171 protein-coding genes, 3 tRNA genes, 1 other RNA gene and 3 pseudogenes are annotated in these 169339 nt (G+C 64.4%); 98 read left to right on the top strand and 80 right to left on the bottom strand.

Annotated features, from left to right (window positions below):
- Window positions 1-9: 9 nt before the first annotated feature.
- From R4P47_RS08180 to R4P47_RS08165, 4 genes are all read right to left on the bottom strand, one after another.
- Window positions 10-366 carry a hypothetical protein gene (locus tag R4P47_RS08180; RefSeq protein ID WP_317784482.1) on the bottom strand — a complete coding sequence of 119 codons (357 nt, stop codon included), beginning with the start codon at window positions 364-366 and terminating at the stop codon, window positions 10-12.
- Entirely contained in the window at window positions 366-677 is a 312-nt protein-coding gene (locus R4P47_RS08175) for a hypothetical protein (RefSeq protein ID WP_317784481.1), read from the bottom strand. Before R4P47_RS08175 ends, R4P47_RS08180 begins: the two co-directional genes overlap by 1 nt.
- A gap of 194 nt (window positions 678-871) precedes the next feature.
- Window positions 872-1072, bottom strand: a complete 201-nt coding sequence (locus tag R4P47_RS08170) for a hypothetical protein (protein WP_317784480.1) — start codon at window positions 1070-1072, stop codon at window positions 872-874.
- Window positions 1035-1967, bottom strand: coding sequence for a hypothetical protein (locus R4P47_RS08165; RefSeq protein WP_317784479.1), 933 nt, complete (start codon window positions 1965-1967; stop codon window positions 1035-1037). The genes R4P47_RS08170 and R4P47_RS08165 overlap by 38 nt, the downstream gene beginning before the upstream one ends.
- Window positions 1968-2110: 143 nt before the next feature.
- Between R4P47_RS08165 and R4P47_RS08160 the strand changes: the two genes are divergently transcribed.
- The 4 genes from R4P47_RS08160 (at window position 2111) to R4P47_RS08145 (ending at window position 3660) form a co-directional block, all read left to right on the top strand.
- On the top strand, window positions 2111-2335 hold the full coding sequence (locus R4P47_RS08160; protein ID WP_317784478.1) for a hypothetical protein: 225 nt from the start codon (window positions 2111-2113) through the stop codon (window positions 2333-2335).
- A 52-nt stretch (window positions 2336-2387) separates the two neighbouring features.
- The gene (locus R4P47_RS08155; protein WP_317784477.1) at window positions 2388-2522 is read left to right on the top strand and encodes a hypothetical protein; all 135 of its coding nucleotides are present in this window, start codon (window positions 2388-2390) and stop codon (window positions 2520-2522) included.
- 125 nt (window positions 2523-2647) lie between these two features.
- The gene (locus R4P47_RS08150; protein ID WP_317784476.1) at window positions 2648-2800 is read left to right on the top strand and encodes a hypothetical protein; all 153 of its coding nucleotides are present in this window, start codon (window positions 2648-2650) and stop codon (window positions 2798-2800) included.
- A complete protein-coding gene (locus R4P47_RS08145) occupies window positions 2797-3660 on the top strand; it encodes a type II toxin-antitoxin system death-on-curing family toxin (RefSeq protein ID WP_317784475.1) in 864 nt (287 codons plus the stop codon). Before R4P47_RS08150 ends, R4P47_RS08145 begins: the two co-directional genes overlap by 4 nt.
- 7 nt (window positions 3661-3667) lie before the next feature.
- On the opposite strand, the gene R4P47_RS08140 is transcribed toward R4P47_RS08145, so the two are convergent.
- From R4P47_RS08140 to R4P47_RS08100, 9 genes and pseudogenes are all read right to left on the bottom strand, one after another.
- Complete coding sequence (locus R4P47_RS08140; RefSeq protein WP_317784474.1) at window positions 3668-4348, bottom strand: hypothetical protein; 681 nt, start codon at window positions 4346-4348, stop codon at window positions 3668-3670.
- A complete protein-coding gene (locus R4P47_RS08135; protein ID WP_317784473.1) occupies window positions 4345-4548 on the bottom strand; it encodes a hypothetical protein in 204 nt (67 codons plus the stop codon). The genes R4P47_RS08140 and R4P47_RS08135 overlap by 4 nt, the downstream gene beginning before the upstream one ends.
- Before the next feature lie 290 nt (window positions 4549-4838).
- Window positions 4839-5405: pseudogene (locus tag R4P47_RS25100) on the bottom strand (sialate O-acetylesterase); the annotation flags it as partial.
- A gap of 194 nt (window positions 5406-5599) precedes the next feature.
- Entirely contained in the window at window positions 5600-5848 is a 249-nt protein-coding gene (locus R4P47_RS08125; protein ID WP_317784471.1) for a hypothetical protein, read from the bottom strand.
- Window positions 5845-6330, bottom strand: coding sequence for a hypothetical protein (locus tag R4P47_RS08120; protein WP_317784470.1), 486 nt, complete (start codon window positions 6328-6330; stop codon window positions 5845-5847). Before R4P47_RS08120 ends, R4P47_RS08125 begins: the two co-directional genes overlap by 4 nt.
- Window positions 6327-6569, bottom strand: coding sequence for a hypothetical protein (locus tag R4P47_RS08115; RefSeq protein WP_317784469.1), 243 nt, complete (start codon window positions 6567-6569; stop codon window positions 6327-6329). The genes R4P47_RS08120 and R4P47_RS08115 overlap by 4 nt, the downstream gene beginning before the upstream one ends.
- A 512-nt stretch (window positions 6570-7081) precedes the next feature.
- A complete protein-coding gene (locus tag R4P47_RS08110; RefSeq protein ID WP_317784468.1) occupies window positions 7082-7444 on the bottom strand; it encodes a hypothetical protein in 363 nt (120 codons plus the stop codon).
- 5 nt (window positions 7445-7449) lie between these two features.
- On the bottom strand, window positions 7450-7629 hold the full coding sequence (locus tag R4P47_RS08105; RefSeq protein WP_317784467.1) for a hypothetical protein: 180 nt from the start codon (window positions 7627-7629) through the stop codon (window positions 7450-7452).
- Between the two features lie 589 nt (window positions 7630-8218).
- Window positions 8219-8575, bottom strand: a complete 357-nt coding sequence (locus tag R4P47_RS08100; RefSeq protein WP_317784466.1) for a hypothetical protein — start codon at window positions 8573-8575, stop codon at window positions 8219-8221.
- A 93-nt stretch (window positions 8576-8668) separates the two neighbouring features.
- Between R4P47_RS08100 and R4P47_RS08095 the strand changes: the two genes are divergently transcribed.
- Window positions 8669-8878, top strand: a complete 210-nt coding sequence (locus R4P47_RS08095; protein ID WP_317784465.1) for a transcriptional regulator — start codon at window positions 8669-8671, stop codon at window positions 8876-8878.
- 153 nt (window positions 8879-9031) lie between these two features.
- Here the strand turns inward: R4P47_RS08095 and R4P47_RS08090 are convergent, their stop codons facing one another.
- Both R4P47_RS08090 and R4P47_RS08085 read right to left on the bottom strand, forming a co-directional pair.
- Window positions 9032-9379 carry a hypothetical protein gene (locus tag R4P47_RS08090; protein WP_317784464.1) on the bottom strand — a complete coding sequence of 116 codons (348 nt, stop codon included), beginning with the start codon at window positions 9377-9379 and terminating at the stop codon, window positions 9032-9034.
- Window positions 9376-10320, bottom strand: coding sequence for a hypothetical protein (locus tag R4P47_RS08085; protein ID WP_317784463.1), 945 nt, complete (start codon window positions 10318-10320; stop codon window positions 9376-9378). The genes R4P47_RS08090 and R4P47_RS08085 overlap by 4 nt, the downstream gene beginning before the upstream one ends.
- A 59-nt stretch (window positions 10321-10379) precedes the next feature.
- Here R4P47_RS08085 and R4P47_RS08080 point away from each other — a divergent pair, with 59 nt between their 5' ends.
- Window positions 10380-10661 carry a hypothetical protein gene (locus R4P47_RS08080; protein WP_317784462.1) on the top strand — a complete coding sequence of 94 codons (282 nt, stop codon included), beginning with the start codon at window positions 10380-10382 and terminating at the stop codon, window positions 10659-10661.
- A gap of 225 nt (window positions 10662-10886) precedes the next feature.
- Here R4P47_RS08080 and R4P47_RS08075 read toward each other — a convergent pair whose 3' ends face one another.
- From R4P47_RS08075 to R4P47_RS08050, 6 genes are all read right to left on the bottom strand, one after another.
- Complete coding sequence (locus R4P47_RS08075) at window positions 10887-12233, bottom strand: phage/plasmid primase, P4 family (protein ID WP_317784461.1); 1347 nt, start codon at window positions 12231-12233, stop codon at window positions 10887-10889.
- Window positions 12233-12622 carry a hypothetical protein gene (locus R4P47_RS08070; protein ID WP_317784460.1) on the bottom strand — a complete coding sequence of 130 codons (390 nt, stop codon included), beginning with the start codon at window positions 12620-12622 and terminating at the stop codon, window positions 12233-12235. Before R4P47_RS08070 ends, R4P47_RS08075 begins: the two co-directional genes overlap by 1 nt.
- Window positions 12619-13194, bottom strand: a complete 576-nt coding sequence (locus R4P47_RS08065; RefSeq protein WP_317784459.1) for a hypothetical protein — start codon at window positions 13192-13194, stop codon at window positions 12619-12621. The genes R4P47_RS08070 and R4P47_RS08065 overlap by 4 nt, the downstream gene beginning before the upstream one ends.
- Window positions 13195-13314: 120 nt before the next feature.
- Window positions 13315-13449, bottom strand: coding sequence for a hypothetical protein (locus R4P47_RS08060; RefSeq protein ID WP_317784458.1), 135 nt, complete (start codon window positions 13447-13449; stop codon window positions 13315-13317).
- Complete coding sequence (locus R4P47_RS08055) at window positions 13446-13757, bottom strand: helix-turn-helix domain-containing protein (RefSeq protein ID WP_317784457.1); 312 nt, start codon at window positions 13755-13757, stop codon at window positions 13446-13448. Before R4P47_RS08055 ends, R4P47_RS08060 begins: the two co-directional genes overlap by 4 nt.
- Before the next feature lie 145 nt (window positions 13758-13902).
- Entirely contained in the window at window positions 13903-15324 is a 1422-nt protein-coding gene (locus tag R4P47_RS08050; RefSeq protein WP_317784497.1) for a recombinase family protein, read from the bottom strand.
- On the opposite strand from R4P47_RS08050, the gene lepA reads away from it, so the two are divergent.
- The gene (gene lepA, locus R4P47_RS08045; protein ID WP_317784496.1) at window positions 15323-17191 is read left to right on the top strand and encodes a translation elongation factor 4; all 1869 of its coding nucleotides are present in this window, start codon (window positions 15323-15325) and stop codon (window positions 17189-17191) included. The two genes, R4P47_RS08050 and lepA, sit on opposite strands and share 2 nt — an antisense overlap.
- Window positions 17192-17317: 126 nt before the next feature.
- The gene (locus tag R4P47_RS08040) at window positions 17318-18325 is read left to right on the top strand and encodes a nitronate monooxygenase (RefSeq protein ID WP_317784456.1); all 1008 of its coding nucleotides are present in this window, start codon (window positions 17318-17320) and stop codon (window positions 18323-18325) included.
- 10 nt (window positions 18326-18335) lie between these two features.
- Here R4P47_RS08040 and R4P47_RS08035 read toward each other — a convergent pair whose 3' ends face one another.
- Complete coding sequence (locus R4P47_RS08035; protein WP_373454812.1) at window positions 18336-20327, bottom strand: glycoside hydrolase family 15 protein; 1992 nt, start codon at window positions 20325-20327, stop codon at window positions 18336-18338.
- Between the two features lie 147 nt (window positions 20328-20474).
- Here R4P47_RS08035 and R4P47_RS08030 point away from each other — a divergent pair, with 147 nt between their 5' ends.
- The 6 genes from R4P47_RS08030 (at window position 20475) to R4P47_RS08005 (ending at window position 24894) form a co-directional block, all read left to right on the top strand.
- Window positions 20475-20708: a hypothetical protein gene (locus tag R4P47_RS08030; protein ID WP_317548650.1), complete on the top strand. Its 234-nt coding sequence runs from the start codon at window positions 20475-20477 to the stop codon at window positions 20706-20708.
- Between the two features lie 118 nt (window positions 20709-20826).
- The gene (locus R4P47_RS08025) at window positions 20827-20916 is read left to right on the top strand and encodes an Ms4533A family Cys-rich leader peptide (protein ID WP_310180897.1); all 90 of its coding nucleotides are present in this window, start codon (window positions 20827-20829) and stop codon (window positions 20914-20916) included.
- Between the two features lie 203 nt (window positions 20917-21119).
- Window positions 21120-22142 carry a sulfate ABC transporter substrate-binding protein gene (locus R4P47_RS08020; protein WP_317784455.1) on the top strand — a complete coding sequence of 341 codons (1023 nt, stop codon included), beginning with the start codon at window positions 21120-21122 and terminating at the stop codon, window positions 22140-22142.
- A 6-nt stretch (window positions 22143-22148) separates the two neighbouring features.
- Window positions 22149-23042: a sulfate ABC transporter permease subunit CysT gene (cysT, locus tag R4P47_RS08015; protein ID WP_262498381.1), complete on the top strand. Its 894-nt coding sequence runs from the start codon at window positions 22149-22151 to the stop codon at window positions 23040-23042.
- Entirely contained in the window at window positions 23039-23839 is an 801-nt protein-coding gene (gene cysW, locus R4P47_RS08010; protein ID WP_317784454.1) for a sulfate ABC transporter permease subunit CysW, read from the top strand. Before cysT ends, cysW begins: the two co-directional genes overlap by 4 nt.
- Window positions 23839-24894 carry a sulfate ABC transporter ATP-binding protein gene (locus tag R4P47_RS08005; RefSeq protein WP_317784453.1) on the top strand — a complete coding sequence of 352 codons (1056 nt, stop codon included), beginning with the start codon at window positions 23839-23841 and terminating at the stop codon, window positions 24892-24894. Before cysW ends, R4P47_RS08005 begins: the two co-directional genes overlap by 1 nt.
- Here R4P47_RS08005 and R4P47_RS08000 read toward each other — a convergent pair.
- Genes R4P47_RS08000 through R4P47_RS07980 form a run of 5 tightly spaced genes read right to left on the bottom strand, consistent with a single transcriptional unit; the run spans window position 24854 to window position 30357 of the window.
- On the bottom strand, window positions 24854-25690 hold the full coding sequence (locus tag R4P47_RS08000; RefSeq protein ID WP_317784452.1) for a sirohydrochlorin chelatase: 837 nt from the start codon (window positions 25688-25690) through the stop codon (window positions 24854-24856). The two genes, R4P47_RS08005 and R4P47_RS08000, sit on opposite strands and share 41 nt — an antisense overlap.
- Window positions 25687-26991 carry a sulfate adenylyltransferase subunit 1 gene (locus R4P47_RS07995; protein WP_094612786.1) on the bottom strand — a complete coding sequence of 435 codons (1305 nt, stop codon included), beginning with the start codon at window positions 26989-26991 and terminating at the stop codon, window positions 25687-25689. The genes R4P47_RS08000 and R4P47_RS07995 overlap by 4 nt, the downstream gene beginning before the upstream one ends.
- Window positions 26991-27935 carry a sulfate adenylyltransferase subunit CysD gene (gene cysD, locus R4P47_RS07990; RefSeq protein WP_037193075.1) on the bottom strand — a complete coding sequence of 315 codons (945 nt, stop codon included), beginning with the start codon at window positions 27933-27935 and terminating at the stop codon, window positions 26991-26993. Before cysD ends, R4P47_RS07995 begins: the two co-directional genes overlap by 1 nt.
- Window positions 27932-28642 (bottom strand): phosphoadenylyl-sulfate reductase, encoded by a 711-nt coding sequence (locus tag R4P47_RS07985; protein ID WP_317784451.1) that lies wholly within the window; start codon window positions 28640-28642, stop codon window positions 27932-27934. The genes cysD and R4P47_RS07985 overlap by 4 nt, the downstream gene beginning before the upstream one ends.
- The gene (locus tag R4P47_RS07980) at window positions 28639-30357 is read right to left on the bottom strand and encodes a nitrite/sulfite reductase (RefSeq protein WP_317784450.1); all 1719 of its coding nucleotides are present in this window, start codon (window positions 30355-30357) and stop codon (window positions 28639-28641) included. Before R4P47_RS07980 ends, R4P47_RS07985 begins: the two co-directional genes overlap by 4 nt.
- Window positions 30358-30691: 334 nt before the next feature.
- Between R4P47_RS07980 and hemW the strand changes: the two genes are divergently transcribed.
- A complete protein-coding gene (gene hemW / locus R4P47_RS07975; RefSeq protein WP_317784449.1) occupies window positions 30692-31903 on the top strand; it encodes a radical SAM family heme chaperone HemW in 1212 nt (403 codons plus the stop codon).
- 10 nt (window positions 31904-31913) lie between these two features.
- On the opposite strand, the gene R4P47_RS07970 is transcribed toward hemW, so the two are convergent.
- Window positions 31914-32219 carry a type II toxin-antitoxin system VapB family antitoxin gene (locus tag R4P47_RS07970; RefSeq protein ID WP_008715485.1) on the bottom strand — a complete coding sequence of 102 codons (306 nt, stop codon included), beginning with the start codon at window positions 32217-32219 and terminating at the stop codon, window positions 31914-31916.
- 133 nt (window positions 32220-32352) lie between these two features.
- Here R4P47_RS07970 and hrcA point away from each other — a divergent pair, with 133 nt between their 5' ends.
- From hrcA to R4P47_RS07850, 24 genes are all read left to right on the top strand, one after another.
- Window positions 32353-33396 carry a heat-inducible transcriptional repressor HrcA gene (gene hrcA, locus R4P47_RS07965; RefSeq protein ID WP_027497502.1) on the top strand — a complete coding sequence of 348 codons (1044 nt, stop codon included), beginning with the start codon at window positions 32353-32355 and terminating at the stop codon, window positions 33394-33396.
- Between the two features lie 98 nt (window positions 33397-33494).
- The gene (gene dnaJ / locus R4P47_RS07960) at window positions 33495-34658 is read left to right on the top strand and encodes a molecular chaperone DnaJ (RefSeq protein ID WP_317784448.1); all 1164 of its coding nucleotides are present in this window, start codon (window positions 33495-33497) and stop codon (window positions 34656-34658) included.
- Window positions 34659-34661: 3 nt separating this feature from the next.
- Window positions 34662-35435: a 16S rRNA (uracil(1498)-N(3))-methyltransferase gene (locus R4P47_RS07955; protein ID WP_317784447.1), complete on the top strand. Its 774-nt coding sequence runs from the start codon at window positions 34662-34664 to the stop codon at window positions 35433-35435.
- On the top strand, window positions 35432-36187 hold the full coding sequence (locus R4P47_RS07950) for an alpha/beta hydrolase family protein (protein WP_317784446.1): 756 nt from the start codon (window positions 35432-35434) through the stop codon (window positions 36185-36187). The genes R4P47_RS07955 and R4P47_RS07950 overlap by 4 nt, the downstream gene beginning before the upstream one ends.
- A gap of 93 nt (window positions 36188-36280) precedes the next feature.
- Window positions 36281-37324, top strand: coding sequence for a PhoH family protein (locus R4P47_RS07945; RefSeq protein WP_032394544.1), 1044 nt, complete (start codon window positions 36281-36283; stop codon window positions 37322-37324).
- A 53-nt stretch (window positions 37325-37377) separates the two neighbouring features.
- Window positions 37378-37920 (top strand): rRNA maturation RNase YbeY, encoded by a 543-nt coding sequence (gene ybeY, locus R4P47_RS07940; RefSeq protein ID WP_068052336.1) that lies wholly within the window; start codon window positions 37378-37380, stop codon window positions 37918-37920.
- 40 nt (window positions 37921-37960) lie between these two features.
- The gene (locus R4P47_RS07935) at window positions 37961-39283 is read left to right on the top strand and encodes a hemolysin family protein (RefSeq protein ID WP_068052334.1); all 1323 of its coding nucleotides are present in this window, start codon (window positions 37961-37963) and stop codon (window positions 39281-39283) included.
- 15 nt (window positions 39284-39298) lie between these two features.
- Window positions 39299-40213, top strand: coding sequence for a GTPase Era (gene era, locus R4P47_RS07930; RefSeq protein ID WP_068052356.1), 915 nt, complete (start codon window positions 39299-39301; stop codon window positions 40211-40213).
- Window positions 40214-40345: 132 nt separating this feature from the next.
- Complete coding sequence (locus R4P47_RS07925; protein ID WP_317784445.1) at window positions 40346-41071, top strand: response regulator transcription factor; 726 nt, start codon at window positions 40346-40348, stop codon at window positions 41069-41071.
- A 373-nt stretch (window positions 41072-41444) separates the two neighbouring features.
- Window positions 41445-43076, top strand: coding sequence for an ABC transporter substrate-binding protein (locus R4P47_RS07920; RefSeq protein WP_317784444.1), 1632 nt, complete (start codon window positions 41445-41447; stop codon window positions 43074-43076).
- A gap of 8 nt (window positions 43077-43084) precedes the next feature.
- Complete coding sequence (locus R4P47_RS07915; protein WP_317784443.1) at window positions 43085-44032, top strand: ABC transporter permease; 948 nt, start codon at window positions 43085-43087, stop codon at window positions 44030-44032.
- Window positions 44029-44970, top strand: coding sequence for an ABC transporter permease (locus R4P47_RS07910; RefSeq protein ID WP_300519943.1), 942 nt, complete (start codon window positions 44029-44031; stop codon window positions 44968-44970). Before R4P47_RS07915 ends, R4P47_RS07910 begins: the two co-directional genes overlap by 4 nt.
- On the top strand, window positions 44970-45860 hold the full coding sequence (locus R4P47_RS07905; protein WP_317784441.1) for an ABC transporter ATP-binding protein: 891 nt from the start codon (window positions 44970-44972) through the stop codon (window positions 45858-45860). Before R4P47_RS07910 ends, R4P47_RS07905 begins: the two co-directional genes overlap by 1 nt.
- A gap of 100 nt (window positions 45861-45960) precedes the next feature.
- Window positions 45961-46692 carry an ATP-binding cassette domain-containing protein gene (locus R4P47_RS07900; RefSeq protein WP_317784440.1) on the top strand — a complete coding sequence of 244 codons (732 nt, stop codon included), beginning with the start codon at window positions 45961-45963 and terminating at the stop codon, window positions 46690-46692.
- Entirely contained in the window at window positions 46689-46880 is a 192-nt protein-coding gene (locus R4P47_RS07895) for a hypothetical protein (protein WP_317784439.1), read from the top strand. Before R4P47_RS07900 ends, R4P47_RS07895 begins: the two co-directional genes overlap by 4 nt.
- Window positions 46870-48309, top strand: coding sequence for an amidase (locus tag R4P47_RS07890; protein ID WP_317784438.1), 1440 nt, complete (start codon window positions 46870-46872; stop codon window positions 48307-48309). Before R4P47_RS07895 ends, R4P47_RS07890 begins: the two co-directional genes overlap by 11 nt.
- Window positions 48306-48503 carry a hypothetical protein gene (locus R4P47_RS07885; protein WP_300519958.1) on the top strand — a complete coding sequence of 66 codons (198 nt, stop codon included), beginning with the start codon at window positions 48306-48308 and terminating at the stop codon, window positions 48501-48503. The genes R4P47_RS07890 and R4P47_RS07885 overlap by 4 nt, the downstream gene beginning before the upstream one ends.
- 46 nt (window positions 48504-48549) lie before the next feature.
- A complete protein-coding gene (locus R4P47_RS07880) occupies window positions 48550-49965 on the top strand; it encodes an amidase (RefSeq protein WP_317784437.1) in 1416 nt (471 codons plus the stop codon).
- Between the two features lies 1 nt (window position 49966).
- Window positions 49967-50434 carry an urease accessory protein UreE gene (locus tag R4P47_RS07875; RefSeq protein WP_317784436.1) on the top strand — a complete coding sequence of 156 codons (468 nt, stop codon included), beginning with the start codon at window positions 49967-49969 and terminating at the stop codon, window positions 50432-50434.
- Window positions 50431-51096: an urease accessory protein UreF gene (locus tag R4P47_RS07870; RefSeq protein ID WP_317784435.1), complete on the top strand. Its 666-nt coding sequence runs from the start codon at window positions 50431-50433 to the stop codon at window positions 51094-51096. Before R4P47_RS07875 ends, R4P47_RS07870 begins: the two co-directional genes overlap by 4 nt.
- 34 nt (window positions 51097-51130) lie before the next feature.
- Window positions 51131-51787: an urease subunit beta gene (gene ureB / locus R4P47_RS07865; RefSeq protein ID WP_317784434.1), complete on the top strand. Its 657-nt coding sequence runs from the start codon at window positions 51131-51133 to the stop codon at window positions 51785-51787.
- Window positions 51784-53502, top strand: a complete 1719-nt coding sequence (gene ureC, locus R4P47_RS07860) for an urease subunit alpha (RefSeq protein ID WP_317784433.1) — start codon at window positions 51784-51786, stop codon at window positions 53500-53502. The genes ureB and ureC overlap by 4 nt, the downstream gene beginning before the upstream one ends.
- Window positions 53499-54113, top strand: coding sequence for an urease accessory protein UreG (gene ureG, locus R4P47_RS07855; protein ID WP_317784432.1), 615 nt, complete (start codon window positions 53499-53501; stop codon window positions 54111-54113). The genes ureC and ureG overlap by 4 nt, the downstream gene beginning before the upstream one ends.
- A complete protein-coding gene (locus tag R4P47_RS07850; protein ID WP_317784431.1) occupies window positions 54110-54844 on the top strand; it encodes an urease accessory protein UreD in 735 nt (244 codons plus the stop codon). The genes ureG and R4P47_RS07850 overlap by 4 nt, the downstream gene beginning before the upstream one ends.
- Window positions 54845-54884: 40 nt before the next feature.
- Here the strand turns inward: R4P47_RS07850 and R4P47_RS07845 are convergent, their stop codons facing one another.
- On the bottom strand, window positions 54885-56306 hold the full coding sequence (locus R4P47_RS07845; RefSeq protein ID WP_317784430.1) for an amidase: 1422 nt from the start codon (window positions 56304-56306) through the stop codon (window positions 54885-54887).
- 72 nt (window positions 56307-56378) lie between these two features.
- Here R4P47_RS07845 and recO point away from each other — a divergent pair, with 72 nt between their 5' ends.
- The 4 genes from recO to R4P47_RS07825 are packed head-to-tail and all read left to right on the top strand — an operon-like array spanning window position 56379 to window position 59442.
- Window positions 56379-57212, top strand: coding sequence for a DNA repair protein RecO (gene recO, locus R4P47_RS07840; RefSeq protein ID WP_317784429.1), 834 nt, complete (start codon window positions 56379-56381; stop codon window positions 57210-57212).
- Window positions 57169-57987: an isoprenyl transferase gene (locus R4P47_RS07835; RefSeq protein WP_068052326.1), complete on the top strand. Its 819-nt coding sequence runs from the start codon at window positions 57169-57171 to the stop codon at window positions 57985-57987. The genes recO and R4P47_RS07835 overlap by 44 nt, the downstream gene beginning before the upstream one ends.
- Window positions 57980-58399, top strand: coding sequence for a hypothetical protein (locus R4P47_RS07830; RefSeq protein ID WP_317784428.1), 420 nt, complete (start codon window positions 57980-57982; stop codon window positions 58397-58399). The genes R4P47_RS07835 and R4P47_RS07830 overlap by 8 nt, the downstream gene beginning before the upstream one ends.
- 50 nt (window positions 58400-58449) lie before the next feature.
- Window positions 58450-59442: an iron-siderophore ABC transporter substrate-binding protein gene (locus R4P47_RS07825; RefSeq protein ID WP_317784427.1), complete on the top strand. Its 993-nt coding sequence runs from the start codon at window positions 58450-58452 to the stop codon at window positions 59440-59442.
- A gap of 6 nt (window positions 59443-59448) precedes the next feature.
- On the opposite strand, the gene R4P47_RS07820 is transcribed toward R4P47_RS07825, so the two are convergent.
- Window positions 59449-59889: a Fur family transcriptional regulator gene (locus R4P47_RS07820; protein ID WP_037193030.1), complete on the bottom strand. Its 441-nt coding sequence runs from the start codon at window positions 59887-59889 to the stop codon at window positions 59449-59451.
- The gene (locus R4P47_RS07815) at window positions 59886-60347 is read right to left on the bottom strand and encodes an ArsR/SmtB family transcription factor (protein ID WP_306437454.1); all 462 of its coding nucleotides are present in this window, start codon (window positions 60345-60347) and stop codon (window positions 59886-59888) included. Before R4P47_RS07815 ends, R4P47_RS07820 begins: the two co-directional genes overlap by 4 nt.
- 184 nt (window positions 60348-60531) lie before the next feature.
- Here R4P47_RS07815 and R4P47_RS07810 point away from each other — a divergent pair, with 184 nt between their 5' ends.
- Window positions 60532-61917 (top strand): glycine--tRNA ligase, encoded by a 1386-nt coding sequence (locus tag R4P47_RS07810; RefSeq protein WP_094640185.1) that lies wholly within the window; start codon window positions 60532-60534, stop codon window positions 61915-61917.
- A 69-nt stretch (window positions 61918-61986) separates the two neighbouring features.
- Here R4P47_RS07810 and R4P47_RS07805 read toward each other — a convergent pair whose 3' ends face one another.
- Complete coding sequence (locus R4P47_RS07805) at window positions 61987-64020, bottom strand: TPM domain-containing protein (protein WP_317548638.1); 2034 nt, start codon at window positions 64018-64020, stop codon at window positions 61987-61989.
- Window positions 64021-64148: 128 nt separating this feature from the next.
- Between R4P47_RS07805 and R4P47_RS07800 the strand changes: the two genes are divergently transcribed.
- From R4P47_RS07800 to dnaG, 7 genes are read left to right on the top strand one after another with little or no spacing between them, the layout of a single operon-like run.
- The gene (locus tag R4P47_RS07800; protein ID WP_317784426.1) at window positions 64149-65078 is read left to right on the top strand and encodes an ABC transporter ATP-binding protein; all 930 of its coding nucleotides are present in this window, start codon (window positions 64149-64151) and stop codon (window positions 65076-65078) included.
- Window positions 65075-65878 carry an ABC transporter permease gene (locus tag R4P47_RS07795; RefSeq protein ID WP_317548636.1) on the top strand — a complete coding sequence of 268 codons (804 nt, stop codon included), beginning with the start codon at window positions 65075-65077 and terminating at the stop codon, window positions 65876-65878. Before R4P47_RS07800 ends, R4P47_RS07795 begins: the two co-directional genes overlap by 4 nt.
- Window positions 65879-65924: 46 nt before the next feature.
- Window positions 65925-67034, top strand: a complete 1110-nt coding sequence (locus tag R4P47_RS07790; RefSeq protein WP_269593813.1) for a sensor histidine kinase — start codon at window positions 65925-65927, stop codon at window positions 67032-67034.
- A gap of 12 nt (window positions 67035-67046) precedes the next feature.
- Window positions 67047-67655 carry a response regulator transcription factor gene (locus tag R4P47_RS07785; RefSeq protein ID WP_317548634.1) on the top strand — a complete coding sequence of 203 codons (609 nt, stop codon included), beginning with the start codon at window positions 67047-67049 and terminating at the stop codon, window positions 67653-67655.
- A gap of 55 nt (window positions 67656-67710) precedes the next feature.
- Window positions 67711-68427, top strand: a complete 717-nt coding sequence (locus R4P47_RS07780) for a YdcF family protein (RefSeq protein WP_149406190.1) — start codon at window positions 67711-67713, stop codon at window positions 68425-68427.
- Entirely contained in the window at window positions 68428-69702 is a 1275-nt protein-coding gene (locus R4P47_RS07775) for a deoxyguanosinetriphosphate triphosphohydrolase (RefSeq protein WP_317548633.1), read from the top strand. It abuts the gene before it with no gap.
- 53 nt (window positions 69703-69755) lie between these two features.
- On the top strand, window positions 69756-71672 hold the full coding sequence (gene dnaG / locus R4P47_RS07770) for a DNA primase (RefSeq protein WP_317548632.1): 1917 nt from the start codon (window positions 69756-69758) through the stop codon (window positions 71670-71672).
- Here dnaG and R4P47_RS07765 read toward each other — a convergent pair.
- On the bottom strand, window positions 71669-71914 hold the full coding sequence (locus R4P47_RS07765; RefSeq protein ID WP_068052299.1) for a hypothetical protein: 246 nt from the start codon (window positions 71912-71914) through the stop codon (window positions 71669-71671). The genes dnaG and R4P47_RS07765 overlap by 4 nt on opposite strands.
- Before the next feature lie 138 nt (window positions 71915-72052).
- On the opposite strand from R4P47_RS07765, the gene R4P47_RS07760 reads away from it, so the two are divergent.
- Window positions 72053-72125, top strand: a tRNA-Asn gene (locus tag R4P47_RS07760).
- A 271-nt stretch (window positions 72126-72396) separates the two neighbouring features.
- On the top strand, window positions 72397-73311 hold the full coding sequence (locus tag R4P47_RS07755) for an AfsA-related hotdog domain-containing protein (RefSeq protein ID WP_317784425.1): 915 nt from the start codon (window positions 72397-72399) through the stop codon (window positions 73309-73311).
- On the opposite strand, the gene R4P47_RS07750 is transcribed toward R4P47_RS07755, so the two are convergent.
- On the bottom strand, window positions 73289-73930 hold the full coding sequence (locus R4P47_RS07750; RefSeq protein ID WP_317784424.1) for a ScbR family autoregulator-binding transcription factor: 642 nt from the start codon (window positions 73928-73930) through the stop codon (window positions 73289-73291). The genes R4P47_RS07755 and R4P47_RS07750 overlap by 23 nt on opposite strands.
- An 82-nt stretch (window positions 73931-74012) precedes the next feature.
- Here R4P47_RS07750 and R4P47_RS07745 point away from each other — a divergent pair, with 82 nt between their 5' ends.
- The 3 genes from R4P47_RS07745 to R4P47_RS07735 all read left to right on the top strand — a co-directional run bounded on the left by R4P47_RS07745 (window position 74013) and on the right by R4P47_RS07735 (window position 76226).
- Window positions 74013-74480, top strand: coding sequence for an NUDIX domain-containing protein (locus tag R4P47_RS07745; RefSeq protein WP_317784423.1), 468 nt, complete (start codon window positions 74013-74015; stop codon window positions 74478-74480).
- A 74-nt stretch (window positions 74481-74554) separates the two neighbouring features.
- Window positions 74555-74707 (top strand): hypothetical protein, encoded by a 153-nt coding sequence (locus R4P47_RS07740; protein ID WP_156516304.1) that lies wholly within the window; start codon window positions 74555-74557, stop codon window positions 74705-74707.
- 52 nt (window positions 74708-74759) lie between these two features.
- On the top strand, window positions 74760-76226 hold the full coding sequence (locus tag R4P47_RS07735; protein ID WP_317784422.1) for a DHA2 family efflux MFS transporter permease subunit: 1467 nt from the start codon (window positions 74760-74762) through the stop codon (window positions 76224-76226).
- Window positions 76227-76236: 10 nt separating this feature from the next.
- On the opposite strand, the gene R4P47_RS07730 is transcribed toward R4P47_RS07735, so the two are convergent.
- Window positions 76237-76959, bottom strand: coding sequence for a GAF and ANTAR domain-containing protein (locus R4P47_RS07730; RefSeq protein WP_269593819.1), 723 nt, complete (start codon window positions 76957-76959; stop codon window positions 76237-76239).
- A gap of 116 nt (window positions 76960-77075) precedes the next feature.
- Between R4P47_RS07730 and R4P47_RS07725 the strand changes: the two genes are divergently transcribed.
- From R4P47_RS07725 to R4P47_RS07710, 4 genes are all read left to right on the top strand, one after another.
- The gene (locus R4P47_RS07725) at window positions 77076-77543 is read left to right on the top strand and encodes a universal stress protein (RefSeq protein WP_317784421.1); all 468 of its coding nucleotides are present in this window, start codon (window positions 77076-77078) and stop codon (window positions 77541-77543) included.
- 104 nt (window positions 77544-77647) lie between these two features.
- Window positions 77648-79438: a TIGR03767 family metallophosphoesterase gene (locus tag R4P47_RS07720; protein WP_317784420.1), complete on the top strand. Its 1791-nt coding sequence runs from the start codon at window positions 77648-77650 to the stop codon at window positions 79436-79438.
- Window positions 79435-79785: a hypothetical protein gene (locus R4P47_RS07715; protein WP_317784419.1), complete on the top strand. Its 351-nt coding sequence runs from the start codon at window positions 79435-79437 to the stop codon at window positions 79783-79785. Before R4P47_RS07720 ends, R4P47_RS07715 begins: the two co-directional genes overlap by 4 nt.
- Before the next feature lie 32 nt (window positions 79786-79817).
- Entirely contained in the window at window positions 79818-80366 is a 549-nt protein-coding gene (locus tag R4P47_RS07710; protein ID WP_317784418.1) for a hypothetical protein, read from the top strand.
- Between the two features lie 16 nt (window positions 80367-80382).
- Here R4P47_RS07710 and R4P47_RS07705 read toward each other — a convergent pair whose 3' ends face one another.
- From R4P47_RS07705 to R4P47_RS07695, 3 genes are all read right to left on the bottom strand, one after another.
- A complete protein-coding gene (locus R4P47_RS07705; RefSeq protein ID WP_317784417.1) occupies window positions 80383-81000 on the bottom strand; it encodes a YdeI/OmpD-associated family protein in 618 nt (205 codons plus the stop codon).
- 143 nt (window positions 81001-81143) lie between these two features.
- Window positions 81144-81217, bottom strand: a tRNA-Ile gene (locus R4P47_RS07700).
- A 69-nt stretch (window positions 81218-81286) separates the two neighbouring features.
- Window positions 81287-83422 carry a molybdopterin-dependent oxidoreductase gene (locus R4P47_RS07695; RefSeq protein WP_317784416.1) on the bottom strand — a complete coding sequence of 712 codons (2136 nt, stop codon included), beginning with the start codon at window positions 83420-83422 and terminating at the stop codon, window positions 81287-81289.
- A gap of 85 nt (window positions 83423-83507) precedes the next feature.
- Here R4P47_RS07695 and R4P47_RS07690 point away from each other — a divergent pair, with 85 nt between their 5' ends.
- The 3 genes from R4P47_RS07690 to R4P47_RS07680 all read left to right on the top strand — a co-directional run bounded on the left by R4P47_RS07690 (window position 83508) and on the right by R4P47_RS07680 (window position 85499).
- Window positions 83508-84311: a serine hydrolase domain-containing protein gene (locus tag R4P47_RS07690; protein ID WP_149406179.1), complete on the top strand. Its 804-nt coding sequence runs from the start codon at window positions 83508-83510 to the stop codon at window positions 84309-84311.
- 144 nt (window positions 84312-84455) lie between these two features.
- Complete coding sequence (locus R4P47_RS07685; protein ID WP_068052258.1) at window positions 84456-84968, top strand: DUF3145 domain-containing protein; 513 nt, start codon at window positions 84456-84458, stop codon at window positions 84966-84968.
- 84 nt (window positions 84969-85052) lie between these two features.
- The gene (locus tag R4P47_RS07680) at window positions 85053-85499 is read left to right on the top strand and encodes a cold-shock protein (RefSeq protein WP_094688551.1); all 447 of its coding nucleotides are present in this window, start codon (window positions 85053-85055) and stop codon (window positions 85497-85499) included.
- 144 nt (window positions 85500-85643) lie between these two features.
- On the opposite strand, the gene R4P47_RS07675 is transcribed toward R4P47_RS07680, so the two are convergent.
- The 6 genes from R4P47_RS07675 to aceE all read right to left on the bottom strand — a co-directional run bounded on the left by R4P47_RS07675 (window position 85644) and on the right by aceE (window position 94220).
- Window positions 85644-87077, bottom strand: coding sequence for an acyl-CoA carboxylase subunit beta (locus R4P47_RS07675; RefSeq protein ID WP_149406178.1), 1434 nt, complete (start codon window positions 87075-87077; stop codon window positions 85644-85646).
- A gap of 127 nt (window positions 87078-87204) precedes the next feature.
- On the bottom strand, window positions 87205-88455 hold the full coding sequence (locus tag R4P47_RS07670; RefSeq protein ID WP_068052249.1) for a KasA/KasB family beta-ketoacyl-ACP synthase: 1251 nt from the start codon (window positions 88453-88455) through the stop codon (window positions 87205-87207).
- Window positions 88456-88463: 8 nt separating this feature from the next.
- Window positions 88464-88808 (bottom strand): meromycolate extension acyl carrier protein AcpM, encoded by a 345-nt coding sequence (gene acpM, locus R4P47_RS07665; RefSeq protein WP_045199610.1) that lies wholly within the window; start codon window positions 88806-88808, stop codon window positions 88464-88466.
- Window positions 88809-88896: 88 nt separating this feature from the next.
- Window positions 88897-89805 (bottom strand): ACP S-malonyltransferase, encoded by a 909-nt coding sequence (locus R4P47_RS07660; protein WP_149406177.1) that lies wholly within the window; start codon window positions 89803-89805, stop codon window positions 88897-88899.
- A gap of 128 nt (window positions 89806-89933) precedes the next feature.
- Window positions 89934-91313: a PucR family transcriptional regulator gene (locus R4P47_RS07655; protein ID WP_231893914.1), complete on the bottom strand. Its 1380-nt coding sequence runs from the start codon at window positions 91311-91313 to the stop codon at window positions 89934-89936.
- 87 nt (window positions 91314-91400) lie between these two features.
- A complete protein-coding gene (gene aceE / locus R4P47_RS07650) occupies window positions 91401-94220 on the bottom strand; it encodes a pyruvate dehydrogenase (acetyl-transferring), homodimeric type (RefSeq protein WP_149406176.1) in 2820 nt (939 codons plus the stop codon).
- Between the two features lie 258 nt (window positions 94221-94478).
- Between aceE and R4P47_RS07645 the strand changes: the two genes are divergently transcribed.
- From R4P47_RS07645 to R4P47_RS07630, 4 genes and pseudogenes are all read left to right on the top strand, one after another.
- The gene (locus R4P47_RS07645) at window positions 94479-94901 is read left to right on the top strand and encodes a DUF3052 domain-containing protein (RefSeq protein WP_032379129.1); all 423 of its coding nucleotides are present in this window, start codon (window positions 94479-94481) and stop codon (window positions 94899-94901) included.
- Between the two features lie 31 nt (window positions 94902-94932).
- Window positions 94933-95394, top strand: coding sequence for a peroxiredoxin (locus R4P47_RS07640; protein WP_094640166.1), 462 nt, complete (start codon window positions 94933-94935; stop codon window positions 95392-95394).
- An 87-nt stretch (window positions 95395-95481) separates the two neighbouring features.
- Window positions 95482-95556 (top strand) — tRNA-Val (locus tag R4P47_RS07635).
- Between the two features lie 482 nt (window positions 95557-96038).
- Window positions 96039-96236: pseudogene (locus tag R4P47_RS07630) on the top strand (IS21 family transposase); the annotation flags it as partial.
- An 856-nt stretch (window positions 96237-97092) separates the two neighbouring features.
- On the opposite strand, the gene R4P47_RS07625 reads toward R4P47_RS07630, so the two are convergent.
- Window positions 97093-100452 (bottom strand): Ig-like domain-containing protein, encoded by a 3360-nt coding sequence (locus R4P47_RS07625; protein ID WP_317784415.1) that lies wholly within the window; start codon window positions 100450-100452, stop codon window positions 97093-97095.
- A 212-nt stretch (window positions 100453-100664) separates the two neighbouring features.
- On the opposite strand from R4P47_RS07625, the gene R4P47_RS07620 reads away from it, so the two are divergent.
- The 6 genes and pseudogenes from R4P47_RS07620 (at window position 100665) to R4P47_RS07595 (ending at window position 107003) form a co-directional block, all read left to right on the top strand.
- Complete coding sequence (locus tag R4P47_RS07620) at window positions 100665-102746, top strand: hypothetical protein (RefSeq protein WP_149406174.1); 2082 nt, start codon at window positions 100665-100667, stop codon at window positions 102744-102746.
- Window positions 102747-102885: 139 nt separating this feature from the next.
- Window positions 102886-104007, top strand: a complete 1122-nt coding sequence (locus tag R4P47_RS07615; protein ID WP_149406173.1) for an NYN domain-containing protein — start codon at window positions 102886-102888, stop codon at window positions 104005-104007.
- Between the two features lie 190 nt (window positions 104008-104197).
- A pseudogene (locus R4P47_RS07610) lies at window positions 104198-104347 on the top strand (IS21 family transposase); the annotation flags it as partial.
- A gap of 262 nt (window positions 104348-104609) precedes the next feature.
- Window positions 104610-105317, top strand: coding sequence for an ATP-binding protein (locus tag R4P47_RS07605; RefSeq protein WP_262498376.1), 708 nt, complete (start codon window positions 104610-104612; stop codon window positions 105315-105317).
- Window positions 105318-105342: 25 nt separating this feature from the next.
- Entirely contained in the window at window positions 105343-106230 is an 888-nt protein-coding gene (locus tag R4P47_RS07600; protein WP_149406172.1) for a MetQ/NlpA family ABC transporter substrate-binding protein, read from the top strand.
- Window positions 106231-106328: 98 nt separating this feature from the next.
- Window positions 106329-107003: a nitroreductase gene (locus tag R4P47_RS07595; RefSeq protein WP_149406171.1), complete on the top strand. Its 675-nt coding sequence runs from the start codon at window positions 106329-106331 to the stop codon at window positions 107001-107003.
- On the opposite strand, the gene R4P47_RS07590 is transcribed toward R4P47_RS07595, so the two are convergent.
- Together R4P47_RS07590 and R4P47_RS07585 are read right to left on the bottom strand one after the other, a co-directional pair.
- Window positions 107000-107428 (bottom strand): hypothetical protein, encoded by a 429-nt coding sequence (locus tag R4P47_RS07590; RefSeq protein WP_149406170.1) that lies wholly within the window; start codon window positions 107426-107428, stop codon window positions 107000-107002. The genes R4P47_RS07595 and R4P47_RS07590 overlap by 4 nt on opposite strands.
- Before the next feature lie 44 nt (window positions 107429-107472).
- Window positions 107473-108414 (bottom strand): NAD(P)/FAD-dependent oxidoreductase, encoded by a 942-nt coding sequence (locus R4P47_RS07585; protein WP_149406169.1) that lies wholly within the window; start codon window positions 108412-108414, stop codon window positions 107473-107475.
- 104 nt (window positions 108415-108518) lie between these two features.
- Between R4P47_RS07585 and R4P47_RS07580 the strand changes: the two genes are divergently transcribed.
- A complete protein-coding gene (locus tag R4P47_RS07580; RefSeq protein ID WP_149406168.1) occupies window positions 108519-109919 on the top strand; it encodes an amino acid permease in 1401 nt (466 codons plus the stop codon).
- Window positions 109920-109925: 6 nt separating this feature from the next.
- Here the strand turns inward: R4P47_RS07580 and R4P47_RS07575 are convergent, their stop codons facing one another.
- Together R4P47_RS07575 and R4P47_RS07570 are read right to left on the bottom strand one after the other, a co-directional pair.
- Window positions 109926-111092, bottom strand: coding sequence for an iron-containing alcohol dehydrogenase (locus R4P47_RS07575; RefSeq protein WP_149406167.1), 1167 nt, complete (start codon window positions 111090-111092; stop codon window positions 109926-109928).
- A gap of 92 nt (window positions 111093-111184) precedes the next feature.
- Complete coding sequence (locus tag R4P47_RS07570) at window positions 111185-112678, bottom strand: CoA-acylating methylmalonate-semialdehyde dehydrogenase (RefSeq protein WP_149406166.1); 1494 nt, start codon at window positions 112676-112678, stop codon at window positions 111185-111187.
- A 113-nt stretch (window positions 112679-112791) separates the two neighbouring features.
- On the opposite strand from R4P47_RS07570, the gene R4P47_RS07565 reads away from it, so the two are divergent.
- Both R4P47_RS07565 and R4P47_RS07560 read left to right on the top strand, forming a co-directional pair.
- Window positions 112792-113688, top strand: a complete 897-nt coding sequence (locus R4P47_RS07565; protein ID WP_149406165.1) for a LysR family transcriptional regulator — start codon at window positions 112792-112794, stop codon at window positions 113686-113688.
- A gap of 364 nt (window positions 113689-114052) precedes the next feature.
- Window positions 114053-115021 carry a cobalamin biosynthesis protein gene (locus tag R4P47_RS07560; protein WP_149406164.1) on the top strand — a complete coding sequence of 323 codons (969 nt, stop codon included), beginning with the start codon at window positions 114053-114055 and terminating at the stop codon, window positions 115019-115021.
- Here the strand turns inward: R4P47_RS07560 and R4P47_RS07555 are convergent.
- The 3 genes from R4P47_RS07555 to R4P47_RS07545 are packed head-to-tail and all read right to left on the bottom strand — an operon-like array spanning window position 114962 to window position 117066.
- Window positions 114962-115885 carry an SURF1 family protein gene (locus R4P47_RS07555; protein ID WP_149406163.1) on the bottom strand — a complete coding sequence of 308 codons (924 nt, stop codon included), beginning with the start codon at window positions 115883-115885 and terminating at the stop codon, window positions 114962-114964. The two genes, R4P47_RS07560 and R4P47_RS07555, sit on opposite strands and share 60 nt — an antisense overlap.
- Before the next feature lie 18 nt (window positions 115886-115903).
- Window positions 115904-116377 (bottom strand): low molecular weight protein-tyrosine-phosphatase, encoded by a 474-nt coding sequence (locus tag R4P47_RS07550; protein ID WP_188078659.1) that lies wholly within the window; start codon window positions 116375-116377, stop codon window positions 115904-115906.
- Window positions 116374-117066: an HAD-IA family hydrolase gene (locus R4P47_RS07545; protein ID WP_149406162.1), complete on the bottom strand. Its 693-nt coding sequence runs from the start codon at window positions 117064-117066 to the stop codon at window positions 116374-116376. Before R4P47_RS07545 ends, R4P47_RS07550 begins: the two co-directional genes overlap by 4 nt.
- Window positions 117067-117121: 55 nt before the next feature.
- Between R4P47_RS07545 and cobC the strand changes: the two genes are divergently transcribed.
- From cobC to R4P47_RS07520, 5 genes are all read left to right on the top strand, one after another.
- Complete coding sequence (gene cobC, locus R4P47_RS07540) at window positions 117122-118159, top strand: Rv2231c family pyridoxal phosphate-dependent protein CobC (protein ID WP_149406161.1); 1038 nt, start codon at window positions 117122-117124, stop codon at window positions 118157-118159.
- Between the two features lie 14 nt (window positions 118160-118173).
- The gene (locus R4P47_RS07535; RefSeq protein WP_149406160.1) at window positions 118174-119295 is read left to right on the top strand and encodes a Nif3-like dinuclear metal center hexameric protein; all 1122 of its coding nucleotides are present in this window, start codon (window positions 118174-118176) and stop codon (window positions 119293-119295) included.
- A 105-nt stretch (window positions 119296-119400) separates the two neighbouring features.
- Window positions 119401-120138 (top strand): zinc ribbon domain-containing protein, encoded by a 738-nt coding sequence (locus tag R4P47_RS07530; RefSeq protein WP_032394446.1) that lies wholly within the window; start codon window positions 119401-119403, stop codon window positions 120136-120138.
- On the top strand, window positions 120135-121253 hold the full coding sequence (locus tag R4P47_RS07525; RefSeq protein WP_317784413.1) for a bifunctional RNase H/acid phosphatase: 1119 nt from the start codon (window positions 120135-120137) through the stop codon (window positions 121251-121253). The genes R4P47_RS07530 and R4P47_RS07525 overlap by 4 nt, the downstream gene beginning before the upstream one ends.
- Window positions 121254-121287: 34 nt before the next feature.
- On the top strand, window positions 121288-121890 hold the full coding sequence (locus R4P47_RS07520) for a hypothetical protein (protein WP_317784412.1): 603 nt from the start codon (window positions 121288-121290) through the stop codon (window positions 121888-121890).
- Between the two features lie 91 nt (window positions 121891-121981).
- Here the strand turns inward: R4P47_RS07520 and R4P47_RS07515 are convergent, their stop codons facing one another.
- Entirely contained in the window at window positions 121982-123232 is a 1251-nt protein-coding gene (locus tag R4P47_RS07515; protein ID WP_317784411.1) for an SLC13 family permease, read from the bottom strand.
- Window positions 123229-123753: a DUF1697 domain-containing protein gene (locus tag R4P47_RS07510; protein ID WP_317548588.1), complete on the bottom strand. Its 525-nt coding sequence runs from the start codon at window positions 123751-123753 to the stop codon at window positions 123229-123231. Before R4P47_RS07510 ends, R4P47_RS07515 begins: the two co-directional genes overlap by 4 nt.
- Window positions 123754-123816: 63 nt before the next feature.
- Between R4P47_RS07510 and rnpB the strand changes: the two genes are divergently transcribed.
- The 3 genes from rnpB to R4P47_RS07495 all read left to right on the top strand — a co-directional run bounded on the left by rnpB (window position 123817) and on the right by R4P47_RS07495 (window position 125934).
- Window positions 123817-124258, top strand: an RNA gene (gene rnpB, locus R4P47_RS07505) — RNase P RNA component class A.
- A 60-nt stretch (window positions 124259-124318) separates the two neighbouring features.
- On the top strand, window positions 124319-124501 hold the full coding sequence (locus tag R4P47_RS07500) for a hypothetical protein (RefSeq protein WP_094688449.1): 183 nt from the start codon (window positions 124319-124321) through the stop codon (window positions 124499-124501).
- Window positions 124502-124503: 2 nt separating this feature from the next.
- The gene (locus tag R4P47_RS07495) at window positions 124504-125934 is read left to right on the top strand and encodes an RNB domain-containing ribonuclease (RefSeq protein ID WP_317784410.1); all 1431 of its coding nucleotides are present in this window, start codon (window positions 124504-124506) and stop codon (window positions 125932-125934) included.
- Here the strand turns inward: R4P47_RS07495 and pip are convergent.
- From pip to R4P47_RS07475, 4 genes are all read right to left on the bottom strand, one after another.
- Window positions 125924-126880, bottom strand: a complete 957-nt coding sequence (gene pip / locus R4P47_RS07490) for a prolyl aminopeptidase (RefSeq protein ID WP_317548586.1) — start codon at window positions 126878-126880, stop codon at window positions 125924-125926. The genes R4P47_RS07495 and pip overlap by 11 nt on opposite strands.
- A gap of 1 nt (window position 126881) precedes the next feature.
- Window positions 126882-127328: a hypothetical protein gene (locus tag R4P47_RS07485; protein WP_317548585.1), complete on the bottom strand. Its 447-nt coding sequence runs from the start codon at window positions 127326-127328 to the stop codon at window positions 126882-126884.
- A 42-nt stretch (window positions 127329-127370) separates the two neighbouring features.
- On the bottom strand, window positions 127371-128222 hold the full coding sequence (panB, locus tag R4P47_RS07480) for a 3-methyl-2-oxobutanoate hydroxymethyltransferase (protein ID WP_149406151.1): 852 nt from the start codon (window positions 128220-128222) through the stop codon (window positions 127371-127373).
- A gap of 118 nt (window positions 128223-128340) precedes the next feature.
- Window positions 128341-130071, bottom strand: a complete 1731-nt coding sequence (locus tag R4P47_RS07475) for an NAD+ synthase (RefSeq protein WP_317548584.1) — start codon at window positions 130069-130071, stop codon at window positions 128341-128343.
- A gap of 81 nt (window positions 130072-130152) precedes the next feature.
- Here R4P47_RS07475 and R4P47_RS07470 point away from each other — a divergent pair, with 81 nt between their 5' ends.
- From R4P47_RS07470 to R4P47_RS07460, 3 genes are all read left to right on the top strand, one after another.
- Window positions 130153-131721, top strand: coding sequence for an alpha/beta hydrolase (locus tag R4P47_RS07470; RefSeq protein ID WP_317784409.1), 1569 nt, complete (start codon window positions 130153-130155; stop codon window positions 131719-131721).
- Window positions 131722-131823: 102 nt separating this feature from the next.
- A complete protein-coding gene (gene glnA, locus R4P47_RS07465; RefSeq protein WP_032379097.1) occupies window positions 131824-133164 on the top strand; it encodes a type I glutamate--ammonia ligase in 1341 nt (446 codons plus the stop codon).
- A 129-nt stretch (window positions 133165-133293) separates the two neighbouring features.
- Window positions 133294-136341 carry a bifunctional [glutamine synthetase] adenylyltransferase/[glutamine synthetase]-adenylyl-L-tyrosine phosphorylase gene (locus tag R4P47_RS07460; RefSeq protein WP_317784408.1) on the top strand — a complete coding sequence of 1016 codons (3048 nt, stop codon included), beginning with the start codon at window positions 133294-133296 and terminating at the stop codon, window positions 136339-136341.
- A 13-nt stretch (window positions 136342-136354) separates the two neighbouring features.
- Here the strand turns inward: R4P47_RS07460 and R4P47_RS07455 are convergent, their stop codons facing one another.
- From R4P47_RS07455 to glnA (R4P47_RS07435), 5 genes are all read right to left on the bottom strand, one after another.
- A complete protein-coding gene (locus R4P47_RS07455; RefSeq protein WP_300524272.1) occupies window positions 136355-137338 on the bottom strand; it encodes a glycine betaine ABC transporter substrate-binding protein in 984 nt (327 codons plus the stop codon).
- Complete coding sequence (locus tag R4P47_RS07450; RefSeq protein ID WP_149406146.1) at window positions 137338-138123, bottom strand: ABC transporter permease; 786 nt, start codon at window positions 138121-138123, stop codon at window positions 137338-137340. Before R4P47_RS07450 ends, R4P47_RS07455 begins: the two co-directional genes overlap by 1 nt.
- The gene (locus tag R4P47_RS07445) at window positions 138120-139316 is read right to left on the bottom strand and encodes an ABC transporter ATP-binding protein (protein WP_149406145.1); all 1197 of its coding nucleotides are present in this window, start codon (window positions 139314-139316) and stop codon (window positions 138120-138122) included. The genes R4P47_RS07450 and R4P47_RS07445 overlap by 4 nt, the downstream gene beginning before the upstream one ends.
- Window positions 139309-139959 carry an ABC transporter permease gene (locus tag R4P47_RS07440; protein ID WP_037192916.1) on the bottom strand — a complete coding sequence of 217 codons (651 nt, stop codon included), beginning with the start codon at window positions 139957-139959 and terminating at the stop codon, window positions 139309-139311. The genes R4P47_RS07445 and R4P47_RS07440 overlap by 8 nt, the downstream gene beginning before the upstream one ends.
- A 187-nt stretch (window positions 139960-140146) precedes the next feature.
- A complete protein-coding gene (gene glnA / locus R4P47_RS07435) occupies window positions 140147-141583 on the bottom strand; it encodes a type I glutamate--ammonia ligase (protein ID WP_032368128.1) in 1437 nt (478 codons plus the stop codon).
- A gap of 167 nt (window positions 141584-141750) precedes the next feature.
- On the opposite strand from glnA (R4P47_RS07435), the gene R4P47_RS07430 reads away from it, so the two are divergent.
- Window positions 141751-142215, top strand: a complete 465-nt coding sequence (locus tag R4P47_RS07430) for an RDD family protein (protein ID WP_149406144.1) — start codon at window positions 141751-141753, stop codon at window positions 142213-142215.
- A gap of 41 nt (window positions 142216-142256) precedes the next feature.
- Here R4P47_RS07430 and R4P47_RS07425 read toward each other — a convergent pair whose 3' ends face one another.
- The 5 genes from R4P47_RS07425 to sucB all read right to left on the bottom strand — a co-directional run bounded on the left by R4P47_RS07425 (window position 142257) and on the right by sucB (window position 147726).
- Entirely contained in the window at window positions 142257-143012 is a 756-nt protein-coding gene (locus R4P47_RS07425) for a DUF4191 domain-containing protein (RefSeq protein ID WP_094640148.1), read from the bottom strand.
- A gap of 61 nt (window positions 143013-143073) precedes the next feature.
- Window positions 143074-144087, bottom strand: coding sequence for a lipoyl synthase (lipA, locus tag R4P47_RS07420; RefSeq protein ID WP_176459221.1), 1014 nt, complete (start codon window positions 144085-144087; stop codon window positions 143074-143076).
- A gap of 10 nt (window positions 144088-144097) precedes the next feature.
- Window positions 144098-144877, bottom strand: a complete 780-nt coding sequence (lipB, locus tag R4P47_RS07415) for a lipoyl(octanoyl) transferase LipB (protein WP_317784407.1) — start codon at window positions 144875-144877, stop codon at window positions 144098-144100.
- Window positions 144878-144898: 21 nt separating this feature from the next.
- Window positions 144899-145789 carry a TIGR01777 family oxidoreductase gene (locus tag R4P47_RS07410; protein ID WP_300524689.1) on the bottom strand — a complete coding sequence of 297 codons (891 nt, stop codon included), beginning with the start codon at window positions 145787-145789 and terminating at the stop codon, window positions 144899-144901.
- Between the two features lie 149 nt (window positions 145790-145938).
- On the bottom strand, window positions 145939-147726 hold the full coding sequence (gene sucB, locus R4P47_RS07405; protein ID WP_317784406.1) for a 2-oxoglutarate dehydrogenase, E2 component, dihydrolipoamide succinyltransferase: 1788 nt from the start codon (window positions 147724-147726) through the stop codon (window positions 145939-145941).
- Window positions 147727-148103: 377 nt separating this feature from the next.
- Here sucB and R4P47_RS07400 point away from each other — a divergent pair, with 377 nt between their 5' ends.
- On the top strand, window positions 148104-148445 hold the full coding sequence (locus R4P47_RS07400; protein WP_094688555.1) for an oxidoreductase: 342 nt from the start codon (window positions 148104-148106) through the stop codon (window positions 148443-148445).
- 48 nt (window positions 148446-148493) lie between these two features.
- On the opposite strand, the gene R4P47_RS07395 is transcribed toward R4P47_RS07400, so the two are convergent.
- A complete protein-coding gene (locus tag R4P47_RS07395; protein ID WP_269593876.1) occupies window positions 148494-150017 on the bottom strand; it encodes a leucyl aminopeptidase in 1524 nt (507 codons plus the stop codon).
- Window positions 150018-150134: 117 nt separating this feature from the next.
- Here R4P47_RS07395 and gcvT point away from each other — a divergent pair, with 117 nt between their 5' ends.
- Together gcvT and R4P47_RS07385 are read left to right on the top strand one after the other, a co-directional pair.
- Window positions 150135-151235, top strand: coding sequence for a glycine cleavage system aminomethyltransferase GcvT (gene gcvT, locus R4P47_RS07390; RefSeq protein WP_317784405.1), 1101 nt, complete (start codon window positions 150135-150137; stop codon window positions 151233-151235).
- A gap of 41 nt (window positions 151236-151276) precedes the next feature.
- Window positions 151277-152380 (top strand): branched-chain amino acid aminotransferase, encoded by a 1104-nt coding sequence (locus R4P47_RS07385; protein ID WP_094640402.1) that lies wholly within the window; start codon window positions 151277-151279, stop codon window positions 152378-152380.
- On the opposite strand, the gene R4P47_RS07380 is transcribed toward R4P47_RS07385, so the two are convergent.
- From R4P47_RS07380 to R4P47_RS07365, 4 genes are read right to left on the bottom strand one after another with little or no spacing between them, the layout of a single operon-like run.
- Window positions 152377-153138, bottom strand: a complete 762-nt coding sequence (locus R4P47_RS07380; RefSeq protein ID WP_317784404.1) for an adenosylcobinamide-GDP ribazoletransferase — start codon at window positions 153136-153138, stop codon at window positions 152377-152379. The genes R4P47_RS07385 and R4P47_RS07380 overlap by 4 nt on opposite strands.
- 2 nt (window positions 153139-153140) lie before the next feature.
- Window positions 153141-154241 (bottom strand): nicotinate-nucleotide--dimethylbenzimidazole phosphoribosyltransferase, encoded by a 1101-nt coding sequence (gene cobT, locus R4P47_RS07375; protein WP_317784403.1) that lies wholly within the window; start codon window positions 154239-154241, stop codon window positions 153141-153143.
- Window positions 154238-154807 (bottom strand): bifunctional adenosylcobinamide kinase/adenosylcobinamide-phosphate guanylyltransferase, encoded by a 570-nt coding sequence (gene cobU / locus R4P47_RS07370; RefSeq protein ID WP_317784402.1) that lies wholly within the window; start codon window positions 154805-154807, stop codon window positions 154238-154240. The genes cobT and cobU overlap by 4 nt, the downstream gene beginning before the upstream one ends.
- A gap of 5 nt (window positions 154808-154812) precedes the next feature.
- Window positions 154813-155472, bottom strand: a complete 660-nt coding sequence (locus R4P47_RS07365) for a DUF3043 domain-containing protein (protein WP_068052118.1) — start codon at window positions 155470-155472, stop codon at window positions 154813-154815.
- A gap of 100 nt (window positions 155473-155572) precedes the next feature.
- Between R4P47_RS07365 and R4P47_RS07360 the strand changes: the two genes are divergently transcribed.
- From R4P47_RS07360 to R4P47_RS07350, 3 genes are all read left to right on the top strand, one after another.
- Entirely contained in the window at window positions 155573-156646 is a 1074-nt protein-coding gene (locus R4P47_RS07360) for a glycerate kinase (RefSeq protein WP_317784401.1), read from the top strand.
- Window positions 156647-156710: 64 nt separating this feature from the next.
- Window positions 156711-157076 carry a HesB/IscA family protein gene (locus R4P47_RS07355; RefSeq protein ID WP_068052114.1) on the top strand — a complete coding sequence of 122 codons (366 nt, stop codon included), beginning with the start codon at window positions 156711-156713 and terminating at the stop codon, window positions 157074-157076.
- A gap of 104 nt (window positions 157077-157180) precedes the next feature.
- Window positions 157181-158155, top strand: a complete 975-nt coding sequence (locus R4P47_RS07350; protein WP_317784400.1) for a carbohydrate kinase family protein — start codon at window positions 157181-157183, stop codon at window positions 158153-158155.
- Between the two features lie 94 nt (window positions 158156-158249).
- Here the strand turns inward: R4P47_RS07350 and asnB are convergent, their stop codons facing one another.
- Window positions 158250-160178 carry an asparagine synthase (glutamine-hydrolyzing) gene (asnB, locus tag R4P47_RS07345; RefSeq protein WP_317784399.1) on the bottom strand — a complete coding sequence of 643 codons (1929 nt, stop codon included), beginning with the start codon at window positions 160176-160178 and terminating at the stop codon, window positions 158250-158252.
- A 222-nt stretch (window positions 160179-160400) separates the two neighbouring features.
- On the opposite strand from asnB, the gene R4P47_RS07340 reads away from it, so the two are divergent.
- On the top strand, window positions 160401-161480 hold the full coding sequence (locus R4P47_RS07340; protein ID WP_068052110.1) for a cytochrome c oxidase subunit II: 1080 nt from the start codon (window positions 160401-160403) through the stop codon (window positions 161478-161480).
- 18 nt (window positions 161481-161498) lie between these two features.
- The gene (locus R4P47_RS07335) at window positions 161499-161915 is read left to right on the top strand and encodes a cytochrome c oxidase subunit 4 (protein ID WP_068052104.1); all 417 of its coding nucleotides are present in this window, start codon (window positions 161499-161501) and stop codon (window positions 161913-161915) included.
- Window positions 161916-162086: 171 nt separating this feature from the next.
- Here R4P47_RS07335 and R4P47_RS07330 read toward each other — a convergent pair whose 3' ends face one another.
- From R4P47_RS07330 to R4P47_RS07310, 5 genes are all read right to left on the bottom strand, one after another.
- Window positions 162087-162362 carry a helix-turn-helix domain-containing protein gene (locus R4P47_RS07330; RefSeq protein ID WP_068052101.1) on the bottom strand — a complete coding sequence of 92 codons (276 nt, stop codon included), beginning with the start codon at window positions 162360-162362 and terminating at the stop codon, window positions 162087-162089.
- Window positions 162363-162602: 240 nt separating this feature from the next.
- Window positions 162603-164345, bottom strand: a complete 1743-nt coding sequence (locus tag R4P47_RS07325) for a cytochrome bc complex cytochrome b subunit (RefSeq protein ID WP_317784398.1) — start codon at window positions 164343-164345, stop codon at window positions 162603-162605.
- Window positions 164342-165553 carry a ubiquinol-cytochrome c reductase iron-sulfur subunit gene (locus R4P47_RS07320; RefSeq protein ID WP_317784397.1) on the bottom strand — a complete coding sequence of 404 codons (1212 nt, stop codon included), beginning with the start codon at window positions 165551-165553 and terminating at the stop codon, window positions 164342-164344. The genes R4P47_RS07325 and R4P47_RS07320 overlap by 4 nt, the downstream gene beginning before the upstream one ends.
- On the bottom strand, window positions 165550-166398 hold the full coding sequence (locus R4P47_RS07315; protein ID WP_094640137.1) for a c-type cytochrome: 849 nt from the start codon (window positions 166396-166398) through the stop codon (window positions 165550-165552). Before R4P47_RS07315 ends, R4P47_RS07320 begins: the two co-directional genes overlap by 4 nt.
- A gap of 83 nt (window positions 166399-166481) precedes the next feature.
- Window positions 166482-167093 carry a heme-copper oxidase subunit III gene (locus R4P47_RS07310; protein ID WP_037192869.1) on the bottom strand — a complete coding sequence of 204 codons (612 nt, stop codon included), beginning with the start codon at window positions 167091-167093 and terminating at the stop codon, window positions 166482-166484.
- Between the two features lie 151 nt (window positions 167094-167244).
- Between R4P47_RS07310 and R4P47_RS07305 the strand changes: the two genes are divergently transcribed.
- Both R4P47_RS07305 and trpD read left to right on the top strand, forming a co-directional pair.
- The gene (locus tag R4P47_RS07305; RefSeq protein WP_149406130.1) at window positions 167245-167721 is read left to right on the top strand and encodes a hypothetical protein; all 477 of its coding nucleotides are present in this window, start codon (window positions 167245-167247) and stop codon (window positions 167719-167721) included.
- 51 nt (window positions 167722-167772) lie between these two features.
- Window positions 167773-168834, top strand: coding sequence for an anthranilate phosphoribosyltransferase (trpD, locus tag R4P47_RS07300; protein WP_317784396.1), 1062 nt, complete (start codon window positions 167773-167775; stop codon window positions 168832-168834).
- Window positions 168835-168846: 12 nt separating this feature from the next.
- Here trpD and R4P47_RS07295 read toward each other — a convergent pair whose 3' ends face one another.
- The gene (locus R4P47_RS07295) at window positions 168847-169122 is read right to left on the bottom strand and encodes an Lrp/AsnC family transcriptional regulator (protein WP_068052089.1); all 276 of its coding nucleotides are present in this window, start codon (window positions 169120-169122) and stop codon (window positions 168847-168849) included.
- Window positions 169123-169339 lie beyond the last annotated feature (217 nt).

Raw genomic sequence — 169339 nt, 5'->3', positions numbered from 1 at the left:
GCACCGGCATCATGAACCTGCCGGACACCGACACGTCAGGTCGTACACAGACCGACACGTGAGGTCGTCCACCGATAGCTGGTCCTCGGCCGTCCATTCAGCGAGAGCTTCTGCGACGCCGTTCCGCCAAACGGCTATTTGCGCTCGCTTTCCCTCAAGGTTGACGGCTTCGTTTTCTCGGGCGATGCGAGACAGCTCGAGCGCGTGCTGCTGCTCTGCGAGCTCTTTGGCGTTCTCTTTCTCCACGACTAGACGTTGCCGCTCGGTGCGCCAGTTGATCAGTGGCGCAAGCAACGACGCCGCGCTACCCGCCACAGCACCGACAGCGGTGCCGACGACACCTGCCCATACCGGGTCGACCGCCACTATGCGAGGAGGTCGCGCAACTCGCGCAACTCTTCGAGTGCTCCACGAGCGTCGCCGTCCGACTCGATGACGCTCTCAAGAACGGCTACAACGTGGTCACGGGCGATACCCGACATGTCCGGCGCAGTCCTGATCGGGCTTGAGTCCAGCTCGAGCTCTAAGCCGTAAACCGCGTCCTCGTCTGTCTGCGGATACACCACCTGATTGACGGCTTGTTCGGATCCGATGCGAGCACCCCGCGCGAGATCTACGAAGTTGTATAGGTCGCCGAAGGTCATCTGGTCGAGCGCAACGCTGATTTTCATCGCCATGGCAGGAAGTCTATGTCTCCGGACCGACAGTTCCGTGTGGCGTCATCGCGTCCGATTCCTTCCCAATTTCGTACGACGCGTCGCACGGTTCGTAGCGTCGCCGATGATGGTGACCACCTCGTTCTTGCTCATTCCGGTGTGGACGGTGCCGATCAGCGCACGGCGCGCCAAAGATGGGACCCGAGATTGGCTATTTACGAACGAGGAGCCTCACGCTTGACCAGATGCGTCGCTCCGAGTGTTGCGGCGACGATCGACGGGACGATAACGAGCACGTTGAAGTGCTGGTCGGTGACCAGCCAGTACGCGATCACACCGAAGACCAGACCAACCAGCAGCAGAGCAAGGCTCGCGATATCAAGACGACGGCGCGGCTTGCGATGAATCGTCGCCACGGTCCGCCCTCCTATGACTGTCTACGCTCAGGACTGTCCAACTGGTTCGAGTGGAACCATTCTTGGTGACCGCGTCCTCTCGGATGCGGAGCTGGAAGACGTCGTCCTTGCTTATTGGCAAACCCCGTGTTACTCGGCTCAGGAATTCTCTGTCTTCGACAGTCGCCGAGCGTGTGCGGCCCTGTGCCGTCACCCTCCATCTTGTGGAGTCGTCGAAGTCGATCGCTGACATGCGAGCTTCGGCCTCGAAGATAGTCTCCTCCTCTACAATATCGTCTTCCGGACGAACCGCATCGTAATCGGCACGTCGGAGCCTGATAGGCACTGGAATCTCATCTTCGCCAAGCTCTTCGGATGCCGGCGGAGTCAAGTCGAGCGCGGTCACTCGGGGGTCAGCGAGGGGTGCCATGATCTGCCGCAGATGCCTCTTGCGGCGGCGCTTTCGCTTCTGTAGCTCTTGCCACGCTGCAACGGGAACTTCTTCCGCAGTGTCGTCTTGCCAGACTATCTTTACGTTGCCGTTGTCGAGGTAGTCGAAGTCCTTGACATCCGCGCGGGCCGACCTCGTAGCCCACCATATGACGCTCGCTAGCGGAGGAGCTCCAACCGTCCCCCCGACCGCCGCCGCCGTCTCCCAATTCTCGATCGCGTACCGCACAACTTCAATGACGAACGATCCCTCTTGGGCAGGGCGTACCAGAACCTCGGAGCCAGCAGGTCCATCTGAGTGAAAGACACCCGCCTTGTCGAAGTCGGTGGTCAGCCCAACAAGGCCTTGGAGGACTTCGGCGACGTGTGCTGCGCGGAGCTCGTGTAAAGCGACCCCGTTCTCGTCTTCGCCGGTAAACCGGAGAGTCAAGGAGTCTACGACCTGTCCGTTAGATTCGTCCGGCATGCGCAGACCGTACCTGCTGGAACGGTTCACGGTTGCGGTAACCCCAAGTGGCCACTCTGTCTTTCTCTGCCGCTGGGTTCGGGGTGCGGCGTATAGCCGATTCGAGGAACGTTCGTGAGCGGTGTCGGATACCCTCCTGGCCCATGGAGCCGGAACCAATCTCGATCACAGTCACCTACGTCGACGGGCGAACCGAAGTAATCCACGACGTGTTTTACTTCGACATCCTCAGCGGGCGTCTGGTCATTCGCGACCTCAACAAGAAGACCGTCGCAGAGCGGTACGAGGTGCACTCCGCGCACGGTCGAGCGCTCGGAGTGAATGACGATGACAATCCGACGGACAACCCGAGGCACCTCGGGCACTAGGGCGCACCCTGCCAGTCCCAGGTCAAACCAACACTTGACTAGCCTGTCTGATGTGATCACCAACGAAGAACGCGAGAGCAAAAGAGCCGAGATCCTTGAGCACCTAGACGTGCTGGAAAAGGTGATCCGAGAACTGCCGCCGGAGGCTCGGGGAGCAAAGAAAATCTCCGGGATTTGGAGCGGTTGAGGAAGAGGATCACCCCGAAATCTATGTAGGTTTCACTCCCAATCTCCGGGTGGTTGCTCGCGTTATGCGCCCGATCGGATCGCGGTCGAACTGCGAGATCTTGACGCGGTTCGTACTCTGGTGTCATGGCAACGGAACGTCGAATCATTGAAGTCTCGGACGAGGCTCACGCGTCAGACGACGCAACGGTTGTGTTCGCAGACCGCGACGAAGCGCTCCGCGTTGCGTTCGATGCCTCCCAGCGCTGGTCTGATTTGCTCGACCGACTCGCCAAGTGACGACGTATCTCGACTTCGACACCGTCCTCGCAATCAATCTGGAGAACGGCGGGCCCGGTGCCGGAGTTCGTGAGCGTGAGGGCGTCGAGGCTGCCATTGGTCGGCCTTATTCCAGCGGGTTCGGGGAAGACCTTTTCCCAACTCTCTGGGACAAAGCCGCGGTCTACCTGCATGGACTCTGCAGCACCCAATACTTTCACGACGGCAACAAGCGCACCGCGTGGCTGGTCGCCATCACGTTCTTGGCACTGAACGGCATCGACATTCCGAAGGTGCCCGACGTCGAAGCCGAAGCCTTCGTGCTCTGTGTGGCCAAAGAATTATTCACCAACGAGGACGAGCCGGACCGAACCGTAGAAATGGCGGCCGAATGGTTCCGAGTGAAGTACGAGAACCGTCGTCCTGGTCCCGCCAGCGATCGCCGGTTCGAGTATGTATTTCTCGCGGCTGGAGCCCACATGGAAGACGGAATCTTCGATGTTGCAGGTGGCGGGTTGATAGCCGGATCATGCTCCGAGTTCCCCTCGCAAACTGAACTCGTCCTAGTCGGACGGGTCCACTGGGACGAAGAGGACGCGGCACAACCCCACGTCCTCACAGCTCGCATGATTGTTTCCGACGGCGAACTTGAGGGGCTGATCGTCGCGTCAGCTAGCTTCACGACGAGCGCTTTTGTGCAGAGTGGGCATCTGCACCACAACGGTGGCTTGATGCCACTGCTGTTTCACCTCGACCTTCAACCTACATTTCTGCAGCCCGTGAATACAGTGGTGGAACTGACTTGCGACGGCGATCTCGTTGCGTCTGTACCGTTTACGGCCCACGCTGGTCCGGCAGTTCCTGACTCTGTCGTCTTCTAACGCCGATTCACAGTAGAAGCGTAGGGTACGACGACTTCATGGCCGTCCGGATCGTCGCGATATCGGCGTCGCTGAGCGCGGTCGCGTAGGTCACCATGTCCACGATGTCGAGCTGCGACCAGAAGTTCGGGGAGCCGTTCGCGCCGATACGCAGGTTCGTTCCCCAGGTTCCACCCGCCGTCGCGGTTGCCTTCACCGCGTCGATGGTCAGGGACGCTGCCGCAGCGGTCGCGACGGCCGCGACGAACCGCCACTGATTGTCGAGCTTCGTCGCGTTGACCACACCGGTGCCGGGGTTGAGCATCGTGCCGCTGGTACCCGCGCGGTTGATCGAGACGCCGGTACCAGACGCCATGATCGTGGTCGCGGAGTCGGTGGCACGGTTGCGGGCGATCATGATGACAGTGCCGACTTCACCGGCCGGCATCGCGTCGTTCTTGATGACGTCGTTCACGCCGTCGAACTCCAGGTACTTACGGGCGTCGGCGAGCGCACGCACCGTGGGGCCGTTGGTGCCCGCCAGCGGCTTGGTACCGATGTCGTCGGCCCATGAGGTGACGACGGCACCGACCGCGCCTGCGATGCCGTTGGGGGTGTACCGGTGGGTGAATCCGGCGACACCGAGACCGGTCTGGATCTTCTGCGGTGACGGCGTGGTGAACGTGACGGGAAGGCGGTCGATGATCATGCGTGGACCTCTCGGCTGTAGTCGGACGTACCGATCTCATTGGTGGAGCTGATACGCGCCCAGACCGGGAGGTTGGCCGCAATGGTGGTGACGTACTCGAGCACGATGGGCCCTGCGAGGGTCTGGCTCGTCCACGTCGCGCCGGAGTCGGTGGACAGTGCAGGGTGAATGCCGTCGCCCGCGCAGGTGGTGCCTCCCACTTCGCGATGACTTCGGTACCCGAGCGGGTCACCGTGGGCCGCTGCGGTGCGATCGGCTTCTCGGTCGTGGTGTTTAACCTCGCCCGGTACAGGCCTTCGACGGCGATCTGACGGGCGCGAACCGCCTGCCCCTGCGGTGACCAGTGCAGCTTCGATTGCCCGAACTCGATCAGGTTTGCGGGACCGGGTACGAACGACGTGCGCGCCAGACGGCGTGGAGTGTCGATGTGCGCAGCGTTGATGCCCGCGGTTCCGGTCGTGTTCTCAACGATCAAGTCCGGTGCCATCGAGCCGAGGATCACGGGCAGATCGGAGATCCCGAGATCGGTGCGCAGGGTGGCGATCAGGTCATCGAGCTTGGCCGCGTACTGCGATTGCGTCATCGCGGCCCGGTCGGACTCGCCCTGTGACCAGAGCACCGCAACGATGCGCGAGGTAGCACCAGCCGCCGTACGTGCGGCTTGCGCCTTGGCGATCATCTGCGAGTACAGATTCACCGGGTCGGCGGTGAGGGTGCGATCCCAGGTGCCGCCACCACTGACGTAGGTGTAGCCAGCAGCGGGCGGGGTGACCGACGTCGTGGTGAAGCCCGTCGAACCGAGCGCGGCCGGGACGACCAGCACGCGGCGGGTAGGATTGTTGCGTAGGTACTCACGGGCGAACTCGCTGCCGAGCCACTGCGTCTGCGCCCACGCGAGAGACTGCGCGGGCTCTTGGATGATCGACGTGCCGTCCCAGACGAGACTGCGCGGGTCGGGGTCGTTCACCACGGAGGTGAGCTGCGTGCGGGCCGTCGCATTCGACTGACCGGCGACAATGACGATGTCGATTGGGCTGGCCGTGCCGATACCGGGCATCCGCTTAGCCCATTCGTCGAGCACCCACTGCGGTACCCGACCATCGACGGCGAGCACGTCTTCGGCGATGTTCCCTGCGAGGTCAGCCGAGCCCTTGAGGTACTGCGTGTCGCCAGGGTAGGACGGCCACTTGTCGCGTGTCGAATCAAGCGCTACGAATCATGTTGTAGGGCAACAGTATCGAGACTCGATGCTTACATTGTTGGCCGGAATTCGAGGGCGCGAGCGGGCGTCGTCGAGCCTTGATGCCTCGATCCGATTGCCACGATGGTCGGTCGACGCCGCCGGCGCGCAAGGTAGACGTCGTGGTCGCGCTCGGCGAGTTCGGGGTCCGCGAGGTCGAAGCTGCCCGCGGTGTTGTCGAGCGCGTCCGGCTCGGCGTCGTCCGGCTCGGGACGGCCAATCGCGAGGATCTCGACGCCGAACAGTCGCAATACGATCACGACGCGGCACCCATCAGAGCGCGGATCGACCGCAGAGCGTCGTCGGCCTGCTCGCGCCGGATCTGCCGAGCTCGCCGGTCCTCGGCGTCCTGTAGCTCTCGTTCTTTCCTAGCGAGCTCGCGGCGTTCGGCCTCGGCGGCTTCTCGTTCCCGCTGTGCCCGCGTCTCGGGGGTCGAGTCTCGGTCCGCGAACTGCCAACCGGACCGAAAGTGAACGGCGGCTGTGAATTTCGGCAGTCGTGACCGTCTCATGGTCTCGAGCTGCCGTTTGAAATTTTCGGGCTTGAGTAGTTCGGCCGGCACCGACTGGCCGGGATAGTGGGCCTGCCAGCACGCGGCGCGGACGCACACGACGCACTCCCAACCGATGGGGCGGTGGCCCGACGCCGCCGACGAGTCGGCCCCGGTGTGGCGCACGTACGTTGTCCGCGGTTCGAGGTGGTGCCCGTTGTGGCACCGCGCCGGTACGTGCAGCGTCCTCACCGCGCTTCCTCCCACCGAGCGAGTGTCGTCGAATCCCACCCGCTCGCGGGCCGTCCGGCCGCTGTGGTCAAGTCGTGATCGGCGAGCCACTGGCAATACGCGTCGGACTGCAGCTCGCCCGCTGCCATCAGTCGGGCGCGCTTCTTCTCAATCCCGCTCGCGAGCGCTTCGGCGACGTGCTTCTTCTTCACCTTGCCGAGCCACCGACGCCAGTTGCTCGGACGCAGCTCGGGCGGCACGTCGTCAAACGTGAGGGCAGGGGGGCGACCCGCGTCCACCAAGTCGGAGGCGAGCATCGGTCGAGCCATCACGCGCCCCGTCCAGCTCGAGGACGCGCCACACGACCTTTGCCCCGTCGAGCTCCGCGTTCGTTATCTCGTCCCTGATTCTGAGATCCGTTACCGGTGTAGACGCCCCGGATTCCAGTTTGCCCACCGCTGGCTGCGCCGGAGTTTGAACAAGCGGCGAGGATTCGTGCGTCCATAACAGCGGCTAGTCGCGCTCGGGTCACTCTGAGCTGTCGAACCGCGGCGAGCGCGGGGTGAATTTTGACGGACCCACTCTGCGTCGTGAGGGTTCGGCCCTCCGACAGGACATGATCGAGTGCCGCAATGTCGTCGGAGGTTCTCTGCAGATCGTCGAGGATGGCCAGGTCGTCGGCCTCGAGGGTGACTCCCTTTTCGCCCGTCGCGGCGGCTTTGGCGATATAGAAGTCGGTGATCGACGTGGGTCGAGTCTTGTCATTCACGACCTAAGTCCTTTCCAGGTAGCGACCGACCCCGCGAGACGGTGCACGGTCGGACGAACGCGGGGGTGGTCGGTTCTCGACAGCGGCACCGCGTGCGAGTGCGCCGATCGCCTTCTCGACTCGCTCCACGTCGACCGTGCCGTCCTGCCTGACGAACTTCGTGTGATCGAGCGCGGCGAGCAGATCGGCGACGCTGTGCGGCTCGAGACCGGCCGTGTCGAGTTGGCGAGTGATTGCCGCGTCGACGATCTGCGCCCTGAGTTCGTCGAGCACCTCGGACGACTCGAGGCCGCTGTACTCGAGCTCGGCGATCCGGTGATCCCTCTCGGCAACCAACCATGCCGCGAGCTCTGCGTCGGTGGGCACGGCGATCAGCTCGGAGGGCCGGACAGGAACGAGTGCAGACCCGCGACTTCAAGCCAGAACGTGCTGTCGACCTCCGCGGTGTACGGCGCGTGCTCGTAGACCTTGGCGAGTGCGAGCTTGGCCATCTCGGCGTGCTGCTCCTTCGTGGCGGTCGCTACCGGGAACTTGGGGGTGAGCGTGGGCATCTGAGGCCCCTCTCTGCTGGGGATCGGTTGAACACCAATGGTCGTACGCCGTACGGTGATCTGTCCAATGTTCCTGCCGGTATCTCCGAAATATGTTGAGCGGCTGTGTAATACGCGTCGAATCGAACGTATTGTCGACTCGAACCATGCTGGACGGGAAGCTGGAGTCGGCATTCGAACGCGCGTTCAGCCCGAAAAGGCCCGCTCAGGGCGTTTGAGGGCGTCAAAAATGCGGTTCTTTTCGCACCGCAGCCGACGAAATGTGCAGTACCTGGCTGCCTTGCTCGCGCGCACCCGGGAGGGGCCTCCCACCCCTGGGGGTCTGCGCTTCCATGCATCTCGTGTTGGTTGCGTATTCAATTGTCGGTGCCCACGTCTACTGTCCCTGTCGTCCGGAAAGTCCGGTCTGACTCACCACCACAGAGAGGGGTTCACTTCCACATGGGAACGACCATTAACGCATCCGAGCTGCCAAAGCTCGTAGGCAGGAAGTTCGTCGGCTACGGCGAACTGAAACAGTCGGCTCAGATCGACACGAACATGATTTACGCAAAGTTCGGCGAGGGCTTCAGTGTTCGCGAGGCCACGTTCACTCCGACGCAGACGCTCGAGCTTCACGACTGACGTCACAGTGGAACGCAGAGCAACCCACCGTGCATCCTGTGCGGTGGGTTGCTGCTTTGGCCAGGCCATCCGTAGACGGTCGGTTGATGGTTGCCAGTCCCTCGCTGATGTCGTCCCCCGCGAGCAGGTAGACGATCACGCCGTCCTCGTCGAGCGTGGGTGTGATCGTCCACTGCTCGTCGCGACAGAACGCGATCAGGTCGGAAAATGCGTCGGTGACTGTGGGGAAGTCCTCGACGACCACGCTCTCGCGTCGCGTGCTGGCGTCGGTGGTCGAGACGAACAGTTGGACTGTGGCCGTGGCGTTCTCGGTGGTGGTCATACCTAATACCTAATACCTAAAAGGGTATCTAGTCAACCTCATACCCAAAAGGGGTAGCGTCCCTGTCGACACCTGCCGATACGAGGGAGATCCATGACCATCCACTACCTGTCCCGTGGGGAGATCGCCGACAAGCTCGGTGTCTCGCTCGACGCTGTGAAGCAGTATCAGCGCAAGAACTACCTACCCGAACCCGATGCCACAGTGGGCCGTAATCAGGGCTGGCTCGAGTCCACGATCGACGAGTGGCACGCCAAACGTCCCGGCGCTGGGGCGCGAACGGACTTGACGCGCGACGCGTGAAACCCGTTGTGGGCCGACACGGCCCGCTGTGGCTCGCCTTCTGAGCGACCCCTGACCTGGCGACCCCTACTGTGTCGAAGTCGAGCAGGTTTTGCGTCGTTCGACGGCGACGCGTGAATCGATTCCTCGCTCCACGCGCCGCGTCGGGTGCCCTTACTCGTCGACCTTTATGTATCGCCGCTGTCCGCGTGCGGTGGGATCGGCGATCTCGGTCCGATGCTTGAGCGCGTCCTTGGCTCGCTGCACCCGTTGTCTCTCCCGCTCGGCGTCGAGCCGGTCTCGCTCGGCCCTGTCAGCCGCGTGCTGCGCTCGGCGCGCCTCGGGATCTCGAGCGAGCCGGGTCAGCTCCTTCCCGTGCACCGACGCGATGTCGGCGACCTGACTCGAGTTCTCGCGCCCCGCTTTGGCTTCGCGTTGCTGGCCCTGGTATTCCTGCTGTGCGCTCTCGGGTGGGTCCGTGAGATAGCGGGCCATGCCTTTGGTCGCGGTCTTTGCGCTCATGCGTGTGCTCCTGTCTCGATCGTCTTGTCCGCGAACCACTGCAGCGCAGCCTCGGGCGTATCGACGTGGGCGATCTCGACCCCGACCTGTCCGACGAACTGGCTGCGCCACACCTCCCGCTCGATCATCTGAGCGTCGGTCCGGATCAACCGCTCGGGGTACGTGGGATCAAAACCGTTGTTCTCTACCAGCGCGAGCCACTGTCGTACGCACTGCACTTCGCGCCAGCGTTCCACCAGTGTCGGCCATATCGTGAACGCGTCGAGCACGTCGGGTCGTCCGTCGGCGATCACCGCGGCCGCGTTGTCGACCTCACCGGTCGCATCGACCAGCGTCCGGTATGTGCGTACCGACTCATCGAGGATCGACGTCGACTCCTCGCCGAGAACCTGCTCGACGTCACTCCATGCCGCGAGCACAGTTTCGCGATTTGCGTTCGCATGGTGAGCTCGCATCCGCTCCTCGAACTGTCCGTGACGCGCGATCGGGTGTGTCGTCGGAATCGCCGTCCTGTCGAACTCCTGCGCCGCCACCATGATCGAGGGGACTGCCTTCTTTGCCTCGGCCGCTTCCCATGCCGCGGCGAGTAATTCGCCGTCGCGCTGTCCGGCCGCGAGATTTAACAGCTCCTCGCGCTCCTCGTCGAGCCGGTGTTCGACCTTGCGTGCCGCTGCCGCGTTGCGCTTGATGCCCTTGAGCGGACCTTCGTTGAGCCGCTGTCCGAGCTCGTGGTCGAGAGTCGGCGACACCCCGACCCCGCTGGCTCGTTCCCGGTCGTCCTCGGCCGCTCGCCGCTCCGACTCGGCTCTCGCGTGCGCCTGCCGGTCTCGCTCGCTCACCGCGTTGGTGTTGCCGACGATCTCCGAAGCCTCGCCGGGTCCGAACCCGCCGGGGTTGGTTTCCCAGGTCGAGCTGTCGATGCCGCTGTTGTGTGTGCTCACTTGCTTGCTCCTTCGGTTGTGCTCCCGGCGTCGGTCGATGCGGGGTTGTCTGGGGTTTGGTGTTCGAGAGCGAGCCGCGCAAGCTCAAGCCTGTCGCGGTATTCCGTCTGCTGCAGCTCGGCGAGTTTCGCGGCCAACTGTCCGACGGCGAGCAGTTGGTCGACGCTCAGATCGAGCGGCACGGTCTCGCCGTTCGGGTCGACCTCGAGGCCGACGACGCTGTCGACAACGCTGTCGACAACGCGCCGGACGATCGAAATGGGATCTCCGCTCGGTCGCTTGTCGATGCCGTCGTCCTTGGCTCTGCGGGCCGCTCATCGGGCTTCGGTTCGAGCTCGTGATTGGGACATGGTTGTGGGCTTTCGTTTGCGTTGGGTGGTCTTTTCGGGCGTAATTTCGGGGGTTTTGCTTCGCTGGGCTAACTCGCGCAGGGCTTTGACCTGCGGAGAGTTAGCCGAGTTAGTTTGGGGGATACCTTTTCCCTATACGCGTACCTGAGAAAAGTTGGTCTGGAAACTAACTTGACTAACTATTCCCAGGTCAGAGGGTGTTGGGGAGTTAGTTCTCTACGGGGCGACCGCGAGCTCGTATCCGTGGACATAGATCTTGTTGCCGGCCCCCTTTCTGACGTCCAATCCTCTCTCCAACAGCGCATTTGAGAACTTCGCCTTGGTCAGATCCGGATTCTGGTTCCGCGCGGCCCACTTCTGCCAGTGGAGGTACACGACGGCGAACACGACCTTTCCGCGTTCCACTTTCTCGAGCGTCTGCTCGACGAACTGGGTGACCGCGTCCTCGTTTCGGTGATAGCGCTTGGTCGCCGCCGAAACGGCGTCGGGAGCATCGAGACCGCCTCGCTCCCGGTAGTCGGCCAACCCGCGCAGTGCCCAGGCCAGTACCGCGTCTGCGTCGAGCTCGAGCATTTCGGGCAAGTCTTTCTGTCGCTCGCTCTCGGGTATGACCACCTCGAACGGAACCACCCTCAGTCGTTCCCAGATGGCAGGGTCATCGCCTTTGACCTTCGGTAGGTGGTTAGTGATCATCGCGGCGGTGTGGCTCGGACTGAATGTGACTTCGTGCCCGTACAGCCGTCGAGCCGTGATCGGGTCGCCGCCGACCAAGCGCTTCGTCGTTGCGACCGACAGTGTCGCTTCTTCGCCGGTCTCGGACACCGCGACCCACCGTTTACCCATCAGGGCCATCTCGGGGGCGCTGTGTGTTCCGTCGGCGCGGTTGAACAGGTCCGGTGACGGCGTGCCCGCATAGTCGCCGAGTGCGAATCCAACGGTTGTGTAGAACACCCCTTTTCCGTTGCGCCCCTTGCCTATCAGGATGACCAGAATGTGCTCGACTACCCGACCGAGAAGAGCGAGGCCGACGTACCGCGCCAGGAAGTCGCGCACGTCCCGATCCGGCAGTGATGAGCGAAGGAAGCGATCCCAACGCTCCGAGGCGGCATTCGGATCGAACGCGGCTCGGGTGACCTTGGTGATGCGGTCGGCCGGGGAGTGCGGCCGAAGCTCGAGAGTGAGGAGATCGAGCGTGCCGTTGGCGACGTTGAGAGCGTTCGGATCAGCGTCGAGCTGGTCGACCGGCGTGTGAAACTGTTCGAGAGCTGCTGCAAGCGAGAGAATCCCGTTGATCGCGGAGGCCTTCTCGCAGGCGACGATCTCGCGCAAAAGATCCTTGTCGACTGAAGTTGCCGAGCGGCCTGTCCTGAGAAGCTCTAGAACGAGACGTTTCGCTCGTGCTGAGTCGACGTCCTCGACCCACCGCGCGCCGTCGTACCAGTGCCAACCGATCCCGCTGACGTAGAGCAGATCGTTGGGATGCTTCTCGGCGAGCATGTATGCCCATCTCGCCTGTCCTTCGTGCTGGCGCGACAAGCGAGCCGGCCGAGCCTTGGTTGCCATCAGAAGAAGTCCTCGTTCAGTAGTTCGACGCGAAACGTCTCGATCAGGTCGGCGCGGAAGTCGTCGCCGTCGCGCCAGAACAGAAACTCGTGCTTGATCGTCGACGTGTCGACAACACCGTCCCGAAATTTCAGGATCAGAGCGTCGGGGATCGTGTCGATGAGTCGATAGCAAGTGCGCAGGTCATGGCAGTAGCGGTCCTCGACCCACCACCGTGGATCGTCGATGGGATACGAAGCCCCAGACCGAACCACGGCGGGCTTCTCGGCTGATGCGAGCCGGAGGTACCTGCGGTCCCTGGCGGGACGGGGCAACGCGGCTGCCTGCTTCTCGGCCTGCTCGATGCACCATTCCCGGTACCGGGTGAGCTCGGCCTCGCGGGTACTCACGAGGTACCAGTCGACAGTTTCGTGACCGTAGCCGCGAGATCCACGATCTCGACGCTGCCCCTGCGCATTACCTGGCCCGCAAGATCCTCATAGCCACAGCCGCCGTTGCGTGTGCAGCGCCAACCCTCACCGCGGAGGACGACGCCGAAGTCTCCACCGCTGCGAATGCTGGGGTGAACGAGAAGCTCGGTTGTCGGCGTGATCTCGTACCGGTCGCTGGACCACGTTGTTCTCATCGTCCACTGCAAACCTGCGAAGAACCGATCGACGGCCTCGAGATCTGCTCGGCGGCGATTGCGGGTGACCGATTCGGCGGCGAACTCCGCGGCTGCGCCGCGTGAAAGCCACGAAAAACGCGTGCGCTCAACAGTATCGGTGTCCGACCGTTCCAGATCGTTGATGCGCTCGATCAGCGTTTCGATCGAAGTTGTAGCGGTATTGGACTGTGCGGTGGTAACATTCGAGACGTTCGGTAGCTTGCTTTGGTGGTGAGCGATCTCTCCTGTTAGAAGGTCCCGCGTTCCTCCCGGTGCGCGGGACTTCTTATGTCCAGCACGGGTCTTCGTTTCCATGGCGCATCCTTTTTGCTCGGCATGTGTGTTGTGACTGCATGTCTGAAGTTGCGCCTCTCGCTGGTGGTGGTGGGTTTACTTCTGGCCGCTCGGGTGGTGTGGCCTTCGTCCGCTCGTCAGTCAGCGCGCGACGTTCGTCGGGCGGATACGGAATGCTTCGCGGATAAGCCTTGCGGCGTCGTCGGGAATCGGGGGAGCGGTAGCGGCGACTCGGCGTGCGGCCTCGCGTATCCGCTGCCGCTCGTCGTCGGTCATGCCCCGACTTTGCGTGATTCGAGCCAGGTGTCGAGGTCGACGGGGGCGAAATGAAGGCTGTTTCCGATCTTGTAAGCCGTCAACTCTCCTCGGCGCACGGCGGCAGCCAGTGCCCCGGCACTGACTGATACGCCGCGTGTGAGCCGCAGGTATTCAGCGGCGACGGTCGCGCTAGGCGCGCTTGCAGTCTCATAGAACACCTTGATGTGCTGCTCTTCGGGAACGTTGTCTTCCTTGCTGAATCGACGGAAGTACTCCGTGGACAGCATCTCGTTGGTGGTTTCTGCGATTGTCGGCTTCTTGGTCATGTCGACTCGTCTCGGTGCGGGACAGCGTTTCTGTTTTTTCGCTGCGATTGATTCGCCCAAGGTACTTCGAGGATCGCGGATCCGCAACTAGTCGGTTCGCGAAAACTGTTGTGCGAGAACGCATCGAGACGCAAGGCTTACACGCTCAGTGCCACTCGATCCGAACGAGATCCTCGTTGAAGTAGCCGCCGTCCGGTCCGCGGGTATTGCCCGGCAGAAGCGTGACTGTGGCCATGGCGTCGACGATCCGCGCGCGGACGTCGAGGTCGAGCTCGTTTGCCCAACGCTCGGCGATGTTCTCGGACAGGACGATGTCAGCGAGGTCGCCGCTTGCGCGGACCCTCGACAGTTCGCTGTCGATAGCGTCTCGCTCCGTGGTGAGTCGAGCGGTAATGGTGCGCAATTGGTCCGATGTCACTGCGCCGGAGGCGAACATGTCGGCGACCTCGGTCAGTCGACCACCGAGAACGTCGCGCTTGAGTCGAAGCTCGTCGATGTCCACCCCGTCGGGCACGAAGAGTTTGACGGCCTCCGGTTGCTGTAGCCGCTCGACAACGGCGGTTTCGACGAACAGGTCCGTAGCTTCAGCCCCGCGGCTCGAGTGCTCGCCCTGGCCGGGATGCGCTGTCGCCCAACGGCACCGGTACACGGTTCGCCGCTGGCCCTTATCCGTTCGTCCTGTGCCGGAGGATCGCATCGTTGATCCGCAGATGCACCGATAGACGCCGCTGCCGAGCCATTGCCGCTGGCGCTTGAGGGTCGTCCGACGAGAGGAATCGTTGAGAACGGAACGAACGGCGCGTAGCTCGTCCTCAGACACCAGCGGAGGCCATTGCGCCTTGCCGTCGAGCAACACGCCGTGTCGCTCTATCCGTCCCGCGTTGCGCCAGCGAATCAGGAGACCGCGTAGGCCTGTCACGGTGAAGGGCTTGCCAAGCGAGGTGTTGACTGATGCTTCCGACCATTCACGAACTATCGAGCGCAGCGACACCCCGGCTAGCACGCGTCGGGTTGCGTCGCGGATCAGCTCGGCTTCGGACTCGCGGATCACCATTCCACCCGGCTCGTACCCGAACGGCCGGGGGCCTCCGCGGTACTTGCCGGTCGCCGCTGCGTCGAGCTTCTGCCGACGAATACGACCGCGGGTTTGGTCGACTTCGTGACGGGCCGTCGCGCCGAGAACGCGTGCGACCATCTGGCCGGAGGGGGTCGACAGATCGAGAATTCCTGCGCGTACGGTTTGAATCGCGACGCCGTGCTTCTCGATTATTTCGATGAAGGATTCGAGCTCGATCGGTTGCCGGTGCAGTCGGTCGGTATGCCAGGCAATGATTGCGTTGGCTTCGCCGTTCTGGACGGCCGCTAGAGTTGCGAGGTAGCCAGGTCGACGCTTTCCTGACGCCGCTGAAATGTCGTTATCGGTCTCGACGCGGACGACCGTCCAGCCCAACCGCTTGGCTAGTTCGCGGCAGTCTGCTTCTTGCCTGTCCACGCCCAGGCCGGAGCCTTCGCGATCGCGAGAGATGCGACAGTAGACTATCGCTTGACGTGCTGTTGCATCACTCATATCGTTCATAGCTCAGGAGTGTCCCATTACAAGCTTCGCCGACACGACGTTCACCGATCCGTCCAGGATCAGGAACTTCTGCATCATCGCCCACATCGACCACGGCAAGTCGACGCTGGCCGACCGGATGTTGCAGCTCACGGGCGTCGTCGACGACCGGTCGATGCGCGCTCAGTACCTGGACCGGATGGATATCGAGCGCGAGCGCGGCATCACCATCAAGGCGCAGAACGTCCGGCTCCCGTGGGTCGTCGACGGCGAGGAATTCGTGCTGCACCTCATCGACACGCCCGGCCACGTCGACTTCACCTACGAGGTATCGCGCGCCCTCGAGGCTTGCGAAGGTGCAGTGCTGCTCGTCGACGCCGCGCAGGGCATCGAGGCGCAGACGCTCGCGAACCTGTACCTCGCTCTCGACAAAGAGCTCACCATCATCCCGGTGCTGAACAAGATCGACCTGCCCGCCGCCGACCCGGACCGCTACGCCGCCGAGATCGCCCACATCATCGGGTGCGAGGCCGACGACGTGCTCCGCGTGTCCGGTAAGACGGGTGTGGGCGTCGAGGAACTTCTCAACGAGGTCGTCAAGCTGGTTCCGGCCCCGGTCGGCAACCCGGACGGGCCTGCCCGCGCGATGATCTTCGACTCGGTCTACGACACCTACCGCGGCGTCGTCACCTACGTTCGCGTCGTCGACGGTGCGCTGAATCCGCGCGAGAAGGTCACGATGATGTCGACCGGCTCGACGCACGAGCTGCTCGAGGTCGGGATCGTCTCACCCGATCCGAAGGCGACCAAGGGCCTGGGCGTCGGCGAAGTGGGTTACCTCATCACCGGTGTGAAGGACGTCCGTCAGTCGAAGGTCGGCGATACCGTCACCACCTTCCGCAAGGGTGCGACCGAGCCGCTCACCGGCTACCGCGAGCCCCGTCCGATGGTGTACTCGGGCCTCTATCCGCTCGACGGTTCGGATTACCCCGACCTGCGTGACGCCCTCGAGAAGCTGCAGCTCAACGACGCGGCACTGACGTACGAGCCGGAGACGTCGGTGGCTCTCGGCTTCGGTTTCCGCTGTGGCTTCCTCGGTCTGCTGCACATGGAGATCACCCGCGAGCGGCTCGAGCGAGAGTTCAACCTGGACCTGATCTCGACGTCGCCGAACGTGGTCTACCGCGTCGAGATGGAAGACGGTGCCGAGCACATCGTCACCAATCCGTCGTACTGGCCCGAGGGCAAAGCGCGCGAAGTGTTCGAGCCGATGGTCAAGTGCACCATCATCTCGCCGAGCGAGTTCATCGGTTCCATCATGGAACTGTGCCAGGGACGACGCGGAGAACTCGGGGGCATGGACTATCTGTCCGAGACCCGCGTCGAGCTGCGGTACACCATTCCCATGGCCGAGATCATCTTCGACTTCTTCGACATCCTGAAGTCCCGAACACGCGGATACGCCAGCCTCGATTACGAGGAGATCGGCGAGCAGGCCGGTGCGCTGGTCAAGGTCGACATCCTGCTGCAGGGCGAGGCCGTGGACGCGTTCTCGGCGATCGTGCACAAGGACAACGCCGCGGCCTACGGCAACAAGATGACGACCAAGCTCAAGGAACTGATTCCGCGCCAGCAGTTCGAGGTGCCGATCCAGGCCGCCATCGGATCTCGCATCATCGCCCGCGAGAACATCCGCGCGATCCGCAAGGACGTGCTGGCCAAGTGCTACGGCGGCGACATCAGCCGTAAGCGCAAGCTGCTCGAGAAGCAGAAAGAGGGCAAGAAGCGGATGAAGACGATCGGCCGCGTCGAGGTGCCGCAGGAAGCCTTCGTTGCCGCACTGTCCTCGGAATCCTCGTCGGACAAGCCCAAGAAGTAACCTCACACCTTTTCTGTCGACTGCACGCCCCCTCTCGCATCGGAGCCGGGGCGCGCAGTTGTCAGTGAGGGCGCGCGGTCCCCACCACCTCCAGTCGCACATGGCGGGCGAGTACATTTCGAACCTGTGACGACGCCGATTCTGAAGCAGCTGCGTGTTCCCGTTGTCGGTGCGCCGATGGCAGGTGGCCCGAGTACTCCCGAACTCGCCCGTGCGGTGTCGGAGGCAGGTGGGCTGGGCATGATCGCCGGTGCACTGTTGACGCCCGAAGCTTTTGCGGCGCAGATCGATTCGGTGCGCGGTCTGCTGTTCGGTGTCAATCTCTTTCTGCCGGAGGAGCCATCGGGTGCGGATGTGGAGTCCTATGCCGAGCACCTGACGTCCTGGTTCGAGCGTTTCGACGCGGAGCCGGGAGAGTTGGTGCGCCGGGACGACTTCTACGCCGAGAAGTTCGCCTGGCTGCTGGCACACCCGGTACCGCTGGTGTCGAGTACGTTCGCGACGTTCGACGCGGACGAGGTCGCCCAGTTGCACGCTGTGGGGACCGAGGTGTGGGCCACCGTCGCCACCGCGTCGGACGCATCGGTGGCCACCGCGAACGGGGTGGACGCGCTCGTGGTGCAGGGACCCGAAGCGGGCGGGCACCGAGGCACGTTCGACGGGTCGGCCCCGGACGAGCCACTGACCGAACTGCTGATCGCAGTGCGTGAGACATCCGACCTACCGCGAATCGCCGCGGGGGGACTGATGGACGGCAACGACATTGCGCCACTGCTCGATTCGGGTCTTGCGCATGCGGCTCAGCTCGGTACGGCGTTGTTGAACACACCCGAGGCCGGCACCAAACCCGTACATCGCGAGCAACTGACGCTCGCTCCCGACACCGCGGTGACCAAGGCGTTCTCCGGCCGCCCCGCGCGTGGGCTGGTGAACGAGTTCATGCGTGAGAACTCCGAAGCGGCACCGCTGGCGTATCCCGATCTGCACTATCTGACCGCGCCGATGCGGGCGAAGGCCGCGGCGGCAGGCGATCCGTCGGGCCTGTCGATGTGGGCGGGCACCGGTTTTCGCCGGGCACAGGCGAAGCCCGCGGCCGAGCTGATCGCCGAATGGGCGAGGCAACTCGGCCGCTGAGCCCTCCCTCTCAGGGGTTGGAGTGGGCGGGCTGGAAGTGCCCTGCCACCTGAGCCTCCTCGGCGCGGATGACGTGCACCACCGCGTTGATGAGTGCGAGGTGGGTGAACGCCTGCGGGAAGTTACCGAGGTGACGGCCGGTGCGGTGGTCGATCTCCTCGGCGTAGAGCTTGAGTGGGCTCGCGTACCCCAGCAGACGCTCGCAGAGGTGCTTGGCGCGAGGGAGCTCGCCGATCTCGACCAGCGCCGACACCAGCCAGAAGGAGCAGATCGTGAACGTCCCTTCCTCGCCGGCCAGACCGTCGTCGGTGGTGTCGGTTCGGTAGCGCAGGACCAGGCCGTCCTCGGTCAGCTCGTCGGCGATGGCGAGCACCGTCGCGCGGATGCGTTCGTCCTCGGCAGGCAGGAATCGAAGCAGCGGTGCGAGCAGCAGTGACGCATCCAGCGACGGGTCACCGTAGCGCTGAGTGAGGACACCCCGAGAATCGGTGCCGTTCTCGAGAATGTCCGCCTTGATCTCGTCGGCGATTTCGTTCCACTTGGCCGAATACTCCTTCTCGCCGTGGATGTCGGCGAGCTTGGCCCCGCGGTCGAGTGCGACCCAACACATGAGCTTCGAGGAGGTGAAGTGCTGCGGTTCACCGCGCACCTCCCAGATGCCGCGATCGGGCTTGCGCCAGTTGGCGATCGCCTCCTCCACCTGTCGCTTGAGCAGGGGCCACAGGAATTCGGGGACGTGCTCGCGCGACTTGACGTGCAGATACACCGAGTCGAGCATCGTGCCCCAGATGTCGTGCTGCTCTTGGTCGTAGGCTCCGTTGCCGATACGTACCGGACGTGCACCGTCGTATCCGGACAGGTGCGGCAGCTCGCTCTCGTCGAGAGTCTTCTCGCCGCCGATGCCGTACATGACCTGGAGCGGATTGACCTCGCCGTTCGCCGTTGTCGCCACATCGGACATGAACGCGAAGAAGTCGTTGGCCTCACGGTCGAGTCCGAGTGTGTAGAGGCCCCACAGTGCGAACGTCGAGTCACGCACCCACGTGTAGCGGTAGTCCCAATTCCGTTCTCCACCCGGCGTTTCCGGAAGCGAGGTGGTCGACGCCGCGAGCAGTGCGCCGGTGGGGGCGTAGGTCAGTCCCTTGAGCGTGAGGGCACTGCGCTGCAGGTAACCCCGCCACGGGTGATCGGGGAACCGGCCGATCGTGATCCACTGCCGCCAGCATTCGGACGTGCGCCACATCTTGTCCGCGGCCTCCTCGAACGTCTGCGGCGCAGGCAGATCCGACCACGACAGAGCGACGAACACGTTGTCGCCCTCCGTCATTCGAGTGCGGGCGCGGGCTTCACGTCCTTCGATGCCGATGCGGAGATTGGTGGTCAGCTTCAACGTGGGCTGATCGCCGCCCGCACTGGCTTCGCAGGTGGCGGTGGTCTCCTCGTACACCTTGCCGGTGTACTCCCACTTCGCCGGCGCGCGGTGGTAGTCGAAGGCAGGCTCGCAGCTCATCTCGAGTTCGACTGTGCCGCTGACGCACTTGATGGTGCGCAGCAGGATGTGTTCGGCGTCCCAGTCGCTCGGTGCGCGCTTGTGGGTGCGAGAGCGCTGATCGGTGTTGTGCCACGGTCCCATGACGAGCGCGTCGCGGACGATGAGCCAACCGGTCTCGGTCTGCCACGTCGTCTCGACGATCAGGCCACCGGGCAGGTACCGCCGTGCCGCGGGCACCGACTGACCGTACGGCCCGACCCGGAAATGGCCTGCACTGCGATCGAGAACCGCGCCGAAGATGCTGGGGGAGTCCGGCCGAGGCACGCACATCCACTCGACCGATCCGTTTCGAGCGATCAAGCAGGTCGTCTCGCAGTCCGAAAGGAACGCATAGTCGTCGATCGGCGGAAAGGCGCTCCGGTAGGACGTCAGGGTGGACACCGGTGCGTCGGTGCTGCCCAACGCTCCCTGGACCTCGACGCCGCCCAACCCTGGATGCCCCGACCCCATGGCGGGCTCGTCGGCCACCGGGGGCACTGGCGAAAGATCTTCGTATGCCGTCATGGCGTAATCATCGACCGATAGATGGCATGCGTCCACTGCTGGTCGTCGATCGGCGTGGCGTGAGAGCGGAACGAGCTGGTTTAAGCTGCGAGGGTGGAATCGATCGCACGCTGGTGGGACGGCGTCGAACTGTGGGTGACGGGTTTGCCGTTCGTGCCACAGTCGGTAGTCGTGCTGCTGGTCATCGTGCCTACCGCGTTCCTGCTGGCACGAGTGTTCGATCGTGTGCTCGCGGTGGTTCTGCACCTGCTCGGGCGTGATGCACGGGCGGCTCGCGATGCGGAGCCGACGGGTGCGGCCACCACTACGACGAAGGATGGACAGTAATGCCACGGTCTCGGGTCACGTTGGCGCTCATCGCGCTGCTGGTGCTGGTTGTCATCGCCTGGTTGCTCACTCGATAGCCGATTAGAGTCGGTCCGGAACCTCTGCTAGATTTCTGACCGTGTCTTCTGCCGCCGAGTACCGCGTCCGCCATCAGTTGGCGTTGATCGCTGTCGGCATGCTGGCAGTCGCCGATATCGACTGTTGTTGATTCTTTCCTTCGTCGAATCGGTTCCGTCGATCCGTTGCCCACGCGCGTACTTCTCGCGGTCGGGCGGTTCACGACGTACTTTCTGCCGCCCTCGGTGATCTCGCGATGACTCGCGGCCACGGTGGTGCACCGGTTCGACTTCGGGAATGTCGACCATGCCCAGTTCGTACTCATTGCACACTGTCACGAAAGGCCTTTTCTCGATGAGGCACAGCTCTCGCTACCTGCTGACCACGTTCGCAGCTGTGGGAACCCTTCTGCTCACCGCATGCAACGGCGGATCCAGTGACGTCGTCGGCGGCGAGCCGGACACCGCGAGCGGCCCCGCACTGACCCTCGTGGGCTACGCCGTCCCCAAGAACGGTTGGGACGCAATCGGTCCGGCATTCGCGGCAACCGAGGACGGCGAGGGAACAGCCATCAACGCGGACTACGGCGCATCGGGCAATCAGTCGCGCAAGGTTGCCGACGGCGCGCCTGCCGATATCGTCAACTTCTCGGTCGAACCCGACATCACCCGTCTGGTGCAGGCAGGCAAGGTCGACGAGGACTGGAATCAGAATGCCTACGGCGGAGTGCCGTTCGGCTCCGTGGTGACCATCGTCGTACGCGAGGGCAACCCCAAGAACATCCGTACGTGGGACGATCTGATCAAGCCCGACGTTCAGGTCATCAGCCCCAGCCCGCTCAGCTCGGGCTCGGCCAAGTGGAACCTGCTCGCTCCCTATGCGGCGAAGAGCAACGGCGGCCAGGACAAGCAAGCCGGTCTCGACTTCGTTCGCACCCTCGTCGCCGATCACTTCCCGGTTCAGCCCGAATCCGGCCGCGCCGCAACCGAAGCCTTCCTGCAGGGCCAGGGTGACGCGTTGCTCAGCTACGAGAACGAAGCACTCCTGATCGAGGAGCAGGGACAGAACGTGGAGCACGTCGACGTTCCCGTCACATTCCGCATCGACAATCCCGTGGCAGTGATCAACGACAGCGCCAATCTCGATCGCGCCAATGCGCTGAACGATTTCGTCTACACCGACGAGGGCCAGAAGATCTGGGCGGAGGCCGGTTTCCGACCGACGAACCCGGACATCGCCTCGGAGTATTCGGACAAGTTCTTCACCCCCGAGAAGCTGTACACCATCGATGATCTCGGTGGCTGGACGCAGGTCGACGCGGACCTGTTCGGCGACAACGGCGCAATTGCCACGATCTATCAGGAAAGTACTCGGTAGAGATCGATGCCATCTTCGACCACCGAAGCCGCAACTGCGGATTCGCCAGTCCCGCCCGGTACGAGACCTCGGTTTCGTGCCGGGCGGGAAGGCCGAAAGTTCAGGGGCCCTGGGTCGGTGGGGCCACTCGGTCTCGGGGTCGCCGTGTTGTGGCTGAGCGTCATCGTGTTGCTTCCTCTGGCGGCGTTGACGGTCCAGTCGTTCGACGACGGTCTCACCGGCTTCTGGAACGCGGTCACCGAGCAACGCGCGCTGGCCACGTTCAAGGTGACGTTGCAGGTGTCGGTGGCGGCGGCCGTGGTCAACCTCTTTCTCGGCACCCTCATCGCGTGGGTCCTGGTGCGGGACGAGTTCCCGGGCAAGCGATTCGTCAACGCCCTGATCGATCTGCCGTTCGCACTGCCGACCATCGTGGCCAGCCTGGTTCTGCTGTCGCTGTACGGTCCGGCGAGTCCGGTCGGGTTGGTGTTCAACGCAACCAAGCCCGCGGTGATCGTCGCGCTGCTGTTCGTCACATTGCCGTTCGTGGTGCGAGCGGTTCAACCGGTGCTGATCGAGCTCGACAAGGACGTCGAGGAGGCCGCGGCCTCGCTCGGCGCGAACAACTGGACCATCTTCCGTCGCATCGTCCTGCCGGTCCTGCTGCCGGCGATCCTCAGCGGTGGGGGGCTCGCCTTCGCGCGCGCCATCGGTGAATTCGGGTCGGTGGTGCTCATCGGCGGCAACATCCCCAACGACACACAGGTGGCGTCGCAGTACATCCGTGAGCTCATCGAGTACGACCGCCCAACCGATGCGGCGGCGATCTCCGTGGTGCTGCTGGCGATCGCGTTCGCAGTGCTGTTCGTCCTTCGCGTGGTGGGCAATCGCCTGGCCCGACGTGAGGAGCAGATCTCGTGAAAATCAGTCTGCCGATCAAGCTGACGCTGCGCACCGTAGCTCTGCTGTATCTCGCCGTTCTGGTGCTATTTCCACTCGCCACCATCCTGTTTCGCACGTTCGAGGACGGCGTCGTCACGTTCTGGGAGCAGATCACCACCCCGGCTGCACAGTCGGCACTGCAGCTGTCGTTGTTGATCGTCGCCATCGTGGTTCCGATCAACATCGTGTTCGGTGTGGTCACCGCACTGGCGCTCGTACGAGGACGGTTCCGTGGCAAAGGTGTCCTGGAAGCCATCGTCGATCTGCCGTTCGCGGTGTCGCCGATCATCACCGGCGTTGCGTTGATCCTGCTGTGGGGTGCCAACGGGTGGTTCGGCGGAGTCGAAAGCCTCGGTTTCAAGGTCATTTTCGCGCTTCCCGGCATGGTCATCGCGACGATCTTCGTCACGCTGCCGTTCGTGGTGCGTGAGGTCGAACCCGTGCTGTACGAGATCGGTGAGGAGCAGGAGGAGGCCGCCTCGACGCTCGGTGCGTCGTCGTGGCAGACGTTCTGGCGCATCACTCTCCCGGCGATCCGGTGGGGGTTGACGTACGGCGTCGTACTCACCGTCGCACGGTCGCTCGGCGAGTTCGGAGCGGTGATCATGGTCTCGACCAATCTGCCCGGTATCTCCCAAACACTGACGCTGCTGGTCAATTCACGGTACGAGGACTTCAATCAGCAGGGCGCGTACGCCGCGTCCACACTGCTCATGGCGATAGCCGTCGTCGTGCTGCTGTTGATGACGGCCCTCGACAAGAAGAGGACGAAGTAATGACCGAGACATCCCCCGAGATCGAGATCTCCGTCGTCGGTGCCAACAAGCACTACGGCGACTTCGCAGCGCTCGACGACGTCAGCATCGACATCCCCAAGGGATCGTTGACGGCGCTGCTCGGGCCCAGTGGCTCGGGCAAGTCCACCCTGCTGCGCTCCATCGCCGGGCTCGAACAGCTCGATTCCGGTCGGGTGGTGCTCGCCGGTCAGGACGTCACTTGGGTCAGCCCGCAGCGCCGTGAGATCGGGTTCGTGTTCCAGCACTACGCGGCGTTCAAGCACCTCACAGTGCGCGACAACGTCGCCTTCGGCCTGCAGATTCGCAAGCGGCCCAAGGCCGAGATCGCCAAGAAGGTCGACGAGTTGCTCGAGATCGTCGGGCTCGCCGGGTTCCAGAGTCGCTACCCGGCGCAGCTGTCCGGTGGACAGCGCCAGCGCATGGCGTTGGCCCGCGCACTCGCCGTCGACCCGCAGGTGCTGCTCCTCGACGAGCCCTTCGGCGCGCTCGACGCCAAGGTGCGTGCCGATCTCCGTACCTGGCTGCGTCGACTGCACGACGAGGTCCACGTCACCACCGTGCTGGTGACCCACGATCAGGAGGAGGCGCTCGACGTCGCCGATCGGATCGCGGTGCTCAACAAGGGCCGCATCGAACAGGTGGGTAGCCCGGAAGATCTTTACGATCGCCCGGCCAACAACTTCGTGATGTCGTTCCTGGGGCAGGTCGCCAAACTGAACGGACTTATGGTGCGGCCGCACGACATACGCGTCGGACGCGATCCGTCGTTGGCGCAGGCTCAGGCCAGCGGGACGGCCGAATCGGCCGGTGTGACGCGGGCCGTCGTCGAGCGGGTGGTACACCTCGGCTTCGAGGTGAAGGTCGAACTGAAGAATGCGGCCACCGGTGAACTGTTCGCGGCGCAGATCACCCGCGGCGACAGTGAGGCTCTCGGTCTGCGCGAGGGCGAGACGGTGTACGTGCGAGCGACTCGGGTGCCGAAGATCGCAGACGCTAGCGATGCCGACGCGATTGCTGGTGCACCGGTTCGTTGAACCGGTGCGGTAGAGCGTTCGGCTCCGGTGCTGCACCAGCTCGTGCCGCAGGAGTGGAGCCTGCGGAACGACCCATCGAGACTGCGGAGTCGTATCGCCGCGACACCAGATCTGCCAGCGCTGGATGTGCTCCGATCACCCTGGCATGCACCACATTCGGCAGGCCTGCGACCGAGGCTTCGATCCTGTCGGTGAGCAGTCCCGGGGCCAGGAACCAGGGGGCCACGACGATGCGGTCGGCTCCCAGCGCGCGCAGTTGTGCGATCGCATCGGTGGGGGACGGGGAGACCGAGGTCGCAAAGCAGGTCACAGCTCCGGCCCAGTCTGTTCCGGCGAGCAGTTTCTGCGCGATCACCCGGGTGCGCTGATTCGCCGGTGCCACTGAGGAACCGACAGCTGCAAGGGCGATGCCGACCGTCGAATCGGTTACTGCGACACCGGTGTCGGTGATCCGGTCGCGGACTGCGTCGACGAGGAGTCGGTCGTCTCCCAGAACGTCGGCCTGCGTTATCGAGACGTGCGGGTGTCGCGTTCTCGCGGCCTGCAGTAATTCGGGCAGATCGACTTTTGCGTGAAAAGCCTTGCCCAGCAACATCGGAACGGCGACGATGCGTCCGTGCCCGGTATCGGCCAGGTCGTCGACCACCTGATCGACGCCGGGCTCGGAAAGATCGAGAAACGCCACGCGCACGTCCAGATCCGGTCGCCGTCGACGCAGGGCGTCGACGGCGCGGTGGATCGTGGCGCTCGAGCGCGGGTCACGGCTGCCGTGGGCAACCGCGATCAGTGCGCTCACGCGGGAACTGCCGACCCCAGCTCGACGGCAGCCAGAGCGTTGCCCACGAGCCCGGCAGCCAACGTGTTGCCGCCGGCCGGATCGATCAGCAGGAAGCTGCCCGTGTGCCGGTTGACGGCGTAGTCGTCTGCCACGATGGGCTCCGCGACGCGCACCGAAATTCGGCCGATCTCGTTGAGCTCCAACGACTCCGGGCCTTCCTGTGCGGTGAGCTCTTGCTCGTCGAACCGCTCGATCAGTGTCCCGACGATGGCCTGGGTGGTGCGAGTGCCGTGCTTGAGCAGCAGGCGAGCGCCCGGGCGAAGCGGCTTCTCGGCGAGCCAGCACACCGTGGCCTCGAAGTCGCCGATCGGCTCCGGTGCGTCCTGCGGGGAGGCGATGGTGTCGCCGCGCGAGACGTCGACATCGTCGGCGAGGACGAGGGTGACACTGCGTCCGGCATGAGCGGTCCGCAATTCGCCGTCCGCGGTATCGATGCGCTCGACTGTCGTTCGGGTGCCGGAGGGCAGGATGACGACCTCGTCGCCGACGTCGACGGAGCCCGCTGCTACCTGGCCGGCGTATCCGCGGTAGTCCGGGAACTCTGCTGTGCGCGGCCGGATCACGTACTGCACGGGGAATCGAAGACCGACCCGGTGCGGTTCGGCGTCGACCGGAACCGACTCGAGGTGTTCGATGAGGGTGGGTCCGTCGTAGTACGGGGTCTTGTCCGACTTCACCGCGACGTTGTCGCCGTGCAGTGCGGACACCGGGATCTCGATGACGTCCTCGCTGGACCAGCCGAGGGAGGAGGTCAGCGAGTTGAACTCGGCCGAGATCTCGGCGAACACCGTTGCGGGGTCCTCGACCAGATCGATCTTGTTGACCGCGAGCACCAGGCGCGGAACGCCGAGCAGAGCGAGAACCGCTGCGTGCCTGCGGGTCTGCGTGATGACACCCTTGCGGGCGTCGACCAGCAGGATGACGAGCTGAGCCGTCGACGCACCGGAGACGGTGTTGCGGGTGTACTGCACGTGGCCGGGGGTATCGGCCAGTACGAACGAGCGGTGCGGCGTCGCGAAGTAGCGGTAGGCGACATCGATGGTGATGCCCTGTTCACGCTCGGCGCGCAGGCCGTCGACCAGTAGGGACAGGTCCGGTGTTGCGAGGCCCTTGTCCACCGAAGCCCGAGTGACGGCGTCGATCTGGTCTGCCAGAACGGATTTGGTGTCGTACAGGAGCCGTCCGACGAGCGTCGACTTACCATCGTCGACGCTCCCCGCGGTGGCGAGGCGAAGAAGCTGAGTTCCTGTGCTGCTCATCAGAAGTATCCTTCTCGTTTGCGATCTTCCATGGCAGCCTCGGAGACGCGGTCGTCGCCGCGGGTGGCTCCGCGTTCGGTCAGCCTGGACGCGGCTACCTCGGCGAGGATTGCCTGGTTGTCGGCGGCCTCGGACAGCACTGCGCCGGTGGTGGATCCGTCGCCGACGGTGCGGTAGCGCACCGACAGGGTCTGCAGCTCCTCGTTCTCGGCCGGTCCGCCCCAGACGCCGGGCGTCATCCACATGCCGTCACGCTGGTAGACGGGTCGCTGATGGGCGTAGTAGATGCTCGCCAGTTCCACGTCGTCACGGGCGATGTAGCGCCAGATGTCGAGTTCGGTGAAGTTGCTGAGAGGGAACACGCGCACCTGCTCGCCGGGGGAATGCTTGCCGTTGTACAGGTTCCACAGTTCGGGTCGCTGTTTCTTTGGCTCCCATTGGCCGAATGCGTTGCGCAGCGAGAAGATTCGCTCTTTCGCACGAGCTCGTTCCTCGTCGCGTCGGGCACCGCCGAAGACGGCGTCGAACCGATTCTCGGAGATCGCGTCCAGGAGGGGCACGGTCTGCAGTGGGTTGCGGATGCCGTCGGGGCGCTCGGTGAGGCGTCCGTCGGCGAGGTACTCCTCGACGCTGGCCACGTGCAGGCGCAGGTTGTACTTGGCGACCACGTGATCGCGGAAGTCCAGTACCTCCTGCAGGTTGTGTCCGGTGTCGACGTGCAGCAGTGCGAACGGCAGGGGAGCGGGCCAGAACGCCTTGATTGCCAGGTGCAGCAGAACTGTCGAGTCCTTGCCGCCGGAGAACAGGATGACGGGGCGCTCGAACTCGCCCGCCACCTCACGGAAGATGTGGATGGCCTCGGATTCGAGTGCGTCGAGGGTGTCGAACCGATCTGCGTCGAGATGGGTCCGACCGACGGTGGCCGAGGTGAGATCGAGTGTCATGAGGCGTGCAACCCACATTCGGTCTTGGCCTTGCCGGCCCAACGACCGCTACGCGGGTCGGCTCCGGGGGCAGGTTTGACGGTGCACGGTGCGCACCCGATGGACGGATAGCCTTCGTCGACGAGGGGATTGACCAGAATCGAATGTTCGTCGATGTAGGCCTGCATCTGCTCGTCGGACCACGGCGCGATCGGGTTGATCTTGACCAGACCGAAGGCGTCGTCGAACGAGATGAGCGGGGCGTTGGCGCGGGTGGGGGCCTCGACTCGGCGGATACCGGTGACCCAGGCGCTGTAGTTGGCCAGTTCCTTCTTCAAGGGTGCGACCTTGCGCATCGCGCAGCAGCGATTGGGCTCGCGGGCGAACAGGTCCTTGCCGTCGATCGCATCCTGTTCTGCGACAGTCTTCTCGGCTCGGGCGTTGACGACCCGGACGCCGTAGACGGACTCGACGGCGTCGCGCGTCCCGATGGTCTCGGCGAAGTGGTAGCCGGTGTCGAGGAACAGCACGTCCACACCGGGATGAATCTGTGCGGCGAGGTGAACGAGCACCCCGTCCTGCATGTTGGAGGCAACGATGAAGTCGTCACCGAAGTTGTCCTCGGTCCACTGCAACAGCTCCAGTGGGCTCGCTCCGTCGAGTTCGCGGGCACCGCGCTCGGCGATGTCCTTCAATTCCTCTACCGTCAAATTCAGCCTGGTACTCATCGCAAATCCGCCTCGTCTGCTCGCACGGCCCACTGAGCGAACCGTTCGCCGTCCTCGCGGTGCTTGTCGAAATTGCGCACCACTCTGTCGATGTAATCTCCCAGCTCGGAGCTGTTGACCTTGTGCTGGCGCAACTTTCGGCCGAACGCACTGTCCAGGCCGAGGCTGCCTCCGAGATGAACCTGGAAACCCTCGATCTGATTCCCGTCCCCGTCGTCGACCAACAGGCCCTTGAAGCCGATGTCGGCGATCTGCGATCGTGCGCACGAGTTGGGGCAGCCGTTGATGTTGATCGTGATCGGCACGTCGAGCTTGCTGTTGATGTCGGACAGGCGCTCTTCGAGCTCCGGTACGAGAACCTGTGAGCGCTTGCGTGTTTCGGCGAACGAGAGCTTGCAGAATTCGATTCCGCTGCACGCCATCAGGTTCTTGCGCCAGTGCGAGGGTCGGGCAGGTAGGCCCAACGCATCGAGGTCCGAGATCAGCTGTTCGAGCGTTTCGTCGGGAACGTCGAGGACGATCAGCTTCTGGTACGGCGTGAATCGCACGCGATCCGACCCGGCCTTCTCGGCGGCGTCGGCGACGGCGGCGAGGATGGTGCCGGAGACGCGGCCCGCGATGGGTGCCACCCCGACGGCGTTGAGGCCGTTCTTGAGCTTCTGGATCCCGACGTGATCGCGGGGCCGAGCGGGCTTCTCGGGTGCCGGGCCGTCGATGAGCTTGCGGTGCAGGTATTCGTCCTCGAGGACCTGGCGGAACTTCTCGATGCCCCAGTCCTTGATGAGGAACTTCAGGCGTGCCTTGGTACGAAGCCGGCGGTAGCCGTAGTCACGGAAGATCGAGACGACGCCTTCCCACACGTCGGGAACGTCCTCGAGCGGAACCCAGACGCCGACTCGCTGAGCGAGCATGGGGTTGGTGGACAGGCCGCCGCCGACCCACAGGTCGAGTCCGGGCCCGTGCTCGGGATGCACGACGCCGACGAACGCGCAGTCGTTGATCTCGTGCACCACGTCCTGCAGGCCCGAGATCGCCGTCTTGAACTTGCGCGGCAGGTTGGAGTACTCGGGCTTGCCGATGTAGCGCTCGACGATCTCGTCGATGGCGGAGGTGGGGTCGAGGATCTCGTCGACGGCCTCGCCCGCGAGCGGGGAACCGAGCACCACTCGGGGGCAGTCGCCGCACGCCTCGGTGGTCTTCAGGCCGACCGCTTCGATTCGACGCCAGATCTCGGGGACGTTCTCCACCTCGACCCAGTGGAACTGCACGTTCTCCCGATCGGAGAGGTCTGCGGTGTCGCGACCGAACTCCTGGGAGATCTGCGCCAGAGTGCGCAGTTGCTCGAGGTTCAGCGCACCGGCATCGCACCGGATCCGCATCATGAAGTACTTCGCCTCGAGGAGGTCGATGTTGTCGTCACCGGTGAAGGTGCCGTCGTAGCCCTGCTCACGCTGGGTGTAGAGGCCCCACCAGCGGAAGCGGCCGCGAAGATCGCCCTTGTCGATGCTGTCGAACCCCTGCTTGGAGTAGATGTTCTCGATGCGGGCTCGCACGTTGAGCGGGTTGTCGTCCTTCTTGGACTGCTCGTTGGCGTTCAGTGGCTCCCGGTACCCCAGTGCCCACTGTCCCTCGGCTCGACGCTTGGTCGGCCGCGGTGTGCGCTCCCGTGGTGTGACGGAGGCAGCGTCGGTGGTCGCGTCGCTGGTCGACGACATGCATTGCTCCTGCATCTTTGTGCTGGCCGGTACCCGGCACGAGCGCAGATGAGTGCGCTCGCGACGACAGTGGGAAACCGGTGGATCGAATGGACGTGCTCGAAGGAGGGCTGGTCAGCAGCCGGTCGTGTATCGACACGACGCGCTGCAGACACGGCCGAGATCGACATGGCGGCGCGCCACGAGTCGAATTCCTGAGTCGGTCACGGGAGTCATTGTGCCACGTCATCGGGGCGATGGACGACCGCGGCGGCTATTTACCCCGATTTCGAGGTAAATAGGCTGGCAGGGCGGGTGGGATCGGGTAAGCCCGAACTCTGGGACACTGGAGGGCGTGAATACCGTCGTACCCGTCCCGTCCACCTTCGAGTTGCCGACCGAGGCGTTCGACGGAGTGGGGGACCGCGCGTTCGGGATCTACGTGCACGTTCCGTTCTGCGCCACGCGGTGCGGGTACTGCGACTTCAACACCTACACGGCGGGTGAGCTGGGCACATCGGCGTCGCCGCAGTCCTGGCTGGAGGGCCTGCGACGTGAGTTGGACACCGCCGCGGGGCTGATGCAGGCCCGCACGGGTCGCGTTCCGACGGCAGACACCGTCTTCGTCGGCGGTGGCACGCCCTCGCTGCTGGGGGGCGACGGTCTGGCCGACGTCCTGGGTGCGGTTCGGTCCAGTTTCGGATTGACCGATGGCGGCGAGGTGACCACGGAATCCAACCCGGAATCGACGTCACCGGAATTCTTCGACCGGCTCCGCGACTCGGGCTTCACCCGCATCTCGCTCGGAATGCAGTCCGCTGCACCACATGTGCTTGCCGTCCTCGATCGCACCCACACGCCCGGTCGAGCGGTCGCCGCGGCAAAGGAAGCGCGCGCGGCCGGTTTCGAGCACGTCAATCTCGACCTCATCTACGGCACTCCCGGCGAGCGAGACAGCGATCTGGACCAGTCCCTCGCGGCAGTGCTCGAGGCCGGCGTCGACCACGTCTCGGCCTACGCGCTGATCGTCGAGGACGGCACCGCCATGGCCCGCAAGGTTCGCCGCGGTGAGTTGCCTGCACCCGACGACGACGTGCTGGCGAGCCGATACGAACGCATCGACACGGCGATGAACGCCGCAGGGCTGTCCTGGTACGAGGTGTCGAACTGGGCCACCGACGCCGACGCGCAGTGCCGCCACAACATCGGCTACTGGGACGGCGGCGACTGGTGGGGCGCTGGGCCCGGTGCGCACAGCCACATCGGCGGCACCCGGTTCTGGAACGTCAAACACCCGGCCGCGTACGCCGATCGCCTTGCCGCAGGACACCTACCGGTGCACGGCAGCGAATTGCTCAGCGCCGAGGATCGACACCTGGAAGAGCTGATGTTGACCGTCCGTCTCCGCTCGGGAGTGCCGATGAGGTTGCTCGGGCCGGCCGAGCGCGCCGCTGCCGAACAGACCGTCGCAGACGGGTTGATGGTGCGCCGCGGAGAACGACTCGTGCTCACCGACCGGGGCCGATTGCTGGCCGACGCGGTGGTGCGCACCATCGCTGCCGCCTGAACAGTCTGTTTCAGGCTCCGAGGGCGTCGTAGTCGAACACCCTGGCGTGCAACACCGTTCGATTGCGCAGTGCCGCACGCACTGCGCGGTGCAAGCCGTCTTCGAGGTAGATGACGCCGCGGAACTGCACCGCGTGGGGGAACAGATCGCCGTAGAAGGTGGAGTCCTCGGACAGCAATCTGTCCAGCTCGAGCACCTTGGTGGTGGTGACGATCTCGTCCAGACGCAGCTGGCGTGGCGGGATTCTCGACCAGTCTCTGATGGACAGACCGTGCTCGGGGTACGGCTTTCCGTCACGAACACCCTTGAAGATCATCGCGAGCCTCGAGCCGCTGGACCGAATCGAAAGAACGTTTCCACTCGGACCACAGTAAGGCCTTGCACGAGCATGCGTTCGCCGGCTACTAGACTCGAGCGACGATTGGAAACGAGAACGGAGGTGGGCACCGATGTCGAGCACCGACGACAGGCGGTTCGAGGTTCTACGAGCGATCGTGGCGGACTACGTGTCCACCCAGGAACCCGTCGGTTCACGTGCCCTGGTCGAACGCCACAACCTGGGGGTGTCCAGTGCAACGGTGCGCAACGACATGGCCGTGCTCGAGGCCGAGGGATACATCGCGCAGCCGCACACCAGTTCCGGTCGGGTGCCGACCGACAAGGGCTATCGGCAGTTCGTCGACCGAATAGCGGACGTCAAGCCGCTGTCCGCGGCCGAACGCCGCGCCATCCTCGAGTTCCTCGAGAACGGCGTCGACCTGGACGACGTGCTGCGACGCGGCGTCCGCTTGTTGGCCCAGTTGACCCGGCAGGTTGCCGTGGTGCAGTACCCCACGCTGTCGGCGTCCTCGGTTCGCCACCTGGAAGTGGTGGCGCTCACTCCGGCCCGGCTGCTGCTGGTGCTCATCACCGACTCCGGGCGAGTCGATCAGCGCATCGTCGAACTCGGTGACGTCATCGACGACGAGAATCTTGCGCAGCTGCGGCGTCTTCTCGGCGGTGCACTCGAGGGCAAGCGTCTGGCGGCGGCATCGGCTGCGGTGGCCGAACTCGCCGAGAACGCTCCACCTGCGCTACGCGACGCGATGATTCGATCGGCCACGGTGCTGGTGGAATCGCTGGTGGAGCATCCCGAGGAACGCCTGGTTCTCGGCGGTACGGCGAACCTGACGCGCAATGCCGCCGATTTCGCCGGCGACGCGGGGTTTCCCGGATCGCTCAGGGCGGTACTCGAGGCGCTGGAAGAGCAAGTGGTCGTCCTCAAGCTGCTCGCAGTGACGCAGGACACCCGCACCGTCACGGTGCGGATCGGCGAGGAGACGCAGGTCGAGGAAATGCGCGGGACATCGGTGATTTCCACCGGGTACGGGTCGGCTGGCATGGTCCTCGGAGGAATGGGTGTTCTCGGGCCGACCCGAATGGACTACCCAGGAACAATTGCGTCGGTCGCCGCGGTTGCCAGGTACATCGGCGAGGTCCTGGCCGAGCGCTGAGACGAGCGAGAATCGATCGAACGCCGGCGGCGGGGGCACGGACGGCCGGCACACAGCTTCACCGAACGAGATTCATCTTCTAGGACGAAAGAGACGACGTGGCACGGGATTATTACGGGACTTTGGGCGTCGGCCAGCAGGCGACGGACCAGGAGATCAAGCGCGCCTACCGCAAGCTGGCGCGAGAGCTGCACCCGGACGTCAACCCGGACGAGGCCGCGCAGGCTCGGTTCAAGGACATCTCGACCGCATACGAGGTGCTCTCCGATCCGGAGAAGCGTCGCATCGTCGACCTCGGCGGCGACCCGCTGCAGCAGGGCGGCGGCGGAGGCGGCGGCGGTGGTGGATTCGGTGGAGCCGGATTCGGCGGCGGCCTGGGAGATGTGTTCGAGGCGTTCTTCGGCGGCGGCGCGGGCGGATCCCAGCGCGGGCCCAAGGGGCGCGTCCAGCCGGGAGCGGATTCGCTGTTGCGTACCAAGCTCACCCTCGACGAGTGCGCCACGGGCGTGACCAAGCACATCACCGTCGACACGGCGATTCTCTGCGACCTGTGCACGGGCTCGGGCACCAACGGCGACTCCAAGCCGGTTCGCTGCGATACCTGCGGCGGTGCCGGTGAAGTGCAGTCGGTGCAGCGCTCGTTCCTCGGCCAGGTCATGACCAGCCGCCCGTGTCCCACCTGCCGCGGCGCAGGCGAGACCATTCCCGACCCCTGCCGCAAGTGTGGCGGCGACGGTCGCGTCCGGTCGCGTCGCGACATCTCGGTCAAGGTGCCGGTCGGCGTGAGCAACGGCATGCGCATTCGACTGGCCTCTCAGGGCGAGGTCGGTCCCGGCGGCGGACCCGCGGGAGACCTGTACGTGGAGATCGTCGAACAGCAGCACGAGGTGTTCGTGCGCGACGGTGACGACCTGCACTGCACCGTCCGTGTTCCGATGGTCGACGCCGCTCTCGGCACCTCGGTCAACATCGACGCGATCATCGACGGACCCACCGAGATCTCGATCGAGCAAGGCACACAACCGAATTCGACGACGGTGCTGCGCGGTCACGGTATGCCCAAGCTGCGGTCAGGTATTCGCGGCGATCTGCACGCGCACCTCGAGGTCATCGTGCCGACCAAGCTCGACAGCAAGCAGACCCATCTGCTCGAACAGCTCAGGTCGATGCGCGACCGTGACTCGGCGGAGGTCGTCACCACCGGTTCGGCGCACAGCGGCGGCCTGTTCTCGCGGTTGCGGGAAGCGTTCAGCGGTCGCTGATCGATGGCCCCGACGGTCTTCTACCTCTCGCCTCTACCGAACGTCGGCGAGCTCGCGGTGCTCGACGGCAAGGAAGGGCACCACGCCGCGACGGTGAGGCGCATCCGGGTGGGCGAGCGGGTGTTGCTCGGTGACGGAGCGGGCGGCCTGGCCGACACGGTCGTGGCCGCAGCGGAGAAGAACCGGCTCGAACTGGCCGTGCAATCGCGCAGTGAGATGCCGCGTCCCACTCCGGTGGTGACGCTGGTGCAGGCATTGCCGAAGGCGGACCGATCGGAGCTCGCCGTCGAGCTGGCCACGGAAGCGGGCGTCGATGCTGTGGTGCCCTGGCAGTCCGCGCGATGCGTCGCACGGTGGGAGGGCCCGAAGGCAGCCAAGGGCGTCGCGAAGTGGCGCAGCACCGCGGCGGAAGCAGCCAAGCAGTCGCGTCGGGCATTCATCCCCGAGGTGTCCGAGCTGCACGATTCGCGGGAGGTCGACACTTTCGTACGCGGCGTCGTGGAGCGCGGCGGGATCGTCGCCGTGCTGCACGAGGCGGCTACTTCGGCGTTCCGGGACCTGCCGTTCGACTCGGTTCCCGAGGTCGTGATCGTGGTCGGACCCGAGGGCGGTCTCGACGACAGGGAGGTCGCCGCTCTCACCGAGGCGGGTGCGACGCCGGTGGTGCTGGGCCCGACGGTGCTGCGGACCTCGACGGCAGGAGCTGTGGCTCTGGGCGCGCTGGGCGTCCTGACCTCGCGGTGGACCCAACTCCCGCCCGACTTCCAGAACGCATGAGCGCGCGGATCAAGATCGCGTACGGCGATCATCCGGAGCAGTTCGGCCACCTCTACCTGCCGGCCGAGCCGATGGATCACCGGACGCCGGTGGTCGTGGTGGTACACGGCGGGTTCTGGAGCGGACAGTACGGATCGAACCTGGGCACCCAGTTCGCTCGCGCAGTCGCCGGAGCCGGAGCGGTGGCGTGGAACATCGAGTACCGACGCGTCGGCGCAGGTGGGCACTGGCCGGAGATGCAGTCCGATGTGACTGCGGCACTCGACGTGGTTGCCGGGGAACTGCAGCAGCACGCCCCGGTCGGGATCGACGACGTCCGCGTCATCGGCCACTCCGCCGGCGGTCACCTGGCCGTGTGGCTCGGCGGCGAGACCGGCACGAAGGTCCGCCCGTCGCGCATCGTCTCGCAGGCCGGAGTACTCGATCTCGAGCCGCGCGGTGCGTCGGGACGGACGAACCCGGCGGTCGAGGCGCTGTTGCAGGCCCGATACGAGGACGACCCCGAGCTGTACCGGTCGGCCTCGCCTGCGGCCCGGACGCCCATCGGCATCCCGACGATCGCCCTGCACGGATCCGAGGACATCCAGGTGCCCGCGGCGCAGAGCGAGCGGTACGTAGCGCTGGCGTGCGCTGCCGGAGACGACGCCCGACTGACGATCGTGCCGGGGGAAGACCACTTCGCTTTCCTGAATCCCGATTCCCGGTGTTGGGCGCTCTCGCTCGACGCCGTGCTCGGTGCCACCAGCGAGTAATGGGAATGCGCATCGTTGCTGCGGCGTTAAACTCGATCCATACCAATTGCACGTCCGAGAAGTCGACACCAGAGAGCAGGCCATAGCCACCACGTGAGTGAACACAGCGAATTTCCCGCCGAGCGTGACGTTCGGTCCACCCTGGAACTCGCCCCCGAAGCAGTGATGCCACTGCTGGGACAGTCCGACGAGAACCTGCGGGCGCTCGAGCAGATGCTGACGGCAGATATCCACGTACGAGGAAACGCCGTGACGCTCACCGGAAAAGTGGCCGATGTGGCGCTGGCCGAACGGGTGATCTCCGAGTTGGCCGCGCTCGCCAAGCGCGCTCAGCCACTGACTCCCGATGCAGTGCGCCGATCGATCGCCATGCTCACCGAGGGCGTCTCGGATTCACCGGCCGAGGTGCTGAGCCTGGACATCCTCTCGCGCCGCGGCAAGACGATTCGGCCCAAGACGCTGAACCAGAAGCGCTACGTGGACGCGATCGACGCCAACACCATCGTGTTCGGCATCGGCCCGGCCGGCACCGGCAAGACGTACCTGGCGATGGCGAAGGCCGTTCAGGCATTGCAGACCAAGCAGGTCAGCCGCATCATCCTGACGCGTCCGGCAGTGGAGGCGGGGGAACGGCTCGGTTTCCTTCCAGGAACGCTGCACGAGAAGATCGACCCCTACCTGCGGCCGCTGCACGATGCGTTGCACGACATGATGGACGACGAGGCGATTCCGAAGCTGATGCAGGCCGGGGTCATCGAGGTCGCCCCGCTCGCCTACATGCGCGGACGCACTCTCAACGATGCATTCATCATTCTCGACGAGGCGCAGAACACCACCGCCGAGCAGATGAAGATGTTCCTGACCCGACTCGGATTCGGGTCGAAGATCGTCGTCACCGGCGACGTGACCCAGGTCGACCTTCCCGGAGGTGCGCGATCGGGGTTGCGGGCAGCCTCGGAGATCCTCACCGACGTGGACGACATCCACTTCGCGCAGCTCACCAGCAGCGACGTGGTGCGCCACCGCCTGGTCTCGGAGATCGTCGACGCGTACGAGCGGTTCGAGTCGACATCGGAGGGCGTCATTCCCAACAGGGCGCAACGCCGCACCGGTGGACCGCGTTCGGCGAGAAGATGATTCAGACATACGAACCGACAGATGCAGGCAACGAGAGCGTGGGTAGTGGCTAGATGAGTATCGAAGTGTCCAACGAGTCGGGGATGGACATCTCCGAACCCGAGCTGGTCTCGGTCGCGCGGTTCGCGATCGCCGGCATGGACGTGCATCCCGCTGCGGAACTGTCGATGGTGCTGGTGGATTCGGCAACGATGGCAGATCTGCACATGCGGTGGATGGATCTGCCCGGCCCGACCGACGTGATGTCGTTTCCGATGGACGAGCTAGAGCCGGGCGGTCGTCCCGATGCGCCCGAGCCCGGGCCGGCGATGCTCGGCGACATCGTGTTGTGCCCGTCGTTCGCCGCGGATCAGGCTGCCGCAGCGGGGCATTCGCTCGAACACGAGCTCGCTCTGCTGACCGTGCACGGTGTGCTGCACCTGCTGGGTTACGACCACGCCGAGCCGGACGAAGAGAAGGAAATGTTCGAGCTGCAGAACCGGCTGCTGGCCGAATGGTACGAGGACGCCAGGCGCGCGGAGGAGGCCGCCGAACAGGCCGCCCGCGACGCCAGGCTACTCGGCAAGGCCGGTTTCGTCGACGGACTCGACCGATGATCTGCGTCGTCGAACAGGTGCAAGTGTGGGGTCCTAGCGCGTGAGCAGTGCTGTTGCGCTCATCGTGTTCGCTGTCCTTCTCGTGCCTCTCGGAGGCTTGTTCGCTGCCGTCGATTCCGCGCTGAACACGGTCTCACGTGCGCGAATCGACGACATGGTCAAGGACGAGCGCCCCGGTGCCACCGGCCTCGTCGTCGTGGTCGGTGACCGCCCGCGATACGTCAATCTGATGGTGCTGCTGCGCATTCTGTGCGAGATCGGCGGCACCGTGTTGCTCGCGGGTGGCCTGACGCAGTTGATCGACTCGACCACCGCATTGGTGATCAGCGCGGTGGCCATGGTGTTGGTCAGTTACGTCGTGATCGGTGTCGGTCCGCGAACCCTCGGTCGGCAGAACGCGTACTCGATCGCGTTGGCGGCCGCATTGCCGTTGCGTGCACTCGGGTGGCTCCTCGGACCGATCAGCAGACTGCTCATCCTCATCGGCAACGCGATCACCCCCGGTAAGGGATTTCGCAACGGCCCCTTCGCCTCCGAGATCGAACTCCGGGAACTGGTGGACATGGCCCGCGAGCGCGGCGTCGTGGCCGACGACGAACGGCGAATGATCCAATCGGTGTTCGAGCTGGGTGACACCTCCGCCCGCGAGGTCATGGTCCCGCGCCCCGAGATGGTGTGGATCGAGTCCGACAAATCAGCAGGACAGGCCACCTCGTTGGCTGTGCGCAGCGGCCACTCCCGCATTCCGGTGATCGGCGAGAACGTGGACGACATCGTCGGCGTCGTGTACCTCAAAGACCTTGTGCAGCAGACGTATTACTCCACCGACGGCGGCCGCGGAGTGCAGGTGTCCGACCTGATGCGTCCGGCCGTCTTCGTTCCCGACTCCAAGGCACTCGACAGTCTGCTCGCCGAGATGCAGCGCGATCGCAACCACATGGCCCTGCTCGTCGACGAGTACGGGGGCATCGCCGGGCTGGTGACCATCGAGGACGTGATCGAGGAGATCGTCGGCGAGATCGCCGACGAATACGATTCCGACGAAGTCGCGCCCATCGAGGAACTCGACGACGGACGCTATCGGCTGTCCTCGCGGGTGCCGCTCGAAGACCTCGGCGAGATCTTCGGCATCGACATCGAATCCGAGGAAGTCGACACCGTCGGCGGGCTCCTCGGTTACGAACTCGGCCGAGTACCGTTGCCCGGTTCGCAGGTGATCACCCACGGCCTGCTGCTGCGTGGAGAAGGTGGCGCAGATCCCAAGGGGCGCGTCCGCATCGCCACGGTCCTGGTCGAAAAGCTCGAACCCGAAGAAGATTCCACCGAGGACGACGACTCGTCCGAGGCCACTCGTCAACACTGAAATCTGGAGGTGCTCTTGTCCGAGCAGAACAACGGTGAGTTCCGATCCGGATTCGTCTGTTTCGTGGGCCGACCGAACACCGGCAAGTCCACGCTGACCAATGCGTTGGTGGGATCGAAGATCGCCATCACGTCCTCGCGTCCCCAGACGACGCGGCACACCATTCGCGGCATCGTGCACCGAGAGCACGCCCAGCTGATCCTGGTCGACACCCCCGGCCTGCACCGACCCAGAACGCTACTGGGGCAACGCCTCAACGACCTGGTGCAGGACACCTACTCCGAGGTCGACGTCATCGGACTCTGCATCCCCGCGGACGAGAAGATCGGGCCCGGCGACCGGTGGATACTCGAACAGGTGCGGCACATCGCGCCCAAGACGACGCTAATCGGAATCATCACCAAGATCGACAAGGTCAAGAAGGAACGCGTCGTACAGCAGCTGATGTCGCTGTCGAAGCTGCTCGGCGAGAATTCGCATGTCATCCCGGTGTCCGCCGAATCGGGCGAGCAGATCGAGAAGCTCGTCGACCTGTTGGCGTCGGAACTGCCACCGGGCCCGGCGTTCTACCCCGACGGTGAGCTCACCGACGAGCCCGAGGAAGTCCTCATGGCCGAACTCATCCGTGAGGCCGCGCTCGAAGGTGTCCGCGACGAGCTGCCGCACTCCCTTGCCGTCGTCATCGACGAGGTCTTGCCCCGTGAAGGCCACGACAACATGCTCGACGTGCACGCAATCCTCTACGTCGAGCGGTCGAGTCAGAAGGCCATCATCATCGGCAAGGGTGGCTCGCGACTCAAAGAGGTCGGCACCGCGTCGCGACTGCAGATCGAGAAGCTACTCGGTACCAGGATCTACCTGGACCTGCACGTCAAAATCGCCAAGGACTGGCAGACCGACCCGAAGCAAATGGGCAAGCTCGGGTTCTGACGTCACTGCTCTCACGTCACCGTGAGCGCGCTTGCAACCTCGGTTTAACACGAACGAAAGCGTCGGCCTGTTTACTGGAGTCAGTCCTCGACCTGCCCTGCGCAGGAGAACTTCAGCGGAAGGACGTGATTCATGTCTTTCGACATTGCTTCCATGGCGGCGGATCTGTCGTCACCGGTCGCCAAGCGTCGAATGGACGGGGCGATCGATTTCCTGAGATTCGAGGGCAAGTGCGACGGTTTTCTTTTTGCCTACAAGGATGACGTCGCCGGAAGGTTCGTCACCGTCGGACAGCGTGGATATGGAGACACCGTTGCTGATTTTCTGACCGGCAGCATCGATACGCGACCCGAATTCGAGAAGCAGTTCTCGAACCACGAGTTCATCTTCGATTGGACCGAGGTCCCCGGTTTCGCCACTTCGTACAGCGGGAGCCAAATACTGCGGCCTCAGGGCTTCAACAACGGCGTGCTGATGTTGCTGCACGACAACGCCGGCGACATCATCGGTATGTGCCACGGGAATGTGGAGAAAACGGACTTCCCCGGCACCGGCAAGGAACTACTCGAACGGATGCGGCCGGCATTCACCGGATACGCGCTGGACCGCCGCTCTGCGGCGCGCTTCCGGCTCACTCATCGTGAGTTGCAGATTCTCGACTGTGTTCGACGAGGAATGTCGAACTCCGAGATCGGCGAACAACTCTTCCTGTCGCCGCGAACGGTCACCACCCACGTCGAGAAGATTCTGCGCAAACTGGGCGTACCCAATCGCGTCCTCGCAGCTGTGTACGCCACCGAACTCGGTCTCGGTTCCGACGATCGGTCCGTCGATTCGCAGCACGCTTTCCTGCGCTGATCTGAAGCGCGACACAATCTGAAGCGCGACACAATCTGCAGCACAAAATGATTCGCAGTGCCATGGCGGCGTCGGTGACACCGACGCCGCTTTCGTGTTGCCGATCGACTCCGCACCGTAACAGCATCGAAACATGTTGTGCTGCAACGTAGATTCATGTGACTCAGCGGGCAAAGTATACGTATTTCGACGTATATGAAGTACAGGCCTGCACTGTCTACCGTTGATCATCCGCACAAGTTCGCCGTCGCACTACGCGGAATCCTCGACCCGTACTTCGCTTTCGGAGCCCGAATACGCGTCCCCACAGGCCGGTCAATCCTCAGATCGAAGGAACATGTCCCATGAAACTGGCTGTCAGAACGGCCACCGCATGAGCCCGCGCACGTCGTACCGGCGACGTCCGATATCGATCGTCGCCGCCATCGCTGTCGCGGCCCTCGCCATGAGCGCATTCACGGCGTGCGGTGCCAGCAGTGCCGCAGATGTCGAGACCGGCAACACATTTGTCGTGGCCATCGAATCCGAGGCCGACGTTCTCGACCCCCAAGTCGCCGGAGGTTGGGTCAGCTGGCGAATCAACCAGCAGATCTTCGAGCCCCTGGTGACCGAAGATCTCCGCACGCCGTCTTCGGAAGCGGCTGTACCCGCTCTCGAGCCCGGGCTGGCCGAGTCCTGGGACGTGTCCGAGGATGGACTGACGTACACGTTCGACATTCGTCGAGGGGTCTCGTTCCACGACGGAACGCCGCTCGATGCCGAGGCAGTCGAATACAACTTTCGTCGTATGTGGGACAAGAGCGCTCCGCAGTACTCCGCCAAGGCCGCGGGCCAGACGAACTTCATCTGGCAGAACACGGCCGATGTCCAGGCCGTCGACCAGTACACGCTCGTCGTGACCGAGTCCCAACCGTTCTCGCCCTTCCTTCGCATGCTCGCCCAGGGCGGAAACGGTTCGACGGCGATCATGAGCCCGGCCTCGATCGAAACCTACGGCGACGATGTCGGCGACCATCCTGTCGGTACCGGGCCGTTCGTCTTCGACGAGAGAATTCGCGGTGAGCGGATCAGCCTGGTGCGCAACGACAATTACTGGGGCACGAAACCCTCGATCTCGGGCGTGGTGTTCCGGCCTCTTCCCGACGCGTCGGCGCGGGTAGCCGCATTGCGCAGTGGTGACGTCGACATGATCGCGGTACCGAGCCCGGACAGTATCGACAACTTGGTGAGTGAGGGCTACCAGCTGTCGGAGGGGACGCCGCCGCACGTGTGGTACCTCTCGTTCAACATGCAGGACCCGAACATGGCGATCAAAGAAGTGCGGCAAGCGATCAATCTGGCCATCGATCGAGACGGGATGGCAGATGATCTTCTTCGCGGAAGTGTCAACCCCGCCTACGGTGTTCAAGCCCCGGCGAACGGCGCGTACGTCGAGAGGACCGATGCATACACGCGGGACATCGCCAAGGCGAAGGAGCTGCTGGCCTCGGTCGGCCTGCAGGGCGGCTTCACGACGACCTTGATCACCTCCGTGGACGGTTCGGGCCAGATCATTCCGACGCAGATGGCGGAATATCTGCAGCAGAATCTCGCCGAGATCGGAATCGACATGCAAATCCAGACGCAGGAATGGATTTCGTATCTCGGCACGTGGGCGCAGGGTATGAAGCCCGGTGTCGGTATGGCCCAGATGTCGTGGGGAATGACCACCCCGTACTGGCTTTACATCGTCACGTCCTCGAAGTTGCAGTCTCCCAACGGAGTCAACGTGGGGTACTACTCCAATCCCGACCTCGACTCGGTGATGGATCAGGCGATCCGAGCGACGGACGAAGACGTTGCGAACGACTACTGGCGTCAGGCGAACGACATCGTCACCGAGGACGCCGCGCTGGCACCTGTGGTCAACGACAAGGCTCCGTACGTGTTGGCCCCGTACGTATCCGGATTCGTTTCGCCCAGCGAGGAGTGGTACGACCTGAAAGAAGTGAGGCTCGAACAATGATACGTACGGTGGCACATCGCCTGCTGTCCACGATCCTGGTTCTGTTCGGAGTCAGCCTGATCGTCTTCATGTTGCTGCAGTTGGTCCCGGGAGATCCGGCACTGACCATTCTCGGATCCGGTGCGACCGCTGAGTCGGTTGCTGCCGTGCGAACCGAACTGGGTCTCGATCGCTCACTGCCGATCCAGTACCTCGACTACATGGGTGGCCTGCTGCAAGGTGATTTCGGTCGGTCGTTGACGGTGAACAAGCCGGTGTCGGAGATCATGCTGCCTCGGCTGTGGAACACGATCATTCTCACGTTCGCTGCTCTGCTGCTGTGTGTCGTCATCGGAGTTCCGCTCGGAATTGCGGCGGCCCGCAAGCAGAACAGTGTGTTCGACCGGATCGCGATGTTCGCCTCGCTCGCCGGAGCGAGTGTGCCCGTCTACTGGTTCGGGCTCGTGTTGATCGGCTTCTTCTCGATACGTCTCGGGGTGTTCCCGACCTCGGGAATGTACAACAGTCGGAGCCCGGGAGGTCTGGGGGACATGCTCATCCACCTCGTACTACCTGCGGTCGCGGCGGCACTGGTGCCGTTGGCGGTGATCGCCCGCATGTCACGTTCGGTGATGGTGGATGTGTTGCAGCAGGACTACATTCGCACACTCAGGGCGTCGGGACTGTCGGAGCAGTCGGTGCTGTGGCGACACGGACTTCGCAATGCGCTGCCGCCGATCGTCACCGTCATCGGTCTGCAGGTGGGCTACTTGCTCGGCGGGGTTGTCTTCGTCGAGGTCGTGTTCGGGTGGCCGGGCCTGGGGCAACAGCTCTACACATCCATCACGCAGCGAGACATCCCTGTTGTGCAAGCCGGGGTGCTCTTCATCGCGCTCGCATTCGTCGTCATCAATCTCGTCGCCGACACGGCGGTCGGGCTTCTCGATCCACGCTCACGGAAGAAGGTTTCGGCATGAACGTATCGGTCGGTGTCGATACTCGGTCGCGTCGCCGAGTGGCTCGAAGGCGATCGACAGCTCCGCCGACCACCGAGGCTGCAGTTCAGGCTTCGGCCCTGCGCCTCGGTCTGCGGGCATTCGGACGCGACAAGGTAGCGGTGGCGTCAGCGGTGTTCCTACTGCTGGTCGTCCTCGCATCGATCTGTGCGCCGCTGCTCACCCCGTACAGCCCGACCATGGGAGATCCGGTGAACAGGCTTGCCGGGATCGGCACCGAGGGACACCCACTGGGCCTCGACGGCCAGGGGCGGGACATTCTCTCCCGCCTGCTCTACGGCGGACGCAACTCCCTCGTCGTGGCAGTGGTGCCGGTGCTGGTGGTCTTTCCGATCGCGTTGATGATCGGACTGTTCGCCGGCTACAAGCGCAGCAGGGCAGGCGAACTGCTGATGCGCATCCTCGACGTCCTGTTCGCTTTCCCCCTCGTTCTGTTGGCAATTGCACTGTCGGCAGTGCTCGGGGCAGGACTGGGCAATGTGATGCTGTCCATCGGAATCACCCTTGTGCCGTACATGGCTCGGGTGGCGTACACCGCGACGGTGCAGGAATCGGGCAAGGAGTACATCGAGGCGGCGCGGGCATACGGCGCCAACGTCGGCCATCTCATGTTCAGAGAGCTTGCTCCCAACGTCATGGCCAACCTCACGGTGTACGCAACTACGTTGTGTGGCTTGATGATCGTCGTAGCGGCCGGCCTCAGCTTCCTCGGTGTCGGCGTCGTGCCACCCACCGCAGACTGGGGCATCATGACCTCCGACGGCTCCAGCGTGCTCCTCGAAGGTATCTATCACATCGCCACCATCCCAGGCATCGTCATCCTTCTCGTTGCCCTGTCGTTCAACCTCGTCGGCGACGGAATCCGTGACGCCCTCGATCCGAGAAAGCAGACGAGCTGATGACCGCACTGTTGAGCATCGAAGACCTCAGCGTCGACTTCCATACCGACGGTGGTGTGGTGCAGGCGGTCAAGAACGTCGACCTGTCGGTCGAACCGGGGGAGATCCGAGGGCTGGTCGGTGAGTCCGGATCCGGCAAGAGTGTCACCTCGCTCAGCGTCCTCGGCCTTCTCGGGTCAGGGCGAGCCCGAATCAGCAGTGGCCGCATCCTCTTTCGTGGGGAGAACGTGCTCGAGAAAGACGAGCGAGCCATGCGTGAGATTCGCGGTGGCCACATCGGATTGGTGTCGCAGAATGCGCTCAGCGCGCTCGACCCGTCGTTCACGATCGGTGCTCAACTGGTCGAGGTCATTCGCTTGCATCAGAAAGTCGATGCCAGGACAGCGCGCAGAACTGCGTTGGAAGCCCTGGAGCTGGTGGCACTGCCTGATGCGGTGAGAAGAATGAAGGCGTACCCGCACGAGCTCAGCGGTGGACAACGTCAGAGAGTCGTCATCGCAATAGCGCTGGCGTGCCGGCCCGAACTGCTGCTGGCGGACGAGCCGACCACTGCACTCGACGCCACGGTGCAGAAGCAGATCCTCGACCTACTTCTCGACATCAACCGTGAACTCGGTACGGCAATCCTGATCGTCACCCACGACTTCGGCGTCGTCGCCCATGTGTGTTCCGAGGTCACCGTCATGCGGCACGGACGAATCGTCGAAACCGGGACGCGTGCAGACATTCTCGAGCGACCCCAACATCCGTACACCCAGGGACTGATGAATGCCGTTCCCAAATTGCGCTTGTCGGCCGCAGAGCGAGCGATTCCGCGCTCGAGCCGTCGATTGTTCGAGTTCTCACACGATTCGATCTCCGAAGGGGGGAAGAACAATGTCTCAGCTTGATCATTCGACGTCGTCGGCAACCGCATCGGTTGGCAAACTGCCGCTGGTTTCACTGCGTGATCTGCGAAAGGTCTACCGCGTTCGAGGCGACGGCCGATCCATGACAGATTTCGTGGCCGTCGACGACGTCAGCTTCGATATCGGACGGGGTGAAACGTTCGGATTGATCGGTGAATCCGGCTCGGGCAAGACAACGACAGGCCGCATGGTGCTCGCCCTGGAGACGGTGAGCTCGGGCTCGGTGCTGTTCGACGGCAACGACATCGCAGCGCTCAGCCCGTTGGACATGCGTCGCTACCGCAAGAACATGCAGATCGTCTTCCAGGATTCGGGCTCCGCGTTCAATCCGCGTCGTAGCGTCGGCTCACAGGTCGGATATGCCCTCGAACGCTTTCAGCTCGCCGCCAAGAAGGACATCCGCGGCGCAGTGCTCGAGATGTTCGATCGAGTCGGCATGGAGCCATCGCACTACGACCGCTACATTCACGAATTCTCGGGCGGCCAGCGGCAACGTCTCGGAATCGCACGCGCTCTGATCACCGACCCCGACTTCGTCGTTCTCGACGAGCCGACCGCAGCTCTCGACGTGTCGGTCCAGGCTCAGATTCTGAACCTGCTCAAAGACTTACAGGCCGAACGCGGACTCACTCTGTTGCTCATCACACACAATCTTGCTCTGGTGGAGCACATGTGTGACCGCGCAGGAGTGCTCGACCGCGGACAGCTGGTCGAATCCGGACCCGTGGACGAGTTGCTGACGAATCCGCGGACCGACATCACCCGCACCCTCGTCGAGGCCGTACTGGAGCCCAAGATCGGGGTCACGCGATGACCGAGCATCGCTGGGCAGCAGCAGCCTTGGCAGCTCGCTCGGTGTCTGCGGAGCTCGCCGGCGGAACTCTGGCCGACGTCGCGGCATCGGCGGCGATCGAGTCGGCACATCGTCTCGCGACCGCACTGACCGTGGACACACCGCTACCGCTGCAGTTGACCATGGACAGGAGCTGTGATGAGTGCTGACAGTGCCCACGGCGATTTCGACCCACTCGCCGCGTCGGTGACCGCCATTCACCGCCGAGTCGAGTCCGGAGTTCTGGACCCGGTTGCCGTCGTCGATGCATACCTCGCCCGAATCGACGAGATGGACGACGAGCTGGAGTCGTTCGTCGTGGTGAACGCCTCGCAGGCCCGGGCGGTGGCCGAACGTCAACGCGATTCCATTCGGCGCGGGGAACCCGGAGGCCCGATGCGAGGCGTGCCCTTCGCCGTCAAGGATCTGTACGACGTCGAGGGAATCCCTACCCGATCGGGTTCGCTCGCCTCGTCGGATGCTCCGGCGCAGAAAGATTCGGAGACCGTTGCGCGTCTGCGTGCCGCCGATGGCATCGTGCTCGGCAAGACCACCACCCACGAATACGCGTACGGGGTCAACACTCCGCCGACGCGGAACCCGTGGGCGCTCGACCGGGTGCCCGGAGGGTCGAGCGGTGGCTCGGGTGCATCCGTTGCGGCTCGGCTCGTCCCGGCTGCGATGGGGACCGACACCGGTGGGTCGATTCGGATACCAGCAGCTCTGTGTGGGGTCACCGGAATGAAGGCCACCTACGGACGGATCAGCAAGCGCGGAGTCACGGTGTTGAGCTGGACACTCGATCATGCCGGTCCGCTGACGACGACGGTCGCCGACTGCGCGACGATGCTCGGTGTGTTGGCAGGGCATGACCCACTCGACCCGTACAGCACCGCGATCGAAGTGCCGGATTTCACCGCACAGCTCGACAGGGGAGTACGCGGCCTGCGGCTGGGGGTCAGCGAACGCTACTTCACCGACCGTCTCGATCCCGACGTGGCAGCGGCGTTCGACACTGCTGTGCGGGTACTCGAAATTGCCGGTGCCACCATCGTTCCGGTGCGCTTCGACGGCGTCGAGCTCTGCCCCGACATCGTCGGCGTCATCGCGTCCGTGGAGGCCGCATCGCTGCACCAGGCCCGTGCGAACGAACGCCCGGATCTGTTCGGGTCCGATGTGGTCGATGCTCTTCGGGTGGGTCACCTTCACAGCGGTGTCGCCTACGTCGACGCACAACGAGCACGGTCGGTCGTACTCGACGGAATGCATCGGATGTTCGGATCGGTGGACGCGTTGCTCTCACCGACCATCGCCACCACAGCACCACTGTTTGGCGCATCGCGAATGGCGTTGGCAGGCAGCGATATCGACATACTCAACGGCCTGAACGCCCTGACGGTCCCGGCGAACGTGACCGGGATGCCGGCGCTGACGGTACCGGCCGGGTTCGATTCCGCAGGATTGCCGATCGGACTGCAGATCATGACGCCACCGTTCGAGGAAGCACTCGCACTGGCTGTGGGCAACTCGTACCAGTCCCTGACCGACAGTGCCGCAGCGGTACCTGTCATCACCTCGAGAGAAAGAGTCGAACCATGAGCACACAGGATTTCGATCCCACCCGCGAACAATTGGCAGCAGTTTTCGAGTACGCGGGACTAGACATCGAGCCGGAGCGCCTCGAGGACAAATTCGAGGTCTATCGAAGCACGCTGGGACTCATTCGGAAGGCAAGCGTCACGGGCATCGGAGAGACCGTCCCTGCTGCGGCGTTCAAGGCCTCCTGGACCTGATCACCGCCACATCGGCATTCACTCGTCGTATGAAAGGACCACCGACATGCAGTTGTACGAACTCTCTCTCACCGAGGTAGCCGAGAAGATCCGCACCCGGGAAGTATCGCCAGTCGAAGTCACCCAGTCGTCCCTCGACCGTCTGGCCGAGGTGGAGCCTGCAATCACGGCCTTCGTCACGGTTACTGGCGACCAAGCGTTGGCGCGAGCAGCCGAGGCCGAGCGAGAGATCGCAGCCGGCCGGTACCGCGGTGCCCTACACGGCATTCCGCTCGGCGTCAAAGATCTGTACGACACCGCAGGGATCCTGACGACGTCCAGTTCCCAGCAGCGTGCCGCGAACGTGCCGACAGCCGACAGTGCGTCGGTAGCCAAGCTGAACGACGCAGGAATGATCGTGGTCGGCAAGACCCAGACACACGAATTCGCCTATGGAGCAACGACTCCGACCGCAGGGAATCCGTGGGACGTCACCCGCACACCCGGTGGCTCCAGCGGCGGTTCCGGTGCAGCGGTCGGCGCGGGAGTCGTGCACGTCGCGTTGGGAAGCGATACCGGTGGATCCATCAGAATCCCCGCGGGTGTCTGCGGGGTGGTCGGACTCAAGCCCACGTTCGGACGGGCATCCCGCGCTGGTGTCGCATCGCTGTCCTGGTCTTTGGATCACGTCGGACCGTTGACACGCAACGTCTCCGACGCGGGACTGGTGCTGGGCGCGATGTCGGGCTACGACCGACGCGACCCGGCGTCCGTCGACATGCCGGTTCCCGATTTTCTCGCGGGCATCACGGACGGAGTCGCCGGGACTCGAATCGGCATACCGTCGAACTTCTACACTCACAACGTTCAGCCGGAAGTCACCGAAGTTGCGCATCGCGCCGCAGAAGCGCTCGAACGACTCGGCGCGATCCTGGTGGAGGTCGAGGTACCGCTCGCAGAGTACGTCCTGCCGGTGGAGTGGGCGATTCTGACCGCCGAAGCCAGTGCCTATCACATGGATTCGACGCGGCAGTCGCCGGAGTTGTTCACCGACGAAGTGCGAACGTTGGTCGAAGCGGGCGAAGCAATTCTCGCGACCGATTACATCAATGCGGTCCGCCTGCGTACGCGAATTCAGGAGGCGTGGAGGAACATGTACTCGACGATCGACGTGTTGCTGGCCCCGACCGTTCCCGGTGTCGCATCGCTACGCAGCGATCCTTTCTTCCATTGGGAGGATGGAACAGTGGAGGGTTCGACCAGTGCGTATTCGCGAATGTCCGCCCCGGCGAACGTTACCGGTCTTCCCGCGCTGCAGGTACCCGCCGAGTTCTCGGCCGGGGGCTTGCCGATCGGCGTTCAGATCATCGGGAAGCCGTTCTGCGAGGCGGAGATACTGAGGGTGGGCTACGCGCTCGAGCAGTCAGCCGATGTGGTCGGGCGCATCGCGCCCGTCGTCACCGCAGGCAGCGCGGCTCTCTGACGTGTCGTCCCACGACATCGAGGGTCCGGTGATCGCGTCGATCGTCGGGCACGAGTCCGATCCGTCCCTGGCGGATCGGATTCACCGGCTACGGCACGACGGTTTAGTCGAATACGTACACATCCCGGCGGAGGACATGGATCGGACCCGACTTCGCGTGAGCTCCGATGCCGGGCGTGACTATCGCATCGCACTCGGTCGCGAGCATCGGGTGCAGGATGGCTCGGTGCTGCTGCTCGAGTCCGAGCGTGCCGTGGTGGTTCGCGCAAGCGAACCCCGAGTACTGGTGTTGCGCGCAACCTCCGTATCGGCGGCACTACGGCTCGGATTTCTCGCCGGCCACCTGCATTGGAAATCCTCCATGACCGACGATGTCGTCGAGGTGTCCATGGAAGGTGAGGTGGACGACTACCTGAACCGGATCGCGGAGCTCGTCGCCGACAGGTCGGTGGAAGTGCAGTCGCAGTGACGGTCTCCGAGATGCTGATGACGTTGCGGCTGGGCGACAGTGCATTTCCCTCGGGTGGATTCGCATTCTCGTCGGGACTCGAAGGTTCGTATCGCGACGGATTCGTGACCGACGAGTCGGGAATGAAGGAATTCACGCGTGAGCAGGTGATCGGGCGCTGGAACACCGTCGATCGCCGAGTGTTGAGTGCGGCGTGGCCTCACGGGGCTGCCGAGGTCGCCGACCGCCGATGCGAGGCGCACAGCATCATGTCGGTGCTGCGCGGAGCCTCGCGTCGGGCGGGGGCCGCTTTACTGGGAACGTTCGCCGCTCTCGGTCACGAGGAGGCGGCCGACTACCGTCGGTCCGTTCTCTCCGGGGCCGTTCCAGGTCATCTCCCGGTGGCCCAGGCGCTGTGCTTCCGCGCGGCGGGACTGTCGCAGACGTCGGCGGAAACGGTCAGTGTCTGGCAGGCCGTCTCGGGAATCGCCGGTGCGGGCTTGAGGCTGGGCATCGTGGGCCACCTCGGGGCCCAGCGCGTTCTGGCAGACCTCGAGCCGACGATTGCCGACGTGCTGAGCGACCGACCTCCCACCGACGCGGCGAATCTGCATTCCTTCAGTGCTTTCGCAGACATCTCGGCTCAGCGTCGCAGCGATGGCGCGCGGCTGTTCGCCAGTTGAGTCCGATACCCCTACACGAGAACGGAATTCGAACGTGTTCCTCACTCCTACCGAGAGCGAGCGGCTGACCATCTTCACTGCGGCCGAGTTCGCCCGGCGAAATCTCCGCGACGGTGTTCGGCTCTCGCATCCTGAGGCGGTGGCGTATCTGACCGACGAAATCCTGCTCGCTGCCCGCAAGGATCTGAGCTTCGAGGAGGTGATCGATCACGCCGGTCACCTGCTCACCGCGGCGCAGGTTCAGGACGGAGTTGCGGCCATGGTGGACATGATCATGGTGGACGCGCCGTTCGCCGAAGGCACGAAGCTGATCACCGTGGTCGACCCGATCGCGCCCACGGCGGACGATATCGTTCCCGGCGAGATCATCGTGGCCGAACAGGCCGTCGTACTGTTCAGCGGTTCCGAGATCACCAGGGTCACCGTCGTCAACAGAGGAGATCGCGACGTTCAAGTACGCAGTCAGACACACTTCTTCGAAGCCAACGAGTCCCTGGAATTCGATCGGCGCGCGGCATGGGGACGCAGGCTGGCAGTTGCCTCGGGCGCGGGTGTCAGATTCGAGCCCGGAATGTCCGTCGTCGCAAGCCTGGTTCCGATCTCGGGCGACCGAGTGGTGCACGGCTTCCGTGGTCTGGTCGACGGTCCGCTGGACTCGAACGAGGATGCGACGACGGGAGCTCCCTCGTGAACAACGACGACATCGCGATCGACCGGGCCTCGTATGTGCGGATGTTCGGCCCGACGGTCGGAGACAGGATACGGCTCGCAGATTCCTCTCTGTTCGTGGAGATCGAGCGTGATCTGACCACGCCCGGTTACGAGCTGCTGGCGGGGGCAGGAAAGAACGTGCGGGACGGGGAGGGGTACCGGCCTACGTCGACGGCATCGGACGGCGCACTCGATTACGTGTTCATCGGGGCTACGGTGATCGATGCGGTGCAGGGAGTCATCAAGGCCGACATCGGTATTCGCGGTGGCCTCATCGCCGGTATAGGCAAAGCCGGCAATCCAGATGTGATGCCCGATGTCACCGAGGGCATGGTCGTCGGACACATGACGACGCCGATACCGGCCGCGGGGATGATCGTTACGGCCGGAGCCATCGAAACCCACGCCCACTTGATCTCTCCCCAGCAGAGCGAACACGCGCTGGCTACCGGTACGACCACCCTGATCGGAGGTTCTCCCGGCCCGGCGTTCGAGGTGGGAACCGGAAGTGCGCGCAATCTCGGACTGTTTCTCCGAGGTGGTGAGCACACCCCGATGAACTTCGTCGCGTTCGGCAGAGGTGCGTCCGACGAGCGAGCGGTACTGGAATCGGTGGCAGCAGGTGCAGGTGCGGTCAAGATTCACGAAGACTTCGGCGCATCACCCGCAGTGATCGACAAGACCCTTCGCGCAGCAGATTCCGCGGACTTCGCCGTCCATTTGCATACCGACTCGATCAACGAGTTCGGGTTTGCCGAGACGACCATGAACACCATCGGCGACCGGACGATTCACATGTATCACGTCGAAGGTGCAGGTGGTGGACACGCGCCCGATCTCATCCGATGCGTCGGATACGACAACGTCATACCGGCATCGACGAATCCCACGAATCCTTACACCGCGTACGCCCTCGACGAGGGAATACCGATGACGATGGCCGCGCACAACATGAACTGGCAGGCACCGGAGGACGTGGCATTCGCCGAAGCGCGCATTCGTCCGCAGACGATGATCGCCGAGGACTTCTTGCACGACATGGGCGCGATCTCCATCTTCGGAAGCGACACTCAGGGAATGGGGCGCGTGGCCGAGAACATCGCCAACTGTTGGCAATTGGCGGATGTGATGAAGCAGCGGGTAGGGCGATTGCCGGAAGAGACGACCGAGGCGGCCGACAACGAGCGAGTCAAACGGTATATCGCGAAATTGACTGTCAATCCAGCTATCTCAATCGGCGCCGCCGGGTCCATCGGGTCCGTCGAAGTGGGAAAGGTTGCCGATCTGGTCCTGTGGTCACCGGCCTTCTTCGGCGTCAAACCCGAGGTGGTCATGAAGAACGGATTCGTCGCATGGGCCTCCCTCGGCGACGCGGCAGGTAGCATTTCGCGTTCACAACCGGTGGTGAGTCGGCCCAATTGGGGTGCGCTCGGGGCAGCATCCGCCGAACTCGGCATGGTCTTCATGTCCTCGCTCGCCGTCGACGCCGGCGTCGCGGAACAGCTGGGTCTGCGAAAACGCGTCGTCCCCATCGCGTCGGTCCGGGGCTTGCGCAAATCCGACATGGTGCGCAACTCGGCGCTTCCGCTGGTGGAGGTCGATCCACGAACCTTCGAGGTCAGGGCAGACGGAGTGCTGTTGACCGGCGAACCTGCGACCAGCGTCCCCTTCTCGAGGAGGTACCTGCTCCGATGAACAACCGTCGTGCAGCACGTATCGGGATAGGCGGGCCCGTCGGATCGGGAAAGACCGCCCTCGTCGAGCAGCTCGTAGCCGTCTTCGGCGCGGCAGATCGATCGGTCTCGGTCATCACGAACGATCTCGTCACGGCCGAGGACGCCGAACGAGTCAAGCGCAGCGGCCTGATCGACCCCGCGCGGGTACGTGCGGTGGAGGCGGGTGGATGTCCGCACACCGTGATTCGAGAGGACCCATCGCTCAACATCGCAGCCGCCGACGAGTTGGAGGCGCAGTTTCCGAACACCGAGGTGATCTTGCTCGAAAGTGGCGGTGACAATTTGGCGTCCACCTTCTCTCGGGATCTGGTCGACTACTGGATCTTCGTGATCGATGTGGCCGGCGGAGACGACATCCCCCGCAAACGAGGCCCCGGTGTGGTTCGGTGTGATCTGTTGGTGGTCAACAAGATCGATCTCGCCCCGTACGTCGGCGTGAATCTCGAGTTGCTACTGCACGAAGCGGATCTCGTGCGCAGCGGCAAGCCGATCGTGTCCACCAATGCTCGCACGGGCGATGGCATTGCCGCTGTGGTGGCGCAGCTCGATCGCGACGTGTTGTTCGTGTGATCTCGCGGTCTCTGGATCTGTCGTTCGAAGCGGTGCGCGGACAGACGGTGTTCGACAGGAAACGCTACCGCTGGCCGCAGTCGGTGGGGCGCATGTTTCCCGGTCCGCATCCCCGTTCAGGTTCGGTGATCGTTCAGAACTCGGGGGCATCGATCCACCCCGGCGACGTGATCGAGCAACGCGTGCACGTCGGCACGGGCGCGTACGTACAAATTCTCGGCCAGGGCGCGATGTTGGTGACGGGCAAGCCGGGCTGTGCAGCGGCGACCGAGTCGACGGTTCTGCGGTTGCGGGGCGACGGTCGGTTGATTCATTGCCCCGAGCCCAGAATCCTCACGAGGCATGCGCATTTCGTGCAACTGACCGACGTGGAGATCGGCGACGGTTCCGCCGTCGTCGTGGACGCTTTCGTGTTGCATCCCGAGCTGACCGCGAACGACGTCGGCAGTATCAGCTCCACCGTTCGGGTTCGGTGCGTCGAGGGTCAGGAACCCCTGATGGTCGATGCCCAGCTGCTCGACTCGAGCCTGTGGCCGCGCTCGCTTCGCGCGTTCGGCACCGTCTACGTCCTGGGTTCGGCCGCGACCGTGCCCGCGCTGTCGGACGTCGACGGTGTGCACCTGGCGGTCACGGAGCTTCCGAACGGCGTCGGTCATGCCGTGCGAATGGCCGCGGAGGAGGGTGGTGCGTTGCGGACGGCTCTCGAAAGGACGGTGCGGCTCGTCCGCTGATGATGTGCCCCGGCCGCTGTGCACGAAAGTTCGTAGTGGGCTACGAGGTTTCGCTCACCTGGGTCCACCAGGGATCGGGGCGCTTGCGATGCCACTGCAGCACGTTCTCGAGTTGAGCGGCAACCGAAACGAGCAGTGGCTCGGAGGATTCGTGGCCCATCAACTGCAGGCCGATGGGTAGGCCGGCGGCGGTGAATCCTGCGGGCACGTTGACGCTCGGCCACCCCAGCACGTTCCACGGCCAGGTGTAGGGGCAGTGCTCGGTGATGACCCGATCGGTGTCGGCGTTGGAGATGCCGTCGATGGCCTCGATCCGGGGCGGCGGGGTGGCGGTCGTCGGGGCGAGCACGATGTCGTACTCGTCGAAGAACCGGCCGACACGACGCCCGATGCGAGGTTCGGCGGCGCGTGCTGCGCGCAGCGGCGCTCCGGCCAGAGCCCGGCCGGTCTTGGCGTTGGCTCGGGTGCGTGGGTCGGCGAGAGACGGATCGGGGAGACGGTCGAGCCAGGTGGCCACACCCGCCAGCGAGCGGGGTAAGAAGTTGAGCCCCAACAACATTCCGTATGCCGGATCGTCGACGACCACTCGGTGCCCGAGTAGCCGCAGTACCGCGGCCATCCGATAAGCGGCACCGGCGATCTCCGGGTCCAGCGGGGCAGGCGTCGGAATGAACGGCTTACGCAGGCTCAGCGCGATCCGCAGCGAACCGGGGTTGCGTCCGACGGCGTCCGAGACCGTCAGCGGCGTCGGACGATGCAGATCTCCGTCGTGACTGCCCGAGACCACATCGAGGAGGAGTGCCGCGTCGGCCACGGTTCGCGCGAGCGGGCCGATGACGGTGATGCCGTTGAACGCCTCGGGCTCCGGCCACGACGATATGCGTCCGCGTTGCGGCTTGATCCCCACGAGATTGGTCCACGAGGCCGGAATCCGCACCGAGCCGGCACCGTCGGAACCCAGAGCGGCAGAAACCAATTCGGCAGCCACCGCGGCAGAACTGCCACCCGAGGAGCCGCCCGGGGTGCGCTCGCGGTCCCATGGGTTGCGGGTGTGCCCGAAGGTACCGCCGGTGAACGGCCACTGGCCGAGCTCCGGGCTGTTGGTCTTTCCGACGATGACGGCTCCGGCTGCACGCAGTCTGCGTACCACCTCCGAATCCGTGGTGGCAGATGGAAAGTTGCCCGCGCATCCGAAGGCGGTCGGTTCCCCGGTGACGTCCACGTCGTCCTTGACGGCGACGGGAACGCCGAGCAGGGGAGCGGTGGTGCCGGCGGCGCGCAGACGATCCGCTTCGGCCGCCTCGGCGAGTGCGGAGTCGCGGCGCACGATGCGGAACGCGTTGAGCGTGGGTTGGCTCTTCTCGATGCGATCGAGTGATTCGGAAACCGCCTGTACCGACGTGATGCGACCCGACGCGAGAGCGGCAGCCTGAGCAACGAGAGTCGACCGATGGAAATCCACGCCTGCACAGTATCGACTCCTCGTCAGCGCGGGAACGGTCACCGCCGCAGCCCGCGTGGGACACTGGATGACGTGAGGCCATACCGTGACAACGCAGTCGTCCTGCGCCAGCACAAGCTGGGTGAGGCCGATCGCATCGTCACGTTGTTGACCAGGGAGAACGGAATCGTGCGGGCCGTTGCCAAGGGAGTTCGCCGCACCAAATCCAAGTTCGGTGCGCGGCTGGAACCGTTTGCGCACATCGACGTTCTGCTCTATCCGGGACGCAACCTCGACATCGTCACCCAGGTGCACACGGTCGACGCGTTCGGCGGAGACATCGTGGCCGACTACGGTCGCTACACCACCGGTTGCGCGGTTCTCGAAACTGCCGAACGGCTGGCGGGTGAGGAGCATGCACCCGCACAGCGGCTGCATCAGTTGACCGTCGGTGCCCTGCGTGCCCTCGCGCAGCACGTCAGGCCCCCCGAGCTGGTGCTCGACGCGTACCTGCTGCGCGCGATGGGTTTCGCCGGATGGGCTCCCGCACTGACCGACTGCGCGCGGTGCGCAGCGGTGGGCCCACATCGAGCGTTCCATGTCGCTGCCGGTGGAGCCGTGTGTGTGCACTGCCGACCGCCGGGATCGGCGACGCCGTCGACCGGAGTTCTCGATCTGATGGTTGCGCTCGAGCGCGGGGAATGGGACTACACCATCACCACCTCCGATGCCGTCCGCAAGCAGGCCAGTGGACTGGTGGCGGCGCATCTGCAATGGCATCTGGAACGACAGTTGCGCACGCTTCCGCTCATCGAACGTTCGCACCCGCATCAGGTACCGCTGGCGCAACCTGACTCCGTGTTCGCCGACACCGTCGGGCAGGATGGGGACCGTGATTCGACGACGAGAGCAGGGGCCTCGGCCTGACGAACAGTCGACGGTGCGCCCTCCCGATCCGCATCCGTCGGGCGCTCGTCCGCCCATCCTGCAGCCGGAACTGATACCTCGCCACGTCGCACTGGTGATGGACGGCAACGGTCGGTGGGCACAGGATCGCGGTCTGCCGCGCACCGCCGGACACGAGCAGGGTGAAGCGGTGCTCATGGACACCGTCTGCGGGTGCATCGAGATCGGGGTGCAGTGGCTGTCCGCGTACGCCTTCTCGACGGAGAACTGGAAGCGCAGTCCCGACGAGGTCAAGTTCCTGATGGGCTTCAACCGTGACGTCATTCGTCGTCGGCGCGACGAGATGAACGAGATGGGCGTCCGGGTTCGCTGGGCCGGCCGTCGACCGAGGTTGTGGGGCAGTGTCATCAAGGAACTCGAAGTGGCCGAGGAGTTGACGAAGCACAACACCGTGATGACGCTGACTATGTGCGTCAACTACGGTGGCCGGGCCGAGATTGCCGATGCTACAAGGGAAATCGCCAGGCAGGTGGCTGCGGGCAAGCTGAACCCCGAGAAGATCACCGAGGCCACCGTCGCCAAGTACCTCGACGAATCGGATATGCCCGACGTGGATCTGTTCCTGCGTCCGTCGGGGGAGCAGCGGACGTCGAACTTTCTGCTCTGGCAGTCCGCGTACGCGGAGTTCGTCTTCCAGAAGAAGCTCTTCCCGGATTTCGACCGTCGGGATCTGTGGGAGGCGTGTATCGAATACGCCTCGCGGGACCGACGATTCGGTGGAGTCAAGTATGAGTGACACCGCGAACGGGACGCCGGACGAGGGGCTCTCGTTGCAGGCCCGTGCCCAGTTGGCGCTCTCGCAGTTCGCGACGGTCACACTCGGCGAGGAGGGTTCTCTCGGTTTCGACTATGCGGGTGCTCTGTGCTCGCTGCGTGCCGTGCGACTCTCGCCCGAGCTCGAGGTGCTCTCGCTCACCGCGGTGTTGGCGTGGGACCGGCCGTTGAAGCCTGCTCTGCACAAGAAAGTCGCCGACCGCAATGCGGATTCGCAGTTCGGCGCGATCTCGGTCAATACTCACGACAAGCTCGCGGATGTGTTGCTGCGCTACACCTTTCCTGCGAACGGTCTGGACGACGAGGCGATGCTGACGATGCTCATCCTGGTGCTCGCCGGAGTCGAGAAGGCGCGCGAGGGTCTACTGCCCTGATCGGTCAGCTAAGGTTTGCCTGTACTTACTTCCCAGTAGAGGCGGATGCGATGACTGTGCGGTGGACCCGAATGCTCACGGCGGTGGTGGCGGTGATCGCCCTCGGTGTCGCCCTGACGGCTTGTTCGACTGCCGACAACGGCGACACGGCGACGCAATCGGCGGACGGAGTATTCCCGGTCGTCATCGATCACATCTACGGCGGCACGACCGTCGCCGAGAAGCCCACGCGCATCGTCACGCTCGGGGTGTCCGACGCCGATGCCGTCATCGCGCTCGGCACAGTTCCCGTCGGCAACGCCGGGTACACGTTCTACGAGACCGGACTGGGTCCGTGGACCGACGAGTTGGTCGGTGATGCACCGTTGACGTTGCTGGGCTCCGAGTCCGAGCCGAACTTCGAGCTGATCGCCTCGCTGGCACCGGATCTGATCACCGGGCTCAACGCGGGCTTCGACGAGGCCACGTACACCAGGCTCAGTGACATCGCCCCGACGGTCGCTCGACCGGCCGGATCGGCCGCGTACGCCGTCGATCGTGAGGTGGCCACCGACACGATCGCTCGCGCGATGGGTGAGCGCGAACGCGGCGAGGAGCTGAACGCGCAGACCACCGCTGCGCTCGAACAGGTGCGAGCCGCACATCCGGAGTTCGCGGGTAAGACTGCAGCCGTGGTGCTTCCGTACGACGGCCAATTCGGTGCATATCTGCCCGGTGATGCCCGCGGCACGTTCGTCACCTCGCTGGGCTTCGAGATTCCGGAACCGATTCTGGCCCAGGACGATGGGACCAACTTCTTCGTTCCGGTCTCGGCAGAGAACATCTCGCAGCTCGACGCCGACGTGGTGCTCTACCTCGGTACCGGCGACGACATCGACGTCGTGGCCGAGAACCCGATCTTCGGAACGCTGACAGCGGCCCGAAACGATGCCATCGTTCCGTTGTCCATCGATCAGCGTGGAGCGATCACGTACAACTCGGTGCTGTCGATTCCGTTCGCTATCGACGCGGTGGTGCCTCGCGTGGCAGACGCCGTCGCCTGAGCGGATTCAGCGAGCGGCAGCGCTGCACTGACTGCAGGTGCCGAATATCTCGATCGTGTGGCTGACGTCGCTGAAACCGTTGGATTCGGCGACGCTCTGCGACCACTTCTCGACAGTGGGACCTTCCACCTCGACGGTGAAACCGCACGAGCGGCACACCAGGTGATGGTGATGTCCCGAGGAGCAGCGCCGGTAGACCGACTCCCCGTTGTCGGTGCGCAGTACGTCGACCGTCCCGGCGTCCGCCAGGGTCTGAAGTGTGCGATACACCGTGGTGAGGCCGATACCCTCACCGCGCTTGCGTAATTCGTCGTGCAGATCCTGTGCGGACTTGAACTCTTCGATGGTGTCGAGCAGGTCCGAGATCGCGCTGCGCTGCTTGGTGGCTCGCACCCCGACGACGACGGGTCGTCTGGGGGTGGCGGTGTCGGTGGACTTGTCGGTCATAGGTTCCGGCCTTCCTCGGCGTGGGCCACGGCGTCGACGACGATGTGGGAGAGGTGATCGTCGACCAACCGGTACAGGACCTCGCGTCCGTTGCGTTCTCCGCGCACCACACCCGCTGCCTTCAGTACCCGAAGGTGCTGGCTGATCAACGGTTGCGTGACACCGAGGGCGACGACGAGTTCGTGGACGCACCGCTCGGACTCGCGCAGCTGCAGCACGATGGCGATGCGTACCGGGGCGGCCAGTGCCCGCAGGATGTCGCCCGCCGCAGCCAGAGTTTCCTTCGGCGGAATGTGAGCCGGGGGAGCGTCGGCGAACGGATCGCCGGAGTGCAACGGATGCTCGGGGTCTTGCCGGTGGGGCGAACTTGCTTCCACTGTCGAGTCCGTGGACACGGTTGCGGCTCCTTCGGCCGCCGGTTCGTTGCCGGCGGACTCTCCCTGCACGATCGACGTCATGGCACCAGGTTAGTGCAGTAGTTGTTATTGCAAATCGTATTCATTGTGATATGCACAAGTGCGCATGTCAACTTCCGCACCTGACCGCTGTTCGGATTCGACCGCCGAGCCAGATAGTCTGATCAGGGCGAAAACGCCCACGTCACCTCTTACACGATGTAACCGAAGATGGAGAGCTCCGCCAGTGGCACCCAAGTCCAAAGTCGAAACCGTCGCCAACCTCGCCAAGCGCAGAGGCCTCGTCTACCCGTGCGGCGAGATCTACGGCGGTACCAGGTCGGCCTGGGATTACGGTCCGTTGGGCGTCGAGCTCAAGGAGAACATCAAGAAGCAGTGGTGGCGCAACATGATCACCAGCCGTGACGACACCGTCGGGCTGGACTCCTCGGTGATCCTGCCGCGTGAGGTGTGGGAGGCGTCGGGCCACGTTGAGACGTTCTCCGACCCGCTGGTGGAGTCGCTGCACACGCACAAGCGGTACCGCGCCGACCACCTCATCGAGGCCTACGAGGAAAAGCACGGCCACCCGCCGGAGAACGGCCTCGCCGACATTCGCGATCCCGAAACCGGTGAGCCCGGCTCCTGGACCGAACCGCGTGCCTTCTCGGGCCTGCTCAAGACCTTCCTCGGCCCGGTCGACAACGAAGAGGGCCTGCACTACCTGCGTCCCGAGACCGCACAGGGCATCTTCGTCAACTTCGCCAACGTGCTGACCACCTCACGCAAGAAGCCGCCGTTCGGCATCGGCCAGATCGGCAAGAGCTTTCGTAACGAGATCACTCCCGGAAACTTCATCTTCCGCACCCGTGAGTTCGAGCAGATGGAGATGGAGTTCTTCGTCAAGCCCGGCGAGGACGACGAGTGGCATCAGTACTGGATCGACTACCGCATGAAGTGGTACACCGACCTCGGTATCGACCCGGAGAACCTGCGGCTCTACGAGCACGCCAAGGAAAAGCTGTCGCACTACTCCAAGCGCACCGTGGACATCGAGTACAAGTTCGGCTTCCAGGGCAGCGCGTGGGGTGAGCTCGAGGGCGTCGCGAACCGCACGGATTACGACCTCTCGGTGCATTCGAAGGCGTCGGGCCAGGATCTGAGCTACTACGAGCAGGCCACCGACACCCGCTACACCCCGTACGTCATCGAGCCTGCGGCCGGTCTGACGCGTTCGCTGATGGCGTTCCTCGTCGACGCGTACACCGAGGACGAGGCACCCAACGCCAAGGGTGGCGTCGACAAGCGCGTCGTGCTCAAGCTCGACCGTCGTCTGGCCCCGGTGAAGGTCGCGGTGCTCCCGCTCTCGCGTAACGCCGATCTGACGCCCAAGGCGAAAGATCTCGCGCAGCAACTGCGTCAGTACTGGAACGTCGAATTCGACGACGCCGGAGCAATCGGTCGCCGCTACCGTCGTCAGGACGAGATCGGCACCCCGTTCTGCATCACCGTCGACTTCGAGACTCTCGACGATCACGCCGTCACCATCCGCGAGCGCGACACCATGGCGCAGGAGCGTGTGGCACTCGATCAGGTCGAGGGCTACATCGCGTCTCGTCTGATCGGCGCGTAGGAACCTCACACACACGACAGGGCCCGATCTCGCGATGAGATCGGGCCCTGTCGTATGTCTGTCGAGAAACTAGAAGCGGCCGCCGCCACCGCCGAATCCGCCGCCACCACCGCCGCCGCCGAAGCCCCCGCCACCGCCGAATCCGCCACCGAATCCTCCGCCACCCCCACCACGCAGCACACTGTTGATCAGGATGCCGCCGAGGACTGCACCGGCGATGTTGCCGCCGCTACTGCCGCCGCGCGGACCGTGGCGATTCTCCCAGTTCTGCACGTCGGACTGGGCGATCTGCGATGCGCGCGAGGCCAATTGGCTCGCAGCGTGCGCGTGCTTGAGGGCCTCGTCCGGGTTCTCGGGTTCGAGCTGACGCGCCGCACCGAGGTGTCGTTCGGCCTCGGACAGGCGCGTTCTGGCGTCGGCACCCACTCCGCCGCGGCGCGTCGAGATGTAGTCCGCAGCGGCGGTGATCTGCGCCTGAGCGGCCGCGATGTCGCGATCCAGGCGGGCCCGAAGTTGGTCCTCGGCGGCCTTGTCCGCCGACGCCTCGTCGACGATCTTCTCGAGTTCGGCATCGGCTTCGGCGAGGGCGGTGTAGCTGCCGAGAGGGTCCGAGGACTGCGCCGTCTCCGCGTTCTTCAATGCCGTCTGTGCGGCTGTCATGGCTGCCTGCAGTTCGGCCCCGCCGTGTTCGGCCAATCCACGAGCCTGCTCGATGTCGCGTCTCACGTCCGCGATGGCGTCGGGCAGGGTTGCGATGGCATGCCTGATGTCGTCACGGGCATGGTCGACGCCGTCGAGCAGGGTCTTGGCCTGGTCGACGGCTCGCTCGGCCGTGCGAATCGCGGTGACCGCCGGCCCCTGCTTGCCGGGCGGGAGTGCCGCCGCCGAGCGTCCGGCCTCGATGTTCTCCTCGGCCAGCGCCATCCGCTCCTTGGCCATCGTGACGTTGTCGGCAATCGAGTTCAGCGCCGATTCGGAGAAGTCCGAATGCAGCTGAGCAAGAACCGATTCGGACTGCGGAATTCTCACCGTCAAGCCGACGACCGCCTGGGTCAGTTCGTCGAGGTGGGCGTCGGCGTTCATCACGAGATCGCGGAACCCGTCGAATTCCTCCACCCGCGAATCGAGTTCGCGATCGGCCTGGCCACAGGAGGAGATGATCTCGACGAGCATCGCCCGTCGCTGCTCGGGAGTTTCCGGAATGGCGTCGTCGAGGCGTTGACGGATCTCGAAGGCGGTTGCGAGAGCCTTCTTGGCGTTGTCGTGAGCAGTGATGAACGGCGCGGCGGCGGAATCTCCGAATTCTCCACGGGCGAGGTTCAATTCCTCTTCGCTGGCGCGCACCGCGTTGTCGGTCTCGATCAGGATTTCCTTGGCCCGCGTGTCGAGGACGTCGATGGGGAAGGCGGCCAGTGCGGCCGGGTCGCTCGGATCGATCTTCGCCACGGCCTCGACCTCTGCGGCGACTCGGGCCTTCTTGCGGCGCGACGAGTAGACGACGGCTCCGCCGCCTGCCACGGCCAGTGCGCCGACGCCGATCAGCAGCGGTGCCGACGAGCCACCGCTGCCGCTCGAGGCGTACGCGTCGCCGAGTGCACCGGCGGCCGCAATGGCCGCACCGGACCAATCTTCTTCGCGCAGTGCAGGTTCGACATCGTCGACACGGATCGAATCTTGTTCGGAGGTGGTGATCTGAGACAGGCCGGTGTTCACCGCGAGGTAGTACGAACGGTCCACGGTGGCCACGGCGAGCAGAACGTCGCGCTGGCCGAGGTCACTTCTCTGGTACGTCTGCTCGGCCCAGTTCGCCGCCGACATGTTGTCGAAGTCCGCGACATAGGTGACCCACAACCGAACCTGGCTGCTGCCGTAGAGATCGTCGATCGAGGTCTGCACCTCGGCGAGTGCATCCGGGTCGAGTGCCTGGACGTTGTCGGTGATCTGTGTGGCCAGCCGCGACGGAGCCTCGGCGGATGCAACTCCCGGCGCGAGCAGGACCGCGGCGAAGAGGGTCAGAGCACCCACGGCGGCGAGACGACGAAATCGGTGGATTGCTTCTCGAACGACTGGGGCGCTGGTGTGCCGCCGGTGCTGGACTGCCATGGCCTGAAATCTACCGGCTGCGCGCCCGTGAGATCGAGCAGGTCGATTCGGATGCATGACAGTTGTCACCTCGCAATCGTGACGCCCGAACGAGGTCGGAGTCGCTCGGCCGCAGCAGAGTGATTCCCATGACCACAACGAAAGCAGTCGAACTGCGCAGCGTCACCAAGACCTACGGCTCGGTCCGGGCGGTCGACGGGCTGAGCCTGTCCATCGAACCGGGCGAGGTCGTCGCATTTCTCGGGCCGAACGGAGCGGGAAAGACGACCACCATCGACATGATGCTCGGCCTGGCGACACCCACAACAGGTTCGGTGTCGGTGTTCGGTGGAACTCCCGCCGACGCGATCGCCCAGGGGCGCATCTCGGCCGTCATGCAGACCGGCGGTCTGCTTCGCGATCTGACCGTCCGCGAAACCGTCGAGCTGACCTCGGCACTGTTCGCCCACACCCGGTCGGTGAAGGAGGTACTGACCCGGGCCGGCATCGCCGATATCGGAGACCGTCGAGTGGCGAAATGCTCCGGCGGTCAGCAGCAAAGGCTTCGATTCGCGCTCGCTCTGCTGCCGGATCCGGATCTGCTGGTGCTGGACGAGCCGACCACCGGCATGGACGTCGAGGGGCGCCGCGACTTCTGGAACGCCATTCGCCAGGACGCCAGCACCGGCCGCACGGTGCTGTTCGCAACGCACTATCTGGACGAGGCCGACGCCTACGCGGACCGCATCGTGCTGGTGCGGCACGGCAAGATCGTCGCCGACGGCAGCGCCGCCGAGGTGAAGAACCTGGCCGCTGGGCGCACCGTCACCGCCACGCTGCCCGGCGTCGACCAGTCGGTGTTGCTGGCTCTGCCGGGGGTGGACCGCGTCGACACACGTGGCGATCGGGTGATCGTGCACGGACGCGACTCCGACGCCGTGGCCCGGTACCTACTCAACGATGCACACGCGACCGATCTGGAAATCGTCTCGCGCAACCTCGAAGACGCATTCCTCGCCCTGACCACCGATTCCGAAAACGACACAGCCGAAAACGACCTCGCCGGGAGCATTCGATGACCACGACCGCACACTCCGCAGCCACCCGTACCTCTGCCAGAGCCGTTGCCTGGGGCGGGTTTTCGCCGACCTTCCTCGGACTCGAGATCCGCAGGCTCTTCCGGAACAAGCGAACTCTGATCTTCACGTTGGTGATGCCGCCGGTGTTCTTCGTCATCTTCGGCACGCAGTCCGACTACCGGACCAACTACCCGTTCGCGCACGGCAACGTCACCGGTTACATCGCCATCAGCATGGCCGTCTACGGCGCGATGCTCGCGACCACGAGCGGGGGAGCGATGGTGTCGGTCGAACGGGCGCAGGGGTGGAGTAGGCAGCTCCGCCTGACGCCGTTGAAGCCCGTGGCCTACATCATCACCAAGGTTCTGGTGGCCATGACGATGGGTGCCGCTGCGATCGTCGTGGTGTTCGTCGTCGCGAAATTCTTCGGGGCGGACATGCCGATCTGGGTGTGGATCAGCTGCGGAGTGATCGCGTGGCTCGGCTCTGCAGTGTTCGCCGCGTTCGGGCTGTTCATGGGCTACCTGCTGCCCTCGGAGAACGTCATGCAGATCCTCGGACCGGTGCTGGCTTTCCTGGCGTTGGCCGGCGGACTGTTCGTCCCGCTCGGTGACAGCGGCTGGTTTCCGATGCTGGCCCAGTTCACCCCGCTCTACGGCCTGGCGACCGTATCCCGGGCACCGTTCACCTCCGCCGATGCGGGCACTCTGATGATCGCCGTGGTGAACCTGGTGGTGTGGGCGACGGTGTTCGTCGCCGGAGCGGCGCTGCTGTTCCGGAAAGACACCAAGCGTGCGTGAGACCGAAACCGCTGATCATGTCGTCCACAGAGATACCGTGGGCGACATGACCACGTTCACCGCCGACCTTCCCGAGGGACGGATCTGGCGGTTCGGCTGGATGTTCGGTGCCATCTGGTTGGTGTACCTGATCTATCCGTTGAACGACATCCTCGCTCTGGAATACACGCCGGCGAAGGTTGCCGGGGTCATGACGATCGTTGCCTTCGGTGCCGTGTTCACGTCCACCTTCTGGCGTTTTCGTAACGGACACCGCCGAGGAAAGCCGCTGCCGGTCTCGCAGGCGTGGATCGCGCTCGGAGTCATGATCACGCTGACCGTGTTCATGAGTGTGTGGATCGGAACCACCGCATTCGGCGCGACCGTCTACATCGCAGTACTGGCCATGATGACCCTGCCGGTCAGGCAAGCGTGGGTGTTGGTGTTGGTGATGGTCGCGCTCGTCGAAGCGGTGCCACGCTTCATCTCGTCCTGGGAGCCCGACACCTTCTTCGCATTTCAGCTGCTGATCAGCGCGGCCGCGGCGTGGGGGATCACGCAGGTCTTCCAGCGCAATCACGAATTGGCCGTGGCCAGGCAGCAATTGGCCGACCTGGCCATCGTGGCCGAACGCGAGCGCATGAGCCGGGACGTGCATGACATCCTGGGCCACTCGCTGACCGTCATCACCGTCAAGAGCGAACTGGCGGGCAGGCTCATCGAGATCGACCCCGCCCGCGCGGCCGTCGAGATCGCCGAGTTGGAAACCCTTGCTCGGCAAGCGCTCGCCGATGTGCGCAGTACCGTCGGGGGCATGCGTCAGGTCGACGTCGGATCCGAGTTGGCCAGTGCACGAACGGCTTTGACCGCGGCGGGGATCGAAGCAGATCTGCCCTGCGACGCCGACGTGGTGCCGCTGCGGCATCGAGAACTCTTCGGCTGGGTGCTCCGCGAAGCGGTGACCAACGTGGTTCGACACTCGCGTGCACGGCAGTGCAGGGTGACGCTGACGGCGTCGAGCATCTCCATCGTCGACGACGGGGTGGGACCGGCAGACCAGCAGTCCGGCGGCAATGGTCTGCGCGGTCTCGGTGAACGGGTGACGGCAGCGGGTGGTTCACTGACGATCGCCCGGGTGCCGACCGGTGGGTTCAGGGTGGAGGTACACGGTGAATAGGACGCAGGCGCGATGACCATCAGGTTGTTGTTGGCCGACGATCAGGCCCTGGTGCGCGGCGCACTTGCGGCCCTGCTGGGGCTCGAACACGATCTCGAGGTCGTCGCCGAGGTGGGACGTGGAGACGAGGTTGCCGCCGCCGTTCTCGAACATCGACCCGACGTCGTCCTGCTCGACGTCGAGATGCCCGGCAAGAACGGTATCGAGGTCACCGCCGAACTGGCGCTCGTGGCCCCGCAGTCGAGGGTGCTGATCGTCACCACGTTCGGGCGACCCGGCTACCTGCGACGCGCCATCGATGCGGGTGCGTCGGGTTTCGTGGTCAAGGACACTCCCGCCAAGCAGCTGGCCGACGCCGTTCGGCGCGTACACATGGGGCTTCGCGTCGTCGATCCGACGCTGGCGACCGAAACCCTCACCGATGGCGTCTCTCCACTGACGGCCCGAGAGCAGGAGGTTCTCCGCGCGGCTGCCAGGGGCGGGACCGCTGGGTCCATCGCTGCTCAGGTCCATCTCTCCGAGGGCACGGTGCGCAATCATCTGTCGTCGGCGATCGGAAAGACCGGCACCAGTACCAGGGCCGAGGCGGTCCGGGTGGCCGAGGATCGAGGGTGGCTGTAGGTCGTTCGAGGCGCGCCGTGACGGTTCCGATGCCTGGGCCTGGCAAACTCGAGGAGTGAATTCAACTCTCGACCGAGATTCGTACGGCGATCCGTACGACGACCGGTATGCCCCGGACCCAGGTCCCGAGCGCCTCGGCTTCTTCGGAACGCTCGGACGCTGGACCGGTCGGCTGGTCGCGGGAGTGGTACTGATGTCGTTGGTGCTGGTCGCGGGAACAGCGGTGCGGGTATGGCAGGTGGCGCGCATCGACGACTACTCCAAGGCCGACGCCATCGTCGTACTCGGCGCTGCTCAGTACAGCGGCACACCCTCGACGGTGTTCGAGGCACGACTGTCCCAGGCCGCGTCGCTGTACGAGCAGGGAATCGCCCCCGAGATCGTCACGGTCGGTGGCAAGCAGGAGGGCGACCTGTTCACCGAGGCCGCGTCGGGCCGCAACTATCTGATCGATCAGGGTGTTCCTGCCGACGCCATCATCGCCGTCGAGACCGGCTCGGACACCCTCGAGAGCATCGAGGCGGTGAGCAACACACTGCGTGAGCAGGGCAGTTCGTCGGTGGTGTTGGTCAGCGATCCGTGGCATTCACTACGCACCCGAACCATGGCGCGCGACGCCGGTCTCGATGCCTGGACTTCGCCCACGCGCACCGGGCCCGCGGTCTACACCAGAGAATCCCAGGCACACGGAATCGCCAGGGAGACAGGCGCTCTGCTGTGGTATCAGCTGACCCACTTCACCGCGGACTTCTCCTACACGGCGGGCCAGTAGATGACCGGCACGTACTCGGCGCACGACGTCGAACGATTCGTCACCGAACCCCCGAAGACCGCAGGACTGCGGTCCGGGGCAGACAACGCCTCGCATCGAAGCGCGTTCGCACGTGATCGAGCGCGCGTGTTGCATTGCGCCGCGTTGCGCAGGCTCGCCGACAAGACTCAGGTCACCGGTCCTCGAGACGGAGACACCCCGCGCACACGATTGACGCACTCGCTCGAAGTCGCGCAGATCGGCCGCAGTATCGCCGAGGGGCTCGGCAGCGATCCGGATCTGGTGGACCTCGCCGGGCTGGCGCACGACATCGGCCACCCGCCGTACGGACACAACGGTGAACGCGCCCTCGACGAAGTGGCTCAGGATTGCGGTGGGTTCGAAGGCAACGCGCAGAACCTGCGCATTCTGACCGGGCTCGAGCCGAAGATCCTCGACTCCGACGGCCGCAGCGCAGGACTCAACCTGACCCGGGCGTCGCTCGATGCCGCTACCAAGTACCCATGGATCAGGCCCGCCCCCGGCGCGAAGTTCGGTGCCTACGACGACGACTCCGCCATCTTGGGCTGGGTACGTGACGGCGCTCCGGACAAGCACAAGTGCCTCGAAGCGCAGAGTATGGACTGGTCCGACGACGTGGCGTACTCGGTGCACGACGTCGAGGACGGTGTGATCGACGCCCGCATCGACCTACGGGCGCTGTCCGATCCGATCGAGCGACGCGCCCTCGCCGAACTCGGCGTCTCGGAATTCCGCGGACTCGATGTGGAGGAACTGATCGAGGCCGCAGATCGACTGTCCAGGATGCCCGTCGTGGTCGCGGTCGGACGCTACGACGGCACTCTCGCCGCATCCGTGGCGCTCAAGCACATGACCAGCGAACTGGTAGGCCGCTTCGCCACCGCCGCCATCGAGGGCACCCACGAGAAGTACGGCACTGCGCCGCTGAGCCGATACGACGCCGATCTGGTGGTGCCGTCGATCGTCGGCTCGGAAGTTGCACTGCTCAAGACGATGGCGTTGCGGTACGTGATGTCCGATGCCGGACACAAGATCCGTCAGGAGCGCCAACGCGACCGGATCCACCGCGTCGCCGAGTGGTTGATGCGCTCTGCTCCTGGCGAACTGGACCCCATTCTGGTGCCCGCGTGGCAGCGGGCCGACAGCGATGCGGAACGGACTCGTGTGGTCGTCGACCAGATCGCCTCGTACACCGAAAGTCGACTCGAACTGATCGACAAGCGGTCACTCGGAGCTCAGGCCAGCTGGGGCTGATCGCTCCGCCGACCGAATGTGGGTAGGTCCGGATCGGGACTAGACTGCCCTTCGTGGCCGGCCGAATTCCTGAACGCGACATCGCCGCCATTCGCGAACGCACACGGATCGAGGACATAGTCGGCGACTACGTCTCGCTCAAGCGCGCGGGCGGCGACTCCATGAAGGGGCTGTGCCCCTTCCACGACGAGAAATCCCCGTCGTTCCATGTTCGCCCCAATCACGGTCACTATCACTGCTTCGGCTGCGGCGAGGGCGGTGACGCCTACTCCTTCCTGCAGAAGATCGAGCACATCTCGTTCGTCGAGGCCGTCGAGCAACTGGCCGACCGCCTTAACTATTCGATCTCCTACGAGGGCGGAGGCCCGTCGGTTCAGCGCGACCGCGGCACCCGTGCGCGACTGATCGCCGCCAACGCAGCAGCGCAGGAGTTCTACGCGGGCAGGCTCAGTGGCCCCGACGCACAGGCCGCGCGGGATTACCTGACCGAACGCAACTTCGACGGACACGCTGCCCTTGCCTACGGCTGTGGGTACGCACCCGACGGCTGGGACACCCTCACCAAACACCTGCTGGGCAAGGGGTTCGAGGCCAAGGAGATCGTCGACGCGGGGCTGGCGACACCCGGCAAGCGCGGAACGCCCATCGACCGCTTCCGGCGCCGGTTGGTGTGGCCCATTCGCAGCCAGAGCGGCGACGTCATCGGCTTCGGTGCGCGCAAGTTGTTCGACGACGACACGATGCCGGGTAAGTACATCAACACCCCGGAAACCATGCTGTACAAGAAGTCTCAGGTGTTGTTCGGCCTCGATCTGGCGCGCAAGGAAATCGCGAAGTCCCATCAAGCCGTCATCGTGGAGGGCTACACCGACGTGATGGCGATGCATCTGGCAGGCGTCAAGACTGCGGTGGCGTCCTGTGGAACCGCATTCGGCGAGGACCACCTGGCGATGCTGCGTCGACTGATGATGGACGACAGCTACTTTCGCGGGGAAGTGATCTACACCTTCGACGGCGACGAAGCCGGCCAGGCCGCCGCGATGAAGGCGTTCGAGGGTGATCAGAAGATCGCGGGTCAGACGTTCGTAGCCGTGGCCCCGGACGGAATGGACCCGTGCGACCTACGACTGAAGTCCGGCGACAACGCCGTTCGCGATCTGGTCGCCAGGCGTACCCCGATGTTCGCCTTCGTGGTCAAATCACTTCTGCGAGAACATGATCTGGATACGCCTGAGGGTCGCGTCGAGGCACTGAAGCGAACCGTCCCGGTGGTTGCCCGCATCAAGGACGCGTCGTTGCGGGACGAGTACGCCCGGCAGTTGGCCGGGTGGACCGGCTGGGACGACACCGCGATGGTGCTCGCCCGAGTGCGCGACGAGGCGAAGAAGGGTGCCAGGGGCGACACGAGCGGCAAACGTGTCCCGTTCGAGAAGCGTCAGGCCGCTCCGGCACCGGTCCCTACGGGTCCTCCGCGTCCCAATCCCACCGATCCGACACTGTGGCCGCAGCGAGAAGCGCTCAAGGCGGTGCTGCAGATGCCTGCCGTGGCAGGCACGGTGTTCGATTCACTGCCGCCGGAGAGCTTCCACCATCCGGCGTATTCGGCCGTCCGCGACGCGGTGGCCGCTGCCGGCGGCACCGCTGCAGGCCTGGGCGGAGGGGAGTGGGTCGACGCCGTGGCCAAACAGGCCAAGGACGCCGTTGTCGTGTCGTTGGTCACCGAGTTGGCCGTCGACCCGATGCGCGTGGCCGACGACGCCCTCACCCGCTACATCTCGGGCGTACTCGCACGGCTGCAGGAGGTGTGGGTCGGCCAACAGGTGGCCGAACTGAAATCGAAACTGCAGCGCATGTCACCGGTGGAGAAGCCCGACGACTACAACGCGTTGTTCGGCGACCTCATCGCCCTCGAACAGTACCGCCGCAGTCTGCTCGAGCTCGCCGTCGGAAGTGTGGCCGAGGTCGGTTAGCGCCGCAGCTGATCGCGGGGAACGAAGACCTGGGTCTCGTCGTCGATCGGCTGCATCGGCTCGAGCCGCGGTTGCGTGTTCAGGGAATCGGACAGCTTCTGACGGCCGACCTCGATCGCCTTCTTGGTGGCGGGGCTCGACGCAACGGCGTTCGCAGTCTTGCGAATCTGCTCGTACCGGCCCCGTCCTGCCTTGGCGCCGAGCACATAAGCAGCTCCAGCCGCCAGTACCAAACGAATCATCAGTAGGTCCTTCCCTAGAGCGTGCGGCTGTTCTTCCATCTTGCCCGACGAACCTCGAGCAGGGCGATTTGGTACTCGGCAGGGGGTGTGCGCTATTGTTTCCAACGGCTCGCACGAGAGTGTGACGCCGCGAGGTAATCCCCCATAGCTCAATTGGCAGAGCATTCGACTGTTAATCGAAGGGTTCCTGGTTCGAGTCCAGGTGGGGGAGCGCAGTCCCCGTTCGGTTCGCCCGGGCGGGGATTTTTGCTGTCTGGAGTGAGCCGCACGAGGCCCCCGGCACCGCCTGTGAACGTATTGAAACAAGTGGTACCGAGAGTTCGAGTTAGTTAACAGATCGTGACGGTTATTTCTGTATATCGATTGAATGAATCCCTTCGACCGATGCCAGTTTTGTCGGTCTCCCGCGACATACTGAACGAGCGATCCCGGTGGCTCAACAGTGCTATAAAAAGCCGGGTCGGTCGGTTTTAAGGGGCTTCATGAGTTTGAGTTACGCAGCAACAGTTCCACGGCACCTCGTGCATCGGAGGTCGCCGGGCGACGTTCTGTTGACCGATTACGAGACCGTCGAGGGAACCCATCGGGCGGCCGTTCAGTTCCCCACGTCGCATCGCATGTTCGCGCCGGTGCGCCGAACCCACGACTCGTTGATGGTGGCCGAGGCTCTGCGCCAAGCGATCAGCCTCTTCTGCCACGTCAACCACGGGGTGCCACTCGATCACGTGGTGTTCATCGGGCACTCCCGTTTCGAGATCCTGGACCCGCTCTCGGTCGACGACATCGACGATTCGCTTGTCGCAGAGTCGATCACGACCGACGTGACGTTCGAGAACGAGTCGCTGGACAACATGAAGCTGTCTGCCCGACTCCTGAACGGCAGCCACCTCGTCGCGTCGGGGACGGCGTCGGTGCGGACCATCGGACCCGAGGTGTATTCGCAGTTCCGCAAGTCGACCGTGGCCGACCCCCACTTCCGTTTCCTGCCGGCCGGAACCGAGGTGGTCCCGGCGTCCTCCGTCGGCCGTCTCGATCCGTCCGACGTGGTGCTGGCACGGCACACATCCGACGGCACGATCGTCGTCGCGCCGGATCCGCGAAATTTGGCGATGTTCGACCATTCGGTCGAGTATCTGCCGGGAGTGACGATGCTCGAAGCGGCCCGTCAGGCTCTGCGTCTGGCGACCGAAACACCGACGTTGGATTTCACCTCCTGCGAGGTGAGATTCATGGGATTCGCCGAGTGGACCAACCCGTGCACGGTGATCGTCGACACGGACTCCACCGACGGCGTCTTTCGCATTCAGTTCGAGCACGACGGCGAGGTGCTGTCGGCGATGTCCGTCACGGTGACGTCCGAACCGTGGTTGGCCCCTACCGATCGCTCCAGTCGCTAAGGGCGTCTTCGGCGACTGTCATCACGCGCGGGAGGCGTCGGCGCGGCACCACCGAGGGCAGCAACATCTGCCACATCTCGGTCAGCCGCTGCTGTAGATCGGCGCGTCCGGTCAACATCTCCGAGACCGTCTGGACGCCGGTGAACGAGGCGACGATGTACCGACCGAGCGTGTGCGCGTCGATACCGTCGACGATGTCGCCCTCGGCCTGAGCACGTGCGGCCAGATCACCCATCTTGCCGATCCAGTCCTCGAACGCGCGCGCATTGGGGCTGTCGGCGATGGCCGACTCCAGCGTCAACCGCATACCCCCGCGGGCGATGGATTCGGTCTGCAGTTGGCGTCCCAATTCCTTGCTCACCAGGATCAAGGCATCCAATGCCTTCGGCGTCCGCTCCATGATGAGGGCACTCGCGCTCGCCGCCATGGACAGTTGCGCGTCGATAACTGCCTGCGCCAAATCTTCCTTGGACGAGAAATGAAAGTACATCGCGCCTTTGCTGACCCCGGCATGGGCGATGATGGTGCTCAAACTTGCTGTGCCGTAACCGAACTTCTCGAAACTGGCGGCGGCTCCTTGGAGTACGGCCTGCCTGGTGGACGCTGCACGCTCCTGCATCGATAGACAATAACTGTTACCCGGGTTCGCGGCACGACGGCGCGAAGGACTTCTCCCTCCGAATTGATGGCAGGCTGAGGCGATGGTCCACACCAGTGCAGGAATTCTGTTGTATCGCGTCGGTGTCGACGGTCCGCAAGTCCTGATCGCTCACCCCGGAGGACCGTTCTGGGCGCGTAAGGACGACGGGGCCTGGTCCATCGTCAAGGGGCTGATCGCCGATGGTGAAGACCCCTGGACGGCGGCCCGACGAGAATTCCGAGAGGAAGTCGGTGTCGATGTGCCGGCCGGAGAACACATCGAACTCGGCACCGTCAGGCAGCGCGGCGGCAAGATCGTCATCGCGTTCGGCGTCGAGGCCGATCTGGATGTCTCGAATGCGGTGAGCAACACATTCGAGATCGAATGGCCGCCGAAATCCGGTCTCATGAAGTCGTTTCCCGAGGTCGATCGCGTCGAGTGGTTTCCGCTGGCGCAGGCGAGAACGAAACTGCTCGCCTCCCAGCACCCCTTTCTGGACGCGGTGGAGGCGGTTGTCGCAGCACCGTAGTTTCGGTGCGGGTTCCCGGGGTATCCACCGGCCGGAAATGGCGAGGGTCGCGGATGCAGAGTGGGAAACAGATCATGACACCTACGGGTACGGCAGGCGTGACTGCTCACGCGGAGACTGCTCTCGTGGAGACAGTGTGGGGCGGCCGGATAGTGGCATCGGGGTTCGTGGTTCTGGCCACAGGACTGTCGTGGGTCTTCGTCGCGTCGGCAATGATCGGACAGTGACCGAGAATCGGTCGGCCGATACCGCTCGGCGACAACGACGAAGGACAGCACTGTGACCGACAGCATTGCCTCAGCAACACCACCCTCGACGGAGGTGCCCGCACGCGCCTGGAAAGCGCTCGTGGTTCTGCTGCTTGGGATGTTCATGGCGTTGCTGGACACCACCATCGTCAACGTGGCATTGCCGACGATCAGCACCACGTTGGAAGCGTCGGAATCGGTTCTGTCGTGGATCATCTCGGGGTACGCACTTGCCTTCGGATTGGCTCTCATCCCGGCGGGCAAGGTAGGCGACCGCATCGGTCACAAGTGGGTCTTCTTCACCGGTCTGGCACTCTTCACCCTCGCGAGTTTCGCGTGCGGGCTGGCTCAGGATGATCTGCAACTGGTCGTCGCGCGAGTCGTTCAGGGCTTGGCGGGCGGCATGTTCGTTCCCGCCGTCACCGCGTTCATCCAGCTGTTGTTCCCAGGGCCGGTGCGAGGCAAGGCATTCGCCATCATGGGTGCCGTCATCGGAGTGTCGACCGCGCTCGGTCCCATCGCCGGCGGCCTGATCATCCAGGCTTTCGGCGACGAGAACGGCTGGCGGCTCGTGTTCTGGGTCAACCTGCCGATCGGGATCGTCGGTCTCGTCGCTGCTGCAGTGCTACTTCCGGGCAAGACCGATACCGAACCGGCTGCGCGCCCAGGAATCGACTGGCTCGGACTGGTGCTCATCTCCGCGGGTCTCATCGCGCTGCTCGTTCCGCTGATCGAGGGCCAGGAACTGGGCTGGCCCATGTGGACCTACCTGACGATCGCAGCGGGACTCGGTCTGATCGCGTTGTTCGGCTGGTGGGAAGTGATTCGGACGGGCCGCGGACAGAATCCGTTGGTACCACCGCGATTGTTCACCCGTCCGGCCTTCACCGGAGGCGTGATCCTCGCGCTCGTCTACTTCGCTGCCTTCACGAGCATCTTCTTCACCATCTCGCTGCTGTGGCAGACCGGACTCGGCAACACGGCACTGGCATCGGGCCTGGTGTCCATACCCTTCGCGATCGGCAGCATCATCGCCGCCTCGCAGAGCAACAGGCTGACGATCAAACTCGGGCGTACCGTTCTGATACTCGGCGCGTCCCTCGTCTCGATCGGGCTCATCTGGTTGTGGATCATCCTCGCGACCAGCTCCGCCGACACGATCTCGCACTGGACGCTGACGGTGCCACTGTTCATCGCGGGTCTCGGCAACGGTGCGTTCATCGCACCCAACGCGCAGTTCATCGTCGCGACCGTCGATCGCGACGACGCGGGAGCCGCGAGCGGCGTCATTTCCACGATGCAGCGCGTCGGCTCGGCGATCGGCATCGCAGTGATCGGCAGCGTGCTGTTCGGGTCGCTCGAGATCACCGGGCCGGACACCGTCGGGTCGGGCTTTCTGCACGGAGCAGCCATGGCAATGGCTGTCAGCGCGGCGTTCAGTGTGATTGCGCTGGCGTTGGTCTTCGCGCTTCCCAAGAAGGTTCAGGGCGCACACTGAGCGCTGCCGATCAGCCCTTCAGGCCTTTGCTGTGTCGCGCGACCACGGTGGACGCGAGATCGGCGATCTTGACGTTCAGATCCTGGGAAGACTTGCGCAACAACGCGAAAGCCTCGTCGCCGTTCACGTCGTGCAGGGCCATGATCAAGCCGATCGCCTTGCCGATCTCACGGTTGCTCTCGAGGCCGGCGCGCAGCGTCGACGCTTCTTCGCCGTTCATCACGGCGGCGACGGTGATCGAGGTGAAGGCCGTCAGAATGACTGCCTTGTCCACACTGTCCGAGCCGAAAACGCCGGGACGATCGGTGAACAGATTGAGCGCGCCCACCTTCTGTTCGTCGACCTTGAGTCGAAATCCCATCGCGCCTCGTACCGGCGTCCGGTTCAACACACCGCGAGCCATCGCCGGCCACTGGGTGGGAGTGCGGAAGTCGGCTTCGAGCTGGGCTGCCTCGCTGGTGATCGCGTCCAGGCACGGTCCTTCGCCGGTAGCGCGCTCGATATCGTCGACGACACGCGCGATGTCGTCCGAGGCTGCGACCGTGACAGCCTTCCCGTGGCGCATCAACATCAAGCTGGCGTGGTCACAATGCGGGACCAACAGCGTGGCTGCATTGCACAGTGCGGTGTAGACCTCTTCGGCGGTGGTGCCTCGGTACACGATGTCGGCCAGGGCCGCGAACACAGTAGCCGGGTCGGTGGACGGGGCGTCGAACTGTCGGTCGTCGTTCATTGCTTCTCCCGTCGCGTGTGGAACCGTCTCCCCGATAACCGGGCGTAAGTGCTCCTTACCGTACCGCCAGGCGGCTGGGGGTACGAACAGTCGGGTCTCGGCAGTAGCCTCAGGTCGTGAGCGATGCGCAGGAGTCCACCGGGTTCGAGTACGGCCACGACGGACCGAAATCGATCGTGGTGGGCGTCGACGGGTCCGATTCGTCCTGGCGTGCTGCTGCCTATGCGGCAGGGCTCGCCCGTAGGCAGCGGTCGCTGCTGGTGCTGGTGTACGTGCAACCCATTGCGACGGCCTCGTGGGGCCAGGCAGGCATTGCGCTCGTCGAAACCGGTCAAGAGATAGCCGATGAGCTGCTCGACTACATCAGAACGTCGGCTGCCCGGTTCGGGGATCGGGAGCACGTGCGGTGGGAGTTCCGAACCGCACAGGGTGACCCGTACAACGGGCTGCTCGCCGTGGCAGAGCAATTGCGTACCGACGCCGTCGTGGTGGGGGCGTCCGAGACTGCCGGACACCGAATCGCCGGCTCGGTGGCGGTGCGATTGGTCAAAGCGGGACGGTGGCCGGTGACCGTCGTGCCCTGAACGCGGCGAAATCGAGCCGATCTGCGGTCTGCCCTGTAAAAATAGGCAGTCACCTCGTCGGATGCGAGGCGCACGTGGTGCCGTTTTCGGATCCGAGGAGTTCCATGACCGGGCTGTCGCGTAGACAATTCGTAGCGAGAGTGGGGACATTCGCGGCGGTGTGGGGGATCGCACCCCACGTGCTGGGTCAGGCTCTTGCGGCGCACGCCCAGCCCGTGGACGCGGGCGGAACCGGAACTCTCGCGCAGACGATCCTGCGATCCTCGACAGGGCCGGGGAAGTACCGCGTGCTCGGTGCCGGTCCGGGGGAGCCGTACGTCGCACGCCTCGATGTCCTCGGACGAGCGCCGAACCCGTCGAGGGTGCAGTCGCGACGGTCGCTGCTCTACCTCGGGCACCTGTCGGACATGCACGTCATCGACGCCCAATCTCCCGGCCGCATCGAGCCCATGATCGTCTCCGACCATGCCGCATGGGGTTCGGCGTTCCATCCGCAGGACCCGCTGACCGTGCATGTCACCGCGGCGATGGTGAAGGCATTCGCGGACGCGCGGATCAGCCCGGTCACCGGCGCACCGATGGGGGCTGCCGTGGTCACCGGGGACAGTGCCGACATGCATTCGCACCTCGAATTACGCTGGTACATCGACGTTCTCGACGGCGTACCGGTTCGGCCGACGAGTGGGGCCGCGGACATCTTCGAGGGTGTTCAGGCCTGGCCGGAGGCGCAGTGGGCCTACCGACCCGGTGATCCTTCGGGAGGGTCGTTCGGCGATTACGGATTCCCGACGCTTCCCGACCTTCTCACCCAAGCGATGTCGGGAACCGTCGAATCGGTGGGTCTGCCCGTGCCGTGGTACTCGGTCTACGGCAACCACGACACTTTGTTGCTCGGCACCTTCGATCTGTCCTCGCAACTGCACGCGCTCGCCGTCGGGGGCCGCAAGGCGTACACCCTCGAGGCGACGGCCACCTCCGCCCTGGCCGGCTACGCATCGACGGCCAGTCCACTGCAGAGAATGGTCGATGCGCTGGGCGTCGGATCCGGTGCGCGACCGGGGTTTCGCGCGGTGTCGGCCGACCCGGCACGGTACCTGTTCGAGCAACGCGAGTTCATGCAGGAGCACTTCGAGACCACCCCGACACCGGGACCGATCGGACACGGCTTCACCCAGCACAATCTCGACTCCGGTGAGACCTGGTGGGCGGCAGACCCCACCCCGAACATTCGAACGTTCGGACTCGACACCTGCAACGCCGTCGCCGGCCCCGACGGTGCGGTGCCCGAGAATCAATTCGACTGGCTCACCCAGCAATTGGAGAAAGCGCAGGCCGAGCGCAAGCTCGTGCTGATCTACACCCATCACAACAGTCTCACGCTGGAGAACCGAGCGCAGCGTCCGGGAGAATCGGGGAAGCTCTACGGCGCAGACGAATTCATCGATCTGCTGTTGAAGTATCCCGTGGTGATCGGCTGGCTCAACGGCCACACCCATCAGAACCAGATTCTGGCGCATTCGAGCGGCGGACGCGGATTCTGGGAGATCACCACCGCGTCGTGCATCGATTTCCCGCAGCAGCAGCAGGTGGTCGAGATCGTCGACAACCGGGACGGAACTCTGTCGCTGTTCACCACGGTGCTCGATCACGCGTCGCCGATCACACCGGGAAACAGCGGCAGCTACCTGGATCTGGCGTCCCGCAGCCGCGAATTGGCGGCCAACGACTGGGCCGAGAATCCGCTGATGCGTCGAGGGTCGCGCCTGGATCGCAACACCGAGTTGCTATTGCCTGCACCGTTCGATCTGAGTGCCATCACCGACGCCGCGCTCGAGCAACAACACCTGGACGAGCACGCGAGACTGATCGCCTACGAGACGAGGCAGGGCCGATGAACGGAGTGTGCAGGAAGATTCTCCTGGTCGCCGCCGTGGTGGCGTGCGCGGGATGCTCGCAGACCGCTGCGCTCGCGCCGGTCGGCGGGGCCGAACTCGGGGACCTCCGCTACGCAGTGAACGACGTTCTGTTCGAGAAGGGAATCGAGATACTGGTCGCGCCGGTCTGCTCCGGTACCGGAGCAGACATCGAATGTGTCGGGGAGACAACCGACAACGAGGCGATCACCGGTTCCGCCACGTCGGACGACGCGAGCACCGTCGAGGTGAAGGTCGGTACGGAGGTTCTCTACTCGGGGTCTGTGCAGGACGTGCTCGACCGCTATTCGACGGTCGGTGCGCCGTGAGGGGGAGTGCGGTGCTCGCTGCCGTTGTGCTCGTGTCTGCGCTGATTCAGGCGCTGACAGTCCTGGGCGATCCCGTTCCAGAATCCTCCGTGGGGTTCGGTGGGCTGGTTGCGGCGTCTGCCGCGGCACTGGTGGTCGCCCTGTGGATCACCGCATCGACGGCACTCGATGTGGTCGACGGCAACGTCCGCGGTGCGCTGGGTCGGGCATGGCGGCGGCCGCGCGTCCTGGTGTGGTGTGTGGGCTCGACTCTGGTGGCCGTTGCGCTGGCGATTCTGTTCCCGCTGCTTCCGGTCATCGTGATTCTGGTTGTGCTGCTGGTGCTTCCGGCCGTGGCCGACGGGCAACGACATCCGTTCCGCGCTGCGTCGGCTACGGTCCGGCAGTCCCCGGGGCGGTACGCAGTCGCGGCAGTCGTCACGATTGTTGCCTTCGTCCTCGCCTGGGTCGTGGCACTGGTACTGGGTTTCTTCGTCACCGGCGTGGTGGCGGCGTTTCTCACGTGGGTGTGGTTCGGGGCGAATGCTGCTGTACTGCTGGTGTATTGGTCGCGGCTGTACCGAAGAGCAGTGCTGACTTGACCTCGGTCGACGGCACTCAGCCGCGGGCTCGGCGACCGGCCGCGGCCTCCGCGACGACCTGAGTGATTCGACCTACGCGAGTGTCCTCTCGCACGGCGCTGACAATCCACCACAGCATCTGCTTGCGAGCACTGGGCGGAAAGCCGTCCCAATTGCTTCTAGCGCGTGGATCTCTGTCCAGCTCCGTCGCCAACGCGGGTGGTTCCAGCAGGTCTTCGACTTGGTCGGCAATCGTCCACCAGCCGTTGGATTTCGCCGCAGCGATGGCGTGGCGACCCGCGTCGGTCATGAGACCACGGTCTTCCATATCGGCGGCGCGTTTCCGGTTCAGACGGGTCCACTGGCTCTTGGGCCTGCGCGGCGTGAACATCTGCAGGCTGCGCTCGTCGTCGAGGATGCTGCTGGTGGAATCGATCCAACCGAAGCAGATGGCTTCCTCGACGGCATCGGGGTACACGCAGCGGGATCGGTCGAGGGTGTTCCGCCAGGAGCACAGCCACACGCCTCGGGTCGAGCTGTGATTGTCCGCCAGCCAGGTGCGCCACTGTGCTCGAGTTTCGGCGTGAACGATCGGGTAGTCGAACTTCCACGTCGGTGGGTGAACAGATGCTGACCGCGACTCCGACGCAGTCACGTGCTTGCTCGTGGTGTTATCGCGCTGTGGTTGCACATCTCGTCAGTGTGCCCACCCTCGAGGACATCCTGCGTCCGCATTGGCCGATGTTCCGGTATGAACTGCCGAATTCGTGCAACAGTTTTATGGGAAGACCGCTGGAGTGGGGCGGGCGGGGCTCGAACCCGCGACCAATGGATTATGAGTCCACGGCTCTAACCGACTGAGCTACCGCCCCATGCCCGTACCAGGTACGAGCCTGCAGAATCGTACAGAATCGCGTCGCCTCGACGGTGCATCGGGGCAGCTATTTCGCTCGGACCTGCACCGGGACACCGTTGAGGATCGCATTGGCCGAGACGGCGTCGACGCGATTGGGGTCGGTGATGTCGTTGACGCTCGGCCCCTGCACCGTCGTGGCAACGGACAGATGCACTCCGGGGCGCTGATGACCGAACCCGTGCGGCATGCTCACCACGCCCCGCATCATCTTCTCCGACGCCGCTACCTCGATGTCGACGGTTCCGGCGGCGGAGGTGACCGACACCATCGACCCGTCCTCGATACCGCGATGCGCGAGATCCTCCGGATGCGCCAGAAGCTGATGTCGCGCTTTGCCTTTGGTGAGTCGGGCGGTGTTGTGCATCCACGAGTTGTTGCTGCGCAGGTGTCGCCGACCGATCATCAACAATTCGTCGCCGGACGGAACTGCGCTGGAATGCATCAGATCCACCAACGCGGGGAGCTCGGCAACAACGATGTCCTGAATCAGCTGTACTCGCTTGTCCCGAGTCTTCAGCTTCTGCGGGAAGCCGGGACGCAGCGGTCCGAGATCGACACCGTGTGGGTTGGCTCGAAGCTTTCTGAGCGACAGTCCTTTTCGTTGACTGCGGAGCAGGATGTCCAGGGTGCGGGCGGGGGACAGGCGCAGGCGTGCCTCGCTGATCATGCTCTTCGGAGTCACTCGCGACTTCAACCGACCGACCGTCGAACCGGCCATACGGCTCTTGTAGCGCAGCGACAGATCTCGGAAGATCTCCCAATCGTGCTTTGCGTCGGCTTGCTTGGGCAGAACTGCAGGCATGTACTTCGCTGTGTTGTGAACGGCGAAGGAGTTGAAGATCAGGTCGTAGTGGTCGCGTTCGAGCGACATCGTCGGCGGCAGAATCACGTGTGCGTGACGCGAGGTCTCGTTGATGTAGAAGTCGAACGACACCATGAAATCGAGACCCGCGAACGCGTCGTTCAGGGTGGTGCCGCCGGGCATCGACAACACCGGATTGCCGGACAGGACCGCCATCGCGCGGATCTGGTCCTTGCCCTCGGTGGTGATCTCGTCGACGAGCGTCGAACAGGGGTATTCGCCGGCGAACTCGGGCAAATTGCGAACGCGGCTGCGCCACTTGTCGAAATGGCCGCGGCCGACGATGCCCTGCTTGATCAGATCGATCGCGGGATCGGTCACCATGGCACCGCCCGGGCGATCGAGATTGCCGGTGATGATGTTCAGTACCTGAATTGCCCACTGGCACACCGTGCCGAACTGCTGGGTCGAGACCCCCATTCGGCCGTACGCCACCGCGGACTTCGCCGAGGCGAAATCGCGCGCCAGAGTCGAGATCTCGTCCGCAGAAATACCGACGACCGGAGCGACGGATTCCGGCGTGAACTCGGCGACGAGATCTGCGAGTCGATCGGCCCCGTCGATGTAGTCGGCCACCCGTACCTTGCCGTCGGCCACGATCGTGTGAATCATCGCGAGCAGCAGCAGTGCGTCGCTGCCGGGCCGAACGAAGAAGTGTGTGTCCGCGATATCGGCGGTCTCGGTCTTGCGCGGATCGACAACGACCAGGCGGCCGCCCCGTTTGCGCAGTGCCCGCGCCCTCTTGGCGAAATCGGGCACGGTCATCATGCTGCCGTTCGAGGCCATCGGATTGCCGCCGAGGACGAGGAAGAAGTCGGTTCGATCGATGTCCGGGATCGGCAGTAGCAACTGATGCCCGTAGAGAAGATGGTCGACGAGCTGGTGCGGCAACTGATCCAGGGAGGTGGCGGAGTATCGGTTGCGCGTGCGCAGCAGCGAGGTGAACGGAATGCCGTGGGTCATCGCGCCCATCGAGTGGACGTTGGGATTCCCCTGATAGATCCCGACCGCGTTGCGGCCGTACTTCTCACGCGTCGAGATCAAACCGTCGATCACGAGGTCGTATGCCTCGTCCCAGCCGATCTTCTCCCATTTCTCACCCACACGTTTGACCGGCGTGGTGAGCCGATCGGTATCGGCGTGCAGATCGATCAGCGACAGCGCCTTGGGGCAGATGTGGCCGCGTGAGAGCGGATCCTTCTCGTCACCGCGAATCGAGACCACCGCGTCGTTCTCCACCGTGAACTCGAGCCCACAGATCGCCTCGCACAGATTGCACGATCCATACACAACCGACATCGCATTCCTCCCACTCATGTGCTGCGAGCGTAGCCCGGCGGGGGACCGGGGCACCGTCGTCGACCGACAATTAGGCTCGTGAGTCGTGACCACCCTCGATCTCACGGCCTCCTGGCCCGTCGACCATGTCAGTGCAGCAGTCGTCACCGACTCCGGAGTTCGTGAGGAGGTCGGGGACACCGATCGCGTCTACGAGCTGGCCTCGGTCACCAAGCTGCTCAGTGCGTACGCAGTTCTCGTCGCCGTCGAGGAAGGTGCGGTGGAGCTCGATCAGCCTGCAGGACCGGAAGGGGCGACGGTTCGACACCTCCTGGCACACGCGTCGGGACTGGCGTTCGGTGACCGCACAGTGCAGGCACCGGCCGGTACCAAGCGGATCTACTCGAGCGCCGGGTTCGAGGTGCTGGCCGAGCTGATCGAAACCGAGGCAGGCATTGCTTTCCCCGACTACTTGGACGAGGCCGTGTGTCGGCCGCTGCAGATGACGAACACGTCGTTGCCGGGATCGGCGGGTCACGGGGCCAGCTCGACCCTCGCCGATTTGACGAGGTTCGCCGCCGAACTGTTGGCACCGACGCTGCTGGCGTCGCAGACACTGGCGTCGGCGATTGAAGTGCAGTTTCCCGGCCTGAACGGGATCGTGCCCGGATACGGATCGCACAAGCCGTGCGACTGGGGACTCGGGTTCGAGCTGCGCGACGGCAAGAGCCCGCACTGGACCGGGAGCGCCAACTCGTCGGCCACGTTCGGCCACTTCGGTCAGGCCGGAACGTTCCTGTGGGTGGATCCGGCAGTACGGACCGCGTGTGTGGTGTTGACCGATCGAGCCTTCGGAGACTGGGCGAAACCGCTGTGGCCGGAGCTCTCCGACGCCGTGCTGGCCGGGTGAAACTCCATCGTTCACAGATTGCACTGGCGCAACAGGGGCAACTCGGGGCACACTAGTACACAGACGCATTGATTCACTGCAGCCAGCCGAAGCATGTCGAGGTCGTTGGGGAAGACGTCCCTCGTCGAAGCTGGAGGTAGTGCAATGCGTGGATCGAACCAATTCGCAGAAGCGACGTCGGGTGTTGTGTACATCCACTCGTCGCCCGCTGCGTTGTGCCCGCATGTCGAATGGGCGTTGACCGACGCCCTCGATTGCCGTGCGAACTTGAAGTGGTCTGCGCAGCCCGCCTCCGATGGGCAGCTGCGCGCCACCACCGACTGGGTCGGCCCCGTCGGCACCGGAGCAAAGCTGGCCGGCATCCTGCGCTCGTGGCAGATGCTGCGGTTCGAGGTGACCGAGGACGCCAGCGAGGGCGTGGACGGCGAACGGTTCTCCCACGTGCCCGGTTTGGGGCTGTGGCGCGGAACGACGAGCGCGAACGGTGACGTGATGCTCGGCGAGATGCGGCTGCGCGCCCTGATGGAGAACAATCAGGGCAACTTCACCGCGGCCGTCGAGCAGGCTCTCGGATCGGACTGGGACGCAGCCCTGGAGCCGTACCGAACCGGCGGGGCCGGAGCCGAAGTGACATGGCTGAGTCGCAACGTCGGCTAGGGGTTGCTGGGGGTTCTGGCTCGCGGTAGTTTGCGTCCGTGCCTGGGGTAGGCATGTGGGAACGACCGTGGAGTGGTGAGTTCGATGTTGTCGACCGGAAAAGTGATTCGATTCGACGAGTTCAAGGGGTACGGATTCGTAGCGCCGGACGAGGGCGGCGAGGACGTGTTCATTCACGTCAACGATCTGGACTTCGACAAACGACTGTTGGCACCGGGGGTTCGCGTCGAATACGTTGCCGTCGAGGGCGATCGAGGCCTCAAGGCCACCCAGGTGCAGATCATCGACACTCCCGCGTCGACCGCGCTGGTCACCCGGCGCAAGCCCGACGTGCCGTTCCACGACGTTCCGATCAGCGAACGCGAGCAACTCGAGGACGTCATCTGCGACGTGCTCTCCGAGGCGGACTTCACCGCCGAAGTCACCGAGGCACTCCTGAAAGCCAACGGAACTGTCACCGCAGCGCAGATCCTCGACATCCGATCGGCGATGCTGCGACTGGCTCACGACCACAAGTGGATCGAGAGCTGACGCTGTAGTTCGCCCGTCCGTTGTGCGGCCCGTTCGGTTGCGGATGAATGTGGCTTTGTTGCACTCGGAGCGACTCGGAGTCGCATTGATCCCAACCGGGGCGTGGGGTGACACCACCCGAGGCGGCGGGGCACCCCGTGACGATCAGAGCGGAATGTTCTTGTGGTTGCCGCGTGCCGCAGGAGCGGCCGCGAGAGCCTTGGCGACGGTGCTGCGGGTCTTGCTCGGCTCGATGACCTCGTCGACGACACCGATGGCCACGGCGCGCTCGACGCCACCGGCGATGCTTTCGTGCTCGACGGTGAGGCGATCGTGCAATGCCTCACGCTCCTCCTCGGGAGCGGCTGCGAGTGCCTTCTTGTGCAGGATGCCGACGGCGGCCTTCGCGCCCATCACGGCGACCTCGGAGCCGGGCCAGGCGTAGACCGCGGTGGCACCGAGTGCACGAGCGTTCATGGCGATGTACGCGCCGCCGTAGATCTTGCGGGTCACCAGGGTGACGCGGGGGACCTTGGCTTCGGCGAAGGCGTGCAACAGCTTTGCTCCGCGACGGACGACGCCCTCCCATTCCATGCTGACGCCGGGGAGGTATCCGGGGACGTCGACGACCACGATCAGTGGGATGCCGAATGCGTCGCACAGTCGCACGAATCGGGCTGCCTTCTCGGCGCTTTCGGAGTTGAGACAACCGCCGAGACGAATGGGGTTGTTGGCGATGACGCCGACGGTGCGGCCGCTGATCCGTCCGAGGCCGATGACGATGCTGCGGGCCCAGCCGCCCTGGAACTCCTCGAAGGTCGATTCCCCTTCGACGTTGTCCAGCAGCTCGTGGACGATCGGGTGCACATCGTATGCGCGACGGTTGGATTCGGGCATCAGAGCCCGAAGGTCGGTATCTCCGTGCTCGGCGGCGGCGATGTCGAATTCGCCCTGCTCGCAGAACATGGACACCAGACGGCGGGCGCGGGTGAACGCGTCCATCTCGCTGTCGGCGACGATGTGGCACACGCCGGACTTCTTGTGGTGGGTGTCGGGGCCGCCGAGCGAGGCCATGTCGACCTGCTCACCGGTGACGCTGCGGACGACATCGGGACCGGTGACGAACACGCGTCCCTCGGGAGCCATGATGACGACGTCGGTCAACGCAGGACCGTAGGCGGCGCCGCCGGCTGCGAAGCCGAGGACGACGGAAACTTGGGGGACGAGGCCGGACGCTCGGACCATGGCCTCGAAGACGAGTCCGACGGCATGGAGAGCTTCGACGCCCTCGGCGAGGCGAGCGCCGCCGGAATGCCAGACGCCGACGATCGGAGCGCGCTGCTCGATGGCCGTGTCGATGGCGGCGACGATGTGCTTGCAGCCGTCGACTCCCATGGCACCGCCCATGACGGTGGCGTCGGAGCAATACGCGATGGTGTGGACGCCGTCGATCTCGCCGGACGCTGCGAGGATGCCGGACTTGTCCCGATCGTGCAGGGGCACAGTGGTTCCGGCGTCGAACAGATTCTCGAGGCGGGCGAGTGGATCGCGGGGATCGGTGGAGGTACCGGATCGTGTGACGGGGGCCAGAATGGTCATCGCTTGTCCTTCTTCAGGGCCCCTGGGGGGCGAGGCCCGAACCGGGGCCGTTCACTGGGAACGGCCCCAGCCCGGATCATGCACTGCGAGAGCGGGATTCGCTGAGTCGAAAGAACGACTCAGTGCATCACGCCTTTCCGAAGGCGAGCGCTACGTTGTGCCCACCGAATCCGAACGAGTTGTTGATCGCGTAATCGATCTGTCCGACGCGGGGCTCGCCCTTGACGACGTCGAGATCGATCTGGGGATCTTGATTCTCCAAATTCAGTGTGGGAGGGATGATTCCCTCACGCACTGCCAGCACCGTCAGAACCGATTCGAGAGCGCCGACGGCACCGATCGAGTGGCCGAGAGCGGATTTCGGTGCGTACACGGCTGCATGATTTCCGACGGCCTTGTTGATCGCGAGCGCTTCGGCGGTGTCTCCGATGGGAGTTGCCGTTGCGTGGGCGTTCACGTGGGTGATGTCGGACTTCTGCAGTCCTGCGGTCTCGATCGCACGCTTCATGGCGCGCGCGGCACCCGTGCCCTCCGGGTCGGGAGCCACGAGGTGGAACCCGTCGGAAGTGATTCCGGCACCGAGCAAGCGGGCGTGGATCGTTGCGCCGCGTGCCTTGGCGTGCTCCTCGGTCTCGATGACCATGAGCGCACCCGCTTCACCGAAGACGAAGCCGTCACGATCCTTGTCGAACGGACGTGACGCACCTTTCGGGTTGTCGTTGTTGGTGCTCATCGCCCGCATCATGGAGAAGCTGGCGATCGGAACCGCGTCGATGTAACCCTCGACGCCGCCGGTGACGACCATGTCCGCGTCGCCCATCACGATCATCCGCCACGCGTGTGCGATGGCTTCCGATCCCGAGGAGCAGGCGGAGACGGGAGTGATGACACCGGCCTGTGCTTTGAGCTCGAGTCCGACGACCGCTGCAGGGCCGTTCGGCATGACCATCTGAACGGCGAGCGGAGACACCTTGCGGTAGCCGCCGGCCTTCATCTTGTCGTTGGCGTCGATCAGAGAATCGCCGCCACCGAGGCCGGTACCGATAGACACGCCGAGGCGGAGGGGATCGACGTCGGGAGTCCCGGCGTTCTTCCAGACCTCACGACCGAGAACGGTGGCCAGCTGCTCCACGTAGCTCAGGCGACGAATCTCGACCCGCGAGAGCAGGCTCTGCGGGTTCACCGCGAGGTGGCCGCCGATCCGCACGGGCAGGTCGTACTCGGCGACGAAATCGTCTTCCAGCGTTGCGATTCCGCTGTCGCCGTTCAGCAGACCCTTCCACGTGGCATCGACGTCACCCGCGAGTGACGTGGTCGCAGCGAGGCTGGTGACGACGACACTGGGGAAGCGTCCGTTGGCGGTGGATGGGTTGGTCATGGGCCGTGTCACTCGCTCGCGGAGTCGTCGAGCTTGGCCTTGATAGCTTCTGCGGCTTCGGGGTTCTCCGCTTCGAGCTTCTGGATGTAGTTCACGGCGTCGCCGACGGTGCGCAGACCTGCGAGGTCCTCGTCGGGGATCTTCACGCCGTACTTGTCCTCGGTCTGCACTGCGATCTCGACCATGGAGAGTGAGTCGATGTCGAGGTCGTCCACGAAGGACTTCTCGATGGTCACCTCGGACGGTTCGATGCCCGTGACCTCCTCGATGATCTCTGCAAGTCCGGCGATGAGGTCTTCCTGGCTGGCCACTGTTGTGGCTCCCTTCTCTTCTGTGTAGAACGCCGAAGTCATGTGCTTCGAGACGCGATTGTGCATTTCTGCCACTCGGGGAGTGGAAGTGCGAGCCGCAGTGCTGTGACTGCGAAGTGTGTGGGTCGAGCTAACCGAGCTCAGCCATTGCGGAGATGTCCGCCGGTGTCTTCAGGCCGAGATTGGCGACGCCGCGCAGTTCGCGTTTGGCGATACCGACAAGTGCGCCTGCCGGGGGCAGTTCGACGAGTCCGGTGACCTGCGCGGTACGTAGGTAGGCGTTGCACAGATCCCATCGCACGGGGCGAGTGACCTGGGCAGCGAGCTTGTTCAGGGCGTCGGCACCCGAGGAGACCGGCTGACCGTCCGAGTTGGACAGCAACGTCCGCGTCGGCTCCGACGGGGTGATGGCTGCAGCGGCTGCGGCAACGGTGTCGCCCGCGGACGCCATGTACTTGGTGTGGAATGCGCCTGCGACCGGTAGTGCGCGAACCCGAGCCTTCTCGGGTGCGCTCTCGGCCAACTCGGCGAGCTTGGTGAGCAGCCCTGCTGCGACGATCTGACCTGCAGCGTTGACGTTGGCCGGAGCGAGGTCCAGCTCTTCGAGGCGGGCCAGGACAGCAGCTTCGTCGCCCCCGAGCACGGCGGACATGCCGGTCGGCTCGAGCGCGCAGGCCTTGGCCATTGCTGCGCCACGGACGGCAGCGAGCGATACGGCGTCGTCGGAGGAGATGACGCCGGCGATCGCAGCGGCGGCGAGTTCGCCCACCGAGTGTCCGGCGATGACGGCGTCCTCGGGGAACAGGCCGCGCGACGCGATCTCCTCGAACGCGAGCAACGCCGACGCGACGACCAGAGGCTGGGTCACTGCGGTGTCGGTGATCTCCTCGGCGGTGGCTGTGGTGCCGAGGCGGACGAGGTCGAGACCGGAGGCCTTCGACCACAACGCGAGTCGATCTGCCGCACCCGGCAATTCGAGCCAAGGCAGCAGCATGCCGGGAGTCTGGGAGCCCTGACCGGGCGCAAGCAACGCAATCACAGGGTTAAGAGAACACCGTCGGGTGCCGAATGAGTGATGTCGCGCTCGATGAACTCTCGACAAGCAATTTGTGGGAACCCTACAAATTGCCTCGTGGGGATCCGCTATCGCCGAAGGGTGGTCCGGCGTTACGTGACTACTTCTCCGAATGTGACCTGTGTGACATATGGGGCAGGATGGGGCGGTTCGTGATGCGTTCGAGCCAACCTACCTACCGTTGCCGCAACCCTGAGTACGTACGCGTCGCGCGGATGCGTCGGGTCTCGACCGGTGACCTCGGCGATGCGCTTGAGCCGATACCGGACGGTATTTGGATGAACAAACAGCTGCCGTGCGCAGGTTTCCACCGCTCCGCCACAGTCCAGATAGGCGTCGAGGGTGTCGGCCAGTCCCGAACCTGCCGCGGCCAACGGGACGACCACGTGATCGTTCAACGCCGATATCGCCGCACCGTCGTTGAGCAGTGCGCGTTCGGGCAGTAGCTCGCCCGCATGCACCGGACGAGGCGCACCCCGCCACCCCGCCACGGCCTGCATCCCCGCGAATGCTTCCACCGCGCTCGAGTGCGCCGCACCGAGGGTGCGGGTGGTGGGGCCGATGACGACGGGTCCGTCCGAGAAGTTCTGCAGCATGTCGTCGATGAAGGCGCGATGGGTGGCAGTGTCGTCGAGCTGACCGCTGACCACCATCACCAGCCGCGTTCCCTGCACCACTGCCAGTGCGGCGCGGCCGTGCTTCTGCGCCACGGCGTGCACGGTTCCGACGACCGAGACGCCTCGATCGTCGGGAGGAGTGCCCACCAGCACCGTGGCGGGCGCGGTGGCGTCCCAGTTCAACGTGGCGGCACGCGAGAGCATGTCCGAGCCGGTGTCTCCGCGTACGACAGCGTCGACCACGAGGGCTTCGAGGCGGGTGTCCCAGGCTCCGCGTGATTCGGCTGCGCTGGCGTAGACCGACGCGGCCGCGAAACCCAGCTCGCGCCCGTATCGCAACACGGCCTCGGTCAGGGCCACCAACTGCTGATCGTTGCGGGCCAGTGCCGGGAGCCACTGCTCGAAGAACTCCATCGCCACCCGCACCATGTCCACCGTCTGGCGCAGAGTGAGGCGTCGGGCAAGGTCCTGGGGAATGACCTGGAAGGCGTCCAGCGAGAAGCGAATATCGCTGTTGGGGTTCTTGAGCCATTCGAGGAAGTTGTCGACGGCTGTCTGAATCAACAGCTGGACGCTGGCACGTTGGGCGGCGTCGAGATCACCGAAGAACGGCAACTGCCCCTGCATCGTGGTGACGGCCTCGGTCGAGAGTCGGCCGGAGAACTGTTTGACGCGGCGCAGCAGCGCATCGGGCAGGGGATCGCGTTTCTGGCGGGAGGGTGCCAGTGAGGCGACCGGAAGGTGCACTTCGTTGTCCGACGTCAACGATTCGCGCAACGCCTCACGGTAGGCGTCGCGTCGGGACACATCGCGTGATGACGCGCTGCCCGGTGAGTCGGGTTTCGCATCGGACATAAGGAGAACCTACGCCCGACCCCCGCCCCCATCGCGACGGACATGCTTCGCGACGTGGGACGGGGGTCGGCCGAACAGGGGTGGAACCTACGCCGAACCGGTGTCGGCGTACGACGTCGGAGCTGCGGTGACGTCGTCGATCTTGTACTTCTCCGCGGCCTCGACTGCCTTGGACTTGTCGATCTCACCGGACGCGGCGAGAGCGGACAACGTGGCGACGACGATCGACTCGGCATCGACGTTGAACACCCGTCGGGCGGCCGGACGGGTATCGGAGAATCCGAAGCCGTCGGTGCCGAGGGTGACGTAATCGCCCGGAACCCACTGACGGATCTGGTCCGGAACAGCGCGCATCCAATCCGAGGACGCGATGACCGGGCCGTTGGCGTCGGCCAGTGCCGAGGTGACGAACGGAACGCGCTTGTCGGCACCGGGGTTGCGCAGCGACTCCTTCTCGGCGTCGACGCCGTCGCGGCGCAGCTCGCCCCAGGACGTCACCGACCAGACGGCCGAACGCACGCCCCACTCCTCGAACAGCAGCTCACGGGCCTTGCGGGCCGAGACCATGCCGACGCCCGACGCCAGAAGCTGTGCCTCAGGTCCGTCGCCCTCCTGCGGAGCTGCGAACCGGTAGATGCCCTTGAGCAGACCCTCGACGTCGAGGTTCTCCGGCTCGGCCGGCTGTACGTACGGCTCGTTGTACAGGGTGATGTAGTAGAAGATGTTCTCGCCGCCGAAGCCTTCCACGCCCTCGGTGCCGCCGTACATCCGTCGCAGACCGTCCTTGACGATGTGTGCGATTTCGTACGAGAACGCCGGGTCGTAGGCCACGGCCGCCGGGTTGGTCGACGCCAACAGCAGCGAATGACCATCGGCGTGCTGCAGACCCTCACCGGTCAGAGTCGTGCGACCCGCGGTGGCACCGAGGACGAATCCGCGAGCCATCTGGTCCGCTGCAGCCCACAGACCGTCGCCGGTGCGCTGGAAACCGAACATCGAGTAGAAGATGTACAGCGGGATCATGACCTCGCCGTGCGTGGCGTACGAGGTGCCGACAGCGGTGAACGACGACGTCGAGCCGGCCTCGTTGATGCCCTCGTGCAGGATCTGACCGACCGAGCTCTCCTTGTAGGCGAGCATCAACTCCGAGTCCACCGACGTGTAGAGCTGACCGTTGCGGTTGTAGATCTTGAGCGACGGGAACCACGAGTCCATACCGAAGGTGCGCGCCTCGTCGGGAATGATCGGCACGATTCGGTGGCCGATCTCCTTGTCTCGCAACAGTTCCTTCATGACACGCACGAGCGCCATGGTGGTGGCGACTTCCTGCTTGCCGGAGCCCTTGCGGAGCGTCTTGTACGTGTCGTCGCTCGGCTGCGGCAGCGGCTTGACGTCGACGCGCCGCTCGGGGACGAATCCGCCGAGCTTGCTGCGGCGATCGAGCATGTACTGGATCTCGGGAGCGTCCGCACCGGGGTGGTAGTACGGCGGCATGTAGGGATCCTTCTCGAGCTCCTCGTCGGAGATCGGGATGTGCTGGATGTCGCGGAACGTCTTGAGGTCGTCGAGCGTCAGCTTCTTCATCTGGTGCGTGGCATTACGGCCCTCGAAGTGCTTACCGAGGGTGTAGCCCTTGATGGTGTGCGCCAGGATGACCGTCGGCTGGCCCTTGTGCGCCATCGCCGCCGCGTAGGCAGCGTGCACCTTGCGGTAGTCGTGGCCGCCGCGCTTGAGGTTCCAGATCTCGGCGTCGGACAGATCCGCTACGAGCTCTTTGGTGCGGGGATCGCGGCCGAAGAAGTTGTCGCGGACGTAGCTGCCGTCGTTGGCCTTGTACGTCTGGAAGTCACCGTCGGGGGTGGTGTTCATCAGATTGACGAGCGCGCCGTCGCGGTCCTTGTGCAGCAGCGAGTCCCACTCGCGGCCCCAGACGACCTTGATGACGTTCCAGCCGGCACCGCGGAAGAACGACTCCAGTTCCTGGATGATCTTGCCGTTGCCGCGGACCGGGCCGTCGAGGCGCTGCAGGTTGCAGTTGACGACGAACGTCAGATTGTCGAGGCCTTCGGTGGCGGCCACGTGCGCGAGTCCGCGCGACTCCGGCTCGTCCATCTCGCCGTCGCCGAGGTACGCCCACACGTGCTGATCGGTGGTGTCCTTGATGCCGCGGTCGTTGAGGTAGTGGTTGAAGCGGGCCTGGTAGATCGCGTTCATCGGGCCGAGACCCATCGACACCGTCGGGAACTCCCAGAAATCCTGCATCAGACGCGGGTGCGGGTACGACGGCAGTCCGCCGCCCTCGTTCTCGTGGCTGGCCTCCTGGCGGAAGCCGTCCATGCGCTCGGCCGGGATGCGGCCCTCGAGGAATGCGCGGGCGTAGATGCCGGGGGAGGCGTGACCCTGGATGAAGATGTGGTCGCCGCCGCCCGGGTGGTCCTTACCGCGGAAGAAGTGGTTGAAGCCCACCTCGTACAGCGCAGCCGAGGATGCGTACGTGGAGATGTGTCCGCCGACGCCGACGCCGGGACGCTGCGCGCGGTGCACCATGATCGCGGCGTTCCAGCGGATCCAGGCGCGGTAGCGGCGTTCCATGGACTCGTCGCCGGGGAACCACGGCTCGTTCTCGGTGGGAATGGTGTTGACGTAATCCGTCGACGTCAGCGACGGCAACGCGACGCGGCGTTCGCCGGCGCGCTCGAGCAACCTGAGCATCAGGTAGCGAGCGCGGTTGGGGCCGGACCTCTCCAACAAGCCGTCGAACGATTCGATCCATTCGTTGGTCTCGTCGTTGTCGATATCGGGCAGGTACGACGCGACACCCTCACGGATGACGCGGACCCGGCCGTCCGAGCCCTTCTTGCCTGCAGACGATGTGTTCTGCCGTTCGCCGCTGTTCACTTCGGACAACGTGTGCACTCCTCAATGTGGCGGACGCTCGGTGTGGCGCCCGGTCCCGGTAGTCCCGCCCCTGTGACGGCGGTCTACTTTCCTCGTTCTCGTGATTCCTCCCCAATCCTGCCGCATCTCGTCGGTTCTGGTAGTACAGAGGTCCGATACCCACCAGTAGAAATTTATGTACGCAATTTCGGCGCGGTCAGCTTGCGCGAACGGCTTCGACACTGTTCGCTTTGACTACTGCACCCACAATTCAAGGAGGTCACCACCGTGGTCGCCGCGGCGGACGCTCAGAACTACGCTCAGAAACTTGGCATCACTCGCGACATGGTCGTACAGGAGCTGGGCTGGGACGAGGACACCGACGATGATCTGCGCGCCGACGTAGAAGATGCGATCGGTGGCGAGACCCTCGACGAGGATTCCGACGAGGTGATCGACGTTGTACTGCTGTGGTGGCGCGACGGAGACGGTGACCTGGTCGATGCGCTCATGGATGCGATCGGTCCGCTCTCGGACGATGGCATCGTGTGGGTCCTCAGCCCCAAGACCGGCATGTCCGGTCATGTCGAACCCAGTGAGATTGCCGAGTCCGCCCCGACCGCAGGATTGACGCAGACCTCTGCGGCAAACCTCGGTGACTGGATCGGAAGTCGATTGGTTCAGCCCAAGACCCCTGCCACCAAGCGGTAGGCCGATGCTCGATACAGGAAGACGGTTCTAGATGCCGATCGAGGTTGGCGCAGTTGCGCCCGACTTCACCCTCAAAGACCAGAACAACCAACTGGTCACGTTGTCGTCGTACAGGAACGTGAAAAACGTTCTGCTCGTGTTCTATCCACTGGCCTTCACCGGCACGTGCCAGGGCGAGCTGTGCAGAGTGCGCGACGAGCTACCGACCTTCGAGAACGACGAGACTGCGATCCTGGCAATCTCGGTGGGTCCGCCTCCGACCCACAAGATCTGGGCTGCAGAACAGGGTTACACCTTTCCGCTGCTGTCGGACTTCTGGCCGCACGGTGAGGTTGCTCAGGCGTACGGCGTGTTCAACGACAGCGCCGGATTCGCCAATCGTGGAACGTTCGTCGTCGACAAATCCGGAATCATCAGGTTCGCCGAAATGAACGGACCCGGCGAGGCTCGCGACAGTTCTTCGTGGGCCGAGGCTCTCGCACAGGTGAGCTGACCTGCGGAATTGTAGTTAGAGATCAGACACGATAAATTTCTCCAAGCGTTCCGGTGGCCCGGGGTTGTCCCCAGGCCACCGGTACTCGGGCGTATAGCTCAGCGGTAGAGCTCTGGTTTTACACACCAGCGGTCGGGGGTTCGAACCCCTCTGCGCCCACCAGGGAAGTGACGTTCGAACCCTTGACCGTCGAGGTAATCCTCAATCCAAGGTCATCCTCTCCTCGTTCGACCGCGCGGCTCGCATCTGCCGACGATGTTCTTATCGCCTCGATTAAGTCCGTTGCATCCGCCTCGGTGTGCACAACCTCAAATTCATCGACGTTGAGGTTGATTCGTTCAAACCACGCTTGGTTGTAGTCACGTCGGATTGGGCCGGACGCAGCTTCGTACGCCGCACCGCACCGACTCAGCAAGGAAGTCGCAGCCAATTGCCGCATTCATGCCCACGGCTGACCGATCGAAGACCGCGAGGTGAGCCTTCAAGCTGGTCAAGCAGTGTCGAGAGGGCTGATTGCCTATCGAGCGATATCGCTCGGGATCGAACCATCCACTGCTGTCAACTGCTATCTCGGTCCACTTCAGGCGCTCGTGCTTGACAGCATTGACGCGCGCTGTAAGCCTGCGACATTCCGATTCCCCCCCCCCCCGCGGGCCGAGCGTGACCGCAACTAAAACGCGGTCGCCGACCTGGTAGCGGAACGGGTCGAGAAATCGAAGGGCAGAATCTCGGCGAGACGGATCCTGCCGATCGCCCGCAAAGTCGGATACAACGGGTCGGACCGCAACTTCCGCCGCCTGGTAGCCGAAGCCGATGCCGAGGCCGATGCCCCGAAAGTGTGGTGGGCGATCGACATTCAATTCGATTCCACGGCCGATGGGAAGGCGATCAAGATTGCGTCGGTGATCATACGAGACTGTCGGTGCTCAACATCGTGGAAAGGTCTATCACCGCGCAGCGGTCATTGAGGAGTTGGAAAAAGGGGTTAGCGTTGTGGGGCGAGCCTCTAAGGTGTTGCGGATGGACAACGGGCCGGTTTTCATTTCCTCTGTGCTGCAACAGTCTTGCCGAGACAGGATCGGAATTTCTTAGATTCCGCCGGGCACACTTGGAACAACGGACACACTGAATAGTTCAACAACCGGCTTCGGAAGGAATGCCTCAACCGAAACCACTCAGGCCACTCGAAGCGACAGCGGGGATCAAAGACTTCAGGGACGGCCACAACAACCGATATCGGCACTGATACTCGGGTTACTGGACGGACGCCGAGTACGCTGCACAACGCAATTGCACGTACGAGACCGTGGTTGCGAGTTCGACCGACACCAATCACACCGTGGCTCTAAACCGCGGTGGTCCGACTGCCGGGGACCCGCCACCCGCACCAGTAACCGGGCAACGGACATAGTCTTCAGGGTGACGCCGGTGCCGATCGACGCCGCTGCGCAATCCAAGTTCATGCACAGAGCACGTCGCATTTCTGGAGCGAATGCCACGATAGGACACCGACCTCGCCCAGTCACCCGGTCGCACGAATCACCGCTGCCGTCGAAACTCGGCCTAGGTGTAGTTCCGGGCTGAGGCCCCCTTTCCCACTCTAACTTCCAGGCGTCACCCCACCGGTACCGTGATCACGCGTCCGTTTCGATACAGGACGACGTCGGAGTTCGGCGCGGCGGAGATCGTGATGCACCGTCAGCGAAACCAGTTGAGCACGTTCGGAATCGGGAGGTCCGGCACCTTCGGTAGTTTGTTGTCCAAGTTCTGCAGTACGAGGGGTATCCCCAAATCCACGCCCACCTTGACGAATGCGGCGGCAACTTCCTCCACAACCACTCCCGGATTTTCGTAGCCGAACTGGACTGTTTCGTTGAAGTTGCCCCAGTCGGTTTCGGCGGCCTGCTCGAAGACGTACTTCCACGTCGTCAGATTCGCTGCAATTGCGACTGTCAGTGGTGTGTTTACCGAGCCCAGCATCTGAGCCAAAACATCCACCGATGCAGAGAGGGTACCGACCAGGTCTCCGTTCATGATTGCGTCGACAACCTGAATGGTCTCAAGCACCAACGCCGTTCTGTCGCCTTCGATCCCCAGCTTGCTGATCAAACCGATGATCCGGTCGGGTGCCGTGGCCGGGTCGAGGAACCACGCCTGCAGATCGCCGACGAAAGCGTTGACATCGCCGGCGTATTCTGAGTCGATGTAATCGATCAGCTGGTCTTGTCTGGACCCATTCTTCGCATGCTTCGGTGTAGTCCCCGCACCGTTCGGTACCGACGGACGATCGAAGTTCGCCCAATTCCACGGGTCCTGGTGCGGCTTCGGTTCGAGAGACCGTTCGTATCGGGCGAGCATGGCTGCGTACGAAGCGAAATCAGGTGCGAGTTCGGATTGGCCCACCACCCTGACGAATTCGCGAGCGCGCGTGATGTTGGTGGGCTGGTTGAGCAAAAGCGAAGTGGCCATGGACAACTCGGTACCGAAGCCGGAGGAGAAGACGAGGACGCGGCCCTGACCGTCGTCGACCCAGGGGATAGAGGTGGTGTTGACTACGTGCATAATGCGGGTCACCGTAGAGCGTCCGCCATGACCGTCGTCGACGACGACGGTGACCGTGTCGACGTAGGACTCCGAGAACGTGTTGCCGGCGGCGTAGAGACCTTTCACGGTGGCTGGCTTGGGTGTGTATACGAGCTTTCCGTCGACGAGCGTTGCGGTACCGCCGTTCGCGGTGGATACCGAGACGATCTCGACGGCGTCACCGTCGTCGTCGAAGGTGTCGACATCCAACACGGCGGTGTCGACGAAGTTTCCTGTTGCACCGTCGGCCAACTGGATCGTTGCGCTGGGACTGGCGTTGTAAAACGGCACGTCCACCGTAATCGGAGTGTCGACTGTACCGCCGTGCCCGTCGCCGGCTCGAAGGACGATCTGGATCTGGTGGGCAGTGCGATGCGCCTGAACTAGATCGGGAACGTAGCTGACGGTGTAGGTTCCGTCCTCGTTGTTGTTCAGGTAAACCTCTCCGTACTGCGGTAGCCCGGAGATACCGACGGTGACCCGGTCGTTGTCGGCATCGCTCACCGTCACCGTCCAGGTGCCGCCGCCGATGTCGTTCTGCTGGCCGACGGTGCTCACCGCGGGTGCCGCATTGTCGACATCGATGAACCGGTACTCCACGTTCGCCGCCAGAAGCGCTGTTCCGCCGCGTCCGTCGGACACCTCGACGATGAAGGCATCGCGGACGAAGCCGTCGTGAAAGATTGCCGGGTCGGTGGGGGTGTAGGTAACCGTGTTGCCGGCACCGATGGTCACGGCACCGCGTTCGGCCTGCTGGTAGACGCCGTAGGTCAGCATATCTCCGTCGACATCGATCACGTCGGGCACATAGGTTGCGGTGCGCGTGTCCTGGGTTTTTGGCTGAAGGACCAGTTCGCCTGCTGGAGCATGGTTCTCGGGCAGGGAAATACCGCGGAGTGGGATGGCAGGGAGTCCGTCGCCGGGAGACACCGAGACCGGTGTTCTGTCCAGATAGCCCCGGACAATCGATCCCAACACGACAGCAGAGCCGTCGGCCGCTCGCGGCGCTTGGACTGAGAGCAACACCGGGCTTCCCGGAACCGCTGCGTACGTGCCGGATTCACCGGGTCGAAGCACCTCGAAGGTCAACGACTGCCCACCGGCGGTTGAACGGGTGACCGCAATGTCGTCGACCCCTTCGTTGTGAATCATCACGTGGTCGTCGTCGAGCACCGAGTAGGTGACGCCGGCAGCCTCGGGATCGGCGAATTCGGTAGCGTTGACGACTGCGCCGTCACGGGCGTCGGCGAATCGATCGTCGGGATCCTCTGCCGCGTAGTCGGGAATTACGCTGCCCTGCAACGGGATGAGTGCGTTTCGGTCCTCGGTCGCGGGGATGACCATCACGGTTGGCCCGGCCTCGGAGTCGATGGTGACGATCCGCCCGATCGTCTGGCCGGCCCCTTCTCGGCGTTCGGCCTGAACCCAGTACACCGCAACACCGGACTCGGCGGCGATGGTGTGGCTACGACCGGGCGCAACGACGACGAGCCCCTGGCTCGACGAGTTGGGGTAGAACACACTGATGATCGCGATGTCGACATCGCTGTCGTTGTGAACGGCGACGATGCCCGTCCCGTCGTCTGGAACGCTGTAGGTGACACCGGGCGGCGGATCGGCACCAACAACGGCCGAGTACCAATCCGGGTCGCCTGGATCTACGAAGCGATCGTCCGGGTCTGCTCCGGCTCCGGCCATGGCTGTGCCGATGGAACCGGTGTCGCCGGGCCCCTCAGCGCGTCGAACCGACATCGTTGTGGCCCCTACTGTTCCGACCACCAGTGCGGTCTCGACAGGAGTAGGAGCGGAGGTACCGCTGAAAGCAGAATCGGGTGCGGGCCCGATGGTGGTCGGGATACTGGAAACATCCTCGAGCGGCGTCGATGTACTGTCTTCCGTCGACTCGACGAACCACGGCGATTCGGGAGTCTCGGCTCCCGTCGCCTCGTCGGATCCAGCGTCGGAGTCCGTTGTGTCATCGTTGTTCTCGTGCGTGTCGTCTTCGTAAATGCGAAGAGCATGCCGACCGGACGTCGCTCCGGGGTCGTTCTCTCGGGTGTCGGTCTCTCGCGTGTGCGACGGCGGGAGTGGTGACTGCAGTGAGTCGATGGGCTCGGTTGTGGCCACCGGTGGCACATCGGCCTGCGCCACCTCGTCGGTGGGTGTCGGCGGCGGGTTCGAGTTATGAACTACTGGGTCTTTGTCGGCCCCGGTTGCTGCCTGCTCGTCGATTGACGTGGGCTCGTCGATTGCCGTCGGCTCGGTGGTTGTGGTTGGCGCGATGTCGCCGGTCGATTCGGGGGAAGGCGCCGATGCTTCCTGCTCCAGTTCTGGTTGCACTTCCGCTGTGGTGGACTCGGGAACGTCGGCGGCGGCTACACCCGGTGCGCCCAATGCCCAGGTGATCGCTGAGAGCCCCACGGCAGCCGCGTAGCGGCGAGTCTTACCAACACGGACCATCGAATGCTTCGACACGAGACCACCCCTTTGCTTGACGGGGTGATCTCAACACGAGACGAGTCCGCCGAGCGAACCCAGAGCGGGGTATCCATCCAATTTCATTCGATCGCAGTAACGGCTACATCAGCGACGCGAGGCGGACATGTCGTCCGAATGGAGGATCGGAACTCGATGCCTAGACCCGTACTGTCTCGTGATGGTCTGGATGTTTCGCTGAAAGGTACTGCGTGCGCAAACCGGTGTTCTTCCTGGTGGTGTGGGTATGCGTCATTTCGAGTCTCACGGTCTCGTGTGCGCAGATTCGCGGCCTCGTGAATGGGGACGAGACCGTCTCGAGTAACGCGATTGTCGACGGCAACGGCTTCGCCGTCGTAGTCGACGGATTCACCGTCAGCGCTCCTGCAGGGGTTGCCGCCGAAGGATCGGAGGTGGTTGTTACCAGCCACACCAGCGATCGTTTCCAGGACACAGGTCAGTTCGCCGGTCGCGTCGGAAGTGCCATCGAGGTCGTCTTGAACGACGGCGAGCAGCCTGCTCAGCCGATCAGCGTAGCGGTATCGCTCACCGAAGATTCGGTGCCCGAGAATTTTGCTCCGCTTGCCGTCACCGACGGTCTTGATGGTCAGGTCGAGATTGTCGCTACGACCTATGATCCAGCATCGAAAGTGCTGTTCGCCAAAATGAATCACCTGTCATTTCTGCAATTCCTGCACGTTGATTTCGGCAAGATCAGTTCGTTCATGGGGGACTCGACCAAGCAATTCTTCGGCTTCGGATCGGCTGACGCACCGGACTGTGTCGGCAGACCGGTGGAAGTCGGTGGTCGAACCATCACCGCAAGCCGCACCAAGAATCTGAGCGGCGACGAGAAGAGCGCGGCGTGGCCGTGCCTCGCGGTCACCGACGGCAAGCTCGAGCTCTCACTCGAATCCAACAGCAATCTTTCGTGGCTGACCTACTCCAGACCCGAGACGGCACCTGCGTACTCCTCGGGTTCAGGGTCGGCAGACACCGGCGCGCAGGCCATCTACCGGCAGCTCTCCTCCGGCAAGGAAAGAACGGCGGGTTTTCTGACGCCCGGTGGGACGGTGCGGCATACATTCCCGATAGGAACTGTTCCCGAACTCGCGGGATTGCGCAGCAGTGCGGCGCTCGGACTCACTGCAACTTTCTTGTACATGCTCGACTCGGTGGCCACGCTGTTCGGAGTGAAGTCCGGTATCGCGTCCGGTGCCGGTGGGTACGACTGCATCAGAAGTGCTGTGGATACGGCAGACACAAGCTCGAAGTCCCCCGGTGAGTCCGCAGGGTCGATGCTGAAAACCGAACTGGACTGTTTGAGTGCGGTCGCAACCGGTCCACTCGGATTCTTCCTCGGCGTGCTGGGCGGTGGACTGGGCATCATCGTCAGCAGCATCACTGGCATCTATACCGAGCTATCCGGCAATGCAAAGCAATTGATCGATTTCGAGGTAGAGGGATCCGCGCCCGCACCGGCCGTGGGCGAGCAGCACTTCCAAAGCCCCAGCCGCAACGTTCGCTGCCAGATGGGTGATTCGATAGCGGGGACGTGGGGTGCCGATGGCATCGGAGTCCCGGCAGTGGGATGTATAGCGATCGAATACAACGGTCCTGGTGTGGGGGTGACCTGCGAAACCGCAACATTGAACCCCTGGCAAGGCGCGGCCGCACTTGGGGTCGACGGCGCCCCTGGACGTACTCTCTGCACTGGCGGACAACCCTTCTCCAAGTCACCGTCCGAGGACTTCCCTGTTCTCCAGTACGGCGAATCCGCGGAATGGGGACGCTTCAGCTGCACAACCGACTACGTCGTCGGGGTAATCTGCCAAGACTCGACGACCGGAAACGGCTTCTCCGTCTCGCGCGACAACGTGGCAATCACCGGCCAGGACGCAACCCGGTACGCCACATCCGGTGGAAACGACAGTCCGATGGATGCAGAGCTCGGTCTGTTCAGTAACACCTTCGCGGTGCGCGGAATCGAGCTGACCCTGATTCCGGACGGCACAGGCACGCTGTATCGCAACAGTGGGGCCACCGACATCGCCACCTGGCCGATCGTCTGGGAACACACCGGAACGGCCCGAGCAACGATTGTGCTCGGCAGCCCCAACCTCTCTTCCAACCAACCGAGCGCGGTGAACGCCGACTTCCAAGCCGGTGCGACTTACAATGTCGTGATCCAGGACAGCCCGCGCGTGATGGTCATTGAAGGACCCGTCGCGGGCAGTGGCCGCGACCTTCCTCCGCTGTGCCCGCAAGACGATCGAAGCGCCTGCGGAGAGTGACCGGTAAGCCGAGCACGCCTCTGTCGGTCGAACAAATGATTCTTCTTCGCAACATGCGCCTGTCTGAACGTGCAACTGACGATCGTGGAGAGCGAACGTAGAGTCAACTGTCTTGACAGCAGAAAGGTGGTAGACAGCGTTGCCATCCACCGCGATTTTCATCGACTTAGAGAACATAGTTCAGCCCGCGCAGATGCCAGAGAAGGCTCGTGCCGGCGACAGCCGACTCCGAAGTGTGTCGAGAGCAACGGCTGAGGGGATTTGTGATTTCGCGGAAGGCGCAGTAGCGATAAGGCGCGCGTACGCCTACTCCAATCTCGAAAGATCGAACAGAGCGCTCGTCGATGCCGGATTCAGATTCGTTCCAGTCTCGGGTTCTGGAACTTCAAAGAATGCATCGGATATTTTTATGGCGACGGATGCAATGGAAGTGTTGTACACAAAACCGGAGATATCCAGATTTGTACTCGTGACGGGCGATTCTGACTTTTCCCCTGTTTTGGTGAAGCTCGTCGAACACGGTAAGTCGGTCATCCTGATCGGTCGCAGCACGACTCGGCAAAGCATGCGGGCGAACGCGACCGATTTCATCGATATCCAACAATTGGCAACCACAGACAGAAGCGCGCCTGTGGTTGTCGCGGCATCGCAGGTGCCGGTTCAAGAGCGTGTGACTCCAGATCTTGTGGCGCAATCGGATGAAGCGCCGGATCGGGATGTCGACCTGCGTAGCGAGCTGGCCAGTGATCTCCTGGTACGTGCCTTCAATCTTGCAGTTCCGCCCGGAAGGGGCTCAGGGGAGGGGGACATAAGGACCCGGTCAGGTGACCTCATCTTCAAAATCTACAAAGATTTGGCCGATATCGAGGGCTATCGCGTGCAGTTCAAGTTGTCGGAAATAGTTGCTCTTTGCGGAGATGTGTTCCAGCAAAACGCTGGAGAAATTTCTGCTACTTCTTTGCATTCGCTGTTTCGCCAATCTGACAATCCACTGTTAAGTGACCTACAGCAAAAGCAGATTGCAACTGCCGTTCGTGGTTTCGCAAACGGCGGCGATGCGCGTGTGAATCTATCGGAAGTCCAGCCGGCTGTGACTCCTTACATCGGATCCAGGATCTGCAGGCAGTACCACCTCTGGGACCTATGGAATCTGGCTGCCTATCTCGACCTGTACGTCGACACGGTCGAAGTTTTGAGGCCGACATCGACGAGAGCCTGGGGCATCACGAACATCGACGGTGTCCGAAGCCGAGTAGGTTGACCCGGGGGCCCGAACGCATACGTGCCGCGGGCGTGAGCTCAACTTTTTGCACGCACTCACTTAAGTCGGCATGCCCGCATGGCCCACGGGAACTTATTGCCGATTCCCGGTGTCGGTGCCGTCGAGGACCTGAGAGTAATTGTCTTCGACGACGACAGTGACGATGGTTCCGGCGTGCGGGAGGCGCGGTGAGAAGTCCAATCACACTGCAGCGCAGCGTTGGTGGAGAACAGTTGCCGATGATCTGACCGTCGAGCAAGCCCAAGCAAGCCTCGACCGGTTACGCAGTCTGTGCGGCGACACCAGGATGCGACCCACGAAGGACGGGAGGGAAAACCTTTGAGGGCCGACAAGAACACAGGTGACCGGATGCCCGCACCGAACACAGCAGAGGCGGCAAGTCTCTATCAACGCTGGGTGGGCATCTCAAGGCCCTCAAGCGCCACGACGCCGCCAAGGCGCTGCCCTCGGTCCTCGACCAAGCAGCAGCCGAGCAACTATCGATGACCGCGGCATTGGATCGGTTGCTCCCGATCGAAGTCGAGGCTACCGAGGCACGCCGGTTGACCGGCAGGCTGTGATTCACGTGTCTGCGGACACCGGTGTCGCCTGAGGACTTGGACTTCGACTACGACGCAGCAGCCGGTGTCGATCGCAAGCTCGTCGACGAGCTCGCGACCTGCCGATACTTGCAGACGGCGACAAATGTGCTGCTCATCGGCCCTCCCGGGGTCGGCAAGACGCATCTGTCGGTTTGGGCTCGTGAGGGCGGCTGCGAATGCCGGGTATCGAACATATTTCACTACCGTCTGCTGAGCGGCAACGTGTCGGCGCTCGGTTACGAGCTGCGCCCAGGCGTGACGACTCACAGGCTGCGGCCGGCGACGTGCAATGGAACGTGTGTCGCAGCCGCTGTGGTGCCGATGTCGTTGGCGGGCATCGCATTTTTCACCCGCATCGTCGAGAACTCCATGCGCTCGGTTCCGACGTCGGTGGTCGACGTCGCCCGAGCGTCGGGTGGATCCACGCTGCAAGTCACCACCACACCGTTGTCCGAGGCTGTGCCGTCGATCATCGGTGGACTGACCATCAACGTCATCGCCATGATCGAGTACTCGGCCATCGCGGGCACCATCGGTGCAGGCGGAATCGGTTATGTCGCAGTCACATACGGGTACCAACGATTCGATCACACCGTCATGATCGCGACGATCGTGATCCTGATTCTCACCGTCGCCGCCGTCCAGCTCGTCGGCGATGCGCTCGTTCGCTACACCACACCTCATCAACGCGCTGTGCGCACTGTCTGAACCACATTCGAAGGGTCCATCCACCATGACAACGTCCACCGAAGCACACGGCTTCGAGCTGAAGAACCGTCGAAAAGCTCTCTGGATCATCGCGGCCGTCGTACTGCTGATCGCCCTCGCCGTCATTGTCCGCATCGCGTTCTTCGGCGACACGGCATCGGCGAACGAGACAGAGGGCGCAACCCTCGTGGTCGCCACGGCCGAAGGCAATGCATCCGAGCAGGCCCTGGTCGAATTCGTCGCAGATCAGGTTGCTCCCAAGTACGGCATCACAGTCGCATTCCGCGGACTCGCGGACAGCAACACCATCAACCGGGCCGTCAGCGAAGGGGAAGTAGCGGCGACCGTCTACCAACACAAGCTGTGGCTCGGCCAGGTGCTCGAATCCAACCCGGACTTCCAGGAGGAAGCCGCCACCCCGGTGTTCCGATGGGGCTTCGGCTTGTGGTCCGACAAGTACTCAGACCCGGCCCAATTGCCGGACGGCGCAACGGTGTCGCTCTACTCCGACCCGGCCAACGAAGCCCAGGGCCTGTGGGTGCTCGAGCGAGCGGGGCTGATCACGCTCGACCCCGCTGTCGACAAGTCGACGGCCACGCAGAAGGACATCGTCGGTAACCCGAAGAACCTAAAATTCACTCTTCTGGATTTCGCCGCGCAGTCGCGGGCGCTCCCGGATCTCGATGCAGCTGTGGGCTACACCGAGTTCTACCTCGCCGCAGGCATCCCCGTCGAGAAGCAGATCTTCGCTCCGCCGGCACCGGACGAGTTCGCCGGCCAGCTCACGATCGGGAGCCGCTGGGCGGATACGGACAACATCAAGAATCTCGTCGCAGCGTTCAAGGACCCTGCGGTGCAGGAATTCCTGGCTACCGATCCGCGGGTGAAGGACATCCTGCTACCCCTGCAGTAGCTGCACCCTGCGTCCGACGGTCCAGCGGACGGCCGTCGGGCGCAGCCGTGGTGTTACGTTCGACCCGCACCTGATGACACCGACACGAGGCGGACGATGTGACCCGGTACGACGCGCTGACAGAACTGCTCGACGAGAGGTACTCGTGCCGGCAGTTCCTGCCGAAGCAGGTCTCGCGTGAGGTACTCGAACAGTTACTGTCTGCCGCCCGGCGCACACCTTCGTGGTCCAACACCCAGTCGTGGCAGATCATCGTGACCGAAGGCGATGCCACCCGGAAGTTCTCCGACGCTTTGGTGGAGCACGTGGCGTCCGGTGTGCCGCAACCGGATTTTCCGTTCCCGGCCAATTACAACGCTGTGCACCGCGCGCGCAGACGCGAATGCGGTGGCGCGCTGTACGAAAGCATCGGCGTGGTCAAGTCCGACACCGAGGCGACGACGCGTCAATTCATTCGCAATTACGAGCTGTTCGACGCCCCGCACGCGGCCATCATCACCACCGACGCCGATCTGGGTGTGTACGGCGCGGTCGATTGCGGGTTGTTCCTGCAGACTTTCCTGCTCGCGGCGCAGAGTCTCGGTCTTGCGGCCATCGCGCAAGCAGCCCTGGCCGCGTACTCACCGTTTCTGCACGAGTGGTTCGACATCCCGGACACTCGAAAAGTGGTGGCCGGCATCTCCTTCGGCTACCCCGACGAGACCCACCCGATCAACGGATTCCGCACCAGCCGAGCGCCTTTGGACGAGATAGTGAGATTCGTCAGCGATTAAAGAGCGAGCTGAGGCCCGAACTTGGCCTCGATCTCGGCGAAGTAGGCGTCGGCCAATGCAACGAATCGCTGCTCGTCGAGCGCGATTCGATCGCCGACGGCGTAACCCAGAATGCTCTTGGCGGGATCCAAGTTTATGGTCGGGTCACTGGTCATGAAGTCCTCGGCCGCTGTCATCGATGCTGCCAGGACGCGGACCTCGTTGAGTGGATTGCCGTTCTTCTTCTCCTGGCCGCGCATGCGGTGCAGGAAATAGACCTCGAGCGTCAGCTCGAGATTGTTGAAGAATGCGACGTCGAACGCCTCGTCCACGTCGGTGGTCGACGTTCGTTTCGACGCAACCGCACGGTAGGCGGCCAGCTGAGAATCCAGGCGCGCACGGCACGCGTCGATGTATTCGCGGGAGTACGACTTCACGGACAGCACGCGGGCGATCTTAATCCGGCTCGTGGTCGCACGCTGGGGAAATGTCAGTGCGAGAGGCGTCCTAACAGTTCTTTGCCTACATCAGTCCCCGAACGCCAGGCGCTTTCCACCCTCGGCACTCCGGCTTCACACCACTGATCGCCCGCCAATCCGACGAAACGACCGTCCTGCTCGAGAAGCGCGAAGTTGGCATCGTGCTGGGCCGCAGGCTTGGCGAAGGTCCATCGATGAGCGTGGGTCCACGCGGGTGCCGCCGAGACGACGGACAATTCGCGTAGCGCGGCGAGAACCGGGGCGATCGCACCATCGGGGTCGTCCAGATGCTGCTGAGCTCGTTCCGACGTGGTGTGCACCACCAGAACCGGAGCGCCGTCGCCTCGGCGTGCACCGTCGTCGACGACGAAATCGATATCAGGATGATCGTTGACGAACGCCGCATCGCGGAAGGGGATGTCGAGCCCGTCGAACCCACACGCCACCGCGATGACAGGAACGTAATCGACGGCATCGGGGACGGCGGTCAGTCGCGCCGCCTGCGGATCCGGCATCGCGACCACGACATGACCGTCGGGCAATTCGGTCAGCTCGGTGGAATGCTCGATGTCGAAGCCCTCGAGCATGTTTCGTACCAGCGATCGCAGCCCGTTCGGGGTAGCCCAGCGAACGGGTCCGGTCGTTGTGCACGGGGCTGTTGCGGGCTTGAGGATGCCGAACGTGTTGGCCCACTGGCGCGCCAACCCAGCCGACTCCCAATCGGCAACCACGGTCGAGAATTCCTGATCACGGACGGTGAAGTAGCCGGCACCCAGGTCGACGCGACGGCCGTGCAACTCCGGTGATGACATCCGCCCGCCCGGAGCGCGTCCTCGGTCGACGATGCGGAACGGCACGTCTGCGTCGCGGAGAACGCGCGCGCAGGCTGCGCCGGCTATGCCCGCACCGACGATGGTGACCGGATCGGTGATGCTGCCCGCTTCGGAGTTCATGCGTCCAGTATGCCCGGATTCGCGCGAATATCTCTGTACTACTGGCTGTCTGGACATATCGGTCACCCGCTGCGTCGGCGTTTACATTGTGTTCGACTACAGGGATGGCCATTACGGAGAAGCCGGACACCGGCGAGAACGGACTCGGTACCAGCCTGAAACCACGGCACGTGACGATGATTTCGATAGCCGGAGTCATCGGCGCGGGATTGTTCGTGGGTTCGGCCAACGCGATCGCGACGGCAGGCCCGGCGGTGCTGCTGGCGTACCTGTTCGCGGGAACACTCGTGATTCTGGTGATGCGCATGCTGGGGGAGATGGCGACGGCCAATCCCGACACCGGCTCGTTCTCCACGTATGCCACACGCGCACTCGGACATTGGGCCGGATTCTCTGTGGGATGGCTCTACTGGTGGTTCTGGGTGTTGGTGATACCGGTGGAAGCCACCGCGGCAGCGTCGATTCTCACCAACTGGCTCGGCGGAGCCCAGTGGATGTGGGCACTTCTCATCGTCATTGCCCTCACCGCGACCAACCTGATCAGCGTCGGCAACTACGGCGAGTTCGAGTTCTGGTTCGCGCTGGTGAAGGTGGTGGCGATCATCGCGTTCATCGGCCTCGGAATCGCGGCCATTCTGGGATGGCTACCCGATTCGGAAGTCAGTGGTGTGGACCAACTCTGGGCCTCGGGCGGATTCATGCCCCTCGGGTTCGGTGCGGTGATCGCGGCCATGCTGACGACGATGTTTTCGTTCATGGGGTCGGAAATCGTCACCATCGCCGCTGCCGAATCCAAGGACCCGGCAAAGGGAATCACCCGCGCCACCAACTCGGTGATCTGGCGAATTTCGATCTTCTACTTCGGTTCCATCTTCGTCATCGTCGCTTTGGTGCCCTGGAACGAATTGGATCCCAATACGGGCTCGTACCAATTCGTGCTGTCCAAGATGGGAATTCCGCACGCGGAGACCATCATGGACATCGTCATCCTGACTGCCGTCGCGTCGTGCCTGAACTCTGCGCTCTACACCGCGTCGCGCATGCTGTATTCGCTCGGCGATCGAGGCGACGCACCCAGGGCGGTCAAGAAGATCACCACAAATGGGGTGCCGTGGATCGCGGTGATCGCCTCGATGGTGCTCGGCTTCCTCGCCGTGGTCGGAAACTACATCCTGCCCGAGAAACTCTTCACCTACCTGCTGGCGACCACCGGGGCCGTCGCCCTGTTCGTCTACCTTGCCATCGCCAGCAGCCAGCTGGTGCTGCGGCGTCAACTCGATCGCGACGACGAACGCCCTGCCGTTCGGATGTGGCTGTACCCGTGGTTGACCTACCTGGCCATCGGGTTCATCGTCTTCGTCCTGGTGATGATGGTGGTGCGGCCGGAGCAGCGGTCGTCGATCCTGCTCTCGGCCGTCCTCGCTGCAGTGACCGTGATCGGCGGAATAGTGGTGCAACGCCGAAATACGCGGCGCGACACTGTTGCCGCCCGCGCATCGGAGTGAGTGCGACTAGATTCCCGCGTACACCTGCCGGTACAGATCGACGATCTGTTCGGCGGTCGGCACGACCGGATTGTTGCCCGGGCTGCCGGACGCGAGTGCCTGCTCGGCCATGAGCGGCAACAGGTCGTCCCATTTCGCCTTGTCGATACCGAAGGTCTCCGGCGTCGGAACCTCCACCTCACGGCACAGTGTGACGATCGCATCCTGCAACTTGCCACCGGCAACCTGATCCGAATCGCTTTCCGACGCCGCGCCCAGTGCGCGTGCGCAGTCGGCGTAACGCGCCGGTGCTCCGTCGATCGAGAATGCGGTGACGGCAGGCAACAGCATCGCGTTGGAAAGCCCGTGTGCAACATGGAAATGCGCCCCGATGGGACGACTCATCCCGTGCACCAGGCAGACGCTCGCATTGGAGAAGGCCATTCCCGCCTGCGTCGAGGCGTGCATCATCGCCTCGCGCGCCTGCCGGTCGTCGCCGTCCCGATACGCCCGCAGCAACGACGTCCCGATCGTGCGAATCGCACTGAGCGCCAAACCGTCGGAGATGGGGTTGGCCTTCTTGCTGACGTACGCCTCGATGGCGTGGGTGAGTGCATCGACACCGGTGTCGGCCGTCAGACGCGCCGGCATCGACATCGTCAACTCGAAGTCGATGATCGAGGCGATCGGCAGGAACGACAGCCCGGGGCACAACATCTTCTCGTCCGAGGCCACGTCGGTGATGATCGTGAACTGAGTTGCCTCCGAACCACTTCCGGCCGTGGTGGGGATGGCGATGATCGGTAGGGCCGGGCCGGTCGACAGCACGGGAGCTTTGAAGTCCCGCATCGTGCCGCCCTGCACCGCGAGGATGGCCAACGCCTTGGCCGTGTCCATCGGACTGCCACCGCCGAACCCGATGATCGAATCGGCCGAATGCTGCTGCACCGCTTCGAGACCGGCGACCAACGAATCGGTCGTCGGATCCGGAACGGTGCCCGAGAACAATGCAGGCGTCTTACCGGCCTCGGTCATGATCTTCATCAAACGATCCGCCGAGCCGTTGCCGGCCATGAACGCATCGGTGACGAGCAACGGCCGTGACACGTCGAGGTCGGTCAGAACGGTCCCCAGCTCTTCGACGGCACCGCCGCCCAGCTTGAGAAACCGAGGAAACGAAATATTGGCAACCATGGGTGTGCTCCTTAGCGCTGTGGACCCATGTGAGCGGAACTTCGTAGTGGGCTACGAAGTTCCGCGCACATGCGTCAGCTCTGTTTCGGGGGTCAGCTGTTTTCAGGGAAGCCGAGATTGATGCCGCCGTGGCTGGGGTCGAGCCAGCGACTGGTGACAGCTTTGCCGCGGGTGAAGAAGTGGACACCCTCGGTGCCGTGGGCGTGGCTGTCGCCGAAGAGTGAGTTCTTCCAGCCGCCGAAGCTGTAGTACGCCATGGGAACCGGGATCGGCACGTTGATACCGACCATGCCGACCTCCACCTCGTTCTGGAAGCGGCGGGCAGCCCCACCGTCGTTGGTGAAGATAGCGGTGCCGTTGCCGTACGGGTTCTCGTTGATCAGTCGAAGCGCGTCGTCGTAGGTCTCGACGCGGACGACCGAGAGGACCGGTCCGAAGATCTCGTCGGTGTAGACGCTCATGTCGGGAGTCACGTTGTCGATGAGGGTGGGGCCGAGCCAGAATCCGTTCTCTCCACCGTCGGCCTTCACACCGCGGCCGTCGACCACGAGGGTGGCTCCGGCTGCTTCGCCTGCATCGACGTACGAGGCGACCTTGTCACGGTGGGCCTTGGTGACGAGTGGACCCATGTCTGCCCCTCGGGTGCCGTCGCCGGTGACAAGCGGGGTGGTGCGTTCGGCGATCTTGGCGACTAGTTCGTCGGCGATGTTCCCGACGGCTACGAGTGCGGAGATGGCCATGCAGCGTTCGCCTGCGGAGCCGAAGCCCGCGTTGACCATGGCGTCGGCGGCGAGGTCGAGATCTGCGTCGGGGAGTACGACGGCATGGTTCTTGGCGCCGCCGAGGGCTTGGACGCGCTTTCCGTGAGCGGTGCCGGTGGCGTAGACGTACTGGGCGATGGGGGTGGAGCCGACGAAGGAGATCGACTTGATCTTCTTGTTCTCGAGGAGCTCGTCGACGGCCACCTTGTCGCCTTGCAGGACGTTGAATACCCCGTCGGGCAGACCGGCCTCGGCCCAGAGCCGGGCGAGCCAGATACTCGCGCTCGGGTCTTTCTCCGAGGGCTTGAGTACCACGGTGTTGCCGGCCGCGATGGCGATGGGGAAGAACCACATCGGGACCATGGCGGGAAAGTTGAAGGGGGAGATGATGCCGACCGGTCCGAGCGGCTGGCGGATGGAGTAGACGTCGACGCCGGTCGAGGCATTCTCGGTGTATCCGCCCTTGAGCAGATGCGCCATGCCGCAGGCGAATTCGACGACTTCCTGGCCGCGGGAAATCTCGCCGAGGGCGTCGGAGAGAACTTTTCCGTGTTCGGAGGTGATGATCTCGGCGAGCTCGTTCTTCCTCGCGTTCAACAACTCTCGAAAGGAGAACAGGATGGATGTGCGCTTGGCGAGGGAGGTGTCGCGCCACGCCGGGAATGCGGCTGCAGCGGCGTCGATGACCGCCCGGGCGTCGCCCTGATCGGCCAGGGTGAGCGTGCCGGTGACCTCGCCGGTCGCGGGGTTCGTGACGGCCGCGGTTCGGTCGGAGGTGCCGGAATAGGTCTTTCCATCGAGCCAGTGCGCAATGACGTCGGTCAACGTTCGATCCTTCCTTCGGGTGTGTCCCGAGTCTCACTTGTAAGGATGCACATGTCAAAGGCCAAAACCGCAGATCGCTGTGCAGAAATGCACACCGGCGATAGTCTCGATGGGTGTTCAACGCAGACCACCTCCGCTACTTCCTCGAAGTGTCGAGGACCGGGCGTTTGACCGACGCCGCGCACACTCTCGGTGTGGACCACACCACCGTCGGTCGGCGCATCACCGCGCTCGAGAAATCGGCCGGTCAGCGCCTGTTCGACAGAACGCCGACGGGTTGGCGACTCACCGAGGCGGGTCGACGCCTCGTCGGATATGCCGAGACCGTCGAATCGACACTCATCGCCGCCTTCGAGGATCAGACCTCCGACACCGGCACCCTGCGAGGGACCGTGCGCATCGCAGCCCCGGACGGGTTCGGAGCGTTCGTTCTGACACCGAAACTGGGGCTGCTCAGAGACAAGCACCCCGATCTCGACATCGAATTGGTCACCGCCACCGAGCACAACTCGTTGGCCACCAGGGAATTCGACATCGCAATCACGTTGGAGCGGCCGTCGCCGCGATTAGTGGTGACTCGCAGGTTGGCCACGTACTCCCTCGGGCTCTACGCTTCCGCCGAGTATCTCGCCGCGACGTCGCCCATCGACACCGTCGACGATCTGCGAGAACACACGCTTATCTCGTACGTCGACGCGCTGCTGGATGTGGCACCGCTGCGAATTCTGGATGCGATCCTGCCGGAGGGCCGCGCGCAGATTCAGACCAACAACATCACCGGGCAGTGGATCGCGGCGAGATCCGGGGTGGGAATTGCGCCCCTGCCAAGCTACATCGGTGAGCCGGACGAGGTTCTCACGTCGGTGTTGGACGGCGTCGTCTCGGTCGAGAGGACGTATTGGACGGTGGTGCCGCGAGAGCTGACCGGTCTGGCCCGGGTGAAGGTCGTCGACGAGTTCCTCAGATCGGTCGTGACCGACGAAGAGCATCTCGTTCCTGTGTCGCAGTAACGACGGGAGAAGTGCACAGTCCGAGAGTGCCGGTGGCCGTTGATATTTGGACGTTTCGATGAGACGCGCGTCTCGTGATGACGGACACACGTGACGCCGACCTCAAAGAAGTGGGAAACAGTGAAGATAGGGGTAACAATCTGTTACAGACACATCCGCGGACGCGGATCCACTCGAGATTCTGGGGGAATCATGACACTGTTCGTAATTGCAACGGTCGGCTTCGTAGGAATGGCAATCGCACTGCTCAACGACGGAAGCGACATCGACTTCCGCGGTCGCCAGTTGGCAGGCGCGTACCGCCAGCGCTGAGTCCGGCATACCGAATTCCTGCGCCGGGTGCGCAGTTGGCAAGATTCGTGGGATGTGGACACACCCCCGAGCGATCGGCTTACTGGTCGGCTACGGCCTCGATCGAGTGTTCGCAGACCCACAACGCTGGCACCCGGTTGCAGGATTCGGCACCACGGCGCTGCGCGTCGAACACGTCCTCTACCGCGATAGTCGAGCGCTGGGCGTCGTCCACGCAGTCGCGCTGATCGGCTCGGTGACCGCACTCGGCGTCGGGTCGAACCGTGTCGCCGTTCGTGTGGGTGCACCCGCCGAGGTTGCTCTGGTCGCGGCCACTACCTGGGTCGCGCTCGGCGGCACGTCCCTGTCCAAGGTGGGCCGGCAGATGGCAGATCACCTCGACAACGACGACCTCGCGAGCGCACGCGCGTTGCTGCCATCACTGTGCGGTCGGGATCCCGAACCACTCGACTCCGACGGCCTCGCGCGCGCCGCACTGGAGTCCATCGCGGAGAACACCTCCGATGCCACGGTCGGAGTGCTGGTGTGGGGAGCACTGGCCGGGGTCCCGGGAATTCTGGCCTATCGAGCGAGCAACACGCTCGACGCGATGGTCGGCTACCGGTCTCCGAAGTATCTGCGTTTCGGTTGGGCCGCAGCGCGAATCGACGACGTTCTGAACCTGCTACCGGCCCGCGTCACCGGTGTGGCGACGGTTGTCGCAGCACCCTCGGTGCAGGGATCGCCCGCCCGAGCCCTGCAGATGTGGCGACGCGACGCCGCGCAGCATCCCAGCCCCAACGCAGGTGTTGCGGAGGCGTCGGCTGCCGGGGCACTGGGGCTGCAGCTCGGCGGCAGAACCCAGTACCGACACGGCATGGAGATCAGGCCGACACTCGGTGACGGACATTCGCCGACCGCACGCGATCTTCGTCGATCGGTCGCACTGTCGAGCCGAGTACAGGAACTGTCCGCGGTCGCGTCAGCGATTCTTGCCGTAGCGATCGGCCAAGCGAGGATCCGACGGCGTCGTCGGGCGTGACGCCGCGCGCGCCTTTGCTCGTTTCTCGCGTCGGGTGGGCAGCGTGAATTCTTCTTCCTCGTCCGGGCCGGCCTTGTCCTCCGGCTCGGGCTCGGTGTCCGGCTCGCCGGACATCGCGTTCGCGAGCTCGGCACGTGAATTGCGGCGTTCCCGTATCTCCGCCCGAGCGAAATACGCCAGACCCAGCGGTGCCATGATGCCGAACGCCAGCCACTGCAGACCGTAGGACAGATAGGGGCCCGCGTCGGTCTGCGGTAGCTCGATCAAGCCGAGACCGCCCGGCTGAGCGTCGTCGAGCTGTAGGTATCCGTCGATGGCGTCGACTCCGACCGCCGCGCCGATCTGTTCCGGGTTGATGTTGTAGACCTGCAGCCGACCGTCGTCCTCGACGGGCTCGCGCGAGGTGCCCTCGGCTTGGCGGACCCGTGCGTTCAGCGTCACTTCGCCGGCGGGTGCCGCCTCGAACTCGGGCGCTCTGGTTCCCTCCACCGGCAACACGTACCCGCGATTGACGAGCACGGTGGGCCCGCCGTCGATCACGAACGGGGTGATGACCTCGTATGCGGGCTGATCACGGATGCTGCGCAGTCGCACCAGCACGTCGGAATCGGTGACATAGGCCCCGGAAGCGATGACCCGACGCCACTCGTCCTCGGCCGGAAACCCGTTTGCGGTGAGAACGTCAGAGATCGGCACCGGATCCGCGTCGACGGATCGGGTGATCAGATCGTTGCGCGCGGACGTCGAGGTGTTCTTCCCCAACTGCCACGGAGCGAGCACGCTGAAGCACAGGAACGCGAAGGCCAGCACCACCGCAGCCAGCACCAACCATTTGGGTCGCAGCAAGAACGCTAACTTTCGCACTCCACCACGGTAGCCGGGTCAGCGAGAGAGTCGAGACCGTGCCCAGTCCAGCATGCCGGGAACGGCACTTTCGATCTGCTCGCGCACCTCGGTGAACGCCGAATCGGAGGAGTAGTACGGATCGGCCACCGAGGAGTCGTCGGCATCGGGATCGAACGATCGCAACAGGGCCACCCGTTCGGCAGGCGCACCGAGCTGCAGCAGTGCCTTCGCGTGGCCGGTGTCGAGCGCGACGATCAGATCTGCCGCCAGGTGATCCGGTCCGACCTGCGCTGCCTCGTGTTCGCTGTCGTATCCGTGGGCATCGAGCTCGGCGACGGTGCGTGGATCTGCGCCGTCGCCCACATGCCAACCGCCGGTCCCGGCACTCGAGACGCGCACCGCGTCGCCCAGACCGGCGTCGCGCAGATGCCCGGCGAAAACCTTCTCGGCCATCGGCGACCGGCAGATGTTGCCGGTGCACACGAAGGTCACGTGCAGTGGCTCGTTCACTGCACGGCCGCCGTGTTCTGCTCCAGCAACTTGGCCAGTTCGTCCATGCTCGACGCGGTGAACGCGGCGTCGGCGCTCTCGCCGTCGACGCCGTAGCCCCACTCCACGTACACCGTGGGAATGCCGAATCGAGCGGCACCGTGCACGTCGTGATCCCGATCACCGATCATGATCACCCCGGCCGTGCCGCCGTCCGCGGACTCCACCGGCTCGATCCCGAGGTTGGTCAGCGAATGCGCGATCACATCGGACTTCGCCCGTCGGGTGCCGTCGTTGCTGGCACCGCCGATGAACTCGAAGTACCGCGACAGACCGAAGTGGTCCAGAATCCGGACGGCGAATCGCTCCGACTTCGACGTCGCAACGCCGAGGCGTACGCCGCGATCCTGCAACCGCGTCAACACCGTCTCGATGCCGTCGAACGCAGTGTTCTCGGCCCAGCCCCGCTCGTCGTAGCGTTGGAAGTACGCCGCCAGGGCGCGCTGAGCTGCATCCTCGTCCAGGCCGAGCCCGCGCAGCGTGTCGATCAGGGGTGGCCCGACGACCATCGCCAGCTGTTCCTCGGTCGGTTCGGGAGCCTCCACCGATGCCAATGCATGACGAAAACCGGCATGAATTCCCGGTGCGGAATCGGTCAACGTCCCATCGAGATCGAACAGGACAACGGACGCGGGAGCATCGACAGACATGGCCCGAGCCTATCGGTGCGGGCTGTTCGACGAAGGCGCGGCTACGCTCGTCGCGATGTCCGACACAGCTGCCGATCCCGATGCGCTACTCCGTCACCACGGCGACGTCGAGGTCGATTCCGGATTCGTCGACTTCGCCGTCAACGTGCGGGGCGACGGACCGCCGGCATGGCTTCGCGATCGGCTGGCCGCGGCACTGAATTCGCTGGGTTCGTACCCGAGCACGGCCGCCGACAAGGCCGCACGAGAACAGGTGGCCGAACACCACGGCCGCCCACCGGACGAGGTACTGCTGCTCAGCGGTGGGGCCGAGGGCTTCTCGATGCTGCCGCGGCTCGAGCCCCGGCTCGTAGCGACGATCCACCCGTCGTTCACCGAGCCCGACTGGGTACTGGAGCAGGCGGGCATTCCGGTGCACCGAGTGATCCTGCCGCCGCCCTTCGAACTCGATCCGACGCTCGTGCCCGACGCCGCCGACATGGTGATCCTCGGCAACCCGACCAACCCCACCTCGGTTCTGCATCCCCGTGAGGCGGTACTGAGTCTGCGTGGACCCGGACGCACGCTGGTGGTCGACGAGGCCTTCGCCGACGCCGTTCTCGGGTCGGGGGAGTCGATCGCCTCACAGAGCCTTCCCGACGTACTGGTTCTGCGCAGTCTGACGAAGACGTGGGCGCTGGCGGGATTGCGATGCGGATATGCGCTGGGCCACCCGGACGTCCTCGCGAAGCTGCAATACGGCCGCGCGCATTGGCCACTGGGGAGCCTGCAGCTCGAAGCGATCCGCGCCTGCACCGAACCGTTCGCGGTCGACCAGGCACGCGCCGAGTCCGAACGAATCCACCGCGAACGAACAGCTTTGATCCCGCGCCTCGAGGCTCTCGGCCTCTTCGTCGCAGGCCCGGCCCGGGGGCCGTTTCTGTTGGTGCGCGTCCACGATGCCGATGTGGTTCGAGAACGCTTGCGCACGATGGGTATCGCGGTGCGGCGCGCAGACACGTTCCCGGGGCTCGACCGTCACTACCTACGCGTCGCGGTACGAGACTCGCAACAGGTCGACATACTGGTGGACGCGTTGAACACCGTTCTGTGAGGAGAGCAGCGAACATGGCAGTGACACTGGCGGACGTCATCGAGGTACTCGACGACGCATACCCACCGCGCTTGGCCGAGAGCTGGGACTCGGTGGGCCTGGTGTGCGGGGATCCCGAAGCTGTTGTGCAGCAGGTCGTGTACACCGTCGACGTCACCGACGCCGTGGTCGACGACGCCATCGCTCGGGGTGCCGACCTCATCGTCGCCCACCATCCCTTGCTGCTCAAAGGCGTCGACACCGTCGCGGCCGACACCGCGAAGGGCTCGGTGATCCATCGCCTGATCAAGGCCGACTGCGCGCTGTTCACCGCCCACACCAACGCCGACTCCGCCGATCCCGGGGTCTCCGACGCACTCGCGTCCGCACTCGGCGTGATCGACACCAGGCCACTCGACCCCATTCCTGCTCCCGCACATGACAAGTGGGTGGTCTTCGTGCCCACCTCCGACTCGGCCGCGGTGCGACAGGCCATGTTCGACGCCGGAGCCGGACAGATCGGCGAGTACAGCGAAGCCAGCTGGCAGAGCGCAGGACTCGGCCAATTCCGTCCGGGTCCGAATGCGCACCCGACGCTCGGTGTCGTCGGAGAGGTGCACACCCAGGCGGAGGATCGCATCGAAGTCGTTGCCCCGAAAGGGCTACGTGCAGAGGTGCTTTCGGCAATGCGTCGGGCACACCCGTACGAGGAGCCCGCGTTCGATGTCTTCGAGTCCGCGGCCTTACCGTCGTGCACCGGTTTGGGGCGCATCGGAAAGCTACCGAATCCGATGACCCTTGCCGAGTTCACCGAGGTCGTCCGCGAGGCGTTGCCTGCCACGACGTGGGGAGTACGTGCGGCAGGGAATCCTGAGGCCACGGTCTCGGTGGTTGCGATGTGTGGGGGAGCGGGTGACTCGTTCCTGTCTGCAGTCGCGCGCACCGACGCCGATGTGTACGTCACCTCGGATCTGCGGCACCACCCCGTCGACGAGCATCTGCGCGCGGGTGGACCCGCCGTGATCGACACCGCGCACTGGGCCTCTGAGTTTCCGTGGTGTGAGCAGGCGCGAGGCATCGTCGACGCCGCGTTCGGCGACACCGACGGGTGGAGCAGCCGGGTCACCGACGTGCGCACCGACCCGTGGACGCTGTGATCATCGAGCCAGCGACCGGCGGTGATGTGGATCCGGCTGTCTGGGTTTCGGGTAGCCGGTAGGGTGATCTCTTATCAACTTCCATAGTCGCAGGAGTCATCAAGCGTGAACGTCGATCCCAAAGTCCAGGCCTCGCTGCTCGAATTGGCCGGTGTGGATACCGAACTCTCGCAGATCGCCCACCGCCGCAAGAGCCTCCCCGAGCAGCAGGAGGTGGACAAGCTCGAGACCGAGCGCACCACCCGCAAGGATGCCGCGGTGACGGTTCAGATTTCGATGGACGACCTCGATCGGGACATCCGCAAACTCGAAGGCGAGGTCGACGCGGTCCGGCAACGCGAGGCTCGCGACAAGAAGATGCTCGAGAGCGGCACCATCGCCCCGAAGCAGATGACCGAACTGCAGCACGAACTCGGCAGCCTCGAGCGTCGCCAGGGAATCCTCGAGGAGGAGCTGCTCGAGGTCATGGAGCAGCGCGAGGCCAGTGAGCGGGACTACGAGCACGCCGGTGCGCAGCTGACGCAGATCGAAGACGAATTGGTCGACGCCGGCCGTCGCCGCGACGACGCCGTCGCAGACCTCGATGTCGCCGAGAAGCGCAGCGCCGAGCGCCGCGAATCGTTGGCGTCGGGATTGCCCGCGGATCTGCTTGCGCTCTACGAGAAGCAGCGAGCGCTCACCGGCCGCGGTGCGGCATTGTTGCAGGCTCGGCGTTGCGGAGCATGTCGCATCGAACTCGATCGCAACGAGATCGCAAGCATCGCCAACAAGCCAGCGGATGCTCTCATTCGTTGCTCCGAGTGCAATGCAATCCTGGTGCGCACCAAGGAATCCGGAATTTGAGTCAGGTATCGAGGGTCGTTGCCGAGGCCGACGGAGGATCGCGTGGTAACCCCGGCCCGGCCGGGTACGGCGCAGTGGTGTTCAGCGCCGATCGCTCGCAGGTTCTGGCCGAGCGTCGGGCAGCGCTCGGCGTGGCCACGAACAACGTCGCCGAGTACAACGGACTGATCGCAGCTCTGAGCGCGGCTCGTGATGTCGGGGCCCGTGAGGTTGCAGTCCGCATGGACTCCAAACTCGTCGTCGAACAGATGTCCGGGCGCTGGAAAGTGAAGCACCCGGACATGATTCCGCTCCAGCGAAAAGCGGCCGAATTGGCCCGCCACTTCGATTCCGTGACCTACGAGTGGATTCCGCGTTCGCAGAACTCGCACGCCGACGCACTGGCGAACGAGGCGATGGACGCCGCGGCCGAGGGCGTGGACTTATCGGAATTGCCCGATGCCGAGCCGGTAGCGAAGAAGGCCGAGTCGCCCGGCTGGACCGGTGCGATGGGGGAGCCGACTCGCCTGCTGTTGCTGCGTCACGGCCAGACCCCGATGTCGGTGGACCGGCGCTACTCCGGCTGCGGCAACCCCGATCTCACCGAATTGGGTCGACGTCAAGCCGATTCTGCCGCAACGGTTCTCGGTTCACGGACAGATATCGACGCCATCGTGGCCTCGCCACTGGCACGCGCGCAACAGACCGCGGCAGCGACCGCAGGCATTCTCGGATTGCCCGTCACCACCGTCGACGGACTCATCGAGACCGACTTCGGCGACTGGGAAGGCCTCACGTTCACCGAGGCCATGGAACGTCACCCCGACGCGCACAAGGCGTGGCGCGGTGACACCTCGGTGGCACCACCGAACGGGGAGAGCTTCGACGCGGTGCGCACGCGCATCGAAGCGACCCGCGACCAGTTGCTCACCGAATACGCCGGAAAGACCCTTCTGGTGGTCACCCATGTCACCCCGATCAAGATGCTGCTGCAACTCGCACTCGACGTCGGCCCGTCGTTGCTGTACCGACTGCACCTCGACCTCGCGTCGCTGAGCATCGCCGAGTTCTACCCCGACGGCGGGGCTTCGGTGCGATTGGTGAACGACACCTCGCACCTGGGACGACTGGCCTGATCTTTTCGGAGCATCGACGGAGGACGCGGGTCGCATGTCCGAGAACAGTATTCGCGAGCCTGCGGCGGCGCGCTGGATTGTCATGGCATCGTTCGCATCGGCCGTTGCCGGTCTGGCAGTCGCGTTCGGGTGGCGGTACGGGGTGACGCGGACGTGGATCGATGCGGATTCACCACCGCCTGTGGCTTCGGGTGACACCGGGTACTTCCGCGTGTACGACTACGTGCAATACGTGTCGGGTCCGCCGTGGTGGCCGGTTATGTGGGTCGCTCCGGTTGCCGCTCTTGTGGTCGGCACCGTCGTGTCGGTCGCTATCGGATGGTTCCGTCTCGGCCGAAAGACCGGTCGGCTGACGCTTGTGGCGGCCCCACTCGTGGCGGGAAGCATCGTCGGCGCGGGGGCAGCATGGTGGGCACGACGCCAACCTCCCGAGATACGTGTCAGGATGGTCGCGGACCCCTATTTCGACGACCTCGGGCCGACCGGCGCTGCGCGTCTGGACATCTACGGTGGTCCGCCGTTGTTCGACACCGTGCATGCGGGGCTTCTGTTGCCGGTGATGGGAGCGGTGATCGGTGCCGCGGTGTTCGGTGTGGGCCTGGCGGTCTCGACACTCCGCACACGACGCTTGCCCTGACTCCGCGCCGATTGTCGAGCAGGTTGGCCGACGGCCTTACCCGGCAGCTGTCGGGACTCGCCTGTTCGATGCACGAGCTGCATGGCAAGGGTCAGATCTGCAACGCAAGCCACAGGCCCGCCACGGCACCGACGATGGTCAGCGGTGTAGTGATAACTCCCAGGACGGTGAACGTCCGCAGGTCTGCCGGCTCGTCGTTGGCCGATGCGACGCGTCGCCACAGCATGATTGCCAGCGAGCCGACGTAGGTCAGGTTGGGGCCGAGGTTGACCCCGATCACCATGGCCAACAGCAACGCCGGGGGAGCGTCGGCCCCGAAGGCGGCCAGTAGCAGCAGCGTCGCGGGCAGGTTGTTGACGATGTTCGACGCCACTGCCGCGATGGCTGCGGCGGCCAGGAGCGAGGTGAAAGTGGTGTCGGACGGCAGGATTCGCGCCAGCCAGTCGCCGATCGGCCCTGTCGTGACGCCGAGAACAACGATGCCGAGCAGGAAGACGAAGCCGCAGAACGGTAGATCGGCACCGCGCAGAATGGCGCGAGCACTGGTGTGCCGGCCCCGGAGTGCGGGGATGGCCAATGCCACCGATCCCACCGCGGCCACCCAGAACGGTTCGACGTCGAACAGGCCGGCCACTGCGAAGCCGACGAGAGTCGCGCCGAGGATGATCAGCGTGGTCCGCGGTGCGGGGACGTCGTCGGCGCTCTGCTCGACGGGCTTCTCCGGCGGTGCGGCAGTGCGGCTCAGATCCTTGCGGAAGAAGATCAGGAACACCGCTAGCTCGATGGCCACCGCGAAGATCCACGGCAGAGCCATCAAAGCAGTGAAGTGCAGGAAAGTCAGGCCGGTCGCGGCGAATGCGAGAAGGTTGGTCAGGTTCGACACCGGCAGCAGAGTCGACGCCGAATTGGACAGGTGTGCAGTGGCGTAACTGTGCGGACGCGGCGACATCCCCAGGATCCGCGCAGCACCGATGATGGCCGGTGTCAGCAGAACCACGGTGGCGTCGAGGCTCAGTACCGCCGTAGTCGATGCGGCCGCCGCGAACACGAGGGTCAGTAATCGGCGAGGGCTTCCCCTGGATCCTCGGCGGAGCTTGGCGGCGATCCAGGTGAACACTCCGAGGGCGTCCGACAGATGCGCCAGGATCAGGATGAACGCCAGAAAGACCACGGTGGGAGCGAGTTCGAGTACTTGCTCGCGTGCGGCGTCGAGGCTGACGAGGCCAATGAGCAGAACGGTCGCCGCAGCCGGTAGTGCGGCGACGATCTCGGGCAGACCGCGGGGGCGGACGATCGCGAAGACGAGAACGGCAGCGACCAATGCTGCGGCGAGAACGGTCACGCGAGAAGCTTCACGAGCGTGCGCAGATTTCGTGTGGTGGTCGTCGACTTGAACTTCGCCTTGGCCGTCGCCTTCCCGAAGCGACTCGTCGTTGTACTGCCTGCCCGGACCTCCCAGTAGACGACATCGCGCCCGGCAGCCACACGTTCGAGCTCGGGGTCGAGTTCTTCTGCAAGAGCGGACAATTCGGTCACATGGCTATCGTCGCTACCGAACACCACATAAGGATGCCAGCCTTCCCGTTCGGCGTCGAACGGGTAGGACTCCACTATCGCTCGAAGTGTCGGCACGTCCAGCACGCTCACCCAGGCCTGGTAGCCGAACGCCTGCGCGAGCGTGCTCTCCGCCTGTGCCTTGACGGCGTCGACGCTCAGCGAGGAGCCCAGCAGAACATTGCCGGTCGCCAGAACGGTGCGGACATCGGTGAAGCCGGCCGATGTCAGGGCCTCACGGAGATCGGCCATCTTGATGTTGATGCCACCGACGTTGATGCCGCGGAGCAACACGACCCACTCACTCATGGGAGGAACTGTAGTTCGGTTCCCGGCTGACGCGGAGTGCCGAGTAGAGTGTGCAACCGCGAACGAGTTGGCCGGACGGCTGCGGCTCGGAGGACCGGCGAACGAGTGTCGTCGCGCTTCGGACCGAGGAAAGTCCGGACTCCACAGAGCAGGGCGGTTGTTAACGGCAACCCGAGGTGACTCGCGGGACAGTGCCACAGAAAACAGACCGCCTGCGGATCGGTTCTTCGGAGTCGAACTGCAGGTCAGGGTGAAACGGTGCGGTAAGAGCGCACCAGCATCCCAGGTGACTGGGATGGCTAGGTAAACCCCGCCCGGAGCAAGGTCGAAGGCTGCATCGCGCAAGGGGTGCAGCTGCGCAGGTGCTCGAGGGCTGCTCGCCCGAGCCTGCGGGTGGACTGCTCGAGGTACCCGGCAACGGTGTGCCCAGATGGATGGTCGTCGACGTCGAACCTGCGAGAGCAGGAACGGCAGACAGGATCCGGCTTACAGGCCGACTCGTTCGCACTCACCATTTCTCCCGCAGTTCGCCTGCGGCGTCGCTCCATGGGGCACACTGGAAGTCATGACCGACGACGACACCTCCTGGTACTACGACATCACCACCAAGCAGGTCGTACAGGGCAAGCAGACCAACGCCCTCGACCGCATGGGCCCCTATCCGGACAAGGCCACCGCGGAGCAGGCGCTGAAGATAGCCGCGGCGCGCAACAAGGCCGCAGATTCCGACGACGACTGGAACAACTGACGGTGCTGCTCACCCGGCTGAGGGCTCCGGGCTTCGACTTCGAGGCCATCAGATCCGAGTTCGCTCTCACCGAAGCTTTCGACGTAGACGTGATGCGCGAGGCGATCGAAGCACGAGACCTGCACGCCGACAGCAGAATCGACCGCACCGACATTCCGTTCGTCACCATCGACCCACCCGGCTCGAAGGACCTCGACCAAGCCGTACACATCGAGAAGACGGCCAACGGATTGGTGGTGCACTACGCGATCGCCGATGTGGGCGCACTGGTGACGCCCGGGGGAGCGCTCGATGCCGAAACCCGTCGACGCGGCCAGACGTTCTACCTCCCCGACGGATCTGTGCCGTTGCATCCACGAGAGCTGTCGGAGGGGTCGGGCAGTCTGCTGGAGGGGCAGGCTCGCTGCGCCGCGCTGTGGACCATCGAACTCGACGACGTCGGCGAGGCGGCCGCGTGGACCGTCACCCGCGCGCTGGTGCGCTCTGTTGCACGGCTCGACTACGCCGCGGTGCAAGCCGACGTCGACGCAGGCACACCGCACCCCTCCATCGCGGCGCTGGCGGAATTCGGGGCACAGCGCGCGGCCGCAGCCAGGCGGCGCGGGGCAATCGACATCACACTGCCCGAGCAGGAAGTGACGCCGCACGGAAAAGGGTGGCGCATCGATCTGCAGCCCCGCACGGCAGTGGACGGGTGGAACGCCGAGGTGTCGCTCTTGACGGGTATGTGCGCCGCCAGAATCATGCTCGACGCCGGAATCGGCCTCGTCCGCACACTCCCACCCGCGCCCGCCGAGGCCGTGGAGACGTTGAAGAAGACCGCAACCGCGCTCGGAATCGACTGGCCGGCAGGGGCATCGGCCGGCGCAGTGCTGGCCGGTTTGCCTACCGGTGAGCCGTCGACACTGGCGATGATGACGCAGGCGACCGGTTTGCTGCGTGGTGCGGACTACCGCGCGTTCGATCGCACCACCACCCCTGCCGGCAGTGACGAATCGGTGGAACATTCTGGAATCGGTGCCCCGTACGCCCACGTGACGGCGCCACTGCGGCGGCTGTCCGATCGATTCGCCACCGAGGTGTGCCTGGCGGTCGTCGCGGGAACTCCGATACCGGACTGGGCAGCACAGGCTTTGCCGGAGCTGCCTGCAATCATGCGCGGATCGGATTCTGCGGCATCGAAAGTGGACCGCGCCTGCATCGACCTCACCGAAGCGCACGTACTGAAAGACCGAGTGGGCGAGCAGTTCTCAGCGGTCGTACTGCGCGGTGCCGAGGGCAAGCGGGATGCCGAGGTGCTGGTGTCCGAACCGATCGTCCTCGGCAAGTGCGACGGGGAACCGCCCGCGGGGGAGTCGGTGAAGGTCCGGTTGACCCGGGCCGACACCGACTCGCGCGCAGTACGATTCGACTACTCGGCCGTCACGGCCTGAAACGGTCCGTCGCCTCCACGAGGTGATGCACGATGCCGGGCTCGGCCGCAGAATGACCGGCATCGTCGACGATCACCAGATCTGCTGAGGGCCAGGCCTTGTGCAGTGCCCACGCGCTCGTTGCCGGGCACACGACGTCGTAGCGGCCCTGCACGATGACACCGGGGATGCCGTCGAGCAGGTGGGCGTCGCGCAGCAGTTGATTCTCTTCGAGAAAGCAGTTGTTCCGGAAGTAGTGGTTCTCGATACCGGCGAACGCCAGTGCGAACCGTGCATCCGAATTGGACTGCACTGCATCCGGTTTGGGCAGCAGGTAACTCGTCGCTGCCTCCCAGGTGGACCATGCCACCGCAGCTCGCGTCGCGGCTTCGTGGTCTTCGGACATCAGCTGCCGGTGATACGCCTCGACGAGATTGCCGTCGCGCTCGTCTTCCGGAATGGGTTCGAGAAACTTCTCCCACAGATCGGGGAAGATGTGGCCTGCCCCGCCGCCGTAGTACCAGGCGATCTCCGACGGACGCACGAGAAAGATTCCCCGTAGTACGAGCCCACGCACACGATCACGGTGCGACTGCGCGTACGCCAGGGACAGCGTCGAGCCCCACGAACCGCCGAACACCAACCACGTGTCGATACCCAGGTGCTCGCGGAGCTTCTCCATGTCCGAGATCAACCGGTCGGTGGTGTTGACCGACAGATCGGCACCGTCGGCGATGTGCGGGGTAGACTGCCCACAGCCTCGCTGATCGAACAACACGATTCGATAGGCCTGTGGGTCGAAATACCTGCGCTGCAACGGATTGGTGGCACCGCCCGGACCGCCGTGCACGAACACCACCGGCGCACCGTCGGGATTGCCGGAGACCTCCCAGTAGATCTGTTGGCCGTCGCCGACATCGAGGTGGCCGGTCTCCACAGGATCGATTTCGGGGTAGAGGGTCCGCATCTCAGAAGCCCACCAGGCCGGACGCGAGGTCCGGAATGTCGAGCGATCGGATGGCCTCGTCTCGTACGTCCGAACACGTTTCCGTCGTGATGTCGTCGACGATCGCTCGGTCCTGCACCACCTGAAGATTGATGACGCCGCTCTGCGCCGCCCAGGTCTGCACGAGAATGTTGAGCCCGCCGCGACCAAGGGTGGGCCCTTGGACGCGCCAATTGGACAGCTGCGCTTCGAGATCGGTGCACAGCTGCTGCTTCTGCGCGTCGGTGATCGCTGCGCCCGCAGGCGGTGCGGTGACCGTGGTGGTCGGTGCGACCGTCGTGGTGGAGGACGAACCGGTGTTGGTGGTGTCGGTGCTGCATGCAGTCGCTACGACGAGAAGCGCAGCCGCGCCTGCCAATGCGACTGCGCTTCTCCCTGCAATGGACGTCGTACCCCGTCTGATTGTCATGGCCCCGAGTGTGCCACCCGAACTCCGGCGAGGCGAGAACGATCAGTAGCTGTGTTCGGGCCCGGGGAAGACTCCCGATCGCACCTCGGACATGTACGTCGTTGCCGCGGTCCGCAGTGAATCGCCGACGTCGGCGAACTTCTTCACGAACTTCGCAGTCTTGCCGTTGGTGTATCCGGCCATGTCCTGCCACACCAGTACCTGCGCGTCGCATTCGTTGCCCGCACCGATACCGACCGTCGGAATGGTCAGCTTGCGAGTCACCTGGCCGGCGATGTCGGCGGGAACCATCTCCATGACGACGGCGAATGCTCCCGCCTCCTGGACTGCGATGGCGTCGGCCACGAGCTGCTCGGACGCGTCTCCGCGACCCTGGACGCGGAAGCCGCCGAGGGTGTTGACGCTCTGCGGGGTGAAGCCGACATGGGCCATCACCGGGATGCCCGCGGCGGTGATCGCAGCGATCTGAGCGGCCACGCGCTCGCCGCCCTCGAGCTTGACTGCGCCTGCGAGCCCTTCCTTCATGAACCGAACTGCGGTCTCGAGGGCCTGCTGCGGCGAGGCCTCGTACGTGCCGAAGGGCAGATCTGCGACCACGAGGGCGTGCGGTGCGCCGCGGACCACTCCGCGAACCAGCGGAAGAAGCTCGTCCACGGTGATCGGCACGGTGGTGTCGTATCCGTAGACGACGTTGGCCGCCGAATCGCCGACGAGGAGAACAGGTACGCCGGCTTCCTCGAAGATGCGGGCGCTGGAGTAGTCGTAGGCGGTGAGCATTCCCCAGCGCTCACCGTCGGACTTCATCTGCAGAAGGTGGTGGGTGCGGGTCTTGCGGGTCAATGCGGTGGAGGGTGCTTCCTGGGCAGATCCGCCGTACACAGCAGTTTCGGACATCTTTGTCCCTTTCTGGTCCTCGAGGCCCGCTCGGCGGGTCCCCGGGATGGGGTGTGATGACGTGGACAAGTCTGCCACTGCGCGCGACCTGCCGGGCAGCTACCGGCAGTGCAATTGGTCACACCCCGTCGAGCGTCGCGTAGTCCCGCCAGCCGTTGGTGATCGGCATGCGGCGATCGCGACCGAACGCACGAGAAGTGACCTTGGTGCCGATCGGGTACTGGCGCCGCTTGTATTCCGACGCATCGACCTTGCGCAGAATGTCCGCGACCACCGCCGCGTCGAACCCGGCCGCCACGATGTCCGCGAACCCTTGGTCGTGATCGACGTAGCGAAACACGATGGCGTCCAGTTCGTCGTAGTCGGGCAACGAGTCGGTATCGAGCTGGCCCGGCCGGAGCTCGGCGGACGGCGGCTTGTCGATGCTCGACTCGGGTATCGGAGGGATGTCACCACGGTCGGCAGCGGACTTGTTTCGCCACCGCGCCAGATCCCAGACGAGTGACTTCGGCACGTCCTTGATCGGCGCGAAGCCGCCGACGGCATCTCCGTAGATCGTCGAATAGCCCACGGCCAGCTCGGATTTGTTACCGGTGGCGAGCACCAGATGGCCGAAGCTGTTCGACAGCGCCATCAACACCATACCCCGGCAGCGGGCCTGAATGTTCTCCTCGGCCAAGCCGGTCAGATGCAGTTGGTCCACGTAGCAAGCAACCATGTCGGCAATGGGCTCGACGCGGAAATGGATACCGGTGCGCGACGCGAAATCCTCTGCGTCGGTGCGGGAATGGTCCGACGAGTACGTCGAGGGCATCGACACTCCGTGTACCGCGTCGTGGCCGAGGGCGTCGACTGCGATGGCGGCGACCACCGCAGAATCTATCCCGCCGGACAATCCGAGAGCCACCGAACGAAAACCGTTCTTGTGCACATAGTCTCGTAGTCCGGTCACCAGTGCGCCCCACACCTGTTCCTCGGTGCTCGCGATCTCTGCGAGGTACGGCTCGGCTCGCTGCCAGCCGGTGATCGCGACGTCGGGCAGCGGTATCCGGTCGATGCTCCAGCCGGGTACCGTCGCGGCGTCCGGACCCGGATCGGCGGGCGCATCGACGTCGACGATCAGCAGATGCTCGACGAATTGAGGGGAGCGGCCCCAGGTGGAACCGTCCGGCCCGACGACGAAACTCGCCCCGTCGAACACCAGCTCGTCCTGTCCACCGACGACGTTGACGTAGGCGATCGGAGCGCCGATCTCGGTGGCTCGGCGCGCGGCGATGGAGCGGCGCACCTCGTCCTTTCCTTGCTCGAAAGGGCTGGCGTTGAGGCAGAGCAACATGTCGACTCCGGCTGCCCCGTAGGCCGGCACCGGCCCGCCCGGCTGCCAGATGTCCTCGCAGACAACGACACCGAGCCGCAGGCCGTTCACCGTCGTGATGCTCAGACCGGATCCCGGAGCGAAGTAGCGGGCCTCGTCGAACACTCGGTAGGTGGGGAGCGAGTGCTTGTCGTATCGAGTGGCAACCCGTCCATCGGTGATCACTGCCGCGCTGTTCCGTGAGCCCTCGGCGTCGCGATCGAGGTAACCGACCACCACGATGCGGTCGCCGCACCCGGCACTGTCCAAGGCGGCAGCCAGCTCGGTGAGCGCACGAGCCGATGCGGCGGCGAACGACGGTCGCAGAGCCAGATCCTCGACGGGGTATCCGGTCAGCGCCATCTCGGGGAACACCACCACGTTGGCACCGTCGTGGGCCGCGCGGACCGTCCACTCGACGATGGCTGCGGAGTTCGCCGGAAGATCGCCGACGACGGAGTTGATCTGGGCGAGGGCGAGTCGAAGTGCCTGCACTGCGCCCACGCTAGTGGTCGCACGACGTCCCCGCCGGGCGGCGACAGCGACACGCTCGAAAGACCTGGCACGATCGTGTCCATGAGAACGCGCACCAGGAAGACGGCCGTGGCGATGTCGGCCGTGGCCGTGGTGCTCGCAGGCTGCTCCGGCCCCGAGCCCACCGCCACACCGGAGAACTCCGCGGTGCCCGACGCCTCGTCGCCGGCATCGGTCGCCGGCCCGATTCCCTCGGGGCTCGAGGCGTTCTACACCCAGACCCTGGAGTGGGAGTCCTGCGACAGCTACAACACCGACGGCAGCGAACTGGGAAGTGCCGTCGAGTGCGCGATGGTGACTGTGCCGTTGGATTACGCAGACCCCGAGGGCAGGACGATCGAGGTCGCCATCTCGCGGACGAAGGCGACGGGCGAGAAGATCGGATCGGTACTGATGAACCCGGGCGGGCCCGGCTCGTCGGGGCTCTACCTCGCCGGGCAGGCCGAAGGCACTGCCGTCGCCGATCGCTTCGATCGGATCGGCTTCGACCCACGCGGAATCGGAGCATCCGAACCGGAGGTGCGATGCCTGACATCCGAGGAGGTCGACGAGGAACGTCGCGAACCCGATGTGGACGTCAGCCCCGAGGGCATCGCGGCGACCGAGGCCGAACATCGGGACTACGCCGCGCAGTGCGTCGAGCGCACCGGGGCGGACGTGCTCGAGCACGTCGGCACCCGGGAAGTGGTGCGCGACATGGACGTCATCCGTGCGGTACTCGGCGACGAGAAGCTGACCTACATCGGTTACTCCTACGGCACCCGGATCGGGACCGCGTACGCCGAGGAGTTCCCGTCCAACGTGCGTGCGATGGTGCTCGACGGTGCGCTCGATCCGGACCAGTCACCCGTCGACGAAGCCGTCGCCCAGGGCGCGGCGTTCCAGACCGCGTTCGATCAGTTCGCCGCCGACTGTGCACAGACCGACACCTGCCCGCTCGGAACCGATCCGGCCCAGGCCGTCGAGCAGTTCCGATCGCTGGTCGACCCGCTGATCGACCAGCCGGCCGAGACGACCGACCCTCGCGGTCTCAGCTACGACGATGCGATCACCGGTGCCCAGCAGGCGCTGTACTCGCAGCAGCTGTGGCGTCTGCTGCGGGCCGGATTGAACGAACTGCGCGACGGCAGGGGCGACACCCTGCTCCGGCTCGCCGACACCTACTCCGGACGGCTCGAGGACGGCAGCTACACCAACATCGACGACGCGTTCAACGCTGTTCGCTGCGTCGACGGCCCGCCGACCACCGATCGCGCCGAGGCCGACGCGGCGGACGTCAGGTTCCGTGCCGCCGCGCCGTATCTGGACGACGGCCGGGCGACGGGCAATGCGCCGCTCGACCTGTGTGCCTTCTGGCCGGTGCCGAACACGAGCGAACCGCACGTCGTCGACGTCGAGGGACTGCCGAACCTGGTGGTGGTCTCGACGACCGACGATCCGGCCACGCCGTACCAGGCTGGTGTGGAGTTGGCTGCTCAGCTGCGCGGCGATCTGGTGACCTACGAGGGCACCCAGCACACGGTCGCCTTCTCGGGCGTCGAGTGCATCGACGATCCGTTGGTGAACTATCTTGTCGATCTGGTTCCGCCGGGGGACGGATTGCGGTGCTGACGTGCTACCTCACCACCTGGAAAGTGTGCTGAGAGTTTCACGAAGTGAGACCGAATTCACGATGTAACACAGATTTAACTCCGTTTGCTTACTCTCGCGTTCATGGATCGTCAAAAGGAATTCGTGCTCCGGACCCTCGAAGAGCGCGACATTCGTTTCGTCCGCCTCTGGTTCACCGACGTCCTCGGGTACCTCAAGTCGGTGGCCATCGCCCCCGCCGAGCTCGAAGGGGCTTTCGACGAGGGAATCGGTTTCGACGGTAGCGCCATCGAAGGATTCGCCCGCGTGTCCGAGGCCGACACCGTGGCCAAGCCCGATCCGTCGACGTTCCAGATTCTGCCGTGGTCCACCAGCAAGGGCCACCAGCACTCGGCGCGGATGTTCTGCGACATCGCCATGCCCGACGGCTCGCCGTCCTGGGCCGACTCGCGCCACGTGCTGCGTCGCCAGTTGAGCAAGGCCGCGGACCTCGGGTTCAGCTGCTACGTGCACCCAGAGATCGAATTCTTCCTGCTCAAGGACGCCCCGCAGGACGGCTCACCGCCGACCCCGGCCGACAACGGTGGTTACTTCGACCAGGCCGTCCACGACTCGGCCCCGAACTTCCGCAGGCACGCCATCGACGCGCTCGAGTCGATGGGAATCTCGGTCGAGTTCAGCCACCACGAGGCCGCGCCCGGCCAGCAGGAGATCGACCTCCGCTACGCCGACGCACTGTCGATGGCCGACAACATCATGACCTTCCGCTACGTGGTCAAGGAAGTCGCCATCGAGGAGGGTGTGCGCGCGACGTTCATGCCCAAGCCGTTCAGCGACCAGGCCGGCTCGGCGATGCACACGCACATGAGCCTGTTCGAGGGCGACGCCAACGCCTTCCACAACCCGGACGACCCGATGCAGCTCTCGGAGACCGGCAAGTCGTTCATCGCGGGCATCCTCGAACACGCCAACGAGATCAGCGCCGTGACCAACCAGTGGGTCAACTCCTACAAGCGACTCGTGCGCGGCGGCGAAGCACCGACCGCTGCATCCTGGGGACCGGCGAACCGCTCGGCACTGATCCGCGTGCCGATGTACACCCCGAACAAGGCATCCTCGCGGCGCGTCGAGATCCGTAGCCCAGACTCGGCCTGCAACCCGTACCTGGCATTCGCGGTGCTGCTCGCGGCCGGTCTTCGCGGAATCGAGAAGGGCTACACCCTGCCGCCCGAGGCCGAGGAAGACGTGTGGGCGTTGACCTCCGCCGAGCGTCGCGCCATGGGTTACAAGGAACTACCGGGCAACCTCGATCAGGCCTTGAACGCGATGGAAGGCTCCGAACTGGTCGCCGAAGCACTGGGCGAGCACGTCTTCGACTTCTTCCTCCGCAACAAGCGTCGCGAGTGGGAGGAATACCGCAGTCACGTCACGCCGTACGAGCTGAAGGCCTACCTGGGTCTTTAACAGCACGGCGTCGTCATGGGCTACGTTCTACTCGATCCTTCAATGGTAGTTCCGATGCCGACGCGAGCACCCTCGCGCCGCTGTGTACTGACGACGAGGTAATTCTGTGGCACCCCGAGGTGGATTCTGATGGTGCGTCCTCCGACCTCCAGATCCGTCGTTCCCGGACCGGGCCGTCTCGGCCTCGTCGAAGAAACTGCGCCGTCCGACCTGCGCACCCTCGGCTGGACGGGGGAAGAAAGCCTCGAACTGCTGTGGTCGCTCTCCCGTGCGCCCAACGCGGACCTCGCACTGCGGACCCTGGTGCGGATGTACGAACTGCTCGGTGCCGGGTGGGCCGAGTTCGACTCCGCACTGCGCACCGACAAGGGCTTCCGTGGGCGCATCCTCGGTCTCGTCGGCGCTTCCAGTGCGCTCGCCGATCACCTGGTTGCCGACGACAGCACTTGGCGTCTGCTGCTGACCAAGGAAGGTCAGAGCAGCGGAGTCTCGGCCAAGATCGAGCTACCCACCAAAGCCACCCTGTTCGCGGAACTGCTCGAGGCTGTCGGGGCCGAGCCCGAGACCGGCCCCAATGCCGCACCGGACCTGTACCGCGCGACCGTCACAGGACCGCCCGCGGTGATCGCGTTGCGCAAGAAGTACCGCGACCAGATCATGGTGCTGGCGGCATACGACCTCGCCGCGACCGTCGAGAACGAGCCCGTCCTGCCGTACACGGTGGTGGGGTCGCAGCTTTCCGACATGGCCGACGCTGCGCTCACCGCCGCACTGGCAGTGGCGGTGGCCACCGTGTGCCCGGACGCTCCGTGTCCGACGCGTCTGGCCGTCGTCGCGATGGGCAAATGCGGTGCGCGCGAACTCAATTACGTCTCCGACGTCGATGTCGTGTTCGTCGCCGAGCCCGCCGACTCGCAGGCGAGCCGCATCGCCGGTGAGATGATGCGCATCGGATCCTCGGCGTTCTTCGAGGTGGACGCGGCGCTGCGTCCCGAGGGCAAGCGCGGCGAGCTGGTCCGCACCCTGGATTCGCATGTTGCCTACTACAAGCGCTGGGCCAAGACCTGGGAGTTCCAGGCGCTGCTCAAAGCCCGCCCGATGACCGGCGACATCGCGCTCGGCAACGATTACGTCGACGCGGTCAACCCGATGGTGTGGTTGGCCAGCCAGCGCGAGGACTTCGTGCCCGAGGTGCGCGCGATGCGGCGTCGAGTCGAGGAAATGGTGCCGCCGGAGCTCCGCGAGCGCGAGATCAAACTCGGACGCGGCAGCCTGCGCGACGTCGAATTCGCCGTCCAGCTCCTGCAATTGGTGCACGGTCGAACCGACGAGTCGCTGCGCGTTCTCGGCACGACCGATGCACTGACCGCACTCACCGAGGGCGGCTACGTGGGCCGCGACGATGCCGCGAACCTGACGGCCTCCTACGAGTTTCTAAGGCTGATCGAGCACCGCCTGCAGATGCAGCGTATGCGTCGCACACACACCCTGCCTCCTCAGGACGACGAGGAAGCCCTGCGGTGGCTGGCCCGTTCGGCGCACATGCGACCCGACGGCAACCGCGACGCTCTCGGTGTGCTGAACGCCGAGATCAAGCGCAATGCGCAGCGCATCCGCCGGTTGCACGCCAAGCTCTTCTACCGGCCGTTGCTCGACTCGGTGGTCAAGTTCGACTCCGAGACGGTGCGTCTGACGCCCGACGCCGCAACGCGTCAGCTCGCTGCGCTGGGCTACGCGACCCCGCAGAATGCGTTGGGCCACCTGCGTGCGCTCGTCGGCTCGGGCACCCGCCGCGGTCAGATTCAGGCGGTGTTGCTCCCGACGCTGCTCGAATGGCTTGCCGATACCCCCGACCCCGACGCCGGACTGCTCAATTACCGCAGGCTGTCCGAATCGGCGGGGGAGCAGACGTGGTTCCTGCGCGTGCTGCGCGACGAAGGCGCGGTGGCACAGCGCCTGATGATCGTGCTCGGCTCCTCGGCCTACGTCCCGGATCTGTTGATCAAAGCTCCCGAGGTCATCCGTCTGTTCGCCGACGGACCCACAGGTCCGCGCCTGCTCGATGTCGAGCCGGAAGAGACGTACCGCGCCATCCTGTCGTCCTCGGCTCGGTACGAGGATCCGGTGCGGGCGATCAACGCGGCTCGGGCGCTGCGGCGTCACGAGCTCGCGCGGGTGGCGTCGGCGGACATCCTCGGCATGCTGGACGTCCCTCAGGTGTGCCGGGCCTTGTCCTCGGTCTGGGCCGCGGTCATCAACGCCGCCCTCGCAGCAGCCGTACGCGCCAGCGAGAAAGAACGCGGGGAACCGGCACCGGCAACGCTGGCCGTCATCGGTATGGGTCGCCTCGGCGGCGGTGAGCTCGGCTACGGCAGCGACGCAGACGTCCTGTTCGTCTGCGATCCGGTCGACGGTGCCGACGAGACCGTTGCGGTCAAGTGGGCCAACACCATTGCCGATCGCATCCGCAAACTGCTCGGCGCGCCCAGCACCGACCCGCCCCTCGAGGTCGACACCGGTCTGCGACCGGAAGGGCGAAGCGGACCGGTGGTGCGCACCCTGTCGTCGTACGCCGCGTACTACTCACAGTGGGCTCAGGCCTGGGAAGTGCAGGCTCTGCTGCGCGCACACCAGGTGGCCGGCGACCAGGATCTCGGAATCCGATTCCTGCTGATGGCCGACAAGGTGCGCTACCCCGAGGGCGGCGTGTCCGCCGATGCGGTCCGCGAAATCCGACGCATCAAGGCGCGCATCGACTCCGAGCGTCTACCCAAGGGGGCCGACCCCTCCACCCACACCAAGCTCGGACGTGGGGGACTGGCAGACATCGAGTGGACCGTCCAGCTCATCCAGCTCAGATACGCGCACAAGGTCCTGACGCTGCACAACACCTCGACTCTGCAGTCGCTCGACGCCATCGGCGCAGCCGAGCTCATGAGCGAAACCGACGTCGAATTGCTCAGGGAGGCGTGGATTCTGGCAACCAAGGCCCGCAACGCGCTGGTCCTGGTGCGCGGTAAGCCCACCGATCAGCTGCCGCGACCGGGAGCTGTGCTGTCGGCGGTCGCGCAGGTAGCGGGTTGGGAGAACGGCGATGCCGGAGCGTTCCTCGACAACTACCTACGAGTGACGCGTCGAGCAAAGGCAGTGGTGGAGAGGACGTTCGGCGGGAACTAGTCCCCGTCTGCCTCTAATCACTTCCGACGGTGACGAATCCCTGCTGAACCATCCAGTCCCGTGCGACGTCCGCAGGCTCGCGTCCGTCGATGTCGACCTGCTTGTTCAGCTCGGAAATGGCCTCGTTGGTCAACGCGGCCGAGATCGGTCCGGTCACCTCGGCGATCTCGGGGTACTGATCGGCGACCTCCTGGCGGATGATGACGGTCGCGTTGTAGCGCGGGAAGAACGACTTGTCGTCTTCGACGACCGTCAGATTCAGGCCCTTGATTCTTCCGTCGGTGGTGAACACCTCACCGAATCGGCACTGAGCGCCCTCGGCCGTGGCCTGATAGATGACGCCGGTCTGCAGAATCTGCACCGGCAACGTGCTGGCGTCGAACCCGTATGTGGCGGCGAGGCCTGGCAACCCGTCCTGACGACTGTTGAACTCGGTCTCCACACACAGTGCTGCCGCGGCGGGGTCGCTGTTCACCAGCGCCGCGTAGTCGGAGAGGGTGCGAACCCCGGTCTCCTGTGCAACCTGCTGATTCATCGCCAGCGCGTACGTGTTGTCCATCGGGGCCGGATTGACCCAGTCGATGCCATTGGCCTTGTCGGCGTCGCGCACGGCCTCGAATTGCTCGGTGGCGTCGGGAATGGGGGTTTCGTTGCCCAGGAAGTTGATCCATCCGGTACCGGTGTACTCGTACGCGACGTCCACCTGACCGCTCTGCATGGCCAGCCGCACACTTTGCGATCCGGCGATGTTGGTCAGATCCCGTACGTCGGCACCGGCCGCGCTCAACGCGAATTCGAGGATGTAGCCGAGGATGATCTGCTCGGTGAAGTCCTTGGATCCCACGGTGAACTGGGCACCTTCGAGGCCGGGGAGCGGGGTGATGCTTCCCGGCTCGACCGACAACGGCATGGCACCGCCGGATTGCAATCCGCATCCCGAGAGCGCCAGGGTTGCCGCGGCGCACAGGGCCGCAAGTCGTCGAGTGGTGCGCCGCATCAGCGGAGTCCTTTCGGTCCGAGGAATGCCTCGGCGAGTGCGCCCAGCCAGTCGACCAGCAGTGCGAGAGCAACAGCAAGAACTGCTCCCACCACCAGAATGATCGGCTGGTTGAGCTTGTAGCCGGTATCGATCAACACGCCCAAGCCGCCCGCTCCGACGAGGAAACTCAGGGTCGCAGTGCCCACAGCCAGCACCAGCGAGGTCCGCAGACCGGCGAGAATGAACGGAACCGCGAGGGGAAACTCGATGCGCCGCAGGATGCCCATGTTCGACATGCCCTGCCCGCGTGCAGCATCGATGTAGTTCGGGTCCACCGTCTGGAAGCCCAACATGGTGTTCCGCAGCACCGGGAGCAGCGAGTAGAACGCGATGGGCAGAACGCCCGCAGTGAATCCGGTCCATCCGGTGGCCAGGAACAACAGAACGAGCAGTCCGACGGCCGGCGCTGCCTGACCGATGTTGGCGATACCGATGAACAACGGAGCCAGCTTCCGATACCCGGGCCGCGTCAGCAGAATTCCGAGCGGCACCGCGATGGCGAGTACGAGCGCGGTCACGACGAACGTGATCGCCACGTGCTCGCGGACGGCGGTGGTGATGCTGCCGGCGTTGAGGGTGCCCGACTGGGTGGCGGTGAGGTCCCGGCTGAACGTGTAGACCAAAAGCACCGCCACTATGACGAGGATGACCACGGGCTGGATGAGTAGCCGGAGTCGCTCGGCCCGCTTGGCGGCGCGCGCGGTGTCCTTCGTGGTTTCGCCGGTGTCGGCGAGTGTGGTCACGACGGCGTCCCGACGTCGCTGCGCGCCTCGTCGTGATCGTTGGCGTGCTGAGAGCGTAGAGATTTGATGGTGTCGATCAACACGTCGATCGTCACGGTGCCGACGTACTCGCCGCGGTTGCCGGTCACGGTGGCCGTCGCGTTGCCCTCGGAGAGAAGAGCTTCCAGTGCGTCCTGCAGGGTGGACTGCGTCGAGACCATCTCGCCCATCGGCACACCGACGTCGCGCAGGCTGCCGACCCCCACGAGGTGGCGACGATCGGTCCAGCGAAGCGGCCGCTTGCGCGCATCGAGGATGATTCCCCACGCCTCCGGATCGGAGCCGAGAGCGGTGTTCATCTTCTCCACCGAGTCGTCCTCGCCGAAGACGGGAACGTCGGACAGTTCGATGTCGCGTACGCGCATCAGGGTCAGCTGCTTCAACGCGGCCCCGGCCCCGACGAATCCGGCGACGGTGTCGTCGGCGGGGTTGGCGAGAACGGCCTCGGGGGTGTCGTACTGGAGGATCGTCGATTGGTTTCCGAGCACCGCGATTCGATCGCCGAGCTTGACGGCCTCGTCGAAATCGTGGGTCACGAACACGATGGTCTTGCCCAGTTCCGCCTGCAGCCGCATCAACTCGTCCTGCAACAGTCCTCGGGTGATCGGATCGACCGCGCCGAAGGGTTCGTCCATCAACAGCACCGGGGGATCGGCGGCGAGAGCGCGGGCGACGCCGACACGCTGCTGCTGGCCACCGGAGAGCTGACGCGGATAGCGCTGGCGGTACACCGCCGGATCGAGCCCGACGAGATCGAGCATCTCGTCGGTGCGATCGTCGATGCGTTTCTTGTTCCATCCGATGAGCCCGGGCACCATGCCGACGTTCTGCGCGATCGTCATGTGCGGGAACAGACCCGCCTGCTGGATGGAATAGCCGATGGTGCGACGCAACTCGTTGGGGTCGATCGAGAGCGCGTCCTTGCCACCGATGGTGATGCGGCCCGACGTCGGTTCGATGAGCCGGTTGATCATGCGCATCGTCGTCGTCTTGCCGCAGCCCGAGGGCCCGACCAGAACGACGACCTCGCCGGCGGGAATCGTCATGGACACGTTGTCCACCGCGGCCAGCTTCTGCCCCGGGTAGCTCTTGGTCACGTTCTCGAGCACGATTTCCGCGCCGGAGACGTTGGATGTACGGGTCGAGTCACTCACGGATACCCCTCGAGGTGGTCAGTTTGCCGATCAACACGTAGATCCCGTCCAGGATCAACGCCAGCAGGACGATCAGAACAGTGCCGGTGAGGGCCTGCGGTAGGGCTGTGGGACTGCCTACGCGAGCGAGCCCGGAGAACAACAGGTTGCCCAGGCCAGGGCCTTTCGCGTACGCAGCGATGGCCAGGATGCCCATGGCCATCTGTGTGCTGATCCGCATCCCGGTGAGGATCGACGGCCAGGCGAGAGGAATTTCGATGCGTCGCAGCACCAGCGTGCGACTCATGCCGATACCGCGGGCGGCGTCGGCGACAGCCGGATCGACTGCAGCGAGACCCACCACGGTGTTGCGGATGATCGGCAGTAGCGAATACAGAACCAACGCGGTCACCGTCGGCCGAACGCCCAATCCCATGATGGGAATGAGAACTCCCAGCAGCGCGAACGAGGGGATCGTCAGAATCGTGCTCGCGAGAGCCGTCGCGATCGCCGACCCAGCGGGGCTGCGGTAGACCAGAACACCGATCGCGACACCGATGACGGTGGCGATGACGACGCACTGAACGACGGCCGAGACGTGCAGATAGGAGTCGATCGCCAACTGCCTTCGCCGTCCGACGATGAATTCCCACAGTGCATCCATGCAGTTGTCGTCCTCTGTTCGCCGGTAGCGGATAAATACCTTTACCCCGCGTACCGACAATCAAACGCCGACCGGTCTGAATTCTTCGTCGATTGCCCTAAGCGTTGCCGATCGGTTACTGCCCGGGAACGCAACAACGCCCGGCCGAAAGGATTCGGCCGGGCGTTGTCAGCGTGAAATCAGACGATCACACGTCGTAGTACAGGGAGAACTCGTACGGGTGCGGACGCAGGTTCACCGGAGCGATTTCCTGCTCGCGCTTGAGCGAGATCCAGGTCTCGATCAGGTCGGTGGTGAAGACGCCACCCTCGGTGAGGTAGTCGTGATCGGCCTCGAGCCGGTCGATCACGGCATTCAGCGAGGTAGGTGCCTGCGGAATGTTCTTGGCTTCCTCGGGCGGCAACTCGTAGAGATCCTTGTCGACCGGAGCCATCGGCTCGATCTTGTTCTTGATTCCGTCCAGACCCGCCATCATCTGAGCGGCGAAGTTCAGGTACGGGTTACCCGAGGAGTCCGGCGCACGGAACTCGAGGCGCTTGGCCTTCGGGTTGTTGCCGGTGATCGGGATGCGCACCGCAGCGGAGCGGTTGCGCTGGCTGTAGACCAGGTTGATGGGGGCCTCGTAGCCCGGCACCAGACGGTGGTACGAGTTGATCGTCGGGTTGGTGAACGCCAGCAGCGACGGCGCGTGGTGCAGGATGCCGCCGATGTAGTGGCGAGCGAGATCCGACAGTCCGGCGTATCCGGCCTCGTCGTGGAAGAGAGGCTTGCCGTCCTTCCACAGGGACTGGTGCACGTGCATGCCCGAGCCGTTGTCGCCGAACAGCGGCTTCGGCATGAACGTCGCGGACTTGCCGTTCTGCCATGCGGTGTTCTTGACGATGTACTTGAACAGCTGCAGGTCGTCCGCTGCGCGAAGCAGCGTGTTGAACTTGTAGTTGATCTCCTGCTGGCCGCCGGTGCCGACCTCGTGGTGCGCACGCTCGAGCTCGAAGCCCGCGTTCTGCAGGTTGGTCGAGATCTGGTCGCGCAGGTCGACGTAGTGGTCGTACGGAGCGACGGGGAAGTAGCCACCCTTGAAACGCACCTTGTAACCGAGGTTCGGGCTGCCGTCGGCCTCGGTCTCGGCTCCGGTGTTCCACCAACCCGAGGACGAATCGACCTCGTAGAACGCGCCGTTCGCCTGCGAATCGAAGCGCACGGAGTCGAAGATGTAGAACTCGGCCTCGGCACCGAAGTAAGCGGTGTCGGCGATGCCGGTGCTCGCCAAGTACTCCTCGGCCTTGCGTGCGACGTTGCGCGGGTCGCGGCTGTAGGCCTCACGCGTGAACGGGTCGTGAACGAAGAAGTCGATGTTCAGCGTCTTCGCATTGCGGAAGGGATCGACCTGAGCGGTGGCGTAGTCCGGAAGCAGAATCATGTCGGACTCGTGAATGGACTGGAAGCCGCGGACGGACGAGCCGTCGAACGCGAGGCCGTCTTCCAGTGTGTCTGCCGTGAACGCCTTGGCGGCGATCGAGAAGTGCTGCTGTGCACCCGGCAAATCCGTGAACCGGATGTCGACGTATTCGATTCCTTCATCTGCGATGAACTTGATGACCTCTTGGGCCGTGGAAAACGCCACGCTTTTGCTCCTTTGTTGAGTCCGTCGACCTGACGGTATGGACTTGGTGTTGCCCGCCCGTCAAGCTCGTGTTTCGCCCGTGTTACACGTCCTGGCTCACGACTGGCACGGACAACAGTACGTCCAGGTGTTTTCCCGTGTGCCCGACCGCGCCTATCCTTGAAATCATGGCACGAATGACAGGGTCCTGGTTGTCCGGACCGGCCTCGGCGAACCCACGTGAACCCCAGAACTTTCGCGGGGAGGAGTTGGGTCTACCGCAGCAGGGCGTCGGATCGCTGGCAGGTACCGGACGCAGAGTCCTCGCGTTGCTGCTGGATTGGACGATGGCCACCGGCGTGGCGTCGCTGATTCTCGGCGGATACACCACCAGTGGCCTGATCTCGACGATCGTGCTGGCCGTGTGGTTCGGAGTGGGACTGGTGAGCGTCTCACTGTTCTCGTTCACCCCTGGGCAGTTCGTCGTCGGTGTTCAGGTGGCACGCATCGACGCCCATGCGCGGGTCGGGTTCGTCCGCGCCCTGGTTCGCCAGCTGATTCTGCTGTTCGTCGTACCGGCCGTCGTGACCGACATGGACGGCCGAGGAATGCACGACCGCGCAACGGGAACAGCCCTGCTGCGGACCCGCTGAGGGGTCGTCGCACCAGGGCTGTTTCGTAGTGGTCGTGAGTGCTAGCGGCGCTTCATGGTCCGCTGAACGCCCTTCATCTTGGCTCCGCCGGGAATGGGTCCCTTCGGCATCGCCGGGCCACCCTTGGTGCCGAGAGCGGACAGCCGCGACTCGATGGTGTCCATGCGCTTGCCGTCGATGTTCTTCGGCAACTTCGACAGGTACTTCTGCAGACCCGAGAGCGGAATCTGGTTCTCCTCGTTGCCGACGATGATGTCGTAGATCGGAGTGTCACCCACCAAGCGGGCGGTCTTCTTCTTCTCCTGAGCCAACAGCGACTTCACGCGGTGCGGTGCACCCTCGGCCACAAGGATGACACCGGGCTTGCCGATGACACGATGCACGGCGTCGAGATGGGTGGTTCCGGCGATCGCGTTGGTCACCCGCCACGACCCCTGCAGATTGTCCAGGGCCCACGCAGCCGCTCCGGCCTGGCCGTCGGCCTTCTTGTACACCGACTTCTGAACGCGGCGACCGAAGATGATGAACGCAACCAGGACTCCCAGGAGCAGTCCGATGGGGAGCAGGAACCACTGGAAACCGAAGGCCAGGCCGATGAGGAACCCGAGGAGCCCCAGCCCGACCACCGACCCGATCATCAGCGGCAGGAGAACCTTGTCGTCCTTGCGCTGCATCTGAAACGCCTGCCAGAGCTGCTTGCGCCGTTCCCTCGATGCCTGCTTGCGCGCCGCCTTGGCAGCCGCTTTTGCTTCCTTGCTGGGCTTTGCTGCTTTGCCAGCCTTACTGCCGTTCGCCATACCTCACAGGATACGTCCTGTGCCGACGCTCACTCGCACCGCTCCGGATTGGGAACGAGGATCAGCGCGCGGCCAGACGAGCCATCAACGAGCTGGCCTCCTGAGAGGCCTCGCCACCATCGGTCAGGTGGCTCATGCTCTCGGGCAATTCACGGCCGTGATGCGCCATGGCCTGTGCGTAGAGGCGTCCGGCGCGGTACGAGGAGCGGACCAACGGACCGGCCAGCACACCGGCGAACCCGATCTCGGTGGCGTAATCGGAGTGCTCGACGAACTCTTCCGGCTTGACCCAACGCTCGACCGGGTGGTGGCGCGGCGACGGGCGCAGGTACTGGGTGATGGTCAGGATGTCGCAACCGGCCTCGTGCAGGTCGCGAATGGCTTCCTGCACCTCTTCCGGGGTCTCACCCATGCCGAGGATCAGATTCGACTTGGTGACCAGACCGTCGTCGCGGGCCGCGGTGATGACGTCCATCGACCGCTGGTACCGGAAGGCGGGGCGGATGCGCTTGAAGATGCGCGGCACCGTCTCGACGTTGTGCGCCAACACCTCGGGACGGGAGGAGAACACCTCGGCCAGCTGATCCGGCTTGGCGTTGAAGTCAGGGATCAACAGCTCGACGCCGGTGTTGGGGTTCAGCTTCTTGATGTACCGCACCGTCTCGGCGTACAGCCACGCGCCGCCGTCCTCGAGATCGTCTCGAGCGACGCCGGTGATCGTGGAGTAGCGCAGACCCATGGCCTGCACGCTCTCCGCCACCCGTCGCGGCTCGTCTCGATCGAGGTCCTCCGGCTTGCCGGTGTCGATCTGACAGAAATCGCAACGGCGGGTGCATTGCTCACCGCCGATGAGGAAGGTCGCTTCGCGATCTTCCCAGCATTCGTAGATATTGGGGCAGCCGGCTTCCTCGCACACCGTGTGCAGACCTTCACGCTTCACAAGACCCTTGAGCTCGGTGTATTCCGGGCCCATCTTCGCTTTGGTCTTGATCCAGTTGGGTTTGCGTTCGATGGGGGTCTCCGCGTTTCGGATCTCGAGGCGGAGCAGCTTGCGTCCTTCTGGGGCCACAGTCACAGAGTCGATGCTACGCGCCGAAGCGGACCGTGGTGAACTGCGGGTTGATCGACGCACTCGTGACGGCCGGATGTTCGATCTCGTGATTCTGCACGGGCATCGACCCGTCCAGCGCCGCCAGAACGGCCTCGGTGACAGCAGCGGTGACCTCGCCGACGGTGACGTCTCGGCCCAGCTCCAGCGACAGCGACGTCACACCCGCATCGGCGATGCCACACGGGACGATCGCATCGAAGCCCGTCATGGCGGCGTTGCAGTTCAGTGAGAATCCGTGCAGCGTCACCCCACGCTGAACGCGTACTCCGATGGCGGCGATCTTGCGTTCGGGAAGCCACGCGCCGTCGCGCATCTCGGCTGCCAACCACACTCCCGATCGGCCGTCGACGCGTCCGCAGGCGATGCCGTACCCGGACACGACGGAGATCAGAGCTTCCTCGATCCGGCGCACGTACTTGACGACGTCGATCGGCTGCTCGAGCTTCACGATGGGATAACCCACCAGTTGGCCCGGACCGTGCCAGGTGATCTTGCCGCCACGATCGACCTCGACGACGGGAGTGCCGTCCCGCGGCATGTCTTCCTCGGCAGTGCGCCGCCCTGCCGTGTAGACGGACGGATGCTCGAGCAGCAACAGCGTGTCGGATCCGACGCCGTCCGCCCGGGCACCGGCCAGCTCGCGCTGCAGTGCCCAGGCCTCGGTGTACTCGACGGTGCCCAACTCGCGGACCACCATCGGTTCGGAGCTCGCGCGCGCCGACACCACGGCCGACGAAGAGTTCGCATCACTCATGAATCGGAACGGTACGCCGCGTCAGGAGCCGACGGCCACCCGCAGTGCCTCTCCCACGGTGTTGTGCTCGAAGGTGTAGCCCGCGTCCTCGAGAGCCTTCGGAATTGCCCGTGGCCCGGTGAGAATGGCCTCCTCGGCAAATTCTCCGATCACCGCCTTCAGTGCGAAGCCGGGGACGACCCAGGGGGCCGGACGGTGCACCGCGCGCGACATCGCACTGTTGAACTGCGCGTTGGTCACCGGAGTGGGACCGACCATGTTGACCGGGCCACGCAGGGAGTCGTTCTCGATGCCGTGGACGATGGCGCCGATCTCGTCCTCGAGAGAAATCCACGGGAAGTACTGGCGGCCACTGCCGAGCCGCCCGCCGAGCGCGAACAGATACAGCGGCCGAAGCTTGCCCAACATGCCGCCGCGCTGCGACAGCACGACACCGCTGCGCAGCATGATCGTGCGAACACCCGCTTCCGACGCCGCAGACGTGGCGTTCTCCCAATCACGACAGACCTCGGCCAGGAACCCCTCACCGACCGGAGCCGTCTCGTCGACCACCCGATCACCCGTGTCGCCGTAGAAGTTGACGCCGCTCGCGTTGATCAGAGTGGGCACACCCGCGTCGGCGGCAGCCCCGGCGAGTACTTCGGTGGGAGCGATGCGGCTGTCCCGTACCAACTGCTTGTACGCACCGGACCATCTCTTGTCACCGATTCCGACACCACAGAGGTTGACGATCGCGTCGGCTCCGGCTAGTGCGGCCGCATCGACGCTTCCGCGCGATGGATCCCACTGTGACTCGTCGGGTCCGGCCGGTGATCTCCGAACCAGGCGGGTGACGTCGTGGCTACGGCCCCGCAGCGCTGCGACCAGGGCCGTGCCGATCAAACCTGATGAACCTGCAATGACTACGCGCATGTGAACGAAAGCCTCCTTGACGCAAACGGGGCATCATTCGCGAACGAATGATGCCCCGGATGCACGGTTCGTGCCCCTCTTTTCGAGACTCCGATGCGAATGTTTCGCGCTCTCACCAGAATACGTGAGAGTCGCGATTCGCCGGTTGCCTACAGGCCGAGATCGGCCTCGAACGACGCCACTTCGAGACGCTGCTTGATCGTCGTGAGGAAGCGTCCCGCATCGGCTCCGTCCACCAGGCGGTGGTCGTAGGTGAGCGGCAGGTAGCACATCGAGCGAACACCGATCGACTCGTTGCCCGAGTCGTCCTTGACGACGACCGGACGCTTGACGATTGCGCCGGTGCCCAGCATGGCGGCCTGCGGCGGAACCAGGATCGGGGTGTCGAACAAGGCACCCTGGCTGCCGATGTTGGTGATCGTGAACGTGCCACCGGACAGCTCGTCGGGCTTGAGCCCACCCGAGCGTGCACGGGTGGCGATGTCGTTGATCGCCCGAGCCAGCCCCGCGAGCGACAGGTCGCCCGCATTGTGGATGACGGGGGAGAGCAGACCCTGCTCGGTGTCCACGGCGATACCGAGGTGGACATCGGCGTGGTACGTGATCTCCTTGGCTTCCTCGTTGATGCTCGCGTTGACGTTGGGGTGCGCCTTCAGAGCTTCGACGACGGCCTTCGCGAAGAACGGCAGGTACGTCAGGTTGACGCCCTCGTTCTCGGCGAACTTCGCCTTCGCCTTCGTCCGCAGACCGGCGATCTTGGTGACGTCCACCTCGAAGGTCTGGGTGAGCTGTGCAGAGGTCTGCAGCGACTCACGCGTCTTCTTCGCGGTGATCTGACGGATCCGGTTGATCTTCTGCGTGGTGCCGCGAAGATGCGCGAGCTCGGGACGAACACCGGCGGTGGCCGGCGAAGCAGGCTTGGCGGCCGCGGCGGGCGCAGCCTCGGCGGCCGGAGCAGCCGGAGCCTTCTTGGCCTCGGCGGCAGCGAGCACATCCTGCTTGCGGATGCGTCCACCGACACCGGTGCCCTTGACCGTCGAGAGGTCGACATCGTTGTCCGACGCCAGCTTCCGAACCAACGGCGTGACGTACGGGCTGGAATCACCCGACGGTGCCGACTCCTTGGCGGGAGCAGCCTTGGGGGCCTCCTGCTTGGGCTCGGCCTTGGGTTCGGGCTTCGGTTCGGCCTTCGGGGCTTCCTTCTTGGGAGCCTCCGTCTTGGGCTCTTCCTTCTTCGGCTCTTCGGCCTTGGGGGCCTCGGGCTCCGGGGTGGCCTCGGGCTCGGGGGCCTTCTCGGCCGGCGATCCCGATCCGATGACGGCGAGCTGGCCACCGACGGCGACCGTGTCGTCTTCCTCGGCGGAGATCTCGAGCAGAGTTCCGGCGACCGGAGACGGGATCTCGGTGTCGACCTTGTCGGTGGAGACCTCGAGCAGTGGTTCGTCGACAGCAACCTCGTCGCCGACGGCCTTGAGCCAACGGGTCACGGTGCCCTCGGTGACGGACTCGCCCAACTCGGGCATCGTCACCGGGGTGCCTGATCCGGACGAGTCGGACGATGCACTCGCTGCGGGTGCCTCCTCCTCGGCCTGTGGCTCGGGCTCGGCTGCGGGAGTGGGCTCCTCGGCAGCTTCCTCGGGTGCCGACTCCTCGGCGGGGGCAGCTTCCTCGGCCGGCGCGTCGGACGAGGGAGCCTCGCCTGCGTCACCGATCTGGGCGAGCTCGCCACCGATCTCGACGGTGTCGTCTTCCTGAGCGACGATCTTGGTCAGAACACCGGCTGCAGGCGACGGGATCTCGGTATCGACCTTGTCCGTGGAGACTTCGAGCAATGGCTCGTCGACTTCGACGGTGTCGCCTTCTTGTTTGAGCCACCTCGTGACAGTTCCCTCGGTGACGCTCTCACCAAGAGCTGGCATCTGGACGGAGAAGGCCATGTCTGTTGACTCCTCGACAGTTGTGTGCGGGTGATGTGGTTCGACGACTCGTGGTCGCAGACCATTGTGCTGGCGGAACAGGGTTCATGGACGAGAGTTGCGTGATTCGGTTCGACGGAGGCGCCGGTGCACAAGACACCGATCGAGCGTGTTCGGCTCGACACAGCGCCCACGTAGACACTCCCTCTCGGCAATTCACTTACTCACTTCACGAGCCTTGGTTCACTATCAAGAGAGCTGAACCCTCTAATGTCATCCTTCCATTGTTATCGCCTCGCCGTTCCCCTAGGGCGTTCAACACGCCTGGCAAACTGGCGGGTAACAACATTCCGGCACCCGAACCGGTGATCCATCGGCCGTACGAAAAGGATGTTCTCGTGGGATTGTTCGATCGACTCAAACGAAGCGGCGGGTCCGCGAAACGTGGCCCCGAGGGGTCGGTTGCCCAGTACCTGGCCGATTGGACGGCCGCTCGAATCGGTGTCGAGGCCTACGTCGAGCCGAAGACGACGGTGACCCCGCTGACGGTGGTGCTCGTCGCGAACGACGGCGAGTGGACCCGTCGGCCGCTGGATGAAAAATATGCACGAAAGATCGGACGCGACCTGAAGATGCCGGTCTACGACGTGCGCAAGACCGGCTACCCCCAACGCATGCGCGATCACGACGCTCGCCAGAAGATCATCAAGAAGCGCGAACAGCAGCAGCGCGATCTCTGACCGAAATCCGTGCGTGCAGATTCGGATCCGCACGCACGGACTGTGCCATCAGCCGTTCTCGACGATGTCCTCGAGGACCGCGAACATCGTCCGTACGGGAACGCCGGTGCCGCCCTTTCCGGTGTACCCGAAGGGCCCGCCGGTGTTGTACGCCGGTCCTGCGACATCGATGTGAGCCCATTCGACGCCCTCGGGGACGAATTCCTTCAAGAACAGCGCAGCGGCCAGCATTCCACCGGCCCGGCCGTTGGTGACGTTCGCCAGATCGGCCACCTTGGAATCGAGTTCACGTCGGATCTCCTTCGGCAACGGCATCGGCCACGCGTTCTCGCCGATGGCCTGAGAGATCTCGGCGACGCGGTCGCGGAAGTCGTCGGTGCCCATGACCCCTGGCGTTCGATTGCCGAGCGCGACCACCTGGGCCCCGGTCAGTGTCGCGGTGTCGATGAGGTAATCCGGATCGTCCTCGCAGGCACGCACGATCGCGTCGGCCAACACCAAGCGGCCTTCGGCGTCGGTGTTGATGACCTCCACGGTGATGCCGCCGTACTGGGTCAGGACATCGCCCGGACGCTGCGCTGTGCCCGACGGCATGTTCTCGGCCATCGGCACCGTCGCGACGACGTCGAGCGGTAGATCGACCTTCGCGGCCAGGATCACCGTAGCGATGACCGCAGCCGCACCGCCCATGTCCGAGGTCATGTTCTCCATGCCCGCAGCGGGTTTGATGGAGATGCCGCCGGTGTCGAACGTGATGCCCTTGCCCACCAGGGCGACCTTCTTCGCGCCCCGCTTGCCGCCCGAGTGCGTCAGGCGAACCAGTCGCGGCAGGCGTGAAGAACCCTTGCCGACGCCGTGGATGCCGCCGTAGCCGTCCTTCTCCAGTGTCTTGTCGTCGAGGATCTCGACCTTCAGACCTGCAGCCGTACCCAGCGCCTTCGCCTGCGCCGCGAACTCCTCCGGGTAGAGGTGACTCGGCGGGGTGTTGACGAAATCACGTGCTACAGCGACGGATTCGGCAATGGCGATCGAGCGTGCCAGCTCGTTCTTCGCCTCCTTCGAGCGCGTGTCGGGCACGAGCAACTCGACGCGGGCGAGGGGAAGACCGTCCGCCTTCGGTGCCGAGAGCGAGGACTTGAACTCGGTGAACTGATACGCGCCGAGAAAGAAGCCTTCCGCGGCCGCACCGAGATCGAGTGCCGACAACGTGGTCGCAACCGTATCGACGCCTTTCAGTGCACGGGCCGCGGTTCCGGCGGACTGCCGGATGCGCTCGCTGTCGATGTCGGCCGCGCTACCGAGGCCGACCGCCAGGACGCTGTCCACGGACAGGCCGGCCGGTGCCGGAATGCGCACCAGTTCATCGGCCTTGCCGGTGGCGCCGACGGACTCGAAGGAATCGAGCAGCGCAGCAGCGACGGCGTCGTCGGAGATGTCGTCGGTGATGGCGAGCTCGAGGCCGTCGTCGCTGGTACTCAGCGCGACGACGAGAACGTCGACTTTCTTACCGAGCTTGCCCGCGAGGACCAGGTCGGGTCCGAGAGTGCGGGAAGGCGTCGAGGGTGAAGGCACGTGGCTGCTCCTGTAGGGGTTGACGTGTACGTACCTCGATCCTAATGACGACTCGTCGAGGGACGCAGTCGGTCTGCCGGGCCCGCGACGGCCGCGATGTGAGCTAGCGTGACCGCCATGACCGACACCGAGCTGATCGAGGGACCACTTCACGCCGTGCACACCGAATTGGGTGCGACATTCGCACCTTTCGGCGGCTGGACCATGCCGGTGTCGTACGCCGGGGTCGTCGTCGAACACACGGCAGTGCGAGAGGCCGTGGGTCTGTTCGATGTCGGGCATCTTGGCAAGGCGTCGGTGACCGGACCCGGTGCCGCTGCGTTCGTGAACTCCGTTCTCACCAACGATCTGAACCGAATAGAACCGGGCAAGGCGCAGTACACGCTGTGCTGCACCGAATCCGGCGGCGTTGTCGACGACCTGATCGCCTACTACGTCTCCGACGAGGACGTCTTTCTGGTGCCGAACGCGGCGAACACGGCGGCCGTCGTCGCGGCGATGGCCCAGCAGGCACCCGACGGGATTTCGGTGGTGAACCAGCACCGTGAGTTCGGAGTCCTGGCCGTGCAGGGACCGAAATCGACCGAGGTTCTTCAGGAACTGGGCCTGCCGACCGACATGGACTACATGGCGTTCGAGGACGCCACCTGGAATTCGGTTGCGGTGCGAGTCTGCCGAACCGGATACACCGGCGAGCACGGCTACGAACTGGTTCCACCCGCGGGCGACGTGGAACCGCTCTTCCGGGCGCTGATGGCTGCAGTGCGGTCTCGTGGGGGACAGGTGTGCGGGCTCGGAGCGCGCGACACACTGCGCACCGAGATGGGGTACCCGTTGCACGGACACGAACTGGCACTGGACATCTCGCCCCTCGAGGCGCGCTGCGGCTGGGCTATCGGGTGGAAGAAGGACGCGTTCTGGGGCAAGGAAGCCTTGTCCACCGAGAAGGAGAACGGACCGGCGCGTGTGCTGCGTGGACTGAGGGCTCTCGATCGCGGTGTCCTGCGCCCGGGCCTTGCCGTCAAGGCATCGGGGCAGCAGATCGGAACGACGACGTCCGGCACGTTCTCGCCGTCGCTGAAGATCGGAATCGCCCTCGCCCTGCTCGACGCAGAAGCCGCTCCTGCGGTGGGCACCGAGGTCGAAGTCGACGTTCGTGGGCGAGCGTTGCGCTGCGAAGTGGTCGCGCCGCCCTTCGTCGCAGCGAAGACCAGGTGACCGCGCGAGAGCTCGGTGGCCGTGACGATAGGATCTCGGGCATGACAGGTGTCTCCGAATTCACGTACGTGCAGCATCCCTCGCCCGCTACGCCCGCCGTGCGCGACGCGGTGCTCGCTGCACCCGGTTTCGGAAAACATTTCACCGATCACATGGTGTACATCGACTACACCCGTGACGGCGGATGGCACGATGCCACGATCGCGCCGTACGGTCCGATCGAGCTCGACCCCGCCGCGATGGTCCTGCACTACGGCCAGGCCATCTTCGAGGGACTCAAGATCTACCGTCAGCCGAACGGCGACCTCTCGACCTTCCGGGTGCACTCCAACGCCGAGCGCTTCCGCTCCTCGGCTCGCCGTCTGGCGATGCCGGAGTTGCCCGACGAGCTGTTCATCGGATCGATCGAGAAGCTGCTCGAACTCGACCACGACTGGGTCCCCGCGGCAGGCGGCGAGGACGCGCTCTACGTCCGGCCGTACATGTTCTCCACCGAAGCCGGACTCGGCGTCCGCCCGGCCGATTCGTACCGCTACATGTTGATCGCCTCTCCCGCAGGTGCGTACTTCCCCAGAGGCGTCAAGCCGGTGAGCGTCTGGCTGTCGACCGAATACGTCCGGGCGGCACCGGGCGGCACCGGAGACGCGAAGTTCGCGGGCAACTACGCCGCATCTCTGCTGGCGCAGGCACAGGCCAGCGACGAAGGATGCGATCAGGTGGTCTGGCTCGATGCCATCGAGCGCCGGTACGTCGAGGAGATGGGCGGGATGAACCTGTTCTTCGTCTTCGGCTCGGGCTCCGACGCACGACTGGTGACGCCGTCGCTGTCCGGGTCACTGCTCCCCGGCATCACTCGCGACTCGCTGCTGGCCCTGGCCACCGACGCAGGCATCCCCGTCGAAGAGCGTCGGATCTCCACCGAGGAGTGGCGCAAAGGGGCCGACTCCGGCGAGATCACCGAGGTGTTCGCTTGCGGCACAGCAGCGGTCATCACACCGGTGGGTAGCGTCAAGTCCACCGAGGGGGCGTTCGAGATCGCAGGCGGCGAGCCCGGCGAGATCACGCTCGCACTGCGCGACACGCTCACCGGTATTCAGCGCGGAACGTTCGCCGATACGCACGGCTGGATGACCACGCTCCGCTAGCTTCCCAGAAGCAGGCCGACCGCGGCCAGCGCGGTGGTGGTCTCGATTCCGGCTCCGAGCACGTCGCCGGAGAGCCCGCCGAAGCGTCGCACGCAGTGGCGAGTGAGGATTACCGCGACGGCGAGTACGAGAATGACCACCAGCGCTCCCTGCCACGGTCGGTCGGGACGAATGTACGTGGACATGGCCGTTGCCACGCCTGTCCACAACGCCACGGCTGCGATCGACTGAGTGCCTGCCACCAGCGCGCCGAAGCCGCTCGGTGCCGCCGCCTCGATCCCTCGGCGACACGCGACGACCACCGACACCCGTCCGATCACCGAGACACACACGATGGCCCACCACATGTGCAACTGCGCGAGCTGGCCCAGGCTTGCGGCCTGAATCCCCAGCACCAGAGCAAGTGATGCCACGCCGAACGGACCTGCGCTGCCGGACTTCATGACTTCTCGCGCGCGCTCGGGAGGTCCGTAGCAGCCCAGTCCGTCTGCGGTGTCGGCCAAGCCGTCCAGATGCATACCCCGAGTGAGCAATGCCGAGGCCGCGACGGCGAGCAGTCCGCCGAGGAGAGGCGTCAGGCCCGCCGTGATCGACACCCACAGAACGATCGCGCTGATGCTGCCGAGGGCGATGCCGACGACTGGAGCGAGCGCTATCGCGCGCCCGGCCGAGTCCCTGTCGACCTCCTCGGGGCCGCGCACGGGAAGCACCGTCAGCCAGGAGAACGCGAGCACCAGTGAATCGGCTGGGCTGCGCACCGTCAGTGGTCTTCGGCGGTGCTGCGGTCTTCGCTGTCGCCGGTACTGACACCGGAGTCGGCGAAGGTTGCCATCGAATTCAGGGTGCCGACACCCGCACGAACCAGAGGCAACGCCGTCAGCGCTCCCGAACCTTCGCCCAGTCGCATCCCGAGCTCCACGATCGGTTCGAGACGCAAGTGCCGCAACGCAAGTGAATGGGCAGGCTCGGCCGAGCGATGCCCGGCAACCCACCAATTGCGTGCCCCGGCCGCCGCGTCCTCGGCCACCAGAGCGGCCGCGGTCACCACCAGGCCGTCCAGAATCACCGGGGTTCGCCGATGCGCTGCCTGTGCCAGAAAGCCGGCGAGGGCCGCGATGTCGGCACCGCCCGCGACACGCAGCAGATCGGTGGGGTTCTTCGCGACCGGGCGGGCTCGACGCATCGCGTCTCGGATCGCTGCGGTCTTCCTGATCCACCCCGCGTCGTCGATTCCGGTGCCGCGACCGACGGCGGCAACCGGCTCGGTATCGGTGAGGGTGGCGATCAATACCGTTGCAGGAGTGGTGTTTCCGATACCCATGTCACCTGCGATGAGAAGATCTGCGCCGCCGTCGACCTCTTCGTCGGCGATGGCGGCTCCGGCAGCGATCGCGGCCCGAACCTCGTCCTCGGTGAGTGCATCCTCGCGGTCGATCGATCCACTGGACCGTCGAATCTTGAACGCGGACACCGAAGAATCCGTATCGGCGTCGACCGCGATGTCGACAACCCGAACCGCTGCACCGGCGATGGCCGCCAGCACGTTGACCGCTGCGCCGCCGGCGCGGATGTTCGCGACCATCTGAGCCGTCACCTCGGGAGGGTAGGCAGAGACTCCGTGTGCGGCCACGCCGTGATCGCCGGCGAAGACGACGACACGCACTCGTTCGAGAGACCGCGGCGGGCAGGCGTCCTGGCAGGCGGCGATCCACTCACCGAGCGCCTCGAGGCGACCGAGGCTTCCGGCAGGCTTGGTCAATTCCCGTTGCCGGTCGGCGGCGGCCGATCGAGCCGAGTCCGACGGAGCAGTCACCGGACGAAACGGCGACGACGCCGAATCCTCTTCCGAAAGAATTGTCACACTGTGCCTTTCGCGGTGATGAAGTCCGCCGGAGGGTCCTTGAGGGTCAGCGCGAGTCCTGCGACGACCAGCAGAACCCTGTCACATACTGCCGCGAGCCGAGAATTGAGCAATCCCAGCTCGTCTCGGAAGAGGCGACCGGAACGGGATTCGGGCACCACGGACAAGCCGACTTCGGGGCTGACGAGCACAAGGTGGGACGGGCAGTCCGCGACTGCTCGAACCAGATCGTCGACAGCCGGTGCGATGGTGCCGCGTGGGAGCTCCCAGGCCTGTGCATCGTCGAGCATTCCCGTCAGCCACGTTCCCAGATCGTCGACGACGGTGGTGCCGTCCCAGGGCTGCGAGACGACACCGGACAGTGACGTGACGGTTTCGACGGTGGACCAGTGTCTCGGTCTCGACGCCCGGTGACGCTCTATACGAAGCTGCCAGTCCTCGTCGGTGGCGTCCCGCCGACCGGTCGCGAGGTAGCGAACCGGCTCGAGAACGGCAAGCGATTCCGCGTGCCCGGACTTCCCGGATCTGGCTCCACCGAGCACGAGAGTTCGTCTCGGTTCGCCCACCGACGTCAGACGGCCTCGCCGGCGCTGACTCGCGGCTTGGGTGCGCGCATCTTGCGGATCTGGGACGCACGGACGAAGGCGTACCACCCGATCCTGAAACCGCCGTCGGTGGTCTCGGGGAACCGCACCCGGATCTTGTTGTTGATCATCTTGCCGAGGTAGATGCCCTCGCCGACCATGAAGAGCATCATCACGAACATGCCGAGGGTGACGTACTGCTGCACCTGCGGCTGCAGGAACAACGCGAAGATCAGGATCAACGCCAGCGGCATGAACAGGCCGACGAGGTTGCGTCGTGCATCGACGATGTCGCGTACGTATGCACGCACCGGACCCTTGTCGCGGGGGAGCAGATACTTGTCTTCGCCCGCCAGCATCCGTGCGCGTCGTTCGGCTGCGGCGGCGCGTCGCTCGTTGGAGGCGGCCTTGCGGTCTTCCTTGCTGCCCTTGTTCGCCTTGCGGCGCTCGCGTGCCTCTTTGCTCGTCAGGGGAGCAGGAGCAACCGGTCCGCGACGCCGAGCTTCGGCATCACGGCGCTTGGGGGTCGGCCGGCCCTTGCCGAGAGACACCGAAGGGGTCGCGTCGCTCCCGGCCGTCGTCGACTCGGATTCGTTCGAGTCGTTTCCGTCCGAATTGTCAGAGTTTCCACGGCGTAGCAGCTTCACGCACTCAGAGTATGGGATGGCCCGTTGCCCACGAACACCGGCCAGGTCAGCGGCGAAACAGCGGATGCCGTTCCGGCGCTGCAGCCCTAGACTTCCGACGATGCGAGTGATGATTGCGCCGGATTCGTTCGGAGACACCTTGACTGCCGCGGCCGCGGCCGACGCCATCGCCAGGGGATGGGCCTCGGTTCGTGAGACCGACGAACTCGAACTCGCGCCCCAATCCGACGGCGGCCCAGGGTTCGTCGAGGTCCTGGCTTCGCGCATCGGAAATGTGCAGACCGCAGACGTGGACGGGCCCCTCGGCAACCCGGTCCGAGCCCACTGGCTGCTCGACGGTACGGCGGCGTACATCGAATCGGCTCAGGCCTGCGGACTGCATCTTCTCGACGGCCCGCCCACTCCACTGTCAGCACTGAAGGCGAGCAGCTACGGCGTCGGTCAGCTGCTCGACGCCGCTCTCGACGCCGGGGCGCGAACGGTGTTCGTCGGGCTCGGTGGAAGCAGCTGCAGCGACGGCGGGCGCGCGATGATTCGTGCGCTGGGCGGACTCGGATCGGCGGTCGCGCGATTGTCGGGCATCGACCTCGTCGCCGCGTCGGACGTGGAGAACCCGCTGCTGGGCGACGCCGGTGCGGCCCGAGTGTTCGGTCCACAGAAAGGTGCCGACGCAGACACCGTCGCTCGGCTGGAGGAGTCGAACACCGATTGGGCTGCAGTGCTCTCTGCCGCCGGCTACGACGTGGCAGACCGACCGGGAGCCGGAGCCGCAGGAGGTCTGGGGGCGGCACTGTTCGCACTCGGCGGCAGGCAGCTACCCGGTGCCGTCGTGGTGGCCGAACGAACCGGGCAGCAGGAACTGCTCGACTCCGTCGACCTGGTGCTGACCGGTGAGGGCAAATTCGACTCGCAATCGCTGCGCGGCAAGCTGGTGACCAGAATCGCTGCCGCGGGCGGCGCGACGGGCATCGACACGATCGTGCTCGCGGGGCAGGTCACATTGTCGAAGGACGAACTGGAGTCGGCGGGCATCTCGGCTGCGCACTCGATCAGTGAGTTCGCGGGTTCGGTCGATCTGGCGATGTCGGATGCGGCGAATCAGCTCGAACAGTTGGCCGCGCGCGTCGCGGCCGACGTGGTCGACACCGGTGTGCGAGCGAGGCGGCGAGCGTGAGGAATAGAGCGACCGGGAGTACGGTTGAGTCATTCACGGGTTGTACGACTGATAGGGAGAACCCATGACCGTTTCGAATGAGACCGCAACGACCGAAACCACGGCACACAAGGTCACCATGACGGAGACCGCGTCGACCAAGGCCAAGGCGCTGCTGGATCAAGAAGGCCGTGACGACCTCGCGCTGCGCATCGCCGTGCAGCCGGGCGGTTGCGCAGGACTGCGCTACCAGCTCTTCTTCGACGACCGAAGCCTCGACGGCGACCTCGCGGTCGACTTCAACGGCGTCACCCTCGCGGTTGACCGGATGAGCGCTCCCTACGTGGAGGGTGCATCCATCGACTTCGTGGACACGATCGAGAAGCAGGGCTTCACGATCGACAACCCGAACGCCACGGGATCGTGCGCGTGCGGCGACTCGTTCAACTGAGCTGACTCGTACTCGACTGTGACCGGTACACGCATGCGTGTACCGGTCACAGTCGTGTCTGCCCGTCGACTTCACAGCATCTACGAACCGAAAGGCCTTCCTTCGTGACACTCGCGGTATCCGGCTCGATAGCGACCGACCATCTGATGCGATTCTCCGGACGGTTCGCCGAGCAGATCGTCGCCGATCAGCTCTCGAACATCTCGTTGAGCTTTCTGGTGGACGATCTGGTCATTCGCAAGGGAGGCGTCGGCGGAAACATCGCGTACGCACTCGGAGTTCTCGGCGGTGCGCCTCTGCTCGTCGGGGCCGTGGGGCCGGACTTCGCCGAGTACCGGACCTGGCTCGAGGAGCACGGCGTCGACTGCAGTGGTGTGAGCGTGTCCGCTACCGCACACACTGCTCGCTTCGTCTGCACCACGGACGAGGACATGGCGCAGATCGCGTCGTTCTACCCCGGAGCGATGAGCGAGGCCCGTGACATCTCCATCGAGGCACTCGCGGCGCAGCACGCGATGGACCTGGTTCTGATCGGTGCCAACGACCCCGACGCGATGACGGCGCACACGGCGCAGTGCCGCGCTGCAGGCATCCCGTTCGCGGCAGACCCGTCGCAGCAGCTCGCTCGGCTCGACGCCGCGCAGGCAACCGACTTGATCGACGGTGCCGCGTACCTGTTCACCAACGAGTACGAATGGGCGCTCCTCAAGCAGAAGACCGGCATGTCCGACGCTGACATCGCCGACAAGGTGGATCTGCGCGTCACCACCCTGGGCAAGCGGGGCGTGGACATTGTCGAAAAGGGTGGTGTGCACACCCATATCGGTGTCGTACCAGAGACGAGCAAGGTCGATCCGACCGGTGTCGGCGACGGCTTCCGAGCAGGTTTCCTCACCGCCCACATGGCCGGAGCCAGCATCGAACGTGCAGCGCAACTCGGTTCGCTCGTGGCCGTGCTGGTGCTCGAGACCACCGGCACTCAGGAGTGGGAACTCAACCGCGACGACGCGATCAAGCGTCTGACCTCTGCCTACGGTGCCGAAGCGGGCGAGGAGATCGGGGCATTGCTCCCCGCCTGATCGAGGTTGTTCGTTCGCCCACCGGATCAATGTGGCTTTGTTGCACTCCGAGCGACCGAAAGTCGCATTGATCCGGCGGGGACGGTCGGCCAGGTCAGATGTTGACCGGATACTCCGGTTCGGCGATCTGCGGCACGATGCGCTTCTCGACGAAGATGCCGTGCCACACCATGAAGATCAGCAGCGTCCACAGTCGACGGCTGTGATCGGACTTGCCGGCGCGGTGATCGTTCAGCATCGCGACGACGGCGGCCTTGTTCAGCAGGTGATCGGTCTGCGAGTCGGCGATCTGCTGGTGCGCCCAATCGAAGAGTTCCGGTCCGCGCAGCCAATGGCGCAGTGGCACAGGGAATCCCAGTTTGGCGCGATGGAGTACGTGACCGGGAACGATTCCCTCGAGCGCCTGACGCAGAGCGTACTTGGTGGTGCTCTTGGTGATCTTCTGGTCGAGCGGGAGCTTCTCGGCGACCTTGTAGACCTCGGAGTCGAGGAACGGAACGCGCAACTCGAGTGAATTGGCCATGGTGATCTTGTCGGCCTTGACCAGAATGTCGCCGCGCAACCAGGTGAACAGATCCAGATGCTGCATCCGAGCCACCGGATCCCATCCCTGCGACTGCGCGTAGATCGGCGCGGTGACGTCCTGATGGGTCCACTCGGATCGGAACTCGCGCAACACCGATCGCAACTGCGCGTCGTTGAAACTGCGTGCGTTGCCGTAGTACCGCTCTTCGAGAGTCATGGATCCACGGTTGAGCAGGCTCTTGCCGCGAGTGCCCTCGGGGATTCGCTCGCTCAACGAGCCGGCCGCACGTCGAAGGAAGGCGGGAAGCGACTCGAACGGCTTCAACGACAGCGGTTCGCGGTAGATGGTGTAGCCGCCGAACAACTCGTCTGCGCCTTCGCCGGAGAGCACGACCTTGACGTGCTTGCGGGCTTCCTTGGCGACGAAGTACAGCGGCACCAACGCGGGGTCGGCCACTGGATCGTCCAGATACCAGACGATCTCGGGGATGGACGCCGCGAACTCCTCGGGTCCGACGACCTTCACGATGTGCCGAGCACCGATTGCCGCGGCCGACTCCGCTGCCACGTCCACCTCGGAGTAGCCCTCGCGCTCGAATCCGGTGGTGAACGTGATCAGGTCGGGGTTGTGACGGATCGCCAGAGCTGCGATGGCCGTCGAATCGATTCCGCCCGAGAGGAAGGAGCCGACCGTGACGTCGGCGCGCATGTGTTTGGCAACCGAGTCTTCGAGTGCCTCGGCGATTTCCTGGTACCGCGCCTTCTCGCTGCCGGGTGCGAAGGGCTGAACCGGGAACTTCGGGGTGAAGTAGCGAGTGACCTTCGGCGGCGTGCCCGGTGACAGCGTGGCGTAGCAACCGGATTCGAGCCGCCGAACGCCTGCGTGCAGGGTTTCGGGCTCGGGGACGTACTGCAGCACCGTGTAGTGCTCGATGGCACGCGGATCGAGATCGGTGTCGACGCCGAGCAGATCCATCAGCTCGAGCACGCTCTTCTTCTCGCTACCGAACGCGGTGCCTCCGGGACCGGTGGCCAGGAACAGCGGCTTGATGCCGAAGGGATCGCGTGCAACGAACATCTCGCGCGTCTCGGTGTCCCAGATGGCGAAGGCGAACATGCCTCGCAGACGCTGCACGGCGGCAGCGCCCCAGTAGTGGAATGCCGCAACGATCGACTCGCTGTCACCTTCGGTGGCGAATTCTGCCCCGTGGTCGCGCGCGAGTTCCGCACGCAACTCGAGGTAGTTGTAGATCTCGCCGTTGAACACCAGTGCGTACCGGTTCGGCGACTCGGGCGGACCCCACCGCATCGGCTGGTGCGAGTGTTCGATGTCGATGAACGAGAGTCGATTGAAGCCGTAGACGACGTCGTCGTCGTGCCAGGTGCCACCGGGCTCGTCCGGGCCACGATGGCGCATGCAATGAGTCGCCGAGCTCACCAGCTCGACGCCGGCGGCGGTCGTTCCGTGAGATGTCAGTACTCCGAGCAGTCCACACACAGCGTCTGCTACCTCTTCTCGCAGTTGGGGACAATGCCGGGGGCCGGATCTCCGCGTGTCGTCAGCGGGACGGTCGATCAGCAACCGAGTATGCCGCAGACACGCTCGAACCTAGGTAACGACCCAAGGGTGGCTCCGCGTCAGCTTTGGTCTACGCTGCGTAGTACTCGGGCATCTCCATGTGGAAGCCCTTATTCTTCAGTGGTGGGCAATCAGGAAGGCGTGAACGTGGCGCATAGTCGGATCCTTCGGCGAGCGGGGCTGACAGCATTTCTCGGTGTAGCCGCGTTGATGCTGTCGGGCTGTTCCATCAGCAGCGACAACGTACTCAATTTCGGTTTCGCCTCGGGCGTCACCCCGCAGGGGCGACGCATCGGCGACCTGTGGACGTGGTCGGTCATTGCCGCCCTGGTCATGGGCATCATCGTGTGGGTTCTGATCTTCTGGGTGGTGCTGTTCCACCGTAAGAAGAAGAGCTCACCGGAGTTCCCTCGCCAGACGGCCTACAACGTTCCGCTCGAGTTGTTCTACACGGCGGTTCCGTTCGTGATCATCGCCGTCCTGTTCTACTTCACCGTCGTGGTGCAGAACTACGTCGACGAGAAGCAGGCCGATCCCGATGTCCAGGTGGATGTCACGGCTTACCAGTGGAACTGGAAGTTCGGCTACCGCACCATCGACCTCAAGGACGGTGCCGCCAAGTACGAGGGCACCGACGAAGAGGAGCAGGCTGCAGCCGAGGCCGCTGCCACCCCGGGCGAAGGTGCCGAGGGCAGCGAGGACGGCGAGTTCGTTCCGGGACCGATCAACGGAGCATCCACGCAGGATCTGTCGTACCTGCACTACAACAAGATCGAAACGGTCGGCTCGAGCGAAGAGATCCCGGTCCTGGTTCTGCCGACCGGTAAGCGCATAGAATTCGTGCTCGCGTCCTCGGACGTCATCCACGGATTCTGGGTTCCGGAATTCCTGTTCAAGCGTGACGTTCTCCCGAACCCCGAGGAGAACCACTCCGACAACGTCTTCCAGATCAGCGAAATCGAACGCGAAGGCTCGTTCGTCGGACGGTGCACCGAAATGTGCGGCACCTTCCACTCGATGATGAACTTCGAGGTTCGTGCCGTGTCTCCCGAGCGGTTCGAGCAGTACATCGAGCTGCGCAAGCCTCTGTCCGAAGGCGGAGACGCGCTGACCAACGCGCAGGCACTCGAAGCCATCGGCGAAAGCCCCCTCGCAACGAGCACCGCTCCGTTCTCGACCGACCGCACCCTCCGCACAGCCGCTGTCGCTGAAGGCAACTGACCAAGGAAGCATGCTGATATGAAAATCGAAGCCAAGATCTTCGAAATCCTCACTGTCTTCTTTCTCCTGGTCGGCATCGTGTACGCGTTGTTCACGGGCCTGAGCCGCACAGGAGTCGAGTGGGCCGGAGTCACCGCGATCTTCTTGTCGGTCGGTCTGACGTTGATCGTCGGAACCTACTTCCGATTCGTCGCACGACGCCTCGACACCCGACCCGAGGACTTCGACGACGCCGAAGTCAGCGACGGCGCAGGAGACCTGGGCTTCTTCAGCCCCGGTAGCTTCTGGCCGATCGTGCTCGCAGGAGCCGCGTCCATCACCGCCATCGGATTCGCCTTCTTCCAGCCGTGGCTCATCGCCCTCGGCGTGGTGAGCGTCATCGCTGCGGCCGCAGGTTTGGTGTTCGAGTACCACGTCGGTGCCGAGCGCCACTGACTCCATCTGCTTCACCCGAAAAGGGCCCCGGTTGTTCTCACGAGCGACCGGGGCCCTTTTCTGCTGTGCCGAGTAGAGGCCGAACAGGATAGTCCGCTCATGGCGCTGTGAGGTGACACTGAGAGCGAGCGTGCGGAGGTCGAGCGCGCAGCGGTGAACGAGGTGGCACCCTCAGGAAACGTCGGCCTCCGAGTGGGACCGAACGGCACGGGGCACCTGATCGGCAAGCGAATCGAGGGAGATGTTCAGCGCGCCGCACAACGCGGCGACGGTGAAGAACGCCGGCGTCGGAATTCGGCCGGTCTCGATCTTGCGCAGAGTTTCGACCGAGATGCCTGCTGTATCGGCGACGTCGGTCATGGTTCGGCCACCGCGGGCATGACGGAGAGCAGAGCCGAGCCTGGCACCGCGGGCGAGTTCGCCGGGGGTGAGGGGAACACGGACCATGACACCGATAGTAATACCGGTCGTCGCGAACCCCGGAGCTGAGAACGGGCGACGTATCTGGGATATGGATGGGTCATCCGACGGTGGGGGAGGGGAGGGCCATCGGATCCTCCTCCGCTGAGGAGCCGGCCGTGCTGCTCGGAGGGTGATGCGAAGTGTTCCAGCCCGGATCGGTGTTCGGGGACAACAAAAAGGGCGACACCGTTGCCGGTGTCGCCCTTTTCGAGACTCTGTCAGATGTCAGCGTTCTCTGTCGTTGTCGCTTCGACCCGAAGCGATGGCAGTGTCCTCATCCGAATGGAGTCCATGGCCGTTGCCGTTCGAGTGGCCGTTGCCATTGGAGTGGCCGTTGCCGTTCGAGTGGCCGTTGCCGTGGATGCCCGCCTGGTAGTTGCGGAGCATCGTCAGCTGCTCGTGTTCACCCTTGTGAAGGGCATCTTCGAGAGCCTTGCTCTGTGCCACCGGATCCGGACTGAACAGCGATCCCGAGCCGGGCTTTCCGGCCGAGCCGAGCTTGTTCATCTTCTTCGGAACGGCTGCGCCCTGGTAATCGAGGGGAATCGGGTGTCCGTGATCGTCGACCGGTCCGAGCGGCTGGTGGATTTCCACGTACTGGCCGTGCGGGAGTCGCTTGATGATTCCGGTTTCGATGCCGTGCTCGAGAACTGCCCGATCGCTGCGCTGCAGTCCGATGCAGAATCGGTATGCGATGAAGTAGGCGAGCGGAGGCATGGTGAGAATTCCGATACGACCGATCCACGTCATCGCGTTGAGCGAGATGTCGAACTTGTAGGCGATGAGGTCGTTGATGCACGAGAGCGTGAGGATCACGTAGAACGTGAGAGCCATCGCGCCGATCGCAGTACGCACCGGAACGTCACGGGGACGCTGGAGCAGGTTGTGATGCGCAGTGTCTCCGGTCAGACGCTTCTCGATCCACGGGTACGCGATCATCACGGTGAAGACGAGACCCATGATCACTGCCACCCAGAACACTGCCGGGATGGTGTAGCGCCCGGCGATGTATATCTCCCAGGCAGGCCACAGTCGTGCCATGCCGTCGGTCCACATCAGGTAGAAGTCGGGCTGCACGCCTGCCGACACTTGCGACGGGTTGTACGGTCCGAGATTCCAGATCGGGTTGATCTGGATGAGTCCGCCCATTGCTGCCAGCACACCGAAGGTGACGGCGAAGAAAGCACCGGACTTGACCGCGAAGACCGGAAGAATACGAACGCCGACGACGTTCTGCTCCGTGCGGCCGGGTCCGGGGAACTGCGTGTGCTTCTGGTACCAGACCAGGGCCAGGTGGGCTGCGATCAGCGCCAGGATGATGGCCGGTAGAAGAAGAACGTGCGCGACGTACAGGCGCGGAATGATGATCGTGCCGGGGAAGTCACCGTCGAAGATGAGCCAGTGCATCCACGTACCGATGATCGGGATGCTCATCGTGATGCCACCGAGAGCGGCGCGGAGGCCGGTGCCGGAGAGCAGATCGTCGGGGAGCGAGTAGCCGAAGAAACCCTCGAACATTGCGAGGATGAGCAGCAAGCAGCCGATGACCCAGTTGGCCTCACGCGGGCGACGGAATGCACCGGTGAAGAAGATGCGCATCATGTGCACGATGATCGACGCGGCGAACATCAGGGCCGCCCAGTGGTGAATCTGCCGCATGAACAGACCGCCACGAACCTCGAACGTGATGTCGAGAGCGGTCGCGTATGCCCTGGACATCGTCACACCGTTGAGGGGGGTGTACGCACCTTCGTACACGACCTCGCTGAGCGACGGATCGAAGAACAGGGTGAGGAACACACCCGAGATCAGCAGGATGACGAAGCTGTACAGCGCGATCTCACCGAGCAGGAACGACCAGTGCGTGGGGAAGACCTTGTTGATCTGGCGACGCAATCCCGGCGCCAGGTGGTAACGACTGTCTACGCCGTCGGCCTGCTTGGCGGCGAGGGTTTGCAATGTACTCATGAGTCACGCTCCGGACGACGTTCCCAGAAGGCGGGCCCCAGCGCTTCGGTGAAATCTCCCGAAGCGACGAGGAATCCCTCTTCGTTGACAGTGATGGGAAGTTGGGGCAGCGCACGCGCAGCCGGTCCGAAGATCGGCTTGCCGTACTCGAGCGCGTTGAACTGCGACTGGTGGCAAGGGCACAGAATTCGGTTGGTCTGCTGCTCGTACAACGATGTCGGGCAACCCAGGTGCGTACAGATCTTCGAGTAGGCGAAGTAATCGCCGTAGTTGAAGCTTTCCTGACCCTTGCGCTTGACGACCGTGCTGGCGTCGTCAGAGCGAAGGCGGATGAGCATGACCGAGTTACGAACTCCACGCAGCGAGACGAGCAGATCGTGCTCGCTTTCGCGGTCCGCTTCACGGAACGGGAATACGGTCTCCATGGCACCAGCGTCCAAGTCCTCGGGCCGAACGAGAACGACATCTTCCGGTCGCCCGGTGTCTCGTCGGAGGTAGATGGTCTCTCCATCGTAGCGAGGAGTCCACCCGGATACCCACAACGGCGAATCTTCGCCCTTGGCCCAGGGATTCTTGATCAATCCACCGAGGGGGAGCAGTGCCATGACGCCGAGCGCGCCACCACCGAAGACGAGCGATCGCTTGATCACCTTGCGACGCCCGATGGTCGACGTGTCGAGCGAATCGCCCAGCTCAGCCACGAGAGTCTTGCGGTCGATCTCGGACGAGCCGCCGTCGTGACGGTCCTGGATGGAGACCTCTTCGGGGATGAACTTCTTGGTGAACTGCACCGCGCCGATACCCACCGCGAGAATCGCCAGGCCCATCGTGCCGCCGATGAGCGGGGTGTACAGCGAGTAGGCCAGGTAGTTCTCTTCGCCGATACCGGAGTACTGCCACGGCCAGAACAGGTAGATGCCGATGAATGCGACAGCGGCGAGGCCGGCGATCGCGAACCAGATCGCGACGCTGCGCTCGGCACGCTTCTCGGCGCGGGTACCTTCCACAGCCCAACGGTTGCGGCGGAAAGCGACATCGACACCGTCGAGGTTGGTGCCGAGCTCGACCAGTTCGTCGCGGCTCATCGCGGCGAGTTCCTCGTCGGTGTACTTCTTGTCCGCGTTCACGCCGTCGGCACCGGGCGCATCCTTGCGTCCGGATTCGTCGTCGTTGCCCGCGTCCTTACGGCCGGAATCGCCGTCGGTCATGATCTAGCTCCGATCCACAAAGTTGCTCCGACGACGGCGATGATGCCGACCGTCCAGATAGCGATCATCTCGGTACCGGGACCGAAACTTCCGATGCTCCAACCGCCTGCGGGAAGCGTTTCCTGGGCCGACTTGACGTACGCGATGATGTCGGACTTCTCCTCGATCGTCAGCTGACGATCGGAGAACTTCGGCATGTTCTGCGGGCCGGTGACCATCGCGGTGTAGATCTCCTGCTCGTTGGCAGGGCCGAGGGACGGTGCGAACTTGCCCGAGGACAGAGCGCCACCTTCACCGGTGAAGTTGTGGCAGGAAGCGCAGTTGAGTCGGAACAGTTCACTGCCGCGTCCGATGTCGCCACCGCGCAGAGACTCCTGAGCGATCTCACCGTTCTCGTCGCGGATGACCGTCGGTCCGCCGCCGTTGGCGTTGATGAAGGCACCGAGGGCGTCGATCTGCTTGTCGTTGAACTTCGGCGGCTTGCGCATCGCCTGTGCCTCGTTGCGAACAGCGGGCATACGACCGCTCGACACCTGGAAGTACACGGCTGCTTCGCCGACGCCGATGAGGCTCGGTCCGCGATCCTGAACACCCTGCAGGTTGGCACCGTGGCACGTGACGCAGGACGTGTCGTAGAGCTGCTTGCCCTCGCGGATCAGCGCTGCCGAATCGGTATCGGCAGTCGCGACCTGAGGAGCCGGCGTCAGAGCCGAGGCGAGGAAGCCTGCGCTCAGGAGGCCCATCATCAGAACGAGAGCACCGGTGATGCGTCGGCGCGTCCTACGCTGCCGTCTCGTCTTGGAGGCGGCGTTGTCGTCGGATGCTGCTGGGGGAGATGTACTCATCTTCTATCCCTTGTCGTGTCGGGACGGACCGAACGTCGGGGGCTGATTCCGTTCGCTCGTTATCTTTGGTGTGCTGACTGTCACTAGCGGATGAAGTAGATCGTTGCGAAGAGGGCAATCCAGACGATGTCGACGAAGTGCCAGTAGTACGAAACGACGATGGCCGCGGTGGCCTGCGCGGGCGTGAACTTACTGACCAGCGTTCTGGTGATCAGGAAGACGAAGGCGATGAGTCCGCCGATGACGTGCAATCCGTGGAAACCGGTCGTGATGTAGAAGACCGAGCCGTACACGCTGCTCGAGAGCGTCGTGCCCTCGTGCACCATGTGGTAGTACTCGTACGCCTGGCCGGCCACGAAGAACGCGCCCATCACCAGAGTGATGATGTACCAGCGGCGCAGTCCGAAGACGTCACCTCGCTCGGCGGCGAACACGCCCAGCTGGCAGGTGAACGACGATGCGATCAGCACCGCGGTCACCGGCACAGCAAGAGCGAGGTTCAGCTCCGTCGGCTCCGGCGGCCAGATTCCATTCGCCTGGGCGCGTGCGACGAAGTACATCGCAAACAGCCCGGCGAAGAACATGAGTTCACTAGACAGCCACACGATCGTGCCGACGCTGACCATATTGGGACGGTTCAGCGAGTGCACGCGTTGGGTGATTGCCGATCCTTGAGTCCCTACAGCGCTCGTCACAAAGAGAAGTATGACCCGTCGTAGTACGGAAGGCATATCCGGGTCCGCTCTTGGCGCGTCGTGTCGGAACGAATCCGCGTACGTCCTTGTTCCCGTGCTGGTCAGAGCCTCTGTACGGGCCGGTAGGGTCCAGTCGTGCAAGGCTGGCCTCATGGCAAAGCGCACCGAAGGTGGATGGTTTCGGAGACTGTTCTCGCGATCGACGGCCGAACGTCTGGACCCCACTCGCGAGGACCTCGTGACAGTGGCGAGTTGCTTCGACGATGCACAGGCATGCTCGGCCGTGCTCGACGAAGCAGCGAGGACCCGACCGCTGTGGACGGAATCGGCGGAGGTGGTGCTGCGGCATCATCTCGTGTTGCCCTCCGACCAAGTCGAGGACGCAGCAGCGGTTGCGGCTCAGGACGACTACGAGGTGGGGCCGGCCGCCGAACTACCGGAGAGCACCGGCTACCGCCCTCGGGTGGAAGACGGCGTGCCGCTGGTTCTGCAACGTGTTCAGGTACTCGACGCTCTGCACTGCTCGCAGGAGCGTTCTCGCATGGCCGGCCTCGCGCAGCGTCGAGGGGGAGCAGTACTCGGCTGGGACGCACTGCAGCCCGCGCAGCCCGACGCAGCGTCTGGCTAAGCTTCCACCGCACCGAGTGCATCGACGGCAGAAGGGCACGGCAGAACCACCATGACCGCAGCGATCAGCGACGAACAGCCGCGAACCTGGCGTCGAATCCTCGGCGCGTTGACGAACCACACCGACCTGTCCAGCGCCGACACCGGCTGGGTCATGGACGAGATCATGGCCGACAACGCGACAGCCGCGCAGATCGCAGCCTTCGGCGTAGCGCTGAAGATGAAAGGTCCGACGCCGGCGGAGGTCAACGGACTCGCCGAATCGATGCTGGCGCACGCAGTGCTGGTGCACACCGACACCGACGCCGTCGACGTCGTGGGGACCGGAGGAGACGGAGCGGACACCGTCAACATCTCCACCATGGCAGCCGTCGTCGTCGCTGCCAGCGGGATCCGAGTCGTCAAGCACGGCAACCGCGCGGCGTCGTCGAAGAGCGGCACGACCGACGTGCTCGAAGCATTGGGGGTCCGAGTGACCCTCGGGGCCGACGCAGTCGCGTCGAGCGTCGAGCAGGTCGGCATCGGCTTCTGCTTCGCACCGATCCACCACCCCGCACTGCGCTTCGCTGCCGCACCGCGCAAGGAAATCGGAATCCCCACGGTCTTCAACGTGCTGGGGCCACTGACGAACCCCGGGCGCCCACGCGCAGGCCTGATCGGCTGTGCGTTCGAGAACCTGGTCCCCGTCGTCGCCGACGTGTTCGCAGCCCGGGGCAGCTCGGTGCTCGTGGTCCGCGGTGACGACGGACTGGACGAGATCACCCTGTCCACCACCACGACAGTGCACGTGGTGTCCGATGGTTCGGTGACCGTCGAGACGATCGACCCGCTCGACTACGGCATCTCCCGAGCGCCCATAGAAGCTCTCAGAGGTGGAGACGCCGAATTCAATGCAGCAGTGGCGCACCGAGTGTTCGCCGGTGAACAGGGTCCCGTCCGCGACGCCGTACTGCTCAATGCCGCCGCAGCCATGGCAGCGCACCACGGCGTGTCCGACGACCTCCACGCCCGAATCGAAGCCGGATTGGCCACTGCCGCAACAACAATCGATTCCGGGTCAGCAGCACGGCTACTCGCCGACTGGGGTCGATGCACCACCGAACTCGCCGGCTGACGAAGAGCGCGGCTACTCGCCTATCGAGAACCCGGCTTCGACATCGGCACTCGAATAGGACTGGAACGCAATGTGAGTGGTGGTGCTGCGCACCCCCCGCACACGATTGATGTGCTTGGTGATGACCTCTGCGATCGACGCATGATCACGAACTTTCACGATGGCGATCAGATCGACATCGCCAGCACACGAATAGACCTCCGACACCCCGTCGACATCCGCAACGGCCTGCGCCGCTTCCGGAATCAAGTCGGCCTCGGCGTCGATCAAGACGATGGCATTGATCATGTGCGCTCCTCAAGCATCTCGAGCTCGGTTTCCGACGCGAGCTACCCCCAGACCCTAGTTGCTGCCGTGCCCCGACAGTCGTTCCGCAGGCTCCACTCCTGACTTGAACGGTCGTTCCGCAGGCTCCACTCCTGACCTCCACGGTCGTTCCGCAGGCTCCACTCCTGACCTCCACGGTCGTTCCGCAGGCTCCACTCCTGACCTCCACGGTCGTTCC

The organism is Rhodococcus sp. IEGM 1370 (genome assembly GCF_033142325.1).
GTDB lineage: Bacteria > Actinomycetota > Actinomycetes > Mycobacteriales > Mycobacteriaceae > Rhodococcoides.
The sequence above is the reverse complement of the archived record's forward strand: the minus strand, read 5'-3'. Positions and strand labels throughout refer to the sequence as shown.

Excerpts from the sequence above, each read along its gene's own strand:
- R4P47_RS08175 (WP_317784481.1), bottom strand. The coding sequence starts at position 677 with ATGGCGATGAAAATCAGCGTTGCGCTCGACCAGATGACCTTCGGCGAC.
- R4P47_RS08165 (WP_317784479.1), bottom strand. The coding sequence starts at position 1,967 with ATGCCGGACGAATCTAACGGACAGGTCGTAGACTCCTTGACTCTCCGG.
- R4P47_RS08160 (WP_317784478.1), top strand. The coding sequence starts at position 2,111 with ATGGAGCCGGAACCAATCTCGATCACAGTCACCTACGTCGACGGGCGA.
- R4P47_RS08150 (WP_317784476.1), top strand. The coding sequence starts at position 2,648 with ATGGCAACGGAACGTCGAATCATTGAAGTCTCGGACGAGGCTCACGCG.
- R4P47_RS08140 (WP_317784474.1), bottom strand. The coding sequence starts at position 4,348 with ATGATCATCGACCGCCTTCCCGTCACGTTCACCACGCCGTCACCGCAG.
- R4P47_RS08105 (WP_317784467.1), bottom strand. The coding sequence starts at position 7,629 with ATGCCCACGCTCACCCCCAAGTTCCCGGTAGCGACCGCCACGAAGGAG.
- R4P47_RS08100 (WP_317784466.1), bottom strand. The coding sequence starts at position 8,575 with ATGACCACCACCGAGAACGCCACGGCCACAGTCCAACTGTTCGTCTCG.
- R4P47_RS08095 (WP_317784465.1), top strand. The coding sequence starts at position 8,669 with ATGACCATCCACTACCTGTCCCGTGGGGAGATCGCCGACAAGCTCGGT.
- R4P47_RS08090 (WP_317784464.1), bottom strand. The coding sequence starts at position 9,379 with ATGAGCGCAAAGACCGCGACCAAAGGCATGGCCCGCTATCTCACGGAC.
- R4P47_RS08075 (WP_317784461.1), bottom strand. The coding sequence starts at position 12,233 with ATGGCAACCAAGGCTCGGCCGGCTCGCTTGTCGCGCCAGCACGAAGGA.
- R4P47_RS08065 (WP_317784459.1), bottom strand. The coding sequence starts at position 13,194 with ATGGAAACGAAGACCCGTGCTGGACATAAGAAGTCCCGCGCACCGGGA.
- R4P47_RS08060 (WP_317784458.1), bottom strand. The coding sequence starts at position 13,449 with ATGACCGACGACGAGCGGCAGCGGATACGCGAGGCCGCACGCCGAGTC.
- R4P47_RS08055 (WP_317784457.1), bottom strand. The coding sequence starts at position 13,757 with ATGACCAAGAAGCCGACAATCGCAGAAACCACCAACGAGATGCTGTCC.
- R4P47_RS08050 (WP_317784497.1), bottom strand. The coding sequence starts at position 15,324 with ATGAGTGATGCAACAGCACGTCAAGCGATAGTCTACTGTCGCATCTCT.
- R4P47_RS08035 (WP_373454812.1), bottom strand. The coding sequence starts at position 20,327 with ATGGGGTCGGGGCATCCAGGGTTGGGCGGCGTCGAGGTCCAGGGAGCG.
- R4P47_RS08020 (WP_317784455.1), top strand. The coding sequence starts at position 21,120 with ATGAGGCACAGCTCTCGCTACCTGCTGACCACGTTCGCAGCTGTGGGA.
- cysT (WP_262498381.1), top strand. The coding sequence starts at position 22,149 with ATGCCATCTTCGACCACCGAAGCCGCAACTGCGGATTCGCCAGTCCCG.
- R4P47_RS08005 (WP_317784453.1), top strand. The coding sequence starts at position 23,839 with ATGACCGAGACATCCCCCGAGATCGAGATCTCCGTCGTCGGTGCCAAC.
- R4P47_RS07995 (WP_094612786.1), bottom strand. The coding sequence starts at position 26,991 with ATGAGCAGCACAGGAACTCAGCTTCTTCGCCTCGCCACCGCGGGGAGC.
- cysD (WP_037193075.1), bottom strand. The coding sequence starts at position 27,935 with ATGACACTCGATCTCACCTCGGCCACCGTCGGTCGGACCCATCTCGAC.
- R4P47_RS07985 (WP_317784451.1), bottom strand. The coding sequence starts at position 28,642 with ATGAGTACCAGGCTGAATTTGACGGTAGAGGAATTGAAGGACATCGCC.
- R4P47_RS07980 (WP_317784450.1), bottom strand. The coding sequence starts at position 30,357 with ATGTCGTCGACCAGCGACGCGACCACCGACGCTGCCTCCGTCACACCA.
- R4P47_RS07970 (WP_008715485.1), bottom strand. The coding sequence starts at position 32,219 with ATGATCTTCAAGGGTGTTCGTGACGGAAAGCCGTACCCCGAGCACGGT.
- hrcA (WP_027497502.1), top strand. The coding sequence starts at position 32,353 with ATGTCGAGCACCGACGACAGGCGGTTCGAGGTTCTACGAGCGATCGTG.
- R4P47_RS07955 (WP_317784447.1), top strand. The coding sequence starts at position 34,662 with ATGGCCCCGACGGTCTTCTACCTCTCGCCTCTACCGAACGTCGGCGAG.
- R4P47_RS07950 (WP_317784446.1), top strand. The coding sequence starts at position 35,432 with ATGAGCGCGCGGATCAAGATCGCGTACGGCGATCATCCGGAGCAGTTC.
- ybeY (WP_068052336.1), top strand. The coding sequence starts at position 37,378 with ATGAGTATCGAAGTGTCCAACGAGTCGGGGATGGACATCTCCGAACCC.
- R4P47_RS07925 (WP_317784445.1), top strand. The coding sequence starts at position 40,346 with ATGTCTTTCGACATTGCTTCCATGGCGGCGGATCTGTCGTCACCGGTC.
- R4P47_RS07920 (WP_317784444.1), top strand. The coding sequence starts at position 41,445 with ATGAGCCCGCGCACGTCGTACCGGCGACGTCCGATATCGATCGTCGCC.
- R4P47_RS07910 (WP_300519943.1), top strand. The coding sequence starts at position 44,029 with ATGAACGTATCGGTCGGTGTCGATACTCGGTCGCGTCGCCGAGTGGCT.
- R4P47_RS07905 (WP_317784441.1), top strand. The coding sequence starts at position 44,970 with ATGACCGCACTGTTGAGCATCGAAGACCTCAGCGTCGACTTCCATACC.
- R4P47_RS07900 (WP_317784440.1), top strand. The coding sequence starts at position 45,961 with ATGACAGATTTCGTGGCCGTCGACGACGTCAGCTTCGATATCGGACGG.
- R4P47_RS07895 (WP_317784439.1), top strand. The coding sequence starts at position 46,689 with ATGACCGAGCATCGCTGGGCAGCAGCAGCCTTGGCAGCTCGCTCGGTG.
- R4P47_RS07890 (WP_317784438.1), top strand. The coding sequence starts at position 46,870 with ATGAGTGCTGACAGTGCCCACGGCGATTTCGACCCACTCGCCGCGTCG.
- R4P47_RS07885 (WP_300519958.1), top strand. The coding sequence starts at position 48,306 with ATGAGCACACAGGATTTCGATCCCACCCGCGAACAATTGGCAGCAGTT.
- R4P47_RS07880 (WP_317784437.1), top strand. The coding sequence starts at position 48,550 with ATGCAGTTGTACGAACTCTCTCTCACCGAGGTAGCCGAGAAGATCCGC.
- ureG (WP_317784432.1), top strand. The coding sequence starts at position 53,499 with ATGAACAACCGTCGTGCAGCACGTATCGGGATAGGCGGGCCCGTCGGA.
- R4P47_RS07835 (WP_068052326.1), top strand. The coding sequence starts at position 57,169 with ATGGGGACCGTGATTCGACGACGAGAGCAGGGGCCTCGGCCTGACGAA.
- R4P47_RS07830 (WP_317784428.1), top strand. The coding sequence starts at position 57,980 with ATGAGTGACACCGCGAACGGGACGCCGGACGAGGGGCTCTCGTTGCAG.
- R4P47_RS07825 (WP_317784427.1), top strand. The coding sequence starts at position 58,450 with ATGACTGTGCGGTGGACCCGAATGCTCACGGCGGTGGTGGCGGTGATC.
- R4P47_RS07820 (WP_037193030.1), bottom strand. The coding sequence starts at position 59,889 with ATGACCGACAAGTCCACCGACACCGCCACCCCCAGACGACCCGTCGTC.
- R4P47_RS07815 (WP_306437454.1), bottom strand. The coding sequence starts at position 60,347 with ATGACGTCGATCGTGCAGGGAGAGTCCGCCGGCAACGAACCGGCGGCC.
- R4P47_RS07805 (WP_317548638.1), bottom strand. The coding sequence starts at position 64,020 with ATGGCAGTCCAGCACCGGCGGCACACCAGCGCCCCAGTCGTTCGAGAA.
- R4P47_RS07800 (WP_317784426.1), top strand. The coding sequence starts at position 64,149 with ATGACCACAACGAAAGCAGTCGAACTGCGCAGCGTCACCAAGACCTAC.
- R4P47_RS07795 (WP_317548636.1), top strand. The coding sequence starts at position 65,075 with ATGACCACGACCGCACACTCCGCAGCCACCCGTACCTCTGCCAGAGCC.
- R4P47_RS07790 (WP_269593813.1), top strand. The coding sequence starts at position 65,925 with ATGACCACGTTCACCGCCGACCTTCCCGAGGGACGGATCTGGCGGTTC.
- R4P47_RS07785 (WP_317548634.1), top strand. The coding sequence starts at position 67,047 with ATGACCATCAGGTTGTTGTTGGCCGACGATCAGGCCCTGGTGCGCGGC.
- R4P47_RS07775 (WP_317548633.1), top strand. The coding sequence starts at position 68,428 with ATGACCGGCACGTACTCGGCGCACGACGTCGAACGATTCGTCACCGAA.
- R4P47_RS07765 (WP_068052299.1), bottom strand. The coding sequence starts at position 71,914 with ATGATTCGTTTGGTACTGGCGGCTGGAGCTGCTTATGTGCTCGGCGCC.
- R4P47_RS07755 (WP_317784425.1), top strand. The coding sequence starts at position 72,397 with ATGAGTTTGAGTTACGCAGCAACAGTTCCACGGCACCTCGTGCATCGG.
- R4P47_RS07750 (WP_317784424.1), bottom strand. The coding sequence starts at position 73,930 with ATGCAGGAGCGTGCAGCGTCCACCAGGCAGGCCGTACTCCAAGGAGCC.
- R4P47_RS07745 (WP_317784423.1), top strand. The coding sequence starts at position 74,013 with ATGGTCCACACCAGTGCAGGAATTCTGTTGTATCGCGTCGGTGTCGAC.
- R4P47_RS07740 (WP_156516304.1), top strand. The coding sequence starts at position 74,555 with ATGACACCTACGGGTACGGCAGGCGTGACTGCTCACGCGGAGACTGCT.
- R4P47_RS07730 (WP_269593819.1), bottom strand. The coding sequence starts at position 76,959 with ATGAACGACGACCGACAGTTCGACGCCCCGTCCACCGACCCGGCTACT.
- R4P47_RS07720 (WP_317784420.1), top strand. The coding sequence starts at position 77,648 with ATGACCGGGCTGTCGCGTAGACAATTCGTAGCGAGAGTGGGGACATTC.
- R4P47_RS07715 (WP_317784419.1), top strand. The coding sequence starts at position 79,435 with ATGAACGGAGTGTGCAGGAAGATTCTCCTGGTCGCCGCCGTGGTGGCG.
- R4P47_RS07695 (WP_317784416.1), bottom strand. The coding sequence starts at position 83,422 with ATGTCGGTTGTGTATGGATCGTGCAATCTGTGCGAGGCGATCTGTGGG.
- R4P47_RS07685 (WP_068052258.1), top strand. The coding sequence starts at position 84,456 with ATGCGTGGATCGAACCAATTCGCAGAAGCGACGTCGGGTGTTGTGTAC.
- R4P47_RS07680 (WP_094688551.1), top strand. The coding sequence starts at position 85,053 with ATGTTGTCGACCGGAAAAGTGATTCGATTCGACGAGTTCAAGGGGTAC.
- R4P47_RS07675 (WP_149406178.1), bottom strand. The coding sequence starts at position 87,077 with ATGACCATTCTGGCCCCCGTCACACGATCCGGTACCTCCACCGATCCC.
- R4P47_RS07670 (WP_068052249.1), bottom strand. The coding sequence starts at position 88,455 with ATGACCAACCCATCCACCGCCAACGGACGCTTCCCCAGTGTCGTCGTC.
- acpM (WP_045199610.1), bottom strand. The coding sequence starts at position 88,808 with ATGACTTCGGCGTTCTACACAGAAGAGAAGGGAGCCACAACAGTGGCC.
- R4P47_RS07655 (WP_231893914.1), bottom strand. The coding sequence starts at position 91,313 with ATGTCCGATGCGAAACCCGACTCACCGGGCAGCGCGTCATCACGCGAT.
- R4P47_RS07640 (WP_094640166.1), top strand. The coding sequence starts at position 94,933 with ATGCCGATCGAGGTTGGCGCAGTTGCGCCCGACTTCACCCTCAAAGAC.
- R4P47_RS07600 (WP_149406172.1), top strand. The coding sequence starts at position 105,343 with ATGACAACGTCCACCGAAGCACACGGCTTCGAGCTGAAGAACCGTCGA.
- R4P47_RS07585 (WP_149406169.1), bottom strand. The coding sequence starts at position 108,414 with ATGAACTCCGAAGCGGGCAGCATCACCGATCCGGTCACCATCGTCGGT.
- R4P47_RS07580 (WP_149406168.1), top strand. The coding sequence starts at position 108,519 with ATGGCCATTACGGAGAAGCCGGACACCGGCGAGAACGGACTCGGTACC.
- R4P47_RS07575 (WP_149406167.1), bottom strand. The coding sequence starts at position 111,092 with ATGGTTGCCAATATTTCGTTTCCTCGGTTTCTCAAGCTGGGCGGCGGT.
- R4P47_RS07560 (WP_149406164.1), top strand. The coding sequence starts at position 114,053 with ATGTGGACACACCCCCGAGCGATCGGCTTACTGGTCGGCTACGGCCTC.
- R4P47_RS07545 (WP_149406162.1), bottom strand. The coding sequence starts at position 117,066 with ATGTCTGTCGATGCTCCCGCGTCCGTTGTCCTGTTCGATCTCGATGGG.
- cobC (WP_149406161.1), top strand. The coding sequence starts at position 117,122 with ATGTCCGACACAGCTGCCGATCCCGATGCGCTACTCCGTCACCACGGC.
- R4P47_RS07535 (WP_149406160.1), top strand. The coding sequence starts at position 118,174 with ATGGCAGTGACACTGGCGGACGTCATCGAGGTACTCGACGACGCATAC.
- R4P47_RS07520 (WP_317784412.1), top strand. The coding sequence starts at position 121,288 with ATGTCCGAGAACAGTATTCGCGAGCCTGCGGCGGCGCGCTGGATTGTC.
- R4P47_RS07510 (WP_317548588.1), bottom strand. The coding sequence starts at position 123,753 with ATGAGTGAGTGGGTCGTGTTGCTCCGCGGCATCAACGTCGGTGGCATC.
- R4P47_RS07500 (WP_094688449.1), top strand. The coding sequence starts at position 124,319 with ATGACCGACGACGACACCTCCTGGTACTACGACATCACCACCAAGCAG.
- pip (WP_317548586.1), bottom strand. The coding sequence starts at position 126,880 with ATGCGGACCCTCTACCCCGAAATCGATCCTGTGGAGACCGGCCACCTC.
- R4P47_RS07485 (WP_317548585.1), bottom strand. The coding sequence starts at position 127,328 with ATGACAATCAGACGGGGTACGACGTCCATTGCAGGGAGAAGCGCAGTC.
- panB (WP_149406151.1), bottom strand. The coding sequence starts at position 128,222 with ATGTCCGAAACTGCTGTGTACGGCGGATCTGCCCAGGAAGCACCCTCC.
- R4P47_RS07470 (WP_317784409.1), top strand. The coding sequence starts at position 130,153 with ATGAGAACGCGCACCAGGAAGACGGCCGTGGCGATGTCGGCCGTGGCC.
- glnA (WP_032379097.1), top strand. The coding sequence starts at position 131,824 with ATGGATCGTCAAAAGGAATTCGTGCTCCGGACCCTCGAAGAGCGCGAC.
- R4P47_RS07460 (WP_317784408.1), top strand. The coding sequence starts at position 133,294 with ATGGTGCGTCCTCCGACCTCCAGATCCGTCGTTCCCGGACCGGGCCGT.
- R4P47_RS07455 (WP_300524272.1), bottom strand. The coding sequence starts at position 137,338 with ATGCGGCGCACCACTCGACGACTTGCGGCCCTGTGCGCCGCGGCAACC.
- R4P47_RS07440 (WP_037192916.1), bottom strand. The coding sequence starts at position 139,959 with ATGGATGCACTGTGGGAATTCATCGTCGGACGGCGAAGGCAGTTGGCG.
- R4P47_RS07430 (WP_149406144.1), top strand. The coding sequence starts at position 141,751 with ATGGCACGAATGACAGGGTCCTGGTTGTCCGGACCGGCCTCGGCGAAC.
- R4P47_RS07425 (WP_094640148.1), bottom strand. The coding sequence starts at position 143,012 with ATGGCGAACGGCAGTAAGGCTGGCAAAGCAGCAAAGCCCAGCAAGGAA.
- lipB (WP_317784407.1), bottom strand. The coding sequence starts at position 144,877 with ATGAGTGATGCGAACTCTTCGTCGGCCGTGGTGTCGGCGCGCGCGAGC.
- R4P47_RS07410 (WP_300524689.1), bottom strand. The coding sequence starts at position 145,789 with ATGCGCGTAGTCATTGCAGGTTCATCAGGTTTGATCGGCACGGCCCTG.
- sucB (WP_317784406.1), bottom strand. The coding sequence starts at position 147,726 with ATGGCCTTCTCCGTCCAGATGCCAGCTCTTGGTGAGAGCGTCACCGAG.
- gcvT (WP_317784405.1), top strand. The coding sequence starts at position 150,135 with ATGACCGACACCGAGCTGATCGAGGGACCACTTCACGCCGTGCACACC.
- R4P47_RS07385 (WP_094640402.1), top strand. The coding sequence starts at position 151,277 with ATGACAGGTGTCTCCGAATTCACGTACGTGCAGCATCCCTCGCCCGCT.
- R4P47_RS07360 (WP_317784401.1), top strand. The coding sequence starts at position 155,573 with ATGCGAGTGATGATTGCGCCGGATTCGTTCGGAGACACCTTGACTGCC.
- R4P47_RS07355 (WP_068052114.1), top strand. The coding sequence starts at position 156,711 with ATGACCGTTTCGAATGAGACCGCAACGACCGAAACCACGGCACACAAG.
- R4P47_RS07335 (WP_068052104.1), top strand. The coding sequence starts at position 161,499 with ATGAAAATCGAAGCCAAGATCTTCGAAATCCTCACTGTCTTCTTTCTC.
- R4P47_RS07330 (WP_068052101.1), bottom strand. The coding sequence starts at position 162,362 with ATGGTCCGTGTTCCCCTCACCCCCGGCGAACTCGCCCGCGGTGCCAGG.
- R4P47_RS07325 (WP_317784398.1), bottom strand. The coding sequence starts at position 164,345 with ATGAGTACATTGCAAACCCTCGCCGCCAAGCAGGCCGACGGCGTAGAC.
- R4P47_RS07320 (WP_317784397.1), bottom strand. The coding sequence starts at position 165,553 with ATGACCGACGGCGATTCCGGCCGTAAGGACGCGGGCAACGACGACGAA.
- R4P47_RS07315 (WP_094640137.1), bottom strand. The coding sequence starts at position 166,398 with ATGAGTACATCTCCCCCAGCAGCATCCGACGACAACGCCGCCTCCAAG.
- R4P47_RS07305 (WP_149406130.1), top strand. The coding sequence starts at position 167,245 with ATGGCAAAGCGCACCGAAGGTGGATGGTTTCGGAGACTGTTCTCGCGA.
- trpD (WP_317784396.1), top strand. The coding sequence starts at position 167,773 with ATGACCGCAGCGATCAGCGACGAACAGCCGCGAACCTGGCGTCGAATC.
- R4P47_RS07295 (WP_068052089.1), bottom strand. The coding sequence starts at position 169,122 with ATGATCAATGCCATCGTCTTGATCGACGCCGAGGCCGACTTGATTCCG.